The sequence below is a fragment of the Arthrobacter sp. D1-17 genome (assembly GCF_054130535.1).
The window spans coordinates 2,858,761-3,089,446 of the sequence record NZ_CP096382.1 but is presented as its reverse complement, the minus strand read 5'-3'; the positions used below and the strand labels follow the sequence as shown (position 1 = coordinate 3,089,446).

At 65.5% G+C, this 230,686-nt stretch carries 198 protein-coding genes, 2 tRNA genes, 1 pseudogene and 2 riboswitches (2 of these 203 running past the window's edge); of the genes and pseudogenes, 112 read left to right on the top strand and 89 right to left on the bottom strand.

The window, feature by feature from the left end; genetic code table 11:
* On the bottom strand, positions 1-783 hold the 5' portion of the coding sequence (locus tag M1E01_RS14335) for a glycosyltransferase family 4 protein (RefSeq protein ID WP_457972233.1). The gene continues 363 nt to the left of window position 1, outside the view; the window shows 783 of its 1,146 coding nt (coding positions 1-783); it begins with the start codon at positions 781-783; the stop codon falls past the left edge of the window.
* 126 nt (positions 784-909) lie between these two features.
* The gene (locus M1E01_RS14330) at positions 910-1,809 is read right to left on the bottom strand and encodes an HNH endonuclease (protein ID WP_457972232.1); all 900 of its coding nucleotides are present in this window, start codon (positions 1,807-1,809) and stop codon (positions 910-912) included.
* A 73-nt stretch (positions 1,810-1,882) separates the two neighbouring features.
* Here M1E01_RS14330 and M1E01_RS14325 point away from each other — a divergent pair, with 73 nt between their 5' ends.
* Positions 1,883-3,181, top strand: coding sequence for an NAD(P)/FAD-dependent oxidoreductase (locus M1E01_RS14325; protein WP_457972231.1), 1,299 nt, complete (start codon positions 1,883-1,885; stop codon positions 3,179-3,181).
* A 95-nt stretch (positions 3,182-3,276) separates the two neighbouring features.
* Here M1E01_RS14325 and M1E01_RS14320 read toward each other — a convergent pair whose 3' ends face one another.
* The 3 genes from M1E01_RS14320 to M1E01_RS14310 are packed head-to-tail and all read right to left on the bottom strand — an operon-like array spanning position 3,277 to position 5,342.
* Positions 3,277-3,966, bottom strand: a complete 690-nt coding sequence (locus tag M1E01_RS14320; RefSeq protein WP_457972230.1) for a DUF3618 domain-containing protein — start codon at positions 3,964-3,966, stop codon at positions 3,277-3,279.
* Positions 3,967-4,395: a phage holin family protein gene (locus M1E01_RS14315; protein ID WP_457972229.1), complete on the bottom strand. Its 429-nt coding sequence runs from the start codon at positions 4,393-4,395 to the stop codon at positions 3,967-3,969.
* Positions 4,392-5,342, bottom strand: coding sequence for a hypothetical protein (locus M1E01_RS14310; protein WP_457972228.1), 951 nt, complete (start codon positions 5,340-5,342; stop codon positions 4,392-4,394). Before M1E01_RS14310 ends, M1E01_RS14315 begins: the two co-directional genes overlap by 4 nt.
* A gap of 418 nt (positions 5,343-5,760) precedes the next feature.
* Here M1E01_RS14310 and M1E01_RS14305 point away from each other — a divergent pair, with 418 nt between their 5' ends.
* Positions 5,761-6,624, top strand: coding sequence for a DUF2382 domain-containing protein (locus M1E01_RS14305; protein WP_457972227.1), 864 nt, complete (start codon positions 5,761-5,763; stop codon positions 6,622-6,624).
* 103 nt (positions 6,625-6,727) lie between these two features.
* The gene (locus M1E01_RS14300) at positions 6,728-7,447 is read left to right on the top strand and encodes a MarR family winged helix-turn-helix transcriptional regulator (protein ID WP_457972226.1); all 720 of its coding nucleotides are present in this window, start codon (positions 6,728-6,730) and stop codon (positions 7,445-7,447) included.
* A 95-nt stretch (positions 7,448-7,542) separates the two neighbouring features.
* Here the strand turns inward: M1E01_RS14300 and M1E01_RS14295 are convergent, their stop codons facing one another.
* Both M1E01_RS14295 and M1E01_RS14290 read right to left on the bottom strand, forming a co-directional pair.
* The gene (locus M1E01_RS14295) at positions 7,543-7,713 is read right to left on the bottom strand and encodes a hypothetical protein (protein ID WP_457972225.1); all 171 of its coding nucleotides are present in this window, start codon (positions 7,711-7,713) and stop codon (positions 7,543-7,545) included.
* A 90-nt stretch (positions 7,714-7,803) separates the two neighbouring features.
* Positions 7,804-8,568, bottom strand: a complete 765-nt coding sequence (locus M1E01_RS14290) for a hypothetical protein (RefSeq protein ID WP_457972224.1) — start codon at positions 8,566-8,568, stop codon at positions 7,804-7,806.
* 403 nt (positions 8,569-8,971) lie between these two features.
* On the opposite strand from M1E01_RS14290, the gene M1E01_RS14285 reads away from it, so the two are divergent.
* Positions 8,972-9,151 carry a hypothetical protein gene (locus tag M1E01_RS14285; protein WP_457972223.1) on the top strand — a complete coding sequence of 60 codons (180 nt, stop codon included), beginning with the start codon at positions 8,972-8,974 and terminating at the stop codon, positions 9,149-9,151.
* A 137-nt stretch (positions 9,152-9,288) separates the two neighbouring features.
* Here M1E01_RS14285 and M1E01_RS14280 read toward each other — a convergent pair whose 3' ends face one another.
* Positions 9,289-9,750 (bottom strand): DUF4383 domain-containing protein, encoded by a 462-nt coding sequence (locus M1E01_RS14280; RefSeq protein WP_457972222.1) that lies wholly within the window; start codon positions 9,748-9,750, stop codon positions 9,289-9,291.
* Positions 9,751-9,926: 176 nt separating this feature from the next.
* On the opposite strand from M1E01_RS14280, the gene M1E01_RS14275 reads away from it, so the two are divergent.
* Positions 9,927-11,246, top strand: coding sequence for a cell division protein PerM (locus M1E01_RS14275; RefSeq protein ID WP_457972221.1), 1,320 nt, complete (start codon positions 9,927-9,929; stop codon positions 11,244-11,246).
* Positions 11,247-11,333: 87 nt separating this feature from the next.
* On the opposite strand, the gene M1E01_RS14270 is transcribed toward M1E01_RS14275, so the two are convergent.
* Positions 11,334-11,774, bottom strand: coding sequence for a hypothetical protein (locus M1E01_RS14270; protein WP_457972220.1), 441 nt, complete (start codon positions 11,772-11,774; stop codon positions 11,334-11,336).
* Positions 11,775-11,813: 39 nt separating this feature from the next.
* Between M1E01_RS14270 and purN the strand changes: the two genes are divergently transcribed.
* Positions 11,814-12,404: a phosphoribosylglycinamide formyltransferase gene (purN, locus tag M1E01_RS14265; RefSeq protein ID WP_457972219.1), complete on the top strand. Its 591-nt coding sequence runs from the start codon at positions 11,814-11,816 to the stop codon at positions 12,402-12,404.
* Positions 12,405-12,424: 20 nt separating this feature from the next.
* Here the strand turns inward: purN and M1E01_RS14260 are convergent, their stop codons facing one another.
* The gene (locus tag M1E01_RS14260; RefSeq protein WP_457972218.1) at positions 12,425-13,777 is read right to left on the bottom strand and encodes an MFS transporter; all 1,353 of its coding nucleotides are present in this window, start codon (positions 13,775-13,777) and stop codon (positions 12,425-12,427) included.
* Between the two features lie 154 nt (positions 13,778-13,931).
* Here M1E01_RS14260 and purH point away from each other — a divergent pair, with 154 nt between their 5' ends.
* The gene (purH, locus tag M1E01_RS14255; protein ID WP_457972217.1) at positions 13,932-15,614 is read left to right on the top strand and encodes a bifunctional phosphoribosylaminoimidazolecarboxamide formyltransferase/IMP cyclohydrolase; all 1,683 of its coding nucleotides are present in this window, start codon (positions 13,932-13,934) and stop codon (positions 15,612-15,614) included.
* 187 nt (positions 15,615-15,801) lie between these two features.
* Here the strand turns inward: purH and M1E01_RS14250 are convergent, their stop codons facing one another.
* Complete coding sequence (locus tag M1E01_RS14250) at positions 15,802-16,005, bottom strand: hypothetical protein (RefSeq protein WP_457972216.1); 204 nt, start codon at positions 16,003-16,005, stop codon at positions 15,802-15,804.
* Positions 15,983-16,984 carry a trypsin-like serine peptidase gene (locus M1E01_RS14245; protein ID WP_457972215.1) on the bottom strand — a complete coding sequence of 334 codons (1,002 nt, stop codon included), beginning with the start codon at positions 16,982-16,984 and terminating at the stop codon, positions 15,983-15,985. The genes M1E01_RS14250 and M1E01_RS14245 overlap by 23 nt, the downstream gene beginning before the upstream one ends.
* 370 nt (positions 16,985-17,354) lie before the next feature.
* Between M1E01_RS14245 and M1E01_RS14240 the strand changes: the two genes are divergently transcribed.
* On the top strand, positions 17,355-19,574 hold the full coding sequence (locus M1E01_RS14240) for an NADP-dependent isocitrate dehydrogenase (RefSeq protein WP_457972214.1): 2,220 nt from the start codon (positions 17,355-17,357) through the stop codon (positions 19,572-19,574).
* A 142-nt stretch (positions 19,575-19,716) separates the two neighbouring features.
* On the opposite strand, the gene M1E01_RS14235 is transcribed toward M1E01_RS14240, so the two are convergent.
* From M1E01_RS14235 to M1E01_RS14195, 9 genes are all read right to left on the bottom strand, one after another.
* On the bottom strand, positions 19,717-20,745 hold the full coding sequence (locus tag M1E01_RS14235; RefSeq protein WP_457972213.1) for an SRPBCC family protein: 1,029 nt from the start codon (positions 20,743-20,745) through the stop codon (positions 19,717-19,719).
* A gap of 155 nt (positions 20,746-20,900) precedes the next feature.
* The gene (locus tag M1E01_RS14230; protein WP_457972212.1) at positions 20,901-21,467 is read right to left on the bottom strand and encodes a mucin-associated surface protein; all 567 of its coding nucleotides are present in this window, start codon (positions 21,465-21,467) and stop codon (positions 20,901-20,903) included.
* Positions 21,464-22,684 (bottom strand): serine/threonine-protein kinase, encoded by a 1,221-nt coding sequence (locus M1E01_RS14225; RefSeq protein ID WP_457972211.1) that lies wholly within the window; start codon positions 22,682-22,684, stop codon positions 21,464-21,466. Before M1E01_RS14225 ends, M1E01_RS14230 begins: the two co-directional genes overlap by 4 nt.
* Before the next feature lie 217 nt (positions 22,685-22,901).
* A complete protein-coding gene (locus M1E01_RS14220) occupies positions 22,902-24,440 on the bottom strand; it encodes a hypothetical protein (protein ID WP_457972210.1) in 1,539 nt (512 codons plus the stop codon).
* Between the two features lie 1,267 nt (positions 24,441-25,707).
* Entirely contained in the window at positions 25,708-26,802 is a 1,095-nt protein-coding gene (locus tag M1E01_RS14215; protein ID WP_457972209.1) for a Gfo/Idh/MocA family protein, read from the bottom strand.
* A 235-nt stretch (positions 26,803-27,037) separates the two neighbouring features.
* Complete coding sequence (locus M1E01_RS14210) at positions 27,038-28,138, bottom strand: substrate-binding domain-containing protein (RefSeq protein WP_457972208.1); 1,101 nt, start codon at positions 28,136-28,138, stop codon at positions 27,038-27,040.
* A gap of 54 nt (positions 28,139-28,192) precedes the next feature.
* Positions 28,193-29,470 (bottom strand): multiple monosaccharide ABC transporter permease, encoded by a 1,278-nt coding sequence (mmsB, locus tag M1E01_RS14205; protein ID WP_457972207.1) that lies wholly within the window; start codon positions 29,468-29,470, stop codon positions 28,193-28,195.
* A gap of 44 nt (positions 29,471-29,514) precedes the next feature.
* On the bottom strand, positions 29,515-31,074 hold the full coding sequence (mmsA, locus tag M1E01_RS14200) for a multiple monosaccharide ABC transporter ATP-binding protein (RefSeq protein WP_457972206.1): 1,560 nt from the start codon (positions 31,072-31,074) through the stop codon (positions 29,515-29,517).
* Between the two features lie 130 nt (positions 31,075-31,204).
* Positions 31,205-32,395 carry an ROK family transcriptional regulator gene (locus tag M1E01_RS14195; protein WP_457972205.1) on the bottom strand — a complete coding sequence of 397 codons (1,191 nt, stop codon included), beginning with the start codon at positions 32,393-32,395 and terminating at the stop codon, positions 31,205-31,207.
* A gap of 211 nt (positions 32,396-32,606) precedes the next feature.
* Between M1E01_RS14195 and M1E01_RS14190 the strand changes: the two genes are divergently transcribed.
* The gene (locus tag M1E01_RS14190) at positions 32,607-33,446 is read left to right on the top strand and encodes a carbon-nitrogen hydrolase family protein (protein WP_457974981.1); all 840 of its coding nucleotides are present in this window, start codon (positions 32,607-32,609) and stop codon (positions 33,444-33,446) included.
* Between the two features lie 73 nt (positions 33,447-33,519).
* Here M1E01_RS14190 and M1E01_RS14185 read toward each other — a convergent pair whose 3' ends face one another.
* Complete coding sequence (locus M1E01_RS14185; protein ID WP_457974980.1) at positions 33,520-35,142, bottom strand: PucR family transcriptional regulator; 1,623 nt, start codon at positions 35,140-35,142, stop codon at positions 33,520-33,522.
* A 150-nt stretch (positions 35,143-35,292) separates the two neighbouring features.
* Between M1E01_RS14185 and M1E01_RS14180 the strand changes: the two genes are divergently transcribed.
* Positions 35,293-36,834: an amino acid permease gene (locus M1E01_RS14180; protein WP_457972204.1), complete on the top strand. Its 1,542-nt coding sequence runs from the start codon at positions 35,293-35,295 to the stop codon at positions 36,832-36,834.
* Complete coding sequence (locus M1E01_RS14175) at positions 36,831-38,606, top strand: FAD-dependent oxidoreductase (RefSeq protein WP_457972203.1); 1,776 nt, start codon at positions 36,831-36,833, stop codon at positions 38,604-38,606. The genes M1E01_RS14180 and M1E01_RS14175 overlap by 4 nt, the downstream gene beginning before the upstream one ends.
* Positions 38,607-38,613: 7 nt before the next feature.
* Here the strand turns inward: M1E01_RS14175 and M1E01_RS14170 are convergent, their stop codons facing one another.
* Both M1E01_RS14170 and M1E01_RS14165 read right to left on the bottom strand, forming a co-directional pair.
* Complete coding sequence (locus M1E01_RS14170; protein WP_457972202.1) at positions 38,614-39,135, bottom strand: gamma carbonic anhydrase family protein; 522 nt, start codon at positions 39,133-39,135, stop codon at positions 38,614-38,616.
* 64 nt (positions 39,136-39,199) lie between these two features.
* Positions 39,200-40,612, bottom strand: coding sequence for an aminotransferase-like domain-containing protein (locus M1E01_RS14165; protein WP_457972201.1), 1,413 nt, complete (start codon positions 40,610-40,612; stop codon positions 39,200-39,202).
* A gap of 52 nt (positions 40,613-40,664) precedes the next feature.
* Between M1E01_RS14165 and M1E01_RS14160 the strand changes: the two genes are divergently transcribed.
* Together M1E01_RS14160 and M1E01_RS14155 are read left to right on the top strand one after the other, a co-directional pair.
* Positions 40,665-41,627: a DMT family transporter gene (locus tag M1E01_RS14160; protein ID WP_457972200.1), complete on the top strand. Its 963-nt coding sequence runs from the start codon at positions 40,665-40,667 to the stop codon at positions 41,625-41,627.
* Positions 41,628-41,696: 69 nt separating this feature from the next.
* The gene (locus tag M1E01_RS14155; protein ID WP_457972199.1) at positions 41,697-42,329 is read left to right on the top strand and encodes an FMN-binding negative transcriptional regulator; all 633 of its coding nucleotides are present in this window, start codon (positions 41,697-41,699) and stop codon (positions 42,327-42,329) included.
* Between the two features lie 68 nt (positions 42,330-42,397).
* Here the strand turns inward: M1E01_RS14155 and M1E01_RS14150 are convergent, their stop codons facing one another.
* Together M1E01_RS14150 and purU are read right to left on the bottom strand one after the other, a co-directional pair.
* Positions 42,398-42,757, bottom strand: a complete 360-nt coding sequence (locus tag M1E01_RS14150; RefSeq protein ID WP_457972198.1) for a class I SAM-dependent methyltransferase — start codon at positions 42,755-42,757, stop codon at positions 42,398-42,400.
* 102 nt (positions 42,758-42,859) lie between these two features.
* Entirely contained in the window at positions 42,860-43,720 is an 861-nt protein-coding gene (gene purU, locus M1E01_RS14145) for a formyltetrahydrofolate deformylase (protein WP_457972197.1), read from the bottom strand.
* A 42-nt stretch (positions 43,721-43,762) separates the two neighbouring features.
* Positions 43,763-43,849, top strand: a riboswitch (ZMP/ZTP riboswitch).
* A 173-nt stretch (positions 43,850-44,022) separates the two neighbouring features.
* Here purU and glyA point away from each other — a divergent pair.
* The 10 genes from glyA (at position 44,023) to M1E01_RS14095 (ending at position 53,466) form a co-directional block, all read left to right on the top strand.
* Positions 44,023-45,330: a serine hydroxymethyltransferase gene (glyA, locus tag M1E01_RS14140; RefSeq protein ID WP_457972196.1), complete on the top strand. Its 1,308-nt coding sequence runs from the start codon at positions 44,023-44,025 to the stop codon at positions 45,328-45,330.
* Positions 45,331-45,333: 3 nt separating this feature from the next.
* The gene (locus M1E01_RS14135; protein ID WP_457972195.1) at positions 45,334-46,239 is read left to right on the top strand and encodes a bifunctional methylenetetrahydrofolate dehydrogenase/methenyltetrahydrofolate cyclohydrolase; all 906 of its coding nucleotides are present in this window, start codon (positions 45,334-45,336) and stop codon (positions 46,237-46,239) included.
* Positions 46,240-46,425: 186 nt separating this feature from the next.
* The gene (locus tag M1E01_RS14130; RefSeq protein ID WP_457974979.1) at positions 46,426-47,397 is read left to right on the top strand and encodes an ABC transporter ATP-binding protein; all 972 of its coding nucleotides are present in this window, start codon (positions 46,426-46,428) and stop codon (positions 47,395-47,397) included.
* Positions 47,390-48,295 carry an ABC transporter permease gene (locus M1E01_RS14125; protein WP_457972194.1) on the top strand — a complete coding sequence of 302 codons (906 nt, stop codon included), beginning with the start codon at positions 47,390-47,392 and terminating at the stop codon, positions 48,293-48,295. Before M1E01_RS14130 ends, M1E01_RS14125 begins: the two co-directional genes overlap by 8 nt.
* Positions 48,292-49,125 carry an ABC transporter permease gene (locus M1E01_RS14120; protein ID WP_457972193.1) on the top strand — a complete coding sequence of 278 codons (834 nt, stop codon included), beginning with the start codon at positions 48,292-48,294 and terminating at the stop codon, positions 49,123-49,125. Before M1E01_RS14125 ends, M1E01_RS14120 begins: the two co-directional genes overlap by 4 nt.
* Positions 49,126-49,233: 108 nt before the next feature.
* On the top strand, positions 49,234-49,797 hold the full coding sequence (locus M1E01_RS14115; RefSeq protein WP_457972192.1) for a hypothetical protein: 564 nt from the start codon (positions 49,234-49,236) through the stop codon (positions 49,795-49,797).
* A gap of 10 nt (positions 49,798-49,807) precedes the next feature.
* On the top strand, positions 49,808-50,641 hold the full coding sequence (locus M1E01_RS14110) for an exodeoxyribonuclease III (protein ID WP_457972191.1): 834 nt from the start codon (positions 49,808-49,810) through the stop codon (positions 50,639-50,641).
* Between the two features lie 135 nt (positions 50,642-50,776).
* A complete protein-coding gene (gene trpS / locus M1E01_RS14105) occupies positions 50,777-51,763 on the top strand; it encodes a tryptophan--tRNA ligase (protein WP_457974978.1) in 987 nt (328 codons plus the stop codon).
* A 4-nt stretch (positions 51,764-51,767) separates the two neighbouring features.
* Positions 51,768-52,364 carry a 2'-5' RNA ligase family protein gene (locus tag M1E01_RS14100; RefSeq protein WP_457972190.1) on the top strand — a complete coding sequence of 199 codons (597 nt, stop codon included), beginning with the start codon at positions 51,768-51,770 and terminating at the stop codon, positions 52,362-52,364.
* Between the two features lie 37 nt (positions 52,365-52,401).
* Positions 52,402-53,466 carry a YihY/virulence factor BrkB family protein gene (locus tag M1E01_RS14095; RefSeq protein WP_457974977.1) on the top strand — a complete coding sequence of 355 codons (1,065 nt, stop codon included), beginning with the start codon at positions 52,402-52,404 and terminating at the stop codon, positions 53,464-53,466.
* Here the strand turns inward: M1E01_RS14095 and M1E01_RS14090 are convergent.
* The 5 genes from M1E01_RS14090 to sdhC form a co-directional block, all read right to left on the bottom strand.
* Entirely contained in the window at positions 53,423-54,193 is a 771-nt protein-coding gene (locus tag M1E01_RS14090; RefSeq protein WP_457972189.1) for an alpha/beta hydrolase family protein, read from the bottom strand. The genes M1E01_RS14095 and M1E01_RS14090 overlap by 44 nt on opposite strands.
* Positions 54,194-54,326: 133 nt before the next feature.
* On the bottom strand, positions 54,327-55,109 hold the full coding sequence (locus M1E01_RS14085; protein WP_457972188.1) for a succinate dehydrogenase iron-sulfur subunit: 783 nt from the start codon (positions 55,107-55,109) through the stop codon (positions 54,327-54,329).
* Between the two features lie 2 nt (positions 55,110-55,111).
* Entirely contained in the window at positions 55,112-56,914 is a 1,803-nt protein-coding gene (gene sdhA / locus M1E01_RS14080; protein WP_457972187.1) for a succinate dehydrogenase flavoprotein subunit, read from the bottom strand.
* Positions 56,915-57,016: 102 nt separating this feature from the next.
* Positions 57,017-57,508, bottom strand: coding sequence for a succinate dehydrogenase hydrophobic membrane anchor subunit (locus M1E01_RS14075; protein WP_457972186.1), 492 nt, complete (start codon positions 57,506-57,508; stop codon positions 57,017-57,019).
* A gap of 3 nt (positions 57,509-57,511) precedes the next feature.
* The gene (sdhC, locus tag M1E01_RS14070; RefSeq protein WP_400479818.1) at positions 57,512-57,892 is read right to left on the bottom strand and encodes a succinate dehydrogenase, cytochrome b556 subunit; all 381 of its coding nucleotides are present in this window, start codon (positions 57,890-57,892) and stop codon (positions 57,512-57,514) included.
* A 258-nt stretch (positions 57,893-58,150) separates the two neighbouring features.
* Here sdhC and M1E01_RS14065 point away from each other — a divergent pair, with 258 nt between their 5' ends.
* The 17 genes from M1E01_RS14065 to M1E01_RS13985 all read left to right on the top strand — a co-directional run bounded on the left by M1E01_RS14065 (position 58,151) and on the right by M1E01_RS13985 (position 75,506).
* Positions 58,151-59,284 carry a mannose-1-phosphate guanylyltransferase gene (locus tag M1E01_RS14065; protein WP_457972185.1) on the top strand — a complete coding sequence of 378 codons (1,134 nt, stop codon included), beginning with the start codon at positions 58,151-58,153 and terminating at the stop codon, positions 59,282-59,284.
* Between the two features lie 60 nt (positions 59,285-59,344).
* Positions 59,345-60,544 carry an amidohydrolase gene (locus tag M1E01_RS14060; protein ID WP_457972184.1) on the top strand — a complete coding sequence of 400 codons (1,200 nt, stop codon included), beginning with the start codon at positions 59,345-59,347 and terminating at the stop codon, positions 60,542-60,544.
* Positions 60,545-60,658: 114 nt separating this feature from the next.
* Positions 60,659-61,096 (top strand): cytidine deaminase, encoded by a 438-nt coding sequence (locus tag M1E01_RS14055; RefSeq protein WP_457972183.1) that lies wholly within the window; start codon positions 60,659-60,661, stop codon positions 61,094-61,096.
* The gene (locus tag M1E01_RS14050) at positions 61,093-62,415 is read left to right on the top strand and encodes a thymidine phosphorylase (protein WP_457972182.1); all 1,323 of its coding nucleotides are present in this window, start codon (positions 61,093-61,095) and stop codon (positions 62,413-62,415) included. Before M1E01_RS14055 ends, M1E01_RS14050 begins: the two co-directional genes overlap by 4 nt.
* Positions 62,416-62,419: 4 nt before the next feature.
* Positions 62,420-63,037 carry a DedA family protein gene (locus M1E01_RS14045; protein ID WP_457974976.1) on the top strand — a complete coding sequence of 206 codons (618 nt, stop codon included), beginning with the start codon at positions 62,420-62,422 and terminating at the stop codon, positions 63,035-63,037.
* Between the two features lie 101 nt (positions 63,038-63,138).
* The gene (locus M1E01_RS14040) at positions 63,139-63,930 is read left to right on the top strand and encodes a DedA family protein (protein WP_457972181.1); all 792 of its coding nucleotides are present in this window, start codon (positions 63,139-63,141) and stop codon (positions 63,928-63,930) included.
* Positions 63,931-63,985: 55 nt separating this feature from the next.
* On the top strand, positions 63,986-65,137 hold the full coding sequence (locus tag M1E01_RS14035; protein ID WP_457972180.1) for an adenosine deaminase: 1,152 nt from the start codon (positions 63,986-63,988) through the stop codon (positions 65,135-65,137).
* A 97-nt stretch (positions 65,138-65,234) separates the two neighbouring features.
* Entirely contained in the window at positions 65,235-65,834 is a 600-nt protein-coding gene (locus M1E01_RS14030; protein WP_457974975.1) for a MazG nucleotide pyrophosphohydrolase domain-containing protein, read from the top strand.
* 120 nt (positions 65,835-65,954) lie between these two features.
* Positions 65,955-67,235: a phosphopyruvate hydratase gene (gene eno / locus M1E01_RS14025; RefSeq protein ID WP_457972179.1), complete on the top strand. Its 1,281-nt coding sequence runs from the start codon at positions 65,955-65,957 to the stop codon at positions 67,233-67,235.
* A 95-nt stretch (positions 67,236-67,330) separates the two neighbouring features.
* On the top strand, positions 67,331-68,119 hold the full coding sequence (locus M1E01_RS14020; RefSeq protein WP_457972178.1) for an FtsB family cell division protein: 789 nt from the start codon (positions 67,331-67,333) through the stop codon (positions 68,117-68,119).
* Positions 68,120-68,191: 72 nt separating this feature from the next.
* Positions 68,192-68,857 carry a DUF501 domain-containing protein gene (locus M1E01_RS14015; protein WP_457972177.1) on the top strand — a complete coding sequence of 222 codons (666 nt, stop codon included), beginning with the start codon at positions 68,192-68,194 and terminating at the stop codon, positions 68,855-68,857.
* On the top strand, positions 68,854-69,801 hold the full coding sequence (locus tag M1E01_RS14010; RefSeq protein WP_457972176.1) for a Ppx/GppA phosphatase family protein: 948 nt from the start codon (positions 68,854-68,856) through the stop codon (positions 69,799-69,801). The genes M1E01_RS14015 and M1E01_RS14010 overlap by 4 nt, the downstream gene beginning before the upstream one ends.
* A 46-nt stretch (positions 69,802-69,847) precedes the next feature.
* Positions 69,848-71,248 (top strand): S8 family peptidase, encoded by a 1,401-nt coding sequence (locus tag M1E01_RS14005; protein ID WP_457972175.1) that lies wholly within the window; start codon positions 69,848-69,850, stop codon positions 71,246-71,248.
* Between the two features lie 34 nt (positions 71,249-71,282).
* Positions 71,283-72,764, top strand: coding sequence for an NAD(P)/FAD-dependent oxidoreductase (locus M1E01_RS14000; protein ID WP_457972174.1), 1,482 nt, complete (start codon positions 71,283-71,285; stop codon positions 72,762-72,764).
* 131 nt (positions 72,765-72,895) lie between these two features.
* Positions 72,896-73,894: an N-acetyltransferase gene (locus M1E01_RS13995; protein WP_457972173.1), complete on the top strand. Its 999-nt coding sequence runs from the start codon at positions 72,896-72,898 to the stop codon at positions 73,892-73,894.
* A tRNA-Leu gene (locus M1E01_RS13990) sits at positions 73,885-73,958 on the top strand. The genes M1E01_RS13995 and M1E01_RS13990 overlap by 10 nt, the downstream gene beginning before the upstream one ends.
* Positions 73,959-74,153: 195 nt before the next feature.
* Positions 74,154-75,506, top strand: a complete 1,353-nt coding sequence (locus M1E01_RS13985; protein ID WP_457972172.1) for an ABC transporter substrate-binding protein — start codon at positions 74,154-74,156, stop codon at positions 75,504-75,506.
* A 192-nt stretch (positions 75,507-75,698) separates the two neighbouring features.
* Here M1E01_RS13985 and M1E01_RS13980 read toward each other — a convergent pair whose 3' ends face one another.
* The 4 genes from M1E01_RS13980 to M1E01_RS13965 are packed head-to-tail and all read right to left on the bottom strand — an operon-like array spanning position 75,699 to position 79,755.
* Positions 75,699-76,469 carry an ABC transporter ATP-binding protein gene (locus M1E01_RS13980; protein WP_457972171.1) on the bottom strand — a complete coding sequence of 257 codons (771 nt, stop codon included), beginning with the start codon at positions 76,467-76,469 and terminating at the stop codon, positions 75,699-75,701.
* On the bottom strand, positions 76,466-77,497 hold the full coding sequence (locus M1E01_RS13975) for an ABC transporter ATP-binding protein (RefSeq protein ID WP_457972170.1): 1,032 nt from the start codon (positions 77,495-77,497) through the stop codon (positions 76,466-76,468). The genes M1E01_RS13980 and M1E01_RS13975 overlap by 4 nt, the downstream gene beginning before the upstream one ends.
* Positions 77,494-78,462, bottom strand: coding sequence for a branched-chain amino acid ABC transporter permease (locus M1E01_RS13970; RefSeq protein ID WP_457972169.1), 969 nt, complete (start codon positions 78,460-78,462; stop codon positions 77,494-77,496). Before M1E01_RS13970 ends, M1E01_RS13975 begins: the two co-directional genes overlap by 4 nt.
* Before the next feature lie 9 nt (positions 78,463-78,471).
* The gene (locus M1E01_RS13965; RefSeq protein WP_457974974.1) at positions 78,472-79,755 is read right to left on the bottom strand and encodes a branched-chain amino acid ABC transporter permease; all 1,284 of its coding nucleotides are present in this window, start codon (positions 79,753-79,755) and stop codon (positions 78,472-78,474) included.
* Between the two features lie 475 nt (positions 79,756-80,230).
* Here M1E01_RS13965 and M1E01_RS13960 point away from each other — a divergent pair, with 475 nt between their 5' ends.
* Entirely contained in the window at positions 80,231-81,160 is a 930-nt protein-coding gene (locus M1E01_RS13960) for a Bax inhibitor-1/YccA family membrane protein (protein WP_457972168.1), read from the top strand.
* Between the two features lie 69 nt (positions 81,161-81,229).
* Here the strand turns inward: M1E01_RS13960 and M1E01_RS13955 are convergent, their stop codons facing one another.
* Genes M1E01_RS13955 through galT form a run of 3 tightly spaced genes read right to left on the bottom strand, consistent with a single transcriptional unit; the run spans position 81,230 to position 84,824 of the window.
* Complete coding sequence (locus M1E01_RS13955) at positions 81,230-82,468, bottom strand: acetyl-CoA C-acetyltransferase (RefSeq protein WP_457972167.1); 1,239 nt, start codon at positions 82,466-82,468, stop codon at positions 81,230-81,232.
* Positions 82,469-82,488: 20 nt separating this feature from the next.
* Positions 82,489-83,649 (bottom strand): galactokinase, encoded by a 1,161-nt coding sequence (gene galK, locus M1E01_RS13950; RefSeq protein WP_457972166.1) that lies wholly within the window; start codon positions 83,647-83,649, stop codon positions 82,489-82,491.
* Positions 83,646-84,824, bottom strand: coding sequence for a galactose-1-phosphate uridylyltransferase (gene galT / locus M1E01_RS13945; protein ID WP_457972165.1), 1,179 nt, complete (start codon positions 84,822-84,824; stop codon positions 83,646-83,648). The genes galK and galT overlap by 4 nt, the downstream gene beginning before the upstream one ends.
* A gap of 163 nt (positions 84,825-84,987) precedes the next feature.
* On the opposite strand from galT, the gene M1E01_RS13940 reads away from it, so the two are divergent.
* From M1E01_RS13940 to M1E01_RS13925, 4 genes are all read left to right on the top strand, one after another.
* Positions 84,988-85,950, top strand: coding sequence for an aldose 1-epimerase family protein (locus M1E01_RS13940; protein WP_457972164.1), 963 nt, complete (start codon positions 84,988-84,990; stop codon positions 85,948-85,950).
* 76 nt (positions 85,951-86,026) lie between these two features.
* Positions 86,027-87,343 (top strand): AI-2E family transporter, encoded by a 1,317-nt coding sequence (locus M1E01_RS13935; protein ID WP_457972163.1) that lies wholly within the window; start codon positions 86,027-86,029, stop codon positions 87,341-87,343.
* A gap of 4 nt (positions 87,344-87,347) precedes the next feature.
* On the top strand, positions 87,348-88,586 hold the full coding sequence (ilvA, locus tag M1E01_RS13930) for a threonine ammonia-lyase (RefSeq protein ID WP_457972162.1): 1,239 nt from the start codon (positions 87,348-87,350) through the stop codon (positions 88,584-88,586).
* Positions 88,587-88,628: 42 nt separating this feature from the next.
* A complete protein-coding gene (locus M1E01_RS13925) occupies positions 88,629-89,249 on the top strand; it encodes a rhomboid family intramembrane serine protease (protein WP_457972161.1) in 621 nt (206 codons plus the stop codon).
* 119 nt (positions 89,250-89,368) lie between these two features.
* Here M1E01_RS13925 and greA read toward each other — a convergent pair whose 3' ends face one another.
* Complete coding sequence (gene greA / locus M1E01_RS13920; protein WP_457972160.1) at positions 89,369-89,863, bottom strand: transcription elongation factor GreA; 495 nt, start codon at positions 89,861-89,863, stop codon at positions 89,369-89,371.
* A gap of 163 nt (positions 89,864-90,026) precedes the next feature.
* The gene (locus M1E01_RS13915) at positions 90,027-90,494 is read right to left on the bottom strand and encodes a DUF4307 domain-containing protein (protein ID WP_457972159.1); all 468 of its coding nucleotides are present in this window, start codon (positions 90,492-90,494) and stop codon (positions 90,027-90,029) included.
* 82 nt (positions 90,495-90,576) lie between these two features.
* On the opposite strand from M1E01_RS13915, the gene mca reads away from it, so the two are divergent.
* From mca to M1E01_RS13900, 3 genes are all read left to right on the top strand, one after another.
* On the top strand, positions 90,577-91,482 hold the full coding sequence (mca, locus tag M1E01_RS13910; protein ID WP_457972158.1) for a mycothiol conjugate amidase Mca: 906 nt from the start codon (positions 90,577-90,579) through the stop codon (positions 91,480-91,482).
* A 72-nt stretch (positions 91,483-91,554) separates the two neighbouring features.
* Positions 91,555-91,833, top strand: coding sequence for a hypothetical protein (locus M1E01_RS13905; protein WP_457972157.1), 279 nt, complete (start codon positions 91,555-91,557; stop codon positions 91,831-91,833).
* Entirely contained in the window at positions 91,811-93,994 is a 2,184-nt protein-coding gene (locus M1E01_RS13900; protein WP_457972156.1) for a thioredoxin domain-containing protein, read from the top strand. Before M1E01_RS13905 ends, M1E01_RS13900 begins: the two co-directional genes overlap by 23 nt.
* A gap of 13 nt (positions 93,995-94,007) precedes the next feature.
* Here the strand turns inward: M1E01_RS13900 and trhA are convergent, their stop codons facing one another.
* Complete coding sequence (gene trhA, locus M1E01_RS13895) at positions 94,008-94,658, bottom strand: PAQR family membrane homeostasis protein TrhA (protein WP_457974973.1); 651 nt, start codon at positions 94,656-94,658, stop codon at positions 94,008-94,010.
* 235 nt (positions 94,659-94,893) lie between these two features.
* Here trhA and M1E01_RS13890 point away from each other — a divergent pair, with 235 nt between their 5' ends.
* Together M1E01_RS13890 and M1E01_RS13885 are read left to right on the top strand one after the other, a co-directional pair.
* Positions 94,894-95,655, top strand: coding sequence for an isoprenyl transferase (locus tag M1E01_RS13890; RefSeq protein WP_457972155.1), 762 nt, complete (start codon positions 94,894-94,896; stop codon positions 95,653-95,655).
* A gap of 287 nt (positions 95,656-95,942) precedes the next feature.
* Positions 95,943-97,373, top strand: coding sequence for a PhoH family protein (locus M1E01_RS13885; RefSeq protein ID WP_457972154.1), 1,431 nt, complete (start codon positions 95,943-95,945; stop codon positions 97,371-97,373).
* A gap of 92 nt (positions 97,374-97,465) precedes the next feature.
* Here the strand turns inward: M1E01_RS13885 and M1E01_RS13880 are convergent, their stop codons facing one another.
* Positions 97,466-98,110, bottom strand: coding sequence for a GNAT family N-acetyltransferase (locus M1E01_RS13880; protein WP_457972153.1), 645 nt, complete (start codon positions 98,108-98,110; stop codon positions 97,466-97,468).
* Between the two features lie 28 nt (positions 98,111-98,138).
* Positions 98,139-98,921, bottom strand: coding sequence for a hypothetical protein (locus tag M1E01_RS13875; protein ID WP_457972152.1), 783 nt, complete (start codon positions 98,919-98,921; stop codon positions 98,139-98,141).
* Between the two features lie 58 nt (positions 98,922-98,979).
* Here M1E01_RS13875 and M1E01_RS13870 point away from each other — a divergent pair, with 58 nt between their 5' ends.
* Positions 98,980-99,534, top strand: a complete 555-nt coding sequence (locus tag M1E01_RS13870) for a prepilin peptidase (protein WP_457972151.1) — start codon at positions 98,980-98,982, stop codon at positions 99,532-99,534.
* 255 nt (positions 99,535-99,789) lie between these two features.
* Here the strand turns inward: M1E01_RS13870 and M1E01_RS13865 are convergent, their stop codons facing one another.
* The 3 genes from M1E01_RS13865 to M1E01_RS13855 all read right to left on the bottom strand — a co-directional run bounded on the left by M1E01_RS13865 (position 99,790) and on the right by M1E01_RS13855 (position 102,627).
* Complete coding sequence (locus M1E01_RS13865) at positions 99,790-101,211, bottom strand: class II fumarate hydratase (protein ID WP_457972150.1); 1,422 nt, start codon at positions 101,209-101,211, stop codon at positions 99,790-99,792.
* An 87-nt stretch (positions 101,212-101,298) separates the two neighbouring features.
* Positions 101,299-101,913, bottom strand: a complete 615-nt coding sequence (locus M1E01_RS13860; protein ID WP_457972149.1) for a carbonic anhydrase — start codon at positions 101,911-101,913, stop codon at positions 101,299-101,301.
* Positions 101,914-101,922: 9 nt separating this feature from the next.
* Positions 101,923-102,627 (bottom strand): DUF4245 domain-containing protein, encoded by a 705-nt coding sequence (locus M1E01_RS13855; RefSeq protein ID WP_457972148.1) that lies wholly within the window; start codon positions 102,625-102,627, stop codon positions 101,923-101,925.
* A gap of 184 nt (positions 102,628-102,811) precedes the next feature.
* Here M1E01_RS13855 and glpX point away from each other — a divergent pair, with 184 nt between their 5' ends.
* Positions 102,812-103,834 carry a class II fructose-bisphosphatase gene (glpX, locus tag M1E01_RS13850; RefSeq protein WP_457974972.1) on the top strand — a complete coding sequence of 341 codons (1,023 nt, stop codon included), beginning with the start codon at positions 102,812-102,814 and terminating at the stop codon, positions 103,832-103,834.
* Positions 103,835-103,992: 158 nt separating this feature from the next.
* Here the strand turns inward: glpX and M1E01_RS13845 are convergent, their stop codons facing one another.
* The 6 genes from M1E01_RS13845 to M1E01_RS13820 form a co-directional block, all read right to left on the bottom strand.
* Positions 103,993-104,934, bottom strand: a complete 942-nt coding sequence (locus M1E01_RS13845; protein ID WP_457972147.1) for an endonuclease domain-containing protein — start codon at positions 104,932-104,934, stop codon at positions 103,993-103,995.
* A 127-nt stretch (positions 104,935-105,061) separates the two neighbouring features.
* The gene (locus M1E01_RS13840) at positions 105,062-106,030 is read right to left on the bottom strand and encodes a lipid II:glycine glycyltransferase FemX (RefSeq protein WP_457972146.1); all 969 of its coding nucleotides are present in this window, start codon (positions 106,028-106,030) and stop codon (positions 105,062-105,064) included.
* Between the two features lie 5 nt (positions 106,031-106,035).
* A complete protein-coding gene (manA, locus tag M1E01_RS13835; protein ID WP_457972145.1) occupies positions 106,036-107,286 on the bottom strand; it encodes a mannose-6-phosphate isomerase, class I in 1,251 nt (416 codons plus the stop codon).
* Between the two features lie 35 nt (positions 107,287-107,321).
* On the bottom strand, positions 107,322-108,950 hold the full coding sequence (locus M1E01_RS13830) for an LCP family protein (protein WP_457972144.1): 1,629 nt from the start codon (positions 108,948-108,950) through the stop codon (positions 107,322-107,324).
* Between the two features lie 10 nt (positions 108,951-108,960).
* Positions 108,961-109,539: a 5-(carboxyamino)imidazole ribonucleotide mutase gene (purE, locus tag M1E01_RS13825; RefSeq protein ID WP_457972143.1), complete on the bottom strand. Its 579-nt coding sequence runs from the start codon at positions 109,537-109,539 to the stop codon at positions 108,961-108,963.
* On the bottom strand, positions 109,536-110,699 hold the full coding sequence (locus M1E01_RS13820) for a 5-(carboxyamino)imidazole ribonucleotide synthase (RefSeq protein ID WP_457974971.1): 1,164 nt from the start codon (positions 110,697-110,699) through the stop codon (positions 109,536-109,538). The genes purE and M1E01_RS13820 overlap by 4 nt, the downstream gene beginning before the upstream one ends.
* Positions 110,700-110,966: 267 nt before the next feature.
* Here M1E01_RS13820 and M1E01_RS13815 point away from each other — a divergent pair, with 267 nt between their 5' ends.
* Positions 110,967-111,596 carry a GtrA family protein gene (locus tag M1E01_RS13815; protein WP_457972142.1) on the top strand — a complete coding sequence of 210 codons (630 nt, stop codon included), beginning with the start codon at positions 110,967-110,969 and terminating at the stop codon, positions 111,594-111,596.
* A gap of 69 nt (positions 111,597-111,665) precedes the next feature.
* On the opposite strand, the gene M1E01_RS13810 is transcribed toward M1E01_RS13815, so the two are convergent.
* Positions 111,666-112,367, bottom strand: coding sequence for a TIGR03089 family protein (locus M1E01_RS13810; protein ID WP_457972141.1), 702 nt, complete (start codon positions 112,365-112,367; stop codon positions 111,666-111,668).
* Positions 112,368-112,788: 421 nt separating this feature from the next.
* On the opposite strand from M1E01_RS13810, the gene M1E01_RS13805 reads away from it, so the two are divergent.
* Genes M1E01_RS13805 through M1E01_RS13795 form a run of 3 tightly spaced genes read left to right on the top strand, consistent with a single transcriptional unit; the run spans position 112,789 to position 118,389 of the window.
* Positions 112,789-113,334, top strand: coding sequence for a WhiB family transcriptional regulator (locus tag M1E01_RS13805; protein ID WP_457972140.1), 546 nt, complete (start codon positions 112,789-112,791; stop codon positions 113,332-113,334).
* 29 nt (positions 113,335-113,363) lie between these two features.
* Positions 113,364-116,723 (top strand): glycosyltransferase, encoded by a 3,360-nt coding sequence (locus M1E01_RS13800; RefSeq protein WP_457972139.1) that lies wholly within the window; start codon positions 113,364-113,366, stop codon positions 116,721-116,723.
* On the top strand, positions 116,716-118,389 hold the full coding sequence (locus M1E01_RS13795; protein ID WP_457972138.1) for a DUF5719 family protein: 1,674 nt from the start codon (positions 116,716-116,718) through the stop codon (positions 118,387-118,389). The genes M1E01_RS13800 and M1E01_RS13795 overlap by 8 nt, the downstream gene beginning before the upstream one ends.
* A gap of 44 nt (positions 118,390-118,433) precedes the next feature.
* Here M1E01_RS13795 and M1E01_RS13790 read toward each other — a convergent pair whose 3' ends face one another.
* Positions 118,434-118,946 carry a metallopeptidase family protein gene (locus M1E01_RS13790; RefSeq protein ID WP_457972137.1) on the bottom strand — a complete coding sequence of 171 codons (513 nt, stop codon included), beginning with the start codon at positions 118,944-118,946 and terminating at the stop codon, positions 118,434-118,436.
* A 129-nt stretch (positions 118,947-119,075) separates the two neighbouring features.
* Here M1E01_RS13790 and M1E01_RS13785 point away from each other — a divergent pair, with 129 nt between their 5' ends.
* The 5 genes from M1E01_RS13785 to M1E01_RS13765 all read left to right on the top strand — a co-directional run bounded on the left by M1E01_RS13785 (position 119,076) and on the right by M1E01_RS13765 (position 124,108).
* Positions 119,076-119,465, top strand: coding sequence for a DUF3499 domain-containing protein (locus M1E01_RS13785; protein WP_457972136.1), 390 nt, complete (start codon positions 119,076-119,078; stop codon positions 119,463-119,465).
* A 77-nt stretch (positions 119,466-119,542) separates the two neighbouring features.
* Entirely contained in the window at positions 119,543-119,803 is a 261-nt protein-coding gene (locus tag M1E01_RS13780) for a Trm112 family protein (RefSeq protein ID WP_457972135.1), read from the top strand.
* A 53-nt stretch (positions 119,804-119,856) separates the two neighbouring features.
* Positions 119,857-121,344: an adenosylhomocysteinase gene (gene ahcY / locus M1E01_RS13775; RefSeq protein WP_457972134.1), complete on the top strand. Its 1,488-nt coding sequence runs from the start codon at positions 119,857-119,859 to the stop codon at positions 121,342-121,344.
* Positions 121,345-121,538: 194 nt separating this feature from the next.
* Entirely contained in the window at positions 121,539-122,771 is a 1,233-nt protein-coding gene (locus tag M1E01_RS13770; RefSeq protein WP_457972133.1) for an Ig-like domain-containing protein, read from the top strand.
* A 176-nt stretch (positions 122,772-122,947) separates the two neighbouring features.
* Entirely contained in the window at positions 122,948-124,108 is a 1,161-nt protein-coding gene (locus M1E01_RS13765) for a TIGR01906 family membrane protein (RefSeq protein ID WP_457972132.1), read from the top strand.
* 31 nt (positions 124,109-124,139) lie between these two features.
* Here M1E01_RS13765 and M1E01_RS13760 read toward each other — a convergent pair whose 3' ends face one another.
* Complete coding sequence (locus M1E01_RS13760) at positions 124,140-125,846, bottom strand: dolichyl-phosphate-mannose--protein mannosyltransferase (protein ID WP_457972131.1); 1,707 nt, start codon at positions 125,844-125,846, stop codon at positions 124,140-124,142.
* Between the two features lie 174 nt (positions 125,847-126,020).
* On the opposite strand from M1E01_RS13760, the gene rsmI reads away from it, so the two are divergent.
* Positions 126,021-126,923, top strand: a complete 903-nt coding sequence (gene rsmI / locus M1E01_RS13755; protein ID WP_457972130.1) for a 16S rRNA (cytidine(1402)-2'-O)-methyltransferase — start codon at positions 126,021-126,023, stop codon at positions 126,921-126,923.
* 252 nt (positions 126,924-127,175) lie between these two features.
* Positions 127,176-128,675: an NAD-dependent succinate-semialdehyde dehydrogenase gene (locus tag M1E01_RS13750; RefSeq protein ID WP_457972129.1), complete on the top strand. Its 1,500-nt coding sequence runs from the start codon at positions 127,176-127,178 to the stop codon at positions 128,673-128,675.
* Here M1E01_RS13750 and M1E01_RS13745 read toward each other — a convergent pair.
* The 3 genes from M1E01_RS13745 to M1E01_RS13735 are packed head-to-tail and all read right to left on the bottom strand — an operon-like array spanning position 128,672 to position 133,767.
* Positions 128,672-131,245 (bottom strand): transglutaminase family protein, encoded by a 2,574-nt coding sequence (locus M1E01_RS13745; RefSeq protein WP_457972128.1) that lies wholly within the window; start codon positions 131,243-131,245, stop codon positions 128,672-128,674. The two genes, M1E01_RS13750 and M1E01_RS13745, sit on opposite strands and share 4 nt — an antisense overlap.
* A complete protein-coding gene (locus M1E01_RS13740; RefSeq protein WP_457972127.1) occupies positions 131,242-132,663 on the bottom strand; it encodes a DUF58 domain-containing protein in 1,422 nt (473 codons plus the stop codon). Before M1E01_RS13740 ends, M1E01_RS13745 begins: the two co-directional genes overlap by 4 nt.
* Positions 132,664-132,675: 12 nt before the next feature.
* Entirely contained in the window at positions 132,676-133,767 is a 1,092-nt protein-coding gene (locus M1E01_RS13735) for an AAA family ATPase (protein ID WP_457972126.1), read from the bottom strand.
* 260 nt (positions 133,768-134,027) lie between these two features.
* On the opposite strand from M1E01_RS13735, the gene M1E01_RS13730 reads away from it, so the two are divergent.
* The 5 genes from M1E01_RS13730 (at position 134,028) to M1E01_RS13710 (ending at position 140,318) form a co-directional block, all read left to right on the top strand.
* Positions 134,028-134,915, top strand: coding sequence for a TatD family hydrolase (locus M1E01_RS13730; RefSeq protein WP_457972125.1), 888 nt, complete (start codon positions 134,028-134,030; stop codon positions 134,913-134,915).
* 265 nt (positions 134,916-135,180) lie between these two features.
* Positions 135,181-136,371: a transglycosylase family protein gene (locus tag M1E01_RS13725; protein ID WP_457972124.1), complete on the top strand. Its 1,191-nt coding sequence runs from the start codon at positions 135,181-135,183 to the stop codon at positions 136,369-136,371.
* 35 nt (positions 136,372-136,406) lie between these two features.
* Complete coding sequence (gene rsmA, locus M1E01_RS13720; RefSeq protein ID WP_457972123.1) at positions 136,407-137,294, top strand: 16S rRNA (adenine(1518)-N(6)/adenine(1519)-N(6))-dimethyltransferase RsmA; 888 nt, start codon at positions 136,407-136,409, stop codon at positions 137,292-137,294.
* Positions 137,295-137,449: 155 nt separating this feature from the next.
* Complete coding sequence (locus tag M1E01_RS13715; RefSeq protein ID WP_457972122.1) at positions 137,450-138,412, top strand: 4-(cytidine 5'-diphospho)-2-C-methyl-D-erythritol kinase; 963 nt, start codon at positions 137,450-137,452, stop codon at positions 138,410-138,412.
* An 82-nt stretch (positions 138,413-138,494) separates the two neighbouring features.
* Positions 138,495-140,318: an ABC-F family ATP-binding cassette domain-containing protein gene (locus M1E01_RS13710; RefSeq protein ID WP_457972121.1), complete on the top strand. Its 1,824-nt coding sequence runs from the start codon at positions 138,495-138,497 to the stop codon at positions 140,316-140,318.
* 325 nt (positions 140,319-140,643) lie between these two features.
* Here M1E01_RS13710 and M1E01_RS13705 read toward each other — a convergent pair.
* A pseudogene (locus tag M1E01_RS13705) lies at positions 140,644-140,754 on the bottom strand (TetR/AcrR family transcriptional regulator); the annotation flags it as partial.
* Positions 140,755-140,915: 161 nt separating this feature from the next.
* On the opposite strand from M1E01_RS13705, the gene M1E01_RS13700 reads away from it, so the two are divergent.
* From M1E01_RS13700 to sufU, 9 genes are all read left to right on the top strand, one after another.
* Positions 140,916-140,987 (top strand) — tRNA-Gln (locus tag M1E01_RS13700).
* A 108-nt stretch (positions 140,988-141,095) separates the two neighbouring features.
* Positions 141,096-142,589, top strand: a complete 1,494-nt coding sequence (gene glmU, locus M1E01_RS13695; protein ID WP_457972120.1) for a bifunctional UDP-N-acetylglucosamine diphosphorylase/glucosamine-1-phosphate N-acetyltransferase GlmU — start codon at positions 141,096-141,098, stop codon at positions 142,587-142,589.
* On the top strand, positions 142,586-143,566 hold the full coding sequence (locus M1E01_RS13690) for a ribose-phosphate diphosphokinase (protein ID WP_457972119.1): 981 nt from the start codon (positions 142,586-142,588) through the stop codon (positions 143,564-143,566). The genes glmU and M1E01_RS13690 overlap by 4 nt, the downstream gene beginning before the upstream one ends.
* Before the next feature lie 285 nt (positions 143,567-143,851).
* A complete protein-coding gene (locus tag M1E01_RS13685) occupies positions 143,852-144,460 on the top strand; it encodes a 50S ribosomal protein L25/general stress protein Ctc (RefSeq protein WP_457972118.1) in 609 nt (202 codons plus the stop codon).
* A 168-nt stretch (positions 144,461-144,628) separates the two neighbouring features.
* The gene (gene pth, locus M1E01_RS13680) at positions 144,629-145,213 is read left to right on the top strand and encodes an aminoacyl-tRNA hydrolase (protein WP_457972117.1); all 585 of its coding nucleotides are present in this window, start codon (positions 144,629-144,631) and stop codon (positions 145,211-145,213) included.
* A gap of 224 nt (positions 145,214-145,437) precedes the next feature.
* Positions 145,438-148,176 (top strand): helix-turn-helix transcriptional regulator, encoded by a 2,739-nt coding sequence (locus tag M1E01_RS13675; protein ID WP_457972116.1) that lies wholly within the window; start codon positions 145,438-145,440, stop codon positions 148,174-148,176.
* Positions 148,177-148,237: 61 nt separating this feature from the next.
* Positions 148,238-151,066, top strand: coding sequence for a LuxR C-terminal-related transcriptional regulator (locus tag M1E01_RS13670; RefSeq protein ID WP_457972115.1), 2,829 nt, complete (start codon positions 148,238-148,240; stop codon positions 151,064-151,066).
* 511 nt (positions 151,067-151,577) lie between these two features.
* Entirely contained in the window at positions 151,578-152,903 is a 1,326-nt protein-coding gene (locus M1E01_RS13665) for a cysteine desulfurase (protein WP_457972114.1), read from the top strand.
* 31 nt (positions 152,904-152,934) lie between these two features.
* Positions 152,935-153,384, top strand: coding sequence for a Fe-S cluster assembly sulfur transfer protein SufU (gene sufU, locus M1E01_RS13660; RefSeq protein ID WP_457972113.1), 450 nt, complete (start codon positions 152,935-152,937; stop codon positions 153,382-153,384).
* 57 nt (positions 153,385-153,441) lie between these two features.
* Here the strand turns inward: sufU and M1E01_RS13655 are convergent, their stop codons facing one another.
* From M1E01_RS13655 to M1E01_RS13645, 3 genes are read right to left on the bottom strand one after another with little or no spacing between them, the layout of a single operon-like run.
* Positions 153,442-153,663, bottom strand: a complete 222-nt coding sequence (locus M1E01_RS13655) for an SCO4848 family membrane protein (RefSeq protein WP_457972112.1) — start codon at positions 153,661-153,663, stop codon at positions 153,442-153,444.
* A gap of 2 nt (positions 153,664-153,665) precedes the next feature.
* Positions 153,666-154,163 (bottom strand): DUF2505 domain-containing protein, encoded by a 498-nt coding sequence (locus M1E01_RS13650; protein WP_457972111.1) that lies wholly within the window; start codon positions 154,161-154,163, stop codon positions 153,666-153,668.
* A gap of 47 nt (positions 154,164-154,210) precedes the next feature.
* On the bottom strand, positions 154,211-155,797 hold the full coding sequence (locus tag M1E01_RS13645) for an SDR family oxidoreductase (protein WP_457974970.1): 1,587 nt from the start codon (positions 155,795-155,797) through the stop codon (positions 154,211-154,213).
* Between the two features lie 286 nt (positions 155,798-156,083).
* Here M1E01_RS13645 and mfd point away from each other — a divergent pair, with 286 nt between their 5' ends.
* Together mfd and M1E01_RS13635 are read left to right on the top strand one after the other, a co-directional pair.
* Entirely contained in the window at positions 156,084-159,749 is a 3,666-nt protein-coding gene (mfd, locus tag M1E01_RS13640) for a transcription-repair coupling factor (protein ID WP_457972110.1), read from the top strand.
* Positions 159,750-159,756: 7 nt separating this feature from the next.
* Positions 159,757-160,578 carry a metal-dependent hydrolase gene (locus M1E01_RS13635; RefSeq protein ID WP_457974969.1) on the top strand — a complete coding sequence of 274 codons (822 nt, stop codon included), beginning with the start codon at positions 159,757-159,759 and terminating at the stop codon, positions 160,576-160,578.
* Between the two features lie 87 nt (positions 160,579-160,665).
* Here M1E01_RS13635 and M1E01_RS13630 read toward each other — a convergent pair whose 3' ends face one another.
* The 6 genes from M1E01_RS13630 to nirB all read right to left on the bottom strand — a co-directional run bounded on the left by M1E01_RS13630 (position 160,666) and on the right by nirB (position 167,770).
* Positions 160,666-160,899, bottom strand: coding sequence for a hypothetical protein (locus M1E01_RS13630; RefSeq protein ID WP_457972109.1), 234 nt, complete (start codon positions 160,897-160,899; stop codon positions 160,666-160,668).
* 50 nt (positions 160,900-160,949) lie between these two features.
* Positions 160,950-161,690 (bottom strand): deoxyribose-phosphate aldolase, encoded by a 741-nt coding sequence (gene deoC, locus M1E01_RS13625; protein ID WP_457972108.1) that lies wholly within the window; start codon positions 161,688-161,690, stop codon positions 160,950-160,952.
* A gap of 109 nt (positions 161,691-161,799) precedes the next feature.
* On the bottom strand, positions 161,800-162,702 hold the full coding sequence (locus M1E01_RS13620) for an FAD-dependent oxidoreductase (protein WP_457972107.1): 903 nt from the start codon (positions 162,700-162,702) through the stop codon (positions 161,800-161,802).
* A 202-nt stretch (positions 162,703-162,904) separates the two neighbouring features.
* Complete coding sequence (locus M1E01_RS13615; RefSeq protein ID WP_457972106.1) at positions 162,905-164,068, bottom strand: uroporphyrinogen-III synthase; 1,164 nt, start codon at positions 164,066-164,068, stop codon at positions 162,905-162,907.
* A 5-nt stretch (positions 164,069-164,073) separates the two neighbouring features.
* Positions 164,074-165,108, bottom strand: coding sequence for a uroporphyrinogen-III C-methyltransferase (gene cobA / locus M1E01_RS13610; RefSeq protein ID WP_457972105.1), 1,035 nt, complete (start codon positions 165,106-165,108; stop codon positions 164,074-164,076).
* 1 nt (position 165,109) lies between these two features.
* A complete protein-coding gene (nirB, locus tag M1E01_RS13605; protein WP_457972104.1) occupies positions 165,110-167,770 on the bottom strand; it encodes a nitrite reductase large subunit NirB in 2,661 nt (886 codons plus the stop codon).
* Positions 167,771-168,063: 293 nt separating this feature from the next.
* Between nirB and nirD the strand changes: the two genes are divergently transcribed.
* Positions 168,064-168,429 (top strand): nitrite reductase small subunit NirD, encoded by a 366-nt coding sequence (gene nirD / locus M1E01_RS13600; RefSeq protein WP_457972103.1) that lies wholly within the window; start codon positions 168,064-168,066, stop codon positions 168,427-168,429.
* 9 nt (positions 168,430-168,438) lie between these two features.
* On the opposite strand, the gene M1E01_RS13595 is transcribed toward nirD, so the two are convergent.
* Together M1E01_RS13595 and M1E01_RS13590 are read right to left on the bottom strand one after the other, a co-directional pair.
* A complete protein-coding gene (locus tag M1E01_RS13595) occupies positions 168,439-170,196 on the bottom strand; it encodes a phospho-sugar mutase (RefSeq protein WP_457972102.1) in 1,758 nt (585 codons plus the stop codon).
* 84 nt (positions 170,197-170,280) lie between these two features.
* Entirely contained in the window at positions 170,281-171,099 is an 819-nt protein-coding gene (locus M1E01_RS13590; protein WP_457972101.1) for a purine-nucleoside phosphorylase, read from the bottom strand.
* A 128-nt stretch (positions 171,100-171,227) separates the two neighbouring features.
* Between M1E01_RS13590 and M1E01_RS13585 the strand changes: the two genes are divergently transcribed.
* Complete coding sequence (locus M1E01_RS13585) at positions 171,228-172,643, top strand: NAD(P)H-quinone dehydrogenase (protein ID WP_457972100.1); 1,416 nt, start codon at positions 171,228-171,230, stop codon at positions 172,641-172,643.
* Positions 172,644-172,715: 72 nt separating this feature from the next.
* Here M1E01_RS13585 and M1E01_RS13580 read toward each other — a convergent pair whose 3' ends face one another.
* The 3 genes from M1E01_RS13580 to M1E01_RS13570 are packed head-to-tail and all read right to left on the bottom strand — an operon-like array spanning position 172,716 to position 177,992.
* Positions 172,716-174,272, bottom strand: coding sequence for an FAD-dependent oxidoreductase (locus tag M1E01_RS13580; protein ID WP_457972099.1), 1,557 nt, complete (start codon positions 174,270-174,272; stop codon positions 172,716-172,718).
* Positions 174,269-176,515 (bottom strand): molybdopterin oxidoreductase family protein, encoded by a 2,247-nt coding sequence (locus M1E01_RS13575; RefSeq protein ID WP_457972098.1) that lies wholly within the window; start codon positions 176,513-176,515, stop codon positions 174,269-174,271. Before M1E01_RS13575 ends, M1E01_RS13580 begins: the two co-directional genes overlap by 4 nt.
* A gap of 1 nt (position 176,516) precedes the next feature.
* A complete protein-coding gene (locus M1E01_RS13570) occupies positions 176,517-177,992 on the bottom strand; it encodes an MFS transporter (protein ID WP_457972097.1) in 1,476 nt (491 codons plus the stop codon).
* Between the two features lie 280 nt (positions 177,993-178,272).
* Between M1E01_RS13570 and M1E01_RS13565 the strand changes: the two genes are divergently transcribed.
* Positions 178,273-179,685, top strand: coding sequence for an MFS transporter (locus M1E01_RS13565; RefSeq protein WP_457972096.1), 1,413 nt, complete (start codon positions 178,273-178,275; stop codon positions 179,683-179,685).
* Positions 179,686-179,790: 105 nt separating this feature from the next.
* Here M1E01_RS13565 and M1E01_RS13560 read toward each other — a convergent pair whose 3' ends face one another.
* A complete protein-coding gene (locus tag M1E01_RS13560; RefSeq protein ID WP_457972095.1) occupies positions 179,791-181,605 on the bottom strand; it encodes an ATP-binding protein in 1,815 nt (604 codons plus the stop codon).
* A 124-nt stretch (positions 181,606-181,729) separates the two neighbouring features.
* Positions 181,730-182,404, bottom strand: coding sequence for a Maf family protein (locus M1E01_RS13555; RefSeq protein ID WP_457972094.1), 675 nt, complete (start codon positions 182,402-182,404; stop codon positions 181,730-181,732).
* Between the two features lie 359 nt (positions 182,405-182,763).
* Between M1E01_RS13555 and M1E01_RS13550 the strand changes: the two genes are divergently transcribed.
* Entirely contained in the window at positions 182,764-183,384 is a 621-nt protein-coding gene (locus M1E01_RS13550) for a hypothetical protein (protein WP_457972093.1), read from the top strand.
* Between the two features lie 6 nt (positions 183,385-183,390).
* On the opposite strand, the gene M1E01_RS13545 is transcribed toward M1E01_RS13550, so the two are convergent.
* The 5 genes from M1E01_RS13545 to M1E01_RS13525 form a co-directional block, all read right to left on the bottom strand.
* Positions 183,391-184,095 carry an alpha/beta fold hydrolase gene (locus tag M1E01_RS13545; protein ID WP_457972092.1) on the bottom strand — a complete coding sequence of 235 codons (705 nt, stop codon included), beginning with the start codon at positions 184,093-184,095 and terminating at the stop codon, positions 183,391-183,393.
* An 81-nt stretch (positions 184,096-184,176) separates the two neighbouring features.
* The gene (locus M1E01_RS13540; protein WP_457972091.1) at positions 184,177-185,601 is read right to left on the bottom strand and encodes a dicarboxylate/amino acid:cation symporter; all 1,425 of its coding nucleotides are present in this window, start codon (positions 185,599-185,601) and stop codon (positions 184,177-184,179) included.
* Positions 185,602-185,795: 194 nt separating this feature from the next.
* The gene (locus M1E01_RS13535; protein ID WP_457972090.1) at positions 185,796-187,481 is read right to left on the bottom strand and encodes a DUF885 domain-containing protein; all 1,686 of its coding nucleotides are present in this window, start codon (positions 187,479-187,481) and stop codon (positions 185,796-185,798) included.
* Between the two features lie 64 nt (positions 187,482-187,545).
* Entirely contained in the window at positions 187,546-187,752 is a 207-nt protein-coding gene (locus tag M1E01_RS13530) for an acyl-CoA carboxylase subunit epsilon (protein WP_457974968.1), read from the bottom strand.
* A gap of 89 nt (positions 187,753-187,841) precedes the next feature.
* Positions 187,842-189,425 (bottom strand): acyl-CoA carboxylase subunit beta, encoded by a 1,584-nt coding sequence (locus tag M1E01_RS13525; RefSeq protein ID WP_457972089.1) that lies wholly within the window; start codon positions 189,423-189,425, stop codon positions 187,842-187,844.
* Between the two features lie 248 nt (positions 189,426-189,673).
* On the opposite strand from M1E01_RS13525, the gene M1E01_RS13520 reads away from it, so the two are divergent.
* The 10 genes from M1E01_RS13520 to M1E01_RS13475 all read left to right on the top strand — a co-directional run bounded on the left by M1E01_RS13520 (position 189,674) and on the right by M1E01_RS13475 (position 199,555).
* Complete coding sequence (locus M1E01_RS13520; RefSeq protein ID WP_457972088.1) at positions 189,674-190,597, top strand: SDR family oxidoreductase; 924 nt, start codon at positions 189,674-189,676, stop codon at positions 190,595-190,597.
* Between the two features lie 68 nt (positions 190,598-190,665).
* Positions 190,666-191,664 carry a biotin--[acetyl-CoA-carboxylase] ligase gene (locus tag M1E01_RS13515; protein ID WP_457972087.1) on the top strand — a complete coding sequence of 333 codons (999 nt, stop codon included), beginning with the start codon at positions 190,666-190,668 and terminating at the stop codon, positions 191,662-191,664.
* Positions 191,657-192,256: a PH domain-containing protein gene (locus tag M1E01_RS13510; RefSeq protein WP_457972086.1), complete on the top strand. Its 600-nt coding sequence runs from the start codon at positions 191,657-191,659 to the stop codon at positions 192,254-192,256. The genes M1E01_RS13515 and M1E01_RS13510 overlap by 8 nt, the downstream gene beginning before the upstream one ends.
* The gene (locus M1E01_RS13505; RefSeq protein ID WP_457972085.1) at positions 192,246-193,376 is read left to right on the top strand and encodes an adenylate/guanylate cyclase domain-containing protein; all 1,131 of its coding nucleotides are present in this window, start codon (positions 192,246-192,248) and stop codon (positions 193,374-193,376) included. Before M1E01_RS13510 ends, M1E01_RS13505 begins: the two co-directional genes overlap by 11 nt.
* A gap of 204 nt (positions 193,377-193,580) precedes the next feature.
* Positions 193,581-194,441, top strand: a complete 861-nt coding sequence (locus tag M1E01_RS13500; RefSeq protein ID WP_457972084.1) for a PP2C family protein-serine/threonine phosphatase — start codon at positions 193,581-193,583, stop codon at positions 194,439-194,441.
* 185 nt (positions 194,442-194,626) lie between these two features.
* Complete coding sequence (locus tag M1E01_RS13495) at positions 194,627-195,295, top strand: hypothetical protein (protein WP_457972083.1); 669 nt, start codon at positions 194,627-194,629, stop codon at positions 195,293-195,295.
* Between the two features lie 132 nt (positions 195,296-195,427).
* Complete coding sequence (gene ligA, locus M1E01_RS13490; protein WP_457972082.1) at positions 195,428-197,668, top strand: NAD-dependent DNA ligase LigA; 2,241 nt, start codon at positions 195,428-195,430, stop codon at positions 197,666-197,668.
* Complete coding sequence (locus M1E01_RS13485) at positions 197,665-198,480, top strand: inositol monophosphatase family protein (protein WP_457972081.1); 816 nt, start codon at positions 197,665-197,667, stop codon at positions 198,478-198,480. The genes ligA and M1E01_RS13485 overlap by 4 nt, the downstream gene beginning before the upstream one ends.
* 80 nt (positions 198,481-198,560) lie before the next feature.
* Positions 198,561-199,064: a GNAT family N-acetyltransferase gene (locus M1E01_RS13480; protein ID WP_457972080.1), complete on the top strand. Its 504-nt coding sequence runs from the start codon at positions 198,561-198,563 to the stop codon at positions 199,062-199,064.
* A gap of 107 nt (positions 199,065-199,171) precedes the next feature.
* The gene (locus M1E01_RS13475) at positions 199,172-199,555 is read left to right on the top strand and encodes a RidA family protein (RefSeq protein WP_457972079.1); all 384 of its coding nucleotides are present in this window, start codon (positions 199,172-199,174) and stop codon (positions 199,553-199,555) included.
* Positions 199,556-199,666: 111 nt separating this feature from the next.
* Here the strand turns inward: M1E01_RS13475 and M1E01_RS13470 are convergent, their stop codons facing one another.
* A complete protein-coding gene (locus tag M1E01_RS13470) occupies positions 199,667-200,329 on the bottom strand; it encodes a response regulator (protein WP_457972078.1) in 663 nt (220 codons plus the stop codon).
* A gap of 25 nt (positions 200,330-200,354) precedes the next feature.
* A complete protein-coding gene (locus tag M1E01_RS13465; protein ID WP_457972077.1) occupies positions 200,355-202,067 on the bottom strand; it encodes an ATP-binding protein in 1,713 nt (570 codons plus the stop codon).
* 209 nt (positions 202,068-202,276) lie between these two features.
* Between M1E01_RS13465 and M1E01_RS13460 the strand changes: the two genes are divergently transcribed.
* From M1E01_RS13460 to gatB, 4 genes are all read left to right on the top strand, one after another.
* Positions 202,277-203,761 carry a CitMHS family transporter gene (locus M1E01_RS13460; RefSeq protein ID WP_457972076.1) on the top strand — a complete coding sequence of 495 codons (1,485 nt, stop codon included), beginning with the start codon at positions 202,277-202,279 and terminating at the stop codon, positions 203,759-203,761.
* Between the two features lie 133 nt (positions 203,762-203,894).
* The gene (gatC, locus tag M1E01_RS13455) at positions 203,895-204,191 is read left to right on the top strand and encodes an Asp-tRNA(Asn)/Glu-tRNA(Gln) amidotransferase subunit GatC (RefSeq protein WP_457972075.1); all 297 of its coding nucleotides are present in this window, start codon (positions 203,895-203,897) and stop codon (positions 204,189-204,191) included.
* Between the two features lie 5 nt (positions 204,192-204,196).
* Positions 204,197-205,786: an Asp-tRNA(Asn)/Glu-tRNA(Gln) amidotransferase subunit GatA gene (gatA, locus tag M1E01_RS13450; RefSeq protein ID WP_457972074.1), complete on the top strand. Its 1,590-nt coding sequence runs from the start codon at positions 204,197-204,199 to the stop codon at positions 205,784-205,786.
* Complete coding sequence (gene gatB / locus M1E01_RS13445) at positions 205,783-207,291, top strand: Asp-tRNA(Asn)/Glu-tRNA(Gln) amidotransferase subunit GatB (protein ID WP_457974967.1); 1,509 nt, start codon at positions 205,783-205,785, stop codon at positions 207,289-207,291. Before gatA ends, gatB begins: the two co-directional genes overlap by 4 nt.
* An 80-nt stretch (positions 207,292-207,371) precedes the next feature.
* Here gatB and M1E01_RS13440 read toward each other — a convergent pair whose 3' ends face one another.
* Complete coding sequence (locus tag M1E01_RS13440; protein ID WP_457972073.1) at positions 207,372-208,280, bottom strand: LysR family transcriptional regulator; 909 nt, start codon at positions 208,278-208,280, stop codon at positions 207,372-207,374.
* Positions 208,281-208,418: 138 nt separating this feature from the next.
* On the opposite strand from M1E01_RS13440, the gene tdh reads away from it, so the two are divergent.
* The 6 genes from tdh (at position 208,419) to M1E01_RS13410 (ending at position 214,887) form a co-directional block, all read left to right on the top strand.
* Positions 208,419-209,465 (top strand): L-threonine 3-dehydrogenase, encoded by a 1,047-nt coding sequence (gene tdh, locus M1E01_RS13435; RefSeq protein ID WP_457972072.1) that lies wholly within the window; start codon positions 208,419-208,421, stop codon positions 209,463-209,465.
* A gap of 59 nt (positions 209,466-209,524) precedes the next feature.
* On the top strand, positions 209,525-210,718 hold the full coding sequence (locus tag M1E01_RS13430) for a glycine C-acetyltransferase (RefSeq protein ID WP_457972071.1): 1,194 nt from the start codon (positions 209,525-209,527) through the stop codon (positions 210,716-210,718).
* A gap of 84 nt (positions 210,719-210,802) precedes the next feature.
* A complete protein-coding gene (locus M1E01_RS13425; protein ID WP_457972070.1) occupies positions 210,803-211,909 on the top strand; it encodes an NAD(P)/FAD-dependent oxidoreductase in 1,107 nt (368 codons plus the stop codon).
* Between the two features lie 11 nt (positions 211,910-211,920).
* Entirely contained in the window at positions 211,921-213,132 is a 1,212-nt protein-coding gene (locus M1E01_RS13420) for an amidohydrolase family protein (protein ID WP_457972069.1), read from the top strand.
* A gap of 92 nt (positions 213,133-213,224) precedes the next feature.
* Positions 213,225-214,034 carry a DeoR/GlpR family DNA-binding transcription regulator gene (locus tag M1E01_RS13415; protein ID WP_457972068.1) on the top strand — a complete coding sequence of 270 codons (810 nt, stop codon included), beginning with the start codon at positions 213,225-213,227 and terminating at the stop codon, positions 214,032-214,034.
* A gap of 70 nt (positions 214,035-214,104) precedes the next feature.
* Positions 214,105-214,887, top strand: a complete 783-nt coding sequence (locus M1E01_RS13410) for a CPBP family intramembrane glutamic endopeptidase (protein WP_457972067.1) — start codon at positions 214,105-214,107, stop codon at positions 214,885-214,887.
* Positions 214,888-215,003: 116 nt separating this feature from the next.
* Here the strand turns inward: M1E01_RS13410 and M1E01_RS13405 are convergent, their stop codons facing one another.
* Positions 215,004-215,642, bottom strand: coding sequence for a VOC family protein (locus tag M1E01_RS13405; RefSeq protein ID WP_400479692.1), 639 nt, complete (start codon positions 215,640-215,642; stop codon positions 215,004-215,006).
* Between the two features lie 188 nt (positions 215,643-215,830).
* Positions 215,831-215,945: riboswitch (SAM riboswitch) on the top strand.
* 12 nt (positions 215,946-215,957) lie between these two features.
* Between M1E01_RS13405 and metX the strand changes: the two genes are divergently transcribed.
* The 3 genes from metX to M1E01_RS13390 all read left to right on the top strand — a co-directional run bounded on the left by metX (position 215,958) and on the right by M1E01_RS13390 (position 219,977).
* Positions 215,958-217,103, top strand: coding sequence for a homoserine O-acetyltransferase MetX (gene metX, locus M1E01_RS13400; RefSeq protein ID WP_457972066.1), 1,146 nt, complete (start codon positions 215,958-215,960; stop codon positions 217,101-217,103).
* Between the two features lie 228 nt (positions 217,104-217,331).
* The gene (locus tag M1E01_RS13395) at positions 217,332-218,714 is read left to right on the top strand and encodes an MFS transporter (RefSeq protein ID WP_457972065.1); all 1,383 of its coding nucleotides are present in this window, start codon (positions 217,332-217,334) and stop codon (positions 218,712-218,714) included.
* Between the two features lie 144 nt (positions 218,715-218,858).
* Positions 218,859-219,977 (top strand): zinc-dependent alcohol dehydrogenase family protein, encoded by a 1,119-nt coding sequence (locus M1E01_RS13390; protein WP_457972064.1) that lies wholly within the window; start codon positions 218,859-218,861, stop codon positions 219,975-219,977.
* 11 nt (positions 219,978-219,988) lie between these two features.
* Here the strand turns inward: M1E01_RS13390 and M1E01_RS13385 are convergent, their stop codons facing one another.
* Positions 219,989-220,888 (bottom strand): LysR family transcriptional regulator, encoded by a 900-nt coding sequence (locus M1E01_RS13385; protein ID WP_457972063.1) that lies wholly within the window; start codon positions 220,886-220,888, stop codon positions 219,989-219,991.
* Between the two features lie 138 nt (positions 220,889-221,026).
* On the opposite strand from M1E01_RS13385, the gene mmsB (M1E01_RS13380) reads away from it, so the two are divergent.
* Together mmsB (M1E01_RS13380) and M1E01_RS13375 are read left to right on the top strand one after the other, a co-directional pair.
* Positions 221,027-221,929, top strand: coding sequence for a 3-hydroxyisobutyrate dehydrogenase (gene mmsB, locus M1E01_RS13380; protein WP_457972062.1), 903 nt, complete (start codon positions 221,027-221,029; stop codon positions 221,927-221,929).
* Between the two features lie 124 nt (positions 221,930-222,053).
* Positions 222,054-223,538 carry a CoA-acylating methylmalonate-semialdehyde dehydrogenase gene (locus M1E01_RS13375; protein WP_457972061.1) on the top strand — a complete coding sequence of 495 codons (1,485 nt, stop codon included), beginning with the start codon at positions 222,054-222,056 and terminating at the stop codon, positions 223,536-223,538.
* 263 nt (positions 223,539-223,801) lie between these two features.
* Here M1E01_RS13375 and M1E01_RS13370 read toward each other — a convergent pair whose 3' ends face one another.
* Positions 223,802-224,413 carry a hypothetical protein gene (locus tag M1E01_RS13370; RefSeq protein ID WP_457972060.1) on the bottom strand — a complete coding sequence of 204 codons (612 nt, stop codon included), beginning with the start codon at positions 224,411-224,413 and terminating at the stop codon, positions 223,802-223,804.
* 66 nt (positions 224,414-224,479) lie between these two features.
* Positions 224,480-225,640: a winged helix DNA-binding domain-containing protein gene (locus tag M1E01_RS13365; RefSeq protein WP_457972058.1), complete on the bottom strand. Its 1,161-nt coding sequence runs from the start codon at positions 225,638-225,640 to the stop codon at positions 224,480-224,482.
* Between the two features lie 88 nt (positions 225,641-225,728).
* Here M1E01_RS13365 and M1E01_RS13360 point away from each other — a divergent pair, with 88 nt between their 5' ends.
* Positions 225,729-226,379 carry an alpha/beta hydrolase gene (locus M1E01_RS13360; RefSeq protein ID WP_457972057.1) on the top strand — a complete coding sequence of 217 codons (651 nt, stop codon included), beginning with the start codon at positions 225,729-225,731 and terminating at the stop codon, positions 226,377-226,379.
* A 79-nt stretch (positions 226,380-226,458) separates the two neighbouring features.
* On the opposite strand, the gene M1E01_RS13355 is transcribed toward M1E01_RS13360, so the two are convergent.
* Positions 226,459-226,692, bottom strand: a complete 234-nt coding sequence (locus M1E01_RS13355; protein ID WP_457972056.1) for an RNA-binding S4 domain-containing protein — start codon at positions 226,690-226,692, stop codon at positions 226,459-226,461.
* Positions 226,693-226,723: 31 nt separating this feature from the next.
* On the opposite strand from M1E01_RS13355, the gene M1E01_RS13350 reads away from it, so the two are divergent.
* The 3 genes from M1E01_RS13350 to M1E01_RS13340 all read left to right on the top strand — a co-directional run bounded on the left by M1E01_RS13350 (position 226,724) and on the right by M1E01_RS13340 (position 230,245).
* Positions 226,724-227,731 (top strand): DMT family transporter, encoded by a 1,008-nt coding sequence (locus M1E01_RS13350; RefSeq protein ID WP_457972055.1) that lies wholly within the window; start codon positions 226,724-226,726, stop codon positions 227,729-227,731.
* Positions 227,732-227,864: 133 nt separating this feature from the next.
* Complete coding sequence (locus M1E01_RS13345) at positions 227,865-229,250, top strand: glycine--tRNA ligase (RefSeq protein ID WP_457972054.1); 1,386 nt, start codon at positions 227,865-227,867, stop codon at positions 229,248-229,250.
* 2 nt (positions 229,251-229,252) lie between these two features.
* Complete coding sequence (locus M1E01_RS13340) at positions 229,253-230,245, top strand: GNAT family N-acetyltransferase (protein ID WP_457972053.1); 993 nt, start codon at positions 229,253-229,255, stop codon at positions 230,243-230,245.
* Between the two features lie 16 nt (positions 230,246-230,261).
* Here the strand turns inward: M1E01_RS13340 and M1E01_RS13335 are convergent, their stop codons facing one another.
* A protein-coding gene (locus M1E01_RS13335) for an alpha/beta hydrolase (protein WP_457972052.1) crosses the window boundary here: on the bottom strand, positions 230,262-230,686 show its 3' portion. The gene runs 331 nt beyond the window's last position; only the last 425 of its 756 coding nucleotides appear in the window; its start codon lies beyond the right edge, outside the window; the stop codon is at positions 230,262-230,264.

Here is a 230,686-nt window from a genome sequence, read left to right as displayed (position 1 = left end):
CAGCTCTTCACCTCCGAGGAAGCCGGTGAAAACAGCACTTGGAATGGCTTCTTCGAGCGCGCCGCGCTGGGGCCCGTCGCCCACGATCACCAGCCGCGTGCCTGGCACGTCGGACAGCACGCCCAGGTCCTCCACCTGCTTCTCGACCGCGAGCCGCCCCACATAGCCGATGAGCCGCTCACCGCCGGGGGCCACGGAAGCCCGCCAGCCGCCGTCGCGCTTTTCCGGGCTGAAACGCGCGGTATCCACACCGCGCCGCCACATCTCCACCCTCGGAATCCCGCGGCCGCGCAACTGGTTCAGCGCGAAAGTGGACGGCGCCAGCGTCCGTCCGGCCAGAAGATGGATGTTCTCAACCCGGTTCCAGGCCCAATTCTCGAGGAACGGCACACCATAGCGCCCCGCGTAGCTCGGAACCTCGGTCTGGTAGACCGCCACGGTGGGGATGCCCAGCTGCGAGGCCGCCTGGGCAGCCCGCCAGCCAAGCACGAACGGCGACGCCAGGTGGACCACATCAGGGGCGTAATCGGCAAGGATTCTCTTGACCCGATACACACCGCCCAACGCGACCCGGACGTTCGCATACCCTGTCACCGGCACCGAAGGAAGCCGGTGCACAGCCGCGCCGTGAACGACATCGAGAACGCCGGTGTCCGTCGTCGACGGCGCGATCACCAGCACCTCGTCACCCCGCTCCTGCAAATGCTCCAGCACCCTCAGGACCGAGTGCGTAACCCCGTTCATCAACGGCAGGAATGATTCGGCGACTATTGCGATCCTCACCCCTCTACGGTGGCCCCAGAGTCTGACACGGCGGGGGAGCGGGCGTAGCCGGGAGGGAAAGGTTGGGTTAACGGGAGTGCGTTTCGGCGGACAACGCAGGCGGGCTCCGCCGGCCGGGATTTCCGCCTAGTGCTGCTCCAGGATGCGGCGGGCGTTCCGCTGGGCTTCGAGCTCCTCCGGGGTGACGGTCTGCCCGGCCAGGTAGCCGGCTCCGGTGATGAGCTGCCTGAGTTCAGCGACAGTTCGGGGCGTGGCAACGCCGAGGTGGGCCATCGCATGGCAGTTCGAACATAACGGCACCAGATCGGCCACCGGGTCGAGTTGGTAGTCACTGCCGAGGAGTTCCGGCGGAACGAGATGGTGGACTTCGATGAAGCCGGTGCCTGCCGGGCCGTAGGTGGCTTCGAAGGAGAGGCCGCAGGCGGCGCAGCTGGTGCCATGGTGTGCGATACACACCCGTTGCGCCTCGATGCTGCTTTCGAACCGGTTTACCTGCACCCGGCGGACTGCCTGCCCCGGGTAGCTGCCGGGGATGAGGTGGCCGGGGGCCGGTGGCTGGGACGGGCCGAATCCGCGCCACACGGCACGGATCTTCGCCTCGAGGAGCGGCTCCAGAACCGTCACCGGGCGCACCGGCGTAATCCATGGAATGTCCGGAACGATGTCCGCAAACAGCGACGGCGGCAACTCGTCGCCGGGCGGGATGAGGGCGTCATAAGCAACAGAGATGCGGGTGTGGCCGGGGTGGGGAGGGGGAGTGGCCCCGTGTGGGACAGGTTCCGGTTCTCCTGCAGATCCCGGCCCTTCACGCCGGGCGCCGGAGACAACGGTGCCATGGCCCAGCAGGCCGCAGCGCGTCCGGCCCTGCAGCCACAGCCACACCTCGGTGCCTGCGAGGATCCGATCGGGTCCCGTCATGGTCCAGTCCGCCAGAAACTGCCCGGTTTCGCTCACGCGTTCGACGGCGGCCGCATAGTTCCAGCCGTCCCTGCGGTCCGGGTTCCACATCAGGATGATTGCTGCCATACGCCTATTCTTACAGCGATCCCCGCGGGTGAACCTGCTGCCTTTAGTGGCGCTACCGGGTAGGGTCGAGGCCATGACAGCCCAATCCGGCCCGGCCCGGTCCAGCACTCCGCCCGTACCGCCGTCGTCCGTGCCCGGCGCCTCCACGAAGGGGACTCTGATCATCGCTGGACGCGGCAACAGGCATCACGAGGTGGTGGTGGTCGGCGGCGGCAACGCCGGGATCTCTCTGGCAGCGCGGCTCCGCCGTTACGGCATCCGGGATATTGCTGTCGTGGAACCCAGCGGCAGGCATCTCTTCCAGCCGCTCTTCTCTCATATTGGCGGCGGAACGGCCAAGGCTGCCGAAGCCGTCCGTGCCCAGGCGTCGGTAATGCCGGACGGTGCCACCTGGGTCCAGGACAGCGCCGTCGATATCAGGCCCGGGTCCAGCACAGTGGTGCTTGCCTCCGGTGGCGAGGTCACGTACGGGCACGTGGTGGTTTGCCCCGGCCTGCAGCTTGATTGGCACAAGGTGCCCGGTCTGGCCGAGGCCATTGATTCTCCATATGGGTCCTCCAACTACGTCTACGAGCTGGCCTCCAAGACATGGGGCTTGCTCAAAGAGCTGCGCAGCGGGACGGCCGTGTTCACCATGCCGTCCGGCCCGGTCAAGTGCGGCGGCGCCTCGCAGAAACCCATGTATCTGGCCTGTGACTACTGGAGACAGCAGGGTGTCCTGGACAAGCTCCGGGTAGTGCTGGTGGTCCCCACGCCCACAGTCTACGGAGTGCCCGGTGTGGATGAGGAGCTGAACCGGAAGATCGCCGAGTACGGCATCGAGCTGCGCTGCAACAGCGAGGTCGTCTCCGTGGATGCGGAGGGGCGGACGGTGCAGGTACACGATTCGCAGGCGGACCGGACGGAGGGCTTGGCCTACGACGTTCTGCACGCGGTGCCGCCGCAATCCGCTCCAGATTGGCTGAAGGCCACAAGCCTGCCGGCAGAGGGGGAGAGCGGCGGATTCGTGGAGGTTCATCCTGAGACGCTGCGGCATACCCGCTACCCGAACGTATGGTCCCTGGGCGATGCTGCGGGCACCAGGAATTCCAAGGCCGGCGCGGCCCTTCGAAAGCAGACCACCGTGCTGGCCAAGAACCTGAAGGCCGTCCTGAAGGGAGGCGAGCCCACGGCCAAGTACAACGGCTACTCGGCGTGCCCGTTCACGGTCTCCCGCTCAACCGTCGTGTTTGCCGAGTTCGACGATCAGTACAGGCCGATGCCCACTCTTCCGAAGGTCCATGTGGCCAAGGAACGGCGGTCGACTTGGATCCTCGAGCGTGATCTCTTCCCTGGTATTTACTGGAACCTCATCCTCAAGGGTCGTGCGTAGGAGCACGGGACCGGGTACTTACCTCCTGTAGAGCAGCATATAAAAACGGCCACCTCACCGGTGTGGTGAGGCGGCCGCTGTCGTGGTGTTTGGGTTCAGGTGTTTTGGCCTTGGTCCTTGACATGGGCTGCGGCGTCGGTGGCGCTGGTTTTGACGTCGCTGGCGGCGGTCTGGCCTTCGTCCTTGACGTTCTGGACGGCGTCGGTGGCGGTGGCCCTGACGTTTTCCATGGCTTCCTGGGCGGGTTCCTTCATGCCTTGGGCCATGTCCTTGGCCGCTTCGGTGAGCTGGCTGGTCATGGGCTCGGCGGCGCTCTTGAGGGCTTCGGCTGCTTCGCGTTCCTTCTGGCTTGGCGGGATCAGCGAGGAGACGAGCAGTCCGGCGCCGAAGGCGATCAGGCCCGCGGCCAGGGGGTTGCCCTGGGTCTTCACCGCGGCCTGGTGCGGCGCGTCGGCGACGGCGGAACCAGCGCTCTGGACGGCGGAGCCGACGGTGGAGCCGGCGTCCTGCAGGCTGGAGGTGACGTTGGTGCGGGCGTCGTGCAGGGCTGAGCCTGCGTTGCCGGTGGCGGAGTGCATGCCGCCGGAGGCGCTGTGGGTGGCGTGGTCGGCTGCTCCCATGACTTTCTCCTTCACTCCAAACACGGCGTTTTTCACCTTGTCCGTTTGGCGGTGGACGATGTTTGAGGGGGTGACTTTGTCCGCGACGGCGTCCACGTTGGTGCCCAGCCGGGCGCGGGTGGCTTCGATGTCGGCGCGGATGGCGTCCGGGTTCTCGCTGCTCATTTAGTGGCCTCCGTTGGGTTTGAGGGTGGGTGGGATTTCCTGGACGGTTTCGGCGGTCTGGGGCATGCCCTTGATCCGCTTGAATTCCTTGCGGCCGGTGGCGGCGAGAACCGCGGCGATGATGCCCCAGATCAGGGCGACGACGACGGCGGACCAGCCCAGGCCCATCAGCTCGCCCAGGGCGTACCAGAGGGCGAGGGAGAGGAACAGGAGCACGAAGTGCCCGGCCACGCCGGCGCCGGCGAACATGCCCGAGCCTTTGCCGGCGCGGGTGGCTGACTGCTTCGCTTCAACCTTGGCGAGCTCCAGTTCCTGGCGCATCAGGGTGGACAGGTCCCGGGTGACGTCGCTCAGGAGGTCACCCAGCGAGGTCGAGTCCGCTTTGGCGTGCGCGGCCGTCGGGGGAGTGTCGGGTATCTGGCTGCTCACAGGGGACGACCTCCACCCTCGGCATACGGGTCATCGACGTCGCCAAGCGGAGCTCCTGGAGTGGCACCTGCCGAGAAAGTGGGCGATGCCGTGCCGGCTGTACCCGGACGGGTGGGCTCACCCACGCCAGGCTCTCCGTATACCGGGGTGCCAGGCTGTCCGGCGGACGGTTCTTCGAAGCCCGGTTCTCCATAAGTCGGGGCGCCGTAGGCCGGTTGTCCGTAGGCAGGCTGGGCCGCTGTGGTCTCGTCGTAGAACGGCTCTCCGATGCCTGCAGTGACGGCGCTTTCTGTTGCCGGGGCCTGAACGGGCTGCGGAGGGATGGTGCTTCCTGCCGCCGTCGTAGTTTCCGGGGTTCCGGCTTGGAGGCTGCGGCCGAGGCGTCCGGCGAGCAGGCCTGCGCCGGCGGCCAGGAGCAGGAAGGTGCCGGGGCGCTGGCGGGCGAAGGACTTAACCTCGTTCAGCAGCGAGCCCGGATCCCGGTTTTCCAGCCAGGACGCGACGGATTCGGAACGCTCGGCGGCCTGGCGGATGAGGTCCGAGGCCACGCCCTGCTGCTCGGGGGCATCGGCCATGGAGCGCAGCTGCGAGGAGATGGTGCGGACACCCTCGGCGGCCTTCTGCTGCTGGGCCCCTGCCTGCTCGGTCAGCCCGGACCTGGCCTGGTTGAGCAGGTCCCTGGTGTTGGTCTTGACTTCGGCGGCGACATTCGCGGCCTCGGCCTTGGCGGTGCCCGCCACGTCCTGGGCTGCGCCCCTGGCCTGGCCGGCGACGTTCGAGGCTTCTTCCCTGGCGGCTTCCTTCTTGGAGGATGCCCCGCCCTGCTCGGCGAACGTCCCGGTTGTTCCTGTGGTGCCGGTTGTTCCTGTGGTGCCGGTTGTTCCAGATGTGCCATAGGGGTCTACGGGGTACGGGTCAGCGGCCTGCGGCCATTGGTTCTCTGTCATCTTCGCTCTCTCTTTCCGAAAGGGGCAGCTGCTGTTCAAGAACCAGCGTTGCTGGCATGCAATGGTAAGCATGTTTACTAATAAATGGTAAGCATCCTTTGCTTTTTTTCTTCAGCCCCTTCTGTAGTTCCGCCATCGGCTTGCCCTTCAGGACGCTTACGTCCCGGTGGGCAGAATGCAGCACCTCCGTCGCCCAGTCTGCCGAAAGAAAAAAAGCTAAGCAAGCTTGCCAACATGATAGTAAGCATGCTTAGGGTGTATGTGTGGGGTTGAGTCGCAGCGACCTCGCCGACAAAGCCCGGCGGCATGGCAGAGGTGTGGCAACAGGGGTGGCAACGGACATCCCGGGGACACCTTCACACCGCCGTTACGGTCCGATATAGCCAATGCACCAGTAGTCAAGATCCAAGGAGACAGGATGCTCACCAAGGAACACATCGACGACCTGCTTAAGAAGGACGGCAACATCCTCTCCGCTGACGGAGACAAGATCGGCTCAATCGGTCAGATCTATGCCGACGATGACAACGGCCAGCCCACTTGGGTAACGACGCCCACGGGTCTTTTTGGCACCTCCGAATCCTTCATTCCCCTTGAGGGCGCCCGCCTTGCAGGCAGCGACATCGTGGTCCCTTACACCAAGGATCAGGTAAAGGACGCACCCCGTGTGGATACCGACGGGCACCTGGAACCGTCAGAGGAGGACCGGCTCTACGAGCACTACCAGCTCAACGGCGCTGGAGCTTACGGTGACACCGCAACCGGCCGGAACGACGTCGAGCTCAACGGCCGTGATGCCAATACTGAGCGTGACGCCGCTTTCGCCGCCGGACGCAGCGGGACTTACGCCGCTGCCGGCGCTGCGGACACTGTAGGCCACGACACCTCTGGCCCTTCGACGGATGGCACCATGACGCGGTCCGAGGAGCGTTTGAGCGTCGGCGCCGAGAGGCAGGCAACCGGCAGGGCGCGGCTGCGCAAGTACGTGACGACAGAGAATGTCACGCAGACCGTACCCGTGCAGCATGAGGACGTTCGCTTGGAGCGGGAGCCTATTACGGACGAAAACATCAGCGCGGCTACGATCGGGCCGGACATTAGTGAAGCCGAGCACGAGGTGGTTCTCCACAAAGAGCGAGCCATCGTGGACAAGGAGACGGTTCCCGTGGAGCGCGTACGGCTGGACACGGAGACAGTGGCCGACGAGGTCACCGTCGACGAGCAGGTCCGCAAGGAGCGCATCGAGACGGACGGCGTCGACGACGCCCTCCACCGGCGCTGACGGGGACAACTCTGAGGGGCGGCACGTTGCCGGCGCTCAGGGGCAGTAACGCCGGAGCGCCGCTCCGGGCCGACTCACGTTCAAAAAGGGAGAGGCGGAACTGATGGTCCCGAATGCTGACGCGGAGCAATGGGGTCCTCACCAGTTGCTGTCAATGGCTGCCCGGCTCATCCAACGCCGGCAGGACCAGGCGTTGGCCGACCTTGGCCTGACCCATGCTGCCGTGATTGCCCTGCAGGGCCTCACGGCAGGTCCGCTGAACCAGGAGCAGCTCGCGGAAGAGATTCACGTCCGAAGCCAGTCCCTGGGCAGGGTGCTGGCGCGCCTTGAGGAGGCAGGCTTCGTGGCCCGGAAGTCCAGTTCCCTGGACCGGCGGAGCAACGATGTATCCATTACCGAGGCCGGGCTGCGTGCCTTGGCGGCTGCCCGGCAGGTGGAGAAGGAAACGCTGCCCCCCGATATAGTTGAGGGCACCGTCTTGAGCCGCGAGCTGGCGCGGGTGATCAGCTACTTTCCAGGTTCTCCCCGTCTTGGTTCGCGGCAGCGGAAGGGGCGGACCACACGCCCAGGCATCCACGGGGAGGGCACGAACGCTCAGGCTGCCGAGGCTTTGACGGGTTCCGATGCCCACCAGTTGGAGTCCACGGGGCCAGAATCTGGGGAACCTTCCGTTCCGGAAGCCGGAATACCCGAATCGGGGGAACCGGGCCTGCGGGAGGAATCCGGGCGTCCTGCGGAGCCGCCGTCAGGGCGGCCCGACGGCGATCCGGGGCAGAGCGCCGCAGAACAGGCAAGGCGCCTGAACGGCAACCGGGAACTCTGAATTTAAAGCTGAATTTAAACAGGTGACGTTGTTCCCGCACTGCCTCGTGGCCGTGCGGGAACAGCGTTGTTTTGTGTCTTTTCCAATATGAATCACTAATTTGAGGTGCAACTGCTCTTGGCGATGTGGTTTGGCCAGCTGCCGATGCGGGCACGCATTGGATCGGGCCAGTTGCCGATGGCACGACCCATGGGATCAAGCCCGTTGGCGATGCGGGAGCGGCGCGAGTGGGCTGAGGCAACGAAAAGCTGGGTGTGGTTGGACATGGCATGTCTCCTGACTGAACGTGGAATACCTCTGTCGCATGGGGCGCAGAGGTGGTCTTGTCTGCCCGAGAGAAGGCAGAGCTGACCTGTTCAGTCGGGGGAGGATCCCGGATCGACGGCGGGACCGGACGGCGGTGTCACGAATGCGCCGTCGGTGTGGGCGCTGGCGGCGGGGGACGCTACGTTCCAGGCTGCGGCGATGTCAGCCGTGTGTGAGCCGGAGCTGTCTGAGCCGGAGGAACCCGACTCGCCGTGTGTCGCGGCAAAGTTCCACCGCTCCGTGGCGGGTCGCTCGTCCCAGGGCCCACCGGGCGGCGCTTGGACGGCACCTGCCAGAGGGCGGGCGGAGGTTGTCATCCGCAGCTGTGCGAATGTCTTGACGGGCGAATCGATGTCTTGGATCGCAGCCGGGTTTGGTCCGGCAGGGCTTGATATGCCGGAAAGCGCCAAAGCCGGAGTATAGCTAGAGGCTTTTGTGGTCGGGGAACCAGCTGCAGCCCGGGACGGGTCAATCGCCACAGACGAGCGGCTGGCGAGTGGCCTTCGGATGTCGCTGGCCGGCGAGGGCGGCACCGCGGACTTCGCTGCCCGCAGCGGCTTGGGGACCGTGGCGACAGGAATACCCTGATGCAGCTGAGGCAGTTTGACCACCGGAAGCAGCCGCTTGGTCGCGGAAGCAACGCTCGAGACGACCGGCACAACGGTCTTGCTGACGGTGGCGATGGCGGGCGCGGCGGATGTGGTGGTCGTGGCGATGGCGGATGTGGTGGTTGTGGCGACGGCGGGTGCGGCGGGTGTGGTGATTGTGGCGATGGCGGGTGCGGCGGAATCAGCCGGAACCTGCCCGGCAGGCATGACCTGAACAGCCGGCAAGGAAGGGGCACTGGAAAGACTGACGTTCAGGACGCTTTCAGAGGTGGCGGTCCCGGAAGGCTCCGAGGATGCATGTGCGCTGCCCGCACCCCATATGAGCCACGCCAAGGCAAGCAGAACGGGGGCCAGAAGAGCGCGCCCGGAAACAGCGCAACAATAGTGAAGCAAGCTGCCCATTCAATTCACCCCCCGAGCAATGCGATTTCAGAATATGCCCGGGGAAGGAACCCGTCCAGAGGAAACTTTTCGCCTGCTTGGCGTCGACCAGCTTATGCGCGAAATTCCCGCCGCATTCTGCGGTTGGATTCTGCCGTTGCAGGGCCGCGGAGGCCAACCACTCCGTCAAACCCGAAACAGCTTAAAATGATTTGAGAGGTGTAGAGGCATGGCCGGGTCGATCGTCGTCGTCCTGATAATTCTGGCAATCATTGCTGCCGTGGCGATTATTGCAACGGTGAGAACGGTTCTGCGCGATGGACATGGCCGGGTTCCCGTGGAGCCTTCCCAGCAGCCTTGGAAAGCTGGCAACCTGCCCAGCCAGCCGTACTCCCTGATCCGTTTTTGAACCTGTTGGGGCCTGAACGAGCTGGTGCAGCTGCCAACGAACGTGCGTCGGACAACTGCACCAACCGGTAGTACGAATTTTCAGATTAGATATTTACTCATTCGCGGCTCCTATTTCCCGGCGTTCGCTTTCCGGGTTTATTTCCGTTCCTCGGCTGCATGCCGCGAGAGCAACCAGCCGACGGCAATCATGAGAACACCACCCACCATCATGGTCCAGTTATCCGTCATGTTCAGCGACAGGAAATTGGCCGCCGAATCCACTCCGACACTGAGCCCGTAGATGCTGAGGATGATGTACAGCGCACCGGCGCCCATGAGGAACCTGCGCGCACCCATTTCACTGCGGGACATTGCCCAGCCGGTTCCGCCAATAACCAGCTGCACAATGTTGAGCAGCATGGATACCTGGAACAGGCCAAACAGCATAGCGTGCGAATTAGGCCCAAGGAACATCAGTTCGCCATACCGTGCGGTGATGCCCGGGATGAATCCCAGAACACCGACTGCCAACGCGAGAATACCAACACCCATGCCGACGTTCTGGACGTCTGTACGGCCAAAGTGAACGCCATGTGCATGTGGGGATGCGGTAGTCATTTTCTGCCTCCAACCACTGATTGCGGACAACCTAATTTTACGTCGGAGCACCTTAAAAAGCGCTGCCACTTAGCCTGGCCAGGGACGCCCGGAGACTACCGCTTAGATTGTCTTCTCCGTGGATTGAGCCTGTCGTAAACAGGCAGCAGCGGCCTCACATGGCACGATGGGTCACGATGAAACTGCGCGCTGATCAGACCGGAGACCGTGGCCTTCCGATGCCCTTGTGGCTGCAGGGCGGGCTGGAGTCCGCTCAGGCAGCAATCATTTCGGCGCTGGTAGTGATTGCCCCCATCGCCGCAGTATGGGCCACCTCCGGTTTCCGCGAGACGCACGTCGACGTCCTGGCGCGTCTCGCCGGCCAGGCCTGGCTGGTGATCCACGGGGTGCCCCTGTACCTGACCACTGTCGCTGAAGGCCCTGCGGCGCGGCCTGAGATGGGCACGCTGTCGCTCGTTCCGCTTGGCCTGACACTCATTCCCTTCCTGCTGGCCTGGCGTGCCGGGCGCCGCCTCGCACGCGCCTCCTACACGGACCAGCTCTGGCAGGCATTGCTGGGCTCATGGCTTGTTTATGCCGCCTTCGGCATCACAACCGGCTTTGTCTGCCGGACCGATGACGTCGAAGTTTTTCTCTGGTGGGCTGCGCTGTTCCCGCTGTTACCCTTCGCACTTGGCATGGTGATCGGTGCGAGGCGCGAGGCAGGCTCATGGAGCCGGCTGATTGGCGTTGACGCAGTTGACTGGATTGCCCGGACAAGCCAGCATTCGCGGTGGGCCGGATCGTACCTTGCATCAGCAGCCAAAGCCGGTTTCGTGGCGCTCATGGCGGCACTGGCGCTCGCCTCCGGCCTGCTCGCGGTGGACCTTTTCATCCACTGGAACCTTGTGGTGGCCGTCTACGAAGGGCTCGACGCCGGGGCAGTAGGAGGCGCGGCGCTCACCATCGCGCAGCTCGGATTCCTTCCCAACCTTGCGGTCTTCTCGCTAGCGTGGGTTTCCGGCTCGGGCTTCGCCCTCGGTGCCGGCTCACACGTGGGACCGCTGGGAACCGCCGTCGGGCCGCTGCCCTCTATCCCCGTGCTTGCGGCGATCCCTGCCGGGCCGCTGGACTACGGCGTCGTGGCCCTCGTGGTGCCGGTGCTCGCCGGCGTGCTGGCAGGCTGGTGGTTCCTGCGCGAGGGCGAGAATCACTTCGATGAGTGGTTGTCTATCAAAGTCCCTGTCCGCTGGTTCACGGCTGCCGCCTCCACCCTTGTGCTGGGCATTATCACAGGGGCGGCGGCAGGCCTGCTGGCTGGCGCGCTGGCTTGCATCGCTCATGGCTCCGCCGGCATTGGGCGTCTGACGGACGTTGGACCCAACCCGCTGTGGACGGCCGTGTGGGTGGCAGCGGAAGCCTGTGTCGGCGTCGTTATTGGATACGCAGCAGGGCCGTGGCTGGAACGACGGCAGCAGCTGCGCGAAGCGGACCTGGGGACAGTGCCGAGCAAGTAAGGGCGGCGGCACATCAGGCCGCCGGCATAAGGCCAGCATCAAACGGCGGGACGACGGCGGTAGGTAGCCTCGAGTATGAGGCGGAGTTTACCGGCCGGGTTGGAACGGACCCGGGAGTGAATTTTCGAGCTGGACCCGGCAGTCGTTACTGGCCTGGCTCGTCAGGGCATGGCGCGCGCAGTCCTGGTAGTCGCGCACCTGATTGAAGAAAACAGCGGAAACGAGCACCAGCAGCACCATCACGCCGGAGACGGCCAAGCCGCAAATACTGCCGATCAACACCAGCTTGGACTCCTTGAGCCGGACGGCACGGACCAGCACTATGATCCCCAGAACGATGCCGGCCACGGTCAGGATGGCTGCCAGCCACAGATAGTCCAGGTCCAGCTGGAAAACGAAGAAAGCGCCCAGCACCGCCACGATGAACATGCGGAACAGGTTGTGCGTTGTCAGCAGCGAGGTCTTGGCGTCCTCGCTGAGCGGATGTCTGGTCCGCTGTGACCCGTCTGGGCCCGGAGTGGGGTTCATGTTTTCCAGCCTACGCGAGCAGCCACATAAGCTTGGCCAATGCGCATCGTTGTCCTCGTCTCCGGAACCGGCTCCAACCTCCAGGCTGTCATCGACGCCGTCCAGGCTGGGGAACTGGACGTTGAGATCGCAGCGGTGGGCGCCGACCGCCCGGGAACTTACGGCGTGGAGCGTTCGGCCGCCGCAGGAATCGATACCTTCGTGGTGGACTTCAAGGCCTACGCCGACCGGGCTGACTGGAATGCGGCGCTGACGGAGGCGGTCGCGGCCTATCAGCCGGATGTTGTGGTGTCTTCAGGGTTCATGCGGATTGTGAGCCCGGAGTTCATTGACGCTTTCGGCGGCAAGTACCTCAACACCCACCCGGCGCTGCTGCCGTCCTTCCCCGGCGCCCACGGAGTACGGGATGCCCTGGCCTATGGTGTGAAGGTCACGGGCTGCACCGTGCACTGGGCCGACGCCGGGGTGGACACCGGCCCCATCATCGCCCAGGAAGCCGTACCCATCGAGGACGGTGACACCGAAGAAACCCTCCACGAACGCATCAAAGTGGTAGAGCGCCGGCTTCTGGTCTCCACCCTCGCGGCCCTCGCTGCGGAGCAAGCCCAGCTGCAAGCCCCGCCCCGGTAGCACGCCCTCCCGGCAGGGTCCTACTGGAGGCGGCGCTGCCTGGTCTCGGGGGAGAAGAACATCATCCAGAGCACGGCGAGCAGGACCAGGCCGCCCGCGAGGGCGAAGGAGGTGGCCAGTCCCAGCTCGGGCCAGAAGTAGTTGGCGAAGATCAGCGGCCCGAAGCCGGCTCCCAGCCGCGAGAACGTAGACGCCCAGCCGAAGCCGCTTCCGCGCAGCTCCGTCGGGTACAGCTCGGACACGTAGGCGTAGAGGACCGGAATGGCCACCTGCACCACAAAGCCGAAAACCAGCAGCCAGAATACAGCCGCAGTGGGAATGTCCACCACGAACGCCACGATCACAAGCGTCAGGGCGGACAGCGGGCCCGTGACAGCCAGCAGCCACTTGCGGCCGATCCGCTCCACCAGCAATGCGGCCGCGACCACGCCAAGGAGTCCGACGGCGGCCATCCCCGCTGTGGTCAGGAACGCCTTGTACTCCGCGAACCCGGCGCCGATCAGGATCCGGGGCATCCAGGTCAGGGACAGGTAGTAGACAAGGAGGATGCTGAAGAACAGGCCCCAGGCGGCGGCAGTGATCTTCCAGTTGAACGCCCAGACGCCCCGCAGCTGCTGCCAGGCGCTGCCGGCGGAGAGCCGGGGGATGGACTGGGCATCGGGCAGGCTGTAGGCGCGGGGCTCGGCGCCGGTTGCCTGGACCAGGCTGTCGATCACCTTGGCCGCTTCCTCACGCCGGCCCTTGTGGATCAGGAACAGCGGCGACTCCGGCACGCTGCGCCGGACCCAGAACACCAGCAGGGCGGGCAGCACCATCACCATCATGGTCAGACGCCAGTCGGCAAACGCCGCCACCAGCCAAGCCGAGACGAAGCCGCACAGTGCAGCTCCCACAGGCCACCAGCCGTCCATGGCCGTGAGGACCCTGCCGCGTTGCTTGCGGGGGGTGAACTCACCCACCAGCGCATAATCCACAGGAATGCACCCGCCCAGGCCGAATCCGGCCATGAACCGGAAGATGCAGAACCAGACGAAGTCAGGGGAGAACGCGCCCAGAACAGTGAAGAGCGAAAAGATCAGCAGCGTCGCCGTGAAGGCCTTCTTGCGGCCGATCGTGTCCGCAATGGTGCCCCAGATGAACGCGCCGAGCGCCATGCCGATCAGGTTGGCCGTGCCGATCCATCCGGCCTCTCCGGGGGTCAGCTGCCAGTGTGAGGACAGCAACGGGATCAGGATGCCGTTCAGTGTCACATCCCAGGCATCGAACATGAAGCCGAGGCCGCCGATCAGGAAAATCCGGCCCTGCACTTTCCAACGCCACGGCAGTTCCTGGACCACCTGTTCGCCGCTTGGCACTGCGGTGTGAATGTTCATCTTGGCCTCCCTGTTTAAACCTTACGTTGCGGCCCGCAGGACCCACGTCGTCTTCACACTCGAGCCGTCAGGAAGTCCAGCTATCAGGACGCGATAAACTGGCGGTATCCCCACCAACCGCGGCGTGCTGCCGCGCGATACGACGGAGACTTTTGTGACGCTGACGCAGCTAGACCGTGTTCCCATCCGCCGGGCCCTGATCTCGGTTTACGACAAGACCGGTCTGGAGGAGCTCGCCAAAGGCCTGGACGCCGCAGGCGTCAGGATCGTTTCCACCGGCTCCACCGCCAAGAAGATCGCCGCGGCCGGCATCCCCGTCCAGGAGGTTGAAGAGGTCACCGGTTCACCCGAAATGCTGGATGGCCGCGTCAAGACCCTGCACCCCCGCGTGCACGGCGGAATCCTCGCCGACCGCCGCGTTCCAGCCCACATGGAAACCCTCACCACCATGGAAATCGAGGCGTTCGATCTCGTGGTGGTCAACCTTTACCCGTTCGTTGAGACTGTGAAGTCCGGAGCCTCCCAGGACGAGGTCGTGGAGCAGATCGATATCGGGGGACCCGCCATGGTGCGTTCCGCTGCGAAGAACCACGCCGCCGTCGCGATTGTGGTTGATCCCAAGTTCTACGGTCAGGTTGTCACCGCCGCCGCCGAGGGCGGCTTTGACCTAAAAACCCGCCGCCGGCTGGCCGCCAAGGCCTTCGCACACACCGCCACCTACGACAATGCCGTGGCAACCTGGACCGCCAGCCAGTTCCTCGACGAGGACGGCGACGGCGTCATCGACTGGCCCGCCTACGCCGGCCTGGCTTTGGAACGCTCCGAGGTCCTGCGCTACGGCGAAAACCCGCACCAGCAGGCTGCCCTTTACGTGGACAAGGCAGCGCCTGCCGGTATCGCCCAGGCCGACCAGCTGCACGGCAAGGCCATGAGCTACAACAACTTCGTGGACGCTGACGCCGCCCTGCGGGCTGCCTACGACTTCGCCGAGCCGGCCGTCGCCATCATCAAGCATGCCAACCCCTGCGGTGTGGCCGTGGGATCTGCCGGTGCCGCCGACCCGATTGCGGACGCTCATGCGAAGGCCCACGCCTGCGATCCTGTCTCTGCCTTTGGGGGCGTCATCGCGGCGAACCGCACGGTCACGGCCGGCATGGCGCGGACCGTCGCGGACATCTTCACCGAGGTTGTCATTGCCCCGGGCTTCGAACCGGAAGCCGTGGAGATCCTCGCCAAGAAGAAGAACATCCGCCTGCTCACCCTGCCGGAGGGATACGACCGCTACCCGACGGAGATCCGCCAGGTCTCCGGCGGCGTGCTGATTCAGGTCACGGACAAGGTGAACGCCGACGGCGACAACCCGGCCAACTGGACCCTCGTCGCCGGTGAAGCCGCCGATGACGCCACCCTCGCCGACCTCGCCTTCGCCTGGACCGCCTGCCGCGCCGCGAAGTCGAACGCGATCCTCCTCGCTGCCGACGGAGCGGCTGTTGGCATCGGGATGGGCCAGGTGAACCGCCTGGACTCTTGCAGGCTTGCCGTTGAACGGGCCAACACCCTCGGCGTCACCGTGGCATCGGACGGTGCTGTTGGGGGGGACGCCCCCGGCGGCGCTTCCAACACCAGCGCTGGTGCAGCCCCGGAGCGGGCCCGCGGCGCAGTGGCAGCCTCCGACGCCTTCTTCCCGTTCGCCGACGGCCTGCAGATCCTGATCGATGCCGGCGTCCGTGCTGTGGTCCAGCCCGGCGGTTCCGTCCGGGATGATGAAGTCATCGCCGCGGCCAACGCAGCCGGCATCACGATGTACTTCACAGGTGCGCGGCACTTCTTCCACTAGTCCCCGCCGCCTCCCTGACCTCGCTGCGCTCGGCCAAGGAACCCGGGCGGCGTGGGCCCACCGGCGACTCCGTGACCCCGCGGCGCGCACAGGAGAAGCAGCACTAGAGGTAAAGCCCGGCTAGAGAAGTAAAGCCCGACGGCGGTTGCCCCCTTACGGGAGCAGCCGCCGTCGCGCTTTTGCATCGTCAGTCTTTTTTAGATCCGCCGGCAGGTTCCTGGGCCGGATTCTCGTCAGGGCCCGGGATCCGGATCTCCCGCGGCTGCGCCCCTGCCATGCGCTCCGGTGTCCAGTAGGCGAGAATTTCCTCCGGGGTCTGCGCCGACTCGGCGTGGCTGACCGGGTCCTCAGAGGATGCCGGCCCGTCGTCAGGGCGCTGTTGTTGATGCACTTTGGTAGACCTGTTGGATGGTTGCGCCCCAGAAGGGGCCGTACATGGTGGTGGAGCGGCTGCCGTAGCCGTAGCTGTTGACCGAGTTCTGATATCCCACCTGGGCGGATGTGCCGTTCTGAAGCAGCCAGGGACCTCCCGACGATCCTCCGGTCATGTCGCAGGGGATGCCCTGTGTTTCAAACGTCGGGCTGATGGCATCATCGCCCGCCTTGCCATAGCAGCTGACCAGCCTTTGTCCGGTGAACGGGGTTGCAGCCGGGTAGCCAAACGCCTTGTACGTCAGTCCCCGCGGCTGGCTGAAGGCCACGCCAACCGCTCCTACGGCATTAGCAAGGCTCCTGCCACCGACGTGGGCGACCACAGCGAAGCCGGTGTCGTATTGCATGTTCCCGCTGGCGGTCCATTCCTGGGGCGCGAACAGTTTGGTGGCCGGCCATTTTCCGTAAGGGGCTGCTCCATCCTTATAGGCAGGAACAAAAATGAAATTGGTGGCGAAGGCGCCAGGACCTGCATTAAGGCAGTGGCCGGCGGTGGAAACTGTGCTCTTGTTAGCTGCAATGACCGAACTGCCGGAGCAGACGTAATTGGCGCCGTTCAGCGTGAAGAAAACCTTCCCAATGTGGCTGACCGGCTTTTCGTTCGTGTGAAGAGTGCTGGTTTTCGTCCTTCCGGACGTCCCGGCAATCTTCGTGCTTGAACCCCGGTCCGTGATCCCGTCGAGGCTCTTGCCCTTGTTGATCTGGCGGGCCGCCGCCTTCTCAGCGAGAACATCACCGGGGGTAGCGGAACGCATCCGTTCGGAGGTCCAGTAGCTTGCGGCTGTCAGGCTGGCGACTGTGGCGCTGACGATCCGGGGTCCGTCCGACTCCTGCAGTATCCGGGGCGATGCCGTTGCTCCGCCGGCTGCCGACAAAGTCAGCAGCAGTCCCGTTGAAAGGCTCAGGAGGCTGGCGGCCAGAGACTTCTTGCTCGTCATTGTGGTCCTACCTGTCGGGTCGGCGGACGGGACTGCCCGCTGGTGGAGGTTGAGCCTACCCGGAGATGACAAGCATCAGTAAAACCATGTCCCATCAACGCAGCCCAGGTAGGGGTAGTGCTGTTTTCTGCCCCTGCCGCAGGGGTTATCGGTTACGTTCAGCCGCCGGAGCGGTTATTCATATGAGCCAAAGATAGGGGCAAGTGCCGCCGGGGACAATGGATTCCCCTCCGTGATATCCGGTCAGCGAGGTCACGGAAGCCTGATCCCGGACCCGGTAGGGTTCCCCCGGCCGTCCTCGGGTAAGTTAAAGGTTGGTGAAATAGACCGGATTCCATATACAAGCCGACCTTCAGGGAGACGCCCGAGCATGGCCAAAATTATCTATACCCACACCGACGAAGCGCCGATGTTGGCTACATATTCGTTCCTGCCGATCGTTGAGGCCTTTGCTTCGACCGCAGGTGTGCAGGTGGAGACACGCGACATTTCGCTGGCCGGTCGGATCATCGCCGTCTTCGGCGACTACCTCACGGAAGAGCAGCAGATCGGCGACGCTCTGGCTGAACTCGGTGAACTGGCAAAGAAGCCGGAAGCCAACATCATCAAGCTTCCCAACATCAGCGCCTCCGTGCCGCAGCTGAAGGCGGCCATCGCCGAGCTCCAGTCCCAGGGTTACAACCTGCCGGACTATCCGGACAACCCCTCCTCGGACGAAGAGACGGCCATCCGCTCGCGCTACGACAAGATCAAGGGCTCCGCCGTGAACCCGGTCCTGCGTGAAGGCAACTCGGATCGCCGCGCCCCGCTCTCTGTGAAGAACTACGCCCGCCAGAACCCGCACTCCATGGGTCCTTGGACTCCCGAGTCCAAGACCAACGTTGCCCATATGGAAGCGGATGACTTCCGCTCCAATGAGAAGTCTGTGGTCATCCCGGCCGACGGCACGATCGAAATTCAGCAGGTCCGTGAAGACGGCACCGTCAAGGTCCTGAAGAAGGCATTCCCGGTCCTGGCCGGCGAAGTCATCGACGGCACTGTCATGCGCGCTGCTGCACTGGACGAATTCCTCGCGGCGCAGGTTGCCCGTGCCAAGGAAGAAGGGGTGCTCTTCTCGGCCCACCTGAAGGCCACCATGATGAAGGTTTCCGACCCCATCATCTTCGGCCACGTGGTCAAGGCCTACTTCTCAGAGTTGTTCGACACCTACGGCAAGCAGCTCGCAGCCGCCGGCATCAGCCCGAATAACGGTCTTGCCGCCATCCTCAACGGCCTCGAAGACCTTCCCGAGGACGTCCGCGAAGGCGTCCAGGCCGCCATCAAGAGGGGTCTGGAAGAGGGCCCCGCGCTGGCCATGGTTGACTCCGACAAGGGCATCACCAGCCTGCACGTCCCGAGCGACATCATCGTGGACGCCTCCATGCCGGCCATGATCCGCAGCTCCGGCCACATGTGGGGCCCCGACGGCAAGGAAGCGGACACGCTGGCTGTTCTGCCGGATAGCTCCTACGCCGGGATCTACCAGGTCGTCATCGACGATTGCCGGGCCAACGGTGCCTTCGACCCCACCACGATGGGTACGGTTCCGAACGTTGGCCTGATGGCCCAGGCAGCCGAGGAGTACGGCAGCCACGACAAGACCTTCGAGGTCCAGGCTCCGGGCAAGATCCAGGTGGTTGACGGCTCCGGTGCTGTGCTGATCGAGCACGAAGTTGGCCCAGGCGACATCTGGCGTGCCTGCCAGACCAAGGACCTGGCGATCCGTGACTGGGTCAAGCTGGCCGTGAACCGTGCCCGCGCTTCCCAGACCCCCGCAGTTTTCTGGCTCGACGAGACCCGTGCACACGACGCGAAGCTCATCGAGAAGGTCCGCGAGTACCTCAAGGAGCACGACACCGAGGGCCTCCAGATTGAAATCCTGTCCCCGGTCAAGGCCACCGCGTTCACTCTTGAGCGCATCCGCAAGGGCGAGGACACGATCTCCGTCACGGGCAACGTCCTCCGCGACTACCTGACCGACCTGTTCCCGATCCTGGAACTCGGCACCAGCGCTAAGATGCTGTCGATCGTTCCCCTGATCAACGGCGGCGGCCTCTTCGAGACCGGTGCCGGCGGCTCGGCCCCGAAGCACGTGCAGCAGCTCCTGAAGGAAAACCACCTGCGCTGGGACAGCCTGGGTGAATTCCTTGCGCTGGCCGTCAGCTTCGAGCACCTCGCTAACACCACGGACAACAAGCGGGCCCAGATCCTGGCCGACACCCTTGACCGCGCAACGGGCACGTTCCTGCTGGAGGACAAGTCCCCGAAGCGCAAGGTCGGCGAACTCGACAATCGCGGCAGCCATTACTACCTGGCGCTCTACTGGGCCCAGGAACTGACCAAGCAGAGCGACGACGCCGAACTGGCAGGCTCCTTCGCCTCGGTCGCCGAAGCCCTCGGCTCCAACGAGCAGGCCATTGTTTCCGAACTGCTGGAGGTTCAGGGGCACCCGGTCGACATCGGAGGCTACTACCGTCCCGACTCCGAGAAGGCTGCCGCCGTGATGCGTCCTTCGGCGACGCTGAACAAGGTTGTCGCCAGCCTCGGCTAGGACGAACTGCACCGGTTTGGACCGGATCCGGGTTAATACCTGAAAGCGCCCCGCTACTTTTCAGTGGCGGGGCGCCTTTTAGTGCAGTTCAATTTTTGCGGTGGCAGCTCGGGGGGAACGGCCGCGCGGGCCGCGGCAAGCGCTAGCGGTCCGGGGTGTCGTCCCGCCCTGTGTTGCCCAGCCGGGTGTCGTTGCGTGGCTCACCTGCTTCTGTGTCACTGTAGGGGGCGTCGACGGCCATATCCGGATCAGCCTCCACGGGCCGTTCGGTGGCTGCGGTGTCGTACGCGTCGCCTGACTCGTAGGTACGGCCGGGAGTGACATCTGATCCAGGTCCGGCAGCGTACCCTGTGGCGGTATCCGCGTTGCCGTACCCCTCGGCATTGCCGTATCCGTCAGCCGGGTCTGCACCTGCACCAGGCGTCGCGATTCCCTCTCCGACCCGGTTGCCCTCACCTGCTTGGGCGGTGCCTTCACCGGTTCCTCCGCCGGCCATTCCTCCGCCGGCCATTCCTCCGCCGGCCATTCCTCCGCCGGTCGTGCCGGCTGCGGCTGTTCCTCCGCTGGTCGTGCCTGTGTCAGTCATGCCTGTACCGGCCCCGCCAGCCCCACCTGGCGGGACAAGCCCGGCCGCGCCCGCACCGGCAGCACCCGCGGTACCCATGGCCGTGGTTCCGGCAGCACCCATGCCGGCAGTTCCGCCCTGGCCCGCGACCTCGCCGTCTCGGACGGTCTCACGCCAAGCGCCGGTCTCCGAGCCCTGGCTCTCAATGAACTCCTTGAACTTCTTCAGATCCGATGAAACCTGACGGGAATCCAGGCCAACGGCAGCCCCAATCTTCTCCATCGCAGAATCGGGTTCCCAGGTAAGTTCGACGTTGACTTTGGTCTGCTCCGGGCCAAGAGACTCGAACCAGACAGTTCCAGCGTTGCGGGGTTCGTTCAGGCTCTCCCAGGTGACGCGCTGGTCCGGCTCCTGGACAGTAATCTGGGCGTCATACTCTCGTTTGACGCCGCCAATGGTTGTTTCGAAATGGACCGTGGTGTCATCGAGCTGGCGCACCGAGTCAATGCCGCTCATGAAACGAGGGAAGTCCTCGAACTGGGTCCATTGGTTGTAGGCCTTGCTGACGGGGACATCGACTTCGATGGATTCCTGGACAGTAGCCATGCGTTGTTCACTCCTTCAGGCGGCGGACGGGTAGCCCGCGGTTCTGGTCTCTGAATGTTTGGTGGAACACCTCCAACGTAGTCCGAAGCCATGAGCAATTGAAGAGAACCGGGGAGTGCGTTGGGGCAGGAGTCAACGTCGGCGTGAGTGGTAGGCTAGTCCCTTTTGTCCCCGGAACCTTTGTCGTTGTCCTTGTCCTCGTCACCGTTGCTGTTGCCGTTGTCCGAGCCTCCCCCGCTCTTGTCGTCAGTCTTAGGAGCAGGGACCGGCGCAGGGGCAGGTGCAGGGGCCACAGCAACGGGTGTTGTGACCGGGGGAGGGGAGTGCTTGGCGGCTTCTGCTGCCGCCTTCGCGGCTGAAGCCTTGGCAGCTGCTGCTGCAGCGGATTTCTTGGCAGCCTGGGCGGCGGTGAGCCCCGTTTTGACCGAGTCGATCGCGGCAGTAATGCTTTGGTGGCGCTTAAAGGAAACCTGACCGGCCGCAGCCGCCGTATCCAGTTGGGACGACAACTGGTCCAGGGATTTCAGGGCCTTGGCTGGATCGTTTCCGGCCGCTGCCTCCGTAATGGCGAGTACGTGCTGCTGAAGCTGGCTGGCCGCACCGGTCTCCAATTCCGGCGCCGTACCTCCGCAGGCGACGAGGCCAAGCGAGAGCAATCCGACGGCGAGGGCCGCGGAAGCGCGCACGGGCAGGGCGGAACCCAACCTGGCGAACGGGTTCATGGTTCCACGCTCTTTTGCAGTTCCACGAGATGGTCGCCCAGGGTGCCGGTTACCGTGGGGTACGTGACGACGTCGGACGTTCCCGGTGTGGTGACAGCGAAGGTGACCGCCGTTGCTGCGGCGAGGAGGGCCGCCGCAGCGGCAGCTGACGCGAGCCATACGCGACGGCTGCGCCGACGAGGTCCCTCAGGCGCGCGGCTTTCCTCCGCGCCGACGACGGGTTCTGGGGCTGTGGTGTGTGCCGCAGCAGGCGGCACGACGCCGGGCTGCAGCGCCGCCGCGTTGTGAATGACGGTCGACGGCGGCCGCGACGGCAGGGCCGGGAGAATGCGTGTGTGCTCCTCAGCAACTTCGCCCGGAACGGAGTCCGGTGACACCAGCGCCCGCCGCAAGGCGACTTCGAGGTCGGCGGCACTGGGCCGTTCCAGTGGTTCGATGGCGGTCATGGAGGACAGGAGGTGCTGCCATTCCTCGGGAATGTCCTCGGGAATGACAGGTGCGCGGTGCAAGCGCGCGACTGCCGATTCGACGGCGCCGCCCGGATACTCCACGGTGCCCTTGATACATTCGAGCAGCACAAGTCCCAGCGAGTAGATGTCAGTGGCGGGCGAGAGCGGGGAGCCCATCGCCTGCTCCGGGCTGAGATACGCGGCCGTGCCCACCATTGTTCCTGTCGCAGTGAGCCGTGTGCCGCCAACGATCCTGGCAATTCCGAAGTCTGTCAGCTTGGGCCGCAGTGCCTCGCCCGGCCGGACCTGAACGAGAAGGATGTTCGCGGGCTTGATGTCCCGATGGATGACGCCCAGCCCATGCACGTAGGCCAGGGCGTCGGCAATGCCTGCACCAATCACCGCGAGTTCTTCCAGCGGCACCTGGCTGTGGCGGAGCCGGCTCCGGAGGTCCTGACCTTCCACGAGTTCCATGGTGAGGAATGGCCTCGGTTGGTCGGGCACGCGGGAGTCCACGCCGGCATCAAACAAAGTCACGAGGCTCGGGTGGTTGAGCGTCGCGAGGAGCTTGATCTCCGCTTCCTGCCGCTTGAGCTCATCGGCGTCGGCAGCCTGGGGAGCGAACAGTTTCAGCGCCACGTCCCTGCCGAGGTTTTCGTCGTGAGCAGTGTAGACCGAGGACATGCCTCCGCGGCCAATAACTTCTCCGAGCCTATAGCGCCCGTCCAGTACATCAGCCGTAACGCTGCCAGGAGAATCATTAAACACTTTGCCGTCCTTATCCGCATTCGGTCCCGTTAAGGGTAATACGCGGTTGGGGCGGCGGACGCCGCGGCAGTGCCTGGTGCCCAGGCACTGCCGCGGACACAGACCCATGCCGGCGGTCCGGTCCTGGTGAATCATGGAGACTCTCCAGGCGGGCCGCCGGCAGGGGATTCGCCTACTTAATCAGGCATATCGCCTTTCCGTGTGTCTGACAGTCCGTTTATGCCTTCTTCCGCCGGACGGCCGTCAGTCCGCCGACTGCCAGGAGTGCCAAGGCGAAGGGCAGGAGAGCCATGTCGGTTCCGGTGTTGGCGAGCTGCTTCGTGCCAGTCGCCGCCCTTCCGGCGGCCATCACGGTGGCCCCTGCATTCTGTGCAACGGTTGCCATGGCCACGTCCGCGGTCAGGGAACCTGCAGGGAGGACAGCGATTGCGGATCCGCCGCCAGCCGTGCCGGCAACAGCTCCACTGGCTCCGCCGGTGGTGCCTTCGTTGGTTCCAGTTCCGGCTCCGCCGGTGGTGCCTTCGTTGGTTCCAGTTCCGGCTCCGCCGGTGGTGCCTTCGTTGGTTCCAGTTCCGGCTCCGCCGGTGGTGCCTTCGTTGGTTCCGGTTCCGGCTCCGCCGGTGATGCTGTCGTTGGTTCCGGTTCCGGCTCCGCCGGTGGTGCTGTCGTTGGTTCCGGCTCCGCCGGTGGTGCTGTCGTTGTCGGAGCCGTTAGCCGGATCGGTCGAAGGTGGAGTCGTGTTAGCACCTGTGCTGAGTCCGATACTCAGATCTACAACCAACCCAAGAGTGGATCCGGTTCCGGAGCCTACACCGAGGTCGACTGCACCTTCAGCGGCTGCACCGCCATTACCGAGCAGGCCCACTCCGCCAAGGCTGGCGTCGACGAGGGCGCCGGCTGAGCTGCCGGTGCCTGTTGCGGTGGCCGGGGCGGTGCCGAGGTTGGCTGTCACGAGGGCGTCGGCGGTGCTGCCGGTGCCTGTTGCGGTGGCCGGGGCGGTGCCGAGGTTGGCTGTCACGAGGGCGTCGGCGGTGGTGCCGGTGCCTGTTGCGGTGGCCGGGGCGGTGCCGAGGTTGGCTGTCACGAGGGCGTCGGCGGTGGTGCCGGTGCCTGTTGCGGTGGCCGGGGCGGTGCCGAGGTTGGCCGTCACGAGGGCGTCGGCGGTGGTGCCGGTGCCTGTTGCGGTGGCCGGGGCGGTGCCGAGGTTGGCCGTCACGAGGGCGTCGGCGGTGGTGCCGGTGCCTGTTGCGGTGGCCGGGGCGGTGCCGAGGTTGGCCGTCACGAGGGCGTCGGCGGTGGTGCCGGTGCCTGTTGCGGTGGCCGGGGCGGTGCCGAGGTTGGCCGTCACGAGGGCGTCGGCGGTGGTGCCGGTGCCTGTTGCGGTGGCCGGGGCGGTGCCGAGGTTGGCCGTCACGAGGGCGTCGGCGGTGGTGCCGGTACCTGTTGCGGTGGCCGGGGCGGTGCCGAGGTTGGCCGTCACGAGGGCGTCGGCGGTGGTGCCGGTACCTGTTGCGGTGGCCGGGGCAGTGCCGAGCGTTGCTTCGGCAGCCGCCGCGACTTGGGAAGAACTCGACGCCGTTGGACCACCCAGCAGGCCCAACGACGTCGAGGCAGTGAGGTCCGCTGAAGCGGATTCGGACCCTACGGTAACCGTTTCGGTTGCGGTGGTGTCTGCGCTGGCTGCGGTGGCTCCCAGCGCGATCAGCCCGCCTGCAAAAAGGGTGCCTAGAAGGCCCCTGCGAAATTGCTCATGCATTTTGATGTCTCCTGAAGAGTTGTTTTCGGGCGCTCCAAGGCAGCCCGATACTGGCCGTTTTTCTGCACGAAAGGTGCAGCGGGCGGCCAACTAGTCAGGAGAAGAGCCGGGTTCCAAAGCAATCGGTGAGGGGACGTGCTGGAGAGGACCGCGGGCAGGGAGAAGGCCTGCTGCGGGAAAATGTTCGAACGGTCCCGTGAGCCAGGCGGCCGAAGCGAAGGGACCGCCCGAAGACTGTCCATTCCCGGAGCCGGATCGGGGGGGAGGCCCCGGAAGCATGGGGTCGAGCCGGTTATTGTCCCCGGGAGGCGTGCCTCCACTGCTGTGCAGAGCAAGGAAAGCTTGGGCAGTGCTGCCGGATCCGGATGCACCGAGCAGAACCGACGCTGCCGGGGAAAGCACGGCTCCAACGCCTGCACTTCCAAGGGACAGTGCCATATCCAACATGGATGTGACGGATTGGGTTGCACCTTCTGCCGGCATAGAGGAAGGGGACTGTGGAGCTGCCGGGAAGGCTTTTTCCCTGTCAGCTGGAGCCGCCGAATCAACGTCCTCCAGGACCTCCCAAATAGGCGCATCCGGTTCAACGGGCGCCGGCGCGTCCGAGACGGAATCGGAAATGGACTTTAGCGGCGGGGCCAAGACTGGCACTGTCTCAGCTACTGGTACCACCACCGTCTGTGCAACCGTCTCACCAACGCGGCTGATTGCCGTTTCCGCTAGAGACACCACAGGGGCGGCTATCTGTGCCGGCAGAGATTCCGACGATGTCAGAGCGTTGGCTGCTGCCGCCGCTGGGGCGACGATTTCATCTGCGAGGGATGACGCGTACTCCGGGACAGTCACAGGAGCACGCGGAGCGGTTGCGGGAAGCACTTTCAAGGGCGGTGCAAGGACCGGAATGTCAGGCAGCTTCGGTTGGGCTGCAGGGGCCACCGCGTCGATAGCTTTCAGGGCCTGTGTCGCCAAGCCGGGGCTGTCGGTTCCGCTGCTGCCGACGGAGGTAGCAGGTGCTGTGATTCCGCCGACCAGAGCATCCCCGGCAGGTTGGGCGCTTGCATCAGCAGCAGGAGCGGAAAAGGACAGCCAGGCAATGGCGGCGGCTCCTGCAATGAGAACCGGACGCGCAGAGCGGAGCAGAGACCAAGACGACACACTGCTGGCCATGCTCGACACCCCCCGGTACGCGAACAGTTCGATAATCGTCTACAGCCTAAGCCTCAAAGAAAGCGGGAGTCCAGAGCTGTAACAAAACTTGTCAAACGAATTACGGGAGGACGCCAGGCGCACGCTGAGTGTGTGCGTCGTTGGGGTAGCTGACGCCCAATTGCGCCCGGACGCCGTCGAAGAGGCGCATCGTCTTAAGAGAATCCTCTAAAGGCATGACAGGGCTTTCGGTCAGTCCCTGTTGGATGCAACGCATCACCTCACGAAGCTCGTAGGTATAGCCACGGCCGGCAACCTCGAAATGCTCGGTGCGCAATGGCCCGCGGCCGATTCCGACGACCAGCTGCTTAGGGTTGTTGATGGATCCGAGCGACTGCAGATAACCCAGGCTTCCGGCTACCGTTGCAGTTCTGGGTCCGTGGGCCAGCAATGAGGATGTCAGTTGGGCCTGTGCGCCGTGGTGGTATTCCAGCGTCAGCGCATTCTGAGCATCCACGCCGTCGTCGTTAAGTGTGCCCGTGGCACTTACTGCCTGCGGAAAACCCAGGGTGCCCAGCGCCCACAACAGGGGATAAACGGTCAGATCGAGGAGGGCGCCACCTCCGTCCTTGACGGCCCACAGCCTCGCTGTGGGGGAGTAAGGGGCAGGGAAGCCGAGATCCGCGGTGACCCACTGCAGGGTACCGAGTTCGCCTGACGCTGCAATGTCAAAGGCTCGTTGCATGCTGGGGAGAAAGCGGCTCCACATGGCTTCCATCAGAAAGAGCTTCTTTTCCTGGGCTAACGCTATCAGCTCGGCTGCCTCGCGGGCATTGATGGTGAAGGCCTTTTCGCAAAGAACATGTTTGCCCGCGTTGAGGGCAGCGAGCACCATCTGGTGGTGCTGCGCGTGCGGGGTTGCAACGTAGACCACGTCCACGGAGTCATCAGCAAGCAGACGCTCGTAGCCTTGTTCTCCGCCATCGTCACCGTAAGCGACAGAAAACCCCAATTCGGCCGCAAACGCATCAGCTGTTTCCTGCTTTCGGGAGCTGACGGCATACAGATTGGCATCATCGAGCAAGGCAAGATCCTGGGACACCAGCGAGGCAATTCGACCGGTCGCGATGATTCCCCACCGAAGGGGAACGCCCGTCGCGGCGAGGGGGTCCTGGTTCGACTGGCTGAAGAGCCATGGCTTTGCGATGGACGTCATCTCGCCATCCTCTCACCCGAATGCCGGACGGTTTAGGAATTACGTGCGAAAGGTGAGAGAGCGTCGGGTTGGGACGTGCGAAAGGTGAGAGAGCGTCGGGTTGGGACGTGCGAAAGGTGAGAGAGCGTCGGGTGGGGACAGAAGAGCCCCGGCCCTCCCATTGGGGGAACCGGGGCTCTTCAGCGGCCGCGTCCAGCGTTGGTGCCGCCTGCAGCGTTACTTGGAGATCATGGCGTTACTTGGTGATCGGTCCGAGTACCGGATCGTCCACGTAGGCCGTCTTGACGTTCTCCTTGGTCACGATGACCGGCTCCAGCAGGTAGGCCGGAACGGTCTTGACCTTGTTGTTGTAGGACTTGTCGTCGTTGATCTCAGGCGTCTTGCCGGCCTGGATGTCCTTGACCATCGTGACCGCATGCTCCACCAGCTTGCGGGTGTCCTTGTTGATGGTGGAGTACTGCTCGCCGGCCATGATGGACTTGACGGACTCAACCTCCGAGTCCTGGCCCGTGATGATGGGCAGCGGCTTGCCGGCACCCTTGACGGCGGTAAGGACCGCACGCGCCAAGGTGTCGTTCGGGGACAGGACGCCGTCCAGCGGGGCCGAGCCGTAGCTGCCGGTCAGCAGCGTGTCAGCACGGCGCTGGGCGTTTTCTGCCTTCCAGCCCTGGGTCACAGCCTGCTCGAAGGAGGTCTGGCCGGAGCGGACCTTGAGCGTGCCGTCGTCGATCTTCGGCTTCAGGACGCTCATGGCGCCGTCAAAGAAGACCTTCGCGTTGGCATCGTCCGGGGAGCCGGCGAAGAGCTCGATGTTGTAGGGCCCTTCGGGCTTCTTGGCCTTCATCCCGTCCAGCAGCGCCTGGCCTTGGAGTTCGCCGACCTTGAAGTTGTCGTAGGCGACGTAGTAGTCCACGTTTTCTGTGTTCAGCAGCAGTCGGTCGTACGCGATGATCGTTGCGCCGGCATCCTTGGCCTGCTTGAGCTGGGTACCCAGCTGCGCACCGTCAATGGCCCCGACGACAATGACCTTGGCGCCCTTGGTGACCATGGCGCTGATCTGGTTCTGCTGTTCGGAGACGCCGCCATTGGCGAACTGGACGTCCGGCTTGAAGCCGGCTTCCTTCAGGCCGTCGTTGAACAGCTTTTCTGCCAGTACCCAGTTCTCACTGGTCTTCTGGGGGAGTGCGACGCCGATCGAGGATTCCTTGGGGAACGCCTCGCCGCCGCCGGTGCCACCCCCCGTTGCGCCGGTCTCGGAGCGGCCGCAGGCTGTCAGCGCCAGTGCCGCAATAGCAGCAACTGCTGCCGCCTTTCCTGCTTTACCAATCATTCGCATGTGCTTGGTTCACTTTCTATAGGGGTGGGAAATGCGTCCTGGGAATGTCAGCGCTCAGGCTTCCCGGGCGATGGTTTCTTTGGTGGAAGTCACTTCATCCGGCTGGAGCGGTGTACCGCCGCTGGGACGGTTGAAGTTCTGGGTCAGCATGCCGATGATGGACCGCTTGCCCTGGCTCTTGTTGTAGACATCGAACGCCACGGCGATCAGCAGGACCAGGCCCTTGATGATCTGGGTGAGGTCGGCGCCGACGCCGAGGAGCTGCAGTCCGTTGTTCAGCACAGCCATCACCAGTCCTCCGACGATCGAGCCGATCACGGTTCCGACGCCGCCCGTCACCGCGGCGCCGCCGATGAAAACTGCCGCAATGGCGTCCAGTTCCCAGCCCACGCCGTCGAACGGGCCGGATGCCGTGGAGCGGCCGACGAAGATCATGCCGGCCAGGCCGGCCAGGATGGACATGTTCATCATGACCAGGAAGTTGACCTTCTTGGACTGGACGCCGGAGAGCTCAGCGGCATGGCGGTTGCCTCCCACGGCGTAGACGTGGCGGCCGATGACGGTCTTGGAGGAGATGAAGCCGTAGATCAGCACCAGGACGGCAAGGATGAGGCCGGGGATCGGGAAGGAGGTTCCCGGGCGGCCAGTGGCGAACAGGTAAGTCGCGTACAGGATGGCGCCGCAGATAAGGATCAGCTTCACGGCCACAACCCAGCCCTCGGGGACCTCTGCACCCAGCGCCTTAGCGGTGCGGCGGGCGCGGAGTTCGCCGACAACCACGAAGGCGACGGCGGCGAAGCCCAGCAGCAGGGTCAGGTTGTTGAACCCGGTGTTCGGCCCCACCTCCGGCAGGTATCCGGAGCCGATGTATTGGAAGTCCGAGGGGACGGGGATGGTGTTGGACTTGCCGACGAACTGGTTGAAGCCGCGGAACAAGAGCATGCCGGCCAGTGTGACAATGAACGCGGGTATGCCTACGTAGGCGGTCCAGAACCCTTGCCAGGCGCCGATCAGGGCTCCCAGCGCCAGGCCGAGCAGGATGCCCGCGTACCAGGGCAGGCCCCAGTCCCGGATGGCCAGGGCCACGGTGACCCCGACGAAGGCAGCCACAGATCCCACGGACAGGTCAATGTGCCCGGCGATGATGACCAGCACCATGCCGATGGCCAGGATGAGGATGTAGGAGTTGCCGTTGAAGAGGTTGATGACGTTGCCCGGAGTGAGCGTGCGGCCGTCCGTGGCGATTTGGAAGAAGATGATCAGTGCAACCAGGGCGAAGATCATGCCGAATTGGCGGGTGTTGCCGCCAAAGAGCTTCTTGAGCGCGTTCATTGTGTCAGTCCTTGTTCTGGAAGGTTCTGGAGGATTCCAGAGGGTCAGGCGGCGGCTTTGCGGGCGGAGGTCATCAGCTTCATCAGGCTTTCCTGACTGGCCTCGTCTTTATTAAGGACACCGGTGATGGCGCCTTCGAAGATGGTGTAGATGCGGTCCGAGAGGCCCAGCAGCTCAGGCAGTTCGGAGGAGATGACGATGACCCCCTTGCCCTGGTTGGCCAGTTGCTGAATGATGCCGTAGATCTCGTACTTGGCACCGACATCGATGCCGCGGGTGGGTTCGTCCAGGATCAACAGGTCCGGGTCGGTGAACATCCACTTGGCCAGGACCACCTTCTGCTGGTTGCCGCCGGACAGCTTGGCCACGCCTTCCTCCACAGACGGCGTCTTGGTGCGCAGCGATTTGCGGTACTGCTCTGCCACGGTGAATTCCTTGTTGGCATCCACCACCATGTGTTTGGAAATCTTCTGCAGCGCCGCCGAGACCGTGGTGGTCTTGATGTCATCCAGGAGGTTCAGGCCCAGGGACTTGCGGTCCTCCGTCACGTAGCCGAGGCCGGCGTCGATGGCCTGCCTGACGTTCTTGAGCTGGATCTCCTTGCCGTCCTTGTAGATGCTGCCGGTGATGTAGCGGCCGTAGGACCGGCCAAAGACAGACCGTGCCAGTTCTGTTCGGCCGGCACCCATGAGCCCGGCGAAACCCACGATTTCACCGCGGCGGACGAAGAAGTTTGAGCCTTTGCAGACCAGGCGGTCCTGGATCTGCGGGTGCCCGACGGTCCAGTTCTTCACCTCAAAAAAGACCTCGCCGATCTTGGGCTCGTGGGGCGGAAAGCGGGACTCCAGAGTGCGGCCCACCATGCCCTTGATGATGCGGTCCTCATCCACGCCGTCCGCCTTCACATCGAGCGTTTCGATGGATTTGCCGTCGCGGATGATGGTGATGGAGTCCGCGATCTGCTCGATCTCGTTCAGCTTGTGGGAAATGATGATGGACGTGATGCCGCGGCCCTTCAGGCCCAGCATCAGGTCCAGCAGGTGCTGCGAATCCGATTCGTTCAGCGCCGCGGTCGGCTCGTCCAGGATGAGGAGTTTCACGGACTTGCTCAGCGCCTTGGCGATCTCCACGAGCTGCTGCTTGCCGACGCCGATTTCCTTGATCGGAGTGTCCGGGTCTTCCCGGAGTCCTACGCGGGCCAGCAGCTCACGGGTCCGGGTGCGGGCTTCTGCCCAGTCGATCACGCCGCGCTTGACCGGTTCGTTGCCGAGGAAGATGTTCTCCGTGATGGACAGTTCCGGGATGAGTGCCAGTTCCTGGTGGATGATCACGATGCCGCCGTGCTCGCTGGCCCGGATGTCCCTGAACTGCTGGACTTCGTTCTGATAGACAATGTCGCCGGTGTAGCTGCCGTAGGGGTACACCCCGGAAAGGACCTTCATCAGGGTTGACTTGCCGGCGCCGTTCTCACCGCAGATCGCGTGGATCTCGCCGGCCTTCACCCGAAGGTTCACATCGGACAAGGCTTTAACGCCCGGGAATTCCTTGGTGATGTTGCGCATCTCGAGGAGGATCGGATCTTCGTGCGTGGTCTCGGACGTCATCTGCCCTTACGCCTCCAATTAAAGACTTCGTTGTCTGCCCTGCAAGCCGCAGGGCCGTCTGATGAAAAAGTAAACTGGATCACGGCCGTTGTCGTCAAGTCTTTAACGCAACGGCCCGATAACGAAAGAGCTAAGAACGCCGGATTCCGGAATGCTGGAACACGAGCGCCGCAGCCCCCAGCGCCTCGGCACGGTCCCCCAGGGAGGACATGGTCAGGGTGGTGGTCTCTCCGATGACGGGAACCGCATGGCGGATCAGGCCCCTCCGTATGGGGTCCAGCAGGAGATGGCCGAGTTCTGCCAGAGGTCCGCCGACCACGATCACCTCGGGATTGATCAGATTGGCCACGTTGCCCAGCGCCCGGCCTACGGCGAGCCCCGCGTCGTCCACAACCCTGAGGGTCGCACTGTCCCGCGCCAGTGCCTTGCGGACGATGTCCTCGGGCGTCATCGGCGTTTTTTCGCCGCGGCTGAGCAGTTCAATCATGGTGGTGGTGGAGGCGATGGTTTCCAGGCAGCCCCTGTTGCCGCAGCGGCAGATCAGGCCGTGTTCATGGATGGTGGCATGGCCAATTTCGCCGGTGATGCCGACGCTGCCGTAGTACGGGGCGCCGTTGAGGATAAGGCCGGCGCCGATGCCCGAGCCGATCTTCATGAACATCAGATTGCTGATACCGCTGTGCGGTCCCCAGGTGACCTCCGACAGTGCGCCCAGATTGGCATCATTGTCAATGAAGACGGGGAACTGCAGGGTGTTTTCGAGGTGCTCGAGAATATTGATGCCCACCCACTCCGGGAGGATGGCGCCCTGCGCCACAGTGCCCGTCCGGCGGTCGATGGGGCCGGGAATTCCGACGCCGGCTCCTACTATGGCGCTCCGCTCCACACCGCTGTTGTCAAGCAGCCGGGCCAGCAGCGCGACGGCGGCCTCGATGCCCTCGGCGGCATGGTGGCCCAGGGGGAGGAGGACGGAGTCCTCGGCGATGATCTCGTAACTCAGGGACGCCAGCACCACGCGCAGATGGCGCCGGCCGAAGTCGATGCCAACCGCCACGGCGCCGTTGCTGTTGAGCCGCACATTGAGTGCCCGCCGGCCCGAGCTGGTGGTGGGTTCGGTTGATGCCAGTCCGGAATCCTGCATGATCTTGACGATGTTGGAGACGGTGGCAGTCGAGAGTCCCGTTTGGCGGGCAAGTTCCGCCTGCGTTGCAGGGCCGCTCAGCAGGCATTCGATAATCCGCTGCTGGTTCAAATGCCGCAGGGCGGATTGCGACCCCGGGTTACTGGTTCGGCTCCTCGTTGAGCTCGATGTTGAGGGCATGCTTGAAAGCCTGCACCATGCGTGCTTTGTAGTCAAGAAGTTAACGCAAGGATTCGGTTGTTCCGTCGGGTGGAACGGCGGACAATACATCCCGCCGACCTTCGAGCGGGGTGCAAATGGCCCGGCGGAGGCGGCGCGGTGCGGGGCTACGCTGAGGAGAACCGGGTCCGTCGATGGTCGGACCTTCACGAGGACTCTTGAGGTGATTACGGTGTTGCTGGCGCTGATGCAGGAAAACTCCGCAGTTCTGGACGTCGCGAAAAACTGCAGCGTAGTTGATGAGGCAGCCCGCAAGGCCGCCGCGGCCGGCGCCGGTGTTCTGCTGACGCCCGAGCTGTTCCCGGTGGGCTACGCGCCGCTGCCGGTCCGCACTGAACTGGACCCCGAGATCCTTCCCGGCATCCGGGAACGTCTTGCCGGCATCGCCCGTCGCCACAGCATTGCGCTTGTGTACAGCCTCCCTGTCGTGACCGCCGGGCAGTGGCATATCTCCGCCACCCTGGTCGGCAGCCGGGGGGAGGAGCTGCTTAGCTATTCCAAGGTCCATCTATTCGGCCCGGAGGAGCGCAAGGCGTTCAGCCCCGCCGAAGAAGCCCCCGCCGTCGTGCTCCTGGACGGCATCAGGACGTCGCTCGCCATCTGCTACGACGTGGAGTTCCCCGAGACGGTTCGGGCCGCTGCCGCCCGGGGCGCTGAACTGCTCCTTGTTCCCACGGCGCTGGGGCACGAATTTGAGAACGTGCCCCAGATTCTGCTGCGCGCGAGGGCCCTGGAAAGCCAGTTAACTGTGGCCTATGCCAACCACTGTGGAGAGGAGGACGGGTGCGAGTTCCTTGGGGGAAGCGTGATTGCCGCCCCCGACGGGGCACTGCTGGCGGCCGCGGGGACCGGGCCGGAACTGCTGTTTGCGGAAGTGAGCGCCGCGGCGGCCGGGCGCGCCCGGAACGCGGTGCCTTACCTTGCTGAGCGCCGGCCACCTATCTATCGGGCGTGGGAAGAAGCGCTTGCACAGGAGCATGAACAGGAGCAGGCGCAGGAACAAGGCCCGTAGCCAGGACGAGGCATTCGGGCAGGAAGCGGGCCGGGAAATCCGGCCGGGGGCACCGGGAAAACAGCCGGAAGTTCTAGGAGTCAGCCTGTGCGGCAGGAGCCGGGCCGGCCGGAAGCAGCCCGTCCACGTACTGCAGGGCAATCCACAGCTCTGCCCGCACCTGCGCCTGGTTGAGGTCGGTATCCAGCAGTTCTGCCACGGCATGGATCTGCCGCCTCACGCTGTTGCGGTGAAGACCCAGGACTTTCGCTGTGGCGTCCCAGCTTCCGTTCTCGCCCAGCCACGAGCGCAGCACCGCCAACTGCGCGTCCCGGCGCTCGGGCTCCTGTGCAAGCAAAGGCTCCAGGATCCGGCCGGCCAGCATGGTGCCGGCTTCCCTGCCCAAAAGTCCGGCCACTGTCCAGGACACTTCATCCACGCGCACACTTACGCCGGTATTCACTACACGTGGGCGCAGGGAAGCCGCGCGCTGGTACGCCGCGGCCAGGCCCGCCAGTTCTGTGGCAGCACCGATGACGAGGCGCCAGCCGAGCTTCTCCACCTCACCGAGCAGGACGTCGTCAACCTTCAGCCTGGTAACCGCGGCGAAGCCGTAGTCAGTGATTTCCACGAGCTTGGTGTCGAAGAGCCGGCGCCACTGAAGCAGCTCACGGACGGGGCTTTCGCCAGCGGGGCGCCTGGCCGGCTCAGCCGTGATTCCCTGCACGACGCGCAGCGGTGCGGAGCGCGTCGAGGACGTGCTTTGGGCCAGCAGGTCCCGCAGCTGGTTGACGTGCCGCGCTCCGCCGGTGGCCAGGCTGTCCGGGTGCAGCAGCAGGGCGGTGGCCAGCTGGCTCGGTGCCAGCGACCCGCTGGTCCGCTGCCGGACCAGCAGTTCCAGCAGCCCGACGGCGGATGAGACCACGCTGTTCTGCGATGGGGTCAGCGGCTGGTCCGTTCCCAGAATCAGGGCGCCGAGGTTGGCGTCCCGGGTGCTGCGCAGCGGGTGCCCAAACACCAGGGCAGAGCCGGGAACGTCGAAGGAATCCATTTCCACGCGGGGGCCGCTGCCGCCGAGCAGCCGCTCGAGGATCTGCTGCAGGGCGGAAAGCTCGACGCCGGTGCCCGCCCGGGCGCGGACCCTGCCGTCTGCGCCGACCAGCACTGCCCACACCGGGACACGCTGGACCAGAGCGGCCAGAAGCTCATGTTCCGGGCGCGCGGAAAGGACCGCCCGCATCAGCTGCCGGTTGGTGTCTGCCAGCTGCCGGAAGACTTTGGCGTTGTCCGATTCGAGCAACTGCGAAAACTCCAGCCCGATGGCAGCGAACGGCACAGTGCCTGGCACTTCTACAAGCGTCAGGTTATGCCGGACGCAGGCCCTGACCAGTGCTTCCGGCACCGCATCGAAGTAGGGTTCCAGCCCGAAGCCCAGGGCTCCCACACCGGCTCCCACCAGGCGCCGCACATAGGCGTCGACCTGGGCCTCATTGCCCGCCTCACCCACGAACGGGAGCCCGGCCGTGAGGAGGAACTCGCCGTCGAGCAGGTACGGAGTGGGGTCCTCCAGCTCGCTGGGCTCAACCCAGCGCAGCAGTCCGGAACCGCTGCCGCCGTCGTGAAGGATTTTCAGCTCGGGAGGCAGTTTCTGCAGGAGCTGATCCAGTGTGACGACGCTGAGCGGCTCCCCGGCTCCGGAATCCGGCTGGCCGGCCATGGCATCCGCCAGAAAACCCCCGCCGGCCTTTTGTGCATAACGTCTCATGCGCAGCAACTATAGGTCATTTTGCACAACCTTGAGAGGTGGCTCACACGCCTAGTCTTGGGCAAGGGGAAAACGACAACTACTCACGAACGGACGTCAACGATGACTGTGCCCACTTACACAGAGCAGCGGCCGGCCGCGCCGGATCGCCGACCGGGCCTGGGTGCCCAGCTGCTGCGCCGCAAGCCGATCGGACAAATGGTCAACGAGGCCGATACAGGTCACGGCGGCACCCGCCTGGTCCGCAGCTTTGGCGTGCTGCAGCTGACCATGATCAGCGTTGGGGCAACCCTGGGCACGGGAATCCTGGTGATCCTGGGCGAATCCGTGCCGCTGGCAGGTCCGGCCATCTGGGTTTCCTTCGCCATCGCCGGACTCGCGGCCTTGCTGTCCGCAGTCTCGTACGCCGAGATGGCGGGCCTCGTGCCGGTGGCCGGTTCCAGCTATTCCTACAGCTATGCCACCCTGGGAGAGGGCATGGCCTGGATCTGCGGATGGTGCCTGGTGCTCGAGTATGCCGTCTCGGTGGCCGCGGTGGCTGTGGGTGCAGGCCAATACGTGAACGAAGCCCTGGCCATCTTCGGCCAGGTCCTGCCGGATGCCGTCACGCAGCCGCCGGGCGACGGCGGTGTCATGAACATCCCCGCCATGGTCATCGTCCTCCTGGCGATGGTCCTGCTGGTCCGTGGCGCCAAGGAAAGCGCATGGGTCAATACGGCAATCGTGGTGATCAAGGTGGCAATCCTGATCTTCTTCTGCGCAGTGGCCTTCACCGCGTTCAACGCAGGCAACTTCGCACCGCTGCTGCCGATGGGTGCAGCCGGAGTCTCCGCTGCCGCCTCCACCGTCTTCTTTTCCTACATCGGCTTTGACGCGGCGTCCACGGCCGGTGAGGAAGCCCGCAACCCGAAGCGTGATCTGCCCCGGGCCATCATGCTCTCCATGCTGATTGTCACCACCATCTACGTTCTAGTGGCTGTTGCAGCAATCGGAGCCCGTCCGTGGGGTTGGTTCGACGGGACGGAAGCCGCCCTGGTCAAGATCCTTGAAGAGATCACCGGACAGCCTTGGATGGCACTCGTCTTTGCCGTCGGAGCCGTCTTCGCCATCGCCAGCATCGTCCTGACGGTCCTCTACGGACAGACCCGCATCCTTCTCTCCATGGCCCGCGACGGGCTGGTGCCGCGCATCTTCGGTCGCGTCTCGCAGCGGACCGGCACTCCGGTTGCGGGCACGCTCATTGTCGGCATTCTGGTCGCGCTGACAGCGGGCATGGTTCCGCTGGGGGCGCTCGCGGACGCCACGAGCATCGGCACCCTCTTTGCCTTCGCCCTGGTAAACGTCGCCGTCATCTACCTGCGCCGCACCCGGCCGGAACTCAGGCGGACGTTCCGCGTGCCGCTGTTTCCCCTCACCCCCATCCTCGGCGCCCTCATGTGCGGGTACCTGATGGCCAACCTCGGCGCCGACACCTGGGTGACCTTCGGCATCTGGATGCTGGTGGGCCTCGCTGCCTACTTCGGCTACGGACGGCGCCATTCCAGGGTGGCTTCCCTCAGCGAGCGTGAATACCGTGAGCTGTCCAGCCGCGAACTTTCGAACACACCGTCAAATCCTGAGACCATGAAGGCAGAGCTTCCATGACCACCGCTACCGAACTGCCGGCGTCCGATCCCTCAAGCACGTCAACCCTGGCCCCGACAACACTGGCCCCGACAACCCTCGCCCCGTCGGCCGGCGCCGAGACGGCCGTTGCCGACAGGCCGGACCTGGCGCCCGTGACCATGCTTAACCCGGATTTCCCGTTCAGCTACGACCATTACCTTGCCCACCCTGACGGGCTGGGTTTTGTGCCGGTCCAACTGCACGGCACGGAAGTGGCTGTGATAGGCGCCGGGCTGTCCGGGCTTGTGACGGCCTACGAACTAATGAAGCTCGGGCTGCGGCCGGTGGTCTATGAAGCGGACCGCATCGGCGGGCGCCTGCGCACTGCGGCTTTCCCGTCAGCCCCGGGGGTGGTGGCAGACTTGGGCGGCATGCGCTTCCCCGTGTCCGGCAAGGCGTTCTACCACTATGTGAACCTGCTCGGGCTGGAGACGCAGGACTTCCCCAACCCGCTGGCACCGGTAACCTCCAGCACTGTGATCGAACTGGCCGGGAAGAAGCACTATGCAAGCACCCCGGCGGACCTGCCGCCGTTTTTCCGCGAGGTGGCCGAGGCCTGGAAGGCGGCCGTGAACGACGGGGCCCGGTTCAGCGAGATGCAGGACGCCATCCGGGCCCGGGACACAGCCCGGATCAAGAAACTCTGGAACGAGCTGCTGCCGCTGCTGGACGAGCAGACGTTCTACGGCTTCATCGCGGCCAGCGAATCGTTCAGGCAGGCCGGTTTCGCCCATCGTGAGGCCTTCGGTCAGGTCGGGTTCGGCACGGGCGGCTGGGACACCGACTTCCCCAACTCGATCCTGGAAATCCTGCGGGTCGTCTACACCGACGCCGACGACCAGCACCGGCTCATCAAAGGGGGAGCGCAAAGGCTCCCCGAGGCACTGTGGCACCACGCGCCGTCGGGCATGGCCCACTGGCCGGAGGGAACGTCGCTGGCGTCCCTGCACTCAGGTTCGCCGCGCGGCGCCGTGGAGCGGATCGGCCGGGACGCCAACGGGGACCTGCGAATCCGTGAGCGGTGGGGCCGTGAGTCCGCCTATCCGGCTGTCGTGACCACGTGCCAGTCGTGGCTGCTGTCTACGCGGATCCACACGCAAGAAGCGCTGTTCCCCGCCGAGTTGTGGACAGCGATCGAGCGCTCGCACTACATGCAGTCCTCGAAGACCTTCGTGATGGTGGACCGGCCGTTCTGGAAGGACATTGATCCCGCCACCGGCCAAGAGGCCATGTCCATGACACTGACGGACCGGCTCAACCGGGCCACCTACCTGCTGGACAACGGTCCGGACAAGCCGGCAGTGATCCTGCTGTCCTACACCTGGAACGACGACGCCCTGAAGTGGCTCGCGCTCGACGCCGACCAGCGCGTTGAGCTGATGCTGCACTCGCTTGAACAGATCTACCCGACGGTGGATATCGCCAGCCACATCGTGGGCCAGCCCATCACGGTCTCCTGGGAATCGGACCCGAACTTCATGGGAGCTTTCAAGGCCAATCTGCCAGGACACTACCGGTACCAGCAGCGCCTCTTCACCCACTTTAAGCAGGACAAACTCCCCGGGGCACAGCGTGGGATCTTCCTTGCCGGCGACGACATCTCCTTCACCGCGGGGTGGGCCGAGGGCGCCATCACCACCGGCCTGAACGCCGTGTGGGGTGTTGTGAACCACCTCGGCGGGTCCTCCGCCGCAGCCAACCCCGGCCCCGGCGACCTGCTTGACGAGCTGGGCCCGATCAGCCTGGACTGATGGGCTGTCAGCCTGTGTGCATCTCGCGGTGCGCCTTCGCCAGGTCGCGGTAGTGCGCTGCGTTGCGCTTCACGCCGTCGAACTCCTCATCGGTGAGTTCACGGCGTACCTTGGCCGGGACCCCGGCCACGAGGGAGCGCGGAGGGACCACGGTTCCTTCCAGCACGACGGCGCCGGCGGCCACAAGCGAGCCGGTGCCGATCACTGCGCCGTTCAGGATGGTGGCACTCATGCCGATAAGGCAGTCGTCCTCGACGGTGCAGCCGTGCACCACCGCGCTGTGTCCGACGCTGACCCGGGCCCCGACGCTGCAGGGAAAGCCGGGGTCAGCGTGCAGCACAACATTGTCCTGCAGATTGCTGCCTGCACCGACCGTGATGGCGGCAGTATCAGCCCGCACGGAAACACCGTAGAACGCGCTGGCGTCCTCGGCGAGGGTGGCTTGGCCGATGACGGACGCCGTCGGGGCAACGAAAACCGAGGGGTGGATGTCCGGCGCGTCACCGGCGAAAGGGTAGATGGGAGCCATGCCACCCAGCCTAAAGCACGCTGCACGCACCGAAAGAGCCCCACCCGTGCTCTATGCGGCGGGATTAGCCAATGGTGCGGGAGAGTGCCTCGCCCAGGATACGGGCGCCTTCCGGAAAAGCACCTGGGTTTGGGCCCGCATAATTGAGCCGGATAAATGGTCCGGCCGGTTCGGCAGGAAACCATTCCGTTCCGGCGGCGATGATCACGCCTTCGCTTTCGCATACACGGACGAGCTGTTCGACGTCGGTCCCGTCCGGCAAGCGGGCCCAAAGGTTGAGCCCGCCCTTCGGCACATGCTCGATGTGAGCCTGCGGCGCGCGCTGCAGCAGGCTCGTCAGCAGAAGGTCGCGGCGGGCCCGGAGCTGGTGCCGGAGGCTGCGCAGGTGTGTTTGCCAGCCCGGCTGCGTGACAACGTCAAGCGCGGCGGCCTGGAGAAGGCCGCTGACATACATCGACTCGGCTCCCCGGTCGGCGAGTATTCGCTCACGGGCAGGTCCGCGGGCGATGACGGCGGCAACCCGGATGGCAGGGGAGACGCTCTTAGTCAACGACCGGAGGTATACAACGTGACCCGAATCGTCATGCGCGGCCAGAGGCTGCGGGGTGGTGTCGACGCCGAAATCATGCGCCCAGTCGTCCTCCAGCAGGAACGCGCCGTTCTCCCGCACCACGTTCAGAACCTGTTCCCCGCACCGGGGGTGCCACTGCGCGCCGGTGGGGTTCGCATAGCTTGGCTGGGCATAAAACATCCGTGCCCCCGTCTCCCTGAAGGCCCGGGCCAACTCGTCCGGGTCCGGGCCCTCGGGGCCGCTGGGCACAGGGATCACGCGGACCCCCGCCTGTGCAGCGGCCAGGATGGCTCCCCAGTACGTTGGGGATTCCACGAGCAGCGGCTGTCCGTAGCCGACCAGTGCCTTGAAGATGGAGCTGAGGCCGCTTTGGCTTCCCGGGAGTACAACGGCATCGCTGGCCGTTGGCGGCGTGATGCCTGCCGGAGTAAAGGCGCCGAGTTCGTGGGCGAACCAGGACTGAAGCTCGGGAAGCCCGGCAGCCGGAGGGCGGGACAGTGCCGCCTCGCTCCGGACTGCCCGCGTGAGCGCTGCACGCACCAGCCGCTCCGGGAGGAGCTCGCGGTCCGGATAGCCCGAGTGGAACGCGATGACATCGTTCGGGGTGCTTCGCATTGCCGTGGAGGCGGGTCGAAGGGGCGCCTGCGGAGACCGCAGCGCAGCTGTTTGCCAGCCGTAGTCCGAGGGCCGCGCCGTCCGGACGGCACGCACGAACGTCCCCACGCCAGGCCGGCTCTCGATGACACCCTCCCTGTTCAGGAGGTGCAGTGCCTTCTGAACTGTTACAGGGCTGACCTGGTAATCGGCAACGAGTGAGCGGGTTGACGGCAGCCTCGAGCCCGGCGCGGCTCCGGCGATCCATTCCCTTAGCCGCAAGGCAATCAGCGAGGTGCTATCGTTGTTCATGAGAGACAATAGTAGCGCTATCGTATCTGTCCGGCCAGTGATATCGGATGGTATGTGCATCGGACCCGCAGTCACCGGGCCTGAAGTCGCCGGACCAGCAGCCACCGGGCATGCACGCGTCGGGTTGGGGTGGGGCCTGCTTGGTGTCACCGCCTTCTCGCTGACTGTTCCGCTCACGCGCCTGGCGGTGGAGGGATTGCCGCCCATGTTCATCGGTTCAGGGCGGGCAGTGGTGGCGGCCGTCCTGGCCGCAGCGGCGCTCCTTCTGACGCGGCAAAGCTTTCCCCGCGGCGGCCAGTGGATGCGGCTGGCCGTGGTCGGCGGAGGGATTGTAATCGGTTTCCCGCTGCTGACTTCCTTTGCGCTCACGGCCGCCCCCGCCAGCCACGCAGCAGTTGTGATCGCCCTGCTGCCCGCCGCGACTGCCACGATGGCGGCTCTCCGAGGCCGGGAGCGTCCGCAATGGCTCTTCTGGGCTGCGACAGCCGCAGGGGCCCTGGCTGCCATCGTTTTCGCCTTCCTGCAGTCCGGCGGCCCCGGCCGGGTGCACTGGACGGACCTGCTGTTGTTCGGTGCCGTGCTGGCTGCAGCCGTGGGCTACGCCGAAGGGGGACTGCTGGCCCGCGAGCTCGGCGCCTGGCAGACCATATCCTGGGCCCTGGTTCTCGCTTCGCCCCTGATGCTTGTTCTCATGGCCTTCGCCGTGTCCCAGCAGCAGCCGGGCACGTCCGTGCAGTCGGCGACGCCGGTGCAGTGGGCCGCCTTTGCCTACCTTGGTGTCGTCAGCATGTTCCTGGGCTTTTTCGCCTGGTACCACGGACTTGCGATTGGGCCCATGGCTCAGGTCAGCCAGGTCCAACTAGCCCAGCCGGTGATGAGCATCTGCTGGGCGGCGCTCCTGCTCGGCGAACACCTGACCTGGGTCACCATCCTTGGCGGGCTGGCAGTCATCGCCTGCGCCGGCATTGCCGTCCTTGTCCGGCTCCACCGGCCACCTGCCAACTGGCGCACCTGAATCAGCAGCCGAACAGCCGGCCGCAGGAACCCGCAAATCCCAGCCCAAGCCCCTAGACGAAAGAGCCTCATGTACACCCCAGCACATTTCGCAGCCAGCCCCGACGCAATCAACGGCCTCCTCGCAAGGCCCGCTGCCGCCAACTTGATCACCGCCACGGCGCAGGGCATCCTCGCCACTATGCTGCCCCTCATCTACGAACCGTCCATCGGCGACCACGGGGCGCTGCACGGGCACCTCGCACGAAACAACCCGCAGTGGTCCGCACCTGCACTCGGTGAGTCGATGGCGATTCTGCAGGGCGCCGACGCCTATATCTCACCGTCGTGGTACGCCTCGAAGTCAGAGCATGGACGGGTGGTGCCCACCTGGAATTACTCCACGGCCCATGTGTACGGGAACCTCGTTATCCACGACGACGCGGCCTGGCTCAGCAACCACGTCAGGCGGCTGACCGACCTCCACGAGGCCGGCACCGATCGTCCATGGTCAGTGGACGATGCCCCGGAGCGGTTCATTTCGGGGCAGCTGCGCGCCATCGTCGGTGTCGAACTGATCATCAGCAGGATCGAGGGAAAGACAAAGCTCAGCCAAAACCGGCCAGACGCGGACGTCAGCGGTGTCGTTGCCGGGCTGCAGTCGGTTGGGCAATCGGAGATCGCGGAGGAGGTGGAGCGGGCACGGCGGGAGCGGCGCGTTTAACGGGCTTCGCGCGCAGCCCGGCCGCATGTGCCGGAACAGCCGCGCAGAATTGCGCGGCTGTTCGGCAGCTAGGGAAGGACGACGGCGATCGGCGCGCCAGGTTCGGCCACGCGCTCAAGCTCCCGGACGACGTCATCCGCCTGGTCCGCAGTGAGGCCCGTCAGGGACTCCACCGCCCAAACAGCGGGGAAGGTGTTGTCCGCGAAGGGCAGGCGGTCCGGTTGCGCAACCGATACGCTCAGCCGGCGGGCGACTGCGTAGCGGACGTTCCCGTCGAAGGGGTCCACGCCGGTGTAGTGGATCCCGGCCTGAACAAACCGGATGCCGTCATCCCCCGGGCCGCAGCACACGTTCAGGACTGAGTGCCGTCTCTGGGTTTTGAGCAGGGCGATGAAAGGTTCCAGTGCGGTGTCTGTCAGCAGAGCCATCGTATTAACCAGTCTCAGTTAAAACACCCGCCGCTGGGAACCTCAAGCCGGAGGCCTCTTGATCGGACACCACTCGTCAAGCGCTGGCGGCAGTCGAAAACGTCAGTTGAAGACAACCGTCCGGTTGCCGTCCAGAAGTACCCGGTGCTCGGCATGCCACTGCACGGCCTGGGCCAGCGTGCGTGCCTCCACGTCCCGACCCATCTGCACGAACTGCTCGGGGGTGCGGGCATGGTCCACGCGGATCACTTCCTGTTCGATGATGGGACCTTCGTCCAGTGCAGCAGTGACGTAGTGCGCCGTGGCACCGATCAGTTTCACGCCGCGGGCATGTGCCTGGTGGTAGGGTTTGGCGCCCTTGAAGGACGGCAGGAAGGAGTGGTGGATGTTAATGGCCTTGCCGGTCAGTTCCTCGCACAGCTCATCCGAGATGATCTGCATGTAGCGGGCCAGGACCGTCAGCTCAATGCGTTCCTCGGCGATGATCTGCCGCAGCTTGTCCTCGGCCTCCGCTTTCGTCTCAGGAGTCACCGGGATGTAGTGGAACGGGATGCCGTAAAACCCTGCGAGCCCGGCCAGGTCGTTGTGGTTTGACACAATTGCCGGAATCTCGATCGGCAGCGTGCCCGAGCGCTGCAGGAACAGCAGGTCGTTGAGGCAGTGCGCGGACTTGCTCGCCATGAGCAGTGTCCGGACCTTCTGGCCCGCCGGGTTGAGGCTCCACTGCATGCCGAAGGCCTCCGCCACGGGTTCCAAGGCGGCGTGGACTTCATTGCGCGGTGCGGCGGTCGTGGCCTCGACCCGCATGAAAAAAGTTCCCGTGGCCTCGCTGCCGTACTGCTGGGAGTCAGTAATATTGCAGCCCGCCACGAGCAGGGCGCCGGCCACGGCGTGGACGATCCCCGGGCGGTCCGGGCAAGACAGAGTTACTACGTATGCTTTGGCGGGGTGGTCTTCAATCACGAAGAACAGCCTACCCGCGCGGCGGCGCCGCTTTTGATAATGTGGTGGCGTCGCAACTGGCGTTTGGGTGGCTAACCACCAGGGAGCGGCATTCACGAAGACCACGGATCGTACGCCTGGGCCGAGGGTCATGTTGTGCCGGTAGTGCTGCGCTTTCCCGAAGAGCAGCCGCCTTGTGCGTTGCGGCGCCCTGAATAGATCTGCGGCCCGGAGTCTTCCGGATCGTGGTCATCAAGGGGCGGAGCCGCGCCCATGCCGGTAGCCTGACCTTAGCAGTGCCCATCCCTAGCCAGGAGATCCTCGTGACTACTTCACCGACTTCCCTCAGCACTTCATCCGACGTCAGCAACCAGCCGCTTGCCGAACTCGACCCCGAGATCGCTGCGGTACTGGACCAGGAGCTCGGCCGCCAGCGCGGCACCCTGGAGATGATCGCTTCGGAAAACTTCGCACCGCGTGCAGTAATGGAAGCCCAAGGCTCCGTCCTGACCAACAAGTACGCCGAGGGCTACCCGGGCCGCCGTTACTACGGTGGCTGCGAATACGTTGACGTCGCAGAGCAACTGGCCATCGACCGGGTGAAGGACCTGTTCGGCGCCGAATACGCCAACGTCCAGCCGCACTCCGGCGCGCAGGCCAACGCCGCAGCCCTCTCGGCCATGATCACCCCCGGCGACAAGATCCTGGGCCTTTCCCTGGCACACGGCGGACACCTGACCCACGGCATGAAGCTGAACTTCTCCGGCAAGCTCTACAAAGTGGCCGCCTACCAGGTTGAGCAGGACACCTTCCGGGTGGACATGGACAAGCTGCGCGAGCAGGCCATCGCCGAGAAGCCGCAGGTCATCATCGCCGGCTGGTCCGCCTACCCCCGCCACCTCGACTTTGCGGCATTCCGCTCCATCGCCGATGAAGTCGGCGCGCTGCTCTGGACCGACATGGCCCACTTCGCAGGCCTCGTGGCTGCAGGACTGCACCCGAGTCCCGTGCCGCACTCCGACGTCGTCACCTCCACCGTGCACAAGACCCTCGCCGGTCCCCGCTCCGGTGTGATCCTGGCCAAGCAGGAGTGGGCCAAGAAGCTCAACTCCAACGTCTTCCCGGGCCAGCAGGGCGGGCCGCTGATGCACGTCATCGCCGCCAAGGCCGTGGCCTTCAAAATCGCCGGCACCGCCGAGTTCAAGGAGCGCCAGGAGCGCGTCCTGGAGGGCGCGAAGATTATCGCCGACCGCCTGAACCAGGCCGACGTCGCCGAGGCCGGCGTCTCGGTCCTGACCGGCGGCACCGATGTGCACCTGGTCCTGGTTGATCTTCGCAACTCGCAGCTGGACGGCCAGCAGGCCGAGGACCTCCTGCACTCGGTGGGCATCACCGTCAACCGCAACGCTGTGCCGTTCGACCCCCGCCCGCCGATGGTCACCTCCGGCCTGCGCATCGGCACCCCTGCGCTGGCCACCCGTGGCTTCGGCGCCAAGGAATTCACCGAGGTTGCAGACATCATCGCCACCGCGCTTAAGGCCGGCTCGGCCACCGACGTGGAGGCCCTGCAGGCCCGCGTGGACAAGCTTGCCGCCGACTTCCCGCTGTACCCCCAGCACGAGCAGTGGTAATCCATGGCATCTGCTGAAACGGCTAAAACCGCACAAGTCCTTGACGGCAAGGCGGCAGCCGCCGCCATCAAGGCCGAACTGACCGAACGCGTGGCCGCGCTCAAGGCCAAAGGCGTCACACCGGGACTGGGCACCATCCTCGTCGGTTCCGACCCTGGCAGCACATGGTACGTGGGCGGCAAGCACAAGGACTGCGCGGAGGTGGGCATCACGTCCATCCGCCGCGACCTGCCCGAGGACATCAGCCAGGATGACCTTCTGGACGTGGTCCGCGAGCTGAACGAGAACCCGGATTGCACCGGCTACATTGTCCAGCTGCCACTGCCCAAGCACATCGACCAGGACACCATCCTGGAGGCGATGGATCCGGACAAGGACGCCGACGGCCTGCACCCGATGAACCTGGGCCGGCTCGTTGCCAACATCAGCGGACCCATGAAGTCCCCGCTGCCATGCACGCCTAAGGGGTGCGTGGAACTGCTTGCCCGCCACGGCATCGACCTCAAGGGCAAGCGCGTCCTCGTGGTGGGTCGGGGCGTCACCATCGGCCGTCCGGTGGGGCTGCTGCTCACCCGCAAGGACGTCAACGCCACCGTGGTCCTGGCCCACACCGGCACCGTTGACCTGCCCGCCGAACTCCGGCAGGCCGACGTCGTCATTGCTGCGGCCGGTGTGCCGCACCTGGTAAAGGCGGAGGACCTGAAGCCGGGCGCAATAGTGCTCGACGTCGGTGTGTCCCGCGTGGACGACGGCTCCGGCAAGTCGGTGATTACCGGAGACGTGCACCCCGACGTCTCCGACGTCGCGGCCTGGCTGTCCCCGAATCCGGGCGGCGTGGGTCCGATGACCCGTGCCATGCTGCTGTCCAACGTGGTGGAGAGCGCCGAGCGCCAGGCCGGCATCAGCTGACCGCTGCTTGAACTGAACCGCTGCCCGAACTGGCGGGCAGCAACGCGGGGCCACTCATAGTGGCCCCGCGTTGCTGCGTTTTTGAGACGCTGGTTTTGAGATGTGGCTATTCCTTTGCTCCGCGGTGAGGGCTAGCGTGATGGGGTGCCCGAACTCCACTCTTCCGAAGAAACGTCCCGAAAGCCCGTGTCCGGGGAAGAAGCCGGCTTCGCGGAAGATCACGCGCCAGCCCCGGCCCAGTACGTGATCGCAGCGGAGAACCTAACCAAGACCTATGGCGACGTCACCGCCGTCGACGGCATTTCCTTCAGAGTTCCCGCGGGGGAGGCGTTCGGGCTGCTGGGGCCCAACGGCGCCGGCAAGTCCACCACGATGAAAATGATCGGCGGCGTGTCCCAGCGCACCTCGGGCAGCCTGACCATCATGGGCCTGGACCCGGAGCAGCACGGGCCGGAGGTCCGGGCGCACCTTGGCGTGGTGCCGCAGCAGGACAACCTGGACGAGGAGCTCAAGGTCCGGGACAACCTGCTGGTGTACGGGCGCTACTTCGGCCTGCCAATGAGCTATCTCCGGCCCAAGGCTGACGAGCTGCTCGAGTTTGCACAGCTGACGGACAAGGCCAAGTCGAAGGTGGATGCCCTGTCCGGCGGCATGAAGCGCCGCCTTACCATCGCGCGCTCGCTCATCAACGAGCCCCGCATCCTCCTGCTGGACGAACCCACCACAGGCCTTGACCCGCAGGCGCGGCACATCCTGTGGGACCGGCTGTTCCGGCTCAAGGAACAGGGCGTCACGCTGATCCTGACCACCCACTACATGGACGAGGCAGAGCAGCTGTGTGACCGGCTCATTGTGGTGGACAAGGGGCGGATCATGGCGGAAGGGTCGCCCGCCAGCCTGATCAGGAACTACTGCACAAGGGAAGTCCTCGAACTGCGCTTCGGGTCGGAACGGAACGCCAGCGTCGGCGCGGAACTGGAAGGCATCGGCGAAAGGCTGGAGACGCTGCCGGACCGCGTGTTGATCTACACGCAGGACGGCGAGGCGGCCCTTGAGGAAGTCTCCGCCCGCGGCCTGCGCCCGCTCACGTCGCTGGTGCGCCGGTCCTCGCTGGAGGACGTCTTCCTCCGGCTAACGGGCAGGAGCCTCGTTGACTGAGCCGCTGCCCGCGAAGGGCACCCTTTCACCTGACGTTCCAGAACGGCCGACGGCGCGGCCTCCTTTGCGTGCCCATTCGCCGGAGGTTTCTGCCGCGAGGGCGCGGCGGTGGGGCGCCTTCTATTTCGCCGAGCATGTCCTGCGTGTGATGAAGGGTTATGGCTGGTCGATTTTCCTCTACAGCGTGGGGCAGCCCGCGGCCTACCTGTTTGCCATGGGCATCGGTCTGGCCACGCTTGTGGAGGGGAACGCTGCGGACGCCAACGGTGCGACAGTGTTCGGCGGGGTCAGCTACCTGGCCTTCATTGCGCCTGCCCTGCTGATTTCCGCCGCCGTCATGACAGCGGCCAACGAATTTACGTACCCGGTGATGGACGGCTTCAAGTGGCGGCGGGTCTACTACGGGCCGCATGCCTCACCGCTGACCCCGGAACAAATCGCGGCGGGCCAGATCATCGCCGTAACGGTGCGCTTCTTCCTGCAGTCCGCGATCTATTTCGCCATCGTCACGCTGTTCGGCGCTTCGCCCAGCGGCTGGGGCTGGGTCTCCATCCTCGTGGCCACGCTGGCAGGTCTGTCCTTCGGGCTGCCACTGATGGCCTATGCAGCGACCATCAAGGATGACAAAGGGCAGTTCGCCATGGTGATGCGCTTTATTGTGATGCCGCTCTTTCTGTTTTCCGGCACCTTCTTTCCGCTGGACACACTGCCGCTGCTGGTCCGGTGGGTCGGCTGGATATCGCCCATCTGGCATGGCACGGAACTCGGCCGGGTCCTCAGCTACGGCCATGAGGAACCGCCCGTCCTGACCATCATTCACATCGTCTTCCTGGCGGGCCTGGCGTGGTTTGGCTGGGCGGTCACGAAGCGGCAATTCGCCCGGAGGCTGGGGCAATGAGCGTCCTGACGCAGGGCCACAGCGTGACGGAGGAGGCCCGGAACCGGCGCTTTGGCCCCCTGTACTCCCGCAACGCGAGGGCTGTCATTGGGCGGGGCCTGATGGCCACGAAGAGCAGCAACTGGCTGGTCATGCTGTCCGGGTTCTTCGAGCCGGTGCTGTTCCTGCTGTCGATGGGCATCGGCATGGGGGCCGTGGTGGGTTCCGTCACAGGGCCAGGCGGGCAGGAAATCAGCTATGCCGCTTACATTGCGCCTGCCCTCCTTGCTGTCTCGGCCATGAACGGTGCTGTCTACGACTCCACCTGGAACGTCTTCTTCAAGATGAACTTCGCCAAGTTGTACCAGGGCATGCTCTGCACTTCCCTGGGTCCGCTCGACGTGGCGATGGGGGAGATCTTCCTGGCCCTCCTGCGCGGCCTTTTGTACGCCACGGGCTTCACCGCCGTGATGGGCCTGATGGGTCTCATCACCACGCCCTGGGCGCTGCTGATGATCCCTGCGTCGGTACTGATCGCCTTCGGCTTCGCCAGCTTCGGCATGGGCCTGACGAGCTTCATGAAGACCTTCCAGCAGATGGACTGGATCAACTTCATCATGCTGCCGATGTTCCTGTTCAGCGCCACGTTCTACCCCCTCAGCGTCTACCCGCAGATGATCCAGTGGCTCATCCAGGCCATGCCGCTGTGGCACGGCGTGGAGTTGCTGCGCCAGATCAGCGCCGGGACGTTCACCCCGGCCGCGGCCATCCACGTCGGCTACTACCTGGTGATGATCGTGCTCGGACTAATGCTGACCACCAGCAGGCTCCGGAGCCTGTTCCTGAAGTAGCTGCACTGCTGTGGACGGGCATACCTGGGGCTGGCCGGAGTGTGCCCGGGGCGTTCGCCGCCGGTGGAAGCGTTCAGGGGCACCCGTTGGATTTGAGACAATAGCTGCATGCAATCTCTGGGCAGCCCAAAATTTTCCTCCAACCCGGCTCGGGGCGGATTCTCCATGTTCCGCATCAGCGGACCGGGGTTTCTGGTCCTGATTACCGCCTTCCTGGTCGCCGTCATCTTCGCGGCCAACCAGAACGACGTGGTCGGCTGGGTGGTCGCTGTCATCGCACTCTTCTGGCTCCTGCTGGCATCGTTCGTGGTCTTCAGCATCCAGAAGGCGGCCAAGAAGGCAGGAGCGAAGCTGAACGAAGCGCAGAACGCCTTCAACGCCGCAGCCGGCCGTGCACCGGGGCGCGGCTCAGCGGACCACGGCGGAACACGGCTGGTGCGCGAACGCGGTGAAGCCGAGGAAATCCGCGACATGAAGCTGGACCACTCCTTCAAGATCGTCCAGGTGCAGGTCCGTGTGGTGGAGCAGGAACGGGCCAAGGGAGCCGCCGCGGACCAGGACACGATCCGCCGTGCCCTCGAAACCATCGAAATAACCGCCACCAACGCCAGGGACATGATTAAGTCCTCGGGCGGTCCCGGTGAACCCGTAACCGGAACCATCATCGACTAGAGTGGAGCGGGTGAGCTCGGCATTGAAGAAGGACCACCTTCGCATCGCAACAGTCAACGTCAACGGCCTTCGGGCTGCCTACAAAAAGGGCATGGCTGAGTGGCTGGCGGACCGCGAAGTGGACATTCTCACCCTGCAGGAAGTCCGCGCCCCCGACGCCATTGTCCGCAAACTTCTGGGCGATGGCTGGCATATCCTGCACGCAGAGGCGGAAGCCAAGGGCCGCGCCGGCGTCGCCATCGCCTCCCGGGAGGAGCCGCTGGTAACCCGCGGGCACATCGGAGACGACTACTTCGCCACAGCCGGCCGCTGGGTGGAGGCGGACTTCCGGATCCGCGACGCCGAGGGCAATGCCTCCCAGCTGACAGTTGTAAGCGCCTATGTCCACTCAGGGGACGTCGGGACTCCCAAGCAGGTGGACAAGTACCGCTTCTTGGACCTCATGACCGCGCGGCTCCCAGAGCTGGCAAAGCACAGTGACCACGCCCTGGTCACCGGCGATCTGAACGTGGGCCACACCGAGCTGGACATTAAGAACTGGAAAGGCAACGTCAAGCGTGCCGGCTTCCTGCCCGAGGAGCGAGCGTACTTCGACCGCTTCTTCGGCGAGGACATCGGCTGGAAGGATGTTCACAGGAGCCTGGCGGGTAACGTCAACGGCCCCTACACCTGGTGGTCCCAGCGTGGCCAGGCCTTTGACAATGACTCTGGCTGGCGCATCGATTACCACATGGCCACCCCCGGACTCGCCGCAGCTGCCGTTTCGGCAGTCGTGGACCGGGCGCCCTCGTGGGACACACGTTTCTCTGACCATGCACCGCTGGTAGTGGACTACCGGCTCTAGTCTTAAGGCCTCCGACGAATGACCTCCACCCCCATCGTGACCGACGGCTCTGCTGCCGGACAGCCCGCCGCCACCCTCCAGCCGGACGGCAAGAGCGGTCAGGACGCCGGGATCCGCCACCGCATCCTGTCGGGCATGCAGCCCTCCGCCGACTCCCTGCACCTGGGGAACTACCTCGGCGCCCTCGTGAACTGGGTCCGCATGCAGGACGAATACGATGCCGTGTTCTTCATCCCCGATCTGCACGCCATTACGGTTCCGCAGGATCCCGCCGAACTGGCCCACCGCACCCGCGTCACAGCCGCTCAGTACATTGCCGGCGGAGTGGACGTGGACAAGTGCACTCTGTTCGTCCAGTCCCAGGTCCCCGAACACGCGCAACTGGCCTGGGTCCTGAACTGCATTACGGGGTTCGGCGAAGCCTCCCGCATGACGCAGTTCAAGGACAAGGCGCTAAGGCAAGGCTCGGACCAGGCCAGCGTCGGCCTGTTCACCTACCCCATCCTGCAGGCCGCGGATATCCTGCTGTACCAGCCGCACGGCGTGCCCGTGGGTGAGGACCAGCGCCAGCACGTGGAACTCAGCCGCGACCTCGCCACCCGGTTCAACACCCGCTTCGGCCAGACGTTCACAGTACCCAAGCCCTTCATTCAGAAGGAATCGGCGAAGATCTACGATCTGCAGCAGCCCACGGTCAAGATGTCCAAGTCCGCCGAATCGCCTGCCGGCCTGATTAACCTGCTCGACGAGCCCAAGATTATCGCCAAGCGGATCAAGTCCGCGGTGACCGACGCCGAGACCGAGATCCGCTTCGACCGCGATACGAAGCCGGGCGTTTCCAACCTGCTGACCATCTACTCCGTCATCACCGGCCAGACGGTGGAGCAGCTTGTCGCAGCCTACGAAGGAAAGATGTACGGCCACCTCAAAGTGGACTTGGCTGACGTGGTGACAGAGCGCCTGACGCCGATCCGCAACCGCGCCAACGAGCTGCTCGGCGACCCGGCGGAGCTTGACCGGCTGCTGGCCCACGGCGCCGACAAGGCACGTGAGATCGCCTCGGCCACTCTCGCCGACGTTTACGCCAAGGTCGGCTTCCTGCCATACGCGGGAGCCCGCTAAGACGATGCCCGTCAAAAGGAGAGACGGCGAAGGAATGAGCCTCGGGGTAATCCTGGGCTTCCCGCCCGGCATCGCCGAGGAACTGCAACGCTGGCGTGCCTCTTTCGGGGATCCCATGGCCACGGTCATTCCGGCGCACATCACGCTCGTCACCACCACTCCCACGAACGACTGGGAGGCCGCACGGGACCACGTCCGTGAAGTGGCGCGCACCCAGGCGCCCTTCATGGTGACCATTGCCGGCACCGGTTCCTTCCGGCCCGTATCCCCGGTGGTCTTCATCAACGTGGAGGACGGGTTCGAGGAGTGCGTGGAACTGCATGAGAAACTGCAGACCGGACCGTTGGCCCGTGAGCTCCCTTTTGCCTACCACCCCCACGTGACGATCGCCCACGACGTCGCCCCGGAAAGCCTCGATGAGGCCGAAATGGTCCTGAAAGACTACAGAGCAACTTTCCCCGTGGTTAGCATGGGACTTTACGAGCACGATGCTGACGGCATTTGGCAGCTACGGGAAGAGCTTGACTTTGGTACCGAACCTGACAACGAGCGGGAGCAGCTCCGAGCAGCCGAAGCTGGCGGGGCAGCCACTTCCCACTGAACGTGCCCGCCTGAAGCTGGAGGTCATCCGCAAGAAAGTGGAGTGGGGCAAGGCCCGCAGATCCGGCAAGGGCACGGTGCCCCAGCTCGTGGCCATGTTTCAGTGGCTGCTCGCGCGGCTGAACGCCTTCCGGCCCGTGCGCGCCTTTCAGTACTACAACCTTCAGCGCGGACCGTTGCTTGGCGCCGGTATCGGCTTCAACATGTTCTTTTCCATCACGGGCCTGCTTACTACCGGTTTCTCCGTTGCCGGGCTGCTGCTTCGCGGCCAACCAGCGCTCCTGGACAGAATCGTCAGCAGTGTGTCGGCGGCGGCCCCGGGACTGTTGAAAACCGGGGGCCGGGAAGGACTGGTGGCCCCCGAGGAGCTGCTGAACCCGGACGGGCTCGGCTGGACGGCAGTTATCGCCGCCGCAGTGACTGTCGTGACGTCTCTCCGCTGGATAGGCGGGATGCGCGGTGGTCTTCGCATAGTGCATCGATTGCCTCCAGTGAAGCTGAACCCCGTCGTCCTCAAGCTCAAGGACACGGGAGTCCTCCTGCTGCTTGGCGTAGCGCTTGTGCTGAGCGCAGGGGCGTCGCTGGTTTTCGGGACGGCAGCAGGCTGGGTGACCGTACAACTCCGGCTCGATCCGCTGCTCTCGTGGCCCTTGACCACGTCCATCAAAATCGGTGTGCCGCTGGTGCTGGGCTGGGTTACTGCCCTCATAATGTTTCGGTTCGCAGGGGGACTCAAACTGTCCCGCCGGGCGCTGCTGGAGGGGACCATCCTCGCGGCACTGGGGACAACGGTCCTCCAGATCTTCAGCACGGAATTGCTGGCAAGCGCCGGACGCAATCCCATCCTGGCCCCGTTCGCCATCATCATAGGGCTGCTCATCTGGTTCAACCTGGTCAGCCAGGTCTACCTCGTGGCCGCCGCTTGGTCGGCGATCCGCGAGGAGGACCTTAAGGCTGCTCCGGCAGCGAAGACAACCGGCTGGGGACCACGCCAGGTGCAGCCCGGCAAGACCCCCGTGGAACGGAACCACGTCGCCGATCATCCGCGGCCGGTGGGTGTCACTGCCCGGCGTCGAGGTACTGATCGGCCCACGCCGCGATAATCTTTGCCGCTCGCGCTGCCTGGCCCTTTCCGGTCAGCAGGTGGTCGCTGCCCTCGAGCGAAACGAAGCTGCGCGGATGACGCGCGGTCTGGAAAATGGTGCTGGCGTTCTCGATGCCCACTGTGTTGTCTGTGGGGGAGTGCAGCACCAGCAGGGGCCTGTGCAGCCGCTTGATGCAGTCGGTGAGGTCGGCGTTCTCCAGGTCTTCGACAAAGTGCCGCCGGATCTCCACGCGCTTGCCGCCGAGGTCGACCTCCGCGCTGCCCTCGCTCAGGATTTTGTCCAGGGCGGCGTCAAAGACATGCGCCACATGCTTCGGTGAGAAGGGGGCTGCCACGGTGGCCACGGCGTCGAGCTCGGGAATCTCGGACGCTGCAGCAAGCACGGCGGCGCCGCCGAAGGAATGTCCCACCAGCAGGGAGACGGCCCGGCCCTCCGCACGCATGTACTCGGCGGCGCGAACGGTGTCCGCCACCTTGTGGCTGAAGGACCCTTCCGACCACTCACCTGCCGAGCCGCCAAGGCCCACGTTGTCGAACCGGAGCATGCCGATGCCGTGGTCCGCCAGGGCCTTGCACATGCGGGATGCGGCAGGACTGTCCTTGCCCAGCGTGAACCCGTGGGAGAAGACGCCCCAGCCCTTCACCGTCCCTTCCGGCGTGTCGAGGATGCCGGAGAGCAGCTCACCGGTGGAACCTTTGAAGGTGACCTTTTCGGAGCGGGACACGGCGTTGCCTTTCCTCTGGGACGGTTTGCTGGACATACGACGACGGCGCCGCTCACCGTACATTCCCGTACGTGGTGAGTGACGCCGTCGGCCGTTACATCTGTTGCCTGTTACGTCCGCTGCTAAGCGGGCGTTAGATCTTGCGGGACAGGATGGCCTGCTTGACTTCAGCAATGGCCTGGGTGACCTGGATGCCGCGGGGGCAGGCTTCCGAGCAGTTGAAGGTGGTGCGGCAGCGCCACACACCTTCCTTGTCGTTCAGAATCTCCAGGCGCATGTCGCCGGCATCATCGCGGGAGTCGAAGATGAAACGGTGCGCATTAACGATCGCTGCCGGGCCGAAGTACTGGCCGTCGGTCCAGAACACGGGGCAGGACGAGGTGCACGCCGCGCACAGGATGCACTTGGTGGTGTCGTCGAAGCGCTCCCGGTCCTCGGCGGACTGCAGGCGTTCCTTGGTGGGCTCGTGGCCCTTGTTGATCAGGAAGGGCATGACTTCGCGGAACGACTGGAAGAAAGGTTCCATGTCCACGATCAGGTCCTTCTCCACCGGCAGGCCCTTGATGGGTTCAACCGTGATGGGCTTGGACGTGTCCAGGTCCTTCAGCAGCGTCTTGCAGGCAAGGCGGTTGCGGCCGTTGATGCGCATCGCATCGGAGCCGCAGACGCCGTGGGCGCAGGACCGGCGGAAGGAGACGCTGCCGTCCACTTCCCACTTGATCTTGTGCAGGGCGTCCAGCACGCGGTCCGTGCCGTACATGGTCAGCTTGAAGTCGTCCCAGCGGGCGTCCTCGGAAACCTCAGGGTTGTAGCGGCGGACGCGCAGGGTGATGTCGAAGGTGGGGATTTCCCCGCCGCCGCCGACACCTGCGGGCAGTTCGATCTTGGAGGCTGGCTCAGCAAGTTCAGCGGACATTTTTAGTACTTCCTCACCATCGGCTCGTAGCGCGTAAACACGACCGGCTTTGTACCAAGCCGAATCCCGGCAATTGCCTCCTCCACGGAACCGTCAGCCGGTGCGTGGTCTTCTTTGTACGCCATGGAGTGCTTCATGAATTTTTCGTCGTCCCGTTCCGGGAAGTCCTCGCGGAAGTGCCCGCCGCGGGACTCCTCGCGGTGCAGGGCGGCCACGGTCATGACCTTCGCGAGTTCCAGCAGGAAGCCGAGTTCCACGGCCTCCAGCAGGTCAAGGTTGAAGCGCTTGCCCTTGTCCTGCACGCTGATGTTCCGGTAGCGCTCCTCAAAGGAAGCAATGTCCGTCAGCACCTGGTTGAGCGTGTCGGCCGTCCGGAACACCTGCATGTTGGCATCCATGGTGTCCTGGAGTTCCTTGCGGATCACGGACACCTTCTCGGTGCCGGTGCCGTTGCGGGCAATGTCCAGCAGCTCAACCGTGTAGGCTTCCGGGTTCTCCGGGAGTTCCACGTAGTTTGCCGTCCTGGCATACTCGGCCGCGGCGATGCCGGCGCGCTTACCGAAGACGTTGATGTCCAGCAGGGAGTTGGTGCCCAGGCGGTTGGAGCCGTGGACCGAGACGCAAGCCACTTCACCGGCGGCGTACAGGCCCGGCACCACGGTGTCGTTGTCCTGCAGGACCTCAGTGTTGATGTTCGTGGGAATGCCGCCCATGGCGTAGTGCGCCGTCGGGAACACCGGAACGGGCTCCGTGTAGGGCTCCACGCCGAGGTAGGTGCGTGCGAACTCGGTGATGTCCGGCAGCTTGGCGTCGATGTGGGCCGGCTCAAGGTGCGTCAGGTCAAGGAGCACGTAGTCCTTGTTCGGGCCGCAGCCGCGGCCTTCCCGTACTTCGTTGGCCATGGAGCGGGCCACGATGTCACGGGGAGCGAGGTCCTTGATGGTCGGGGCGTAGCGCTCCATGAAGCGCTCACCCTCGGAGTTACGCAGGATGGCGCCCTCACCGCGGGCGGCTTCGGACAGCAGAATGCCCAGGCCGGCAAGGCCGGTCGGGTGGAACTGGAAGAACTCCATGTCCTCCAGCGGAATGCCACGGCGGAAGGCGATGCCCATGCCGTCACCCGTGAGGGTGTGGGCGTTGGACGTGGTCTTGAAGACCTTGCCGGCGCCGCCGGAGGCGAACACCACGGACTTTGCCTGGAAAACGTGCAGCTCGCCGGACGCGAGGTCGTAGGAGACGACGCCTGCGACGCGCTTCTGCTTGTACGGGGTGCCGTCCTCGCGCACTGCGTCTTCTTCAACTGTGAGCAGATCCAGGACGTAGTACTCGTTGTAGAACTCAACGTTGTGCTTGACGCAGTTTTGGTACAGCGTCTGCAGGATCATGTGGCCCGTGCGGTCGGCGGCGTAGCACGCCCGGCGGACGGGAGCCTTGCCGTGGTCGCGGGTGTGGCCACCGAAGCGGCGCTGGTCAATCCTGCCCTCGGGGGTGCGGTTGAACGGCAGACCCATCTTCTCAAGGTCCAGCACGGCGTCAATGGCCTCCTTGGCCATGACTTCCGCGGCATCCTGGTCAACCAGGTAGTCGCCGCCCTTGATGGTGTCGAAGGTGTGCCATTCCCAGTTGTCTTCTTCGACATTGGCCAGGGCTGCACACATGCCGCCCTGGGCTGCACCCGTGTGGGAGCGGGTGGGGTAGAGCTTGGTCAGTACTGCTGTTCGCGCACGCTGACCGGATTCGATCGCGGCGCGCATCCCGGCGCCACCGGCACCGACGATGACGACGTCGTACTTATGGACCTGCATACCAGACGCTCTTTCTCTCAAAATTCGCAATAAAACAACGGGCGGGCTGAGGCCTGCTCCGCAAACAGAAGACCGCCGGACGGGGCGGGCAGCCGCTGTACGCTACGCGGGGCAGAAGCCGCCGGGGAGCTGGACGCCGTCGACGACGGGGCACGGGTTGAAGGTGAAGATCACCAAGGTGCCAAGGATGATGATGACGGCGGTGGCGGCGTAGAGGACCATCTTGAGCCAAAAGCGGGTGGAGTCCTTCTCGGCGTAGTCGTTGATGATGGTGCGGACACCGTTCGTGCCGTGCAGCATGGCCAGCCACAGCATGGCGAGGTCCCAGAACTGCCAGAACGGGTCGGCCCACTTGCCGGCAACGAAACCGAAGTCGATGGCGTGGATGCCCTCGCCCACCAGCAGGTTGACGAAGAGGTGGCCGAAGATCAGGACTACCAGCACCACGCCGGAGAGACGCATGAACAGCCATGCGGCCATTTCGAAGTTTCCGCGGGAGCTGCCTCCGCGGCGGTACTTCGGAGCGATGAGGCCGGCTTGCGGCTTGCCGCTGATCTGGCCACTGCGCGGGGGCTGGATCTCAGTTGCAGACATGGCTTAGTGACCTCCGAGTGCAAGGGAAAGGTGGCGGATGGAGAAGGCCACCATGGTGACGATCCAGAGACCGAGCACGACCCAGAGCATCTGGCGCTGGTACTTGGCACCCTTCTTCCAGAAGTCGACGGCGATGATCCGCAGGCCGTTGAAGGCGTGGAAGACGATCGCCGCGACCAGGCCCGTTTCACCCAGGGCCATCAGCGGGTTCTTGTAGGCACCGATCACCGCGGTGTAGGCCTCCGGCGACACTCTCACAAGGGAGGTGTCCAGCACGTGGACCAACAAGAAGAAAAAGATCACAACACCGGTAATGCGGTGTCCAACCCAGGACCACATGCCTTCACGGCCGCGGTACAAGGTGCCAGCTGGTTTCGTCGGCACTGAATAAACCTCCCTGCAACACAGCGGCGCTGGCACGGGATCCATGCGGGGGGAACGCCTGCTGTGAGAGCACTCGTAGCTCAGGCCTAAATCTAGGCTTCGCTCACAGCTTATTCAATTCAGGCCTTCCTTAGCGGCCGCAGTACTGTACGGTTTTGCGCCTTTTTTGAGACAAACGCCACATTTTGGTTGCCGATGAGTCGGGTCCCCTTCCGCTTCAGCAGGGCCCTTGAGGCTTGTCAGCTAAAGTAGGCCGTGATGAGTAAAGACAAAGTGACAAGCCAGGATTCACCTCTCAGCCGTTTTATTGCTGTGATTCCTGCGGGCGGCGTGGGGACCCGCCTCTGGCCTCTGTCACGCGCAGCAGCTCCCAAGTTCCTTCACGACCTCACGGGTTCGGGAAGCACGCTTCTGCGTGCAACCTATGACCGGCTGGAGCCCCTCGCGGGCAACCGGGTCCTCGTTGTCACCGGAAACGCACACCGCGAGGCCGTGTGCCGCCAGCTGCCGGAGGTCCAGGACGGCGACCTCGTGCTGGAAAGCGAGCCGAAGGACTCAGGCGCTGCCATCGGCCTCGCCGCCGCTATCCTGCACCAGCGGGATCCTGACACCATCATGGGCTCGTTCGCGGCAGACCACGTGATCAGCCCCGATGACCTTTTCCAGCAGACGGTGCGGGAAGCCATCTACACCGCGGCCGCCGGCAAGATCGTCACCATCGGCATCAAGCCGACGCACCCGTCCACCGGGTTCGGCTACATCCGCTCCGGCGCCTCCCTGCACATTCCGGGCGCGCCCAACTCCCAGGCCGTCGTCGAGTTCGTGGAGAAGCCGGACGAGGACGTTGCGCAGCAGTACGTGGACAGCGGCGATTACGTCTGGAACGCCGGCATGTTCGTGGCGCCGGTGTCCCTGATGCTCAAGCACCTGGAAGCGAACCAGCCGGAGCTGTTCACCGGCCTGCAGGAAATCGCCGAAGCCTGGGACACTCCGCGCCGTGATGAAGTCACCGCCCGTATCTGGCCCACCCTGCCCAAGATCGCCATCGACTATGCGGTGGCAGAGCCCGCAGCGGCAGCCGGGGACGTCGCCGTCGTGCCTGGTTCCTTCCGGTGGGACGACGTCGGGGACTTTGCCTCCGTGGGACGCCTCAACAGTGCCAAGGAAGTGGACGAGGTTACTGTCCTTGGCGAGGGCGCGCGCGTCTTTACCGAAAAAGCCAGCGGCGTGGTGGTTTCGGATACCAAGCGCGTTATTGCGCTGATCGGGATTAAGGACGTGGTGATCGTGGATACGCCCGATGCGCTGCTCGTCACCACCAAGCAGCATTCGCAGCGGGTGAAGCAGGCCGTGGACGCCCTGAAGGCCAGCGGTGACACCGACGTCCTCTAGGAAACCGTAATGCGGCGACTGCGATGCCATGATTCATCGGCGGCTCGCTAGAGTTGTGATGTGCGCAATTACACTACTGAAGCCGAGCCGACCGTGGCGGTAGGGCCGTGGCTCGAACCGCTGCTGCCGGAACTGATCGAATTCCGCAGGGACCTCCATGCGCACCCTGAACTGTCCTTCAAGGAATTCCGCACCACGGACAAGCTCGTGGAGCGACTGGAAGAGGCGGGGCTGGAGCCGCGCCGGCTTGAAGGCACAGGCCTTACCGTGGACATCGGCGAAGGCCCCATTGCCACCGCTCTGCGCGGTGATATCGACGCCCTGCCGATCATCGAGGAAACCGGCCTGCCGTTCGCTTCGAAGAACCACGGCGTGACCCACGCCTGCGGCCACGACATCCATACCACTACCATGCTGGGGATCGCGCTGGTCCTGCACCGCATGCATCTGGAAACACCCTTGGGCGGGAGCGTCCGCATAATTTTCCAGCCTGCAGAGGAGACCATGCCAGGCGGTGCCCACGCGTGCATCGAGCAGGGGGTCCTCGAAGGTGTGCCGCGCATCCTGGCGCTGCACTGCGATCCGCGCATCAACGTCGGCAAGATCGGTACGCGCATCGGGGCCATCACCTCAGCCTCGGACACCATCAAGATCGAATTGAGCGGCCGCGGCGGCCACACCTCCCGCCCGCATCTCACTGAGGACCTGGTATTCGCCCTCGCCCAGATCGCGGTGAACGTTCCGGCCGTGCTGTCCCGCCGGGTGGACGTCCGCAGCGGCGTCTCCGTGGTGTGGGGCCACATCAACGCCGGGTCGGCGCCGAACGCGATCCCGGGTACGGGCTACATGGCCGGCACCATGCGCTGCCTGGACCGCGACGCCTGGCACAGCGCCGGTGAACTGCTCGACGAAGTGGTGCAGCAGGTGGCCGCGCCCTACGGCGTGGACGTGCACCTGGAGCACACCCGCGGTGTGCCGCCTGTGGTCAACTCGGAGCACGAGACGGCCCTGATCGAGGCTGCGGCCCGCGCCGAGATCGGCGAAGGCGCCGTGGTGCTGACCCCGCAGTCCATGGGCGGGGAAGACTTCGCCTGGTTCCTCGCGGAGCTGCCGGGCGCCATGATGCGCCTCGGGACCCGGACCCCCGGTGGAGAAGACTACGACCTGCACCGCGGCGACTACATTGTTGACGAGCGCGCCCTGGGCTACGGCATCCAGGTTCTCACTGCCGCAGCCTTGCGAACCATTCGCGACCTCTAACTCCTTTTGCCCCATGCTGCCCTATCTCGTGACCGTCCTCGCAGTGGCCGGGCTCGTCGGCAGGTCGCGCCCGCCGGCCGCCAGCGGCATCCGATACGTTAAGGGCTGACGGGTATGAACGACGCTTCGCCGCGCCCGCCCGCCGAAGCCGGCCAGTCCGACGTCGACTGGCCGGCCCTGCAGGCCGCCGCCGTCGACGCCATGCAGAAGGCGTATGTGCGCTATTCAAAGTTCCCGGTCGGTGCAGCTGCCCTCACCTCGGACGGACGGATTGTCAGCGGCTGCAACGTCGAAAACGCCAGTTACGGGCTCACGCTGTGTGCTGAATGCACGCTCGTGGGCAACCTCCATATGACCGGCGGCGGTCTCCTGCGCGCCTTTTATTGCGTCGACGGCGGAGGGAACGTCCTGATGCCCTGCGGGCGCTGCCGCCAGTTACTGTATGAATTCCGGGCTCCAGGGATGGAGCTCATGACCACACAGGGAATCATGACCATGGACCAGGTGCTCCCTGATGCATTTGGCCCCGAACACCTGAAGGAAGCCCCGTGAAACTCGTTTCAACTGAAACGGAAGCGTTCGACGCCGTCGACATCATCCGCATCAAGCGTGACAGGGGTGTCCTGAGCCCCGAACAGATCGACTGGACCATCGATGCCTACACGCGCGGAGTGATCGCGGATGAGCAGATGGCCGCCCTGAACATGGCCATCCTGCTCAACGGCATGGACCGGGCAGAAATCTCACGCTGGACGGCTGCGATGATCGCCTCGGGGGAACGGATGGACTTCTCCAGCCTCAAGCGTCCCGACGGTGGAGTGAAGGCGACGAGCGACAAGCACTCCACCGGGGGTGTCGGGGATAAGGTCACCCTCCCGCTGGCGCCGCTGGTGGCCGTGTTCGGGGTGGCCGTGCCGCAGCTTTCCGGCCGAGGCCTCGGGCACACGGGCGGCACGCTGGACAAGCTGGAATCCATTCCGGGCTGGCGTGCCGTCTTAAGCAACGAGGAAATCCTCGCGCAGCTCCAGGACGTCGGTGCCGTGATCTGCGCCGCCGGTGCCGGCCTGGCCCCTGCGGACAAGAAGCTCTACGCGCTCCGGGACGTCACAGGCACCGTGGAGGCCATTCCACTGATCGCCTCCTCGATCATGAGCAAGAAGATCGCGGAAGGCACCGGCTCGCTCGTGCTGGACGTCAAGGTGGGCAGCGGGGCCTTCATGAAGGATGAGGCCCGCGCACGGGAACTCGCCGAGACAATGGTGGCCTTGGGGAAGGACGCGGGAGTGAACACCGTGGCCCTGCTCAGCAACATGGACACGCCCTTGGGGCTGACCGCGGGAAACGCCATCGAGGTGGAGGAGTCCGTCGAGGTGCTCGCGGGCGGCGGCCCGGAAGACGTCGTCGAACTGACTGTCAGGCTGGCGGAGGAGATGCTCGCCTGTGCAGGGGTTGAGGACGCCGACCCGCGGGCGGCGCTCAAGGACGGCCGCGCTATGGACGTCTGGAACGGGATGATTGCGGCGCAGGGCGGTGATCCGCGGGCAAAGCTGCCGGTGGCGAAGGAATCCGAAACCATCTATGCCCCGGCAGACGGCGTCCTCGTGGAACTGGATGCCCTCGCCGTCGGGGTGGCTGCCTGGCGGCTGGGAGCGGGCCGGGCCCGCAAAGAGGATCCGGTCCAGGCAGGGGCGGGCGTCCGCCTGCACGCCAAGCCCGGCGCCACCGTGCGCGCAGGGGAGCCGCTGATGACCCTGCTTACCGACACTCCCGAGAAGTTCGCCCGCGCCAAAGAGGCGCTCGAAAACGCTGTTACCGTTGCTCCGGATGGATCGCGGCCTGCGCAGCAGCTCATCATTGACCGCATTGCCTGACGCCGTGCAGGCCATCAACGACTTTATTCTTGCAGCGGCCGGCCAACCGTGGGTCCTGTTCATCGTCTTGGCCTGCTGTTTCATTGACGGTTTCTTTCCGCCGATTCCCAGTGAATCGGTGGTGGTGGGACTGGCAGCCGTCGCGGCGACTGCGGATGTCCCCAACCCGTGGCTTCTTGCCGCCATCGCGGCGCTCGGCGCCTTCACGGGAGACAACACCGCCTATCTCATTGGCCGGGGCGTGGGAACGCAACGTTGGCGATGGATGCGGGGGCCGCGGATGCAGCGCGCATTCCGCTGGGCCGGGCGTGAGCTTCGAAAGCGCCCGGCGTCCCTGATCCTTGTGGCGCGGTTCGTTCCGATCGGCAGGGTGGCCGTCAACCTCACAGCGGGAGCCACGCACTTTCCCCACACCCGCTTCGTGGCGCTGACCGTGCTGTCAGCAACGCTCTGGGCTGGCTACTCGGTGGCCATCGGGCTGTTTTTTGGCCAGTGGTTCGAAGAGAACCACCTGCTGGGAGCCGCCGTCGCCATCGTCTGCGCGATCACGCTGGGCATCATCGTGGACCTCGTCATCAGCAAGCTGCGTGGCGGGTTCCCCGGGCCCCTGGTGGACGACTGATTTTTGCCGGACAGGCGTAGCGGACTGTGCTCCGCGCATGGGACACTGAAAAGCGTTTAGCGTCATCGACTTTTTTCTCATTGCCGAGGAGCAACACCCGCGTGGAGTTTATTAATGAGGCCGTGCTCCATGCAGCGGGTCAGTGGTGGATTTATCCGATTTTGCTTTTGTTCTTCTTCGTGGACGGCTTTGCAATGGTCGTGCCCAGCGAGACGCTCATCGTCGCCCTGGCCGCCTTCTCCCGGCACAGCGGCGAGCCCAATCTCTGGATCCTGGGACTGACCGCACTTACGGGTGCGATTGCCGGCGACAACATGGCGTACCTCCTGGGCCGGAAGATCGGCCTTGAGCGCTGGAAGTGGATGCGGCGGCCGAAGGTCCAGAAGGCTTTTGGCTGGGCCCGCTACGAGCTGGAGAAGCGCGGCGCCGTGCTCATTTTCACGGCGCGATACATTCCCTGGGGCCGTGTGGCCGTGAACTATGTGGCTGGAACCACGGGCTTTCCGCACCGCCGGTTTTTCCTGTTGGATGCCTTCGCCTGCATCACGTGGGTGGGGTATTCCGTGGGTATTGGAATCCTGGCGAGCTCCTTCCCCTGGCTGCACCACAACCCGCTGCTCGGGGCGGGCATTGCCGTGGTCTTTGCCATCATCCTGGGAATCTTCATTGACCACGTGTTGCGGTGGTGGCATAAGCGGCTCGGGCGCAATGACGTACTCAATGACGTACTCCCGGGTCCCGGACCGGCGCCGGAGGAGGCGGGCCTTGCGGAGCCGGAACCGGACGGGACTCCGGCAGCAAGGCCGGACCGCAAAGCTGAAGGGCACGACGGCGGGCGGCTGGGCCGTTCGCTGCCGCTTTCGGTGACTGCCGACGCCGAGCCGGGGCGCTGAAACCCACGGCGGCGGGCCGTTGGCGTTGCACGCGGTCCAACCCTAGAGTTGGTACGTGACTGAGCCCATCGTTGACGCCGCCCCTGCCCTTGACTTCGATCTGAAGAGCCTGCCCAAGGTATCCCTTCATGATCACCTGGACGGGGGTCTCCGCCCCGCAACCATCATCGAACTGGCGGCGGCCGTTGGCCATACCCTGCCATCCACCGACCCTGCCGCCCTCGGTGAATGGTTCCGCGAGTCCGCCGACTCCGGCTCGCTGGTCCGCTACCTCGAAACGTTCGACCACACCGTCGCCGTCATGCAGACCACGGAAGGCCTGTCCCGGGTGGCGCGGGAATTTGTGGAGGATCTCGCGGATGACGGCGTGGTCTACGGGGAGGTCCGCTGGGCGCCGGAGCAGCACCTCCAAAAGGGCCTCACGCTCGATGAGGTAGTCGAGGCCGTCCAGGAAGGCCTTGAAGCAGGCGTTGCGGCCGTGGCCGAAACCGGCCGCGAAATCCGGGTGGGCCAGCTGATCACCGCGATGCGCCACGCCGAGCGCGGCCAGGAGATCGCCGAGCTCGCCGTCCGCCACCGGGACCGCGGCGCGGTAGGCTTTGACATCGCCGGCGCCGAGGACGGCTTTTTGCCGTCGCGCTTCAAGGATGCCTTCACCTACCTGGCTGAAAACAACTTCCCGGCCACCGTGCATGCAGGCGAGGCTGCAGGACTCGAAAGCATCCAGTCCGCCCTCGTCGACGGACGCGCCCTGCGGCTGGGTCATGGCGTCCGGATCGCTGAGGACATCATGGTGGAATTCGAGGACAGCGATGACGCCGCTGATGACAGTGACGATGACAACATTGGCCTGGTGACGCTCGGAAACCTTGCGAGCTGGGTCCGTGACCGCGGCATTCCATTGGAGATCTGCCCGTCGTCGAACCTGCAGACCGGAGCGATCGCCGGCTTCGGCGAAGGCATCGACAGCCACCCGTTGGACATGCTCTACCAGCTGGGCTTCAACGTCACCATCAACACGGACAACCGGCTCATGAGCGGCGTGACCCTCACGGACGAATTCGAGTTGCTGGTGGAGACGTTCGACTATGACCTCGATGACCTGCTGGAACTCACACTCAACGCGGCCGAGGCCTCCTTCCTGCCGCTCGAGGAAAGGGAAGCCCTGGTGGAGTACATCAACGACGCCTACGCGAACCTTGGCTGACAAAACCGCTGAGGGGGTGCCCGCTGGCGGGGTGCCCGCTGACGGGGTGGGGGAGTTGTTGGGGGTGATCGCCGCGCTGCGCGAGCATTGTCCCTGGATGGGCGCACTTACCCATGAATCCCTCGTTGAGTACCTCCTTGAGGAAGCCTATGAAGTGGCTGAGACCATCGAAACCGGCCGGGATGAAACAGAACTGAAGGGCGAGCTGGGCGACGTGCTGCTCCAGGTGGTGCTGCACGCCCGGCTCGCGGAAGAGCGCGGCACTTTCGCCTTTTCCGACGTCGCCCGGGGCATCGCCGAGAAGATGATCCGCCGCAACCCCCACGTGTTCCGGCCGGACGGTTCCCTGCAGGAAACCTTCCCCGCCACGGTGGAGGAAATCGTGCTCACATGGGACGCCGTCAAGAAGGCGGAAAAGCCGGAACGGACCAGCCACTTTGAGGGCATCCCCGCCGCGTTGCCTGCCTTGGCCCGGGCTCACAAGATCCTGGATCGGGCGGAGCGCGCAGGGTTGTCCACGCTGCCTGAACGCGCAACCCCGCTGGTTGAGACGCTCGAAACAATAGAAACCGAAGCCGAGCTTGGCGAGTTGTTACTCGCCGTTGTCGGCGCTGCGCGCAGCAAGGGGTTCGACGCCGAAAGGGCCCTCCGGGGCGCCGTCCGGCGCCGCCAAAATCAGGTCGCGCCCGGATCATGACGTCCGTGTTCTGGATAGGTTTCCGTAACGTTCACCACTCTCGACTAGGCTAGTCCCTGACGAGGACGTCGAGATTTTTTTGCCAGTACCCCCGTAATATCGCCCATAAGGAGCATATTCATGGCGCTTATTGATGCCATCCACGCCCGCGAGATCCTCGATTCCCGTGGCAACCCCACCGTAGAGGTCGAAGTTCTGCTCTCCGATGGCCAGATCGGCCGCGCAGCAGTTCCCTCCGGCGCATCCACCGGCGAGCACGAGGCTGTTGAGCTGCGTGACGGCGACAAGGGCCGTTACCTCGGCAAGGGCGTCCAGAAGGCCGTGGATGCGGTCATCGACCAGATCGCACCAGCCCTGACCGGCTTCGACGCCACGGACCAGCGCAGCATCGACCAGGCCATGATCGACCTGGACGGCACGGCCAACAAGGGCAAGCTGGGCGCAAACGCCATCCTCGGCGTTTCACTGGCAGTCGCCAACGCCGCCGCAGCCTCCGCCGACCTGCCGCTGTACAAGTACCTGGGCGGCCCGAACGCCCACGTCCTGCCGGTTCCGCTGATGAACATCCTCAACGGCGGTTCCCACGCTGACTCGGATGTCGACATCCAGGAATTCATGATCGCCCCGATCGGCGCCGAGACCTTTTCCGAGGGCCTGCGCTGGGGCGTTGAGGTTTACCACAACCTCAAGGCCGTGCTGCAGCAGAAGGGCCTCTCCACCGGCCTGGGCGACGAGGGCGGCTTCGCCCCGAACCTGCCGTCCAACCGCGCCGCCCTGGACCTGATCCAGGAAGCCATCCAGAACGCCGGCTACACCCCGGGCACCGACATCGCCCTGGCCCTGGACGTCGCCTCCTCCGAGTTCTTTAAGGACGGCGCCTACCAGTTCGAAGGCAAGGCCCTGAGCTCCGCCGAGATGAGCTCCTACTACGCCGAGCTGGTTGCCGACTACCCGCTGGTGTCCATCGAGGACCCGCTGGACGAGAACGACTGGGAGGGCTGGAAGATCCTCACCGACACCATCGGTGACAAGGTCCAGCTTGTGGGCGACGACCTGTTCGTCACCAACCCTGAGCGTCTGCAGCAGGGCATCGATGCGGCTACCGCCAACTCCCTGCTGGTCAAGGTCAACCAGATCGGTTCGCTGACCGAAACCCTGGACGCGGTGTCCCTGGCACAGCGCTCCGGCTACACCACCATCACCTCGCACCGCTCCGGCGAAACCGAGGACACCACCATCGCTGACATCTCCGTCGCCACCAACGCCGGCCAGATCAAGACCGGCGCTCCGGCCCGTTCCGAGCGTGTTGCCAAGTACAACCAGCTGCTGCGCATCGAAGAGGAACTCGACGACGCCGCACGGTACGCCGGACGCAGCGCCTTCCCGCGTTTCAAGGCTTAATAGCCGGATAAACGAATGACCGGTGGCTATGGTGGAAAGACCATAGCCACCGGCTTCGTTTAAGGCCGGCTAGTCCCGCGTTTTACAGGAGTGTCATGGCTACCCGCCGTCCCAAAGTTCCCCGGGTGACAGCAGCGACCCGGAACCCCGGCACTGGCTCCGGCGGGGGAGACGTCATCTTGGCAGACTTCGGCGGTCGCGCGCACGGCGAAACGGGAAGGGAAACCGCCCCGGCGGCCGGCGCCCCCCAGGCCAGCGGAACAAGCCCAGCCGGGACCACAGCCAAGGGCGCAGCAGCAGGCGAGTCGCCGGCAGGCAAAACGCCGTCAGGTAAAACGCCGGCAGGCAAAACGCCGCCAGGTAAAACGCCGTCAGGCAAAACGCCGTCGGGCGGTACTGTGCCCGGAACAGCCGGGAGGTCCGGCGCCGCGGCCGCCGGGAAGAAGGGGTCCGGGTCGTCCCCCGTAATAGGCGAGGACGAAAGCGTCGACCCGGTCCCCGCCAAGGCCTTCTCGGGGCGCATGCTGGCGCTGGCCGTCGTCATGATTGCCATCACCACCATGCTGGCGCCTACGGTGAAGATCTTCATCGACAAGCGGGCCGAAATTGCCGCGCTGGAAGCGGATATAGCGGCCAGACAATCCGCCCAGGATGACCTGAAGCGACAGGTTTCGCGCTGGCAGGATCCCAACTACGTCAAGCAGCAGGCCCGGGACCGCATTAACATGGTTATGCCGGGCGAGACCGGCTACTGGGTGTTTGGCAGCGACATGCCGGCAGGTGCAGCAGCCAGCGGGCCCGGTGCAGCAGCAGTACAAGACCCCGCCAACGTGCCGTGGGTGGACTCCCTGTGGGAATCCATTCGGCGTTCGGCAACAGACTAAGCGGCGCCCGCCGCAGGACTGCCCCAGGCATCGCTGGGCAGCCGGATCCGGGCAGGAAGGACGGCCGCGCCAGTGGCAGACAACACGGCATCGGCGCCGGAGGAAACCCGGCAGCCATCGGCACACGATCTCGAGGTGCTGAGCCGCCAGCTGGGCCGGCCTGTCCGTGACGTCGTGGAGATCCCCGCGAGGTGTGTCTGTGGCAATCCCCTCGTGGCCGCCACAGCCCCGCGGCTCAGCAACGGCACACCGTTCCCGACGACGTTCTACCTGACCCACCCGGTGATCACGTCCGCTGTATCGCGGCTGGAAGCGGCCGGGCTCATGAATGAGATGAACCAGCGACTCACCGCGGACGAGCCGCTGGCCGCCGCGTATCGGGCAGCCCATGAGGCGTATCTGCAGTCGCGTGCGGAAATCGGAGCGCGTTGCGGCATCGGGGAGGTCCCCGAGATCGACGGCGTCTCGGCCGGCGGAATGCCTACACGGGTGAAATGCCTCCATGTGCTGGTGGGCCACTCCCTGGCGGCCGGCCCCGGTGTCAATCCACTCGGTGACGAAGCCATCGCCGCCATTGGTGAATGGTGGAGCGTTGACCGGTGTTACTGCGAAGGCGCCTGGGACACCGCAGGCGAAGCGCCGTCTCAGGACCTCAGCAGGCACGGGCCGCAGGGACTGCCTGCCATCGTGGGGCGGCCCGCCCCGGTGCGGAAGACGAAGCAGGAGGCAGGCGAATGACCAGGGTTGCAGCCATTGACTGCGGTACCAATTCCATCCGCCTGCTGATCGCGGACGTTGACCGCGGAAACGGCCCGACGAAGCTCACGGACATTGTCCGCGAGATGAGGGTGGTGCGGCTGGGCCAAGGCGTGGACGCAACGGGGGAGCTCGCGCCGGAGGCACTGGAGCGCACTTTTGCTGCCGCTGCTGACTATGCCGAGCTGATCCGCGAGTACCGCGCCGAGAAAGTGCGCTTCGTGGCCACCTCCGCAACGCGCGATGCCCGCAACCGCCAGGTCTTTGTGAACGGCATCCGGGGGCTCCTCGGCGTCGAGCCCGAGGTCATTTCCGGCGACGAGGAAGCGGCTCTCTCCTTCGCCGGAGCAAGCAGCGTGCTGCCCATGGCCGACGGGGCCAGGGTCTTGGTTGTGGACCTCGGCGGCGGGAGTACCGAATTCGTGCTGGGGGACGCAAACGGAGTCATCGCGGCCAAGTCTGTGGATATCGGTTGTGTCCGGCTGACCGAACGCCATCTCAAAAGTGATCCACCCACCGCTGCGGAGATCGCCGCGGCGGAGGCTGACGTCGACGCCGCCATCGCGCAAGCGGCACTGGACGTTCCGCTGGAAAGCGGCACCGCCGTCGTCGGGGTTGCCGGGTCCGTAACCACGATTACGGCCCATGCGCTCAAGCTGCCGGAATACCTGCCCGCCGCCATCCACGGCGCCGAACTGTCCATCCGGGCCGTTGCTGAGGCAGCCGGTGACTTGCTCGGCATGACCCGCGCGCAGCGGGCCCGGCTGCCCTACATGCACCCCGGCCGGGTGGATGTCATCGGTGCCGGCGCCCTCGTCTGGCGACGCATCCTCATGAGGATGGGCGAACTCACCGGAGGAGAGATCATTACGGCCACAGCCAGCGAGCACGATATTCTTGACGGAATTGCCCTGAGCGTCCACTGACCCACGGAGCTGGCAAGGCACCGCCCCACCGAGTATTGGATCTTGAATGACCAGAGCAACAGCCCGGTTCCGCCGGACCGTCTCGGCTCTGCTGTCGGCGGTGCTGGCCGGCAGCATCGCTGCGGCAACCATAGCTACGGCCCCGGCAGCACAGGCCGACACTTGGCGGGACAAGCAGTACTGGCTCAAGGAAGCCGGCATCACGAAGGCCTGGGAGGTCTCCAAGGGCGCCAACGTGAAAGTGGCTGTGATCGACAGCGGCGTGGACGGCGACCACCCCGACCTGAAGGGCGCCATCGCCGGAGGGCATGATGTCTCGGGGGCGGGTACGCCGGACGGACAGAAGGGCATCGGGGCCAAGCCGGAGCACGGAACGCTGGTGGCCACCATGCTCGCGGGCCGCGGACACCAGCCGCCGCCCCCCAAGAAGTCCAAGGCCAGCGCCAAGCCCTCGCCTACCTCTTCGCCATCGAAGACCAATCCCGACGGCATCATGGGCGTCGCACCGGAAGCCCAGATTCTCGCTGTGTCCACCTGGCTCGGGTCGGAGAACCCCGGCGGCAAGAGTGACCAGGACCAGATTCCCGAGGCTGTCCGCTGGGCAGTGGACAACGGGGCCAAGGTCATCAACATCTCACTGGGCAGCACCTCGCCCGAGTGGCCGCAAAGCTGGGACGCCGCCTTCCTCTACGCAGAGCAGAAGGACGTCGTCATCGTGGCTGCTGCCGGCAACCGGGTAGGCGGCAACATCCAAGTAGGCGCGCCGGCAACCATTCCGGGCGTGCTTACCGTGGCCGGACTGGACCGCGGCGGCAGGGCCAGCGTCGACTCCTCATCGCAGGGCATCAGCATCGGTGTGGCAGCCCCGGCAGAAAAGCTTGCCGGCGGACTTCCCGGCGGAAGCTATGCGGAATGGGCAGGTACCTCGGGAGCTACGCCTATCGTTTCCGGTGTAGCCGCGCTGATCCGTTCCAAATGGCCCGAGATGAGCGCCGAGCAGGTCATCAACAGGATCGTGTCCACAGCCACGGACGAGGGCGCCCCGGGGAAGGACCCGCTCTATGGATTCGGCATGCTCAATGCCGAAGCCGCACTGAAAGTTGATGTCGCGGAAACCCAGGTGAATCCCCTGGGATCCATCTCCGACTGGATCCGCGTGCACCGCCGCGGCAATGCGGCGACGCCGGCGCCTGTGGCGCCTCCTGAGACCGAGGCGGTCGCGCAGCCCACGCTGCCAAAGGCCACGGTGCCGGCCGCCCAGGCCCCGTCACAGCTGGACAGCGCCCTTCCGGCCGTCGTCGTGATCGGTTTCGGATCCCTTTTCGTCATCATCATCGTTGCCGGCGCGGTGCAGCTGCGCCGTGCTTACAGGGCCTCCGGGGGCAGCGCCGAAGACGCCGAAACAGGGACCTTGAGCAGAGTGGACCCTGGCGGCACCCCAAGTTAGTGAAGATTTTCACAAACTGTTGTACTCTGGATGCATGGCAACCACCCCTCAGCTCCAGGACCGTCCCAGGGTGCTCGTCGTCGGCGGCGGGTACGTCGGCCTGTACGTAGCACTCAAACTGCAGAAGAAGATCGCGAATGCCGGTGGCATCGTCACCCTCGTGGATCCACTGCCCTACATGACTTACCAGCCCTTCCTGCCCGAAGTTGCCGGCGGCAACATCGAGGCGCGCCACGCGGTGGTCTCGCACCGCCGGCACCTCAAGCAGACCGAGCTCATCCAGGGCCGCGTCACGTCGATCGACCACGCCAACCGCACCGCCGTGGTTGCGCCCTCTGACGGCGGCGACCCCTTCGAGGTTCCCTACTTCGACGTCGTCCTGGCCGCAGGGGCCATTACCCGCACGTTCCCCATCAAGGGCCTTGCGGACAAGGGCATCGGCCTGAAGACCATTGAGGAGGCCGTTGCGCTCCGCAACAAGGTCCTCGACCGGATCGAGGTCGGCTCCACGATCACGGATCCGGCTGAGCGTGCCCGCGCGCTGACCTTTGTGGTTGTGGGTGGCGGTTTCGCCGGCATCGAGTGCATCACCGAGATGGAAGACCTCGCCCGCGCGGCCGTTAAGAACAACCCGCGCGTCAAGCAGGAGGAAGTCCGCTTCGTGCTCGTTGAGGCCATGGGCCGCATCATGCCCGAGGTCACCGAGAAGCAGGCCGAATGGGTTGTTGAGCACCTCCGCAGCCGCGGCATCGAGGTCCTGCTGAACACATCCCTGGACAACGCTGAGGGCTCCCTGAAGCTGATCAACCTGCCGGACAAGACCCTGGCCCAGGAATTTGAGTCCGATACCCTCGTGTGGACAGCCGGTGTCCAGGCCAACCCGATGGTCCGCTCCACCGACTTCCCACTGGAGCCCCGCGGACGCGTCCGTGTCCTGCCGGACCTGCGCATCGCCGGCGATGAAGGCATCATCGAGAACGCCTGGGCGGCAGGTGACATCGCCGCGGTTCCCGACCTTACAGGTGCTGGCCTGCCTGACGGGACCTGTGTCCCCAATGCCCAGCACGCGTTGCGCCAGGCCAAGCGCCTCGCCAAGAACCTGTGGGCTTCCCGCTGGGACAAGCCGCTCGCGGACTACAAGCACAAGAACCTCGGTGCTGTGGCCGGCTTCGGCCAGTGGAAGGGCGTCGCCAACATCAACCTCCTCGGCCGCATCGGGCTCAAGGGCCCCCTCGCGTGGCTGGCCCACCGCGGCTACCACGGGATGGCCATGCCCACTGTGGAGCGCAAGGTCCGCGTGATCTTCGGCTGGATCCTGGCCTTCTTCCTGGGCCGCGACACCACGCAGCTGCTGGACCTGGACAACCCGCGCGGTGCCTTCGTGGCCGCTGCCACACCGGCTCCCAAGCCCGCAGCTGCCGAGGCGAAGCCTGCCGACGCCAAGCCTGTCGAGGGAACGCCGGCAGACGCCCAGAAGAATGATTCGAAGGACCCTGTTGCGGTGAAGTCCAAGTAGGCAGCAGTAGTCCACGACGGCGGCCGTTCCCCTTGGGGAGCGGCCGCTTCGTCGTTTGGGCTGCTTTTTCGTCCAGGTGACGCCGCTTTACCTCCGCCGCTGCGGCTGCCGCGGATGTCTAGACTGGCTGCATGACGGGCGAAAAGAATATCCAGACCCTGCTGGCCACCATGCACCCCGTGCTCCGCGGCGGCGAGTACGTGTACGTGCTCTGGCCGCATGGAAAGCCGCTCTTGCCCGGCATTGAAGCCGCAGTCCGGGAGGCCGAAGGGCTCACCGTGGTGCTGCCCCGGGCTGAGGCCGATGCCCACGGTCTGAAGTACGACTTCGTGGCCGCCTGGATCACCCTGGAGATCCACTCGGAGCTCGAAGCCGTGGGCCTGACCGCCGCAGTGAGCCGGGCGCTGACGGACGCCAGGATCAGCTGCAATGTCCTGGCCGGTTTCCACCATGACCATCTGCTTGTGCCCGTGGCTGAGACTGCCCGCGCCCTGGAGGTGCTGCGGGAACTCTCGACTGCCCCCGCGGCTGAACCCGAGCCGGTCCGTGAGCTGGCGCTGCGCAGCGAGACACCCGAAGACCGGGAGGCCGTCATCGCGCTGACGGCCGAGGCCTTTTCCATATCGCCGCTGACGGGACTGCCGGTGGAGGGCGAGCCTGTGGAAGTGGAACTGCTCCGCCAGCTTTTCGAGTGCGACGCCTATCTGCCGGAGCTCAGCATTGTCGCAGAGCTGAACGGCGAAATCGTCGGCCATGTCATCAGCACCCGCGCCCGCGCTGACGGCACCGAGCTGCTGGGGCTGGGGCCGATCAGCGTGGCTCCGCGGCTGCAGCGCCGCGGCATCGGCTCAGCCCTCATGCACGAAACCGTCGTCCGGGCTAACGCCGCGGGGGAAAAGGGCATCGCCCTGCTTGGCAGCACGGACTACTACCCGCGCTTTGGCTTTGTTTCGGCCTCATCCATGGGGATAGCGGCACCCGACAAGGACTGGGGTGACTACTTCCAGTTCCTCCCGCTCGCGCTGTGGCCCGGCGGTGTGCATGGAACCTTCCAGTACGCCGAGCCCTTCGCCGCAATCGCAGCAACTCCGGCAGCGGAAAGCGGTAGCATTGACCGGGCGCCCCAGTAGCCCAATTGGCAGAGGCAGCGGACTTAAAATCCGCGTGTTGTGGGTTCGAGTCCCACCTGGGGTACACATTTCGGGGCCTTCTGCGCCCTTTTTCCGGGAGCCCTCTACGAGGTGTCCCATATGCAACGAGTGTTATAAGGATGTGACCTTACTCACTTATGTTCGGCTGTGATTTGCACTAGCTTGAACTTATCTCAGGAACACGCCTGACCAATCGCATCAAAGGCCGTTCGCACCTTTCGATCGAGGAGACTCACACATGATTTCACTCCCCCAAGGCGCGCCCCGAGCAGCTAAGCTAACAGCGCTTAGCATCGGCGTCGCCCTGCTGGCTACGGCTTGTGGTGGCAGCCCCACCCCAGGCTCGACCACAACCGCAGCCGGTGCGGGTGCAGGCATCGCCTGCCCTGCTCCCAGTGCCACCGGAACCGCCACCTCCCAGGCTACTGCAGATGCCGGTTCTGTTCCGGCCGCAACAACCACCACTCCCACTCCGCTGAAGATTGGATCGCTGCTGCCGACGACGGGGTCGCTGGCGTTCCTGGGCCCACCCGAGATCGCAGGCGTTAACCTTGGCATCAAGGAAGTCAATGCCGCGGGCGGCGTCCTGGGCAAGCCGGTCCAGGTTGTTCACCGGGACTCCGGTGACACGAAGACCGACATTGCAACGCAGTCCACCACCGCCTTGCTTGGCCAAGGCGTCAGTGCCATCATTGGTGCGGCTTCCTCCGGTGTGTCCAAGACCGTGATCAACCAGATCACCGGTGCCGGCGTGGTCCAGTTCTCCCCGGCCAACACCTCGCCCGACTTCACCGCATGGGAGGACAAGAACCTCTACTGGCGCACGGCTCCCTCCGACGTGCTGCAGGGCAAGGTGCTTGGCAACTACATGGCAACCTGTGGAGCCCAGACTCTGGGCATGATTGTCCTTAACGACGCCTACGGCACGGGCCTGCAGAAGAACATCAAGGAAGCCTTCGAAGCAGCCGGCGGCCAGATTGTGGCCGAGGAGCTCTTCAACGAAGGTGACTCGCAGTTCAGCAGCCAGGTGGACAAGGTTATTGCCGCCAAGCCCGATGCGATCGCCCTGATCACCTTTGACCAGGCAAAGAGCATTGTGCCGCTGATGACAGGCAAGGGCATCAAGCCCACGCAGCTGTTCATGGTGGACGGCAACACCTCCGATTACAGCAAGGACTTCAAAGCCGGAACGCTCAAGGGCGCCCAGGGCACCATCCCCGGTACGTTCGCGAAGGAAGACTTCAAGAAGAAGCTCCTCGCCATCGACCCGGCACTGAAGGACTACAGCTACGCCGGCGAGTCCTATGACGCGGTCAACCTGATCGCGCTCGCCGCAGAGGCCGCCAAGAGCACCAAGGGCACCGAGATCGCCAAGCAGCTCAAGGCAGTTTCGGAGGGTGGGGACAAGTGCAACAACTTCGCGTCCTGCGTCACGCTCCTCCGCAACGGCAAGGACATCGACTACGATGGCCAGTCCGGTCCGGTGACCTTCTCCGAGCAGGGCGACCCCACGGAGGCATTCATCGGTATCTACGAGTACCAGGATGACAACACGTACAAGCCGGTCAGGGAAGAATTCGGCCAGCTGTAAAGCCCCGAACCAGCCAGACCGCAGGAAGCCCCCGTCCTCAGTGAACCTGACGGGGGCTTTCTGCTGTCCATGGGCTGTCAGCGGCCGCGCCGAGGGTCTCGTCACCGCGGTGCACGGCCGGTGGGAGAAAGGTACAGGGGAGGGCCGCCACCAGAACCGGGTGACGGCCCTCGAAAGGTGTGGGACGCGCGCCTAGACTTCGTCCGCCAGCGTTCCCAGATACAGCTGGATGACCTTTGGATCCTTCATCAGTTCCCGGCCTGTCCCGGTGTACGCGTCCTTGCCCTGGTCCAGGACGTAGCCGCGGTCGCAGATCTGCAGGCAGCGGCGGGCGTTCTGCTCCACCATGATCACGGACACTCCTGCCCGGTTGATCTCATGCACGCGCAGGAAGGTCTCATCCTGTTTCACGGGGGAGAGGCCGGCCGAGGGCTCATCCAGCAGCAGCACGGCGGGTTCCATCATCAGGGCCCGGCCCATCGCGACCATCTGGCGCTCGCCGCCGGACAGTGACCCCGCACGCTGGGCGCGGCGTTTCCCGAGCTCGGGAAACAGGCTGGTGACGAACTCGAACCGCCTGGCGAAGTCCTTGGGCCGCTGGAACATGCCCATCTGCATGTTTTCCTCGATGGTGAGGGTCGCGAAGACATTGTTGTTCTGGGGCACGAACCCCACGCCCTGCGTGACCAACTTGTTTGCCTTGAGCCCGGTGAGATCCTGGCCCCGCACGACGACGGAGCCTGAGTGGACCTTGACGAGGCCGAACATGGCCTTGAGGAGTGTGGACTTTCCGGCCCCGTTGGGACCGATGATTCCGATCAATTCACCTTTGCGGGCCTCGATGCTGCAGCCATTGAGGATGTTGACGCCGGGCAGGTACCCGGCCACCAGGTCAGTGACCTTAACAACGGTGCCGTCTGCTGCTGCGCTGCTTGCGGCCGGGGCCGCGCTGGTGGCACTCATGCTTTGTCCTTGTCTGTGTGGATTGGCGACGAACCGCCGGCCTTGAGGTCGGGCACCACCGAGTCGACGGCGATGATGCCGGCATCTTCGGTGCCGACAACCGACTCTTCATCCGCCTGGAGTTCCTGTTCCAGCGCCTTGATGCCTTCCGTGTCGCCCAGATCCACATCGTGGTGGGCGCCGAGGTAGGCGTCGATCACGGCGGGATTCTTCATGACTTCACCGGGCGGTCCCTCGGCCACGATCTTTCCTTCGGCCATCACCACGACCCAGTCGGCGATGTGGCGAACCATGTTCATGTCGTGTTCGACGAAGAGCACGGTCATGCCCTCCGCCTTGAGGTTCTTGATGTGATCCAACAGGGATTGGGTCAGTGCGGGATTGACGCCTGCCATGGGCTCGTCCAGCATCACCAGTTTGGGGCGGACCATGAGGGAACGCGCCATTTCGAGCAGCTTGCGCTGGCCTCCGGACAGGGAAGCCGCGTAGTCGTCCTTCTTTGCGTCCAGCTTGAACTTCTCCAGCAGCCTGTCCGCCTGCTCGGTGAGTTCCTTCTCCCGGCCGCCCCAGATGCCCTTGAAGAGTGCCTTGGACAGCCTTTCGCCCGGTTGGTTGGCACCGCCGAGGCGCATGTTTTCCATCACGGTCAGCTTGCCCATGACCTTGGTGAGCTGGAAGGTTCGGACCATTCCCATGCGTGCCACCTTGTAGGAGGAGACGCCGGCGATGTTTTGCCCCTCGAACTGCCACTTGCCTGAGTTCGGGGTGTCGAATCCGGTCAGCAGGTTGAAGAGGGTGGTCTTTCCGGCCCCGTTGGGACCGATCAGGGCAGTGATCTTGTGCCGCGGGATCTCGAGGTAATCAACGTCGACGGCGTTGATGCCGCCGAAGCTACGCGTCACGTTTTCGGCGACGACGATCGGGTCCCGCTTCTTGCAGCCGGGCATGTTCTCCCCGACGGCGATGGGGCGGGTGTCCGTCATGTAGTCGACGCCGCCCTCCGCTGAATTTTCGCTGTGCTTGCTCATGCGAACGCCAGCTCCTTCTTATTGCCAAAGACACCCTGCGGCCTGAAGATCATCAGCAGCATCAGGGCGATGCCCACGAGGATGTAGCGCAGCTGACCGGCCTGGACTGTGGTCAGCCAGGTCACTGCACCCGATTCGATGAGGCCGTACAGGATGCCCTGCGTCAGGGACAGCACGACCCAGAAGATCATGGCGCCTGCCACCGGCCCCAGAACCGTGGCCATGCCGCCCAGCAGCAGGCAGGTCCACAGGAAGAACGTCAGCTCGGTTCCGTAGTTGGCGGGCTGGACTGCCCCTCGCGGAAGGGTGAACACCATCCCGGCCAGTGCACCCAGGACGCCGCCGATGACCAGTGCCTGCATCTTGTAGGCGTACACGTTCTTGCCGAGGGAGCGCACCGCGTTCTCGTCCTCACGGATGCCCTTCAAAACGCGGCCCCACGGGCTGCGCATGAGGAGCCAGATGATGACGCAGCAGAGGGTCACCAGGCCCCAGCCGATGACTCTGATAAAGAAGTCGCGGTTGTTCATGCCAAAGTACGAGCCTTCGGGGAAGGGGTTCATGGCGTAGAAGCCGCCCTCGAAGGCGGCCAGTCCATTCGCGGAGCCGGTGATCGAGGTGAGCTGGTTCGTCGTGACCACGTACCGGACGATTTCCGCAGCGGCGATGGTAACGATGGCCAGGTAGTCGGCACGCAGCCGGAGCGTGGGGATGCCCAGGACCAGTGCAAAGAGCACGGAGCAGGCCACGGCGATCAGCAGGCCCACGAAGAAGGGAACGCCGAAGCTCAGGGTGGAGATCGCGAAGCCGTATGCACCCACTGCCATGAAGCCGGCCTGCCCGAAGTTCAGCAGGCCCGAGTAGCCGAAGTGGACGGCAAGTCCGAGCGCGGCAAGCGCGTACGCTGCCGTCGTCGGGCTGAATAGTTCACCCAGCGCGCTGGAGAATATGAAACCGAAATCCATGGCTGTCTCCTAACCCACGCGCTCGCGACGGCCCAGGATGCCCTGGGGACGGAACAAGAGGACAACGATCATGATGAACAGTGCTCCCACATACTTAAGGTCGGCGGCGAGGCCGAAGACGGTGGTCAGTTCAACGAAGATGCCAACGATGACTGATCCGATCAGGGCGCCGAAGACGGTGCCGAGCCCGCCGAGCGTCACCCCGGCAAAGATCAGCAGCAGGATCTGGGAGCCCATGTCGAAGGTGACGCCGGGACGGTAGTAGGCCCACAGGATGCCGCCCAGGGAAGCGAGCACACCGCCGACGATCCAGACAAGGCGGATGACGCCGTCGACGTCGATCCCCGATGCTGCGGCCAGCGCCGGGTTGTCCGCCACGGCACGGGTGGCCTTGCCCAGCCGCGTCTTCAGGAGCACGATGCCGATCAGGGCGATGACGATGGCGCTGATCACCAGCGACCACAGATTGTTGGGGGAGATCGACACCGGGCCGATCTGGATCTCCGCACTTTGGGCAAAGGGGAGTTGCTGGGTGGCACCGCCGAAGTTGAACTGGATGATGTAGCGGACCGCCAGGGCGAGGCCGATACTGACGATCATCATGGGTACCAGGCCAGTTCCCCGGCGGCGCAGGGGTCGCCACAGTCCGGCGTCCTGTGCATACCCCCATAGCCCGCCGCACAGGAGGGAGAGGATAATGGCGAGCCAGAACGGCAGGTTCATTGCGCTGAAGGCAAAGACGAGGACTGCGCCGAGGGTGACCATTTCCCCGTGTGCGAAGTTGGTGAGGCCTGTGGTTCCGAAGATGAGGGAGAGCCCGACAGAAGCCAGGGCGAGCAGGAGGCCGAAGCTCAGCCCGGCTACGAGCCGGTTGAGCAGGTTTTGGCCGAAGTCCTGCTGCTGCACGACGATGCCCTCTCCGAAGGCAAAGATCACGGACAGGTTCGACGTTTGGCTGAACGTGACTGTACGCGGATTGGCCTGCCCCTCGGCGAGTTTGATGCCCTCCGGCAGCGTGGACTCGTCCAGTTCAACTTCATAACTGCCCTGTGTAGGTACGGCTATGCGCCAGGACCCGTTGGCACCCGAAGTGGCGGTTCCGGTGAATTCAGCGTTCTTGGCGGTGATCTTCACACCCTCGAGAGGGTTGCGTGCATCGTCACGGAGGAAGCCGCTGATGCTGTTCCGGAACTGCTGGTCCGACGGGGGTGGTGTCGGAGAGGGGGTGGCGGCCTGGGATGCCGGCGCGGCTGCCAGCAGGAGCGCCAGGACAAGCGAGGCGACAGCCCCCATCGCCTTCAGCAGTCCGGCTGGCCGCTTGCGCAGCAGGCCTTTGGGTGTGCGTCTCAAATTGAAAACCTCCACAGGGGGTGGTGCGGCGTGCGTCATTGCAACCGCTGCGAACGGTGAAGATGACACGCGGGCAAACAGGTTGCTTGTGATGTGTGTCACCCTGCACCGCTCATGTTACCGCGCGGTCAGTACAAACTTTGGCCCTCGGAGCCCGCCTCTGCATAGCGATCAGATAACAACTCAAAGGCGGGAGCTACCGACCATCAAGTAGCACCTGCAAAAACTTTTGTTGTCGCTGAGTATTCCCAAAGTATGGCTGTGCTGGACCGTCCGTGCGCGAGGAGAGTGGTGCTTGAGGTTACGATTGCGTGTCGAGGCAAGAGTTCATGGAACTTTGCCTGCCACTGGTGCGTGGAAATTGATAGTTTGAATTTAAGAAAAGATCCACCAACCCCTTATATGGAGGACACCCGCAATGGCACTTGGCGGAAACCCGATCTTCAACGGAAAGAACTTCCGTGAAGCCACCCAGGCACCGCCTGTTCCGCAGGCGTACGGGCAGAACCCGTATGGCCAGTACGGCCAGAGCCCTTACGGTCAGGGCGGCTATGGCCAGACGCCCGTCATGAACGCACCCGGAGGCTGGCCGCAGCAGCCGAACATGACGGACGACCAGCTGCAGCAGATGTACAACCGGCCGGCGGCAGGACCCGCTGAGACCGGCCGGATGACCTACGACGACGTCATCGTCAAGACCGCGGTCTGCCTTGCTGCGGTGATGGCCGGCGCCGCAGTCACACTGTTCGTCAGCCTGCCGCTGGCAACCATGCTGATGATTGTCGGCGCGCTGGGCGGGTTCGTGCTGGCGCTTGTCAATACATTCAAGAAGCAGCCGTCACCGGCACTCATCCTGGCCTATGCCGGGCTTGAGGGCCTGTTCCTCGGCGGACTCACGCGCATCCTGGACGGCATGTTTCCCGGCGTCGGATTGCAGGCTGTGATCGGCACGCTCTCCGTCTTTGCGGTGACGCTCGTGCTCTTCAAGAGCGGCAAGGTGCGTGCCACTCCCAAGGTGATGCGCTTCTTCATGATCGCCATGATCGGCTACCTCGTCTTTGCCCTGGTCAACGTTGTCATGATGATGACTGGTGCCGTGCAGGAGCCGTTCGGCCTGCGCACCAGCATAGAGATCTTCGGTATCCCGCTGGGCGTCTTCATCGGCATCCTCGCCATCGGCCTGGCAGCCTTCGCGCTGATCATGGACTTCACCAGCATCGAGGCAGGCGTCCGCAGCGGCGCCCCAGAGCGCTTTTCCTGGACCGCGGCGTTCGGCCTCACCGTCACGCTGGTCTGGCTGTACGTGGAGATCATCCGCCTGCTGGCCATCCTCCGGGGCGAAGAGTAACGCCGTTCCGATTCAACTAATCACAAGTGGGTCCCGCCGGCGGCGGGGCCCACTTTTGCGTTCGGTGGCCTAACTAAGGCGTTCGATAACCACGGCCATGCCCTGTCCGCCGCCGACGCAGAGCGTGGCCAGGCCCATCGTTCCGTCCGTCTCGCGGAGCCCATTGATCAGCGTGGTGGTGAGGCGGGCGCCGGTCATGCCGAACGGATGGCCCAGGGCAATGGCGCCGCCGTGCACGTTGAGCTTCGCAGGGTCGATGCCAAGCTCCCGCGCGCTGGCCAGCACCTGGACGGCGAAGGCCTCATTCAGTTCCACGAGGTCGATGTCGCCGATCCCTAGCCCGGCTGTGGCCAGCGCCCTTCGGGTGGACTCAACCGGCCCCAGGCCCATCAGTTCCGGCGACAGTGCGCTGGCCCCCGTGGAGACGATCCTCGCCAGAGGTTCCAGGCCCAACTCACGCGCCCGGGAATCGCTCATAATGACCGTGGCCGCGGCGCCGTCGTTGAGGGGGCAGGCGTTCCCGGCCGTGACGGTTCCTTCCCTGCGGAAGACTGGCTGCAGTGCGCTGACCGCTTCGAGGGTGACGCCTGGGCGCGGCGAGTCATCCCGGTCCACGACGGTCCCGTCACGGCGTTGGTACGGCGTGATCTCCCGGGCATAGAACCCGGAAGCGATAGCGGCCTCGGCCCGGTTCTGGCTGAGCACGGCCCATTCATCCTGATCGGAGCGGCTGATGCCGTAGGACGTGGCGACGTTCTCCGCCGTCTGGCCCATGGCGATATAGATGTCCGGCATCCTGCCGCCCAACCGAGGGTCCGTCCAGGGCGTGTTTGACTCCGCCCGCGCCGCAGTGCGCTGGCCCGCCGATTCGAACACCGGGTTGTGGTTGCCGGAATCCGTTTCTCCGGCCCCGGCCCAGTTCTGATAGCGCGAGACCGCCTCGACTCCGCCGGCAACGAACGCGTGCCCCTCGCCTGCCTTGATCGCGTGATAGGCCATCCGGATGGTCTGCAGGCTTGAGGCGCAAAACCGGTTAATCGTGGCAGCGGGCACATTGTCCAGACCGGTCAGGATGGTGACCACGCGCGCCATGTTCGAGCCGGCTTCTCCGCTGGGTTCGGCGCAGCCGAGATAGACGTCATCCAGGCCGGGTCCGCCTTGGCCGGAGGGGTCGAAGGACGGCAGTTTGGCGAGGGCGGCACTGACCATGGCGGCGGCCAGGTCATCAGGGCGTTCGTCTTTCAACGAACCCTTGAAAGCTCGGCCGATCGGGCTTCTGGCGGTTGAAACGATGACTGCTTCCGGCATGCGCCAAGCCTACGCCCGCGCTACGCCACCCGCATCGCCCCGGCCGAGGGCGTGACGGTGAAGATGTCCGGGGCGGTGTAGCCCGCCTGGGCAAAGGCCTGTACGACGGCGCTGCGCACCCGCTGCTCTTCAGTCACCGGTGTCAGCGCGATCGCCGCGCCGCCAAACCCGCCGCCGGTCATTCTGGCGCCTATGGCGCCGTTCGTCCGGGCCGTCCCGACTGCGAGGTCCAGTTCCGGGCAGGAGATTTCGAAGTCGTCACGCATGGAAACGTGACTCGCGTCCAGTAGCGCTCCGATCGAGGAAGGACCCTGCTCCTCCAGCAGTTCGACAGTCTGCAGCACCCGGTCGTTTTCCGTGACCACGTGGCGGATCCGGCGGAACGTGACGTCGTCCAAGAGCCCGCTTGCCTCGTCAAGATCCTCGAATGCAACATCCCGCAGCGCCTTGACGCCCAGCACCTCAGCGCCAAGTTCGCAGGCCTCGCGGCGGGAGGCGTAGCCACCGTCGGCATGTGAGTGGGCGACCTTGGTGTCGATCACGAGCATGGCCAGGCCTGCTTGCGCGGCGGCAAACGGCACCAACCGGACCCCCTGGTCGCGGCAGTCCAGGAACACGGCGTGCCCGGCCGCGCCGCGCAGGGACGCGGACTGGTCCATAATCCCCGTGGGCGCACCGACGAAGTCGTTCTCGGCGCGCTGCGTGGCAAGCACCATGTCTTCGGGGCTGAGCCCGGCACCCGTGATCTCGTTCAGGGCCGTAATCACCGCGCATTCGATGGCATGGGAGGAGGAGAGCCCGGCCCCGAGGGGGACGTCTGAGTCCAGCAGGAGATCGAGGCCGGGGATGCCGATTCCGCGGTGCTGCAGTGACCACACGACGCCAAGGGGGTACTTCGTCCAGCCCTTGGCGGACTGCGGCTCCAGCATCTCCGTGTGCGCCGTGGTCATGCCCTGGTCGCCATAGGTGGACAGCAGGCGGACCTTGCCGTCGGACCGGACCCTGACGGCCACACGCGCCGTCCTGTCGATGGCGAACGGCAGTACGAAGCCTTCGTTGTAGTCGGTATGTTCCCCGATCAGGTTGACCCGTCCCGGAGCCTGCCAGATACCGTCGGGGTCCTGGCCGAAGGCGCTGCTGAATTGTCCGGCGAGATTCAGGGGGCTGCTGGCAGCCGTCATGCGGAGGCTCCTTCGGTCAGCCCTGATGGAGATGGGGTGAGGGCAGATGGGGCGGGGGCGGGGACGGGGGTGTCCGCGGCTGCGACGGCGCGGAGCCGCTCCGCCACAAGCTCCGGAGTCGTGTCGTTAATGAAGGCTCCCATGGCTGCCTCCGATCCTGCCAGGAATTTCAGCTTGTCCGCAGCGCGGCGCGGTGATGTCAGCTGCAGGTGCAGGTAACCGGCCGGGCGCAGCAGCTGGTCAACGGGGGCCTGGTGCCATGCCGAGATGTAGGGGGTCGGCGTGGGATAGAGGGCGTCAAGGCGCTTGAGCAAGTTCAGGTAGACGTAGGCCAGTTCGTCCTTCTCGGTGCCGGTAAGGGCCGCGAGGTCGGGAACCTGACGGTGTGGCACGAGGTGGATCTCGAGGGGCCACCGAGCGGCGAACGGAACGTAGGCGCTGAAGCTGTCGCTTTCGAGCACCATCCTGCTGCCATCCTCCCGTTCGGCCTTCAGCAGCGAACCGGTCAGCGTCTGCCGGCCGTCGGCGTCGTCATAGAACTTTCGCGCCGCGGCGCCCATCACGGCAGCCCGGGGCGTGACATACGGATAGGCGTAGATCTGTCCGTGGGGGTGGTGCAGTGTGACGCCGATATCGGCGCCCCTGTTCTCGAAGGGGAAAACCTGCTTGATGCCCGGAAGCGCGCTCAAGGCCGCCGTGCGGTGCGCCCAGGCCTCCACCACTGTCCTGGCCCGCGTTTCGGTCAATCCGCTGAATGATCCGGTGTGCTCGGGCGTAAACGTCACCACCTCGCACCTGCCGAAGGCGGGCCCCACGGTTCCCCAGCCCACGTTGTCCGGAACCGGGCCCACCGCCGGGCCGAGGGAGGGAAAACGGTTCTCGAACACCACAACGTCGTAGTCCGGGGCGGGGATTTCGGAGGGGTTAAGGGCGGTCGTGGGACAGATGGGGCACTGGTCGGCCGGGGGCAGGTGCGTCCGGGTCTGGCGGTGTGCGGCGACCGCCACCCATTCTCCCGTCAGCGCGTCAAACCGTACCTCGCCGGGTTCGCCCCGAACCGGTAGATCGCGGAGATCCGGGGCTTCTTCCACGGAGCGCTCCCGGCGCGACCCGGCGTCGTCGAAATACAGCAGTTCCCGGCCGTCGGCGAGGCAGGTGCTGGTGATGGAGGTCATGCGTTGTGTCCTTTGAGCGCGGTAGGCCGGCGGTCCGGCGGGGCACATCACCAGTGTGGCATAAATCGCCCAAAAGCAAATACTTTCGAACAAAAAGTGACAAATTGGCACTCTGGCCCAAGGTTCCTCCGCGGCTTCGGCCAGCGGTTGTACCGTAAGTCCCATGACTTCCGGCGCCGAAACAGAATCCAGCGATGACCAGCCCGAGCGCAGGCGCTATGCCTCCGGCCGGCAGTACGAACTCAGGCGGGGCGGTGCGCTCGCCGTCGTTACCGAACTCGCTGCGGGGCTGCGGTGGTACAGCCGCGCAGGTGTCCAGCTGACGGAGACCTATGCGGACGCGGAAATCCCTCCTGGCGGAGCCGGCATCACCCTGGCGCCCTGGGCGAACCGGGTGGAGGACGGCGCCTGGCAGCTCCATGGCAAAAAGCAGCAGCTGGACATCACAGAGGTGCCCAAGAACAACGCAAGCCACGGCCTCCTGCGCAACAGCTCCTACGCGCTCGTGGCGGAGTCGGAGTTTTCCGTGACCCTGGAGGCCCCCGTATTCCCCCAGCACGGCTACCCGTTCCTCGTGCGGCACCGCGTGGAGTACTCCCTTGCCGAGGACCTGGGGCTGGTGGTGCGCCAGACGCTGATCAACGACTCCCAGGCCGACGCGCCTTTCGTGCTCGGCGCGCACCCGTACCTGCGGCTCGGTGACGTTCCCAGCGAGGAGCTCACCCTCACCGTCAGGGCGGCAACACGCCTGGTGGCGGATGAACGGCTAATCCCGCGGAGCTCCGAACCGGTCAGCGGCGATACTGACCTGCGCCAGGGCAGGAAGGTGGAGGACCTGGACATCGACGTCTCCATGACGGACCTGGAGTTCGACGGCGGCATCGCCCGCCATACGCTGGCTGCCGCCGACGGCCGGAGCGTCAGCCTCTGGCAGGATGCGGGCTGCGCCTTCGCCCACGTCTTTGTCTCCACCAAGTACCCCCGCCGGACTAAGGCCGTGGCCATTGAACCCATGACCGGCCCGGCCAACGCCTTCAACTCCGGCCATGGCCTGCGCTGGCTTGCGCCGAATGACGCTTTCACCATGACGTGGGGGATCAGCGCGTCCCTGGACAGCGGCTCCTGACAGCAGTCCTTGAGCTCCTGGCAAGGCAAGGACTGCTCCGTTTCCCATAGCCGCGCAGCTAGGGAATTATGGGGCTATGACGCCAGCTAAGGACCCCTTGCCGGACGAGCCGGCCAGGCCAGCCATCCTTCCCCCTTCACGGCCCAGGACCGAGCGGGACATTGAGCAGGACATTCCCTACGGAGTGCGCATCGCTGCGGCCTGGGCGTGGCGGGTGGGGCTGATCCTGCTGATCATGGGCGTGTTGGTCTGGCTGCTCGGCAGGATCAGCTTCCTCATCATTCCGGTCATGGTGGCGGCGCTGCTGGCCGGCCTGCTCAGCCCGGTGGTCGGCTGGCTGCGCTCGCAGCGTCTGCCCAACGGGCTGGCCGTCGCCGTGACCGTGCTGGCATTCATCGGGGTCATAGCCGGAGCCCTGGCTCTGGTAGGGCGCCAACTGGCGCTGGGCTTCCGGGAGCTGTGGAATGAGGCCCTGGCGGGAATCCAGCAGATCCAGGACTGGCTGGCCGAGGGGCCGCTGCACCTGACGACGGCGCAGATCGACCAGTACATCCAGGAGGCCACAGCGGCGCTGCAAGACAACAGCCGCAGCATCCTCAGCGGAGCGCTTTCCTTCGGCAGCACCGCAGGCCACTTTGCTGCAGGCATGATCCTTGCCCTGTTCATCCTGATCTTCTTCCTCCTGGAAGGCGGACGGATCTGGGCCTTCCTGGTCCGGCTGCTGCCGCGGCGGGCCCGCATCCCCGCCGACGGAGCAGGGCGGCGCGGATGGGCTTCCATGGTCAGCTATGCACGGATCCAGATGTTCGTGGCCTTCGTTGACGCAGTGGGCATCGGAGTGGGTGCGGCCATCATTGGAGTTCCGCTGGCGCTGCCGCTCAGCGTGCTGGTTTTCATCGGATCCTTCATTCCCATCGTGGGTGCCCTGGTGACGGGAGCCATCGCCGTGCTGCTCGCACTCGTCGCCAACGGTCCGGTCAACGCGCTGGTGATGCTGGGCATCGTGCTCCTGGTACAGCAGCTGGAAAGCCACATCCTGCAGCCGCTCGTCATGGGCAAGGCCGTGGCGCTGCACCCTGTGGCTGTGATCCTCGCCGTCGCGGCCGGCTCCTACCTCGCCGGCATCCCCGGAGCCCTCTTCTCAGTCCCCATCCTGGCCGTAGCAAATTCGGCGATTCGGTATATTGCCGGCAGAACGTGGGAACATGATCAGGTACTGGCTGCCGCACGCGGTGCGTTTGCGGCGGCCCCGGCCGGCAGCGGCCAGGACAACACCATCAAGGAAGCCCGTCTGCCGGGCACCGGCCACGGCAAGGACGCCGGTCATGGAACGGGGGCTCCGGGCGGCAAGGCCGCCCCCGGCCCCGAAGCTGAATTTCCCAAAGGAGAATAAGTTCGTGAATACCCCTGAAAGCCTTCCCGTCACGCTGGACGATGTCCTTGAGGCGCAGAAGCTGCTTGACGGGATTATTACCCGCACACCCGTGGAATCCTCCCGCGCCCTCGGCAGCATGGTCGGCGGCCAGGTCTTCTTCAAGTGCGAGAACCTCCAGCGCGCCGGCTCCTTCAAGGTGCGCGGCGCCTACGTCAGGATGGCCCGGCTGTCCGACGCGGACAAGAAGCGCGGCGTTGTTGCCGCTTCCGCAGGAAACCACGCCCAAGGCGTGGCCGTTGCCGCCAAGAGCCTCGGCATCAAGGCGAGGATCTACATGCCGCTAGGCGTGGCGCTGCCCAAGCTCGCTGCGACCCGCAGCCACGGCGCCGAGGTCATCCTGCACGGCCACAACGTGGACGAGGCCCTCGCCGAGGCGCAGCGCTACGCCGACGACACCGGGGCCGTGTTCGTCCACCCCTTTGACAACGTGGACGTCGTGGCTGGCCAAGGCACCCTCGGGCTGGAAATCCTCGAACAGGTGCCCGACGTCGACACCATTCTCATGGGCGTCGGCGGCGGCGGACTTCTGGCCGGTGTTGCGGTCGCCGTGAAGGCGCGGGCCAAAGAGCTTGGCCGGGACATCCGCATCATCGGCGTCCAGGCCGAGAACGCCGCCGCTTATCCGCCGTCGCTGGCGGCAGACGCCCTGGTGCCGCTCAAGAAGGTGTCCACCATGGCCGACGGCATCGCCGTCGGCCGGCCGGGCCAGCTTCCGTTCAGCATCATCCGGGAACTGGTGGATGACGTGGTCACTGTCAGCGAGGACTCCCTGGCGCGCGCCCTGATCTTCCTGCTGGAACGCGCCAAAATGGTGGTGGAGCCCGCTGGTGCCGTTGGTGTGGCAGCTCTCATGGATGGCACGATCGAGAACCCGGGCACCACCGCCGTGGTGCTCTCCGGCGGGAACATCGACCCGATGCTGATGCTCAAGGTGATCCAGCGCGGCCTCTCAGCGGCGGGCCGTTACATGACCGTGCGGATGATGCTCGATGACCGGCCCGGTTCACTCGCCACCATTGCGCGGATCATTGCGGAGAACGACGCCAACGTGACCGGCCTGGACCATACGCGGGTAGGAGGCTCCATCAGCATGGGAGACGTTTCCATCACGGTGAACCTCGAAACCAAGGGCCACGAGCACGGAGAACAAGTGCTGGCAGCCTTGCGGGCCGAGGGCTTTCAACCGATCGTGGTGCATTAGAAAACTGATGCATTAGAGACTGGTGCATGAGGAGGTCATAAGATGCTGGAGCCACCACGGGACCCTTTCGCCGGGGACACGCCGGCGGCAAGGGACACCCCTGCTGCACGGGCCAAGGGCGGACTGCTGGTGGTCGGTTCCTTCGTGCTGCTGCTCTTCGCCATCGAGCTTCTCAACACCGCGTTGCTGCACGGGCTGAACCGGGTCTTCGGCCTTAGGCCCCGCAGCCCGGACGGGCTGCTCGACATTTTCACCTTTCCGCTGCTGCACTCCAACCTCAACCACGTCCTGTCCAATGCGCTGCCCCTGATTATTTTCGGCTTCCTGGTCTTCATGTCCGGGCTGCGGGTCTTCCTCACGGCTATTGTCTGCAGCTGGCTCGGCTCCGGCCTGGCGGTATGGCTGATCGGGGGCCGCGGCGTCACGGTGGGATCATCCGGGCTGGTTTTCGGGCTGTTTGCCTTCCTGCTGGTGAGGGGTTTCTTCAACCGCAGCTGGTGGCAGATTCTGCTCTCGCTCGTGCTGTTCACGGCGTACGGCAGCATCCTGTTCGGGTTGATTCCCAGCGTGGCGGGCTTCGTTTCCTGGCAGGCACATCTTGGCGGAGCGGTGGGCGGCGTCTTCGCCGCGGTACTGCTGCGGGCCCGCAGCAGCGCGACTTAAAGCGCGACGCCGGCCCTCCCGCAGCAGGAGGGCCGGCGTCGCGCGTTGCCGCAAGAGCTTTGGAACAACAGCCGCAATATCAGGCGGCAGGGCCGTATCAGGCGGCAGGGCCGTGGAGGCTAGCCCACGTACGGCTTGGCGGAAATGATCTCCACCGTGATCGCCTTGCCGTTGGGAGCGGTGTAGCTCAGGGTGTCGCCTTCTTTGTGGCCCATGATGGCCGCGCCGAGCGGTGACTTTTCGCTGAACACGTCGATGTCGGAATCTCCGGCGATCTCGCGCGAGCCGAGCAGGAAGGTCTCTTCGTCTCCGGCGATCCGGGCCACGACGATCATGCCGGGCTCGACGATTCCGTCGTCTGCCGGGGCCTCGCCAACGTGGGCGTCGCGAAGGAGCTGGGTGAGCTGACGGATGCGGGCCTCGATCTTGCCCTGCTCTTCTTTCGCCGCGTGGTAGCCGCCGTTTTCCTTGAGGTCACCTTCTTGGCGCGCGGCTTCGATCTTCTGGACGATCTCGGACCGGCCGGCGCTGGAAAGGTGGTCCAGCTCTGCCTTCAGGCGGTCAAAAGCTTCCTGGGTAAGCCAAGCTGCAGGCGCGCTGTTGGTGGTAGACACGGACATCTCCTCTAGTGGTTAGCAAGCAGGTCATACAAGCAAAGACCCCGCCACGGTGGCCACTTGTGGAACTCAGTAACCAACTCAGCGGGGTAAAGGTATTGGTTCATTGTAGTCAATCCTGTGGATAAAACCCAACGGCCGAGGGGTGTGGGTCACATACCTACTTGGCGTTCTCGGGGATCCAGCAGCTGTCCACGACGGCCGAGACGGACTGCGATTCGGTGCGCAGCACTTCACGCAGGGCCACCGTGCGGCCCCCGTCGGTGACCGATGCTTCTCCGGAATCGGGGGCAGCCGGGATGTCCACGACCTTCCACCCCACGATCGCGAACTTCGAATCGAGTGCCTTCACGGCGCACTGCACCTCGGTTCCGGGTTCACGCGTGACCTGGAAATCGATAGCGGCTTGGGTGGCATCCACCGTGATGTACCCGACGTCCTTAAATGTGACTGAAGACATGGCATTGGACGTGGAAACCCACGCCAGGAAACCCATCCCGACAGCCAGGGCCGCGATGGCTGCGTTCCGTTTGGCTTTACGGGACACCTGGCGCTTTGGACCGCCATAGCGATTGGCTAGGCTAATGTCTGCAGGCCGGGGAGTGCCCGACGTGTCCTCGGTAGTCACCCATCCAGTTTAGTGGGGATTCTACGGGGAAATATCCGGTAGTCCCCCCGGAAAGCAACAGCAGAAAGAGGAACAGTCCCAGATGGCAGCGTCCACGAGCCCGTCACCTTCGCTCCGCCTTATGGCAGTGCACGCCCACCCGGATGACGAGTCAAGCAAGGGCGCGGCAACGATGGCGATGTACGCGGCGTCCGGAGTGGACGTCATGGTGGCCACCTGCACGGACGGTTCCCGCGGGGACATCCAGAACCCCGCGATGTTGGGCGAGCCGCACCCGAAAAGGGATATGGCCGGCGCCCGGCGGCTCGAAATGCATGCGGCTGCACGCATCCTGGGAGTGAAACAGCGCTGGCTGGGGTTCGTGGACTCCGGATTGCCGGAAGGGGATCCGCTCCCGCCGCTGCCGCCGGGTTCGTTCGCGCTGCAGCCGCTGCACCGCGCCGCGGCGCCGCTGGTCCGCCTTGTCCGGGATTTTAAGCCGCACGTGATGATCAGCTACGACGAAAAGGGCGGCTACCCGCACCCCGACCACATCATGGCGCACCGCGTTGCCGTGGAGGCCTTCGAGGCAGCGGGAGACCCCGAGAAATACCTGGGCACCGGTGCAGCCTGGGCTCCGAGCAAGCTCTACTACGACCGCGCCTTCAGCCCTGAGCGCTTCCGCGCCCTGCACTTCGCGCTCGAGGAGGCCGGGCTCCAGTCGCCTTACGCCGAACGCCTGGCGGCATGGTTGGAAGCCGACGCCGAGGGACATACCGCGCCGCCGTCCACGCACCAGACCACTACCCAGGTGGACTGCGGGGACTACTTCGAGACCCGGGACGATGCCCTCCGGGCTCACCGCACCCAGGTCGACCCGCTGGGCTTCTTCTTCGCGGTGTCTCCCGACATGCAGCGCAGGGCGTGGCCCTGGGAGGACTACACCCTCATCCATTCGCGGGTAGCCACCGATCTCCCTGAGAAAGACCTGTTCGCGGGACTAAGATAGAGTCAAGACACGATTTCTATTTCATGTAGAAACAGCTAGTTCCAGAAACAGCGGTCCGAGAAAGTTCCAACAGTGCACTACATGCTCATCACCCTGGCGTCCTCGCCCGCGCCCTCGCCTTCCTTGCGGCCGGGCCTTTCGGAGGACCAGGTGACCCCCGGCCTGCTCGGCTTCCTGCTGACGGCCTTCATCGTGGTGCTGACGGCGCTGCTGATTGTAGACATGGTGCGCAGGATCCGGCGCGTGCGCTACCGCGCCCAGGTGGAAGAGGAACGCATGGCCGCTGCCGAGGCCGCGGACATCGCGCGCGACGAAGCCGCTGACGGCAATGCAGGACGCACAGACACCTGAGTCAGGTGCGCGAAACGCACTGGGCGATGAACCGTCTGCCTATCTGAGGCAGCACGCGGACAACCCGGTGCACTGGCAGCCCTTCGGAGACCAGGCCTTTGCCGACGCGGCCGCCCGGGACGTTCCCGTTTTCTTGTCGATCGGTTACGCGGCGTGCCACTGGTGCCACGTTATGGCCCACGAGTCCTTCGAAGACCAGGCCGTGGCCGACTACCTCAATCAGCACTTTGTCGCCGTCAAGGTGGACCGGGAAGAGCGGCCGGACGTCGACTCCGTCTATATGGCCGCGACGCAGGCGATCAGCGGTGAGGGCGGTTGGCCCATGTCGGTTTTCCTGACGCCGGAGGGACTCGCCTTTTACGCCGGCACGTATTACCCGCCGCGGCCCCTGCCCGGCAGACCCTCATTCTTGCAGGTGCTGGAGGCGGTGCACGACGCCTGGACCGAGCGCAGGGACGGCGTGGAGCAGAACGCCCGGGCGCTCGCGCAGAACATGGGCCAGGCCCAGCTTTCCGCCGCCGTGCGCCTTGATGGGCCTCCCGGACTGCTCGACCCGGATCTGTTGCCGGCTGCCGTCCGTTCGCTTGCCCTCTCGGAAGACCCCGACGCCGGTGGCTTCGGCGCCGCCCCGAAGTTTCCGCCGTCGGCGGTCCTGGAGTTTTTGGTTCGGCATGCGGCAGTGCCCTCGAAGACGGCAGGGGAGGCCCGCGCCATGGCCGGGCGGGCCCTGGCAGGAATGGCGCGTTCGGCCTTGTTCGACCAGCTCGACGGCGGGTTCGCCCGGTACTCGGTGACCCGGGACTGGTCCGTGCCGCACTTTGAAAAGATGCTGTACGACAACGCCCAGCTGCTGCGGGTCTATGTCCACTGGGTGCGTCTGGGCGGCACCGAAGGATTTCCGGCCGGGGAAGCTGCGGATGTTGCGGGGCGCACAGCCCGGTGGATGCTGGCAGCCCTCGGACTCGGAAGCAATGACCAGGCGCTGGCGTCCTCGCTGGATGCTGATTTCGTCATCAACGGGGTCCATCACGAAGGAGGTACCTATCTCTGGACTGTGGCCGGGCTTGAGGACGTGCTGGGCAGTGATGACGCGGCCGCCGTTGCGCGCATCATGAACGTCGGGGAGGAAGGCACCGTCTCGGAGCTCGGATCGCCCCTGCATCCGGCGCGGGCTCTTGGCGCGGACGAGGCCGCACTCTGGTCCCGGATCCGGCCCATCCTGCTCGCTGCCCGAAACGCCCGGCCGCAACCTGCCCGGGACGACAAAGTGGTGGCTGGCTGGAACGGCCTTGCCGTGGCCGCCCTCGCGGAGGCAGGGGCCGTGCTGGACGAGCCGGGACTGGTGGATTCAGCGGTGCGTATCGGCGGGTACCTGGAGCAGGTCCACTGGAAGCCAGATGAGGCCCGGCTGGTGCGTGTTTCCCATGATGGATTGGCACGTGGAATTGGTGGGCTGCTGGAGGACTACGCGTTTTGCGCCGAAGGCTTCCTGGCCCTGTTTTCCGTCACCGGCAACGCCCGCTGGTACCGGCTGGCAGAATCGCTGATCGCGGCAGCCCGCTCGCGGTTCATTGTCGACGGCAGCCTGGCAGATAGTGCGGGGGAATCCCGGCCCGTCACCAACGCCCAGGGCGGCAGGCCCGGTCTGGAACCCTTCGACGGTGCTGCGCCCAGCGGCGCGGCAGCGTTCGCCGGGGTCCTGCTGAGCTACGCCGCCCTGTCCGGCTCAGCCACTCACCGGGCGCTGGCCGGCAATATCCTGTCGCTGCTGCCCCCGCTTGCAACGCGGGCTCCCCGCGCCGTCGGCTGGCTGCTCGCCACCGCGCAGGCCGGTGCCGCCGGGCCGGTGGAGGCAGCCGTCGTCGGGGCAGCCGGACCTGCGAGGGAGGGGATGCACCGGGCCCTCGTGCGCTCTCCCAGCCCCGGCATGGTGATTGCCGTGGGAGAGCCGGTCGCCGGCGATCGAGGCGGGGACGCTGGAACCGGCGATGCTGCCGGCTCAGACGCCGGGACGGTGCCATTGCTGCGCGGCCGCGCGGCCGGGGCCGGTGGCAGTCCGCTGGTTTACCTTTGCCGCAATATGGCGTGCGATCGGCCGGTGGGGTCCGTACCCGAGGTGCTGGAAAGGCTCAATGCAGGTCCTGTCCCATCCCAGGGGTAGGACCTGCCCCATCCTAGGGGGCGGGGCTGAGGACAGCGATGACAATCGCCGCGAAGTGCGCGGCGAAGGCAAACACGGTAAACGCATGGAACAGTTCGTGGAAGCCAAAGTGCCTGTAGCTGATGTTCGGTTTCTTCAGCGCATAAAACACGGCCCCCGCAATGTACAGCCCACCGCCACTGCAGATCAGCAGTGCTGCGGGAACGCTCGCGGCGAAGAAGTCCGGAAGGTAGAACAATGCCCCGCATCCCAGGGCTATGTAGACCGGAACGTACAGCCAGCGCGGTGCATTGGTCCACAAGAGCCGGAACAGCACGCCAAGGATGGCGCCGGACCAGATCAGCCACAGCAGGAGCACCGCCGTCGGCCGTTCAAGAAGGCTCCATGCCAGCGGAGTGTAGCTCCCGGCGATGACCAGCATGATGTTCGTGTGGTCGAGGCGCTTCAAGACCGCTTTGACGCCCGGCGACCAGTTCCCGCGGTGGTAAAGGGCGCTGATGCCGAACAGCAGCACGCCGGTCAGGGCGTAGACGGCGGAGGCAATTTTTCGGTCCGGGGTGGGCGCAAGTATCAGCAGCACGATCCCGGAGGCCAGGGCCAGCGGAGCGGCTGCCGTGTGGATCCAGCCACGCCACTTCGGCTTGATCATCAGCAGTTCGGCAATGCGGACGGCCGCACCATCCACAGCTGCATTCACCGAGTTCGGCCGATGCTCCGGATTCCCCGGGCTGCCTGCCGGGCTAGTGTTCGCCATATCCTCAGGATAACCTGCCGGGCTGGTAGGTTACCCGTCAGTAACAGGGTGGGCCGGGAGGCCCGTCGCACACCCGACCCCTCCGGACGGTAGCCTAGGATTTGCACAGCAGTCAGTCAGCGCAGGAAGTCAGGTGAAGCCCCGGATGGAATTGCCCGGATTCCTCTATGGCTTCTACGAGCGCCGGCTCCTCCGGGCGATGGAGCCTGAGCGCATACCCAAGCACATCGGCGTTATGGTGGACGGCAACCGGCGCTGGGCGCGCCAGTTCAATGCCCCTACCAGCCAGGGCCACCAGGCCGGCGCGGACAAGATCCACGAGTTCCTTGGCTGGTGCCAGGAACTGGGAATCAGGGTGGTGACGCTCTACATGCTCTCCACCGACAACATGAGCCGGTCGGGCGAGGAACTGGACCTGCTCATGGGCATCATCGCCAACACGCTGGACCGCCTTGACGAAGACGCAGACATTTCGGTTCACGCCATGGGTGCCCCCGAGCTCCTCCCTGACTACCTGGCCGAGCGGCTCACCAAGCTGACCGCACGTACGCCTGTACGTGAAAAGCTGCACGTCAATGTGGCAGTGGGTTACGGCGGCCGCCGGGAGATTGTGGACGCCGTCCGTGAACTGCTGCATGACGCAGTGGCGCGCAATGCCGATATCAGCGAACTGGCGGACACTCTCTCCGTTGATGACATCTCCCGATTCCTCTACACCAGGGGCCAGCCCGACCCGGACCTGGTCATCCGGACGTCGGGAGAGCAACGTCTGTCGGGCTTTCTGATGTGGCAGAGCGCCTACAGCGAGTTCTACTTCTGCGAAGCGCTCTGGCCTGCGTTCCGAAAGGTCGATTTCCTGCGTGCCCTCAGGGACTACGCCGGGCGGCAGCGCCGCTTCGGCTCCTGACTGTGCCGCTGACTGATGCGGCTGCGGTTGCCAGCAGGCTTGCCGGCCGCCCGGTTCACCTCGAATTCACACTCCGGCAACAGGAATCGCCGCTGCAGGACGTTGGAAATTTGTTGGGGGAGATTTACGTTAGACCCATCAGCAGGCAAACCGCCGGCTGATCGGGGAGGCCAGTACATGGAGCGGACAATCGCACCGGATGTATGGGAGGAGGCCGAGCCCGGCCTCCGGGCCGAGCCGCCTCACCACTAACAATTCCGGGCATGTGCCCCGGGGCTGGAGTCGATGTGGCTAATTCTGAACAACTGCCCGCAGTCATCACGGACCAGGGTGAGGAGGCTACTTCTCGCACGAAGCGAGAGAATTCACAGACCGGCGCGGCCACGGAAGATGTCGCAGCCGGTCTTGCTGTTTCCGGCCCAGAAGCCCAGCCAGCTGTCTCGACGTTCGTTATTGACACGTCTGTGTTGCTATCCGATCCCCGCGCGCTGCTGCGCTTCGCGGAGCATGAAGTGGTCTTGCCCATCGTGGTGATCACCGAGCTCGAGGGCAAGCGGCATGACCCCGAACTGGGCTACTTCGCAAGGGCCGCGCTCCGGCTCCTCGACGACCTCAGGGTCCAGCACGGCGGCCTCAACCGACCCATCCCGCTGGGCGAGGCCGGCGGAACACTCATGGTGGAGCTGAACCACATCTCCTCTGAAGTGCTTCCGGCAGGCTTCCGCGGCGGCGACAATGACAGCCGCATCCTCGCCGTCGCAATGAATCTTGCCAACGAGGGCAGGAATGTGACGGTCGTTTCCAAGGACCTCCCCATGCGGGTCAAGGCCTCCGCGATGGGGCTGCTGGCTGACGAATACAGGAACGAGCTGGTCAAGGACTCAGGGTGGACCGGCGTCGCGGAAGTTGACGCCAGCGAGGCGGAGATCTCCACCCTCTATGGCCACGAACCGGTCTTCATTCCCGCCGCGGCAGAGCTGCCCGTCAACACCGGCCTGGTCCTGCTGTCCAACAGGGGATCAGCCCTCGGCCGGGTCGGCCCGGACAAGCAGGTCCGCCTCGTGAAGGGGGACCGCGATGTCTTTGGCCTCCACGGGCGTTCGGCCGAACAGCGGCTGGCCATCGACATGCTGATGGATCCGGCGGTGGGCATCGTCTCCATCGGCGGGCGGGCAGGCACCGGCAAATCTGCGCTCGCCCTGTGTGCCGGGCTGGAGGCCGTGCTGGAGCGCAGAGAACACCGCAAGGTGGTCGTCTTCCGTCCCCTTTACGCCGTGGGCGGCCAGGAGCTTGGCTACTTGCCCGGTTCAGAGGCCGAGAAGATGAACCCGTGGGCGCAAGCTGTCTTTGACACGCTCGGAGCACTCGTCAGCCAGGAAGTGGTGGAGGAGGTGATGGACCGCGGGATGCTGGAGGTCATGCCGCTGACCCATATCCGCGGCCGCTCGCTGCACGATGCCTTCGTGATTGTGGACGAGGCACAGTCCCTCGAGAAGAACGTGCTGCTGACCGTCATGAGCCGCATCGGGCAGAACTCGAAGATTGTCCTCACCCACGACGTTGCCCAGCGGGACAACCTTCGGGTTGGCCGCCACGACGGCGTTGCAGCGGTAGTTGAGACGCTCAAGGGACACCCGCTCTTCGGGCACATCACGCTCACCCGTTCGGAGCGCTCGCCCATCGCGGCCCTTGTCACCGAGCTTCTGGAAGGGGCCTGAGACTTAGGAAACGCGACGAGCCGTGGCCCTGTTTACCGGGCCGCGGTTCTTCGCTGACTGAGCCTGCGACGCCAAGCGGATCGTGGACGCTGCTAGATCCCGAGGAACTGTGCGGTTGACCCGTGGCCCTCTACCGATAGCTGCCAGTCGGGACGTTTCAGGGTTTCCGGCGTGAGGCGTACCCGCTGGACGGTTTCGGCCTTCCCGCCCCATGACATGCGTGTCACTCCATTCAGCTCGTATCCGAGGGACCGTGATACTCCGAGGGAGGCGGCGTTCCAGTCCGCAGCTTCGGACTCCGCGACGTCGGCCTTGATCCAGTCAAAGGCATACAGTGCGACGGCGGCGCGCATCTCCTTGCCGAAGCCGCGGCCGTGCGCATCCCTCCTCAGCCAGGAACCGGTGGTCACGGTCCTGAGGACGGCGAAATCCTTGGCCTCGATGTCCTGGCAGCCTAGAAAGGTATCGCCGTGCCAGATGCCAAGGATGAGGGACCAGGACTCCGGCGTGCTATTGGCCCGGCACTGCCAGTACCAGCGCGCCATGCCGGGACCCAGCCGGTCGGGCGGTGATTCGGCCCATGGTGTGCTGAAAGGGTTCCGGCCCCGCTCATGAATGCCGCTGGCTGCCGCCTCCACCGCGGCGGGAATGTCGTCGTCCCGAAGCGGGCGCAACACGAGCCGGGGAGTTGCCAGCCTCAGGGCGAACGGCGGAAAAACAGACGTCAGCTGGGTCATGAGGGAAGCCTAGCCCACGCCTGCCAGCTCAGGCGGGGTCGGGATGCAGCGGCCACTGGATGTGCTCCCGAACGTCCGTCAGGTTCACCGGTTCAGCGACGAAGAGGTCATCAAGCATGTATTCGTCGACGGCGAGGATGCGGATGGCATGTCCGGGAGCATCCGGTCCTTTATCCAGGGCTTCGCAGGACACACAGACACCGGTTCCGATATCGATTCGGATGCGTGTCCGCCCCGGTCCGCATAGGGGGTACTCCGGATCCAGCGGACGGTAGCCTGGATTCGGAGTCACCACCGCCTCCCAAGCGGGGCGCCCTTCGTGCTCGACCTCCCCCACCGGTTCGAGCAGCTCCACAGCGTTGGCATGGGGGAACTCCATCGGAACGGGAGCGTTGCCGGCGAGCTCCACAGGATCAAGGGCTGCGGCAAGGCGGCTGTTTCCGAACGACGGTTCACCGTACGCCGCCTCCGGGCGGCGCCTGACCAGCCCTGCGCCGTCGTAAACGGGCGTGACCAGATGCGCCGGCAGGAGCCACGACCGCCGGGTGGCGCTGATATACAGGCCGTCCCGGGAATCGTTGATTCCGGTGGTGCTGTGCAGCAGCGTGCCGTCCATAGCTTCAAGACGGAGTGCACCAGGGCGGCGCAGCCAGGCACGCACCGGGCCTGCGCCGGAGGTCTCGCGGTATTCGAACCGGAGGGATTGCCATTTCCAAGGGGACGATCGGCAGAGGTTCCGAAAGGTTCCGGGGTCCAGTGACATCGCGGATCCGCCGTGCTCCTGCCGGTGTTTGGCATCCCAGGTCCCCATATCCACAGTTTACGCGGGGGGCGCGCGGCGGACGGACCGGATCCAGTAGCATCCGAGAGTGATCCAACGACTGGACGGACTCTGGCAGGCGGCCCCTCCCGCCTTTTGGCTGGTCCTCGCTGCCTGCGCCTACTTCGCCGTAATGGCCGTGCGGCTGACGGTGATCGACATCCGCCACCACCTGCTGCCGAACAGGATCGTTTTCCCGTCCTATGCCGTTGCGGGAGGCTTATTGCTTGGGGCCGTAGCCAGCCTGGTGATCACGGCGCCCGGAAGCGGCGTGCCGGATGCCGCGGCCCAGTTGTTCGGGGTGCCCGCACTCCGGATCCTGGCGGGGGGAGCGGTCCTCTGGCTGTTCTACTTCGTCCTGCGGCTGGTGTATCCGCCCGGGATGGGCTTCGGCGACGTGAAGTTAGCTGGCGTGCTGGGAATGTACCTGGGGTATCTGGGCTGGACGCACGTCTTTGCGGGCACGTTCGCCGCGTTCCTGCTGGGCGGCTTGTGGAGCATCGCCCTGCTGGTGTCGCGGCGCGGCACGCTCAAATCCGCGATTCCCTTCGGCCCCTTCATGCTGGCCGGCGCCGCCGCCGCCATGGCCGTGCTCCCCGCCTAGGGAGAATCACTGCGCGAACGGACACTTGGTGCCCTCGCCTGGCAAGAGTCGCGGCGCGAGCGGACACTTCGGGCCCAAGCCCAGCAAGAATCGCTGCGCGAACGGACACTTGTGGCCCAGGAGGCGCAAGATCCCATGCGGTGCAAAAGCTGCCTCAACCACGGCGGCCGCCCGCCTTCGCAGGGAAGGTGGGCGGCCGCCGTCGTACGTCAGATCTGTTGTACGTCAGTTCTGGGAAGTCCAGACCTCAGAAAGTCATGCCTTGTGCGGCGGGCGCGTCATCGACATGACGTCCAGGGCGGTGTCCAGTTGCTCCTCGGTCAGTTCGCCGCGTTCCAGGAAGCCCATGGCGACCACGGCCTCGCGGATCGTGAGGCCTTCAGCGACGGCCTTCTTGGCGATCTTGGCGGCGTTCTCGTACCCGATGTACTTGTTCAGCGGGGTGACAATGGACGGCGAGGCCTCGGCCAGGAAGCGGGCGCGCTCGGTGTTGGCGGTGATGCCGTCGATCATCTTGTCCGCCATGACGCGGCTGGTGTTGGCCAGCAGGCGGACGGATTCGAGCAGGTTCGCCGCCATCACCGGGATGCCGACGTTCAGTTCAAAGGCGCCGTTCGTGCCGGACCAGGCGATGGCGGTGTCGTTGCCGATGACCTGGGCGCACACCATGATGGAGGCCTCGCAGATGACAGGGTTGACCTTGCCCGGCATGATGGATGAGCCCGGCTGCAGGTCGGGGATCGCAATTTCGCCGAGGCCGGTGTTGGGGCCGGAGCCCATCCAGCGCAGGTCATTGTTGATCTTCATGAAGGAGATGGCAATGTTGCGCAGCTGGCTTGAAGCTTCGATGAGCCCGTCGCGGTTGGCCTGGGCTTCGAAGTGGTCGCGGGCTTCGGTCAGGGGCAGCCCGGTGTCGGTGGCGAGCAGTTCGATGACGCGCTCGGGGAAGCCCGCCGGGGTGTTGATGCCGGTGCCTACGGCGGTGCCGCCGAGGGGAACCTCCGCTACGCGGGGAAGCGCAGCGTTGATGCGCTCGATGCCGTAGCGGACCTGCGCCGCGTAGCCGCCGAACTCCTGGCCAAGGGTCACGGGGGTGGCGTCCATGAGGTGGGTGCGGCCGGACTTGACGACGTCCTTGAACTCAACGGCCTTCCGCTCAAGGGACTCGGCGAGGTAGCCGAGCGCCGGGATGAGGTCGTTGAGCAGGGCCGAGGTGGCGGCCACGTGGACCGAGGTGGGAAACACGTCGTTGGAGGACTGCGAGGCGTTGACGTGGTCGTTGGGGTGGACCACCTTGTCGCTGCCGGCGGCCTTGAGGGCGCGGGTAGCCAGCTCGGCAAGGACCTCGTTGGTGTTCATGTTCGAGGACGTGCCGGAGCCGGTCTGGAAAACGTCGATGGGGAAGTCGCCGTCGTACTTGCCCGTGGCCACCTCATCGGCAGCTTCCGCGATCGCCTTGGCCAGCTCGCCGTCGAGCACGCCCAGTTCTGCGTTGGCCTGGGCAGCGGCCTTCTTGACCCGGGCCAGCGCCTCAATGTGCGCGCGTTCCAGGGTCTTTCCGGAGATCGGGAAGTTCTCGACTGCACGTTGCGTCTGCGCGCGGTACAGGGCGTTCACGGGGACGCGGACTTCGCCCATCGTGTCATATTCAATACGGAACTCTTCAGTGGAAGTCATGGGGCTAGCTTAGGGTGATCTTCCGCCGCATCGAAAACCGTGAACTGCTTGCTACGGCGGTCCCGAAAGGGCCCGCCGTTGGCAGCCCTAAAGCTCGCCGATTCCGGAAACAAGCTCCGCGTGGCCCTCTGCAAGGCTGTAAGAAAGCCCGATGACCGCTGCCTGGCCTTTTTCGATTGCGTCCGAAATCACACGCGAGCTGTCGACGAGCCGCTGTGAGGTCTGCTTGACGTGCTCTACCACCATGTCGTTGACCTCGGTCTGGTCATTGCGGAGGGATGTCAGCACTGACGGCGTGATGCGCTCCACGAGGTCCCGAATGAAGCCCGTGGGCATCTGCCCGGTTTCCACCGCGGACTTGGTGGCGCTTACCGCGCCGCAGCTATCGTGGCCGAGCACGACGATCAGCGGCACCCCCAGCACGCCGATGCTGTACTCGAGCGAGCCCAGGACGGCGTCATCGATGACCTGTCCCGCGGTCCGCACCACGAAAACGTCACCAAGGCCGACGTCGAAAATGATTTCTGCGGCGAGCCGTGAGTCCGAGCAGCCGAAAATCACAGCGAAGGGGTGCTGGTTTTCCACCAGGGACGACCGCCGTGAGGCGTCTTGGTTAGGGTGAGAGGTATCACCGCTGACGAAGCGTTCGTTTCCTTCGCGCAGGCGGCGCCAGGCCAGAGCAGGGGTCAAATAAGTTGCCACGGCCCTACCTTACGGGCTGGGGGTCACCGAAGGGGAAACCGTTACTGCCGGGTTACTGTCCATGGACTTTACGACGGCGGCAGCCAGTGCCGCGAATTCGTCCAATTGGGCGTCACCGCGCAGGATAACGGTGGTTCCGCGGTGGTTCAGCACCATGTTTTTCTCACCCTTGCCGGTGTCCCGGAGCTCCCAGTCGCGGCCCCCGGCCTCCCGGGTGCCGGTCACCGGCGCATTCTTTGTTTCCTGCAGTAGCCAGGTGGGATTTGCCCGACGGGTCTGGACCAGGCCGATGAAAGCTTCCTTGGCGGTGACATATCCGACCTCCCACGTGGGCACCCCCGATGCTGTCCCGGCCTCCCAACGGGCGTAATTGGGTCTGAATGTGTCGCCAGGTTCCGGCGCGACCGGTGTGAATCCCGCCACACCTGCCGCGTTGCCGGCCACCGCGCTGACGTTGATATCCGGACGGAAACCTTCCGTCTTCGGCGCCGGATTCATCAGGACGATCGGCAGGAAGGCGGCGATGCTGACCACCAGCGCGATGATCATTCCTATGACGGAAGCATTGGCACGCTTGGCCGCAGCGGCGGGGATCACCGGCTTGACCGGCTGGGCGGCCGGATCGGGGGAGGCCGCAGAGGAGCCGTGCCCGGCTGCGCGGTTATCGGGGGCGGACCTGTCCTGCGTTTCACTCACCCTTCTATAGTCGCCCATGCACGCTCTGATCTCACATTCCGGGCAGTGGGCGGTGAGGAGCTTCACACGTTGGTCATGCCACCACCTCTGCTGCCTGCCGCGACTATGATCAGTAACAGAGGAATCACCGCGCGTGCCTGCCATGGCACAGCGGGTTCAATGATCGCCACTCGAAGAAGAGGTTCACGTGTCACCAGCGTCCATGACCCAGAAGTATTCAACGCTTTCCCCCTCGCTCGCCGTCGGAACCGACGAGCCGGACCGCAACCTCGCACTTGAGCTTGTCCGCGTCACGGAAGCCGCGGCAATCGCCGGCGGCCACTGGGTCGGATTCGGCGACAAGAACAAGGCAGACGGCGCCGCCGTCGATGCAATGCGCTCCTTCCTTCACACCGTCCACTTCAACGGCGTAGTGGTCATCGGTGAAGGTGAAAAAGACGAAGCCCCGATGCTGTTCAACGGCGAACAGGTAGGTGACGGCACCGGTCCCGAGTGCGATGTCGCCGTCGATCCCATCGACGGAACCCGCCTGACCGCGCTGGGCATCAACAACGCCCTCGCCGTCCTGGCCGTGGCAGAACGCGGCTCCATGTTCGACCCGTCGGCAGTGTTCTACATGGAGAAGCTCGTCACGGGCCCCGAAGCTGCGGACATGGTGGACCTGCGCCTGCCCGTCAAGCAGAACCTGCACCTGATCGCCAAGGCCAAGGGCGTCAAGGTCAACCAGCTCAACGTCATGATCCTCGACCGTGACCGCCACCGCCCGCTGGTGGAGGAAATCCGCGAGGCCGGCGCCCGCACCAAGTTCATCATGGACGGTGACGTTGCCGGCGCCATCGCCGCTGCCCGCTCCGGCACCGGCGTGGACGCGCTGATGGGTATCGGCGGAACGCCTGAAGGCATCGTCGCCGCCTGCGCCATCAAGTCACTCGGCGGCGTCATCCAGGGCCGGCTCTGGCCTACCAGTGATGACGAAAAGCAAAAGGCTATCGACGCCGGCCACGACCTTGAGCGCGTCCTCTCCACGAACGACCTCGTCAAGAGCGACAACTGCTACTTCGCCGCCACCGGCATCACTGACGGCGACCTGCTCAAGGGTGTGCGGTACGACAAGGACAAGGTGCTGACGCAGTCGATCGTGATGCGCTCCAAGTCCGGCACGATCCGTTTCGTTGACGGCGAGCACCAGGCCAGCAAGTGGGAAGGCTACGCCCGCAGGAGCTAGTCGCAACCCGGCGCAAATAGAGCGCCTCTCTGCGCGATCAGCGCCCCGCTGCGCGGACGGTGCGCGTGTCCCTGCGCGAACGTACACCTGTGGCCCCAATTCCGAACCGGTTTGGGGCCACAAGTGTACGTTCGTGCTGCCCCGGGGTGGAGGGCGTCCTAGGCGCCCGACGCCCCGCGCCGCAGCCGTCGGTCCAGCGCAGCCCGAACCTTCTCAAGGACGAATGGCCTGTCGCCGTCGAGATCGTCTTTGTATATTCTGAGTTCCGTCCAGCCGAGGCGCTCGGTGAGCTCCTTGCGCTTCCTGTCGCGCGCGGCCTGCTCCGGATCCGAATGATGTGAGCCGTCGTATTGCAGCGCAAGGCGGTGTTCCGGATATGCACCGTCCGGCCACACGGCCGGCTGGCCCCAGCTGCTGTGAATCACGTGATTCAGAATGGGTTCGCCTAGCTTCGTCCTGGCCAGAACCAGCCGCATTCTTGTTTCCTGCGGCGAGTCTGCCCCTACACGGATCTCGGGGAGGGCCAGCCGCGCTGTTTTCATGCCCCGCATGCCCGGGTGCGCGGCAATGATTCGCCGCAGATCGTCAATAGTCGCCAGGGGCGATCTCGGCTTCGGAAAGTCCGGGCCGTGGGAAACCACCACGCAGTCTCCCGCGGCGATCAAGTCGTCGACGCTAAGCAGGTTGGCGAGATCGAGCCAAGTACGTGCCGGCGAGGTGACCCGGACGCCGTCGTGGACCACCACTTCGCCTGGTCCAAGAGTAAGGCGATGGCCGACGACGTTTCGCCGACGTGGTTTGCTGTCGTCCCGGCCGCGTGCCACATGGATTTTCCAGTCCTCTTCCATCCAGCCGGGAAGGCTAAAGCCCCATATCCTGGCCCCGGAATGATGTGTCAAGGTGGACCGTGCCGCCACCGCGGCGTACGCCCGCAGATGTGCGCCCGTGGTTGGCTCGCCCTCAAGAGGAACGCGGATACCGCGGGAAGGGATGACGACGTCGGGCTGCCGCTGGCGTTTCCGGGACACGCCCTGGGCCACAGCCTGTACTGAGGTGAATGATCCCGCCAGCAGATGCTGGGGTAGTGGTGAGAGGCCCATGCTCCAGTGTGTGGCGGTCAAGGGCCCGCCGAAGCGTTATCCACAGGCAAAAGCTGGGTATGCGGCGCGAACGGACACTTGTGGCCCCGAAGCATCCCGGCGACGGGGCCGCAAGTGTCCGTTCGCGCTAAGAGGTGGGGCGTTTGATGCGCTTGAGGGCGGTGCGGAGCGCCTCGCGGAGCTTGCGGGCTACCTGGTAGGCAGCGTAGCGGGGCTTGTTCACGGGCAGGTCCCAGGTTCCCGGATAGGCAATTTCTCGCCCCCCGAAGGATTTCTTGAAGGCGCTGAACCCGGCCCACTTATGGTCAGGCTCATCGGCAGGCGCCACGCCCCAGAGGTCCACGTGCTTCAGGCCCTTTTCCTTGGCGTCGGCCATCAGGGTGACCAACAGCGGAATGCCTGCGCTGAGCTTCCGGTGGGTGTCGTCCATGGCAGCGTGGGCATACGTCCGGGTATCCGCGGAATCGTAGGCAAGGGCCGCTGCGATGGGTCCCCCGTGGAGTTCGGCCACGAACAGGGTTGCCGCTTTAGCAGGCATCATGGACTCGGCCACCTGAGTCAGGTACTCGTCGCTTTGCGGCTTGAAGCCGTTGCGCCGAGCTGTCAGGTGCAGGAAGTTCAGCAGGATCCTGATGTCCTCCGGATCCTGGGTGGAACGGAACGTGACACCCTTTTTGTGGATGTTCCGGTAGAGGTTCCGGTTGACCGGCTTCATGTCGGCCAGGACGTCCTTGAAGTCCCGGTCGAGGTCCACGATCCAGCTGAGCTCTGGCTGCTGGCTGACGGGGGCAGGCTGGAGCCCCCGGCTCTTCAGCTCGCCGGCTGCCGTTGCCGGGTCCAGCCCGGCCGTCACGGGTTCGATTCTGACGAAGACCGCGTGGCACGATTTTGCGAGCTCCACCAGGGCTGCCAGCGCGTCGTCAAATGCAGCGGCGGACCGGGCCACCGGCCCGTAGGGCGCGTACAGCACCTTGCCGGCGGGGTTCTTTTCCTCGATGGCCAGGAAGCTCCAGCCCTCGCCGGACCGCTGGTGGACGCGGCGTCCGAGGGACCGCTGGAAGTCGGCCCACGCCTCGGTCTGCAGAAAGTATTCCACAGCGATCAGGCCTTCAGCGCGGTGGTTACGGCGAAGGCCACAGCAGCGTCAGTGGATCCGGAAACCGGGTGGACGTTCACTGGCGCGTCGGCCGCCGGGAGGAACGCGCTTCGGCCGTGGTCCAGCCGCAGGTCGCCCTTGGGGGAATCCAGGTAGACGGACCCCGAGGTGACAATGACCACCGCCGGCCCTGACTGCGCCAGCGGCACAGGGGGGCCGCCGGGAACCGTTTCGATCCGCTGGAGCTGGAATTCGCGGAACGGCGGCCGGTAGAGCTCCTGCCCGAGTTCGGACGTCTCGGCGCGAAGCATGGGTATCCCAACGGACTCGAAGGCGACAGTCTTCAGCAGCTCCGGCACGTCAACAAATTTCGGCGTGAGGCCGCCGCGCAGCACGTTGTCTGAGGACGCCATGACCTCAACGCCCAGGCCGCGGAGGTACGCATGGACGTTGCCGGCGGGCAGGTAGACGGCCTCGCCCGGTTCCAGCGAGAAGCGGTTGAGCAGCAGGGAAATCAGCACGCCAGGATCGCCGGGGTACTCGCTGTTCAGGCTCAGCACGGTGGACAACTCCGGCTGGTAGGGCGCCATGGGGGCGCCGGCTGCCAGCGCGTCGACAACACGCTTCGTTGCCTCGGTGACGCCGTCGCCGCCGGCGATCAGCCGCTCAAACGCGGACCGCAGGGCGTCCCGTTCCTCGGACTGGGAGAGGTCGTCGATGACCTCGGAAAGCACCGCGGGTACGCCGGATCCCGAGAGCTCGAGGCACCCGGCCAGGTGCAGGAAAACATCACGGGACGTCTCCGGCTTCCGGAACCCACACAGCGCCTCAAAGGGTGTCAGCGCGTAAATCATTTCCGGCTTGTGGTTGTCATCCCGGTAGTTGCGGTTGGCGGCATCGACTGCAATGCCCTCAGCGTTCTCGCGGGCGAAGCCGGCCCTGGCCTGGTCAAGGCTGGGGTGCACCTGCAGTGACAGCGGCTTGGCGGCCGCGAGAACCTTGGTGAGGAAGGGCAATCGGGGTCCGAAGGCGGCCACCGAGGCTTCCCCCAGGTAATGGTCGGGGTCCTCGGAAATCAATTCATCAAGGGGGACCGCCGTGCCGTCGGGGCGCGTTGCGACAGAAGGTGAGTCGGGGTGTGCACCGACCCACAACTCCGCCTCGGGACCGCCCGACTCCGGCCTGCCGAGGAGCCCGGCGATCGCCGTCGTCGAGCCCCAGGCGTACGGCCGGAGGACGTTATCGATTTCGTACACAGCCGGGTGTCCTTCTTTCTAAAAGCACGTGGTGGTCAGAGGGGGGCGCATTGGCCGTTGGTGGCCACGAGTTCGCGGATGGCCTGCTCGTTCCCCTCGCGCTTGAGCTGGTTCAGCATCTCTTCGGTGATTGGCTCACCGGCGGGCGTTGTGGTCACCGGGGTGAAATCCGACGGCGGGGGCGTGGGCACCTGTACGGTCACCGGGGCAGCGGGGCCGGCTGCCGTCAGGCCAGTGGCGACGCCGGCATGCTGCGGCTGCAGCGCGTCGTCAGGTGCCGCAGCCGGTGAAGGACCGGAGCCGGTGCCGCTCAGCAGCTTCCTGACGCGGTCATGGATGACCTCGAAGTCTGGCGAAGTGGAGAAGGACGCGTCAAAGTCCGGCGGGCCGATGGTGAGGCGGCTGATTTCCTGGCCCTTGGCCTTCATGGCGAGGTCCACGAAGCTGCCGAGCTGGCTGGAGGATATGTTGGAGTCCACCACCTTGGTGCCGGCGTTGGCGATGTCCTCGAATTTGGCAAGGAGCGTGGCCGGGTCCAGCTGTTTAAGCATCGCCTGCTGGACGCACTGCTGCCGCTGGATTCGTGCGTAATCGTCCACGAACTCCCGGGACCGGCCGTACCAGAGGGCCTGGAAGCCATTGAGCTTCTGGTCGCCGGCCGGAATCCAGCCATCCGGCATGCCGTGGATGCCGTTGGCTTCATCCACCATCGGTCCGCTGATGGGTACCCAGCCCCCGGCCTTGATGCGGATGCCCCCCATCGCGTCAATGAGCTTGGCGAAGCCGTCCATGTCCACGAGCACGTACGCCTGGACCGTGATGCCGAGCGTTCCCGAGACGGCCTCGAGGGTGGCCTGGGCTCCAGGATCGGCAGCGTCGGGGTACAGGTCCTTGTACTTGTTGGTGACCTCAGTGTTGATCGCGTTGATGAGGCAGTCGTTTCCGCAGTTGTAGCCGTCGGGGTAGATCTGCAGCATCGGCGAGCCCTCGCTGAAGCGGGCGTTCTGCAGGTTGCGGGGGACGGAAATAATCGCGGTCTTGCCGGTCTCGGCGTCTACGCTGAGGACGGACAGGCTGTCCGGGCGCCGGCCCGTGCGGTCGGCGCCGGCATCGCCGCCCATCATGAGGAAGTTGTAGCGGCCGTCAACGGGTTCAATAGCGGGGCCGCCGGCGAAAATGCTGCCAATGGCGTTGCGGCTGATGTTGAGCAGGTAAGCCGCGTAGCCGAGGGAGCCGCTGCTGAGCACCATGGCAAGGACAAGGGCGGTGACGACCACCGGGCGCATGCGCTTTGCCAACAGCACGGGCCGGATCAGCCGCAGCGTGTTGATGAACAACACCGCCCACCCGACCGCCAGGGCGGCCAGGACCAGCACGATAAGCAGGGAGGCGACCGGGTTGGCGACAATGTTGATGAGCAGCGTCCGGGCGGTGAACAGCAGCACCAGGGCCAGGATGACGAGGGCCCATACGGTCAGCGTCACGCGCAGGGCAATGCGCCCCAGCTTCCGGTCGCCGGCGGCGATCTGGGCGCTCCCCGGCACGAACAGCGTGAGGAGGATCAGCAGGAAGGCGCGTTTAGTCCGGGCTGATTCGCTTGCGCTCGCCGGATACCGGACGGGGTCCGTCAGCAGTCCGTCTGCTGGCAGTTTGGTGTTGGACATGGGCCCTTCCCTAGCGGCTGCCCCGCGGAACAACGTTTCCTTCGGCGAAGACTTCGTTGACCTTCTGCCGGAGGTTGGCGCCCTTCCGGCTGGCGACGTCGTTGAGCTCCTGCGCGAAATCCAGAAGATCATTGCGGAGGCTCGCAGCGAGGTCGTCGGTGCCGGCGGCAAGCATCCGTACTGCAAGCAGGCCTGCATTCCGGGCACCGGCGATCGAGACCGTGGCGACCGGGACGCCGGCGGGCATCTGCACGATGGACAGCAATGAATCCATGCCGTCCAGGGTTTTGAGGGGGACGGGCACCCCGATGACGGGAAGGGGAGTGACTGAGGCCAGCATGCCAGGAAGGTGGGCCGCTCCGCCGGCCCCGGCGATGATGACGCGGAGGCCGCGTTCGTGCGCCGTTTGGCCGTAGCGGATCATTTCTGTGGGCATCCGGTGGGCCGAGACGACGTCGGCCTCGAAGGGGATGCCGAACTCGGCCAGCGCGTCAGCGGCCGCCTCCATGACAGGCCAGTCAGAGTCCGAGCCCATGACGAGGCCTACCAGCGCATCCGTTTCCTGGCTGACGGGGGATTCGGGGTTCATAAGTTCTCCTCGGTTACGCCGGATGCCATGGGTGAGCCTGTTGCCGTCCCGGACGGCCTGCCGTTCCGGATAATCTCTGCCACGGTGGTGGCCCGCTCACGCAGTGTGGCAACGTCCGCGACGCTCGCGCCCACGAGGTTGACGTGGCCGATTTTCCTGCCGGGGCGGACGGATTTTCCGTAGCAGTGGACCTTCGCGGCAGGCTCCGCGGCGAGTGCTGCCGGGTACGCGGAAAACAGGTCCTGGTTGTCGCCGCCCAGGAAGTTCTTCATCACAACAACGCTGCCGAGCACGTCAGTTGCGCCCAGCGGCAGGTTCAGCACAGCACGCAGGTGCTGTTCAAACTGGCTCGTCACGGAACCGTCCTGCGTCCAGTGGCCGGTGTTGTGGGGACGCATGGCGAGTTCGTTGATGAGGAAGCCTGCGCCCGAACCCGGCGTTTCGAACAGCTCCACGGCCATGACCCCGGTGACGCCCAGTTCGTTGGCGATCCGCAGGGCGGCATCCTCGGCCGCGGCGGCAACCTCCAGCGGAATGTCCTGTGCCGGGGCGATCACTTCGTCGCAGACGCCGTCAACCTGGATGGTGTGGACCACGGGCCAGGCGCGCGAAGCGCCGTCGGGCGTGCGGGCCACCAGGGCGGAGAGTTCGCGGCTGAATTCCACCTTGGCTTCTGCCAGAAGGGGGCTCATGGCCTCAAACCAGTCGGCCGTCTCGGCGGCCTCGCCAGCAGATCCGACGATCCGGACACCCTTGCCGTCGTAGCCGCCCCGCGGAGTTTTGAGTACTACCGGCCAGCCGATCTTGTCGCCGAAGGCGATGAGGGCCTGAACGTCGTCCACGGACGCCCAATCCGGGTTCGGCAGCTCAAGGCGGTCGATAGCCGCGCGCATCACGAGTTTGTCCTGCGCATTGATGAGGGCGTCGGGCCCGGGCTGGACGTTAACTCCTGCCGCGATCAGTTCGTGCAGATGTTCTGCCGGAACGTGCTCGTGGTCGAAGGTCATCACGTCCAGGCCCTGCGAGAACTCCAGGAGGGCAGCCAGGTCCTTGTAGTCGCCGACGGGGGCGTTCGGAACGGCCGAGGCCGCCGAAACGTCTTCACCTTCAACCAGGATGCGGAGCTCGAAGCCTAGGGCTGTAGCGGCAGGGGCCATCATGCGCGCTAGCTGGCCGCCGCCAACTACGCCGATTACTGGAAAAGTCACATCTTCCAGACTACAGAAAAGGAGCGCCGTTACCGGCTTCGGGGGCACGGGAGCCTGCGATTGCCGTGAATTTCGACGGCGGAGCGTGGCTCAGCTGCCTCACTTCGCCGCCCGCTCGTGGGAGCTGCTGCCACCTGCCGGTTGGAGCCGCGCGGGTCAATTCGGGCTAAAATGGGACCTTGGCCCATTGGCCCAACAACCAGACGGCCATGGAGGGTCATGATTAACACGCTTTCAGATCGCATCCGGGGGCTCGCCTCGCTTTTCTGGCGCGAGGTGGCAAAGTTCGGTGCCGTTGGCGGTGTGGCGTTCGTCATTGACTCGGCAGTTTTTATCTGGCTCTTTACCGGGCCTATGCACGGCAGCGAGGTGTGGGCGAAGGCTATCGCCACTGTGGTGGCGAGCATTTTCTCGTGGATCGCCAACAGGTTCTGGACCTTCCGCCACCGCAAGCAGGCCAACGTCCTCCGCGAGGCGCTGCTGTTTGCTGTGATGAATTTTGTGGGCCTGCTGATCGCCTCGGGCTGCGTCTGGGTTGCCAAGTACATCCTGGGCCTCACCGACAAGCCATCCCTCTTCATCGCCGGCAGCGTGGTGGGTCTGGTGCTGGGAACCATCTTCCGCTTTTTCGCCTACCGCTTCTGGGTATTCAATGAGGAATTGGACCAGGAGCCCGAGTTCTCCCACGACCACGAGCTCATCGAGGGCCACCACCACCGGACCACCGTCCCGGTAGGAAGCGATTCCGCAGTCAACGATTCCGCAGTCAACGATCCCGCGGTACCGGGGAAGCCCGGGGCGCGGGGCTCCGGCGCTGCCGGGAGCCATCTGCCGGTCAGGCCTGAGTAGCACTGGCTTAGCGAAACGTTGGTCTGGCGGAATGCTGGCTTGGCAGGATCTTGATGGAGCAGGGCCAACTCAGTCGCCGTGCACCCGCTCCGCTGCGAGCAGGTTATCCGTCAGCTCCACATCCCCGTGCACCAGCACCACCGAGCCGTCGTTCTTCCAGGCTCCCAGCGCGTTAGCGAGGGCAGACTCCAGCCCCTCATCAGCGCGGACCACCAGCCTGGCCCCGGGCTCATGCCGGGCCGCAAAAGTCTCCAGCAGGTCCGCGTGGCGGAGAGGATCACCGTCTGTGGTGTGCAGCGCCGGGTGCTGCGGGTCGGGATCCTCATGGGCCATGAAAACGTCACCGTGTGAGCGGACTTCGGCCGCGTAGTCGATTACTCCCGCCGGCAGTCCGCCGGGCCACTTCATGGCAAGGGCGGGGAGCGGTACTGCTACGACGGCGTCGAACCCCGGCGTGGCATCCTCCGGTGCAGCCGTCGCGAGAAAGTCCGCGCCGCCGCTGCCGTCCAGGACAACCTCCATCCCGAGCTGCCACGCGGCCAGTGCCCAGATGATGGATTTCCAGTGCGCCGGAAGGTCGAGTCGGAGCCGCCTTCCGGGCGTTGCATCGAGTTCGTCCTGCAGCAGGTTGCTCGTCTTGGCCACCCAGTTATCCAGTACCCGACCGGAGAGCTCAACGCGTTCGGCGTCCGGGCCGTACCAGGTCAGGCGGGGGGAGGTGGAGTGGCCCGAGCGCAGGGCCGTCATCAGGTCAGTGGCCGGGATGTTCATGGCTACATCTTGCCATGCAGGAATCCAGTGTCTACTGGAAGAAGAAGACGTTTGTGGAGAAGAGGGTGTGCACCGGAACGTGCAGGCTGCCGGCCGGCGGGCCGCCCAGCTATGACATCTGCCACACCCTCTCATGAGGTCCTTGGAGTTAATGCGGCGTTTTTCACAGGATTGCGCCGCGCAGAGGCTAAACCATAAGCTTGCTGTCAGATTGTGCGTACCTTCCGGCTGCCTCCCAAACACATTCCCGGGCGTGGCGTGACGCCTGAATCACCAATGAGTTGTCTATTATCCTCCGTAGCTTGACTCCCCCTAGTTACACGCGTGTAATTAGCTATTGAAAAGCCGCCGCGAAACGTTGGACACACAAACCTAGTGTCCTGACTGTCCGGGCAGGGCTGACCAATTCAGGAGGGACGCCATGGGGCAAGCTGAGCGTATCCATGAAGAAGCCGTTGTAGCCGGCCAGGCCACGGCGAAGTACCGATCTCGCGGAGTGCCGAGTGACTGGTACGTCGATCCGGCCGACCCGGATGCCGCCGAGCGGTACAACCTGGACAGCACTGCGTCCCTGCAGGATCAGGCCACTGCCTTCCTTGCACAGCATGAGGCGCTGCTTGACGGCGGGCCGGACCCTGACGAGGACCCGGACGATCCCCCGATGGAGCTCTTGGCTCCGGGTGCCGAAACCCTGACGCAGCCTGTGTGGATCGGTCTTCCCCGCAGCGAGGACTTTGCCGACGAAGGCGAACTCGGCTGGCAGACAGATGCGCTGTGCGCCCAAACCGATCCGGAAGCGTTTTTTCCCGAGAAGGGCGGATCCACGCGGGACGCCAAGAAAGTTTGCGGAGCCTGCAACGTCCGGTCGCAGTGCCTTGAGTACGCTCTGGCAAACGACGAGCGGTTCGGCATTTGGGGAGGCCTCTCCGAGCGTGAGCGCCGTCGGCTGAGGAAGCGGGCAGTCTAATTCTTCAGGAAGTACACGTCACTGCTGTGGTGGTAGCCCACAACGGCAGTGATTATCTACCCAGGACCCTGGCAGCGCTGGCGGACCAGACCCGGCCGGCTGACCTTGCCATCGGGGTCGACGCCGGTTCGCATGACACCTCTGCTGCCCTACTCGAACGTGGGCTCGGGCGTGGCAATGTTACACGCGCCGCTTCCGGCAGGGCGGGCATGGGGGCGGCCGTCAGTGCTGCCCTCGCCGCGTTGGCGCCGCGGGAGCCGGAATCCAGGGGCGCGGAGTCTCCGCGCACGGCCTCAGAGTGGATTTGGCTCATACACGACGATGCTGCCCCCGCACCTGAAGCTCTCGCTGAACTGCTGCACGCCGTTGAACGGGCCCCTTCCGTCACGGTGGCCGGCTGCAAACAGCTGGACTGGGACGCGCCGCGCAGACTCATCGACGTCGGCCTTTCCACTAGCCGCTGGGCCGAACGCCTCACCCTGATCGAGGCAGATGAGCTTGACCAGGGCCAATACGACGGGCGCTCCGACACTTTTGCCGTCAACTCGGCCGGCATGCTGGTCAGGCGTGATGTGTGGGAGCAGCTGGACGGGTTCGACCCGGCGCTTCCCGGAACCGGCGACGACGTCGACTTCTGCTGGCGAAACCGCCTCGCGGGGAACCGTGTGGTGGTGGTGCCCAGCGCCAGGATGTTCCACGTAGCCCGCCGTCCGCATGCCCTGGGCAACGCTGCAGCGGCACGCCGGGCGCAGGTCCACCTTCGGCTAAAGCACGCACCCCTGTGGCTGGTCCCCGTGCATGCAGTGGCGGCCTTCCTGGGCAGCATCTTCAAACTCGTGTTCAGCATCGCCGTGAAGGACCCCGGCCACGGATTCTCGCAGCTTCTGGCAACTGTCGCGGCCCTGGGCCGTCCGGCATCCATTTTCCGCGGCCGCCGCAACGCAGCCCGCACGCGCCGCGTCCGGCGTTCGGTGGTTAATGCGCTGCAGACTGAACGTCGCGAGGTGTGGAGCCACCGCCGGTCACTCATGGAATCCCTGGGCGCCGACGACAGCCAGGCAGAAGGCGAGGGACGTGGTTCCCTCGCGGAGCAGCCGAGCGGTGACTCTACTGACGACTTCGCCGCGCTGGCCACCAGTGAGCGCGGCTGGGTGGGCAACGGAGCCCTCGCCGCGGTCATCCTCGCCTGCGTCGCATCCTTTGCCGGCCTCGCCGGTCTCTTCCGCGCCGACGCGGTCTCCGGCGGCGCCCTGCTGCCCGTCTCCGCCAGCCTGGAGGAGGTCTGGCACCGCGCCTCAAGTTGGTGGATCGGGCTGGGTGCAGGGCTTCCCGGGCACGGGGACCCGTTTGGCTACGTCTTATGGATTCTGGGCGTTCTCGGCGGCGGCAATGCCAACGGAGCTGTCGTGTGGTTGCTCCTGCTGGCCATGCCGCTGTCCGGCCTCACGGCCTGGTTTGCTTCCGGTGCGCTTACCTCACGCCGCCGGCTGCGGCTGGCGGCCGCCCTGGTGTGGGCAGGTGCGCCGGCCCTGCAGGTCGCGCTGAACCAAGGACGGATCGGAGCATTGCTTGCCCACGTCCTGATGCCGTTGCTGGTCCTCGCCCTGCTGCGTGCCACAGGCACGGCCATCGGGCGAGGCCGATACGCTGCACAGGGACAGCCGCGTGGGCGCTTCGAAGAAAAACCTCCAGTGAAGCCGGGCGTGAACGGAACGCCTTCCTGGACGGCGGCAGCCGCTGCGGGACTGGCGCTGGCCGTGATCACAGCCAGCGCACCATCGCTGCTGGTGCCGGCCGCCGTCGTGATTGTCGTCGCGGCAATCCTGCTGCGGAGGAGGGGCCGCACCCTGTGGTGGGCCCTCCTGCCCACCGCCGCGCTTTTCATTCCTTTTGCTCTGTCCACGCTGGACCATCCCCGTGCGCTCCTGGCGGATCCGGGAATGCCACTGGGCTTTGACGTGGCCCCTCTCTGGCAACAGGTGCTTGGGCAGCCGCTGAGCTTTGATGCTGCGCACGGGTTGTCCGGCCTGGCACCGTTCGGAGGAGGAGCCGTGCCGTGGGCGCTGCTGCTGGGCCTCCTCATCGGGGCACCGGTGCTGGTGTTGGCCCTGAGCGCGCTGTTTCTGCCCTCCCCGCGGGTCCGTGTGGCCCGCGCCCTGTGGGCAGCAGCGCTGATCGTGCTGGCAGGCAGTTGGCTTGCCTCGCATGTCGCCACCGGCGCCGGAGCCGGGTTCCTTGTTCCGCCGTTCCCCGGCGCTGCCGTCTCAGCGGCGGTCTTCACTTTCCTGGGTGCTGCCCTGATCGGCGGGGAAAGCCTGCTGGCCCTCGCAGGCACGAAGGGTTCCGGAGCCGCTTCGCCCGTCCGTGGCCATCCCGGGCGGGGCGCCGCCGTTGCGCGTGCAGCGTCCGCCGTTACCATCACTCTCCTGCTGGCGGGGCCGGTGGCCGGGCTCACGGCCTGGACAGCCCAGAACGTCGCACAGCCGTCTACTGCAATTCCGGTGGAGACACCGGCGCTCGGTACGCCCCGGATGGTGGCTGGCACTGATCCGCGGACGCTGCCGGCCACCGCGATAGACCGGGGCGAAGGACCGGAGCAGACCCGTACCTTGCTGATCCACATAGGTGAGAACGGGACCTATGGCGCGTCGCTGATGCGGGGCGGGGGTACTACCCTGGATGCGCTTTCCGCCATTGCCTCTGCCCGCGACATCCGCGGACTGCCGGGCCAGGAAACCATCCGCGACGACGATGAAGTCACCGCTGCCTTGCGCACCACTGTCGCTACCGTGGTCGCAGGTCATGGCGTAGATCCGCGGCCTGAACTCGAGCGGCTGGGCGTGGGCTTCGTCGTACTTCGCTCCAACGACACCGCGGCCCAGTTGACCGCGAGCCGCATGGACGCAGTTCCCGGCCTTGTGGCTGTCGGTCCCACCGATGCAGGCTGGCTTTGGCGCGTCAGCCCCCTCAACCACCGCGTTATGAAGCCTGCCGACGTCGCCCACCGGGCCCGGATCGTTGACGGCAAGGGCGCCACCATAAATCTTCTGCCCTCGGAACTCACCCGCGTGGATACAGCTGTGCCTAAGGGGCCCGAAGGCCGGCTCCTGGTCCTTGCCGAACGTGCGGACCCCGGATGGACGGCGTGGCTAAATGGCCGGAAGCTGACATCTACCACGTCGGGTTGGTCCCAGGCTTTCACTCTGCCTCCGCACGCCGGGCAGGTGACGGTCCGCTATGAGAACCCGTGGGCGCTGTGGACGGGGATTGTCCAGGCAGCAGTCATCGGACTGACCATCCTGCTGGCACTGCCCATGCCTGCCCGGCGCCCCAATTCCGGCCTGTCCAGGGACGAAGGCTCGTTGCGTAAGGACTACCAAAATGCATAAGGACGAGAACCCCCCAGCCGCCGCTCCTAAAAAAATCGGGCCTTCGGCAGAAGGGGGCTCTGCAAACGGTGCAACAGCCATCAGACGGGACGGCCGTCCCAACCGCCGGGCAGCAGCCGTCAGCCTGCTTTCGGCAGTGGCACTCGTTGCCGCCGGGGGAGGCATGGTGGCGGCAGCCTCGTTCGCACCGGAGCCATCCGGCGGACAGCAGCTCGAGGTGCCTTTGGCCTCGGTCCCGGCGGGAGCGAGCCGGGGCGTCTGCCCTGGCCCTGCCAAGCTGCTCGAAGGCACACCGGTAGGAACGGATCCCCAGTTCAGTCCGGAATCAGCCACGGCCCGGAGCACGGTCTCGGCGGCGGTGATCGGCGCGGCCGGGGCACTGCTCCCGGGCAGCAGGCTCTCGCGGCTCGACGGCTCGGAACTGCAACTGATCGCCAAGGACCCTGGCTCCGCGAAACCTCCTGCAGGCGCTTCGGCGCAGCTGGCTGGAGTCATCGCCGAAACCCCCGTGAAAGGTGTCACTGTCCTCGGCGCCGACCCGCTCGGCAACCGGCAGCCTGCCGCGGCCGGCGTCATGGAGTACACCGCAACGGACGGCGACCTGCAGGGGTCCGCGGCTGCCGCCTGCCAGGAACCGCTTAACGATCTGTGGTTGACAGGGGCGAACACGGCGGTCGGGCGCAGCAGCGTACTGCATCTGACCAACGCGTCAACGACGCCGGCCACAGTGAATCTTGAACTGTTTGGCAAGGACGGCCGGCTCAAGGCGCCCGGCAGCCGCGGGCTCCTGGTGGCGCCAGGATCCACGCGTTCCATCGTGCTCGCAGGTCTGGCCCCGGGCCAGGAGCGGCTGACGGTCCACGCCCGCAGCACCGGCGGCCCGGTGAGCGCTTTCATCCAGCAAAGCGTCCTTCGCGGCCTCACCCCTGGCGGAGTTGACTACATCGTCCCGGGAACGGCGCCTTCGGCGCTCCAGGTCATGACCGGACTGGACATCCAGGACCCCGCCGGCATCGCGGACCTTTCGAAGGAAAGCGGCTTCAGCGATGCGGCTCCGGCGCTGCACATCACCGTCCCGGGCCCAGTCGACGCAGTGGTTGAAGTCAGCGTCTTCGGCCGAGGCGGGCAGAAAGCCCTGCCAGCGGGCGGAGTTGTCACGGCCAAGGCGGGAACGGTGACGGAAGTACCGCTGACCGGACTGCCCGCAGGGCAGTACACCGTCTCCGCAAGCTCGGACGTGACGATCGTTGCGGCAGCGCGCGTAACCCGTGGCCTGCAGGCCGCGCAAGCCACTGACTTCGCTTGGACCCCGTCGTCTGGCAGGCTCGGCAGCCAGCACGTCGTGCCGGTTCCGCACGGCGGCGAGCGGTTCCTCGTCATCGGTGCGCTGGGGGAGCGCGCCGCCATCTCGTACACACCTGTGACGGCTGACGGCAAGGTGCGCACGGCGGCCACCGCGGATATCGCCGGCGGCACCACCTCTTCGCTTCAGGTGCCTGACCAGATCGACAAGTCCCCGGTGGTCGCTTACCTGGTTTCCGCCGCCGGCGACGCAGCCTACGGCGCGGTGCTCCTGGCAAAGAATGCCAGGAACGACGTCGCGACGGTCGCCATCACGCCGGGCGCGGAAGGACAGGAGAAAGTTCCCGTAACGCTGGGCTACTAGGGGGCGGGCGATGGCAGCCCGGCCGACGGTGCCCGGGCTGCAGGTCAGTAGCGCCGGCGATACACCGGATCCAGCGTTTCCGGGGCGACGCCGAGCATCTCCGCGGTGTGCTCCACCACCACGTCATGCACCAGGTCCTGAAGTTCCTCCTTGACAGGGCAGCCCTGCTCCACAACCCGGCGGTACAGCGTGATGATCGGCCCCTCGTCCTCGGTGGCGGGCGTATAGGAGCCCATGGGCGCCGGAGAATTATCCGCGGCGAGCTGCTCAAGGTTCGGCGGAATCTCCTCCACTGCGAACCGTACGCCGTCGAGCAGCTTGCCCCAGATGTCGTGGAGCCGCTGGGCAGAATCCATGACCAGTTCGTCAAACCGGTCCGAGCGGGACCTGCAGGCGGGCAGCGTAGGCAACATGAGTTCCCCGCGAAGGCCGCGTCCGTGGCGGTTGCGCCGCCGCTGTGCAAAGCTCCGCCCGGCGGCCGAACCGGCGCCGTGCTGGGGAGCCTCAGTCTCAGCCAACCGGACCGTAAAACCCGAAGTATGGTGCGATGACTGCATATACAGACTCTAAACCCGGCGGATGATTTGTGCGACATAATCACCACATGCAACGGCTCCGGGTCAGCACCACTTTGCCCGGTGCGCCGATGCCCGGATCACTGGGCGGTCAGAGTATTCTGTGATGTTGTGGGTGCTATCCGTCAATGTTCCAGGTCAGCCTGCCGCCAGTCCGCGGTGGCAACTTTGACGTACGTCTATGCGGACTCAACAGCAGTCCTGGGACCGCTCGCCACGTACGCCGAACCGCACTGCTACGACCTCTGCGGGCAGCACGCTGACTCGCTCACCGTTCCCCGCGGTTGGGAAGTCCTGCGGCTCGCCATGCCGTCCCAGCCGCCGCAGCCCGGCCCTGATGATCTTCTGGCCTTGGCAGATGCTGTCCGGGAGGCGGCGGCGAGGCCCGCAGCCGCCGGACAGCAGCAGGGCCAGCGCAGCGCCCACTCCGCGCTCGAAGCACCCGCGGGCTCCGAAGGAACCCGGCGCGGCCACCTCCGCATCCTTCGCGAGCCGTCCTGATCCCATCTGGCGGTAGGCTGGGAGCTGCAAATCCGTCAGCCACGGCGCGCCTTTTCGCCCACCAGGGAGCATCCATCATGCCAAAGATCAGTCCTGACCTGATGTCCGTCCTGCGGTGCCCTGTCACCGGCTCGGCCCTGACCCAGGAAGGCGAAGAACTGGTTTCCACAGCCACGGACGAAAACGGCCAAAACCTGCGCTACGCGATCGAGGACGGCATTCCTCTGCTCCTTCCCCCGGAGCTGCTGGCCGCGGCGAATGCCGCCCGTTCCGGCCAGCATGACGGACCCGGCCAGGACCCGGCAGCGCCAGCAGCGCCGGAAACGCCCACAGCCTAAATCTCCAGCCAGCACCGCAGAAGGCACGACGCCGGATACAGCAAAGGACCCCCATGACTCTCGAATACAAGGTCGCCGATATTTCCCTCGCGGAGGCCGGGCGCCACCAGATTCGCCTGGCCGAGCACGAGATGCCTGGCCTGATGTCGCTCCGCAAGGAATTCGGCCCGAGCCAGCCGTTGAAGGGCGCGCGTATCGCCGGCTCCCTGCATATGACTGTGCAGACGGCCGTCCTCATTGAAACCCTCACCGCCCTCGGCGCGGACGTCCGCTGGGCATCCTGCAACATCTTCTCCACCCAGGATGAGGCGGCAGCCGCCGTTGTGGTCGGCGCCGGCACCGTCGAGGATCCCCAGGGCGTTCCCGTCTTTGCATGGAAAGGCGAAACGCTGGAGGAATACTGGTGGACGGCCGAACAGATCCTCACCTGGCAGGGTGCCGACACAAACCCGGAGCTCGGGCCGAACATGATTCTCGACGACGGCGGTGACGCCACCCTCCTCGTGCACCGCGGTGTCGAGTTCGAGGCAGCCGGCGCTGTTCCGGCGGCCGCCGAGAATGACCCCGAGGAATACGGCATTGTGCTGGACCTCCTGCGCCGGACCCTCGCCGAGGACCCGAAGAAGTGGACGCGGCTCGCCGCCGGGATCCACGGCGTCAGCGAAGAGACCACCACCGGCGTGCACCGCCTCTATCAGCTCGCGGAACAGGGCAAGCTGCTGTTCCCGGCCATCAACGTCAATGACTCCGTGACAAAGAGTAAGTTCGACAACAAATACGGCATCCGCCATTCGTTGCCCGACGGCCTGAACCGGGCTACCGACGTCCTCATCGGCGGCAAGGTCGCCGTCGTCTGCGGCTATGGAGACGTCGGAAAGGGCGCCGCCGAGGCCCTGCGGGGACAGGGGGCCCGCGTCATTGTCACCGAGATCGATCCCATCTGCGCGCTGCAGGCAGCGATGGACGGCTACCAGGTGGCAAAGCTCGAGTCCGTACTGGCTCAGGGCGACATCTTCATTACCACCACGGGCAACAAAGACGTGATCATGGCCGAGCACATGGCGGGCATGAAGAACAAGGCGATCGTGGGCAACATCGGCCACTTCGACAACGAGATCGACATGGCCGGCCTTGCACGCATCCCGGGCATCCGCAAGATCGAAATCAAGCCCCAAGTGCACGAGTGGGTCTTCGAGGAAGACGCCGCGGACGGTTCCGGGCCGCGGTCAATCATCGTGCTTTCCGAGGGCCGCCTGCTGAACCTTGGGAACGCTACAGGCCACCCGTCGTTTGTCATGAGCAACTCATTTGCCAACCAGACGATTGCCCAGATCGAGCTGTTCACCAAGAAGGACCAGCCGGAAGGCGAACGGGAGTACGACAACAAGGTCTACGTCCTGCCCAAGATTCTGGATGAGAAGGTAGCGCGGCTGCACCTGGACGCCTTGGGCGTGGAACTGACGGAGCTGTCCAAGGACCAGGCCGACTACCTGGACGTTGACGCAGCAGGTCCGTATAAGCCTGAGCACTACCGGTACTAACAGGGACTGCGCGTCGTTTTTCACCGGCAGCCGCCACACGCCGGGCGCCCGTTTCGGGACCGGTTCGTGGCGGCTCCGGCCCGCCTCCGGACAGACTGGTCCCGCCCTTGCGATAAAATTGAGTGGACAGCGTTTCTGCTGGGCACAAGGACGGACGTGGGCGGACGGCCCTGCGGGGACAGAGAGAACCAATCTTGACCAACAAGGACAACCGGAAGATCGGCAAGATTTTGGCAGTGGCAGCGCTCTGCGCGGCCGTCGCTGCCGGTGGAATTGGCGTTGCCACTGCGCCGGGCTGGGCCAAGCCGGCACCGGAGTCGGAAGCCTCCACCCCTGTCCGCAATGAGCCCGGCCTGGCTGCCCCGGTGGTCAAAATGGTGGAGCTGGGCGTCACGCCCACTGACGGTGCAAAGGCCGTCAACCCTGCCGTAGCGCCCTCGGTGAAGGCCGTGAACGGCAAGCTCAAAGACGTTCTCCTGATACCGGCGGCAGGAGGCGAACCGGTCAAGGGCAGCATGAGCGCCGACGGCAGCACCTGGACCGCGCTGGACCCGCTCCAGTTCAACTCCGCCTACACCTACTCCTTCACGATTGTTGATGCGGCTGGCCGCGAGACCAAGAAGACACAGACGTTCACCACGGTCGAAACCGCCAATGAAGCTGACGCCGCGGTGTACCCGGAGAACGGCTCCACGGTCGGTGCAGGGCAGCCCATTGAAATCGTTTTTAGCGAGCCCGTTGTGAACAAGGCGGCGGTGGAGAAAGCCGTGAAGATCATTGCGTCCTCCAAGCAGCCCGTCGCCTGGCACTGGTATTCGGACCAGCGTGTACGCATTCGCCCCGAAAAGTTCTGGGCCTCCAACAGTCAAGTCACCGTTGACATGAAGCTGTTCGGTGTCGATTTCGGCAACGGCATGATCGGAAACTTCGACGCCAAGGTGCAGTTCAAGGTCGGCACCCAGCGCCTCGCGGTCGTGGACGACAACACGAAGACCATGAAGGTCTACTTTGACGGGAAGCTCGTCAAGACCGCCCCGGTGACCCTCGGCGATCCCGACTGGCTCTCACCCACAGGCTACGCAGTCATCATGGAGCAGGAACGCCGCTCCAAGTTCAATGCCGGAAGCATCGGCCTTAAGCCCGGCGACAAGGGCTACTACCCTCCGCTCACTGTCGAGTACGCCAACAGGCTCACCTCCTCCGGCGTCTACGTACACCAGGCACTGGAGTCCGCATGGGGCGCTGTCGGCAAGTACAACGTGTCGCACGGTTGTGTGGGCCTGCTTCCCGCCGACGCCGCCTGGTTCTTCAGCAACATGAAAACCGGGGACGTCGTCCAGACTCTCAACACCGGTGCGCCCGCCGTCGAGCCGCTGGAAGGCTACGGAGACTGGAACATCCCCTGGGCGCAGTACGCCAAGCGCTAGCCGTTGGTTCAGCGCTTACCGTTGGTTCAGCGGGTTATAACGAAATAGCGGCATGATTCCGACAGCCGGGGTTTCATCTCGCCGTGCCGGATAAGCGGACGGTAGGCTCTTCAGGAGATACACAGCGTTGCCCGGTCAAGACCTGGAGCGCGGACGCCTACGGAAGTGAAGCTGCAGTGACCGACAATACTTCGATCCCGTCCAGACGGCTCGATCCGCAGCCGGAATCTGAAGGTCCGGCGTTCGAGGACGCCCATGATTCGGACGAGCCTGCCTTCGAATGGATGGAGGCAGCGCCCCCGGGCACGGGCTCGACGGCGGCGGATCCGGCGGGTCCTGCTCAGCCCGGCAGCAGGGCGGACCGAAAAGCGGCAGAGGCTGCCGAGGCAGCGGAGACGGCCGGCAAGAACGTGCCCGACACGAATACGTCCACCACTCCGACGCCGGACAGCACAACACCCCCCTCCGATGAGACCTCGGGCGGCCACTTCAGCGAACCGCTGCCGACCTCTGCGCTCCATATCCGCCCTCCGCAGGAAGATGTCGAACGCCGCAACGCCGAACGCGAGCAGGCGGCAAAGGCAAAGCCCATGCTGCCCCGCGTCATGCAGGTCCTGCTGGCGGTCTTCTTCCCCGTGGTGCTCCTGGTGCTGGCCGTTCGCGCCGTCACCAGTCCGCTCTTTCTCTGGGTTGAGTATCACCGTCCGGGCTTCCCGGGCGACGGCTACGGGTTCAACGCGGATGACCGCATGACGTATGGCTCCTACGCTGTGGACTACCTCAGCAACTGGTCGGGTCCGCGCTACCTGGGGGAACTGGTGAACCGCAGCGGAGAGAAGCTCTTTCAGGACGGCGAAGTCAGCCATATGGCGGACGTGAAGCTCGTGATCCTCTCGGCGTTCGGTGCCGGAGCGCTTCTGGCGATGATCTGCCTCGGAGCCATCATCTACCTGCGCCGCCGCAGCAACGGCGGGGTGCGGCGCGGGCTGTTTGCCGGTTCCATCATCACGCTCGTGCTGATCACCGGCCTTGGCGTGTTGGCCTTCCTCGGTTGGGAACAATTCTTCACCGAGTTCCACCGGATCTTCTTCGCCAGCGGCACATGGACTTTTGCGTTGCAGGACACGCTGATCCGGCTGTTCCCAGGCCAATTCTGGATTGATGCGGGTATTGTCATCGCCGCGATGGTGCTGCTGACCGCCGTCGTCACCCTGATCCTGACCTGGCCTACACGTCGCCGGCGGGGCCTGCCGAAGACTGTGAAGAAGGGGCGGAAGGACCGCCAGGAGGACGGCGGGTCGGGCGCCGCAGCTGAGGACCGGCCCGTCTCTCTTTAGCCCCGTCGCGCTGTAATGCGCAGGTTTACCCTCAGATCCAAGAGGGCATCCACATCCTGACCCGCCAGTCCTGGTAGGGGATGACCTCGGCGGTCCAGACGGGGTAGAAGAACGCCGACAGCAGAATCGCCCCCACCAGGAAGAGCACCACGCCGTACAGTCCGGACCGCCTGCGCCACAGGGGGTCCGTGCTGCGCCCCAGGACCAGGCCCAGGCAATAGACCAGCGCCAGGATAAGGAAGGGCTCGAAGGACACGGCGTAGAAGAAGAACATCGTCCGTTCCGGGTACAGGAACCACGGAAGGTAGCCCGAACTCACCGCCGCCAGCACTGCGCCCGCCCGCCAGTCACGGCGTCCTGCCCACCAGAACAGCAGCACGACGAGCGAAATCACAGCGGCCCACCAGATCAGGGGATTACCCACGGACAGGATCGCCGACGTGCAGTTGGACACGTCGCAGCCCGCAGTGCCCTTCGGCGGGGACTCGTAGTAGAAGGACGTGGGCCTGCCCATCACCAGCCAGCTCCAGGCGCTGGCTTCGTACGGGTGCTCGGAACTGAGGCCCTGATGGAACTTGTACGCCTCAAGGTGGTAGTGCGCCAGGGAACGCACAGTATCCGGGAGCCAACCCCATTCCGCACTGGGGTTGGTCGTTGCCCACTGCCGGTAGTAGGCATCCGCCGACCGGAACCATCCCGTCCAGGTGGCAACATACGTCACGGCCGCCACCGGGACGATGCTCGCAAACGCGAGGAGGCCGTCCTTGATGACGCCGGCGCTGATCCACCCCCTGACTCCTGCGGCGCGGCGCGCGCTGAGGTCCCAGAAGACGGTCAGCAGCCCGAAACCGGCCACAAAAAAGAGGGCCGACCACTTGGTGCCGCACGCCAGGCCCAGGCAGACGCCCGCGAGGATCCGCCACCAGCGGATTCCAAGCCAGGGGCCGGACAGCAGCTGAAGCTGGGACGGCAGGCCCGTGGGGGACCCGGCTGCCTGGCTGGCGAGGCGGACCGCCAACCGGCGCCGGCCGTCGTCGCGGTCCAACAACAGCGCACCAAACGCCGCCAGCACCCAAAACATGAGGAAAATGTCCAGCAGCGACGTCCGCGACATGACCAGATGGTGGCCGTCGATGGCGAGGAGCAGTCCTGCTGAAGCTCCCAGGACAAGGGAGCGAAAGAGTTTCTGGGCGATGAGGGCCACCAGGGCTATGGACAGCGCGCCGGTAAGCGCCGCCGAAAAGCGCCACCCCAACGGGTTGTCCGGACCGAAAAGCCACATGCCCGCCGCGATCATCCACTTGCCCACAGGCGGGTGCACCACATATTCGGGCGCGTCCAAAAGCACGTTCGGATTGCCGGCATTGAACGAGTCGTTCGCCTTCTCCGGCCAGCTCCGCTCGTAGCCGCTGATGAGGTACGAGTAGGCGTCCTTGACGTAATACGTCTCGTCAAAGACAAGGGTGCCCGGAACCTCCAGGCGGACGAACCTCAGGACCCCGCCCACCGCGGCGGTCAGCGCCGGTACCAGCCAGAACCAAAGCCTGAGCGACGGCGGATAGTCCCGCCAACTGCGGATGCTCCCGCTGAGGCGGCTGTTCAGAGCCTCGGCGGTGAACGCTTCGCGGGGGCGGGCAACCCAGCCGTGCCTCCGGCCGGGGCTGGCCCCGGATTCGGCAGCCGAAGCCGGTGTACGGGCGGAACCGGCCGCGTCAGGCCGCACGGAGGTCTGCGTCACGTGCCCATGCTACCGTTTGCCATCGATTGTTCCCGCGGGCGCGCGTGCCACCGGGCCCGCTCCAGTGGCCCGTCCCGTTACCTGTCCCGTTACCTGTCCTGTTGGCCGGCCCGTTGGCCTGCCTCTTTGGCCGGCGGGTCTGCGGCAAACCGCGGCCGGCAGTAGGCTGGGTGGGTGGATCAAGAACCCAGCAGCGCGCAGACCGGCACCGACGAACAGGGTGCTGGCCGCGGCCTTCCCGGAAGCCCAGGCCGGATCGTGCTGGCCGCCACACCCATCGGCAATGTCGGTGACGCTTCGTCGCGGCTGATTGAGCTGCTGGGCTCCGCCGATATCGTGGCAGCGGAGGACACACGGCGGCTGCACCGTCTCGTGCAGAGCCTGGAAGTCACCGTGGCGGGCAGGATCATCAGCTATCACGAGCACAACGAGGCCACCAAGACAGCCGAGCTGCTGGACCAGGTCCGTGCAGGCAAGACCCTTGTGATGGTAACCGATGCGGGCATGCCGGCGGTTTCTGATCCGGGTTTCAGGCTCGTTGAGGGAGCCGTTGCCGCGGGACTGACGGTGACCGCCGTTCCGGGCCCCTCCGCCGTCCTCACTGCCCTGGCTCTCTCCGGGCTCCCCACCGACCGCTTCTGTTTCGAGGGATTCCTGCCGCGGAAAGCCGGCGAACGTGCCTCCCGTCTGGCGGATCTCGACGCCGAGCGGCGCACCATGGTCTTCTTCGAGGCGCCGCACCGCCTGGAGGCCATGCTCCGTGCCCTGCATGAGCGGTTCGGTCCCGATCGCAGGGTGGCTGTTTGCCGCGAACTGACCAAGACCTACGAAGAAGTCCTCCGCGGAACACTCCTCGAACTGCTGCAGTGGGCCGAGTCGAATGAGATCCGCGGGGAAATTGCGGTGGTGGTGGGCGGCGCGCCGGAGCGGCCGCCCGGAGCTCCGGAGGACAACGTGGCCGCGGTCAATGCGCTGGTCTCGGAAGGGCTCCGCCTCAAGGACGCCGTTGCCGCCGTTGCAGAAGAGGCCCGGGTCAGCAAGCGTGAACTGTATGCTGCTGTGCTGGCTGCCCGCTGACCAGTGCCCAGGCTGAGGGTAAACCAGGTCCGCAAGAGGTGCCGCTGTCAAAGCGGCAAATCCCGGTCAAGGCAGCGTTCCTTCCTGTGCAGCTGCACAGCAGCTTGGGGAATGCGTAGTGCGCAAATGCGTAGACAGTGATTGGAACCGGGCAGTAGCGTGGCCTTAAACCAGCCGCGTAAGCAGCAGCCCCAGGGCCCCGCTGCGGTGGCTGCACCAATCCGCAATCCGATTGCCGACGAGGGAGTCACCGTGTCTGTCACCATACAATCCACTGTTACCGCAGAGCGCGAAAGCCAACTGCTTGCTGCTGTTCCCGCTGGCCTGCTGATCAACGGTGAGTGGCGTCCGGCCTCGTCCGGCAAGACATTCGACGTTGAGGACCCTTCCACCGGCAAAGTGCTGTTGAGCATCGCCGACGCCGGGGCAGAGGACGGCAAGGCTGCCCTGGATGCGGCGGCCGCTGCGCAGGAGTCCTGGGCCAAGGTTCCTGCCCGGGAACGTGGCGAAATCCTGCGCCGGGCCTTTGAACTGGTTACCGAGCGGGCCGAGGATTTCGCGCTGCTGATGACCCTGGAGATGGGCAAGCCTCTCGCGGAGGCGCGAGGTGAGGTCACCTACGGTGCGGAGTTCCTGCGCTGGTTCTCGGAGGAAGCCGTCCGTGCATTCGGCCGTTACTCCGTCTCCCCGGACGGTAAGTCCCGCCTGCTCGTCACGAAGAAGCCGGTGGGCCCGTGCCTGCTCATCACGCCGTGGAACTTTCCGCTGGCGATGGCCACCCGCAAAGTTGCCCCCGCGGTTGCTGCCGGCTGCACCATGGTCCTCAAGTCCGCTAACCTGACGCCCCTGACCTCCCAGCTGTTTGCTGCGGTCATGCAGGAAGCCGGCCTGCCCGCCGGAGTCCTGAACGTCATTCCCACCTCCACGGCCGGTGCCACCACGGGGCCGCTGATCAAGGATTCCCGGCTGCGCAAGCTCTCGTTCACCGGCTCCACCGAGGTGGGCCGCCGCCTGCTCGCGGATGCCTCCGAGACCGTGCTGCGCACATCCATGGAACTGGGCGGGAACGCCCCGTTCCTGGTGTTCGAGGACGCAGACGTCGACGCCGCCGTCGCCGGTGCCATGCTGGCGAAACTGCGGAACATGGGCGAGGCCTGCACCGCGGCGAACCGGTTCATCGTGCACGAGTCCGTCGCCGATGAATTCGCCGAGAAGTTCGCCGCCAAGATGAGCGGGATGACCACAGCCCGCGGCACCGACCCTGAATCGAAGGTTGGACCCCTCATCGATGCCAAGAGCCGCGACAAGGTCCACGAACTCGTCAGCGACGCCGTTTCCTCCGGCGCCAGTGCCGTGCTGGGCGGGGCACCGGTGGACGGGCCGGGCTACTTCTACCAGCCCACCATCCTCAAGGGCGTCACCGAGGGCACCCGGATCCTGTCCGAGGAAATCTTCGGCCCGGTCGCGCCGATCATCACCTTCAGCAGCGAGGACGAGGCTGTCCGTCTGGCCAACAACACCGAGTACGGGCTGGTGGCCTATGTCTTCACGAAGGACCTGAACCGCGGCATCCGCATGGGCGAGCGGCTTGAAACCGGCATGCTGGGCCTGAACGCCGGTGTCATCTCCAACGCCGCCGCGCCCTTCGGTGGTGTGAAGCAGTCGGGCCTGGGCCGCGAGGGCGGCCTTGAGGGCATCGAGGAATACCTTTACACCCAGTACATCGGCATCGCCGACCCCTACGCCGGCTAGCCGTCCCGCAGCCGCCTCAGGCCGTCGCGGGCACCCGTCCAGGAGCCCGCGGCGGCCCGTCCGGCCCGCGCAGCGGCACGGGCGGCGGCGTGGAAGGGCCCTCCGGCGGTGTCACCCCAACGGGCCATGACCGACGGCGGCAGCCACTCTGCGCGCAGCCGTCCCAACGCTCCGGCATTGCGGCGCAGCACCTTCCGCACTGCCGCGATGTTCTCGGCACCGGCACCGGCACCGGCTCCGGCTCCGGCACCGGCTCCGGCTCCGGCACCGGCACCGGCGCCCGGGCCGCCAGAGGCGGCTGCAGGAGCGGCACCCGGCCGCCCATACTCGTGGCGCTCATAGGCTGCCGTCAAATCTTGCACCGCCGCATCAGCCAGCTGCACATCCTGAGTTGCCCGGGCAGGGGCCTCCTGAGCGCGCTTTTTTCCGGTCCGCGGGAGCGCGAGGAAGCTCCGGATCCGGGCAGAAAACGTACGGGGTGTCTCGCTGGAAAGCGGGGGCAAACCGTAATCCGTTGCAAGGTCACGCAACTCCGACCAGGCGAGAGGCGCCGCGCCAGGTTGTCCCGCGTCGCGAGCCCGGAGGCGGCGGGACCGTACGCTGGCGCGCGTTAGCCGGGGAGAAGCGGCAATCAGGAGCAGCATGAGCACACCTGCGGCGGCGTAGAACGGCATCAGTGCATGGCTTCCGGTCGTGGCCCCGCTGTCCCCGGGAAGGGGAAGGGGCGCCGGCGGCGTCACGGGCGGCGGAACCGGTCCGCTCGTGGGCAGCAGCCCGTCGCTATTCCCTTCATTGGTGCTGACGCCGCCCGAAGCGGGATCCTGGGCGTAGGCCGGCACGACGCCGCGCGAAGGGGTGGGCTCGAAAGGCACCCATCCGAGGCCCTGGAAATACAGTTCGGGCCAGGCATGGGCGTCCCGGGCGTCCACCTCGAACTCCGAAAGCGCTCCCTGGCCGGGCACGAACACGGTGTCACCTGTCAGCCGGCCCGGCGCATAGCCCACGGCGATCCTGCTCGGGATTCCTTCCACCCTGGCCATGACGGCCATGGCGGACGCAAAGTGAATGCAGTATCCGCTCTTCTGGGTAAGGAAGTCCGCCAACACGGACAGGCCGTTGCCGTCATATCCGCCCTGGATCGGCGATTCGAGGGAGTAGGTAAAATCCGCGGAGCGCAGGAACCGCTGGAGTGCCATCGCCTTCTCAAAGGCGGTCCTGCTGTTCGAGGTCACGGAGTCGGCGGTGGTCCGAACGATTTCGGGAACGTTGGCGGGCGGGCGAATGAACTCCTCGGATATCCCGCTTACCGCCTCAGATGACTGGTCCAGCAGCTCTGTGGTAAGTCTCGGAGCCGTGGACCGGACCAGATACTGCTGGTTACGGGAGTTGGTGTCGGTGCCCTTGATGCTCAGGGTCGCCGGATCCCAGCTCCACCGGCCCGTCAGGCCGTTGACCGTTTCGGGCGCATAAGGCACCGGGAGGTACGGGCTGGTGAAATCGCCCGTGTTGACAGCGGTGACCGTGCGGACCTGTTCCGGGGCAAGGATCTCGTGGCCCGTCTCCATCCGGCCGGGGCCGGCCCTGCGGGCGGCATCGCGGTCATCGGGCGACCAGGCCTCTCCGTCGAACCGGTCCACCGTCACGGAGCGCAAGTACAGAGGGGTGGCGGCGTTTGTGGCATAAGTAATGCGGCCGTCGCCTGTGGGGCGGCGAAGGCTGTTGCCCAGGCTGATCATCGGATTCAGGCCGCTCGAGGACGCCCACGGATTCAGCCGTGAACCCTGCGGGAATGTGCCTTGGTCAAAGCCCGGGATCACGAGCTGCAGCACCAGCGTAGTCACCAAGGCTACTCCGCCGGTCAGGGCCGCCCGTTTGGCCTGCCCGGGGTTCCGTGAGGTGTCCGCCTGGATCCGGGCATCGGGTGAGAACCATTGGCTGCACGCGAGAATGAGCAGGAATCCGATGGCCGTGCCGAGGAATCCGACCACGCCGATGCTTTGCGGCTTGATCATGGCCGGCACCACGAGCACTGCCAGCAGGCCCAGGCCGCTGGTCGCGGGCATGCCCAAGGGAAGGGCAAGCGCGTCCACCAGGATCACGACCAGTCCCAGGGCAGCGCACGTCACCAGCACGATGCCGGCGTTCGGGGCCACCGGCGAGCTTTCCGAGAGCACGGTCTCGCTGGCCCGCCGCAGGTGCGTGCCCAGGGCGGCCATCGTCGCGTCCGTGGGAATGAAGCCGGCGAAACTGTCGCGGCGGAAAAAAGTGAACATCAGGATGAACGAGAGTGACACGAAGCCGCCCGCTGGCACCAGTAACGGCCGGACGCGCAGGGCACGCAGTCCGGCCATCGCCAGGGACACCACCAGAATGGTAGTGAGCACCGGCAGGTACCAGGCCCAGCCCCTCAGCACTCCGTTGAGGGAGAGCGCGGCGCCGGCCACCCCGACGGCCACAGCTCCTGACATCGCCCATGGATATGCGCCCGGGCTTGGACGCCGGGTACGGGGGGGCGGCGCCGGGGGCAGCTGTTCAATAGGGCCGTGCTGGCGTTGGGGAGTCAGTGTCACCGTGCCACCTCCGCACCGCGTCGCACATCGGCAGCCGCAGCCGCCACAGTCGCGTCGCCCTCATCAAAATATGTCCACGCTGCCGGCAGGGAGGTGGCCGCATCCACGGCCACAGCGCGCCACCCGCCTTGGCGCAGGGTGTCCAGGACTTCAGCCGACTCGGATGTCCTGTCGGTCACGACGATGGCAAAGGCATTTGCCGCGTAGGCTGATGCCGGCGCCAGCGCGTGTGCCTCCGCCAGGGACATTCTGCCGAGGAGTGCCAGGACCGGACCGCGCATCCGGTGTGCCGCGAGCTTGTCCATGAGCAGGTCGTCGAACACTGCCTGCCCCGACTCACCGCCCGCCGGATGCTCCCGGCGGACCGGATCATGCTCGCGCCGGAGGTGGTGCTGCCCCGTCAGCTGGATGGCGGCGAGGCTCTCCGCAATGGATTGCAGTCCGGCCGCGCCTCTATATTCCTCACTGTCAGGTTCCGGTGCCGAGGGGGAGCGGCGGAACCCGGGCTCACCCGCGGCGTCCAGAAACCGGAGTGCATAGTTCCGTTCTGAAAGGTGGGCGCTGACGGACATGGCGGCCGTGACGGCCCACTCGAACGTGTCGCTGGTGATGAGGTGGCCATCGTCCCCCGCGCCGGTGAAAACCGGACCGAAACCGGAGGAGTGGGCAGCGAACCGCTGATCGAGAATAATGGTCGCCTCGGGAGTAGTCACAGACTCCTCCTGCCGCACCATGAGGGCGCCGTGACGTGCAGTCGCAGGCCAGTGCACGCGGCGCATCGGATCGCCGTGGCGGTATTCCCTGGTCATGACGTCATCGTCGCTGGGGTTGGCCCGGATCCGCGTCGCCGTGATCCCGTCATTGCCCCTCGCCCCCGCGAGCCCTGTGGGAGGGAGTTCGACGGCTGCCGGCGTCACGGTGAGCGTGTCGCCGTCGTCAATTGTGTGCCTGTGCAGCGACAGCCCGAATGGATCCGTGAACTCGGCCGTTACCGGTCCGATGGTGAACTGTCCGCGCCGGCCGGAACGCAGACGGTACTCATAGCGGCTGGTTCCGCCGCTGGAGGACCTGGCGGGAAAATGGAATGCCGGGGATTCTCCGAACCTGGGTGGCAGCCGTTCCTCCATGACCACCCTTCCGGTGCCGGGTCCAGTCCGGGCGACGGCCAGCCGTACGGTGGTGACGGAATCGGTCTCCACCGTGGAGGGGCTGAACTCCCGGTAGACGCGGAACCTCGGCTTCACCAGCCGGATCCCGGCGAGCGAAATCAGCGGCAGCACAACCAGGAAGACGCCCAGCGCAAGCAGGTCCCGGCGGCCCATCATCTGTGCGCAGAGCAGGCACAGGATACCTGCCGCCATCAGTCCCCAGCCGCGTGTGGTGAAGAGGTGTCGGGGGAGGCGGTCACGCAGTGCCACGGCGTTGTCCTGCTAGCGGCTTGGACGGAGTTCGGCGGCCTCAGCGCGCCGGGGCGCCCGGGCCGAGTCAGTCATTTCCTGACTGACGGGAAGCCTGGCGAGGACGCTGCGGATCACGCTCTGCGGGGTCTCGCCCGTGCCGGCGGCTTTCCTGTCCAGGATGATCCGATGCGCCAGTACCGACTCTGCGACGGCAACGACATCATCCGGGAGCACGAAATCCCGTCCGTCCAAAGCCGCCGTTGCTTTGGCCGCCCGAAGCAGCTGGAGCATGGACCGCGGGCTGGCGCCCAGGCGCAGCATCGCACTGTCGCGGGTGGCACGTCCCACCGCGACCGTATACTCCTTCACCGATTGGGACACGTAGACCTGCTGGACCGTGGCGATCATCGCTGCGACGTCCGCAGACGTCACCACGGATGTCACGTGCGCCAGCGGTGACGTTGCCTGGTGGGTTTCCAGCATCTCAATCTCGGAGTCCTTGTCTGGGTAACCCATGGAAATGCGGGCCATGAAGCGGTCCCGCTGGGCCTCAGGCAGCGGATATGTCCCTTCCATCTCAATCGGGTTCTGGGTGGCCACCACCATGAACGGTTCGGTAAGCCTGTAGGAGTGGCCGTCAACCGTGACCTGATGCTCCTCCATGCATTCAAGGAGGGCGGACTGTGTCTTCGCCGAGGCGCGGTTGATTTCATCCCCGATAACGATGTTTGCGAAGACGGCGCCGGGACGGAATTCGAACTGGCGAGACGACTGGTTGTAGATGGACACGCCGGTCACGTCGGACGGCAGCAGGTCCGGGGTGAACTGGATCCGGCTGACGGAACAGTCGATGGTGCGCGCCAAAGTCTTGGCGAGGAGGGTCTTGCCTACCCCGGGAACGTCCTCAACAAGCAAGTGGCCCTGGGCAAGCAGGACTGTCAGCGCCAGCTTCGCCGCCTCGGCCTTGCCGTCGATGACCGTGTTGATGGCGGTGAGGATGCGCTCGCTGGCGTCGCGGAAGGCCTGCTGGCCCATGGCTGCGGGTTTGTGGCCGTTGAGCTGCGTGCCGGCGAGCCCACCGCTTCCACCAAAACCGTGACCGCCCGGAAGAATATCATCCATGCTTGTACGTCGGTGCGGTTCCATCGGCAGCCTTTCAAGCCTGAGTGTCACGCGAAACGGCATGGCAGGCGCATTGCCGCTGCCCGTCGGTGCGGACACATCTCTCCATACCAGCGTACTAACACAACTGCTATGCCTGACAGAGAGTTCCAGGTAATTCTGGCCTGCATCCGAGCCCCGCAGTCCGGTGCTGCACATTCCTCAAGTCAGGAGCCGCACATTCCTCCGGCGGAGTCCCTTCCCGCCGCTAGGCTGGAGGAATGTGCAACTCCCTGACACCCCAGCCTTACCGTGCGCCCGGAGCCGACGGATCCGGCAAGCAGGGCTATCCGCCCGCTCCGGAGCCGCTACCGGTGCCCGTCATGGATAACCACACGCACCTTGATTACCCGTTCACGGACATCCAGGTTGAAATCAGCGCCGCCCTGGATGCCGCCGAGGCGGTGGGAGTCAGCGGGGCAGTGCAGGTCGGCACCGACCTGGCATCATCGCGGTTCACGGTGGACGCGGTTGACGCGGACCGCAGGCTGCTGGGTGCGGTGGCGATCCACCCGAACGATGCCCCCGACTATGCAAGCCGGGGGGAACTTGAGGATGCCCTGCGTGAAATTGAAGAGCTCGCGGCGCACCCCCGGATCCGCGCCGTCGGAGAAACCGGCTTGGATTTCTTCCGCACCAAGGGGGAGGGGCTGGCCCACCAGCGTTACTCGTTCCGCCGGCACATAGACATCGCCAAGCGGCTGGATCTGACACTGCAGATCCATGACAGGGACGCCCACGATGACGTGGTGCAGGTCCTGCGGGAGGAAGGTACCCCTGAGCGCGTGGTCTTTCACTGCTACTCCGGCGACGAGGACCTGGCCACAATATGCAACCGCGAAGGGTGGTTCATGTCGTTCGCCGGCACGCTCACCTTCAAAAACGCGGACAACCTGCGGGCATCGCTGGCAGTGGCGGACCCGGAACTCATCCTCGTGGAAACCGATTCGCCCTTTCTAACGCCGCATCCCCACCGGGGCAGGCCCAATGCCAGCTACATGGTGCCTTACACGGTCCGGGCCATGGCGGAACTGACGGGTTCGGATCTGGGGCAACTCTGCAGCCAGATCACCGAAAACACGCTCCGCGCCTACGGTTCTTGGGAGTAGCGCCTCCCCGCCGGGCAAACGGCGTGCATACCGCGTATGTAACGTTTTTTGGCCGGTTTATAACGGATCGGTTACAGTGAACAACTATTAGCCGGGGTCGGGGAAGGCCTCCGGATGATGTCACTCATTTTTAGACAGGGCGCCTGGCGGCGCCCTGCCTTGCGAGTGTGGCGGCGCACAAGCCTGCTGCAGAGCTCCGGTGTGCCCGGAGTCACCCCTGGGTGTCCTGCTGTGGCTGTCTCTGTGCGTTTTTCCCCGTGCCCGGATGGCTCAAAAGATGTGGGCAATCGTGGACAAGTTCTTTACGTCGGACGGCAAATTCAGCGTCGTTAAGGTAGTCGCCCAGTTGGTGGTGCTCTCGGCTCTCGTGTTCGGGCTGGTTGCCTTTGTGGGCAACAACAAGACCGTCACCCTGAATGTTGACGGCAAGGTGAGCTCCGTCCAGACCTTCGGCGGCACCGTCGAACAGGTCGTCAAGGCTGCCAAGGTGGACTTGAAGGCCTCCGACCGGGTGTCCCCGTCGCTGGATGCCACAGTCAAGAACGGCTCGGTGATCAACGTCAACCTCGCCAAGGCCGTCAAAGTGAATCTGGACGGTGCTGAAAAGACCGTCAGCACCACGGCCCGGGACGTGGCTGGCCTCGTCACCCAGCTCGGTGTCGCCAGCTCCTCCGAACTTTCGGTCCCCAAGACCGCCCAGCTGTCCGTCGACGGCTCCTTCGTTGCCATCTCGACGCCGAAGACCGTCACCATCCTCGCCGACGGAAAAGCCGCCAAGACCACCACCACCGCCGCGACCGTTGGCGAGGTGCTCAAGGACGCCCGCGTGAAGCTGGCCTCCGCCGACCGCACCTCGCAGCCGGCCAACGCGAAGGTCGTCAGCAATATGGTGATCAAGGTTTCCCGCGTTGATACCAGCAAGACTGCCATCGTCTCTGAAGAGATTCCCTTTGAAACGCTGTCCACCGACAGCGCCGACGTACTGAAGGGTGAGGAAGAGGTTACCCAGGCCGGCGTCCCCGGAGTCGTCACCCACAAGTACAAGCTCGTCCTGGTGGACGGCCGCGAAGCGTCCCGCACCCTCGTCTCCCGGACCGTGACCCGTGAGCCGGTTACCGAGAAGGTCAGTGTGGGCACCAAGGAAAAGCCCGAGCCGGCGCCTGCTGCCGCGGCTGAAGACGGAAACACGGGAGCCGCTGCTCCGGCCATGATGAACGAGGCCATGTGGGACAAGATCGCCCAGTGCGAATCGGGCGGTAACTGGTCCATCAACAGCGGCAACGGGTACTACGGCGGCCTGCAGTTCGATATCCAGACCTGGATCGGCGCGGGCGGCGGCCAGTATGCACCGAACGCCAGCCAGGCCTCGAAGGCGCAGCAGATCGACATCGCCAACCGTGTGTACGCCGAGCGCGGGCTGCAGCCGTGGGGCTGCGGCTGGGCTGCGGGCAGCTAACAGATCCTGCCCCGCCTGCGGGATAGGATACCTAGGTGACTGACCCGACTCCTTCCGCCTCCGGTACCGCCCCTGCTCCTCTGCTGGGCGCTTCCGATATCCGCAGGCTGGCAGAGGATCTCGGTGTCCGGCCCACCAAGATGCTGGGCCAGAACTTCGTGATCGACGGCAACACCATCCGCAGGATTGTCGCCGCTGCCGGCGTCGGTCCGGAGGAAACCGTCCTTGAAGTGGGGCCGGGGCTTGGTTCCCTGACGCTGGGGCTACTGGACGCGGCGAAAGCTGTGGTCGCCGTTGAAATCGATCCCGTGCTCGCCGCCAGGCTGCCGCAGACTGTGGGGGAGTGGCGGCCGGCTGCCGCCGGCGCCTTCCACCTGGTGCTGGCAGACGCCATGAAGGTCACTGAGCTTCCGGTGCAGCCGACGGCCCTTGTCGCGAACCTGCCGTACAACGTGGCTGTCCCGGTGGTACTTCACCTCCTGCAGCATTTTCCATCGATTCAACACGGCCTGGTGATGGTTCAGGACGAGGTCGCAGACCGGCTGGCGGCCGCTCCGGGGTCAAAGATTTACGGAGTGCCCTCCGTCAAGGCCGCGTGGTACAGCCAGATGCGCAAGGCCGGCGTTATCGGCATGAACGTCTTCTGGCCCGCTCCTAAGATCCACTCAGGCCTTGTGGCCTTTACGCGCCGGGAGCCGCCCGCCACCACTGCCAGCAGGGAGCAGGTTTTCGCCGTCATTGACGCCGCTTTCGCCCAGCGCCGGAAAACTCTGCGCGCTGCCCTCGCCGGCTGGGCCGGCGGTGCGGCGGAGGCTGAACGCTGCCTGCTGGCGGCCGGGGTGGAGCCCACGGCGCGCGGCGAGGTGATCGATATCGCGGCTTTCGCCCGGATCGCCGAAGCCCGCCAAGTTTCAGGCGGTTGACTTTCAGGCGGTGATCATCAGCCGCGTGAGCGGCCTGGGCCCGGCAGCGGAAACGGCCCCCCCGAGCGGGGCGGCGCGCCCTTACTGGAGCCCTTCGTTGATGGACTGCCTTTGCTTTCTTTGAGTGCAGCACCGCGATGCCATAGCTTGGACTCATGAACGCAGTGAGAGGGCGCTTTGCGGCGAGGACCGTCCGGGTCAAGGCTCCGGGCAAAGTGAACGTCTCCCTGGATGTGGGCCCTTTGCGCCCCGACGGCTACCATTCGGTGGCCAGCGTGTACCTGGCCGTCTCACTGTATGAGGAAGTCGCCGCCACGAGCACTCCCGGGGACGGCATCACCGTCAGCGTCAGTCCCGACAGCATTCTGGACCTTGACCGGGTCGATATTCCGCTCGATGAGCGCAACCTTGCCTACAAGGCCGCAGCCATCATGGCCGACGTCTCCGAGCATTCCACCGGCGTGCACCTGGAGATCACCAAGCGGGTCCCGGTGGCCGGGGGCATGGGCGGTGGTTCCGCCGACGCGGCGGCCACACTTTTGGCCTGTGACGCGCTGTGGAACAGCGGGCTGTCCCGGGACGAACTCGCCCAGCTTGCCGCGGAGCTGGGGGCCGATGTGCCCTTCGCGCTGCTCGGCGGCACAGCGGTGGGGCTCGGCGTCGGGGATGATCTCTCGCCGGCCCTCGCCAAAGCCCAAATGGACTGGGTCCTGGTTACCGCCGACTTCGGCCTTGCGACTCCGGACGTCTTCAAGACACTTGACCGGCTGCGTGAAGCGGAAGGGCTCGACGTGGAGGAACCCACCGCGGTGGACCCCAAAATCCTGCAGGCCCTGCGCAGCGGCGACGCCGACGCGCTGAGCCGGCTGCTCGTCAACGACCTGCAGCGCGCGTCCATCGAACTGGCGCCCACGCTCCGGGACACGTTGGGGCTCGGCGAATCGAGCGGCGCCATCGCCGGGATTGTCTCGGGCTCAGGACCCACCATTGCGCTGCTGACGCATAATCCCGAAGCTGCCGAAGGGCTTGCCGAGGAACTGCAGCACAAGGGGCTCACGGCGTTCGCCGTCCACGGTCCGGTTCCCGGCGCCCGCATTATCTCCGATACTCTCCTTTAATACCCTTTCCGTTTTTCGGAGCATTGGTACCCAAGCCGCAGATAATGTGCGGACGTAAATTTGCAGAAGAAAGCAGTTCCCATTGGCACACCTGCTCGGCGGTGAGAACCTCACGGTCTCGTACGCGACCCGCACCGTTCTTGACGGCGTTACGCTCGGACTTGAGGAAGGCGACCGCATCGGTATGGTGGGCCGCAACGGCGACGGAAAATCCACGCTGATGCGCCTGCTTGCCCTGCGCTCCACCCCGGACTCCGGCCGGGTCACCAAGCGTGGCGACGTCAACGTCGGATACCTGGACCAGAGTGACGTCCTCGACGGCGACCTCACGGTTGGTGCCGCCATCGTTGGTGACCAGGCCGACTATGAATGGGCGCGCAATCCGCAGATCCGTGAGGTCATGGGCGGGCTGGTATCCGACGTTGACTGGCATGCCAACGTGCACGCCCTGTCCGGCGGCCAGAAACGCCGCGTTGCGCTGGCCAAGCTCCTCATCGAGGACCACGACGTCATCATGCTCGACGAACCCACCAACCACCTCGACGTCGAAGGTGTGGCCTGGCTGTCCCGGCACCTGAAGACCCGATGGCGTGCGAACCAGGGCGCGTTCCTTGTGGTCACCCACGACCGCTGGTTCCTGGACGAAGTGTGCACCAAGACGTGGGAGGTCCATGACGGGATCGTTGACCCGTTCGACGGCGGTTATGCCGCCTATGTGCTGGCCCGCGCCGAGCGGGACCGCGCGGCGTCCGTCGTCGAAGGCAAGCGCCAGCAGCTCGTGAAGAAGGAACTCGCCTGGCTTCGCCGCGGCGCTCCCGCCCGCACGGCCAAACCCAAATTCCGGATCGAAGCGGCAAACGCCCTGATTGCGGACGTCCCCGAACCCCGGGACTCCATGGCGCTGAGCAAGATGGCCACGGCGAGGCTGGGCAAGGACGTGCTGGACCTGGAACACGTGTCGCTGGACCTCCTGGGCGGTGACGGGCAGAAACTGTTCGACAACATCACCCTCCGCCTGGCACCGGGTGAACGCCTCGGACTCGTCGGGGTCAACGGTGCCGGCAAGACGACGCTGCTGAAGCTCCTCAACGGCGAGATCCAGCCGACCTCGGGCAAGGTCAAGCGGGGCAAAACCGTGGTCACCGCCGTTCTTACGCAGGAAGTGAAGGAACTTGATGACGTCGCCGACCTCCGCGTCATAGAGGTTATCGAGCGCGAAAAACGATCCTTCAATGTTGGCGGCAAGGAATTCACGGCCGGCCAGCTCGTGGAGCAGCTGGGCTTCACGAACCAGAAGCAGTGGACGCCGGTCCGCGACCTGTCCGGCGGGGAACGCCGCCGGCTGCAGCTCCTGCGCCTGCTCGTGGGAGAGCCCAACGTGCTGATGCTGGATGAGCCCACCAACGACCTCGACACCGACACGCTTTCCGCCGTCGAAGATGTCCTGGACGGCTGGCCCGGCACCCTCGTGGTGGTCAGCCACGACCGCTACCTTCTGGAACGCGTCACCGACCACCAGATGGCACTGCTCGGCGACGGCAAAATCCGCGGCCTGCCCGGGGGCGTGGACCAGTACCTCGAGCTGCGCGAGTCCGCCCTCGCCGGATCCACGGTTGCCGGGGGCGGCAACCCTGTGACCGCCGCCAGCGGCAGTTCCGCCCCGGCCGCTGCAGGTCCTTCCGAATCGGAGAAGCGGGACGCCCGCAAGGCCAAGAACCGCATCGAGCGCCAGCTGGGCAAGCTTGAGCAGCAGGAGAAGAAGCTGCACGACCAGATGGTGAAAAGCACTACGGATGCAGACTTCGACGCCCTCGCTGAGCAGAACAAGAGGCTCAAGGACCTCGCAGGGGAACGCGAAGCCCTCGAACTCGAATGGCTCGAAGCCTCCGAAGTCCTCGGCGAATAACCTCCGAATCCTTTCGTAGTACTCGCCCAGGTGCATGCGGTATGGCCCACCGGCTATCTGCACGCTCGCTCACATCTGGCGCGTTTTTTTACGACCCTCTTTCAGGTCTTGCCGGTTTTTCCCGCATCCTCCTGCAGGTCCTGCTATCGCGATCAGAGTTGGCGGTTGGAGATGAGAGAGCGTTGGGCGTGAACTTGCAGAAGGTGAGAGAGCGCTGGGGGAAAACTTGCAAAATGTGAGAGAGCGTTCGTAAGCGACGACGGGGGACCGCTTATCCCGCAGGAGGATGCGGAACCCGTCGGTGCGGTCCTCGACGTAGTTAAGGAGAAGCAGCGATCTCCTCGTTGGCGGTGCCGTCCAGGCCGCGCATGGCGAACAGGCCGACGCCAGCCAGCTGGGACCGCCGCTGGCGTCCGGTCGTCCGCGACCGGGGAATACGTACGGCATCCGCTTCCGCCTTAACCGTCAGCTTCCCTTCCCTTCGGTGTCACTGTGCTGTTGCTCACCGTCCAGTCATGCCTCAGCCTACGAGGTCGCATGAGCCGTGCCGTTCGTGGCAGAATTGGTCTTCGTGCCCGGGCTTGGCTCGTGGCACGGTCCGCTCTGGTGTAATGGCAGCACCCCGGCCTTTGGAGCCGTGGAGTATAGGTTCGAATCCTATGGGCGGAACTGCTGCATCAGCGGTGTCCAGTAGGATGGAGCCTGTTGCCGGCTCCGGGCGCGCTCGGGCGGCGGCGCGCATGCAGTACCGCGCAACCGAACAAGGAGAGCCCGTACGTGAGCCCCGAGAAGTCCGGCCCAGCCGCCGTCATCGTCCTAGCTGCAGGTGCCGGTACCCGGATGAAGTCTCGTACGCCCAAGATTCTTCACGAAATCGGCGGCCGCTCTATGGTGGGGCACGCCCTGATTGCGGCGCGCAGCATCAATCCCCGGCGCGTCGCCGTCGTCGTCCGCCATGAGCGTGACCGCGTGGCCAGCCACCTCAAGGAGCTCGACGCCGATGCCCTGATCGTGGATCAGGATGAGATTCCGGGCACCGGCCGCGCTGTCGAGGTTGCCCTGGAAGCTCTGGATTCGGACGCCCGCCTCGAGGGAACGGTGGTGGTGACCTACGGCGACGTGCCGCTGCTGACAGGTGAGCTGCTGTCCGAACTGGTGGCCAGGCACGAGTCCGAAGGCAACGCAGTCACGGTCCTGACCGCGTTGCTCGAGGACGCCACCGGCTACGGCCGGATCCTCCGCGGCACCGACGGGACAGTCACCGGCATCCGGGAGCACAAGGATGCCACGGACACCGAGCGCGGGATCCGCGAAGTCAATTCCGGCATTTATGCCTTCGACGCCGCCGTGCTGCGCGATGCCCTCCGGCACGTCACCACCGACAACTCACAGGGCGAGAAGTACCTGACGGACGTCCTGGCTTTGGCGCGGGAGGCAGGCGGCCGCGTGGCCGCCGTCGTCACGGCCGACCACTGGCAGGTCGAAGGCGCCAACGACCGGGTTCAGCTCGCTGCCTTGGGCGCCGAGCATAACCGCCGCATCGTGGAAGCGTGGATGCGTGCCGGAGTCACTGTCGTCGATCCGGCCACCACGTGGATCGACTCCACTGTCACCCTGGACGAGGACGTTCGGATCCTGCCCAACACCCAGCTGCACGGCAGCACGGCGGTGGCGCGTGACGCCGTCGTCGGCCCCGACTCCACCCTGACGGATGTGCGGATCGGCGAAGGCGCGAAGGTAATCCGCACGCACGGAACGGGAGCGGACATCGGCGCCGGCGCCAGCGTGGGACCGTTCACGTACCTGCGGCCCGGGACAGTCCTTGGCGAAACGGGCAAGATCGGCGCCTTCTACGAAACCAAGAACGTGACCATCGGCCGCGGCTCCAAGCTGTCCCACCTTGGCTACGCGGGAGACGCAGAGATCGGTGAGGACACGAACATCGGCTGCGGCAACATCACCGCCAATTATGACGGCGAGAAGAAGCACCGCACGGTGATTGGCTCAGGTGTCCGCACCGGCTCCAACACAGTATTCGTTGCTCCTGTCACGGTGGGGGACGGTGCCTACAGCGGCGCCGGAGCCGTGATCCGCAAGGACGTTCCCGCAGGAGCCCTGGCGCTGTCCATGGCCGCGCAGCGCAACGCGGAGGGTTGGGTCATCGCCAACCGTCCGGGTTCGGTGTCGGCAGCACGGGCGGCGGCCGCGGGCGCAACTACTCCTGACACCTCACATTCCCCGGCATCTACAGAAGAGGGCACCCAACCATGACCGACATTACGGCTCGCGGCGAAAAAAGGCTGGTGCTGGCCGCAGGGCGCGCTCACCCGGAGCTGGCACGCGAAATTGCCAAGGAGCTGGGCACCGAGCTGCTGCCCGTCGACGCCTACGACTTCGCCAACGGTGAGATCTACGTCCGCGCCGGCGAAAGCGTGCGCGGAACCGATGCCTTCGTCATTCAGGCCCACCCGGCACCGCTGAATAACCATCTCATGGAACAGCTGATCATGATCGATTCGCTGAAGCGGGCTTCTGCCAAGCGGATCACCGTGGTGTCGCCGTTCTACCCGTACTCCCGACAGGACAAGAAGGGCCGCGGCCGTGAGCCCATCTCGGCACGGCTGGTGGCGGACCTCTACCGGACCGCCGGCGCTGACCGCATCATGAGCGTTGACCTGCACACCTCGCAGATCCAGGGCTTCTTCGACGGCCCGGTGGACCACCTCATGGCCATTCCGCTGCTTGCTGACTACATCCGCACCCGGGTTGCGGCCGACAACATCACCGTGGTGTCCCCAGACACCGGCCGTGTCCGCGTGGCCGAGCAGTGGGCCGAACGCCTTGGCGGCGCGCCGCTGGCCTTCGTCCACAAGAGCCGCGACCTCACTGTTCCCAACCAGGCTGTCTCCAAGACAGTCGTGGGCCAGATCGAGGGCCGCACCTGCGTCCTCATCGACGACATGATTGACACCGGCGGGACCATTTCCGGTGCCGTCCAGGTGCTCAAGAACGCAGGGGCCAAGGACGTCATCATCGCCGCGACGCACGCCATTTTCTCCGACCCGGCGGCCCGCCGTCTGTCCGAGTCCGGCGCCCGCGAAGTTGTAGTCACCGATACGCTGCCCCTGCCGGCCGCGAAGCGCTTCCCGGAACTGACGGTGCTCTCCATCGCACCGCTGATTGCCCGTGCCATCCGCGAAGTGTTCGACGACGGCTCGGTCACCAGCCTCTTCGACGGCAACGCCTAACAGCGTTGCTGGGCCCATGCCAGCAAGGGCTCCCTGCGCGAGCTTGCGGGTTAGGGGGCTGGCGGGGACCGTTTCAGTAAACGGCCCCGGCGCTGGTAGGATCTATCCCGATACCTTGGCGAGGGAGAGCACCGGAAAACCGTAGACACGGCCAACCGGTTTGCTGGTCTCCGTTATCGACTGGGTCTGAACTTTCCTTCTGGTAGGGCCGCCCGCGGCCCGGCGTTGAAGGTCGCTCCAGACCTCCGCCCTTGCTGTACAACACCAAAGCACCAGGAGATATCCATGTCTGAGCAGAAGCTCGCAGCAGAAGTACGCACCGAATTCGGCAAGGGCTTCGCCCGCCGCGCCCGCATGGCCGGCCAGATCCCCGCCGTCATCTACGGCCACGGCGCGGAGCCCATCCACATCACGCTCCCGGCAAAGGCAACCACGCTGGCCGTGCGCACCGCCAACGCCCTGCTGGCCCTCGACGTCAACGGTGAAGGCCACCTCGCCCTCGTGAAGGACATCCAGCGCGACCCGATCAAGCAGATCATCGAGCACATCGACCTCCTGACCGTCCGCCAGGGCGAGAAGGTCACCGTGGACGTTCCCGTCCACGTCACCGGTGAAACCGCTCCCGGCACCGTTCACAACCTCGAGCTCACCGTTGTTTCCCTTGAGGCAGAGGCCACCCACCTGCCCACCGCCGTCGAGGTTGACATTGAAGGCCGCCGCGCCGGCGAGCACATCCACGCCTCCGACCTGGTTCTGCCGAAGGGCTCTGTTCTCCTGGCCGACGCTGAGGCACTCGTCGTCAACATCTCCGAGGCTGCTGCCACAGCTGCGGAGGAAGGCGAAGAGGGAGCCGCAGCTGCGGAAGCCCCGGCCGGTGGAGCTGCAGCCGAGTAGCAGGCACTTCTTTCCTCGTCCGGTGGCCGGGTCCTTTGGGCCCGGCCACCGGCGTACCCGGATTCTTCAAGCCTGGCTGCTGCATCCGGGCGAGGCTTCAGCGCGAACGGGCACTTGAGGCCCCGCCGCAACGACTGCCGGCGCCGCAACAACTTTTAGGATTGATCCATGACTGACACCTGGCTGATCGTAGGCCTTGGAAACCCTGGCGCCGAGTACAGCCGCAACCGGCATAACGTGGGCCAGATGGTTCTTGACGAGCTCGCTGACCGCGTGGGGGGAACCTTCAAGATTCACAAGGCCCGCTCGCAGGTCCTTGAGGGCCGGCTGGGTATCGGGGGCCCGCGCGTGGTCCTGGCAAAGCCCGTGACGTACATGAATGTTTCCGGCGGTCCCGTTTCCGGCCTGGCCAGGTTTTATGACATCGATCCCTCCCGGGTGGTGGCAGTCCACGACGAAATCGACATTCCCTTTAATACGGTGAAGCTTAAACTCGGGGGCGGGGAAGGCGGCCACAACGGGTTGCGGGATATCTCCAAGGCCCTCGCCACGAAGGACTACCTGCGTGTCCGGGTTGGAGTCGGCAGGCCCCCGGGGCGCATGGATACCGCGGACTTTGTGCTGCGCGACTTCGCGCCGGCGGAAAAGAAAGAGCTGCCTTTCCTGCTCGACGAGGCCGCAGACGCCGTCGAACTGCTGATCCGGGACGGCCTGACAGCGGCGCAGCAGCGGTTCCATCCGGCGAAGGTCTGACGGCACCGGCGGGATGCAGGCCTCATACCGCCGGAAACCGCCATTTTCTCCCGCCTTCCCTGCATTTGCAATTTCGGTAATGCTATTTCTGCCGCATTAGCATGACAGGGCGAAATGTAAATCGTTTGCCCTGTTTCATGGCCGGGGTAAGGGAGTACTCTGTCTCCTAAGCGGGGGAGGCGATGGGGCCTTTATCCCGCAACGCGGGATGTAAGGAAAAGTTCATGTCTAGTGAACCACTGAGCTGGGGTCGTGGGTCCACGGCAGGAGTGCTGGCTGGTCCTGCGGCTTCGGGGGGCGGAACGGACCTGCAACGATGGTCGGTGCCGGCGCGCAGCGCGGACCTGGAGGCCATCCGCAATGCCCTGACCGATCCTGATTCCCTTGGTGTCGTTATTACCGGTGCCCGCGGCGTCGGCAAGTCATCCCTGGCGCGGACCGCAGTGGCTGAACTGGGCAAGGATGTCTGGGCGCTGCAGCTGCGCAGCCCGCTCACCGGCTCGCAGACCTCCTACGGCTGCCTTGCCTTCCTCTTGGCCCGGCTGCCGCAGTCGGCCATGGGATCACCCACAGCCGTCCTGCAAGGAATCACGTCCCTCATCAGGAGTGATGCGGCCGGCAGGGAATGCATCATCACCCTGGACACCACGGGCATGATCGATGACATGAGCGCCGGCGTCCTCCTGAACATCATGCTGACGCGCACGGCGCGGATTATTGCCATTGCGCCCGGCACAAGCGATCTTCCCGCGGATTTCCACTGGCTGCTGACAGACCGCCGCCTCACGGAAGTGCGGCTGGAGAACCTCAACGAGCTGCAGACCCGGCAGGTCCTGCTGACTCTGCTGGGGCACCGAGTGTCCGCGTCCCTTGTGAGCACTTATCACGCCATCGTCGGCGGCAACCCGCTGCTGCTCAAGGCACTTGTCACGGAGCAGCAGCAGTCAGGCAACCTGGTTCTTTCCGACTCGGTCTGGACGCTGCGGGACAAAGTGGTACTGGACGGCGCCACCGGCCTGGACGACATTGTCCGGTCCCGCTGGTCCCGCGAGTCTCCGGAAAGCCGCGAAGTCATGGAAATGCTCTCCTGCGCACGCAGGGTGCCCTTGTCACGGCTCACCGAGCTGTACGGCACGGACATCGTGGCGGACATGGAGGATGGCGGGCTTCTCAAAGTGGGAGACACCGATGCCCGCTGGGTGTCGCTGCGGGAGCAGTACCTGGGCGACGTCGTCCGGTCCTGGCTGAGCCTCTCACGGCGCCGGGAGCTGAGGAGCCAGCTGCTGGGCGACACGGAACCCGAACTCGCCCACCTGAGCCTGGAAGAGCGGATCGAGTTCGCCGCATGGACCCGGGAATGCCAGGCCGAGCTCAGCCCTGCCATGGCTGTCGCAGCTGCCGAAGCAGCCGTACAGATGTTTGACCCCCGATTTGCCTTGAACTGCCTCGAGGGAATCAAGAGAACCGACCCCGAGTGGGTGGCCGGGCAACACCATAAGGCCACTGCCTACCTGCTGCTGGATCTGCCCCTTCAGGCCATGGACGCCCTTGACAGCATTTCCCAGGCGCAGCTGGATCAGCTCGGCGTGGAGGAATTCGCCAGCGTTATCGCCGCGAAGTGCCGGGTCATGATGTGGCTCCCCGAGGTCTGCGGCAAAGTTCCGGAGGAAATTGACGCCGCCCGCCGGCGCCTGGGTGTGGGGCCAGGCATCGCCACCAGCTGGCCCGACTCCCTGGGTGCAGCCGCGAACGCCATAAGCCTTGCCGAATTTGAGTACCGCTCCTTTATCGGCGACTATGCGCCCATGATCGATGCCCTTGAAGAAGCATCAGATCCGGCCATCAACAAGGACCCCGCATTCCGCATCCAGTCTGCCTTGATCCTCATGCACGCGCTGTCGGCCTGCGGCAGGGAAATGGACGCGCTGCAGCTCACACGAAGGGTGGGCGGCCAGCTCTCCGATGCAGGTCCCCTGACAGGCCTCCGCGAAATGTTCTCCATGACGGCCTTCTCGGTGCTGCTCCAGGCCGGACAATGGCGGCGGTGCCTTGATCTTGTCGGTCCGCCCAAGGGCCACGAGGAGCGCAGGCTGGCACACCGCACCTCCGCCATGGAGCTGGCCACTGGAATCGCCTACGTGTACTCCGGCCGCGGCGCAGTTGCGCTGGACTCGCTCCTGTCTGCAGTGGCCCAGCTTGAACTCCGGCCGGTGGTCAACATGCTGCAGGCCGCCTATGCCGCCACAGCCTTTGCTTATGCACAGATCGGCAACGCCGGCCAGGCCCACAAGTACCTCGACAAGCTGCGGGGGGCACGCAGCCATTGCAACTTCCGCACCCGGACCGTCACGGATTTCTGTGCGGACATGGCCGGACGCTGGCTGGGGGACCCCGACGCCGTCAAGCGGCTGCGGGAGTCCGCCCGCCGCGATATCGCCGCGGGCCGCTACACTCTCGCCGGAATCAGCCTGCTGGGTGCCACAGTCAACGGAACAGATGAAGATTTCCGCCTTATGGAGGAAGTCGCCGGCCACCGGCAGGGCAAGCTTGCAGAGATTTCGCGCCTGGTGGCCGTGGGCAGCCGCACGAAGGACGCGAAGGTCCTGCTGGAAGGCGGGCACATCGCCGCCGAGCTCGAACTGGATGCGGTGGAGGCCCGCTGCATGGCCCTGGCCGTGGACTTTGCGCGGCACTCAGGCGATTCCGCATCAGCACGCGTGGCCCAGGCCCGGCTGGATGCCCTTACTGCAACCGTCCCAAGCCTGCCGATCGTACCGAGCAGCGGCAGCCCGCTTCTGACCGCGAGGGAGCGCCAGATCTCGCGCCTGGCCGGCCGTGGTGTGTCCAACCGCGACATCGCACTGGAGATGGGTGTCTCCGTCCGGACAGTGGAAGGGCACCTGTACCAGGTCTTCACCAAACTCGGTGTGACTTCCAGGGGTGATCTGCCTGGACTCGTCTAAGGGCCGCCCGCTAAAGCCGGAACCCCCTGCAGACCACCGGCAGCTCACCGGGCGGAATGAGGTGATTGAACACGTCTGCGCCACCATCCGCAGCCGGGCAAGCCAGGCTGTGTTCCTCATGGCGGGACCGGGGCTTGGGAAGTCGTCCCTGACTGATGCCGTCAGCGGGAAGCTGGCGGCCGAAATGACCATCCTCCGGATCCACGGCAGCTCGTCGCTCTCGAAGGTCCCTTACGGCGTGCTCGCTCCCTACACAGCCGATCTTCCGCCCGAGGAGTCTGACTCGCCGGTGGCGGTGCTGCGGTCGGTGTGGGCGTACTTCCAGGAGATCAAAGGCGGCAAGGACGTCCCGCTGCTCCTGGTTGTCGACGATGCCCACCACCTGGACGAAGCGACGGCAACCATGGTGGTGGACATGATGTCGGCAGGGTGGGTCAGCGTGCTGGCCTCCGGACGACCGCGGCCCGGCCTGCCCCAGGCATTGAACCAGCTGTGGTACGACGGCCAGGCCGAACGGATAGACCTCCGGCCGCTCAACGGCGAGCAAGTCACGGAGGTGGTAGAGCACACGCTGCAGGGAACAGTCCCGGCCAATACCGTGCAGTCCTTGTGGTCTGCTTCAGGCGGCAACCCCCTGCTCCTGAACTGCATACTGGGTGATGCGGTCGAAGCGGGCATTCTCGCCAAACGCAACGGGATTTGGCTGCTGCTGGGTCCGCTGCCGGCGGACGGACCCCGGCTGTCCGACGTCGTCGTCAAAGATCTCCTGCGCAGAACCCGCGAGGAGCAGGAAGCCCTCAGGCTCATTGCCCTGGCTGAGCCTATTGACCGCAGCGTCATCGAGGACCTGTGCGGAGGAACGGTGGTCCGTTCCCTGCTGGACCACCAGCTGGTCAGTGAATCCAGCGGGCAGCCCACCCAGCTGCGTATCTGGCACCCGATTCTGGGCGAATCGATGCGGCATCAGGTCTCAGTGTCACGCAGCCTCCAGTTGCGTCAAAAGATGACTCAGTACCACGATCCAAAGACATCGGGCCCAGAGGGCAGGCTGCGGATGGTGGAGTGGTCGCTCGAGTGCGGCCTGGAAGTCGCCGATGCTGACCTGCTGGATGCCGCCCTGCTGGCAGTCACGAGCTTCAACAATGAAGGTGCCCGGCTCATGGCCGGACACGTCCGCGCGCCGGAGCTGCAGGCCCACGCCCAGTCGATTTCCGCGAGAGCTCTCTTCAATGAGGGCAAGTACCGGGAGGCCGCGGCACTCCTTGACACATGCTGGCTGGAACTGGCCACCCACCCGGAAGCCCCTCACGTGCTCATGCTCAGGGCGTCGGCGCACCTGGCACTCGGAAAATCAGCGGAACAGCTTCGGTCCGAGTCACGCAGTCAGCTCTCGGACGCCGGGCATGACGTCCGGTCCGCCTGGCAGGACACCATCCACAACCTGCTGGAGTTGGCCGAGGCCGCCGACCACGAGGGCATAAGGGATCTGATTGCCGCCGGAATGCCCGACGGCGGCACCTGGGCCGGAACCGATGTGTCCGGACCCGCCAAACCGGTCATGGCTGCAGCCGGTGCATCTAACGGACATTCGGAAGCCGGACGTGGGGAGTCGCGCGGCCAAGAATTTGCACGTGCAGATCCAGGCAGCACGCAATCCGCCCGCGCAGACTTAGGCAGCACGGAATCCGCGCGCGCAGAATCCTTCGCTTCAGGCACGGAAGAGAATCCGGCAGTCCGCCCGCCTGCCACAGTGGCCTCGGCCATTCAGTCCCTCTCCCGCGCTCTCCTTGCCCAGGCCCTCGTATCGGCAGGACTGGCACACCAGGCACATGCGGCCGCCCTTGCTGCGGCGCCCGCGCCTGCGCTGCAGGCCGGCCTGTACTTTTTCAACGAGTTCGTCCTGACCCGGCTCGTCGCAGCGTCCCTCGCTGCCGGCAATTGGGAATCGGCGGAGCATGAGCTCGCGAGCTCCTCGGTGGAGGAGAACGAGGGAGCCGCCACGTTCGGCGGAGGAATCCAAGTGCTCCGCGGGTTGGGCTTCCTGCGGCAGGGCCAGCTGGAGCGTGCCTACCACGAGCTGCTTCCGGCCGTCGAAGCGCTTCGCATCAACGACCCGCTTCAGCAGTTCCGGTTCGGCGCGGCCCTCGCCTTTTACGCCGCCGCGCGGCTGGGTGACGGGGCGCAGGCCCAGCGACTCGAGCAGGATTTGATTGCCGCCCGGCATGCGACAGGGCCGGGCGGAGAGTTGCTTGCTGAAGGCTATGCTGCCGCCGCCGCAGAATATCTTGACCGCAAGGGCAGCGGACTGGCCAGGCTTCGTGAACTCGCGGCATCACCCGCCGTCATGGCCCAGCCCGGAATCAGGATGGAATGCCTGATCCTGTGTTCGGATCTCGGTGACCGCACGGTGGCCGATGACATCGCGTCCTTGTCCGACACCGTCGAGGGACGTTGGGCTGCAGGGTGGCACCAGCTCGCGGAAGCCTGGGTCAGCGGTGACGCAGACAACCTCATGGAGACTGCAGCCGCCCTGGAAGAAGCAGGGCTGGTCAACCTGGCCAGAGAGGCGTATGCCCGGGCCGGTGCGGTCCTGGACGCGGCGGGGGAACGGCGCCGCGCACGGCAGGCGGTGGCGCACCGCGAAAAATGCGACCAGGAACTCGGGGAACGGTTCCGCGAAAGTCCGTTCGTGGCGTCGGTCCCGAGCGTCCACCTCACACGCCGCGAGCGTGACATTGTGGAGCTGGCGGTCCAGGGACTCTCCGACCGCGAGATTGCCCAGCAGCTCATGGTCTCGGTGCGGACCGTCGAGGGGCACCTGTACCGGAGCTACGTCAAGCTCGGCGTACGCCGGCGGGATGAACTCGCGCTGGCTCTTCCCAAGAAATAGCGCCTGCGGGAGAGGGTTCTTCCTGCCCGGATGCAGGCCTGCCCGCGGCGATCAGTGTGTCCAAAAACCTGGCGTCGGCGCCGCCACTGCCACCTGCGGAAACCAGTAGTCCATTACCTGAAAAAACGAGTACTTACTACTCGTGCTGCCGGTCACGGTACGCGATTAACTGTTACTGGCAGCAGAACCCGATGGAGCACTTCATCTGCAGAAGCTGCCACCAGACTTTACAGGTCTCGCGTGCTGCACTCACATATGTTGCAACAGTTTCCGGTCCTCGCGGGACCGGTTCAAGCGGGGCCGGCGACGTCAGAGCCTTCTGAGACCGAGGCTCTCCCCCCAGCCGTCGCCGGCCCTTATACGTGCGCTCCTGCTGTTCAGCCCGGAGGAGCACCGTCCGCTCCGGGGTAGTCCACCCCGGCGCAGTCCAACCCAGCACAGCCTAAGCCATGGCCAATACTGCCCTGTGGGACAATTGAGGGGTACCTTAAGGCATCCCCAAGGAGTCCCATTGGCCGTAGTAGCAACGCCAACCACGCTGGAACGTGCCCTTCCTGCGATGGACAACTCGGAGGTCCTCAGGATCCGGAACGACTTTCCCATCCTGGACCAGCTCGTCAACGGCCGTCCGCTGGTCTATCTGGACTCCGGCGCCACCTCACAGAATCCCGTGAGCGTGATTGAGGCCGAACAGGAATTCTACGAGCAGCGGAATGCCGCCGTGCACCGCGGGGCCCACCACCTCGCCGTGGAAGCTACGGAGGTGTTCGAGGACGCCCGGCAGACGGTCGCTGATTTCGTAGGAGCGCAGTACGAGGAAATCGTCTGGACCTCCAACGCGACGGAAGGCTTGAACCTCATCAGCTATGCGTTGTCCAACGCCACTCTCTGGGCTGCGCAGAACCGCGGCGATGCGCGGCTGCGGGAGCTGGCTCTCGGTCCGGGAGACGAGATCGTGGTCACCGAAATGGAGCACCACGCGAACCTCATTCCCTGGCAGGAGCTTGCCTTCCGGACCGGCGCCACCCTGCGCTACATTCCCATTGACGACGCCGGAAGACTGCAGCTGGACCAGGCCTCGGACATCGTGGGGGAGCGAACCAGGCTTCTCGCCTTCACTCACGCCTCCAATGTGCTTGGAACCATCAACCCGGTCCGGGACCTTGTGGCTCTGGCCCGGCGTGCCGGTGCCCTGGTGGTGCTTGATGCGTGCCAGTCCGCGCCGCACCTGCCCCTCAAAGTCACGGAGCTGGACGTCGACTTCGCCGTCTTCTCAAGCCACAAGATGCTGGGCCCCACCGGCATCGGCGTGTTGTATGGCAAGCAGGACCTCCTGGACGTGCTGCCCCCGTTCCTGACTGGCGGGTCGATGATCACCACCGTGAGCATGGAACGGGCCGACTATCTGCCGGCGCCACAGAGGTTCGAGGCCGGAACGCAGAAAATTTCGCAGGCCGTAGCCCTCGCCGCCGCCGTCAATTACCTCACCGAGACCGGCCTGGACCGGGTGCACCGCTGGGAGTCCGAACTCGGCCAGCGCATGGTGGCCGGGCTTGAAGCCATCGACGGCATCCGTGTTCTCGGCCCGGCTGCCGGCCAGGACCGGATTGGCCTTGCGGCGTTCGACGTCGCCGGTGTTCACGCGCACGACGTCGGACAGTTCCTGGATGCGCGCGGCATCGCCGTTCGCGTCGGTCACCACTGCGCCCAGCCGCTGCACCGCCGCCTGGGCCTCACGGCCACCACGCGGGCCAGCGCCTATCTGTATAACACCACCGACGACGTGGACGAGTTCCTGGACGCTGTGTCCGGAGTCCGCGCCTACTTCCGCGCCTAGTGCCGGCACCCCTGAAGGCAGGTAACGCAGCATGAGCCTTGACCAGCTTTACCAGCAAATCATTCTGGACCACTCCAAAGCGCGGCATGGCAGCGGTCTGTCCGAAAGGGCTGCCCCCGACGGCGCCTCCACCGGGCAGTCGCATCAGCTGAACCCGGTCTGCGGTGATGAGGTGACCGTGCGGGTTGCGGTGGACCACGGGACCGTTTCCCAGGTGGCATGGGACGGGGCCGGCTGCTCCATCTCCATGGCATCTGCCTCCGTCCTCAGTGAGATGGCGGAAGGCATGTCCGTGGACGAACTGCGCGAGGTGATCGGCAGCTTCCGGAACGTCCTCCGCTCGCGCGGCAAGGTCCAGGCGGACCCCGAGGTGCTGGGCGACGCCGCCGCATTCGAAGGTGTGTCCCGCTACGCCGCGCGGGTGAAGTGCGCGATGATCTCCTGGGTCGCCGCAGAGGACGCCCTCAACCAGGCAGCCTAGCCGTTACACAGGGACCGGCTGTGCAGTCAAGGGTTAGCTGCACAGCCGGACAGCCCGCTAGCCGAACAGGCCTGCGATACCGATGCCGGCCGTGGCCGCGCCCAGAACCATGGACACTGCCACCAGCACAACGTGGACGGTGAGGAATTTCGTCGCCTTGCCTTCAGCGTCCCGCCCCCTCGGATCCTTCATCACGCGGCGCAGGAACTGCGGCCAGACCACGAGCGACCAGACACCCGCAATGATCAGGACCCAGGCCAGAAGAGCGGGGATTTCCATCCCTAATGGCTTTCGAGCCAGGCCTGGGCCTGCTGGGACTGGATGTTCAGCGCCTTGCCCACCATCGGTTCGGCGGCTTCGGCGATCTTCCCGCCCAGGAACGGCACGGAGGACGTGACGTTGCCCTCAAGCTCAACGCGCGTGCTGCCGCCGTCTGCAACGAGCCGCTGGACAGCAGAGACATCGATCGGAGCGCCGGCAATCTTGAGGGAGATGTTGCTCTGCCGTGAGCCGTCAGCGCCCGGGGCGTCCCAGTTCTCCACCTGGGTTACCTTCAGGGTGTCGCCAACGAACTTGCGGGCGATTTCCGGGAGCCGGGTGGTGGGGAGGGTGCGCACGGACGTGGTGCTGAAGGCTCCAGCAACGTCACCGTCCACCGTGAAGGAATCGAGGCTGCCTCCCACGTATTCGCTGGTGTGCCGCTGGAACTCCTCGTTGGTGAAAACTGCGGTGACGCTGTCGACGCCGTGGGGAAGGGTAGTGGATGCACTCAGTGCCATGGATCCTCCATTGGGGTGGGGTCAGAACGCTTTTTGCTCCACACATCCTACGGGGTTGCCTGCGTCTCCTTGGAATCGGGCTCATCTGCGGCCGGCGCAGTGCCTGACTCTCCGCCTGGCCCCCGGCGGGCGGCTTCCGTGGCGGCGATCTTCCTGGCGGCCGCTGTGATGTTGCGTGCCATGGCCGGAAATATGAGGCTGTGGAATGGCAGCACCGCCAGCCAGTAGAGCCGCCCGCTCAGGCCCTTGGGGAAGAAGATGGCCCGCTGGCGGTAGCGGCTCCCGCTCCCGCCGGACTCTACTGAGAGCTCCAGCCAGGCGCGTCCGGGAGCCCGCATCTCGGCCCGAAGCCGGAGCAGCCGGCCCCGGTCGATCCGTTCCACCCGCCACCAGTCCACCACTTCCCCCGCGACGAGGCGGTGGGGATGCCGGCGCCCGCGGAGCAGGCCCGCTCCGCCGGAGAGCTTGTCCAGCCAGCCCCGCACGCTCCAGGCCAACGGCAGTGAGTACCAGCCGTTGCGCCCCCCAATGCCCTCGATGACGGTCCAGACATGGCCGGGGCCCACGTCGCCGTGGAAAGTACGCTCATCCACATACACCTTGTGCCCGGCCCACTCCGGGTCGCTGGGCAGCGGATCGGCGTCCGCTCCCGCATTGGCCCACGTCGTCTCCACCTGCCCATCGCGTTCCTTGCCCAGCGCAAGCGCCACGGCCTTGCGGTAGCCGGTCAGACCGCCGTCGGGCATTTTGATGTAGTTGTCGATGTCGTGTTCGGACGAGACGGCGTCGTGCTGCAGCGACTGCACCAGGGGCACGGACATGGACAGCGGTATAGGGGTCACGAGTGCCACCCAGAGGCCGGCCAGCCTGGGGGCGGGGATGGGGAGCGCCAGGACTAGGCGCAGCGGCAGCCCCGCCTCGGCTGCGTACTCCTTCATCATTCCGGCATAGCTCAGGACGTCCCGGGAACCGACGTCAAAGGTCCGGTTGAGGGGTTCCGTCAGGGAGGCAGCCGCCACCAGGTAGTGCAGCACGTCCCGCACGGCGATCGCCTCGATCCGGTTCCGCACCCAGCTGGGGGCCGGCATGACCGGGAGCGTTTCCGCGAGGTGCCGGATCATTTCGAAGGATGCGGAGCCGGATCCAATAACCACGCCGGCCTGGAACACGATGGCGTCCACCGGGCCGGACAGGAAGACTTCGCCCACGGCCTCGCGTGAGCGCATGTGCGTGGACAGGCCGGTGTTGCGGGGGTGCAGGCCGCCCAGGTACACGATCCGCTGCACGCCGGCGGCAGCAGCGGAATCGGCCACGAGTTCCGCCATGGACTTTTCCTTGGCTTCGAAGCCGGACCCCGCCGCCATCGAATGCACGAGGTAGTAGAGGACCTCCACGCCCTTCATGGCCTCGGTGAGTGCGGGCGCGTCGTCGAGGCTGGAACGCACCACTTCCACATCGTGAAACCAGGGTATGCCGGCGATCTTCTCGGCAGAGCGCACCAGCACCTTGACCCGGTGCCCTGCATCGAGCAGGCGCGGGACCAGCCGGCCGCCGATGTAGCCGGTGGCGCCGGTGACCAGCACCGTCCGGCCGTTGCTGCCCGGCGGGCGGTGGCCCGGCTCGCTGTTTTTCACCCTGCTCTCTGCCCGGCGGGCATTGGCGCTGCTGTTTCCGGTCTGGTCGCTGGTCTGCTCGCTCACGCGGGTCTCCTAGGGTGGCGGCTTTGCCAGGCTCAACATCACCTGGCAAGCAAGCCTAGCAACGGTGGAATGCAGTGTGGGGCAGAGGCGTGCAGCCCCGGTAGAGGTTCGGAATGCAGCCGGGCCCCGGCAGGGGTAGGCTGGGATGACCCGGCATTCTCGCGAATTCCGGGTTTTCGTGTTGCCTGTGCTCGACGTGAATACTCCAGGAGATCCATCCATGAGCCCCACCGGCCAGCCAAGCAAAGGCCCGTCCCTGAGCGGCCTGCGACGCGCCCTTGCCGCAGACAAGACTTTTGCCCGCGTACAGGCGGAGGCGTCCCGGAGCTTCGGCATCCGCAGCGAGGACTACCAGATCAGCGCCCCCGCCGGCTTGCGCGCGGTGCTGCTGGCGGAGATGGCGGAAGGGCTGGAGAATGCCGACGGCGGGCCCGGCATCGTGCTCGCCGTGACCGCCACCGGCCGCGAGGCCGAGGATCTCGCCGCCGCGCTGCGCGCCTACCTTCCCGCCGACGCCGTGGCGGAGTTCCCCAGCTGGGAGACCCTGCCGCACGAGCGGCTGTCGCCGCGTTCGGACACGGTGGGGCGGCGGCTTTCGGTGCTGCGCCGGCTTGCGCATCCGGAGACTGCGACGGCGGGACCCCTCCGGGTTGTGGTCGCTCCGGTCCGCGCCGTGGTCCAGCCGATTGTCGCGGGGCTGGGTGAGCTTGTACCGGTCACCCTGAAGGTGGGCCAGGAAGTGCCCTTCAACGACGTGATTCGCAGCCTCGCTGACGCCGCTTACGCCCGGGTGGACATGGTGACGCACCGCGGTGAGTTTGCCGTTCGCGGCGGCATCCTGGATGTCTTCCCGCCCACCGAAGACCACCCCATCCGTGTGGAGTTCTTCGGCGACGAGGTGGACCAGATGCGCTGGTTCGCCGTCGCGGACCAGCGCTCGCTGTCCTCACCCGGGCTCCACCACCCCACGGAGCTTCATGCGCCGCCGTGCCGTGAAGTCCTCATTACACCGTCGGTGATGTCCCGGGCGGCGACGCTCAAATCCCAGCTCCCAGCGGCAGCGGACATGCTGGAGAAAATCGCCGGCGGCATCGCTGTGGAGGGCATGGAGTCCCTCGCACCGGTGCTCGTCGATGCCATGGTGCCCTTCATGGAACAGTTGCCCGCCGGGTCCATTTCCGTAATGATCGAACCGGAGAAGGTCCGCACCCGCGCCCACGACCTCGCAGCCACCAACGAGGAGTTCCTTGAAGCGGCCTGGTCCACGGCATCGGAGGGCGGAACTGCGCCTTTGGCGCTGGACACTGTTCTGGGCTCCCGAGCCTCCGAAGCCCTGCACTCGGCCAGCTTCCGCTCACTGACCCAAACCCGTTCCGCTGCCCTCGAACATCACGTCTCCTGGTGGTCCATCACGTCACTGGCCACCGACGAAGAACTGACGGACATCAACGTGCTTAACCTGCACGCCCGTGAACCCCGCGGTTATCAGGGCGACGTCGCGGAGATGATGGACTTCATCGGCTCCCATGTGCGGGACCAGTGGCGGATCGTCGTGGCCACGGAAGGACCGGGTCCGGCCCAGCGCCTTGCCGAGCTGTTCCACGACGCCAACATCCCCTGCACGCGGGTGGAGTCCTTGGACCACGAGCCCCAGGCGGGCATCATCGAGGTGACCACTGCCGCCGTCGGACGCGGTTTTGTCCTGGACGGACTGAAACTGGGACTCCTCACGGAAGCGGACCTGCTCGGACGGACGTCCGCAGCCTCCACGAAGGACATGCGCCGCATGCCGTCCAAGCGGCGGAACGCGGTGGACCCGCTGCAACTGCTGGCCGGGGACCACGTGGTACACGAACAGCACGGCATCGGCAGGTTCGTGGAGCTCATCCAACGCAAGGTGGCTGGCGGGGGCGACGGCGTGCGCGAGTACCTCGTGCTGGAGTACGCCCCGTCCAAGCGCGGTGCCCCCGGTGACAGGCTGTTCGTTCCCACCGACCAGCTGGACCAGGTGACGCGCTACGTGGGCGGCGACGCGCCGGTGCTCAGCAAGATGGGCGGGGCCGACTGGGCCAGCACCAAATCCAAGGCCCGCAAGGCCGTCAAGGAAATCGCCGGCGAACTCATCCGGCTGTACTCGGCGCGGATGGCGTCCCGCGGGCACGCCTTCGCCCCAGACACCCCGTGGCAGCGCGAACTGGAAGAAGCCTTCCCGTACGTGGAGACCCCGGACCAGCTGACCACCATCAACGAGGTCAAGGCGGACATGGAGCGGGAAATTCCCATGGACCGGCTGGTCTCCGGCGACGTGGGCTACGGCAAGACAGAAATTGCCGTCCGCGCCGCGTTCAAAGCCGTGCAGGACGGCAAGCAGGTGGCCGTCCTCGTCCCCACCACGCTGCTCGCGCAGCAGCATTACGAGACATTCACAGAGCGCTTCTCCGGCTTCCCGCTCAGCGTGAAGCCCCTGTCCCGCTTCCAGAGCTCGAAGGAGGCCAAGGAAACAGCGGAAGGCGTCAAGAACGGAACCGTGGACGTTGTCATCGGCACCCACCGGCTCCTCTCCAAGGACTTTGGCTTCAAGGACCTGGGACTCGTGATTGTGGATGAGGAGCAGCGCTTCGGCGTGGAACACAAGGAAGCGCTCAAAAAGATGCGCACCAATGTGGACGTCCTCGCGATGAGTGCCACCCCCATTCCGCGTACGCTGGAAATGTCGCTGACCGGCATCCGCGAAACCTCCACTCTGGCCACGCCCCCGGAGGAACGGCACCCGGTGCTGACATACGTGGGGCCATACACCGACAAGCAGACCTCAGCCGCGATCCGGCGTGAACTGATGCGCGAAGGCCAGGTGTTCCTGGTCCACAACCGCGTGTCCACCATCGAGCGGACGGCCGCCAAGATCCGCGAACTGGTCCCGGAGGCGCGGGTGGAGGTGGCGCACGGTCAGATGTCGGAGAGCCGCCTGGAGCAGATCATCGTGGACTTCTGGGAGAAGCGCTTCGACGTCCTGGTCTGCACCACCATCATCGAAACCGGCCTGGACATCTCCAACGCCAACACCCTGATCGTGGACGGCGCAGACAAGTACGGCCTGTCGCAGCTGCACCAGCTGCGCGGCCGTGTGGGGCGCGGACGTGAGCGGGCGTATGCCTACTTCCTCTATCCCTCCGAGAAGCCGCTGGGAGAAGTGGCCCTGGAGCGGCTCAAGGCGGTGGCCAGCCACAACGAACTCGGCGCGGGCATGCAGCTGGCCATGAAGGACCTGGAAATCCGCGGCGCGGGCAACCTGCTCGGCGGTGAACAGTCCGGCCACATCCAGGGCGTCGGCTTCGACCTCTACATCCGGCTGGTAGGCGAAGCTGTGGCGGACTACCGCGGCGAGACCGAGGAAAAGGCCGCCGAGATGAAGATCGAGCTGCCGGTCAACGCCCACCTGCCGCACGACTACGTTCCAGGTGAACGGCTCCGGCTGGAGGCCTACCGGAAGCTGGCTGCCGCGCTCACCAACGAGGCGATTGACGAGGTCCTGGCCGAACTCGTGGACCGCTACGGCGAGCCGCCGCTGCCGGCGCAGAACCTCGTGGCGGTGGCACGCTTCCGGGTCGGCGCGCGCGAAGCCGGCCTGACCGACATCGCCCTGCAGGGGAACTTCATCAGGTTCTCACCCGCCCAGCTCCCGGAGTCCAAGACCATGCGGCTGAACCGCATGTATCCGGGCGCCCAGACCAAACCTGCACTGGACGCCGTTCTGATTCCGAAGCCGAAGACAGCCAGGATCGGCGGCCGGGATCTCCAGGACGCCGAGATCCTGGACTGGGCCAACGGAGTGATCCGCAACATCTTCTCCGACGCTCCGCTCGCCGCGCCGGCCCTGGGCGGCTGAGCCTGTGATGGGAGGACACCACGCCGCGTCAGGTGCCGCGGCGTGGGTGGCTGTTGCCTCAACGGGGCACTACGCATTCGGCTGGTATCCGCTGGATGCCACCGGAGTGCTGATCGGCGGCATGGCGACGGCGGGAACCGCATTGGTCTGCGACTGGGACCACCGTTCCAGCACCATCGCGCACTCTCTGCCGCCCCTGTCCAATGCCATTGCCCGAGGCATCGAAAACGCCAGCGGAGGGCACCGCCAGGGAACGCATTCCGTCCTGGGCGCGGCGTTCTTCGTCGTGCTCGCCGCGATGGCCGGCCAGATCCAGCTGCAGACGGACTGGGGCCTGCTTTCCGTGGGCGCCGGACTGGTGTGCATGTTCATGATCAACATCGCGGCCAAGGCGCTCAAGCTGTTTCCCAAGTCAGGCTTCATCAGCAACTGGGTCTTCGCCCTGGTCATGGCAGGCCTCGTGACCTGGTTTGCCCCGGACCAGTGGACCTGGCTTCCGGTGTCCATGTTGATCGGCGTCGTGGTTCACATTGTCGGGGACCTCGTCACCACGGGCGGCGTGCCGCTGCTGTGGCCGCTGGTCATCAAACCGCCGCGAGTCCTGCGGCGGCTGCCACTGCTGAAGAACATCTGGCGCCCGAACGGAGCCCTGTCCATTCCCATCCTTGGACGCGCCGGGTCGCGGCGGGAGTGGCTGGTGCTCATCCCGGTGAGCGCGTACGCGATGGTGGGCATGAGCCTCGCGGCATGGTCGCTGGCGGGCGCCTACTATCCGACCGCCCTCGCGCTGCTCGGCCCCCTAGTAGGCGCACTGCCGGGCATGCCCTGAGGCGAGACACTCGGGGGCGGCTTTAAAGGCTGCAGCCCCCGGAACGTTCCGGGGGCTGCATCCTTTAAGCGGTCTCGGCAGGCAGGCTCAGTGCTCCCCGGCGGAGTCCGAGCGGCCCGTGATGGTCTGCGGGATCCAGAAGGCGAGGGCGAACAGGCCAAGGCACACGGCCATCGGCCAGGGGTTGTCCAGCGACAGGAAAGTCAGCGAGTAGATGGCTCCCAGGAACAGGGCCATCATCACTACGAACAGGAAAACGCTGGTGACCAGGCTGTTCTCGTTCTGGGGTGTCTGAACCTGCGCATCGATCTTGCTGGACATTCATTCCTCCTCGGCCCCGGGGGGCTCAAACTGTGGATGCCGCCGGGGGATCAGTAGGCGGACGAACCCTGTTCGCCCTTGATGATCGCAATTCCGGAGCTGGCACCAATACGTGTTGCACCTGCAGCAATCATAGCCTGAGCGTCAGCCAGGGAACGCACTCCGCCGGAGGCCTTCACACCTACTGCCGGGCCCACGGTGCGACGCATCAGGACAATGTCTTCAACGGTTGCGCCTCCGCCATTGAAGCCGGTGGACGTCTTGACGAAGTCCGCTCCAGCCTCCACGGCCGCCTCGCAGGCCAGGATCTTCTGGTCATCGCTGAGCAGGGCAGTCTCGATGATGACCTTCAGGATCGCTTCGCCGCCATGGACAGCCTCGGCTACGGCCTTGATATCGTCCACCAGGGCGCCCTTGTCCGAGGAGCGCGCATCAGCGATATTGATGACCATGTCCACCTCATCCGCCCCGTCGAGCACCGCGCCGCGCGCCTCGAACGCCTTGACGTCGCTGGGAGTGGCTCCCAGCGGGAACCCGACCACGGAGCATGTCAGCACACCGCTGCCCTTGAGCGCCTTCTTGACAGTCTTCACCCAGACAGGGTTGACGCAGACCGACTTGAACCTGTACTCGGCGGCCTCGGCGCAGACCTTGAGGATCTCGGCCGCGCTGGCTTCAGGCTTCAGCAGCGTGTGGTCGATGTAGGACGCGATGGTGGACGGTGCAGCGCCGGCAGGGGTTCCTGCGGGGCTGGTTGCGGTGCCCGCTCCCGGGCTGGCTTCATTGCTCATGCTGGTCCTTTCCAAAGGCCTTGGAGGCCACAGGTGCCGCGGGTGTCGCTGCTCCCTGCGTGACCATCTTGCCATAGCCCGGGGCGCTTGCCCTGGCTGCCACCATCGGCTAAGCGGCGGCACCCAGCCGGTGCTCCGGGACGGTTGCCGTCAGCGCGGCAGCGCAGGCCCGGGCGGCTGCTTCGGAAGCCACGAGCAGTCCGAGCCTCACCCCGTCAAGGGATGCAGCATCTCCGATTGCCCAGATGCCCGGGATGGAGGACCGGTAGTCCGGGCCGACCACAATTCCGCCGCCCGGGGCCGTTTTCACGCCGGCACCGGCGGCGAGGCTGTCGCGGGCAATCCGGTCCTCGGCGAGCACCACGAGGTCACCATTCATGCGGCTGCCGTCATCGAAAACGATTCCGGCGGCGGGCAGCACGGAACCGGCCAGGGTGGGAACGACGGCGGCCGGCCGGGCGGTGGTGCGGACCGGCCGGACGCCGCGGGCGCGGAGCACGGCCTCGGCCTGACCGGCTGCGGCGCCCGTGCCGACCAGAATTCCCAGCGGACGCCGGCCCAGGACCCGGGTGACCTCTTTTACGGCATCGCCAATCCGGGCGGCATCCTCGATGGTGGAGTAGCTGAGGCAGCGGCTGGCTCCCTCGATAGGGGAGTGCGCGGGCGCCGATCCGGTGGCTATGACCAGCTGGTCGTAGCTGAACTCCAAGCCGTCCGCAGTGGTGACAACCCGTGCGGTGGCGTCGATGTGGCTTGCAGGCTGGCCGAAGCGGAGGGAGACAAACGGCAAGGCAGCGAGGTCCAGCAGTTCATGCGGTGCGTCATCCCGGGCGCTGAGCACCGTGACGGAACCCGGGAAGCGGGACGCGGCGAGCTGGCTGATCAGGTTGCACGCGGCGGGGCCTGCGCCGGCGATGATGATTCTGGGTGCAGAGGCGCCTGCCGGGGTGGCTTCAGGACCAGGGCCGGATACTGGAGTGGCGGTGAGCGGAAAATGTGCCGGAACAGACATGTGCGGGCCCTTTCAGATGCTGCAGTAGGGCCGGATGTGTGGCCCTGGTGTGCTGATGGGACCCAGCATAGATGGTGCGTTTTTCGCTCTTGTTTCCCGGCTGTTGCCGTTTTGTCCCCGCCTGTTCCCTGCTTTTTACCGCCCGGCAACAGAAGCCACCCGGCGCCCGGCTACAGCTCAGGCACTTCCGCCGCCTCGTGGGTTAGACGCGGATGCGGTAACCGCGCTTAACCACCGTTTCCACGAGACGCCCGTCCGGAAGCGAGGACCGCAGGCGGCTTACCGTCATGTCAAGGGCATGAACGGATCCGCGCAGCTCGAGCAGCTCGGACAGAGACTCGCGCGACAGCACGGCTCCGCCGGCGCCGAGGAGGGCACGCAGGAGCAGCAGCGGAGCCGGCGCCACCTCCACCGGCTCGCCGTCGATCCGCAGTGAGCGGCCGCGCAGTTCCACGGTGCCAGAGCGTGTCTCGAGGCGGCGCACGTGGTTCAGCGCAAGGTGTTCGCACACCAGCCGGATCAGCGCGCCCATCCGGAACCGCTCCGGAACCAGGGGGGTGATCCCGGCGTCCAGCAGCGGCTGGGCGGTCACGGGACCCACGACGGCTGTGGTGACCGTGGTCTTCAGGCTCTCCACGAGCTGCTGGTACAGGCCCATTTCGTGCGCAGTGCTCCACATGGCGTCCACCGCCGGGGCGCTCGTGAAGGTCAGGACGTCGAGGTTGCCGCTGCAGACAGCCTCGATCAGGCGGGGGAGGCGGTCCGCGCCGTCGGGCTTCACCCAGCGGTAGGGGGTGACTGTCAGGACGGTGGCGCCGGACATCCGGAGACGCTCCAGTTGGCGGACGTCGGTGTAGCCGTGCAGCTGCACGGCCACGGTCTTGCCGCGCACGCCTTCCTGGAGCAGCATGTCCACGAGCGTGGCGGTGGTCTCATCGCTGCTGATTCCGACGTCGGCAAGGCCGGCCGCGCGCACGGCGCCGCGGGCTTTGGGTCCGCGGACGAACATCCTGCAGGAGGCCAGGGTGTCGAGCAGTTCCTCCCCGATCCCGGAAGCATCTGCCGCTTCGCACCAGCGGCGCATGCCGTAGGCGGTGGTGGCGATGCAGAGGTCCGGCTTGGCGGCGATGATCGCCTTGGTGTCCTCGATGAGGCTGATGTCCTCATTGACCGGGGCGATCTTGAGCGCAGGGGCGTGCAGCACCTCGGCGCCGCGGCGTTCCAGGGCCTCGATCAGGTCCCGGGAGCGGCGGTGCGAGGTGACGCCGATCCGGAAACCTTCGAGCGGAGCTTCAGTGGCCTCGGGGGCAGTGGCCTCCTGGGATTCAGTTCCTGGGGCGGGGGCGATGGCGTTCAGTGCACTCATAACCTTCACGATTCCAGCAGGGAGGCCGCCAGGCGGTCAAGATCGGCGGCGGCCTGGGCATGCCCGCGGTTGGCCTCAGCCACCCGCACCACCTCACCGATCACCAGGACGGCGGGATTGCTGCAGCCTGCAGCGGCAGAGGCGATGGTGCCAAGTTCCGCGATGGTGGTGCGCTGGCCCGGACGGTATCCGCGCTCCACCACGGCCATGGGCATGTCGGCGCGCATGCCGGCGCGGCGGAGGCCGGCGGCGAGGTGGTGCAGCGTCCCGATTCCCATAAGGACCACGATAGTGCCACCCAGCCCGGCCAGGTGCGTGAGTTCCTGCTCAGTCAGCGGCGCGTGGCCGGAGACCACGGTGAACATGTGGCTGACCTCGCGGTGCGTCACCGGGATCCCGGCAGCCGCCGGCACGGAGATGGCGCTGGTGACTCCGGAGATCACGCGGACGGGAACGCCGGCTGCCACGCAGGAGGCGACTTCCTCGCCGCCGCGGCCAAAGACGTAGGGGTCCCCGCCCTTAAGGCGGACCACGTTGTTGCCGGCGAGGGCGCTTTCCACCATGAGCTTTTCGATGTCGCCCTGGCTGACCTTGTGGTGGCCGGGTTTTTTGCCTACATCCACCAGTTCGGCCGAGGTCAGGGAGGCGAGCTCCTGATAGGGGGCTAGCCGGTCGTAGAGCACGACGTCGGCGTCGCGCAAGGCGTTGACGGCCGCCACGGTCAGCAGTTCGGTGGTGCCCGGGCCGCCGCCGACCAGCGTCACCTGCCCGGCTGTGCCGGCGGCCGGTTCCGCGGAGACGGGGATGCCGGTAATGCGGCACCGCTCGAGCAGGGGTTCCCAGCCGGGCTGGCCGTCGTTGACGGCGGCGACGAGGAACGGACGCTCAGGCAGGGCACCGTCGCCTGCTGCACCCTGCGGGGTGCTCAGGCGGTAGACGACCGCGCCGGCCGCCTCGTAGCGGCGGACCGCCTGGCGGGCGGCATGGTCTGAACCTGTGACCAGAACGTCACGGCCGGTGAGATCAATGTTGAGCTGCATGCTATACCTCGTTCTCATCCAGCAGTTCGGGAGTGGAGGGCCTCATGGGGATGGAGGCCCCGATCAGGACTGGTTGCTGGGCGGCCAGGGCCTTTTCTTCTGCCGTGGCCGGGCGCATCTGGCCACGTTCGTCGGGGACGAACGTGATGGAGTCGTCCTTCTGGTCCGGAGCGTTGACGAAGGAGCGGAACCGGCGCAGGCGCTCGGGGTCCTTCAGGGTGTCTGCCCACTCGTCAACGTAGGTGTCCACGTGCTTGGCCATGGCCGCCTCGAGCTCTTCGGCGATGCCCAGGGTGTCGTTCACCACGACGTCCTCGACGTGCTTGATGCCGCCGTCGAGCTCCTCCTGCCAGCGTGCGGTGCGCTGCAGGCGGTCGGCAGTGCGGATGTAATACATGAAGTAGCGGTCGATGTACTTGATCAGCGTCGCGTCGTCCAGGTCCTTCGCGAGCAGCTGGGCGTGGGCCGGGGTGGCACCACCGTTGCCGCCGACGTACAGGTTCCAGCCGTCTGCGGTGGCGATCACGCCGACGTCCTTGCCGCGGGCCTCGGCGCATTCCCGGGCGCAGCCGGAGACACCCATCTTGAGCTTGTGCGGGCTGCGCAGGCCGCGGTAACGGAGTTCGAGCTGGATGGCCATGGCCACGGAGTCCTGGACACCGAAGCGGCACCAGGTGGAACCCACGCAGGATTTCACGGTACGAAGGCTCTTGCCGTAGGCCTGGCCGGATTCGAAGCCGGCGTCCACCAGTTCCTTCCAGATTTCCGGAAGCTGCTCCAGCCGGGCGCCGAACATGTCGATGCGCTGGCCGCCGGTGATCTTGGTGTAAAGGCCGTACTTCTCGGCCACGGCAGCGATGACGCCGAGCTTCTTGGGGGTGATCTCGCCGCCGGCAATGCGGGGGACCACCGAGTAGGTGCCGTCCTTCTGCATGTTGGCCAGGGCGCGGTCGTTGGTGTCCTGCAGGGTGCCGCGGCCGGCATCCAGGACGTAGGCGCTGTTCTGGCTGGCCAGGATGTTGGCGATGGTCGGCTTGCAGATGTCGCAGCCGGCGCCGGTGCCGTACTTGGCCATGATTTCTTCGAACGAGGTCAGTTCCAGGACACGGATGGCGTCGAACAGCTCCTGGCGGGACAGCTCGATGTGCTCGCAGAGTGCCTTTGAGACCTCGACGCCGGACTTGGTGAGTTCAGTTTCCAGCAGCTTCTTGAGCATCGGCACGCAGGAACCGCACTGGGTTCCGGCACGGGTGCAGCCCTTCAGCTCGCCCAGTTCCTGAACGGGCGCGTTGCCTTCACAGGCGCCGCAGCCGCTGATGGCGTCACGGATGCTTCCTGCCGTTACGTTGTTGCAGGAGCACAGGGTGGCGTCGTCCGGCAGTTCGGTCTCGGGGGCGTCTCCGCCCCCGGCTGCCGTCAGGTAGGCGCCCGGCTCGGCCGGAAGCTCGCGGCCCAGGAGAGGACGGAGGCTGGTGTACGGGGCGGCGTCGCCGACGAAGATGCCGCCGAGCAGGGTCTTGGCGTCGTCCGTGGTGACGATCTTCTGGTACACGCCGCGGGCGGGGTCCGCGTAGACGATCTCGAGCGCGTGCTCCGTCTTGGCAAAGGCGTCACCGAAGCTGGCGACGTCCACGCCCGACAGCTTCAGCTTGGTGGCGGTATCGAAGCCGGGGAACGTTGCCTCGCCGCCGTGCAGGCGGTCCGCCACGATTTCAGCCATGGTGTTGGCCGGGGCCACGAGGCCAAGGCACATGCCGTCGAAGTTGGCCACTTCACCGATGGCCCAGATGCCGGGTACCTGGGTAGAGCAGTCATCGTTGATGACCACACCGCCGCGGGGGCCAAGGTCGAACAGCGGTTCCTCACCCTCGGCTGCACGGAAGAGCTCATCGCGGGGCTTGACGCCGATGGCGACGATCACGATGTCTGCGGGGATGGTGCGGCCGTCGGCCATCAGCACGCCGGTGACCTGGCCGTCGTCGTCCGCGAGGATCTCCGACGGGAACACGCCGCCGTGGACCTGGAAGCCCTTGGCTTCGATCAGGCGGCCCAGCGCCTGGCCGGCGCCCTCGTCGAGCTGGGTGTTCATGAGCCACGGTGCGCCATTGATGACCACCGGGGTGGCTCCAAGCTGCTCGGTGCCCGCTGCTGATTCCAGGCCCAGCAGGCCGCCGCCGATGGTGACGGCATTGATCTTGCGGCCGAGCTTCGCGGTGAGCTCGGCGATGGACTTGTTGATGGCCCAGACGTCTTCGAGCGTGCGGTAGACGTGCACGTGCTCGGCGCCGGGGATGGGGAGCCTGGCTGCGTCGGAGCCGGTGGCCACAACGAGTTCGTCGTATTCAAAGCGGTGGCCGGCGGCGGTTTCAACGGCCTTGGCGGCGGTGTCGATCTTCACCACGCGCTCGCCGGTCTTCAGTGCGATGGCTTCGTGGTCCCACATTGACGCGGCGCCGAGCGTGAGGTCAACGGTGCTGTCCGTGAGGGCCTTGCTCAGTGCGACCCGGTCGTAGGGCAGGTGCGCTTCTTCCGTAAGTACGGTTACTTGCCAGCCTTCGAGGCCACGGGCATGCATGGCGTCTGCAAAACGGTGGGCAGCCGGGCCGCCGCCGGCGACGACGATGCGGCGCGGTGTCTCTGTGCTTGAAGTCTGTCCGGTCACTTAGGGGCCTTTCGCATGGGCCGCAGACGGTGCTCTGCAGCTTGTCCATCCAGACTAGGCGGGGGCAGTTTCGCTTCAGTTTCCCTTTTGTTTCGCGAACTTAACTTCTGCATCACGAACACGTTTCCGGCCAGGTGAGGTCTCTTTTACGTTCCGGACACAATGACTGCACCACTTTGAAACACCCGGGACCTAAGTTGAATACACCGCCGCACTGGCGGCTGAAGCGGGCGAAAGACGCCTCGCGGAAACCGGCCTTTAGCCGGACAGCAGGCACAGGGAGAGGAGCCGACATGACGGCAACACTGGAACTTGAGGATCTGACCGCCGGGTACGCCACCGGCTGGCACCGGGTCTGCTCCGTAAGCGAACTCGAACCCGCCTGGGGCGAAGCTGCACTCGTCGCCGGCCGCCAGGTGGCACTGTTCCGCACCGCAGCCGGTGAGGTTTTCGCTGTCGCCCAGGAAGACCCCGCTACCGGCGCCATGGTGATGGCACGGGGCATCCTCGGATCCCGCGGCTCCCGCCCCACCATCGCGTCGCCCCTCCACAAGGAGGTTTACGACCTTGAGACGGGTGAGTGCTTTGGGAACCCCGGGCTGCGACTTCCGACCTTCACCGCCCGCATCGACGACGGCTACATCGAGATCGCGCTTTAGGGCCCGGCTTTAAAGCCCCAGCGCCTCACGGACGTCACTAAGGACCTGGTCCAGGGCGGCCCGTGCGGCTGCCCGTGCGTCCGGCAGTTCCGCCGCCGAACCGACGCTGCGGATGACCTCGAGGTAACACTTGAGTTTGGGCTCCGTGCCGCTCGGGCGGATGATCACGCGGGTCAGGTCGCGGGTGAGGTAGAGGAGCCCCTCCGTCGGAGGCAGGTTATCGCTGCCTTCGGCGAGGTCGAGGAATGACTCCACAGCTGAACCCGCGAAGGATTCCGGCGGGCTGACCCGGAGCCGGTTCATCATGGCGTCCAGCAGCCCAAGGTCAGCCACCCGGATGCTCAGCTGGTCGCTCGCGTGCAGCCCGTGGACCAGGTACAGCTCATCCAGGGTGTCAAAGATCGTCTTGCCGTCCGCCTTTGCTGCCGCGGCAAGTTCGGCGACCAGGACGGCAGCCGATATGCCATCCTTGTCCCGGACCAGCTCCGGGGCCACGCAGTAGCCAAGCGCCTCCTCGTACCCGTACAGGAGGCCCGGCACGCGGGAGATCCACTTGAACCCCGTGAGGGTTTCCTCGTGCACATATCCGGCAGCGGCCGCGATGCGGGACAGCAGGCGTGAGGAAACGATCGAATTGGCGAACACGCCGTCGTGCGTTTCCCCAGTGGCAGCGGTGAGCCGGGCAACCACGTGCGCGCCCAGCAGCGCGCCCACTTCATCGCCCCGCAACATCCGCCACGCGCCCGTGTCCGGATCCTTGGCGGCGACTGCGGCGCGGTCGGCGTCGGGATCATTAGCCAGGACAATGTCCGCGCCGGCGTCAGCGGCTGCCGCCAGGGCGAGATCGAGGGCACCCGGTTCCTCCGGGTTGGGAAAGCTGACGGTGGGGAAAGCGGGGTCCGGCACTGCCTGCTCCCTCACCAGCGTGACGTCGGTGAAGCCGGCCGAATTCAGCACGGCCACGGCCGTGTTACCGCCCACCCCGTGCATCGGGGTGAGGACAATCTTGAGGTTTCGGGCCGGGAAAAGGTCCTTTTGTGCGAGTGCCGCGATGGCGGCCTGGTACTTGGCGATGATGTCCGGGCCCAGCACTGTCCAGCCGTCCTCAGCCAATGGGATGGTATCCAGGGAGCCCACCTTGTCGATCTCGGCAGCAATCAGGGCATCGTAGGGCGTTACGATCTGGGCGCCGCGGCCGCTTTCATTCACCGCGTGGCGGCCAAGATAGACCTTGTAGCCGTTGTCCTGCGGCGGGTTGTGGCTTGCTGTGACCATGACTCCGCCGTCACACTCGAGCGCCCGCACGGCATACGCCAGCAGGGGAGTGGGCAGTGCCGCAGGCATCAGGAACGTCTCGAAGCCCGCCGCGGTGAAGATAGCTGCGGACTCGCGGGCGAAGATGTCGGAGTTGTAGCGGGCGTCGAAACCGACGACGGCGCGCGGCCGGGTTCCCGGTGAAGTCTTCTCCACCGCTTCGGCCACGAACCGCGCGAAGCCAGCTGCTGCCCGGCGGACAACGACGCGGTTCATCCGGTTGGGTCCCGGGCCGAGGGCTGCACGGAGCCCCGCGGTGCCGAACTGAAGCGGCCCGCTGAAGCTGTCCTGCAGCTGCTGGCGGGCTGCCGGCGTGCCGGCCTCCGCGAGCGCAATAAGTTCGTTCAGGGCCGAGGACGTGGCGGGATCAGGGTCCGCGGCAGCCCAGGAGCGGGCCGCACTCAGCAGCTGGGAGTCGGCATGCAGCTGGAAGTCGGCATCGGAAGACGTCATGGGTACAAACTATCGTCTAAGCCGCCCTTGGGCGGACGAGCCACAGCCGCGGAGGAGCCAAGGTCCGGTCACGTGCCGGCAGGATCAGAGCCGGGCGATGATTTCCGCCAGCAGCTTGGAGATGCGCGGCGCGGCGGCATGCCCGGCCTCCAGCACTTCCTCATGACTGAGCGGAACGGGGCTGATGCCTGCCGCGAGGTTGGTCACGAGCGAGATCCCGAAGACCTCCATCCCGGCATGTCGCGCAGCAATGGCCTCCAGGGCGGTGGACATGCCGACAAGGTCGGCGCCAATGCGCTTGGCGTACTGCACCTCAGCCGGGGTCTCGTAGTGCGGCCCGGTGAACTGCGCGTAAACGCCTTCGTCGAGCGAGGCATCGACCTCGCGGGCCAGGCCGCGGATGCGCGCCGAGTACAGGTCGGTGAGGTCCACGAACGTGGCGCCTTCCAGCGGCGAAGTGGCGGTGAGATTGATGTGGTCCCTGATCAGGACCGGTGTCCCCGGCGCCCAGTTTTCGTTCAATCCGCCGCAGCCGTTCGTGACCACGAGCGTAGTGCAGCCGGCCGCGGCCGCCGTGCGCACGCCGTGCACCACAGCGCGGACCCCTTTGCCCTCGTAGTAGTGCGTGCGGGCGCCAAGGACCAGCGCCCGTTTTCCTTCCCTGGTCAGCACCGAACGGATGGTGCCCACGTGGCCCTCCACGGCCGGAGGAGAGAAGCCCGGTACTTCACAGGCGGTCAACGTGGCTGTCGTCTCGCCGATCAGGTTGGCGGCCTCTCCCCAGCCGGAGCCGAGCACCAGGGCGATGTCGTGCGATTCGACACCGGTTTCCGCTGCTATGTAGTCGGCGGCGGTGCGGGCTGCCTCGAAGGGATCGATGGTCAGGAATTCCGTATCACTCACTGGTACAAGCTATCGCGCGGCGGCGCGGCTGCGCAGCAGTGCAGCGCCAGAAAGGCAGCTGTCCTGTTCGGGTGGGGCAACCGGAGGTGGTTGGTGGTGCGGCTGGCTTTGCGGGAGAATGGTTGATTGTGACTATGCATCCTGATTTCAGCGCACCCCGAATCGCAATTCTCGGCGGAGGCCCGGGCGGATACGAAGCCGCCATGGTTGCCGCCTCTCTGGGGGCCAAGGTCACGATCATTGAGCGCGCCGGACTCGGCGGCTCCGCCGTGCTGACCGACGTCGTGCCGTCCAAGACATTGATCGCGACGTCGGACCTGATGACCCGCGTCGGAGAGGCGGGAGATCTGGGCGTGAAGTTCGACGTCGACGGCGGCGACTTCGTGCCAGTGATGCGCGCGGATCTGAAGCACATCAATGACCGCCTGCTGGGCCTCGCACGGCAGCAGTCCCGCGACATTCAGGCCGGCTTGGAGCACCAGAACGTCCGCATCCTGGCAGGCTCGGGCAAGCTGCTGGACGGCCGCACCATCGAGGTCCTGACGGCCGAGGGCACGGAAACGGTCGAAGCGGATGCGATCCTGCTGACAGTCGGTGCGCACCCGCGTGAGCTGCCCACCGCCCGGCCGGACGGCGAACGGATCCTCAACTGGGCGCAGATCTACAACCTGGACGAGCTGCCGGAAGAGCTCATCGTGGTGGGCTCCGGTGTCACAGGCGCCGAATTCGCTTCCGCCTACAACGGCCTTGGCTCCAAGGTCACCCTGATCTCAAGCCGCGACCGGGTGCTTCCCGGCTCCGACACTGATGCCGCGGAGGTGCTGGAGGAGGTCTTCGAACGCCGCGGCGTGACCGTCCTGTCCCGGTCCCGTGCCGAGACGGTTGAGCGCACCGGCGACGGCGTCGTAGTCACCCTCGGAGACGGTTCCAAGGTCACCGGCAGCCACTGCCTGGTCTGCGTCGGGTCCATCCCCAACACCGCCGGCATTGGCCTGGAAGAGGCCGGCGTTGCGCTCACCGAGAGCGGACACATCAAGGTCGACGGCGTATCGCGCACCACCGCCCCGAACATCTACGCGGCCGGCGACTGCACCGGCGTCCTTGCGCTGGCCTCTGTTGCCGCCATGCAGGGCCGCATCGCCATTGCCCACATCATCGGCGACAGCGTCACCCCCATCAAGCTTCATCAGGTGGCCTCCAACATCTTCACCTCGCCCGAGATTGCATCAGTGGGCGTTTCGGAAGCCGAGATTGAGTCGGGCAAATACCAGGGCGACATCATCAAGCTCTCCCTGAAGAGCAATGCCCGCGCCAAGATGCGCAACGTCAAGGACGGCTTCGTCAAGATCTTTGCCCGCAAGGGATCGGGCACCGTGATCGGCGGCGTCGTGGTGGGGCCGAATGCCTCCGAGCTGATCTTCGCCATTTCCATTGCGGTGAAGCAGAAGCTGCACGTCGACGACGTGGCCAGCACCTTCACGGTCTACCCGTCCCTCAGCGGCTCGATCTCCGAAGCAGCGCGCCGCCTTCACGTGCATATATAGCACACGGGCCGCATGAAGCATACGGCCCGACCGGCGGAAATTGCGCTCGGGCCGAACGACCACGGTCAGCTTTCAGGCGGCTGCCGCCTGAAAGTGTTTTTCGATGAGCACCTTGATGTCCTCGTGGCAGCCACCGCATCCGGTGCCCGCGCGAGTTGCAGAGGAGACCTCCGCCACGGTGGAGCAGCCTTCCGTCACGGCGTCGGCGATCCTGCCGCCGCTGACCCCGGCACAGCGGCAGACGGTGCTTTCCGGGTCGCTGGCTGCTGCAGAGGTGGCCAGCTGGTCAGGCCCGTCAAGGCGCAGCAGCAGGGACCTGTCCGCGGGCAGTTCGGCGCCGCGTTCGAAGAGCTGCACCAGCTCTCCGGCTGTGCGGGGCATGCCGACGCTGACCAGGCCTTCCAGCACGCCGCCGCGGGTGGTCATCTTCACGTAACGTCCGTGCTCAGGGTCGGCCCACTGGGCGATCTGCAGCCGCGGCCGCCCGCTCACTGCCCCGGCCGTCAGGACTTCCTCGTCCCATGGCTCAGCGGAATTGTCCCCGGCCACGGCCATGTTCATGCCACGGGCCTTCAGCACGATTACGCCCGGCTTCTCCTGGGGAAGTACCGGCAGCGCATCTGCGTCCCCTTCGCCAGCCAGCAGCAGCAGGTATTCAGCGAGCCATTCGGCCTGCCGCCAGCCAGGACCCACCAGGCCGGACGGGCCGCGCGCAGTGCGGCACTCGACGCAGTCCGGTTCCGGGCAGCGGACCTCGGCGCAGTCGCCGATGGCGAAGATGTGCGGCTCATGGTGGGCACGGAGCCGGTGGTCGACGAGGATTCCAGTGCCTGTCGAAAGGCCGCAGCCCTCGGCCAGCTCGGTCCGCGGCCGTACGCCGCAGGAGAGGACCAGCAGGTCACCGTCAATCGCGGAACCGTCCTCGAGCAGCAAAGCCGAGAACCCGCCGTCGGGAGCGCTGTGCTCGACGCCGGTGGAGCGGGCGTTGCCGGCCACGCGGACGCCGCAGCTGCGCAGGCTGGCAGCGAGCACTGCTCCGCCGCCCCGGTCGATGGTCCGCCCCAGCGGGTGGGGCCCGTTGTGCACCACGGTGACGGTGGCGCCTTCTTCGGCCGCTGCAAGGGCGGTCTCGAGGCCCAGCACACCGCCGCCGAGCACCACCACGCGCTTGCCGCCTGAGACTGCCTGGCGCAGCACCTCGGCGTCGCGGAGGTCGCGGAGTGCGGTGACGCCCGGTGGGAGGACCGGAGCGGCGGGGTCCGGATTCAGTCCGATGAGGTTGGGAATGACGGGCCGCGAACCTGTCGCGAAGACCAGCCGGTCGTAGTGCGCGGAGGTCCCATCGGAGAGCAGGACGTTCTGCCGCGCCCGGTCAACGCGCTTGACCTTAACGCCCAGCCGGACGTCGACGCCGTCCGCCACCAAGGCAGCAGCATCGGCGAGGGCCAGGGCCTCGGGTGTGGTGCGGCCCACGCCGAGATCAGCAACCAGCACGCGGTTGTAGGCGGCCTCGGCCTCCTGGCCGATAACCGTGAGCCCCACCTGCCCGGCGCGCAGTGCCGGCAGCAGTTCGTCTACCAGCCGGGCCGCCACCGGACCGAATCCCACTATGACAACCTGCTCGCTCATGAGGCCTCCGATGCTTGAAGAACACGCGTGTCTTGTACGTTCACAGCCAGCCGGACCCACACTTTGTTGAACTTGAATTCCGGCATCCCCGAGATGGGATCCGTGGCCGCTTCCGTGAGCCGGTTGGCGCTTTCCAGTTCGGGGAAGTGGAAGGGCAGGAACACGGTTTCAGGACGGATGGCCGTGCTGAGCTGCGCCCGGCAGAGCACTTCACCGAGTTCATTCGCGAGGGAGACCTGTGCCCCGTCGGTGATGCCCATGGCCGCGGCTGCGCCCGGGTGGATCTGCATCCTGGCCTCAGGCTGGGAGGCGAGGAGCTCGGACACGCGGCGCGTCTGGGACCCTGACTGGTAGTGCTCCAGCAGCCGGCCGGTGATGAGGGTCATCGGCCTGGCGGCGGGATCTGCAACGTCCCTCCCGGGCTTTGCGGCCGGAGCACGACGGCGGCGCGGCGCCACCGGGGTGAGCACTGCCTTGCCGTCCGGATGGGCAAAGGCGTCCAGGAAGAGGCGCGGTGTCCCCGTGCTGCCCGCGGGGTACGGCCAGTACGCGGCCTCGCCGCTGTCCAGCAGGGCGTAATCGATGCCCGAGTAGTCGGCCGCACCGCCGGCGGACGCGAGGCGGAGTTCCTCGAAGACCGTCTCTGGATCGTCGCTGTAGGTGGAGGGGGCGTCCAGGGCCTCGGCGAGCCGGGCCATGATCCACAGTTCGCTGCGGGCGCCGGCTGGCGGACTGATTGCCTTGCGGCGGCGGAGGACGCGGCCTTCGAGGTTGGTCAGCGTGCCTTCTTCCTCGGCCCACTGGAGAACCGGCAGGACGAGGTTTGCCTCGGCCGCGGTCTCGGACATGAAGAAGTCGCAGACCACCAGGAAGTCCAGGCTGCGGAGCCCCCGGATGACGGCGTTGGCGTCCGGCGAGGCGACCACGATGTTGGAGGCGTGCACGAAAAGGCAGCGGACGCCGTCGGGCTGTCCCAGTGACTTGAGCAGCTGCACGGCCGGCAGGCCGGGACCGGGGATGAGCGACTCGGGCACGTTCCAGACCTTAGCCATGTGTGCGCGTGCGGCCGGATCGGTGATCTTGCGGTAGCCCGGGAGCTGGTCGGCCTTCTGGCCGTGTTCCCGGCCTCCCTGGCCGTTGCCTTGGCCGGTGAGGGTGCCGTAGCCGCTGCGGGCAGTACCCGGCAGCCCCAGCAGCAGGCTGAGGTTGATGGCTGCGGTGGCCGTGTCTGTGCCGTCCACGTGCTGTTCCACGCCGCGGCCGGTGAGGATGTAGCTGCCGCCGCGGCGGGCTCCGCTGGCGAGCCGGCGGGCCGTTTCGCGGATGAGGTCGGCGGGAACGCCGGTGAGGGATTGGACCCGCTCAGGCCAGAAGGCGTTGACGCTGCGGGCGACGGCGTCGTAGCCCGTGGTGCGCGCCGCAACGTAGCCGGCATCCACCAGGCCTTCATGAATAACCACGTGGGACAGGCCGAGCAGGAGGGTGAGGTCTGTGCCGGGCAGGGGCTGGAGGTGGAGCCCGCCGCCATCGGAGGTGAAGGCCGCCGTGGCGGAACGCCGCGGGTCCACCACGATGAGGCCGCCGGCGTCGCGGACTCCCTGCAGGTGCTGGACGAACGGCGGCATGGTCTCGGCGACGTTGGAGCCGAGCATCAGGATGGTGCTGGCGGTGTCCAAGGCTTCGAGCGGGAACGGCAGCCCGCGGTCAAGGCCGAAGGCGCGCATGCCGGCGGCAGCCGCCGAGGACATGCAGAACCGGCCGTTGTAGTCGATCCGGGAGGTGCCCAGGGCGAGGCGCGCGAACTTTCCCAGTTGGTAGGCCTTTTCGTTGGTGAGCCCGCCGCCTCCGAACACGCCGACAGCGTCAGCGCCGTACTTTGCGCGCGTGTCTTTGACGGCTGCGGTGACGTGCGCCAGGGCATCGTCCCAGGAGATGGGGCGGAAGACGCCGTCGGGCCCTTTGAGCATGGGTTCGGTGACACGGCCGGGGTGCTGCAGCAGCGACGCCGAAGTCCAGCCCTTGCGGCACAGCCCGCCGCGGTTAGTGGGGAAGTCGCGGCCGCTCACTTCGAGGGCCAGCCCTTCCACTCGAGGAGCCGCGAGCGGGGGCGCAGCAGGCACAGGGTCTGACCCCGGCCGGACAGCCGGGGCCAGACCTGTCGCGGCCGGGGCCGCGGGGGACTTCAGCGTCATGGCGCACTGCAGGGCGCAGTAAGGGCAGTGCGTTTCGGCGCTCGTGGTCATGTTAGACGTGTCCCATCGCGTTTCGGTTGGCGTTGCGGATGTAGCAGAACCAGCAGACGGACAGCATCAGGACGTAGGCTCCGACGAAGCCGTAGAACGCTGAGGTGTAGGAGCCGCTGGCTGTGTTGGAGGCGTTCAGAACCTGCGGGATGACGAACCCGCCGTAGGCGCCGATGGCCGAGATGAGTCCCAGGGCCGCGGATGCCAGCCGCTGGGTGTGCACTGAGCTGGCGCCCGCGCGCGCTGCCCGGCTGGAGGTGGCGAAGATGACCGGGATCATCCGGTAGGTGGCGCCGTTTCCGAAGCCGCTTGCGGTGAACAGCATCAGGAACAGGACCAGGAAGAGCCAGAAGCTCTTCAACGGCAGCGTCCAGATCATGGTCAGCGTGATGACGGCCATGGAAGCGAACGCGGCAACGGTCATCCGTGCCCCGCCCATCCGGTCCGCCATGCGGCCGCCGTAAGGGCGGGCCAGGGACCCGACGAGGGGGCCGAGGAAGGCCAGTGAGAGGGCCACCGTGCCAACACCGATGGAGGAGAAGGCGGGGAAGTAGTCCTTGATGAGCTTGGGGAAGACGCCGGCGAAGCCGATGAATGACCCGAAAGTGCCGATGTACAGCAGAGCCATGATCCACAGGTGCGGTTCCTTCAGGGCGGCCACGGAGCCCGCCACGTCACCTTTGGCGCTCGTCAGGTTGTCCATGTACTTGAAGGCGCCGAACGCCGCGATCAGGATGAACGGGACCCACATCCAGCCCGCCATCGGCAGGTTGACGGTGCCGGCGGCCAGGAGCGTGATGACGATAGGGACAGCCAGCTGGGCTACGGCCGCACCGAGGTTTCCGCCCGCCGCGTTCAGGCCAAGCGCCCAGCCTTTTTCACGGGCAGGGTAGAAGAACGTGATGTTGGCCATCGAGCTGGCGAAGTTGCCGCCGCCGAAGCCGGCAAGGGCGGCGACCAGGAGCATGACACCGAAGGGAGTCTCCGGATTGGAGACACACAGCGCCAGGCCGACGGAGGGGATGAGCAGCAGCAGGGCCGAAACGATGGTCCAGTTGCGGCCGCCGAACCTCGGGACCATGAAGGTGTAGGGGATGCGGAGGGTTGCGCCCACAAGGCTGGGCATGGAGATCAGCCAGAAGATTTCGGAGGTGCTGAAGGTAAAGCCTGCTGCCGGGAGCTGGACCACGACGATCGACCACAGCTGCCAGACAACGAAGCCCAGGAATTCGGCGAAGATGGACCAGTTGAGGTTCCTGCGCGCAATGGAACGGCCCTGCGTTTCCCACTGGTGCTTGTTCTCTGCATCCCAGTTAGCGATCCAGCGGCCGGGGCGGAGCTCAAGGGCGGGAGCGTCGGTGGTAGTGGCCGAGGCGGTGTTCGCATTGAGGGGAGCGGAGCCGCTCCCGGGCTTCGGCTCTGCGGCAAGGTCGAGGGAATTGCCGGTGCCGGATTCTGCGGTGCTGTCAGCAGTCACGGTGTACCTCCTTGGGAATGTGGTGTCCTTCCAAGGTATGGAAGCCGCGTTTCGAGGACAGTCGCCCTGTGTTAACGGGCTGTGACATTTGCCTATCAGTGACCCGGAGGGGGAGTTAGGCATTGGCAGGAGACCTCATCGTGAGACGATGCGGATTGTCCGGATAATGGACAAAATGCCCGGTTGCCGGACTGCGGGAACTAATATTGAACTCTGTTTTTGTCCTTAAGTCGGGCGGGGTCGGCAGCGAATTCCGTCCAGTCCCAGAAAGCGACACTTCATGTCATCCCCTGCAACGTCAACGGAACGTGGCACTCCCAAGCCGGTGAACTCCAAAGGCAAAGTAATCTTTGCCAGCCTCATCGGAACGACGATCGAGTTCTACGACTTCTACATCTATGCGACTGCATCGGTGCTCGTCTTTCCGCGGCTCTTCTTCCCCGAAGCCACGGAAATCAACGCACTGCTGAGCTCCTTTGCAATTTTCGGCGTAGCCTTCATCGCCCGCCCCATCGGCTCCGTCCTCTTCGGACACTTCGGCGATAAGTTTGGCCGCAAGGGCACGCTGGTCGCCTCCCTCCTCACCATGGGCGTCGCCACGTTCCTCATTGGCCTGCTGCCCACTGCTTCAGTCCCTGGCTGGGCTATCTTCGCGCCGCTGCTGCTCGTCCTGCTGCGCTTTGCACAGGGTCTTGCCCTGGGCGGTGAGTGGTCCGGCGCTGCACTGCTGGCCACCGAGAACGCCCCCGAGGGCAAGCGCGCCATCTACGGAACGTTCCCGCAGCTCGGCGCCCCTATCGGCTTCATCCTGGCCAACCTGCTCTTCATCTGGTTCAACGCCACCCTCAGCCCCGCAGACTTCCTCGCCTGGGGCTGGCGGGTTCCGTTCCTGCTCAGCGCCGTGCTGGTGATCGTTGGCCTCTACGTCCGGCTCAAGCTTGTGGAGAGCCTGTCGTTCCAGAAGGTCCTGAAGGAAGAGAAGGTTGCGAAGGTTCCGTTCACGGCAACGTTCAAGAGCCACTGGCGCCCGGTGCTGGCCGGAACGTTCATCATGTTCGCCACCTACGTGCTGTTCTACATCATGACGTCCTTCACCCTGACCTACGGCACCAAACCCGCCTCCGTCGAGGCTGCCCAGGCAGCTGCCGAGAAGGCAGGCAGGCCGATGTCAGCCGCTGAAATCGCCAACTTTGTTCCCGGCCTGGGCGTTCCCCGCGGTGATTTCCTCTGGATGCTGATTCTCGGCGTCGTATTCTTCGGCATCTTCACGCTGGTGTCCGGCCCGCTGGCCGAGAAGTGGGGCCGCCGCAAGTTCCTCCTGGGTGTCACCGCAGGCATCTTCGTCTTCGGCATGCTGTGGTTCACCATGTTCGGCCCCGGCCCGGGTGCCGCCATTGTCGGCCTGATCGTCGGCTTCACGCTGATGGGCCTCACGTTCGGGCCGATGGCCGCGATCCTGCCGGAGCTTTTCCCCGCGAATGTGCGGTACACCGGTTCCGCTGTGGCCTACAACCTCTCCAGCGTGATCGGTGCAGCTCCGGCGTCTTTCGTCGCGATTGCCCTCTGGCAGGCCGCCGGCGGAAGCACCTGGCTGGTGGGTGTTTACATGGCTGCCGCTGCGGTGCTCACCTTCATTGCCCTGTGGCTCACCCGGGAAACCAAGGACACGGACTACGAAAACAACGTGGCCTAAGTCCTGATTGCTGGCCGGTCCCCGCTGCCGGGGCCGGCCACACTATTACCCCGGATATGGAAATGCCCGGTGTGACATTCACACCGGGCATTTTCATGAGCTCATTCAGTCCTCGATGGTGGCAATCACAGCGCCGGCGGCCACTGTCTGGCCGGCGGCCGCGGCCAGTCCCGTGACGGTGCCGGAACGGTGGGCGGTCAGTGGCTGCTCCATCTTCATGGCTTCCAGCACGACGACGAGATCCCCCTCGGCGACGACGTCACCCTCGGCGACGGCCACCTTAACGATGGTGCCCTGCATGGGGGAGGTCAGGGCATTGCCGCCTGCCGCTACAGCCGTACCGCCGGACCGGCTCCGCTTCTTGGACTTGGCCGGCTTTCCGCCGCCGGAGGCAGCGCCGCTGAAGCTTAGTGAGGCGGGGAGGGCAACTTCCAGCCGCTTGCCGCCGACCTCCACCACGAAGGTCCGGCGGTCGCCCGGTTCCTCTGCGGCTTCACTTCCGGCACCGCCGGGCGTCCAGGCAGGCAGCTCGTTGGCGAATTCGGTCTCAATCCAGCGCGTGTGGACGCTGAACGGCCCCTCCTCGGGGGCGAAGTCCGGGTGGCTGACCACGGCAAGGTCAAACGGGATGACGGTGGGAATGCCTTCCACCACCATTTCCTCAAGCGCCCGGCGGGAGCGCTGCAGCGCCTGGGTACGCGTGGCTCCGGTGACGATCAGCTTGGACAGCATCGAGTCGAAGTTGCCGCTGATGACGTCACCCTGCTCCACGCCGGAGTCGATCCTGACGCCGGGACCGGTGGGGTTCTTCAGCATGGTGATGGTGCCCGGGGCGGGCATGAAGTTCCGGCCGGGGTCTTCGCCGGTGATGCGGAATTCGATGGAGTGACCGCGGACCTCCGGGTCGTCATAGCCCAGCTTCTCGCCACGGGCCAGGCGGAACTGCTCGCGGACCAGGTCGATTCCCGTGACCTCTTCGGACACGCAGTGCTCCACCTGGAGGCGGGTGTTGACCTCGAGGAAGGAGATGGTGCCGTCCTGCCCCACGAGGAATTCACAGGTTCCGGCGCCGAGGTAGCGGGCCTCTTTGAGGATCGCCTTGGAGGACTCGTAGAGGCGCCTGTTCTGCTCTTCGGTGAGGAACGGTGCCGGAGCCTCTTCGACGAGCTTCTGGTTGCGGCGCTGCAGGGAGCAGTCGCGGGTCGAAACCACAACGACGTTGCCGTAGGCGTCGGCCAGGCATTGCGTCTCCACATGGCGGGGGGCGTCCAAAAACCGCTCGATGAAGCATTCACCGCGGCCGAATGCCGCAGTCGCCTCCCGGACAGCCGACTCGTAGAGTTCCGGGATTTCCTCGCGGGTACGCGCAACCTTGATGCCGCGGCCGCCGCCGCCAAAGGCGGCCTTGATGGCGACGGGGAGGCCGTACTTGTCAACGAACTCCAGAATTTCCTCGGCGGATGCGACGGGGTCGGCCGTGCCGGGCACCTGCGGCGCCCCGACCTTTTCGGCGATGTGGCGGGCCTGGACCTTGTCACCCAGCGCAGAAATCGCTTCCGGTGACGGGCCGATCCACGTGATGCCGGCGTCGATGACCTTCGCGGCGAACTGGGCGTTTTCCGCCAGGAAGCCGTAACCGGGGTGGATTGCATCAGCGCCGGACTGGCGGGCTGCCTCAATCAGCTTGTCCATGACCAGGTACGACTCGGCAGCGGTGTTGCCGCCCAAAGCGTAGGCCTCGTCCGCGAGGCGGACGTGCAGGGCATCCCGGTCGGGCTCGGCGTACACGGCGACGGAGGCGATGCCTTCGTCCCGGGCTGCCCGGATGATGCGTACGGCGATCTCACCGCGGTTCGCGATCAGGACCTTTGTGAGGTTTGCGTGCACTGGGCCTGCGGACTGCTCCGGCTTAACTGACAAGGCGTCTCCTTCTTTCCTTCAGGGAGCCTAGCCTGATTTTGAGGATTCCGCCGATATTACTGGCGGAATCCGCGTGTAGGCGGCCTTTGCTTTGTAGGGTTGCTACAAGGAGCCGCGAATCGGTCTACTCGGCACGCACCTCTGCCGGATCAGCGGCGCCGCCGGTCCACAGTTCCGTGACGTTCACTTTTGCCTGGCCGAGCAGGCCGCGCAGGGTGGAGATGGAGAGCCCGACGACGGCGTGGGGGTCGCCGTCGACCTTGCGGATGAAGGCGCCGCCGTAGCCGTCGATTGTGAAGGATCCCGCGCACTGAAGGGGCTCGCCCGTGGCGATGTAAGTATCGATCTCGTCCTCGCTCATGTCCATGAAATGGACTTCGGCCGAAGATACCGAGCCGACAGTCGCGCCTGAGCCGGGGTCGCCGTCGTCGGACCCACCGGTGTCCCGGCAATCCACCAGCCAGTGGCCGGTGTGCAGCACGCCCATGCTGCCGCTCATCCGAAGCATCCGTTCCTTCGCTACCTCGGCTGTGTAGGGCTTGCCATGGGCTTCGCCGTCGAATTCGAAGACGGAATCGCAGCCGATCACCAGGGCGCCGTCAGCTTCGGGCAGGGAGGCCACGGCTTCGGCTTTGGCGCGTGCCAGGAGCAGGGCGGTGTCGTGCGGATCCGTCACGCCGTAGCGCGCCTGGACGGCGTCCTCGTCCACATCGGAGACGAGGATGTCATGGGCGATGCCCGCGTTGCTGAGCAGTTTGGTGCGGGCGGGGGACTGGGAAGCAAGAATGAGGCGGGTCACTGCACCAGCCTAGTTGCTTGGCCTGAACCTCCGGCCCCCTGCAAGCGGCCGGGCCAATAATGTCGTGGGTCACGGCACAGTCGTAGGTCACGGACAGTTGAACCATAGATGGCAGGCAGGTACCGGAAGGGATTCCCGGAGCAACGGCATGCGGAGTGAGCATGCCGCCCCGGTCCTGGGCAGCGCCCAGGGCGCCGCGGTCCGCGGCGGAGGCATCGTCGCGGCTTCTGGCCCAGATTCACACCGACTTCACAGCTGTGGCCTAGGAAAAGCGCAACTTCGGAGGCGCATCCTGTTCCCATGGCCGTAACGGCCGGCGGCGACGGGGCTGCCAGCGTCGGCTGATCGAGGAGAAGATCATGAACCGTAGCAAGAAGGTTGCACTCAGCCTCGGTGCTGCAGCGGTTGCGCTCGGCGCCGGTTTGAGCGCGACAGGAATAGCCTCAGCGACGACTGCCCCACCGACCCCCAACTCCGGCAGTTCCTCGGCGAACGCGGCGCCCGAGGGTCAGGCGCCAGGCAATGGGCAAGACAAAGGGCAAGGCCCTGGCCGGAGCGTAGGCAAAGGTCAAACCCACGGCCATGCCTTAGGTCACGGCCGGGCTCACGGGCAGGGGCTGCGCGGAGCGCAGGCTTCAGCGCTGGCGGCCAAGCTGGGAGTGGACGGAGCCAAGGTGGCAGACGCTCTCCGGAAATTCAGGCAAGAAACCCGGCCGTCCGGTCCCGGGGCTGGTGGTCAGAAGCCGGACCGCGCGGCGAGGGACGCAGCGCTGGCCGCATCCTTGGCAAAATCACTGGGGATCGATGAGGCCAAGGTGAAGGCCGCGCTGGAGGAACTTCGCGCTGAGGCCGGTAAGAACCGGGCTGCAGACCTGAAGCCGCGGCTGGACCAGGCTGTTAGGGACGGCACGCTTACCCAGGCGGAGGCGGATGCCGTGATGAAGGCAGTGGAGCAGGGCGTGATCGGTGGACGCCACTGAAGTTCCCTAAGCGGACTTGTCCACCGCTGCCAGGATTGCCTGTCCCAGTTCGGCAGGCCTGGTGAACTGCGGCCAGTGCCCCGTCGGCAGGTCCACCAGCTCGACGTCACGGATGCGGGACAGTTCTTCAACGTACGGGTGGCCCGCATCCATCCAGTCGTTGAGCAGGCTGCTGGGAAACTCGCAGGCGATGACTGTGGCGGGCACATCATAGCGGCGCGGGTCATAAAGGTGCTGCCGGCCGTAGGCCACGCCCTTGGGCTGGGGAATGGCACGCGCACGGAACATGGCCCGAAGGTCGTCATTCATGTCCACCAGGTCCTCCTCCTCGAAGCCTTCCCACGGCGGCAGCGGTATCTCATCACCCTGCGCCGGCAGTTCATCATTGATGACGCCGCCCTCACCGAGAGGCCCGCTGTCCACATAGATGGCACGTGCGACGCGGTCCGGCCGGGCGTCGACTGCACCGTGGATGATGGCACCGCCGCCCGAGTGGCCCACGAGGACCACCTGGCCGCCAATGCCGTCGACTGTTTCCACGACAGCGTTGATGTGGTCGCGCAGCCCGATGCTGCCCCGCTCTGCATCAGGAGCCTCCAGCCCGGGCAACGTCAGCGGATGGACTTTGTGCCCGGCGGCGGTGAGCGGGGGAGTGACCCCGGACCACGAGGATGCATCGAGCCAGAACCCGGGAACCAGAATGATGTCCATGCGGGTACCCTACCGCGGACCATGCCGCCGTGGAGCGGAAAAAACGCCTGTGCCCCGGGACTTCCGGGGCACAGGCGTTTATCAGCGCTTCGCGCCCGCCAGTTGGGGCGTTTCGTGTGAGGCCGGCATAGCGAATGCAGGTGCGTCGTCTGTGAAGGGGTCTCCGGTCCGGTGGGCGTTGTACAGCCCCTCGTCCAGGATGCCCTGACGCTTGGCCACCAGTGTTGGGACAAGGGCCTGGCCGGCAACGTTAACCGCGGTGCGGCCCATGTCCAGGATGGGGTCGACAGCGAGCAGGAGGCCGACGCCGGCCAGCGGCAGTCCCAGCGTGGAGAGGGTCAGCGTGAGCATGACCACGGCGCCAGTGGTGCCGGCAGTAGCAGCCGAGCCGAGCACGGATACCAGCGCGATCAGCAGGTACTGGCTGAAGCCCAGCTCGATGCCGAAGAACTGCGCGACGAAAATGGCCGCAATTGCGGGGTAGATGGCTGCGCAGCCGTCCATCTTGGTAGTCGCGCCCAGGGGAACGGCGAACGAGGCATAACCGCGGGGGACGCCGAGATTCCGCTCGGTCACCCGCTGTGTCAGCGGAAGGGTGCCGATGGATGACCGCGAGACGAATGCCATCTGCACGGCCGGCCAGACGCCGGAGAAGTACTGCTTGACGGACAGCTCGTGGGACCGGACCAGCACGGGGTACACGCCGAAGATGACGAGTGCGAGGCCGATGTAGATGGCAGCCGTGAACTTGCCCAGTGCACCGATGGTGTCCCAGCCGTAGACGGCGACGGCGTTGCCGATCAGACCGACAGTGCCCAGCGGCGCAATCCGGATGATCCACCACAGGACCTTCTGGATCACTGCCAGCGCTGAGGCATTGAGCGTCAGGAAAGGTTCGGCCTGCTTGCCGACCTTGAGGGCGGCGATGCCGACGGCGATTGCGATGACCAGGATCTGCAGCACGTTGAAGCTGACGGCTGTGGTCACAGCGCCGGATTCGGCCACGGTGGAGCTCGCACCAAGGCCGAGGAAATTCTTGGGGAAGAGGCCTGTCAGGAACGCCCACCAGTCACCCGACTTGCCGGAGTACTCCCCGCGCTCACCGGAAATACCGGTATTGGTGCCGGGCTGCAGCACCACGCCGAGGCCGATGCCGATCAGGACGGCGATCAGGGACGTAATGGCAAACCACAGCAGGGTGTTCCAGGCCAGCCGCGCCGCGTTGGAGACCTCGCGGAGGTTGGAAATGGAGCTCACTACCGCGGTGAAGATCAGGGGAACGACGGCGGTCTGCAGCAACGAGACATAACTCGACCCTATGGTCTGCAGCGTCGCGCCAAGGGCGTTGGGGCTGGCTTTCGTGCTGCCGGTGTACTTGGCCAGCAGGCCAAGGCCGAGTCCCACGATCAGGGCAGCGATGATCTGGAAGGCGAAGGAGCCTGCCCATCTGGGCAGCTGGAATCCGGATGATCCGGACGAAGGAGGGGTGCTGGTTTGAGTGCTCACTCCATCAAGCTAGGACGCGCAAAATACAGCTTCCACTCCTCATTGAGAAATATTACGTTGTCCCTGCTCCCTCTGACAGTTGAAATGCCCGGAAATCCGGCACGAAATCAATGTTTTATGAAGTTATTCCTGGAACGGCTGTGGGGAAGATCTCCCATGGCCGCCCGATTTTTGGCGGTCTCAATCAGCGGCGGCTAGCCGAGCATGGCGCGCTTGAGGGTGTCCAGTCCTACGGAGCCGATGTTCAGTGCCTTCGTGTGGAACGCCTTGAGATCGAAGCCGGGGCGGGCTTCAAGTTCGGTTCGGATCTGTTCCCACAGCCGCTGGCCCACCTTGTAGGAGGGTGCCTGCCCCGGCCACCCGAGGTAGCGCGCAAATTCGAACTGCAGGTTGCCTTCGCTGATGTCAAGGTTCGCCTTCAGGAACTCGAAGCCCTTCTCCGGCGTCCACGGTCCAGAGCCCCACTGCCCGGGTATGTCGAGCTCAAGGTGGACCCCGATGTCGAAGACCACCCGCGCGGCCCGCATCCGCTGCATGTCCAGCATGCCCATGTGATCGCCCGGATCCTTGAGGTAGCCAAGCTCCTCCATCAGCTTTTCGGCGTACAGCGCCCATCCCTCGCCGTGCCCTGAAGTCCAGCAGACGTTACGGCGCCAGCTGTTGAGGAGTTCGCGCCGGTACACGGCAGTGGCCACCTGCAGGTGGTGTCCCGGAACGCCTTCGTGGAACACAGTGGTGGTTTCAGCCCACGTGGTGAACGTGTCCTCGCCGGCAGGCACGGACCACCACATGCGCCCGGGGCGGCTGAAGTCGTCGGTCGGGCCGGTGTAGTAGATGCCCCCCTCATCGGTCGGAGCGATGAGGCATTCGAGCGTCTTCATGACGTCGGGGATGTCAAAATGGACACCGGAAAGCTCGGTGATCGCCCGGTCTGAGAGCTCCTGCATCCATGCCTTCAAGGCATCCTTACCCTTGAGCTGGCGCGCCGGATCGTTGTTAAGGATCTGCTTGGCCTCGGCAACCGAGGCGCCCGGCCGGATTTCATTGGCTACGGCCTCCTGGGCGGCGATGATCCGCTCGAGTTCCCCGATGCCCCACGCGTACGTTTCTTCGAGGTCCACAGCGGCCCCGAGGAAGCCGCGGGACGCGAGTGCGTACCGTTCCCGTCCCACCGCATCCTTTGCTGGCGCAGCCGGCAGCAGTTCATCCCTGAGGAACGCAGCAAGCTCTGCGTACGCGCCCCGGGCAGCGGCAGCACCGGCGTCGAGCTTCTCCTGAAGCGCGGCAGGCAGCGGCCCGTCACCTGCCGTCGCGCCGGCGGCAAGGTTTGCGAAGAAGCCGTCTTCTGCGGCGTACTTACTGGCCTGCTCCATGACGATGGCGACTTGGCGGGCAGCGGAAACACGCCCTGCATCCTTGGCTGCGCGCAACGATTCGACGTAGCCCCGGATTGCACCGGGAACATTGGCGGCGCGGCCGGCGATGTTCTCCCAGTGCTCCTCCGTGTCCGAGGGCATGAGGTCGAAGATGGACCTGATGTTCTGGGCGGGAGATTCTATATTGTTGAGCTCGGCCTCGTCCCAGCCCGATGCGTGAAACTCCAACTGCAGGCCAAGGCGCTCACGCATCGCGTCAAGGGTGACGGCGTCAACGTCGTCCACCGGGTCCAGTCCGTCGAGGGCAGCCAGGGTTTCCCGTGCGGCGGCCGCAAACTCCTCGACGCCGGCCGGTGAGAAGTCCTGGAGCTCCGTGTCGTGTCCGGGCACGCCCAGGATGGTGGCAAAGCTCGGGTTGAGCCGGACCAAGGTGTCCGTGTAGGCCTCGGCGACGGTATCAATGGCAGTCCGGGGGCGCCCTGGCGCTGTGGTTTCACTAGTCACTCCACGAGACTAACGGCGCAAATCCAGTTACGAAAGACTTACTGAATTTTTGGCGGCGGCTTCGTCAGCCGCGGCTCCGCTTCCATGCGCCAGGGCCGGGCGTGGGGGCCAGCCGCAGCTGCTGCCGCCGCACCCAGTGGCGCACGCTGGGCTTGCCGGCCTCAACAGTCTCGCCCGGTCCAAGGGAAAGCACGACGGCGGTCAGCGCCGCCAGCTCTTCCGGCGTGGGATTCCCTTTGACGACGGAGAACAGCGGCGCTTCCGCCGGCACAAGGGTTGCGGCCGGCTCAGCTTCTGCCGGCTCAGCGGTCCCGGCGGGCTCACGGGTTTCAGCGCGCCGAACCAATGGCTTTTTCGCGTTCACAGCGGGATGTTCCCGTGCTTCTTGGTCGGAAGGCTGGCGCGCTTGTCGCGGAGCGCGCGAAGCCCCTTGATGATTTGGACCCGTGTCTCCGAGGGTGCGATGACTACGTCAACATAGCCCAGTTCAGCAGCCTGGTAAGGGTTGAGCAGTTCTTCCTCATACTGGCGGATGACCTCGGCGCGCTTGGCTTCGACGTCACCGCCTGCTTCGGCAACGGCAGCGAGATCACGGCGGTAGAGGATGTTGACGGCGCCCTGCGCGCCCATGACGCCGATCTGAGCGGTGGGCCAGGCCAGGTTGAGGTCCGCCCCGAGCTTCTTGGAGCCCATGACGATGTAAGCCCCGCCGTACGCCTTCCGCGTGATGACCGTCAGCTTCGGCACCGTAGCCTCGGCGTACGCGTACAGGAGTTTGGCGCCGCGTCGGATGATGCCCTGGAACTCCTGGTCCTTCCCGGGGAGGAAGCCGGGAACGTCCACCAGGGTGATGATGGGAATGTTGAAGGCATCGCAGTGCCGCACGAAGCGTGCCGCTTTCTCGGACGCCGAGATGTCCAGGGTGCCCGCGAACTGCATGGGCTGGTTGGCCACGATGCCCACGGTGTGGCCCTCAACGCGGCCGTATCCGATGATCACGTTGGGTGCGTACAGGGACTGCATCTCAAGGAAGTGTGCGTCGTCGACGACCTGTTCGATGACCTTGCGCATGTCGTACGGCTGGTTGGCGGAGTCCGGGATCAGCACGTCCAGGGCGAGGTCGTCGTCGTCGAGCTCCAGCTCCTGCAGGTGCTCCAGGACGGGTGCTTCCGACAGGTTGTTGGAGGGAAGGAAGTCCAGCAGTTCCCGGACGAACTCGATCGCGTCGGCTTCATCCGAGGCCAAATAAGTGGATGTGCCGGTGGTGGCGTTGTGCTGCCGGGCGCCGCCGAGAGTCTCCATGTCCACGTCTTCACCGGTGACGGTCTTGATGACGTCTGGCCCGGTAATGAACATGTGGGAGGTCTTATCCACCATCACCACGTAGTCGGTGAGGGCGGGGGAGTAGGCGGCGCCGCCGGCGCAGGGGCCCATGATCAGGGAGATCTGTGGGACGACGCCCGAAGCGTGGACGTTGTTCCGAAAGATGTCGGCGAACATGGCCAGGGACGCCACGCCTTCCTGGATGCGGGCGCCGCCGCCGTCGTTGATGCCCACCACCGGGCATCCGTTGCGCAGTGCGAACTCCTGGACCTTGACGATTTTTTCGCCGTTGACCTGGCTGAGCGACCCACCGTAAACGCTGAAGTCCTGGCTGTAGAGCGCCACCAGGCGCCCGTCGACGGTGCCGTAGCCGGACACCACACCGTCGCCGAGCGGCTTCTTCTTCTCCATCCCGAAGGCCGTGGACCGGTGCACGGCCAATGCATCGAACTCCACGAAAGAGCCGGCGTCCACCAGGAGGTCGATGCGTTCGCGGGCAGTGTTTTTTCCGCGGGCATGCTGTTTTTCAATGGCTTCAGGACCTGAGGGCTGCTCTGCGCTGGCCTGGCGGTCGCGGAAATCGGCAATCTTTCCCGCCGTCGTGGTCAGATCGTGGCTCATGAAGTGTCTCTCCGGCTCTGTAGCTGTTGTGCTGTAGCTGTTGCTTGCTGCAGCAGCATGACGCGGGGCTCCTCAAGCGGTGGTCGATGGCTGCATTAAGTAGCTTCCGCACAAATCAAAGGCCCTGATGGCTAGTCTAGTGACGCATTTTCCGGGCGCTGCTGTAGGGATCCTACAATTTTCGACGGCAGCGTCGGCAGTGGCAGCTAAGTTACCCGTTGGTAACGTAGGCGGGCTAGAGTGTCCGTATGACCTCGAGCAATGACGCTTCGCTGCCCACCGCCGCGCCGTACCAGGCCACCGGTTCACTGCGGGGCCGGACGATCCTGATGTCCGGCGGCAGCCGCGGCATCGGTCTTGCCATCGCACTGCGGGCAGCCGGCGACGGAGCGAATATCGTCCTGCTGGCTAAGACCGGCCAGCCCCATCCAAAGCTTCCGGGAACAGTGTTTTCCGCCGCCGAGGAGCTGGACGCTGCCGGCGGGCACTCGCTTCCTCTCGTGGGTGATGTCCGCAAGGACGACGACGTGGCGCGCGCGGTGGGTGCCGCCGTCGAACGTTTTGGCGGGATTGACATCGTCATCAACAACGCCTCGGCCATCGACCTTTCCCGCACCGACGACGTCGACATGAAGCGCTACGACCTCATGCAGGACATCAACGTCCGGGGCACCTTCCTGCTGTCCAAGCTGGCGCTGCCCGCACTCCGCACGTCGTCCGGAGGCCAGATCCTTACCCTGTCACCGCCGCTGAACCTGGATCCGAAGTGGGCCGGCAGGCACCTGGCCTACACCATGGCCAAGTACGGGATGAGCCTGACCACTCTGGGCCTGGCGGAGGAGCTCAGGACCGACGGCATTAGCGTCAACTCCCTGTGGCCGTGCACCCTGATTGACACCGCGGCCATCCGCAACTTGCCCGGGGGCACGCCGAAGGTCCAGGCGGCCCGAAGCCCGAGGATCATGGCCGACGCAGCCCATGCCGTGCTCACGGGAGCCAATCTGAGCAATGACACTAAACCCGGCAATGGCACTGATCCCAGCAATCGCATTGAAAGGTCCGGAAACTTCTACACGGATGAAGAAGTGCTGGCGGCGGCGGGTGTGGCCGATTTTAGGCCCTACAGCCTCGGCGCCGCCGAGGACGAACTGGAACCTGACATCTTCCTCTGATTCCTTTAGGTCAACCCGCTATCGACGGAATCCGCCGGACAGGTGCGGCAACTGGATAGGATTCAGATATGGATGCCGCACGCCCTGACGAAAGCCCGGAAGTACGCCCGAACGGATTGAACGGACGCCCGGAGCACCCTCGCAATAACGGCGAAGAACTGCACCGGGAAGAACTGCACCGACAGACGCTGGACCGTGAGGCGCTGTCCGGCGCCGAGTTCCTGTCCGCCTACGGCATCCCACAGCTAACCGTAGTAGACGTCACCGGCTCCACCAATGCAGACCTCCTGCGTGCCGTCACCACCGAGCCGAAGGCGTGGCCGGACCTCTCGGTCCTGGCAGCCGAGCACCAGACGGCCGCCCGTGGCAGGCTGGACCGTGTCTGGGAGGCGCCGGAGCGCAGCTCTGTCCTGGTGTCGATCGTCCTGCGCCCGGTCAACGCGGACGGCAGGCCGTTGCCGACCCAGACCTACTCCTGGCTCTCGCTCCTGGCCGCCCTCGCGCTCCGTGAAGCCCTGCTGGAGACAGCCGGGCTGCCGGCCGAGCTCAAGTGGCCGAACGATGTCCTGGTGCGCGGCCGGAAAATCGCCGGCATCCTGGCCCAGCTTGGACCAATGGGAGACGGAACCGTCCCGCCGGTCATCCTCGGTACCGGACTGAACGTGACGCTGACCGAGTCTGAACTGCCCGTTCCCACCGCCACCTCGGTGTTGCTGGAGGGAGCCCGGACGGTGGACCGCACGGCACTGCTAAAGAGTTATCTGTCGAAGTTCTGCACGCTGTACCGCAGCTTCTGCAATGCAGACGGCGACCCGACGGCGGGGCTCGCCGGCGGCCCTTCACTGCACAAGCGTGTGGAGGCGGCCATGGTGACCCTGGGGCAGCAGGTCCGCGCCCATCTGCCCGGCGACCATGAAATCACCGGGCACGCCACCCGGCTGGATGACTCCGGCTCCCTGCTGGTCGTGGACGCCTCGGCCCACGAGCACGCCGTGACGGCGGGGGACGTAATCCACCTGCGTCCCTGGTCTGCGCCGGAGGAGCGTGCGGAAAGCGGTAATGCGTAAAGACCTCTTGCCCGGGGAGCAGGTCATCGTCATGACCCGCCCGCAGCCCAGGGCGCTGGTTCTGCCGGCCGTGGTGTTTGTCCTGGCACCTGCCCTGGCCGCATTCGCCAGTGCCTGGATCATCCGCGGCGGCGTGCGGAGCGTGTATCCGGACATTCCGGCCGGCTGGACCAACTGGCTTGTGGCGGGCTGCGTGCTGGCCGCTCTCTGGGTGCTCCTCAGTTACTGTCTGCCGCGGTTGCTGCGGTGGCAGTCCACACGGTACTTCCTCACCAACTGCAGAATCCTGGCCCGTTACGGCACGATGCGCCGGCGTGACCGGCAGGTGTTCCTGGCCTCCGTGCGTAATGTCACTGTCACCCAGACGATGCTCCAGCGGATGTTGCGTTCCGGGACTATATCCTTGGATGCCGGGCACCAGTTCAGCACCGTGTTGCGGGACGTGCCCGAAGTCGCCACTTTCCACAGGTTTGTGCTGGACGCTCTCAGTGAGCTTCCAAGGGATGAGTTTTATGAGCGGGGCCAGGCGCCGGACGGCCCGGACGCGGGGTTCTGGCGGGATGTGAGAGAAGGTGGGAGAGATGAACGATGAGGATCAGCGCATGAGCCAGGAGTCGGGTGCCGCTGAGGCGGAGGGTCCCGTCGTCAGTGCTCCTTCCACCGGCACCCTGTCTGCCGACCGGATCGCCATCAAAGCCCTTGAAACCAGGCTGCTCGGCGGTGAGCGCAAGCTGCGCCGCCGTGAGGTGGCTGCAGGAGCCGGCTTGTCGCTGCTGTCGGCACGGAAGCTGTGGCGCGCCTTGGGTTTCCCCAACCTCGGTGACGAGGAAGTCGCCTTTACCGAGCGGGACCAGGCGGCGCTGAACACCGCCGTCGACCTCGTCCGCACCGGGAAACTTACTGAAGAGGCCGCAATATCGGTGACCCGGGCCATCGGCCAGATGACGGACCGCATGGTGGTCTGGCAGATCGAGGCGCTCGTGGAGGACATGGTCCACGAGCAGGGTGTCACCGACGCCATGGCCCGGAAGCGCCTCGTGAACGAACTTCCCGCTCTGGTGGATCCGCTTGAAGAGATGCTCGTGTACTCGTGGCGGCGGCAGCTGAACGCGGCCGTGCACCGGCTTGCCGTCCGTGCCGAAGCCGGGTTGCAGGCCAGCGAAGAAGGCCGGGAAGGGGACGAGGACGACGCTCCGCTTCCCCTGGCCCGTGCCGTCGGCTTCGCCGACCTGGTCTCCTACACGAGCCTTTCCCGCCGAATGAATGAAAAGACCCTCGCCAAGCTGGTGCAGCGGTTTGAAAACAAATGCGCCGAAATCATCTCCGTCGGTGGTGGGCGGCTGGTGAAGACCGTTGGCGACGAAGTGCTCTACATCGCTGAAACCCCGGCCGCGGGCGCCGAAATTTCGCTGGCTTTGGCCGAGGCATTCACACAGGATGAAATTCTCCCGGAAGCGCGCGTGGCTATGGTGTGGGGACGGATCCTGTCAAGGCTGGGTGACATTTACGGACCCACCGTCAACCTCGCCGCGCGCCTGACCACGCTCGCGGACCCCGGAACGGTGCTGATCGATTCCATGACCGCCGCAGCCCTGGACCAGGACGAGCGCTTTGTGCTGATTCCCCAGGAAGCGGAGAATGTCCGTGGCTTCGGTGAGATCCAGCCGGTCATTCTCGCCCGCGGCCAGGGCAAGGGGCTCGTGCTGGACTAGTGGCGGACGCCCTGCGCGTCGCGGCAAGTTACCGCAACTCTGGCGGGGCGGCGGCGAACCCGCAGGGTTTCGCGGTAGCATCCCGGTAGGCGGGGGCCGGGGGGAAAGGAACCGCGATGGGAGCCAGCTGCACGGTGTTCCCACATGTGTCACCCCCGGAACCGCCGTTCATTGTAAGCACCGGACCTTCGATGTAGGACAGGCATGGACTCACAGCAGGCGGCCAGCACTGAAAGGGCCGGGAGCACGTCGGGCCTCACACTTAGCTGGGGTTACGGAACGGACCGCGGTCTGCGCCGCGAGCTCAACGAGGACTCCTTCATCGCCACTGAGCCCGTGTTTGCGGTGGCCGACGGGATGGGAGGTCATGAAGCCGGGGAAGTGGCAAGCGGCATGTGCGTGCGTGCCCTGGCGCAGCTGCCCCAGCTCGCCACCCGGGAGCGCACGGCCACGGCTTCGCAGATTCAGCATTATCTCGACGTCGCCGACGAGTCGATTCGTACCGCCACCGACTCGCGGGCAGGCACCACGCTTACCGGCGTCGTCGTGGTGGAACAGATGGGCATTGACTACTGGCTGGTGCTGAACATCGGGGATTCGCGGACCTACCGGGTGAACCAAGGCCGGCTGACGCAGGTCAGTGTGGACCATTCCGAAGTGCAGGAACTGGTGGACACCGGGGAGATCACCGCTGAGCAGGCCAGCGTGCACCCCCGGCGTCATGTGGTGACGCGTGCGCTGGGCGCGGGCGATGAGACGGAAGCAGATTACTGGCTGCTTCCAATCGAAGAGGGCGACCGGATGATGGTGTGCTCGGACGGTCTCAACGGTGAAGTAAGTGACGAGCAGATCCTCGATATCCTCAGCACCGTCGCCGACCCGCAGGAAGCCGTGGACGAGCTGATCCAGGCCGCGCTGCGAGGCGGCGGGCGGGACAACATCACAGTGATCGTCGTTGACGCGCGGAACGTCGTCAACGGGGATGCCCAGTCCACCACGGCGGAAAAGGCGCTTGCCGCGCCTGAGGATGAGGACACCCTCCCGCTTCCGCAGCAGCCCAAGTAGCCGGGGCAGCGAGGACAGCTCCGGCGGCCCTGGGCAGTTGCCTCCGGAGACGACAAATTCCTGCGCAACGCGCTGCCGCCGGAAAACCGGCAAGGAGGGATTTGGTGATTGGGGGGAGCGTATAGGAAGATGCCCGGGATAAACCCACTGCGGGAGAGCCCTGCGCGCCCAGCAAAGGTAACGACATGATCCGACCGACCCGCCTGCGGACCCTTGTGCTGCCAGGACTGGCAGCCTCCGTGCTGGCACTCACCGCCTCCGTTGCGTCCGGCAGCGTGCTGCATGCCACCGAATGCCTGCCGGAACAGTGCCCCACCACGCCACCAGCCACTGCGGCACCCGCTCCGAGCACACCCGCGCCCGCACGTACAACGTCGCCGGCCGCACCGGCTCCAGCCCCTGCACCGGCCTCTGCGCCAGCGCCTGCTCCACCGCAAGCTCCGGCGCCTGCACCCGCGCCCGCCCCTGCTCCTGCCAAACCCAAGCCAGCGCCGCCGGCGCCCGTGCCCGCCCGGGGACCGGTGGCCACCGCAGCGGTTCCACCCCGGGCAGCGCCAGCTGCCGGCGGTCCTGCAGCGCCTGTGGCTCCTGCCGTCGCCGTGCCCGTCGCCACCCCTTCAAGCTCACCGAGCACCGGCGCGGCCACGTTCAGCGCGCCGGCCGACTCCAGCTGGACCACACCTATCGAAGCTAGTGCCGAAGCGACGCAGGCGGCGGTCGTCAGCGCAGAGGACAATGGGCCGGGTATGGGGATTTTCGGCCTCTTCGCCCTTATGGGAGGAGTTCTGCTGGTGGGCCTTGGCGGACTCGCTTTCGCATTCTGGAGCCGGAACCGCCTCGCCTCGCACTGGTAACGGCATCTGACCACGATGTTCCCGGGCAACACGGGGCATCGGCAAAATGTCGTGGCGGTAGGGCAAGATAGGTCTGTGAGCACAGCATCAGGTTCCACAGCATCAGGTTCCACGGCAACCGGTTCCGGAGACATGGCATTATCCGGAACCGACCAGCTCGAGCCGGAAGCGATTCCGTCCGAGTCAGTTCGGGACGAGTACCAGAACCTGGTGGACCTTGTCAGGAAGTACCGGTTCGCCTACTACCAGGAAGACCAGCCGCTCGTCTCCGATGCCGAGTTCGATACCCTGTTCCGCAGGCTTGAGGAGCTTGAAGCCCTCCACCCCGAGCTCGTGTCCAACGACTCACCCACCCAGGAGGTGGGTGGGGAAGTGTCGGCGGCCTTTGCCGCCGTCGAGCATCTGCAGCGGATGTACAGCCTCGAGGACGTATTTTCCCTGGAGGAGCTGGCAGCCTGGATTGCCAAGGCAGAGGCGTCAATCGCAAAAATCGGAAACCCGCAGGCGGCGTGGCTTACCGAGCTGAAGATCGACGGACTGGCCGTCAATTTGCTCTATCGGGACGGCAAGCTGGTCCGGGCTGCCACCCGTGGGGACGGCACCACCGGTGAGGACATCACGCACAACGTGCTCACCATCAAGGAAATCCCGCAGCAGCTCACCGGAACCGGATTCCCGGCCGAGATGGAGGTCCGCGGCGAGGTTTTCATTCCCTCCAAGGCCTTTGCTGAGTTCAACGAGGCCCTGACTGAGGCAGGCAAGGCGCCGCTCGCCAACCCCCGGAACGCCGCCGCGGGTTCCATCCGGCAGAAGGATCCGGCTGAGACGGCAAAGCGCCCGCTGAAAATGTTCGTCCACGGCATCGGTGCCCGCGACGGGCTTCCGAGTGCAAGCCAGTCCGAAACGTACAAGAAGCTGGCGGAGTGGGGGCTGCCGGTCAGCCCGTACGTCGAAGTCCTGGGCAGCCTGTCCGAGATCCTGGAATTCATCGCCAAGTACGGGGACAAGCGCCACAGCCTGCTTCACGAAATTGACGGCATCGTGGTGAAGGTGGACGACTTCGCCACCCAGCGCGCACTGGGCTTCACCACCCGTGTTCCCCGCTGGGCGGTGGCCTACAAGTATCCGCCCGAAGAAGTGCACACCAAGCTGAGGGATATTGCGGTCAATGTCGGGCGGACCGGACGCGTCACACCGTTTGGCATCATGGAGCCGGTTAAGGTCGCAGGCTCCACCGTGGAAATGGCCACCCTGCACAACCAGGAGGTGGTCAAGGCCAAGGGCGTGAAGATCGGCGACATCGTGATCCTGCGCAAGGCCGGGGACGTGATCCCCGAAATCGTGGGGCCGGTGCTGGCGCTGCGGGACCAACAGGATCCGCCGGTCCGTGACTTCGTCATGCCCACCGAGTGCCCTTCCTGCGGGACACCGCTCGCCCCGGCCAAGGAGGGCGACGTCGATATCCGCTGCCCCAACGCCCGTTCCTGTCCGTCACAGCTTCGTGAACGGGTCTTCCACCTCGCCGGCCGCGGCGCCTTCGATATTGAAGCACTCGGCTGGGAAGCGGCCATCGCCCTCACCCAGCCCGCGGAGCCTGAGGTTCCTCCGCTCACCACCGAAGCCGCCCTTTTTGACCTGACGCCCGAGGATCTCGCCCCGGTGAAGATGCGGCGCGAGAAGCGGGCCAAGGGCGTTGGCACGGGGGAGTACGAGCTGGTGCCGTATTTCTACAGCAAAGGCACTGCGAAGACGCCGTCCAAGCCCACGGCAACTACGGAGAAGCTCTTCAGGGAACTGGAGAAGGCCAAGACCCAGCCTCTGTGGCGCGTCCTGGTGGCGCTATCGATCCGGCACGTCGGACCCCGGGCGTCGCGCGCCCTCGCCAACCACTTCGGCACTATGGACGCCATCCGGCAGGCGTCGGAGGAAGAGCTCGCGGGAGTTGACGGCGTCGGTCCCACGATCGCTGCCGCGCTCAAGGAATGGTTTGCCGAAGACTGGCATGTTGAGATCATCGACCGCTGGGCTGCTGCCGGAGTGCGCATGGAGGATGAACGGGACGAATCCACGCCGCGCACCCTCGAGGGCCTGAGCGTCGTTGTCACGGGGACGCTGGAGGGCTTCAGCCGTGATGAAGCCAAGGAAGCTATCCTCATCCGTGGGGGTAAGGCGGCCGGATCAGTATCCAAGAAAACCAGCTACCTGGTGGCCGGTGAGAACGCGGGCACCAAGCTGGACAAGGCAGAACAACTGGGGGTTTCTGTCCTCGATGAGGACGGGTTCCGGGAGTTGCTGGCCAAAGGACCGGCTGCATTTGAGGGCGACGGCCTGGGCCATGGCGAGGCGAACGGCGACAGGGACGGCGTCGAATGAGCCAGGACGTGAACGAGCTGCTTCAGGTGGCGAAGGCGGCGGCTGCCGCCGGCGCTGCTGTCCTCTCCACACGCGAGGACTCAGACCTGGCCGACGTCAGCAACAAGAGCGCCGCAGGCGACTGGGTCACTGCCTTCGACGTGGCCGCCGAGAACGCCGTCCGGAACTGCATCCTCGCCGCCCGTCCGCAGGACACCATCACCGGCGAGGAACACGGAACCACCCGTGCCGAAGTTCCCAGCGGGCTGCGCTGGTCCATTGATCCGCTGGACGGCACCACCAACTTCATCCGCAATATCGTCTACTACGCGACCTCCGTAGCCGTTGCCGATTCCGGCGGTGTCTGGCTGGCCGGCGTCGTCAGCGCTCCGGCATTGGGGCGGGTGTATTACGCCGCACGGGGCCAGGGCGCCTGGCTGGAACAGAACGGAAAGCTGGTCCAGCTCACCGGCCCGGTCTCCGGACGCACGGGTCAGATCCTTGCCACGGGGTTCAGCTACGACCCCGAGGTGCGGGCGGAGCAAGCAGCGGCGCTGGGCGGCTTCATGGACGGTTTCGCGGATATGCGCCGCCTCGGTTCCGCGGCCCTGGACCTCTGCCTGGTCGCTGACGGCACCCACGATGCCTTCGGCGAGCGGGGCCTGAACGAGCACGATTTTTCTGCCGGGGCCTTGATCGCCGAGGAGGCGGGCTGCTGGGTCCGCCGGCCCCGGCTGACCAGTCCGCTCGACGGCGGTCCGTCCGACGAGGAGCGCCTCGCCGCCTGGACCTGCGCCGGCACACTCGAGATGTCCGGAAAATTCCCGCTCTAGCACTGCGGCGGCCTGATAGATCAATCACGGAAACCCCTGTTTCGCAAGGAGCACGGGAGCACGGGCCCTACCATTGACAGGTGCAGCCGCAGATTACCGTCCGTCCCGCCGTCCCCGCTGATTTTGAGGAGATAGCCCGGATCACCCGTGATTCCTATCTGGCGGCGGGGTACTTCGACAGCGCAGACCACCCCTACATGCAGCAGATTCAGGACGTGGCCAAACGGGCGGCGCAGGCAACCGTCTGGGTGGCCGAGCGCGGGGGACGGACCGTCGGCTCGGTGACGCTGGCAGTCGCCGGCGAGCCGTATGCCGACATTGCCCTTGAGGACGAGCTGGAATTTCGGATGCTGGTGGTGGACCCGGCAGTCCAGCGCAGCGGCGCGGGCCGGGCGATGGTCGAGGCGATCATCGATCACGCCAAATCGCTGCACGGCATCCAGGGCGTCGCGCTGACCACCGGAACGACGTGGGAAAGCGCCCGTGGTCTGTACCGGACGACAGGTTTCCGGCGGGCACCCCAGCGTGACTGGTTCGTGCCCGGCACCGACATAAAGCTGCTGGTTTTCCGTCTCGACGTGTAGCTGCCGGCAGCCGGAATGAGCGGATAGAGTGGTGCCGACTCATTTCCCCGGCCCCGCTTCCACCTGCGTATATGCATCGTGCCGCGCGGCCCCAGTGAAAGGCGCCCATGCGCAAGACTTTCGGCACCGGTTCCGTCTGGGAACAGACCCTCGGGTACTCCCGCGCGGTGCAGGTGGATAACACGCTGTACATCTCTGCCACGTCCTCCAGCGGCGAGAACGGTATTGTCGGCAGCGACTTCTATGAGCAGACCAAGTACATCCTGCAGAAGCTGGAAAAGGTTCTCGCCGACGCGGGGTTCAGCCTCGACGACGTTGTGCAGTCCAAGCTGTACCTGACGGACATCAGCAAGTGGGAGGACGCCGGACGCGCCCATGGCGAGGTCTTCGGCGAGATCCGTCCCACCTTGTCTTTGGTGCACGTGCTCCCGTTCCTGGACCCGGACATGCTCGTGGAAATCGAGCTAGTTGCCCAAAAGAGCGCCGGCTAGCGGAGCCGAAGCCCGCCCAGCAGAGCGCGAACGGACACTTGAGGCCCTCGGAGTGAGGGCCTGAAGTGTCCGTTCGCGCTGGAAGGGCGGGGCTCAAGTGTCCGTTCGCGCTTAGGCGGGGGGGAGGCCGTAGCGGTGTTCCGGGCGGCCCGTGGTGCCGTAGCGGAGCTGGATCTCGACGGCGCCGTCGTCCGCCAGCGACGAAAGGTACCGCTGGGCTGTGGCCCGGGAGACACCCACACGCCCTGCGACGTCGGCAGCGGAATACTGCTCGCCCGGCTCCAGTGACTCCAGCACTGCCGCTTCAGTGGCCGAGCGCGGCCGGGACGACGGCGCGACGTCGCCCGGTATCAGTGCCCGCTTGGCCCGTTCCACGGTGTCCTGGTCCAGGGCGCCCGGCTGGGACAGGATCCGCCGGTACCGGGCATAGGACCGAAGCTGCTGGGAAAGGGATTCGGACGTGAACGGCTTCAGCAGGTAGCCAAGGGCCCCGCGGCGGAAGGCCGTCCGCAACGAGGCGGCGTCGGATGCCGCACTCAGGATCATGGTGTCAACGTCCAGCTGGTGCAGGAGATCCAGGCCGGAGGCGTCCGGCAGATACACGTCCAGCAGCACGAGGTCGGGGCGCAGGCTGTGGATGGACTGCAGCGCCAGTGACGCTGAACCGGCCGGAGGCAACGCGAGAAACCCTGCCACCGAGTCAACGTACGCCGCGTGGAGTTTGGCGACGTGGAAATCGTCATCCACAATCAGAACCCGGTAATCCTCAGGCATCCTCATCCTTCCGTCCGATTTTCACTCAGTCTTTGCGCGTGTTCGTGGTGCCAGGCAGCGTCGCCATGAACACCGCCCCGGGCCCGCCCCTGGTTCCCGGATCCAGCACCCTGACGTCTCCGCCGCGGCGGCGCGCCAGCTGTCGTGCGAGAGCCAGGCCCAGGCCCTGCCCGCCGCCGGCACGCACCGGGGCTGCCGCCGTCGTAAATCCCTCCGCGAACACGGCTTCCGGATCAGCGCCCGCCGGCAGCCCGTCGCCGGAATCACCCACCACGATATGCAGCGTGCCACCGCTGGCGGCCGGCTCGTCCAGCAGTTCAACCTCCACCCACCGCTCGACAGCGGAGCCTGACACTGCGGCGTTGACCGCGTTGTCGATCAGGTTGCCCAGCACCGTGGTGACGTCCTGCGGCTCGGTCACCTGGCCCCGGACCAGGGTTTCCGGGCCGATCCGGAGCGCCACGCCGCGTTCATCAGCCTCCACGCCCTTAGCCCCGACGAACGCCTGCAGGTAGGGATCCTGGAGGAGCTCGGCCTGCTCCACGGGGAATTTCAGCGGACCGGTGGCCGCCAGCCGTTCGAGGTATTCGCGGGCCTGCTGGTGCTGGTCGATGCTCATGAAGCCGGCGATCGTGTGCAGCTGGTTGGCAAACTCGTGCCGCTGCGCCCGGAGCGCCGTGGACATCGTACCCACCGCATCGAGCTGGCGGGTGAGCTGCTGCAGTTCAGTACGGTCCCGCAGCATGACCACCCAGCCAAGGTCTTCCTGGCCATGCAGTGCCTTGCGGGCGCTCGCCACCAGGACGCGGCTGCCGGCGATGAGCTCCACCGCTTCGCCTTCCCGGGCAGCGGGGTGGGTGAGGGTTTTGAGCTGCGCCGGCACCGGGGCGGCGGACCACAGCGAACCGGTCAGGTCGGACTGGCCGAGAAGCCGCTGGGCGGCGGCATTAAACACGCTGACACGGCCGTCGGCCGAGACGCCGATGACGCCTTCGTCCACGCCTTCCAGCACCGCCACCTGGTCGTGGACCAGGGAGCTGATTTCCTCGGGCTCCAAGCCCAAGGTGAGGCGCTGCAGCCGGCGCCGGAGCAGAAACGACGCCATGACGCCGGCAACCAACGATCCAGCTGCGGTCATCGCGATCGGCACGATGTCGCGGGACAGGCTCTGCCCGATCGTTTCAGTGGAATAGCCCACGCTGACTTCGCCAACTACGGGACGGGCGCGGGAACCGGAAGCGGAACCTGCGGCGGTATCCGGAGCAAACACCGGAACCTTGGCACCGGCCGACGGTCCGAGCGTCCCAGTATTCCGGGTGGTCACCTCCCGCCCGGCCAGCGCCTCGGAGGGATCGGTGCTCACCCGTTCTCCGAGCCGGTCCGCCTCGGGGTGGGCCAGCCGAAGTCCTTTTTCATCCGTGATCACCACGAACAGGGCCCCGGTGCGTGCCCGCGCACCTTCCGCCGCCGCCATCAGCGGACCGTTGAGCAGCACCTCGCGCGGGGGAGTGCCTTCCTGCCGGCTGATCCCGGCGACGTCGGCGCGTACGGAGGGATCGGAGGCTACCGTCCGGGCTAGCGTCAGCGCCTGGTTCTCGGCTTCGCGGCCCAGCCGTTCAAAGGTCAACCACGCATGCACCGCTGCGCTGAGAAGCACGACCAGGAGCACCACTCCCAGCTGCAGCAGCAGCGTCTGCGTGGAGAACCTCAGCGGCAGGCGCCGGGATGCCGCGGTCATGGCGCTCCTCCTCGAGTGGCTGGGGTGGTGAACAGCTGATGAACGGCTGGGGCGGGGCACAAACCGGCTGTGAGCAGAATGCGCAAAATGCTCCCAATAAGCAGTATGCCAATCAATTGAGCCAAAGGCACTGCCGTGACCCGGGCCACTCTAACGTCTGTAGTACGCATCACACCGGGGTGGTGCCGTTCATCACGAAGGAGCCGGCTGTGCTGGTATTACTTGGATTCGCCATGATCGCGGTTTTCATGGTGCTGATCATGACGAAAAAGTTGACGCCAGTGCTGGCGCTAATCATCGTCCCCACCGTTTTCGGGCTTTTCGCGGGCGCCGGTCTCGGCATCGGGGACATGGTCATGGACTCAATGAAGTCCATGACGTCCACCGCCGCCCTGCTGATGTTCGCCATCATCTACTTCGGCCTGATGATCGACGTCGGGCTGTTCGACCCGCTGGTCCGGTTCATCCTGCGCAAGCTGGGCAATGACCCCGCCAAAGTTGTCCTGGGCACCGCGCTCCTTGCTGCGGCCGTGTCCCTCGACGGCGACGGCTCCACCACCTTCATCCTCACCACCGCGGCGATGCTGCCGATCTACCTGCGCCTGAAGATGAGCCCCGTGGTCCTCACCTGCGTGGCCGGCCTGGCTAACGGCACCATGAACATCGTGCCGTGGGGCGGCCCCACCGCCCGCGCCGCCACCGCCCTGAAAATCGATGTCAACGACGTCTTCGTCCCCATGCTCCCGTCGCTGCTCGCCGGCATCGCCGTCGTCCTGGCCTTCGCGTGGCTGCTTGGCATCCAGGAGCGCAACCGCCTCCGTGCTACCCAGCCTGAAATCTGGGGAACGCCGTCTACGGCAGAACCCTTCACGCCTGAAGCGTTCGACGGCGGAACCTCCGGCGGCGGTTCGGGAACCGGCCGCGGACGCAGGGGGAACAACCCCGGCGGAGCCGCCCCCGCCGTCGGCGGTACAGCCGGCTCCGGCGTGGCCGTGCTGGAGCGCACGGAAACCCTCGTTGATGACAGCGACACTGCCATGGCGGACACTGCACTGGACCCCAACCGCAAGACCCTCCGCCCGAAACTGCAGTGGTTCAACCTGGGCCTCACAGTTGCCGTCATGGGCATGCTCATCGCCGACCTCGTGCCCCTGCCGTACGTCTTCATGGTGGGCTCGGCCATCGCCCTGCTGGTGAACTTTCCCCACGTCAAGGACCAGGGCGCGCAGCTTGTGGCACACGCACCGTCGATCGTCGCCGTGGTGAGCATGGTCATGGCCGCCGCAGTTCTCACCGGAGTCCTGACCGGCACCGGCATGGTCGAGGCCATGTCCGCCTGGCTGGTCCAGATCATTCCCTCGGACATGGGCCCGCTCATGGCGGTCATCACCGGCGTCCTCAGCATCCCCATGACGTTCTTCATGAGCAACGATGCCTTCTACTTCGGCGTGCTGCCCGTCCTCAGCGAGACCGCCGCGCACTACGGCATCAGCGCCGCCGAGATGGCCCGTGCCTCCATCACCGGACAGCCCTTCCACATGCAGAGCCCGCTGGTTCCCGCCATCCTGCTGCTGGTTTCCCTGGCCAAGGTGGACCTGGGTGACCACCACAAGAAGGTGCTGTGGCGCAGCGCCGTTGTCTCCCTTGTCATGCTGGCTGTCGGCATGCTGACCGGTGCCATCGGAGTCGGCTAGCCTGTTCTTGCCCGCGGCTCGCCGCGTGGCCTGATGTGCCCGCCTGGGGCCCGCTTGGGGTCTTCAGGCGGGCACTGACGTTTCCCGACTAGACTGGGTTCGGAAAACAATTCGAACTTTGCAGGGGAGATCCATGGCTGCGATCAACCGTGACGACGTCGCGCATCTCGCGCGGCTCGCACACATCGAGATGGGCGCTGACGAGCTGGACAGGATGGCCGGCGAGCTGGCCGTCATCGTAGACGCGGTGAAGTCCGTCAGCGAAGCCGCCGGGGACGACGTACCGGCGACCTCGCACCCGATCCCGTTGAACAACGTGTTCCGTGAAGACATGGTGGGTCACACGTTTACCGCCGAGCAGGCACTCTCCGGAGCTCCGGATGCCGACGAGAACCGTTTCAAGGTCCCGGCAATCCTGGATGAGGCATAGCACAGATGACTGAAAACAACAGCAACGAGCTAATCCGGCTTTCTGCAGACCGGCTGGCCCAGAAGCTCGCCGCCCGTGAGGTAACCGCCGTTGAGGTCGTCCAGGCACACCTGGACCGCATCGCGGCGGTCGACGGCGGTGACCGCGGCGTCAACGCCTTCCTGCACGTCAACGCCGAAGAAGCGCTGGCCGTGGCCGCCGAGGTGGACGCCATCCGCGCCGCCGGAGGGCAGGCTGCCCAGGAGCTGCACGAACTCGCCGGCGTCCCCATCGCCGTCAAGGACCTCATCGTGACCATCGGCCAGCCCACCACGGCCGGTTCCAGGATCCTTGAGGGCTGGTACAGCCCGTATGACGCCACTGTCGTGCAGAAGCTGCGCGCCGCCAAAATGCCGATTCTGGGTAAGACGAACCTGGACGAATTCGCCATGGGTTCCTCCACGGAGCACTCCGCTTACGGCCCCACGCGCAACCCGTGGGACCTGGACCGCATCCCGGGCGGGTCCGGCGGCGGGTCGGCAGCCGCCGTCGCCGCATTCGAAGCGCCGCTCGCGCTGGGCACGGACACCGGCGGATCCATCCGCCAGCCGGGGGCTGTCACCGGTACCGTTGGCGTGAAGCCCACCTATGGCGGCGTGTCCCGTTACGGCGCCATCGCCATGGCCTCCTCCCTGGACCAGATCGGACCCGTGTCGCGGACCGTCCTGGACTCCGCGCTGCTGCATCAGGTCATCGGCGGGCACGACCCGCGGGATTCCACCTCCCTGCCCGACCCGCTGGAGGACCTCGTCGCGGCCGCCCGCACGGGCAACGTTGAGGGCATGAAGATCGGCATCATTAAGGAACTCCACGGCGAGGGCTACCAGGCCGGCGTCGAAAAGCGGTTCAACGAGTCCCTCGAGCTGCTCAAAGAGGCAGGCGCGGAAATCGTCGAGGTTTCCTGCCCCAACTTCAAGTACGCCCTCGGTGCGTACTACCTCATCATGCCGTCCGAGGCGTCCTCCAACCTTGCGAAGTTCGACGGCGTCCGGTACGGCCTGCGCGTGCTTCCGCAGGACCCGCCCATGACCATCGAGCGTGTCATGGGGGCGACCCGCGCTGCCGGCTTCGGCGACGAAGTCAAGCGCCGCATCATCCTGGGCACCTACGCCCTGTCGGCCGGCTACTACGACGCCTACTACGGCTCCGCCCAGAAGGTCCGCACGCTCATCCAGCGTGATTTCGACGCCGCGTTCGCCCAGGCGGACGTCCTGATTTCCCCGACGGCCCCCACCACGGCCTTCAAGCTGGGGGAGAAGCTGGACGATCCCCTGGCCATGTACTTGAACGACGTTGCCACCATCCCCGCCAACATGGCCGGTGTCCCCGGCCTGTCGCTGCCCGGCGGCCTGGCTGACGAGGACGGGCTGCCGGTCGGCATCCAGCTGCTGGCTCCTGCCCGCGAGGACGCCCGCCTGTACCGCGTGGGCGCCGTGCTGGAGTCACTTCTTGAGGAGAAATGGGGCGGCCCGCTCCTGGACAAGGCTCCCGAACTCGCTGTTTCCACGGCTGTTTCCACGGCTGGCGCCCCCTCGAGCCACGGAGGTTCACACTGATGTCCGATGCAATCCTGAGCTTCGAAGAGGCCATGGAGAAGTACGATCCTGTCCTGGGCTTCGAGGTCCACGTGGAGCTGAATACCAAGACCAAGATGTTCTCTTCCGCGCCGAACGTGTTTGGCGATGAGCCCAATACGAACGTTAACGAGGTGGACCTGGGAATGCCCGGCGTTCTCCCTGTCCTGAACAAGACCGCGGTGGAGTCCTCCATCAAGATCGGCCTGGCGCTGAACTGCAAGATCGCGGAATCCTGCCGCTTCGCCCGGAAGAACTACTTCTACCCGGACACCCCCAAGAACTTCCAGACGTCCCAGTACGACGAGCCGATTGCCTACGACGGCTACCTCGACATTGAGCTCTCGGACGGAGAGATGTTCCGCGTCGAAATTGAGCGCGCGCACATGGAGGAGGACGCCGGCAAGCTCACCCACCTCGGCGGCTCGGCCGGGCGTATCCAGGGCGCAGACTACTCCCTCGTGGACTACAACCGCGCCGGCGTGCCGCTGGTGGAGATTGTGACCAAGCCCATCCAGGGTGCCGGGTCCCGGGCTCCGGAACTCGCCAAGGCCTACGTGGCCGCCGTGCGCGAGATCGTCAAGAACCTGGGAGTCTCCGACGCCCGGATGGAGCGCGGCAACGTCCGCTGCGACGCCAACGTTTCGCTGCGCCCGCACGGCCGTGAGCGCTTCGGCATCCGCTCTGAGACGAAGAACGTGAACTCGCTGCGCGCCGTCGAACATGCCGTCCGCTACGAGATCCAGCGCCACGCGGCGGTTCTGGAGTCCGGCGAGCCTGTGGTGCAGGAAACCCGCCACTGGCACGAGGACACCCGCACCACCACCTCCGGCCGCGCCAAGTCCGACGCCGACGACTACCGCTACTTCCCGGAACCGGACCTGGTGCCGGTGGTGGCCTCGCGTGAATGGGTCGAAGAGCTGCGCGCCATGCTGCCTGAACCGCCCGCGGACCGCCGCAAGCGGCTCCAGGCGGACTGGGGCTACTCCGACCTGGAGTTCCGCGACGTCGTCAACGCCGGCGTGATGGACGAAATCGAGGAAACCATCGCCGCAGGCGCCACGGCCTCCGTTGCCCGCAAATGGTGGATGGGCGAGATCGTCGGCCGCGCCAAGAACGCCGACGTCGACCCCGGCCAGCTGGGCATCGAGCCGGCCACCATCGTTGAACTGAGCAAGATGGTGGAAGCGGGCAAGATCAACAACAAGATGGCCACCGAGGTGCTCGACGGCGTGCTCGCCGGCGAAGGCACCCCGGCCGAGATCGTGGAGAAGCGAGGCCTTGCCGTAGTGTCCGACGACGGCCCGCTCCTGGAAGCCATCGATGCGGCGCTCGAGGCGCAGCCGGACGTCGCGGACAAGATTCGCGGCGGCAAGGTGCAGGCCATCGGAGCGATCGTGGGCGGCGTCATGAAGGCCACCCGCGGCCAGGCCGACGCTGGCCGCGTCCGCGAACTCATCCTGGAAAAGCTGGGCGTCAACGCCTGACGCTTTTGCCCCGCCCAACCGGGTCGCAGTAGTGGTCGTTTGAGCCCTTCACAACAACCACTACTGCGACCCAGTTGGGGTTAGGTGTGGACGAGGCTGGCCATGATGTCCTGCAGCGCCTCGCACACCACTGTCACCGAGGCACGCTTCAGGTTCTCCGGGCGGGCCAGGATGTCGATCCTGCGGCGGGTGCTGATCCCCCGCAGCGGACGCAGCACGATGTCCTCGCTCAGCACCGGCCTCGCGGTGTGCCGGGGCAGCAGCCCGATCACGCCGCCGGCTGCCACCAGCGCTGCCACGGTGGAGTAGTCGTTGATGCGGTGCACGATGTTCAGCTCCCTGCTGGAGACGGCGGCGACGGCGGACAGCACGTCCGCGGGGGAGTATCCGGTGCGGCTGGTCACCCACGGTTCGCCCACGACGTCGTCCGGCTCCAAGGATGCCTGCCCCGCCAGACGGTGGCCGGCTGGCAGGGCGACATCCAGCGGCTCGTGCGCGAGGGGTATCACGGCCACCCGTTCCTCAGGCCACCGCGGGCTGTGGTCCATGCGGTGTGCCAGCACCAGGTCGTAGCGCGCCGTCAGGCCGGGGAAGTCGTGCTGCGCCACGTCCTCGTCAAACAGCCGCACACTGGGTTTGTCCGGCCCGTCCAAAAGCCGTGCAAGCGGCGCGAACAGCGCCTGCCCGGCGCTGTGGAAGCCACTGACCGTCACCGGCGCCAGCATGGAGCCGTGGTAGGCACCGATCGCCATGCGGGCGTCGGCCATGGCACTGACCACGGCGGCCCCCGCGTCCGCGAGCACCTGCCCGGCCTCCGTGAGGACGAGGTTCCGGCCCTCTTTGCGGGTCAGCGGCACGTCGACGCTTTTTTGCAGCTGTGCCAGCTGCTGGGAGACCGCGGACGGCGTGACCAGCAGCGTGTCAGCTACTGCCTTGACGCTTCCCAAAGCCCCGAGCTCACGTAACATCTCCAACTGATGGATCTCCATACGCCCATCGTAAGCGTTAGGAAATCCTAAATCGTCGATTGAGAAGAATCGCCTTGTGCTAACGCTTTCCGCGTGGCTCTAATGAAGGGAGATTTCCCCGCATGGCGCTTCCGCGCATGCCAGACCTTAAGGACGCCAATGAAGGCCCTGTACAAAGCCCGCGCCGCTGCCGGATTTGAACTCGTTGACCGCCCGGAGCCCGCGGCCGGCCCCCACGACGTTAAGATCCGCGTCCTGACCACGGGCATCTGCGGCACGGATCTGCACATCCAGTCCTGGGACGCCTGGGCTCAGGGCATCATCCAGACACCCCTTATCGCAGGCCACGAGTTCTATGGCGAGGTCGTGGAGATCGGCGACGACGTCCGGGACGTAAAGGTGGGGGACCGGGTGTCCGGTGAGGGACACATTGTGTGCGGCATCTGCAGGAACTGCCGCGCAGGCCGCCGGCAGATGTGCATCCACACTGTAAGCGTGGGGGTCCAGCGGGACGGGGCCTTCGCGGAATACGTTGTCATCCCCGAGACCAACGTCTGGGTGCACCAGGATCCCTCCGTGACGCCGGAGCTCGGCGCGATCTTCGATCCCTTCGGAAACGCGGTGCACACGGCACTGAGCTTTCCCCTTGTCGGCGAGGACGTCCTCATCACCGGTGCGGGACCCATCGGCCTCATGGCCATCGCAGTGGTCCGCCACGCGGGAGCACGCAAGATCGCCATCACCGACGTGTCCGCCCCCCGGCTGGAACTCGCCCGGCAGCTCGGCGTCGATTTGGCCATCGACGTTTCCAAGACACGCGTCCGGGAGGCGCAGCGGGAGCTCGGCATGCGTGAAGGCTTCGACGTCGGGCTTGAAATGTCGGGCCACCCCTCAGCCCTGCCGGAAATGATCGATAACATGAACCACGGCGGCCGGATCGCCATGCTGGGCCTGCCCAGCCAGTCGATCGAGATCGACTGGGGCAAAGTGGTCACCCACATGCTGACGCTGAAGGGAATCTACGGCCGCGAGATGTTCGAGACCTGGTACGCCATGAGCGCCATGCTGTCCTCGAATCCAGCGCTGCACGCCAACATCTCAGCCGTCGTCACGGATGTGCTGCCGGCGACACAGTGGGAGAAGGGCTTCAACATTGCCCGTTCCGGTGTCGGCGGCAAGGTTGTGCTGGACTGGTCGGAATTCTAAGAAACCCAGCAACAACGAAACAACCAAAAACGAAACTCCCAAGAGTCGAGGAACCACGCATGTACTCAGCAATCAAAGACCAGCTGCGCAGCGAACTGGACGACATCCGGGCTGCCGGCCTCTACAAGACCGAGCGGCACATCGATTCCCCGCAGGCCAACCGGATCTCGGCGGGCCAGATCGGGCAGGAAGCCGCGCCTGTACTGAACTTCTGCGCCAACAACTACCTCGGTCTCGCGGACCACCCGGACATCATCGCCGCAGCCAAGACCGCCATGGATGAACGCGGCTTCGGCATGGCCAGCGTGCGGTTTATCTGCGGCACCCAGGACCTCCACCTGCAGCTGGAATCCAGGGTTTCGAAGTTCCTCGGCACCGAGGACACCATCCTGTTCTCCAGCTGCTTCGACGCCAACGGCGGCGTCTTTGAATCGCTCTTTGGGCCCGAGGACGCGGTGATCTCGGATGCGCTGAACCACGCGTCGATCATCGACGGAATCCGTCTGTGCAAGGCGCAGCGCTACCGCTATGCCAACCAGGACATGGCCGACCTCGAAGCGAAGCTCCTCGAGGCCAAGGACGCCCGGCGCAAGGTCATCGTCACGGACGGCGTGTTCTCCATGGACGGCTACCTCGCGCCCCTGGAAGCCATCTGCGACCTCGCCGAAAAATACGACGCACTGGTCATGGTGGACGACTCCCACGCCGTGGGTTTCATGGGCGACACAGGGGCGGGAACTCCGGAACACGCCGGCGTGTCCCACCGCGTGGACATTTTCACCGGCACCTTTGGCAAGGCCCTCGGTGGGGCCTCCGGCGGCTATGTTTCCGGACGCGGTGAGATAGTGGCGATGCTGCGGCAGAAGGCCCGGCCCTACCTGTTTTCCAACTCGCTGGCCCCCGCCATCGTGGCCGCCACCATCAAGGCCCTGGATCTCGTGGAGACGTCCGCCGAGCTGCGCGCCCGGCTCTTCGAGAACGCCGGGCTGTTCCGGCGCCGGATGACGGAGGAGGGCTTTGAACTGCTCGACGGCGAGCACGCGATCGTTCCGGTGATGTTCGGCGATGCCGTCCTGGCTGCGAAAATCGCGGACCAGATGCTCCAGCACGGCGTCTTCGTGACCGCTTTCAGCTTCCCCGTCGTGCCACGGGGCGCCGCCCGCATCCGCGTGCAGCTGTCGGCTGCGCACAGCACCGACGACGTCGAAACCTGCGTCCAGGCATTCGTGAAGAGCCGCAACGCCGTCGGATAGGTCTTGCAGTGGCGAATAGCTCCTGCACAGGTGAATAGCTTCTGCACTGGCGAATAGCTCCTGCCCATCTGTAAGGATGGAGCCATGGCAGCAACCTATGACGTGGTAATTGTTGGCGGCGGGATCGCCGGTTTGTCCCTGGCGTCGGCCCTCGACGGGCGGTGCAGGGTGGCGCTGGTCGAAGCCGAGCACCAGCTGGCGTATCACACGTCCTCCCGCTCGGCACGGCAGCTGATCCCCAGCTACGGCCCGCCCGTCGTCCAGGAGCTCACCATCCGCACACTGGAGCTCATCGCAGAGCGGGACGCCGGCCTTCCCGAGCCGGTCCTCGCGCCGCGGAGCTTCATGCTCATCGGTGATGAGGAAACTGTTCGGGCTGAAGCGAGCGGACAGATGCGCATGATCAGCCACACTGAAGCCCTCGGGCTGTGTCCGGTCCTGGCGCCGGATGCCTTCTCCGCGGCCGGCCTGGACACCGGTTCCTTCGCCTGCAACGCACCGCTCCTGTTGGAGGAACACCGAGCGCGTGCCGAGGCCGGAGGGGTGGACATCTTTACCGGGGCCGGGCTGCATTCGGCCCAGCGCCTCGGCAGCGGCTGGGAGATTGGCGCCGGTCAGGAAGCCTTCCAAGCCGGTGTCCTCGTCAACGCAGCTGGGGCCTGGGCAGACGATGTAGCAGTTGTATGTGGCGTGGAGAAGCTCGGACTCCAGCCCTACCGCCGCACTGCGGCGATTGTCGCCGTCGAGCGTTCCCTGCCTGAGGGCGCCCCGATGGTGGCGGCGGCGGACCACTCCTTCTACTTCCGCCGGGAGGGTGCGGACGTGCTGATCTCACCGTCCGAGCATGTCGCCAGCGCAGCAGAGGACGCACGGCCCTTCCCGGGCGACGTGGAGCGGCTCATTGCCCGCCTCAACACCCTGACCACGGTGGGGATCAACGCTGTCCGGACAGCTTGGACGGGGCTGCGCACTGAGGCGGCGGACGGCATCCCGGTGGCAGGATTCGACGCCGAAGCTCCCGGTTTTTACTGGCTCGCCGGCCAGGGCGGGTACGGATTCCAGACCTCCGCTGCGATGGCCGAACTCGCTGCTGCCCAAATCCTTGCTGGCTTGGGATCTGATCCGGGAAGCAGTCCGGAATCCCGGACGGCAGACGCTCTGGCTGCGACGCGCTGGTCCATCCGGCGCTGAAGAATGGAGCCATGAGCATCCTTCTTACCAACGTCGGCGAATTGATGACCCAGGACCGGGAGCAGCGAATTCTTCGGAACGCCGCCCTCGTGATCGAGGGGGAACGGATCGCGTGGCTGGGACCCGTTGAGGAGGCTCCGGCAGCAGACGAGGTTTTCGACGCCGGCGGCCGGGCGCTCCTGCCAGGCTGGGTGGATTCCCACACCCACCTGATCTTCGCGGGCGACCGCACCGCCGAGTTTGAGGCCCGGATGGCGGGGGAGGAGTACAGTGCGGGCGGCATCGCCGTCACCACGAAGGCAACGCGCAGCACGGGGGACTATGACCTGACGCGGCTTGCGCTGGGCCGGGTGGCGGAGGCGGTGTCGCAGGGCACCACCTACCTGGAAACCAAGACCGGGTACGGCTTGGACGTGGAGCAGGAAGCTCGGAGTGCACGGATCGCGGCCACGGTGGCAGACGAAGTCACCTACCTCGGCGCACACCTGGTGCCCGCCGGCGTGGACGCTGACGTTTACACAGATCTCGTCTGCGGCCCGATGCTGGATGCCGTCCGCCCCTATGCCTCGTGGGCTGACGTGTTCTGCGAGCGGGGAGCCTTTACCGAAGCACAGTCGCGGCGGGTTCTGCAGGCGTGCCGCGACGCTGGCCTCGGGCTGCGCGTCCACGGCAACCAGCTGGGCCCCGGGCCGGGAGTCCGCCTCGCTGCAGAGTTCGGTGCCGCCAGCGTGGACCATGTGAACTACCTGTCCGGCGAGGATGTCGATGCCCTGTCGGCCAGCTGGTCCGGCTGGGACGCGGCGGCGGGTTCCGGTGTACGCGGCACCGTGGCGACCTGCCTGCCGGCCTGCGATCTGTCCACCCGCCAGCCCCTCGCACCGGCGCGGCGCCTTTTGGATGCCGGCGTCCCGGTTGCGCTCGCCTCTAACTGCAACCCCGGAACGTCCTACACGAGTTCCATGGCATACTGTGTGACCACCGCTGTGCTGCAGATGGGACTCAGCGTCCACGAAGCCGTCCGCGCGGCGACGTACGGGGGCGCCCTCGCCCTGGGGCGCGAGGCCGGGAACGACGTCGACGGCGAGCGGGCGGTAGGGTCGGTCGCCGTCGGGCACCGGGCTGACCTGCATCTGCTCAATGCCCCGTCAGCCACGCACCTTGCCTACCGGCCCGGAATGCCGCTCACGCACGCCGTGTGGCGGGCGGGAGTCCGCGCCCGCTAGCCGATAGAACTGGCGCTATGTGATTTTTTAGGGTCTGTTAGAATCAGAAAACGTCATTTTGTTGACGTTCGGATCCTCGAAAGGCCCATGCATTGACCCGCACCGACCGTCTGACGGCAATACTGGACCTCCTTGCCGAAACGGGGCAGGTTGAGGTGGAGGAAATCGTCACACGGCTAGGGGTTTCGCCCGCCACCGCCCGGCGCGACCTGGACAGCCTGGCCAAGCGGCGGCTGCTAACCCGCACCCGGGGAGGGGCCACCACCGGAGCACTGGCCTACGACCTTCCTGGGCGGTACAACCGGGACGACCACGCGGCTGCCAAACAGCAGATTGCACTGGCGGCGTCGGCACTGATCTCCCCGGGCATGGTTATCGGACTCTGCGGCGGCACCACCAGCACGGCCCTCGCCCAGATCCTGGCGACGCGTGAGGACATCAATGCGCCCTCCAACCAGCCCACGCTCACGGTGGTCACCAATGCCATCAACATTGCCGGCCAACTGGCGGTGCGGCCGAACATCAAGGTCATGGTGACGGGCGGCGTCCTGAACCCGCGCTCCTATGAGCTGGTGGGGCCCTACACGGACATCATCATGCAGCGGGTAGTGCTGGATATCGCCTTCATCGGTGTGAACGGCATCGATCCGGTGGTGGGGCCCACCAACACTGGGGAGGGCGAAGCCTCGGTCAACGCACTGCTCGCCAGCCGCGCCAGCATGTCCTACGTCCTAGCCGACTCCTCCAAAGTGGGACGCCGCGCCTTCGCCACGATGGACGGCTATGAATTCACCCGGCTGATCACCGATTCCGGTATCTCGCCTGAGGACAAGGCCGCCTTCGAAGCAATCGGCACGGAAGTTATCGTAGCGCCGGAAACGCCACGGACCCGGCTGGCTTAATTCGGCCGGCGGACGCAGGCGGAGCGTGCTTCAACAGGAAAGTACGAGCAACTGAAGGCAAGATAGGAACATGCTGGTTCCCTCCCGCCGTCGTCTGCGGATCGAAGTCTGGATCGTCCTGGGGCTGTCACTGGGGCAGTCAGCGGTGTACTCAGTAGTGCAGCTGCTGGACAAGATGACCCGGGCACCCCTGGCCGAGGGCACCTCCACGCTGAACCGTTCCCAAAGCACCCGCGAGTATTTCGACCTGACGTACCAGCTCCTGGACATCATCTTCGCGCTGGTGCCGGTCCTGCTTGTCATCTACTTCATGACCGAGCAGAGGCAAACGAAAACCGGAACGGGCTATGAGAGCGGCTCGGCATTCCACAGGCTGGGTTTCGATCTTGCCCGCCCCGGACGGGATCTGCTGCAAGGGCTGGGCCTGGCGGCCCTGATTGGCATTCCTTCCCTGGGCCTGTATGCGGCAGGGCGCGCGCTGGGCATCACCACAGCCATTATCCCCAGCGCCCTGGACGCCTACTGGTGGACCATCCCGGTCCTGATCCTTTCGGCCATGCGGCATGCCATCGTGGAGGAAGTCATTGTGGTGGGCTATCTGCTGGACCGCTTCGGAAAGTTCGGCTGGTCCCTTCCGTTGGCCATCTTCGCCAGTTCCATGCTCCGCGGCAGCTACCACTTGTATCAGGGCTTCGGGCCGTTCATCGGCAACGCGGTCATGGGCGTGCTCTTCGCCTGGATCTACACCAGGACGCGCAGGGTGATGCCGCTCGTTGTGGCGCACGCCCTGCTGGACATCGTGGCCTTTGTTGGCTTCAGCCTGTTTGGAAAAGCCGTCGGACTGGGCCAGTAAATGATTCGGCCGCCATCGGCGGGTGGCGACGTTGGCACCCGCTGATGGCGGCCGAAGTGTGGTGGCAGCAAGCTGCCAGGCTTCCGGGATGGTTACTGCATCAGACAGTTACTGCATCAGATAGTCACAGCGCCGGCGGCGGTTTCGAACGTGACCGACAGGATGCCAGGGGTTCCGTGCGGAGCCACCCAGTTCACCGCCACGTCCTCGAGGGGCCTTTCCACGGGCTCGCCGAGCCATTCCGTGACACGTTCGGCCGAGCCGGCGATGGTAAGGCTGGACATCTTGACGTTGCTGTCATAGGCGTTGGACGGGTGCAGCGAGGGGTCGCCTTCCCACTTCAGCATGTACGGGACCTGCGGGTCCGCAATGAGCCCCAAAATCCCGATTTGCTTCCAGATGAGTTCGCGGCCGTCGGGGAACTTGCGGTTGCCATTGACGGCGGCGCGTCCGAGACGCTCCTCAAATGGGGCAAGGTCGTCCACTTCGACGCACCAGCCCATCCAGCCGCCGCCGGCGGCCGAGCGGGCCCGCACAGCCTGACCGAAAGGCGCCTTGTCCGACGCCGGGTGGTCCAGGACCTCCACGACCTCAAGGTATTTGTGCCCGGCGAGCGGGATAATCATGTTTCGGGTCCCGAAACGGGGGTGTACTCCACCCTTTACGGCTTCAACGCCGAGGGCGGACGCGATACGTTCAGTGGTGGCAGCCAGGCCATCGTGTTCACAGGCGTAAGAGACGTGATCCATGCGCATGCCCTCATCTTGGCATCTTGTGACGCGGCTCTCAGCTAAGGGTTGCCTAACACCCGTTGAAGCCCTTACGAAGCGTGGATTCCAGTGGTCCTTCCGTGCCGCACCTACCCCTGGAGCTTCGGTTCAGGGAGTCACATAGGCGTCATAATCTTCGCGAAGGCGGCCGCCCGTTTCGTAAGCTGGTTCAAGGTCATGAGTGCCAGCAACAGCCCCGGCTTGCTGGCCGGCAACCCTCCTTCCGCGGCGGGGTGCCCCGGGTGAAGACCTGGCCCGCGGTCAACTGGCGGCAGGCAAGCGCGTAGAAGAGGTATCCCAATGACGATCTCGGCAACCCGTACCGACGCGTCTGGCAGCACTATTTCGGAGGGGTCTGCACTCGACGGCACGCTCCGGTACGCAAACATCGGCAGCCTCAAGCTGGAGGCCGGCGGCTTTCTCCCGGAGGTCACCCTTGCCTACGAAACCTGGGGGACACTTAACGCAGACGGCTCCAACGCCATCCTGGTGGAGCATGCCCTCACCGGGGACACCCATGTGACTCGCGGCCAGGCAGGTGCTGAAGAAGGCTGGTGGGAGCAGCTGGCGGGCCCGGGCGCACCGGCGGACACCAACAAATTTTTCGTGGTCTCCATTAACATCTTGGGCGGCTGCTACGGATCCACCGGGCCGTCGTCGGAAGCTCCAGACGGCAAGCCGTGGGGATCCCGGTTCCCCCTGGTGACCCTCCGCGATTCCACAGCTGCCGAAGCGCGCCTGGCAGACCAGCTGGGCATCAGCAGCTGGTTCGCGGTCCTGGGTGGTTCCATGGGCGGCGCCCGGGCGCTGGAGTGGGCGGTCAGCTACCCGGACCGGGTTCGGCGTTGCGGCGTAATTTCCGTGGGTGCGAGCAGCACGGCCGAACAGATTGCCTTTGCGCAGGCCCAGACCCTCGCCATCCGCCAGGATCCCAACTTCAACGGCGGCGACTATTACGGGGGGCCGCTGCCTGAGGCCGGCCTGGCGCTCGCCCGCCGGATCGCCCACATTACGTACCGTTCGGCGCACGAGCTGGACTTCCGCTTTGGCCGGAACGCCCAGGGCAACGAATCCCCGCTTCAGGCTGATGCCCTCGGAGCCCGGGGCCGGTACCAGGTGGAAAGCTACCTGGACCACCAGGGGCACAAGCTGGTCCGCCGCTTCGATGCCAACAGCTACATTGCCCTGACCGAAGCTCTCATGAGCCATGACATCTGCCGCGGACGGGGGACGCTGAAGGAAGCGTTGGCCCGCACGACCGCCGATTTTTTTGTCGCCGCCGTCGATTCCGACCGGCTCTACTTCCCGTCGCAGTCCTGTGCGCTCGCCGAGGCCCTGCCCGGGGATGTGGACGTGCACGTCATTGAAGCCCCCATCGGCCATGACGGCTTCCTGACGGAGATCGGGCAGCTCAATGAGCAGCTGCGCGCACACCTGTTGGACTGACCACCGGCCGTGCGCTTTTGAACGGGGCCTAACACGCCCCTACTGGCGGGTAGGGGAACGCGCTGGTGTGCATTTTTGCAGATGCGTTCTGCACTAATTGTCGTTGAGCCTGCCGGCAATTGCAGACCATACTCATGTGAATCGGTGTTTCGTGGTGTACCTCACACGCGTTCGCCAAAGACTGGTCCCAGTGGTGTCGCGTCGACGAAGACGCCTAAGGAGTGATACATGAGTACGGAAAACTCCGCCGCAAGGCGCGTAGAGGAAACCGATATTAAGGCCTCGGGCCTGAGGAAAGTCGTCACGGCCTCCATGGCCGGCACGGTGGTTGAGTGGTATGAGTTCTTCCTCTATGCCTCTGCAGCAACCCTGGTGTTCGGCAAGATGTTCTTCCCCAATTCGGGCACGGAACTGGACGGCATCATCGCCGCATTCGTGACCTACGCGGTGGGGTTCGTGGCCCGTCCCATCGGCGGCATCGTCTTCGGCCACTTCGGGGACAAGTTCGGCCGCAAGCAGCTGCTGCAGCTGAGCATCATCCTGGTGGGCGTCGCCACCTTCCTCATGGGCTGCCTGCCCACGTTTGCGCAAATCGGCTACTGGGCTCCGGCGCTGCTGGTCTTCCTGCGCTTCGTTCAGGGCTTCGCCGTCGGCGGGGAATGGGGCGGCGCCGTGCTGCTCGTTGCCGAGCACAGCCCCAACAAGTCCCGCGGTTTCTGGTCCAGCTGGCCGCAGTCCGCCGTTCCCATGGGTAACCTCCTGGCGACCGGCGTGCTGTTCACCCTGTCGTCCACGCTGTCCCAGGAAGCTTTCCTCGGCTGGGGCTGGCGTATCGCCTTCTGGCTGTCCGCAGTGATCGTGATCGTCGGTTACTACATCCGCACCAAGGTCCAGGACGCCCCGATCTTCATCGAGGCCCGCAAGGAAGTCACAGTCGAGAAGAAGGGCTACGGCGTGGCGGAAGTCTTCCGCCGCTACCCGCGCGGTGTCTTCACTGCCATGGGCCTGCGCTTTGCCGAGAACATCCTGTACTACCTCGTCGTGACATTCTCCATCACCTACCTGAAGGTCGTCGTCCAGACGGACACGTCCCGGATCCTCCTGCTGCTCCTGGTGGCGCACTTCATCCACTTCTGCGCCGTCCCGCTCGTCGGCAAGATGTCCGACGCCTTCGGCCGCCGACCCGTCTACATGGCAGGCGCCGTCCTCGGCGGGACCTGGGGCTTCTTCGCCTTCCCCATGATGGACACCGGAAACGACATCGTCATCCTGGCCGCTATCACAATTGGCCTGCTGTTCCACGCGCTTATGTATGCAGGGCAGCCCTCCATCATGGCCGAGATGTTCCCGACCCGGATGCGCTACTCGGGAGTTTCCCTGGGCTACCAGGTGACCTCGATCGTCGCCGGTTCGCTGGCACCGATCATCGCCACCGCACTGCTTAGCAACTTCAAGTCCTCCACTCCGGTGGCGCTGTACCTGCTCGGAGCCTGCATCGTGACCGCTGTCTCGGTATTCTTCCTCAAGGAAACCCGCGGCATCTCGCTCCACGACGTGGATGCCGCAGACGCCAAGGGCACCGCGGACCTTCTGGCGGCCGCCAAGAAATAGCGGCCAGGAGCCGGCATCACAGAAGTGGCGCAACGACCCAAGCGCCAGCACCTTATGCGACAAAACCGCAGACCAGCTGCCCGGACCCGCGACCACGCGGCCCGGGCAGTTGGCGTCGCACCTCAGGCGAAGTCAGGAATTGCAATGAAAGCAGCTGTCCTTTATTCCACCGTCGGCTCCGGAACCAGCTATGCGGAAGCACATCCGCTCCGTGTTGAGGAGCTGGACCGGCCGCAACCGCGTGCCGGGGAGCTCGGCATCGCCATCTCCTACTCAAGCCTGTGCCACTCGGACCTTTCTGTGGTGGACGGTTCCCGCGTCAGGCCGCTTCCCATGGCACTGGGACACGAGGCCGTCGGGCGCGTAGAAGCAGTCGGGGAGGGGGTCGAGGATGTCTCGGTGGGCGACCACGTTGTCCTGGTGTTCGTTCCGAGCTGCGGCGCGTGCCGTGCCTGCAAGGCCGGGCGGCCGGCGCTGTGCCACCGGGCGGCGGAAGTCAACGGCTCGGGTGACCTCCTGCACGGGGAGGCGCTGCTGCGCACGCCAACGGGGGAGCGGATCAACCACCACCTGGGGGTCTCTGCCTTCGCAGACTACGCCGTGGTTGCCCGCGAATCGGCAGTGGTCATTGACGACGACGTCCCCGACACGGTTGCGGCCATGTTCGGTTGCGCTGTACTCACCGGAATGGGTGCCGTCATGAACACCGCCGCGGTCCAGGCAGGGCAGTCTGTGGCCGTTTTCGGGTTGGGCGCCGTTGGCCTTTCCGCTGTCATGGCGGCCGCGCTTGCCGATGCATCCGCCGTGATCGCCATTGACCCGAACACGAGCAAGCATGAGCTCGCCCTGAAATGCGGGGCGACCGCCGTCGGCACGCCTGAGGACGCGGCCCGGCTGATTGCGGATGCCACCGGCGACGGTGTGGACACAGCCATCGAGGCAGTGGGATCCGCCCGGGTGATCGCGTCCTGCCTCGAGCACGTGACGCGTGGTGGGGCGGTGGTCTCGGTCGGCCTGCCGCATCCCTCCGCAGAGCTCACGGTGCCCGCCCTGCAGTTCGCCGGGGCCGGCAAGCGCCTGCTCGGCTCGTACATGGGCGATGCCGTGCCGGACCGGGACATCCCGCTGTACCTGAAGTATTGGCGGGAGGGCCGGCTGCCCGTTGGGCTGCTGCACACCGATACGCGGCCGCTGGCCGAGATCAACGAGGGCCTCGACGCGCTGGCCGCCGGTTACGTGGTGCGGCGGCTCTTCCGGGCCTGAGGTCCTTGGGCTCAGGCAGCCAGGAGACTCTGACGCCCGTCCGCCTCTTCCTTCAGCGCTGCGATCACGGCCTGCACCCGGGCGGAGCGCAGCGCCTCGGGCCGGGCCACCGCCCAAATCGGCACCTGGCGCTGGAAGTCGTCCGGGAGCACCGGAACGAACTCCGGATTTCCTGCCACCATGAAATTCGGGAGCAGCCCGATGCCCGCGCCTTGGCGCACTGCCTCGATCTGGGCAAAGACACTCGTGGCCTGAAAGCTGGACTTCGGCATCGGCAGCTGGGAAGAGCGGTGGCCAAGCTCCGCCACCTGAAGCGCCGATTCGACGTAAGAGACGAAGCCGTGCTGCCCCAGGCCGTCGAGCGTTTCCGGAAGCCCCCGCTCCGCGGCGTAGCCGGTGCTCGCGTAGAGCCTGAGGAAGTAGTTCGTCAGGAAGATCGGCTGCGCGTTGCTGACCTCGTTCCGGCCCACCACCACTTCAAGGTCCACCCCGGACCTGTTCTGGCTGACCTTGCGGGTGGCGCTGAGCATCTCCACATTCAGCAGCGGGTGCCGCTGCTGAATGTGGACCAACGCGGGCGTCACAAACTCGGCGCCGAAGCCGTCCGACGTGCTGATACGCACCAGTCCGGACAGGGCATCACATTCCTGGCCGATGGCGCCAGCCAGTGACCCCAGCGTTTCCTCAATCGCTTCAGCTGCGGCAACAGCTGACGTCCCCAACTCGGTGAGCTCCCACCCGTGGGGGCTGCGCTCCAGCGTGCGTCCGCCCAGCTGCTTGTCGAGGGCAAGGATCCGGCGCGAAATCGTGGTGTGCGTCGTGCCCAGCGTTTCGGCGACGGCGTTGAAGCGCCCCAGCCGGGCCACGGTCAGCAAAATTAGCAGGTCGTCCGGGCTGGGAAGCCGCTGCATGCGGTGCCTTTCTCTCATGTGCATTGGTGCACATACCGTCTGTGATTTTTTCCCTTGATTGCACTGTAGCAGGGTGTGATGGTGGACACAGACCTTCCGGCCGCCCTCGGCCGGATACACAGCAAAGGAGCTAACGCCATGGCAGTAGTCGGTTGGATCGGTTTGGGGAACATGGGCGGCTCCATGTCAGCGAACCTTGCAAAGGCCGGGCATGACGTACGGGGATTCGACCTCAATCCCGCCGCCGTCGCTGCGGCAGAGGCCGGCGGGGTAAAGCCCGTGCAGAGCATCGCGGAAGCGGTGGACGGTGCAGAGGTCGTGTTCACGATGCTTCCCAAGGGCGAGCACGCCAAGGCCGTTTACCTGGGTGAGGACGGACTGCTCGCGCACGCTGACACCTCGACCCTCCTCGTTGATTCCTCCACCATCGACATCGCCGCCGCCCGGGAACTGCACGACGCCGCTGCAGCAGCCGGCTTCCGCTTTGTCGACGCTCCAGTCTCAGGCGGCATGAGCGGTGCCAAGGCCGGAACCCTCACCTTCATGGTCGGCGGGGAAGCGGGTGCCGTGGCTGACGCCAGCCGCTACATCGAGCCGATGGCCTCCAATGTCATTCCCACCGGCGGCGCCACGACGGGCCAGGCAGCAAAGATCTGCAACAACCTGATGCTCCTGATCAACCTGGCCTCCACGGCCGAAGGTGCAGTCCTCGCGGACCGGCTCGGCCTCGACAAGAAGGTGTTCTGGGACATCGCCTCGGTCTCCTCCGGTGACAGCTGGGCCCTGCGAACCTGGTACCCCGTTCCGGGCGTGGTGCCCACCGCAGCCTCCAACAATGACTTTGCGCCCACATTCACCACTGAACTGGCGAACAAGGATATTGGGCTGGCCATCAGCGCTGCGGAGGACACCGGCACGCCCCTTGAGATCGGCAAGCATGTGCAGCAGCTGTACCAGCGGCTCATCGATGCCGGGGAAGCCGGCAAGGACTGCTCGATGATTATCAAACTCGTTGACGGTTCGCTCGATTCAGGGAGATAGCCAGCCGTCTCTGGTCCTGCCTGAGCAGCGCTCCAGTAGCCCCTACCAGCCCTGGCCGCCCGCCTCCCCGGCATGACGCCGTCGTTCATGCCCCAAATCTGTCTGCCCCACGAAAGGGACATCCATGGAAACCATTCCCCATTTCATCAACGGCAACCGCGTCAGCGACGCCGAACGGTTCGGCCCCGTCTTCAACCCCGCCACCGGAGAGCAGGAGAAGCAGGTGGTGCTCGCTTCGGGCGCCAGGGTCGACGAAGCGATCGCGGCAGCGAAGGCGGCGCTGCCCGCATGGCGGGCCACGAGTCTTGCCAAGCGCACAAATGTTTTCTTCCGCGTCCGCGAAATCCTGACTCAGCGCAAGAGCGAACTTGCAGCGATCCTCACGAGCGAGCACGGCAAGGTGCTCTCTGACGCCGAAGGGGAAATCTCCCGCGGCCTGGAGAACATCGAGTTCGCAACGGGGCTTTCCCACATGCTCAAGGGTGAGCATTCAGAGCAGGTCTCAAGCGGCATCGATGTTCACTCAGTGCGTCAGCCGGTCGGGGTGGTCGCCTGCATCACACCCTTCAACTTCCCCGCAATGGTGCCGTTGTGGATGATCGGCAGCGCACTGGCGTGCGGCAATACCGTGCTGCTGAAGCCGAGCGAAAAGGACCCGTCGTCGGCAGTTTTCATCGCAGAGGTCTTTGCTGAGGCCGGACTGCCGCCGGGCGTGCTCAACGTCGTGCAGGGCGACAAGGAGGCCGTGGATGTGCTGCTTGAACATTCTGACGTGAAGGCCGTCAGCTTCGTCGGTTCAACCCCCATCGCCCAGTCGATCTACAAGCGTGCCGCCGATCATGGCAAGCGAGTCCAGGCCCTCGGCGGAGCAAAGAACCACATGGTGGTCCTGCCCGACGCCGACCTGGACATGGCCGCTGACGCCGCCGTCTCCGCAGCATACGGTTCCGCGGGCGAACGCTGCATGGCGATCAGCGTGCTGGTTGCCGTCGGTAACATCGCGGACGATCTGGTGAAGGCGATTTCCACCCGCATGGTGGACCTGAAGATCGGTCCGGGGACTGACCCCTCTTCGCAGATGGGACCGCTGATTACTGCCGAGCACCGCGACAAGGTCGCTTCCTATGTGGCCGGCGCGGAAAACGAAGGTGCAACCGTGGTTGTCGATGGCCGCCGGCATCAGTTCGATTCGAACGGCTTCTTCATCGGTGTCAGCCTGGTGGACCACGTCAAGCCCGGTATGAAGGTGTACGACGACGAGATCTTCGGCCCGGTTCTTTCGGTAGTTCGCGTGGACACCTACAGCGACGCTGTCCGCCTCGTCAACGAGAACGAGTTCGGCAACGGGATGGCCATCTTCACCCGCGACGGCGGTGCTGCCCGGCAGTTCGAATTCGACGTCGAGGCGGGCATGGTGGGCGTCAACGTGCCGATCCCGGTGCCGGTGGGGACCTTCTCGTTCGGAGGCTGGAAGAGCTCCCTCTTTGGAGACACCCACATGTATGGTCCGGACAGCATCCGCTTCTATACGCGGGGCAAGGTGGTCACCACTCGCTGGCCGGATCCGTCGACGTCGGTCATCGACCTAGGGTTCCCGCAGGTCGACTAGTCCTCGCGCTCCCCGGTTTCCAGGCGCCGGCTTTAGCGCCAGGCTTGTCCGGCAGCACTCCGGCCCGTGTCCCGCCACAAGCGGCGGGACACGGGTTTTGTGCGCCGAAGCAACTAAGCTCCTGGTGACCGACGAGGGGCGATGACAGGTACGCCGTCGGCCGCCGTCATGAAATGTCAGCCTCCGCTGGAACACTTTGCTTATTGCAGGCAATCGGGAGCGTAGCGGCTCCTGTTCCGGCGGGCTAGCTACCGGAGCTGCACCTAGCCGTTCATGATGTCGTTGCGCCGGTTCATGTACTCCTCCATGGAGATTTCCCCGTTGCTGTATTGCTGGTCGAGTTCAGCCAGTTTGCGCGCGCGGTATCCCTGGGGAGCTGATGGCGGCGGGGGAGTGACCGGGCCGGTATCGTGCTGCGTCGGGTGGGCCTGCGGCTGCGGAGGGTTGGCACGGTACTCGGGGCTGTCCTCATAGGGGAGGTTGGCGGGCTGCCCGTACTGTGCGCCGCCTGGTTGAGGGTACTGGCCTGGTTGAGGGTACTGGCCTGGTTGAGGGTACTGGCCGGGCTGAGGCTGCTGGCCCGCCTGGGGGAACTGCTGATAGGGCGGGTTGGGGTAGGGCTGGTCCAGCGGCGCAAGCTCGTCCCGGCCGCGGTTCCCGGGCAGGCCGAAGCCTCCGCTCATGTAATCCTGCTGGGTGTAGCCGTCCGAAGGCTGGTTCTTTGGGCGCCCGGAGAATGAACCGGGAAACCCGCCCGGGTACTGTCCGGGAAAGTTCTGGCTCTGGTCCCGCCTCTGGACAGACCTCCGGTACATGCGCATCGCCACGGGAATCAGGAGCGACAGGATGATGATCCAGAAAAACAGGTTATTCATTGCTGGTGGGCCTCTCATGAGTGTCAATCCAGCTTAGTCCCCGAAGCTGAGGAGGTGCTGGGCGCTTCAGTCAACATATGACGCCGGCATCCCAAGGAAGGCCTCATACCTAGTGGCGGCCTGCTCCAGGGCACCGGTTGATATTTTGTCCTGCCGCATCCGGATGTCCAGTTCGCACCGCTGGCCGGGGGAGCCGGGCCGGATCAACCGATGCCGCCAAGTACCCGCCATACGGCCGTCCAGCAGGACCACATGCTGAGGATCACCATGTCTCGGGAAAATTGGTGCCTTACCGCCCAGGTAGCCGCGTGAGGCGGAATACCCCATGATGTACTCGTCATAGCACTGGATGAGATCAATGCAGCCAGCTGAACCTGCGCCCCCGCTGGTGGAGGAGTACGGACGGGTGGAGGGGCCCGGGCTGAAGGGGCGGGAGGACTCCGGATCAAAATAGAACGGGATGCCCTCAATCTCCTCACGCCCCAGGGCTGCCGGGTCGTCCTCGAGGGCCAGCGCGAGTCCGAGGCGGACGTCGGTGATGGTCATTCCGGACCAGTCGGCGCAGTCCCAGACTGTGGCCGGACCGCGGCTTCGGAAGTACCGCCGGACCAAGGCGGCAAGCGACTCCTCCCTGGAGAGCGGATGGATGCCGGACGCGCCTACCCGCTCGCTGAAGAGCGCGTACGTCTGCCGGAGAGCCCCGGACGCACTGCGCACCGGTGCACCGCTGGTGATCACGCCGTTGATCTCCGCGTGCATGATCACGTACGCCAGGGCCAGACCTGTGAGGGCGAATCCCGCGCGCTCCAACTCGGCCGCGAGCTGCTCACGTGTCAGCTGCCGCCCGCCGGCCAGTGCGGCGGCGAGGATGTCAGCACTCCGTGCTGCTGCCGCTGCATCAATCCCCGTCCGACGGTACGTGGGCGCATTGGTCTGATGCAGGCGCGGCGCCGATAGCGCCCTGAGCCAGGGAAGATCAGTACGATGCACGAAGTGCCAGGTGGGCCGCAATATGTGCGTTCGAAGGATGTGGCCCTCGGCGACTGCCTGCGCCACGTCATTCGCCGTGGCGTCAGCGGTACGCTGCGCCAGAGACCAGCGCGCGTACGGATACTCCTGCGCCTGCACCGCCAGCAGGTTTTTCAGCGCGGCTTCCACCGAGGCTGCCACGGGTGAGCGCAGCTGTTGGCTTGCCAGCCGCGTTCTGACCACCACCTCCGGCTCCATGCACACATCCTTCCTGTCCCGGCCGCACCCCGCCACCAGGCGCGGCTACCGAGGACAGCCGCCCTCCGGGAACTGTAAGAATGGACCCATGACTTTAGCCGACGCTTTTCCTGCCCCCGTTGTTCTGTGGTCCAAACCGGAGGAGGCCCGGGCCGGTAAGCCCCTGCTGGTCCTCCTGCATGGCTACGGCGCAAACGAGCAGGATCTCCTCAGCCTGGCTGACATGCTCCCCGATGAGTTCGCGGTCGCCTCTGTCCGCGCGCCGATCGCCATGGGCCCCGGTTTTGCGTGGTTCCCGCTGACCGGCAGCGTTGAATACTCAGTTGATGCTGTCAAAGCTGCGGCGGCCTACGTCCAGGACTGGATTGACACCGTCAAGGACAACCATCCATCCGTCACTCTCCTCGGGTTTTCCATGGGCATGGCCATGGCCACGACGCTGCTGAGGCAGCGCCCCGCCGACTATGCCGCCGTCGTCGGGCTTTCAGGATTTGTTGTCGACGCCGGAGCTGACGGCGAATTCCGCGACGCGGACCTTGACGGTACGGTGCCGTTCTTCTGGGGCCGCGACCAGCAGGATCCGGTCATCACCCAAGACAAGATTGAATACACGATGGGCTGGGTCCGCAAGCACGTGAAGCTGACCAAAGTCCTGTACACGGGAATGTGGCACGGGATCAACGCCCAGGAAATCGGGCACGTCTCGGAATTCCTCACCCACGAGGTGCTGAACAAGTAGCCGCCGGCGCCGCCTGATCCGGACAGCGCCAGCTTGTTCCGGACGGCCCAGAAGCGCTCCCAGGCTGCAATCCGGGCCATCAGCTGCCGGCGGCGGTGATCCGGACGGTGCGGTTGTTGAGCGTGACCGTGTCGCCGAGGTGGAGCTGCCGGCCGCGGCGGTCATCGATTTCGCCGTTGACCTTGACCAGCCCGTTCTTGATCAGTTCGGTGGCCTCGACGCCGTCCTCCACCAGGTTCGCGAGTTTCAGGAGTTGGCCGAGGCGGATCATCTCGTCGCGGATGGGGATGTCTTCGATTTCCGGTCTGCTCATACAAGCAATTCTGCCTGACGTTAGGTAACCAATGACCCACGCACAGCGGCTGCCCCTTGCCGCAGGCCTTTCGATGGCCGTGGCCGCCGGACTTGCCATTCCCCTCCAGGGGAGAATCAACGGCGCCCTCGGTGCCAGGCTCGGGGATGGCATCGCCGCAGCTGTTGTCAGCTTCAGTACAGGCCTGGTGCTGATGATCCTCGTTTCCTTGGTCCTGCCTCGCGGCCGGGCCGGCCTGGTCAGCATTATGCCTGCCGTTCGGGAGCGGAAGTTTCCGCCGTATTACCTCCTGGCAGGCGGGATCGGGGCCCTCTTTGTCTTCGCGCAATCCTTTACTGTCGGGCTGCTGGGCGTCGCGCTCTTTACGGTGTCCACGGTCACCGGCCAGACCGTCAGCGGCCTGCTGGTGGACAGGCTCGGCCTTGGGCCCGGCGGCAAGAAGGCCGTGACAGGTATCCGCATCATGGGTTGTGTCCTCACTATTGCCGCCGTCGCCTGGGCCGTCTCGCCGCGTTTCGGCGGTGCTTCGGGAGGCGGTGCTCCGGGAGCCGGCGCACCCGGGGCAGGAGGCGACCCGGCCCAGCTCATCCTGCCGCTGCTGCTTCCCGTCCTGGCCGGCTTCCTCATGAGTTTCCAGCAGGCCATGAACGGAACGGCCACGATGCATTACGGCACGCCGATCGCGGCGACTCTGGTGAATTTCGTGGCGGGTACGTGCGTGCTGTGGGTGGCATGGTTTATCAAGGTGGCCATTGCCGGCACAGGAAACCCGCTTCCCGGGGAATGGTGGTACTACCTTGGCGGGCCCATGGGGTGTGTCTTCATCGGACTTGGAGCCCTGCTGGTCCGCAGCCTCGGCGTGCTGGTGACCGGCCTTGGCATGATTGCCGGCCAGCTCCTCGGCTCGCTCGGCCTTGACCTGCTGGTTCCCGCCCCCGGCTCCATTGTTGCTGTTCCCACGGTGCTCGGCACGCTGCTGACCCTTGTGGCCATCGTCATCGCGACGCTTCCCTGGCCGCGGGGAGCATTACGCAGGTAGCGCCCGGTAGTCTAAGACACGCAGCTTTCCTGCACGTTTTCCCTTCGCATTTCCCCGCCCGGCAACCAGCCGGGGTTACCGGGCCACAAACCCGCGGACCGCACCCAGCGGCCCTGTAGAAATTGGAGTTCCCATGGCAGCTAAATCCGTCCTCGACCAGGTCATTTCCCTTTCCAAGCGGAGGGGTTTCGTTTTTCAGGCCGGCGAGATCTACGGAGGCTCCCGTTCCGCCTGGGACTACGGGCCGCTCGGTGCCGAGCTGAAGGAGAACATCAAACGTCAGTGGTGGCAGTCCGTCGTGCGCGGACGTGAAGACGTTGTGGGCCTGGACTCCTCGGTGATCCTGCCCCGCCAGGTGTGGGAAGCGTCCGGGCACGTCGAGGTGTTCTCCGACCCGCTGGTCGAATGCCTCTCCTGCCACAAGCGCTACCGCGCGGACCACCTCGAAGAGGAATACGAGGAAAAGAAGGGCCGTCCCGCCGAGAACGGCCTGAAAGACATCGCCTGCGCCAACTGCGGCACCCGGGGTGAGTGGACGGAGCCACAGGAGTTCTCCGGACTCCTGAAGACCTTCCTTGGGCCTGTCGCCAGCGATGAGGGCCTCCATTACCTGCGCCCCGAAACCGCCCAGGGCATCTTCGTGAACTTCAACAACGTGCTCACCACGTCCCGAAAGAAGCCTCCGTTCGGCATCGGCCAGATCGGCAAGTCCTTCCGCAACGAGATCACGCCGGGCAACTTCATCTTCCGCACCCGCGAGTTCGAGCAGATGGAAATGGAATTTTTCGTCGAGCCGGGCACGGACGAGGAATGGCACCAGTACTGGATGAAGGAACGCATGTCCTGGTACACGGACCTGGGTATCCGTGAAGAGAACCTGCGCTTTTTCGAGCACCCGCTGGACAAGCTCAGCCACTACTCCAAGGGCACCACGGACATCGAATACCGCTTCGGCTTCCAAGGCTCTGAATGGGGCGAGCTCGAAGGCATCGCCAACCGCACAGACTTCGACCTCTCCACCCATGCCAAGGCCTCCGGCACCGACCTGAGCTATTTCAACCAGGCCACCAATGAGCGCTACACGCCGTACGTGATCGAACCCGCCGCGGGCCTCACCCGCTCGTTCATGGCTTTCCTCATCGACGCCTACACCGAGGACGAGGCCCCCAACGCCAAGGGCGGCGTGGATGTCCGCACCGTGCTCAAGCTTGATCCGCGCCTCGCTCCGGTCAAGGCGGCCGTGCTTCCGCTAAGCCGCAACGAGGACCTCTCGCCGAAGGCGAAGGACCTCGGCGCCCAGCTCCGCAAGAACTGGAACATCGACTTCGACGACGCGGGCGCCATCGGCCGCCGTTACCGCCGCCAGGACGAGATCGGCACCCCGTTCTGCATCACTGTGGACTTCGACACCCTCGAGGACCAGGCCGTCACCATCCGTGAACGCGACACCATGAGCCAGGAACGGGTCTCCCTGGACAAGGTGGAGGGCTACCTCGCCGCGCGGCTGATCGGCGCCTGACCGTGGCGATTGAATACCGCGAATGGCGCGAGGGTGATGACCTCACACTCCTCCAGATCTGGGGCGACCCGGAAACTGTTCAAGCCGGACAGTTCCGGGGCACGCTCGCGCCGTCCAGCAACGCGCCATGGCGGCGCTGCATCGTGGCAGAGGACGTCATTGACGGCGTCGGAATCCCCGTGGCAGCAGGTGTGGTCCACGAGGCGGCGCTGCACCCTGAACGGCTGTGGGTGTATGTGGAGGTGGCCCGGGACCACCGGCGTTCCGGCATCGGTTCCACCCTGCTCATGATGCTGCGCCGCGAGGCCGAGGGGTCGCCGTCGGGCGTTACCCGGCTGCGCTGCAAAGTTGAGCCGGGCACCTCCGGCGCCGGGTTCGCCAAGGCCGCGGGCCTCACTCCAATCCAGCGCTCGCAGCTGGTGGTGGTGGAACCCGGCGCCCTGAAGCTTCCGGTGTTTGGCGACGGTTCCGAGGAGGCGGCCTCGGAACGCATCCAGGACCTGGCTACCGGCTCCGTGGAGCTGTCCGACGTGGTGGGACGGTATTACACGTCGGTCCATACCTGGGACAGCCCAGGGAACCTGAGCATTCCCACGGTGCAGCGCCTGTTCCTGGACGACCTCAGCGGCGCCCACGGCGCCATCGTGCTGCGCGCTCCCAAGGCAAGCGCCTTCGGAGCGGGTGTGCCGGCGTCGAAGAAGGGCAAGATCCAGGCGTTCGCCATCAGCTACGCGCAGCCGGAGATGGGGCAGGGCGGAGGGGATCAGGGGCAGTCCGGCCAGCCGTCGGATGTGTTCCTCGGCCACGATCCGGAGCTCGACGGCGACCAGGCCCGCGCCGCGGTGCGTGACCTCCTGGCGCTGATCGCCTACCAGCACCCGGTCCTTATGGAAATAGACGATTCCATGACGGCGCTGCGTGCCGTCGTCGAACCCCTCCTGGAGAGCGGCAAAGCCCGCCGGCAGGGTGCCGAGACGTTCGTCGTTTCGGACTGACCCCGGGCCCCTCAGCTCACAGCACGGCGGGAACAGCGCGGCCGGCTGCCGGGACCAGACGGTCAAAGGCGGCAGCCGGCCGTAAGCCGGGGTTCCAGGCAACGCCTGTGTCTTCGCTGAAGGCCTTCAGCAGGAAGCCCGTGGCCAGGGTGTGCCACAGATGGACGCGGCGGAACATGAAGTGGCCGGCGCCCCGGAGTGCAACGTACTGCAGCGCCCCGGCATACGTTGCCGCCCGGCCGGCAAACCGCAGCGACGCCGCCGGGCTCGTCCAGGTGTCCTCGTCGCCGTGCACAATCAGGACCTTCCGCCCGGCGAGAGGGTCGGCGGGGGTTGTGTCGTCCAGCCACGGAGCGAGCGCCACCACCGCGCGGACCTGAGGGTCGCCTGCTGCACAGACGGCCGTCAGCCCGCCCATGGAGTGACCCAGCAGGTACACGG

What these genes read in the sequence shown, in the direction of transcription:
- M1E01_RS13615 (WP_457972106.1), bottom strand. Translation starts at nt 164,068, where the DNA reads ATGAGTGCACTGAACGCCATCGCCCCCGCCCCAGGAACTGAATCCCAG.
- M1E01_RS13815 (WP_457972142.1), top strand. Translation starts at nt 110,967, where the DNA reads ATGATTAACACGCTTTCAGATCGCATCCGGGGGCTCGCCTCGCTTTTC.
- M1E01_RS13430 (WP_457972071.1), top strand. Translation starts at nt 209,525, where the DNA reads ATGTACTCAGCAATCAAAGACCAGCTGCGCAGCGAACTGGACGACATC.
- M1E01_RS14230 (WP_457972212.1), bottom strand. Translation starts at nt 21,467, where the DNA reads ATGAACCCGTTCGCCAGGTTGGGTTCCGCCCTGCCCGTGCGCGCTTCC.
- M1E01_RS13595 (WP_457972102.1), bottom strand. Translation starts at nt 170,196, where the DNA reads ATGACGTCTTCCGATGCCGACTTCCAGCTGCATGCCGACTCCCAGCTG.
- M1E01_RS14245 (WP_457972215.1), bottom strand. Translation starts at nt 16,984, where the DNA reads ATGACGAGCAAGAAGTCTCTGGCCGCCAGCCTCCTGAGCCTTTCAACG.
- M1E01_RS14285 (WP_457972223.1), top strand. Translation starts at nt 8,972, where the DNA reads ATGGCCGGGTCGATCGTCGTCGTCCTGATAATTCTGGCAATCATTGCT.
- mca (WP_457972158.1), top strand. Translation starts at nt 90,577, where the DNA reads ATGGCAGCGTCCACGAGCCCGTCACCTTCGCTCCGCCTTATGGCAGTG.
- M1E01_RS13575 (WP_457972098.1), bottom strand. Translation starts at nt 176,515, where the DNA reads ATGACCACGAGCGCCGAAACGCACTGCCCTTACTGCGCCCTGCAGTGC.
- M1E01_RS13940 (WP_457972164.1), top strand. Translation starts at nt 84,988, where the DNA reads ATGACTTCCGGCGCCGAAACAGAATCCAGCGATGACCAGCCCGAGCGC.
- M1E01_RS13890 (WP_457972155.1), top strand. Translation starts at nt 94,894, where the DNA reads ATGGAATTGCCCGGATTCCTCTATGGCTTCTACGAGCGCCGGCTCCTC.
- M1E01_RS13965 (WP_457974974.1), bottom strand. Translation starts at nt 79,755, where the DNA reads ATGGGGGCTGTCGCCTCGCTTGTCCTGGCGCTCCTGCTGGCAGCCGCG.
- deoC (WP_457972108.1), bottom strand. Translation starts at nt 161,690, where the DNA reads ATGAGCAATGAAGCCAGCCCGGGAGCGGGCACCGCAACCAGCCCCGCA.
- M1E01_RS14150 (WP_457972198.1), bottom strand. Translation starts at nt 42,757, where the DNA reads ATGGCTCTGCTGACAGACACCGCACTGGAACCTTTCATCGCCCTGCTC.
- M1E01_RS13900 (WP_457972156.1), top strand. Translation starts at nt 91,811, where the DNA reads ATGCAGGACGCACAGACACCTGAGTCAGGTGCGCGAAACGCACTGGGC.
- M1E01_RS13855 (WP_457972148.1), bottom strand. Translation starts at nt 102,627, where the DNA reads ATGGGCGACTATAGAAGGGTGAGTGAAACGCAGGACAGGTCCGCCCCC.
- M1E01_RS13370 (WP_457972060.1), bottom strand. Translation starts at nt 224,413, where the DNA reads ATGAATAACCTGTTTTTCTGGATCATCATCCTGTCGCTCCTGATTCCC.
- M1E01_RS14170 (WP_457972202.1), bottom strand. Translation starts at nt 39,135, where the DNA reads ATGGCTCCCATCTACCCTTTCGCCGGTGACGCGCCGGACATCCACCCC.
- purE (WP_457972143.1), bottom strand. Translation starts at nt 109,539, where the DNA reads ATGAACCCCGAATCCCCCGTCAGCCAGGAAACGGATGCGCTGGTAGGC.
- M1E01_RS13925 (WP_457972161.1), top strand. Translation starts at nt 88,629, where the DNA reads ATGCTGGAGCCACCACGGGACCCTTTCGCCGGGGACACGCCGGCGGCA.
- M1E01_RS14260 (WP_457972218.1), bottom strand. Translation starts at nt 13,777, where the DNA reads ATGAACATTCACACCGCAGTGCCAAGCGGCGAACAGGTGGTCCAGGAA.
- M1E01_RS14030 (WP_457974975.1), top strand. Translation starts at nt 65,235, where the DNA reads ATGGGCGCACTTACCCATGAATCCCTCGTTGAGTACCTCCTTGAGGAA.
- M1E01_RS13620 (WP_457972107.1), bottom strand. Translation starts at nt 162,702, where the DNA reads ATGTCTGTTCCGGCACATTTTCCGCTCACCGCCACTCCAGTATCCGGC.
- M1E01_RS13470 (WP_457972078.1), bottom strand. Translation starts at nt 200,329, where the DNA reads ATGCCTGAGGATTACCGGGTTCTGATTGTGGATGACGATTTCCACGTC.
- M1E01_RS13425 (WP_457972070.1), top strand. Translation starts at nt 210,803, where the DNA reads ATGGCAGCAACCTATGACGTGGTAATTGTTGGCGGCGGGATCGCCGGT.
- M1E01_RS13780 (WP_457972135.1), top strand. Translation starts at nt 119,543, where the DNA reads ATGCCAAAGATCAGTCCTGACCTGATGTCCGTCCTGCGGTGCCCTGTC.
- M1E01_RS13795 (WP_457972138.1), top strand. Translation starts at nt 116,716, where the DNA reads ATGCATAAGGACGAGAACCCCCCAGCCGCCGCTCCTAAAAAAATCGGG.
- gatC (WP_457972075.1), top strand. Translation starts at nt 203,895, where the DNA reads ATGGCTGCGATCAACCGTGACGACGTCGCGCATCTCGCGCGGCTCGCA.
- M1E01_RS13675 (WP_457972116.1), top strand. Translation starts at nt 145,438, where the DNA reads ATGTCTAGTGAACCACTGAGCTGGGGTCGTGGGTCCACGGCAGGAGTG.
- M1E01_RS14165 (WP_457972201.1), bottom strand. Translation starts at nt 40,612, where the DNA reads ATGAACAACGATAGCACCTCGCTGATTGCCTTGCGGCTAAGGGAATGG.
- mmsB (WP_457972207.1), bottom strand. Translation starts at nt 29,470, where the DNA reads ATGAACGCGCTCAAGAAGCTCTTTGGCGGCAACACCCGCCAATTCGGC.
- M1E01_RS13510 (WP_457972086.1), top strand. Translation starts at nt 191,657, where the DNA reads ATGCGTAAAGACCTCTTGCCCGGGGAGCAGGTCATCGTCATGACCCGC.
- galK (WP_457972166.1), bottom strand. Translation starts at nt 83,649, where the DNA reads ATGACGGCTGCCAGCAGCCCCCTGAATCTCGCCGGACAATTCAGCAGC.
- M1E01_RS13545 (WP_457972092.1), bottom strand. Translation starts at nt 184,095, where the DNA reads ATGGACATCATTCTGGTTCCCGGGTTCTGGCTCGATGCATCCTCGTGG.
- M1E01_RS14100 (WP_457972190.1), top strand. Translation starts at nt 51,768, where the DNA reads ATGCCCGTCAAAAGGAGAGACGGCGAAGGAATGAGCCTCGGGGTAATC.
- M1E01_RS13550 (WP_457972093.1), top strand. Translation starts at nt 182,764, where the DNA reads ATGAACCGTAGCAAGAAGGTTGCACTCAGCCTCGGTGCTGCAGCGGTT.
- trpS (WP_457974978.1), top strand. Translation starts at nt 50,777, where the DNA reads ATGCAGCCCTCCGCCGACTCCCTGCACCTGGGGAACTACCTCGGCGCC.
- M1E01_RS14300 (WP_457972226.1), top strand. Translation starts at nt 6,728, where the DNA reads ATGGTCCCGAATGCTGACGCGGAGCAATGGGGTCCTCACCAGTTGCTG.
- M1E01_RS13975 (WP_457972170.1), bottom strand. Translation starts at nt 77,497, where the DNA reads ATGAGCAAGCACAGCGAAAATTCAGCGGAGGGCGGCGTCGACTACATG.
- M1E01_RS13865 (WP_457972150.1), bottom strand. Translation starts at nt 101,211, where the DNA reads ATGACTTCCACTGAAGAGTTCCGTATTGAATATGACACGATGGGCGAA.
- M1E01_RS13810 (WP_457972141.1), bottom strand. Translation starts at nt 112,367, where the DNA reads ATGAACATCCCGGCCACTGACCTGATGACGGCCCTGCGCTCGGGCCAC.
- M1E01_RS14330 (WP_457972232.1), bottom strand. Translation starts at nt 1,809, where the DNA reads ATGGCAGCAATCATCCTGATGTGGAACCCGGACCGCAGGGACGGCTGG.
- M1E01_RS13630 (WP_457972109.1), bottom strand. Translation starts at nt 160,899, where the DNA reads ATGTCCAGCAAGATCGATGCGCAGGTTCAGACACCCCAGAACGAGAAC.
- purN (WP_457972219.1), top strand. Translation starts at nt 11,814, where the DNA reads ATGCGCATCGTTGTCCTCGTCTCCGGAACCGGCTCCAACCTCCAGGCT.
- M1E01_RS14240 (WP_457972214.1), top strand. Translation starts at nt 17,355, where the DNA reads ATGGCCAAAATTATCTATACCCACACCGACGAAGCGCCGATGTTGGCT.
- M1E01_RS14175 (WP_457972203.1), top strand. Translation starts at nt 36,831, where the DNA reads ATGACCACCGCTACCGAACTGCCGGCGTCCGATCCCTCAAGCACGTCA.
- M1E01_RS14270 (WP_457972220.1), bottom strand. Translation starts at nt 11,774, where the DNA reads ATGAACCCCACTCCGGGCCCAGACGGGTCACAGCGGACCAGACATCCG.
- M1E01_RS13845 (WP_457972147.1), bottom strand. Translation starts at nt 104,934, where the DNA reads ATGGGCCTCTCACCACTACCCCAGCATCTGCTGGCGGGATCATTCACC.
- M1E01_RS13820 (WP_457974971.1), bottom strand. Translation starts at nt 110,699, where the DNA reads ATGATGGCCCCTGCCGCTACAGCCCTAGGCTTCGAGCTCCGCATCCTG.
- ligA (WP_457972082.1), top strand. Translation starts at nt 195,428, where the DNA reads ATGGCATTATCCGGAACCGACCAGCTCGAGCCGGAAGCGATTCCGTCC.
- M1E01_RS13390 (WP_457972064.1), top strand. Translation starts at nt 218,859, where the DNA reads ATGAAAGCAGCTGTCCTTTATTCCACCGTCGGCTCCGGAACCAGCTAT.
- M1E01_RS13385 (WP_457972063.1), bottom strand. Translation starts at nt 220,888, where the DNA reads ATGCAGCGGCTTCCCAGCCCGGACGACCTGCTAATTTTGCTGACCGTG.
- M1E01_RS14180 (WP_457972204.1), top strand. Translation starts at nt 35,293, where the DNA reads ATGACTGTGCCCACTTACACAGAGCAGCGGCCGGCCGCGCCGGATCGC.
- M1E01_RS14005 (WP_457972175.1), top strand. Translation starts at nt 69,848, where the DNA reads ATGACCAGAGCAACAGCCCGGTTCCGCCGGACCGTCTCGGCTCTGCTG.
- M1E01_RS13565 (WP_457972096.1), top strand. Translation starts at nt 178,273, where the DNA reads ATGTCATCCCCTGCAACGTCAACGGAACGTGGCACTCCCAAGCCGGTG.
- M1E01_RS13790 (WP_457972137.1), bottom strand. Translation starts at nt 118,946, where the DNA reads ATGCAGTCATCGCACCATACTTCGGGTTTTACGGTCCGGTTGGCTGAG.
- M1E01_RS14055 (WP_457972183.1), top strand. Translation starts at nt 60,659, where the DNA reads ATGAACGACGCTTCGCCGCGCCCGCCCGCCGAAGCCGGCCAGTCCGAC.
- M1E01_RS13970 (WP_457972169.1), bottom strand. Translation starts at nt 78,462, where the DNA reads ATGGATTTCGGTTTCATATTCTCCAGCGCGCTGGGTGAACTATTCAGC.
- M1E01_RS13525 (WP_457972089.1), bottom strand. Translation starts at nt 189,425, where the DNA reads ATGAGCCACGATCTGACCACGACGGCGGGAAAGATTGCCGATTTCCGC.
- M1E01_RS13405 (WP_400479692.1), bottom strand. Translation starts at nt 215,642, where the DNA reads ATGCGCATGGATCACGTCTCTTACGCCTGTGAACACGATGGCCTGGCT.
- M1E01_RS14215 (WP_457972209.1), bottom strand. Translation starts at nt 26,802, where the DNA reads ATGACGTCCATCGCAAAGCCATGGCTCTTCAGCCAGTCGAACCAGGAC.
- M1E01_RS13875 (WP_457972152.1), bottom strand. Translation starts at nt 98,921, where the DNA reads ATGGGGACCTGGGATGCCAAACACCGGCAGGAGCACGGCGGATCCGCG.
- M1E01_RS13485 (WP_457972081.1), top strand. Translation starts at nt 197,665, where the DNA reads ATGAGCCAGGACGTGAACGAGCTGCTTCAGGTGGCGAAGGCGGCGGCT.
- M1E01_RS14295 (WP_457972225.1), bottom strand. Translation starts at nt 7,713, where the DNA reads ATGTCCAACCACACCCAGCTTTTCGTTGCCTCAGCCCACTCGCGCCGC.
- sdhA (WP_457972187.1), bottom strand. Translation starts at nt 56,914, where the DNA reads ATGCAGGTCCATAAGTACGACGTCGTCATCGTCGGTGCCGGTGGCGCC.
- M1E01_RS13690 (WP_457972119.1), top strand. Translation starts at nt 142,586, where the DNA reads ATGACCGACATTACGGCTCGCGGCGAAAAAAGGCTGGTGCTGGCCGCA.
- M1E01_RS14010 (WP_457972176.1), top strand. Translation starts at nt 68,854, where the DNA reads ATGACCAGGGTTGCAGCCATTGACTGCGGTACCAATTCCATCCGCCTG.
- mfd (WP_457972110.1), top strand. Translation starts at nt 156,084, where the DNA reads ATGAGCCCCACCGGCCAGCCAAGCAAAGGCCCGTCCCTGAGCGGCCTG.
- M1E01_RS13420 (WP_457972069.1), top strand. Translation starts at nt 211,921, where the DNA reads ATGAGCATCCTTCTTACCAACGTCGGCGAATTGATGACCCAGGACCGG.
- M1E01_RS13635 (WP_457974969.1), top strand. Translation starts at nt 159,757, where the DNA reads ATGGGAGGACACCACGCCGCGTCAGGTGCCGCGGCGTGGGTGGCTGTT.
- M1E01_RS13505 (WP_457972085.1), top strand. Translation starts at nt 192,246, where the DNA reads ATGAACGATGAGGATCAGCGCATGAGCCAGGAGTCGGGTGCCGCTGAG.
- M1E01_RS13985 (WP_457972172.1), top strand. Translation starts at nt 74,154, where the DNA reads ATGATTTCACTCCCCCAAGGCGCGCCCCGAGCAGCTAAGCTAACAGCG.
- nirD (WP_457972103.1), top strand. Translation starts at nt 168,064, where the DNA reads ATGACGGCAACACTGGAACTTGAGGATCTGACCGCCGGGTACGCCACC.
- M1E01_RS13500 (WP_457972084.1), top strand. Translation starts at nt 193,581, where the DNA reads ATGGACTCACAGCAGGCGGCCAGCACTGAAAGGGCCGGGAGCACGTCG.
- M1E01_RS14155 (WP_457972199.1), top strand. Translation starts at nt 41,697, where the DNA reads ATGTACACCCCAGCACATTTCGCAGCCAGCCCCGACGCAATCAACGGC.
- M1E01_RS14135 (WP_457972195.1), top strand. Translation starts at nt 45,334, where the DNA reads ATGGCATCTGCTGAAACGGCTAAAACCGCACAAGTCCTTGACGGCAAG.
- M1E01_RS13475 (WP_457972079.1), top strand. Translation starts at nt 199,172, where the DNA reads ATGCGCAAGACTTTCGGCACCGGTTCCGTCTGGGAACAGACCCTCGGG.
- cobA (WP_457972105.1), bottom strand. Translation starts at nt 165,108, where the DNA reads ATGCAGCTCAACATTGATCTCACCGGCCGTGACGTTCTGGTCACAGGT.
- M1E01_RS13685 (WP_457972118.1), top strand. Translation starts at nt 143,852, where the DNA reads ATGTCTGAGCAGAAGCTCGCAGCAGAAGTACGCACCGAATTCGGCAAG.
- M1E01_RS13960 (WP_457972168.1), top strand. Translation starts at nt 80,231, where the DNA reads ATGGCACTTGGCGGAAACCCGATCTTCAACGGAAAGAACTTCCGTGAA.
- M1E01_RS14305 (WP_457972227.1), top strand. Translation starts at nt 5,761, where the DNA reads ATGCTCACCAAGGAACACATCGACGACCTGCTTAAGAAGGACGGCAAC.
- M1E01_RS14065 (WP_457972185.1), top strand. Translation starts at nt 58,151, where the DNA reads ATGAGTAAAGACAAAGTGACAAGCCAGGATTCACCTCTCAGCCGTTTT.
- M1E01_RS13345 (WP_457972054.1), top strand. Translation starts at nt 227,865, where the DNA reads ATGGCAGCTAAATCCGTCCTCGACCAGGTCATTTCCCTTTCCAAGCGG.
- M1E01_RS13735 (WP_457972126.1), bottom strand. Translation starts at nt 133,767, where the DNA reads ATGGATGATATTCTTCCGGGCGGTCACGGTTTTGGTGGAAGCGGTGGG.
- M1E01_RS14320 (WP_457972230.1), bottom strand. Translation starts at nt 3,966, where the DNA reads ATGAGCAGCGAGAACCCGGACGCCATCCGCGCCGACATCGAAGCCACC.
- M1E01_RS13360 (WP_457972057.1), top strand. Translation starts at nt 225,729, where the DNA reads ATGACTTTAGCCGACGCTTTTCCTGCCCCCGTTGTTCTGTGGTCCAAA.
- M1E01_RS13395 (WP_457972065.1), top strand. Translation starts at nt 217,332, where the DNA reads ATGAGTACGGAAAACTCCGCCGCAAGGCGCGTAGAGGAAACCGATATT.
- M1E01_RS14310 (WP_457972228.1), bottom strand. Translation starts at nt 5,342, where the DNA reads ATGACAGAGAACCAATGGCCGCAGGCCGCTGACCCGTACCCCGTAGAC.
- M1E01_RS13995 (WP_457972173.1), top strand. Translation starts at nt 72,896, where the DNA reads ATGACGGGCGAAAAGAATATCCAGACCCTGCTGGCCACCATGCACCCC.
- tdh (WP_457972072.1), top strand. Translation starts at nt 208,419, where the DNA reads ATGAAGGCCCTGTACAAAGCCCGCGCCGCTGCCGGATTTGAACTCGTT.
- M1E01_RS13880 (WP_457972153.1), bottom strand. Translation starts at nt 98,110, where the DNA reads ATGACCCAGCTGACGTCTGTTTTTCCGCCGTTCGCCCTGAGGCTGGCA.
- M1E01_RS14210 (WP_457972208.1), bottom strand. Translation starts at nt 28,138, where the DNA reads ATGCGAATGATTGGTAAAGCAGGAAAGGCGGCAGCAGTTGCTGCTATT.
- sufU (WP_457972113.1), top strand. Translation starts at nt 152,935, where the DNA reads ATGAGCCTTGACCAGCTTTACCAGCAAATCATTCTGGACCACTCCAAA.
- galT (WP_457972165.1), bottom strand. Translation starts at nt 84,824, where the DNA reads ATGACCTCCATCACCAGCACCTGCCTCGCCGACGGCCGGGAACTGCTG.
- M1E01_RS14000 (WP_457972174.1), top strand. Translation starts at nt 71,283, where the DNA reads ATGGCAACCACCCCTCAGCTCCAGGACCGTCCCAGGGTGCTCGTCGTC.
- M1E01_RS13715 (WP_457972122.1), top strand. Translation starts at nt 137,450, where the DNA reads ATGAACGCAGTGAGAGGGCGCTTTGCGGCGAGGACCGTCCGGGTCAAG.
- M1E01_RS14195 (WP_457972205.1), bottom strand. Translation starts at nt 32,395, where the DNA reads ATGCCCTCAACATCGAGCTCAACGAGGAGCCGAACCAGTAACCCGGGG.
- M1E01_RS13520 (WP_457972088.1), top strand. Translation starts at nt 189,674, where the DNA reads ATGACCTCGAGCAATGACGCTTCGCTGCCCACCGCCGCGCCGTACCAG.
- M1E01_RS14115 (WP_457972192.1), top strand. Translation starts at nt 49,234, where the DNA reads ATGCAATCTCTGGGCAGCCCAAAATTTTCCTCCAACCCGGCTCGGGGC.
- eno (WP_457972179.1), top strand. Translation starts at nt 65,955, where the DNA reads ATGGCGCTTATTGATGCCATCCACGCCCGCGAGATCCTCGATTCCCGT.
- M1E01_RS13410 (WP_457972067.1), top strand. Translation starts at nt 214,105, where the DNA reads ATGCTGGTTCCCTCCCGCCGTCGTCTGCGGATCGAAGTCTGGATCGTC.
- M1E01_RS14020 (WP_457972178.1), top strand. Translation starts at nt 67,331, where the DNA reads ATGGCTACCCGCCGTCCCAAAGTTCCCCGGGTGACAGCAGCGACCCGG.
- M1E01_RS14275 (WP_457972221.1), top strand. Translation starts at nt 9,927, where the DNA reads ATGAAACTGCGCGCTGATCAGACCGGAGACCGTGGCCTTCCGATGCCC.
- M1E01_RS13830 (WP_457972144.1), bottom strand. Translation starts at nt 108,950, where the DNA reads ATGTCCAACACCAAACTGCCAGCAGACGGACTGCTGACGGACCCCGTC.
- M1E01_RS13375 (WP_457972061.1), top strand. Translation starts at nt 222,054, where the DNA reads ATGGAAACCATTCCCCATTTCATCAACGGCAACCGCGTCAGCGACGCC.
- glpX (WP_457974972.1), top strand. Translation starts at nt 102,812, where the DNA reads ATGACCCAGAAGTATTCAACGCTTTCCCCCTCGCTCGCCGTCGGAACC.
- pth (WP_457972117.1), top strand. Translation starts at nt 144,629, where the DNA reads ATGACTGACACCTGGCTGATCGTAGGCCTTGGAAACCCTGGCGCCGAG.
- M1E01_RS14120 (WP_457972193.1), top strand. Translation starts at nt 48,292, where the DNA reads ATGAGCGTCCTGACGCAGGGCCACAGCGTGACGGAGGAGGCCCGGAAC.
- M1E01_RS14325 (WP_457972231.1), top strand. Translation starts at nt 1,883, where the DNA reads ATGACAGCCCAATCCGGCCCGGCCCGGTCCAGCACTCCGCCCGTACCG.
- M1E01_RS13980 (WP_457972171.1), bottom strand. Translation starts at nt 76,469, where the DNA reads ATGAGTGCCACCAGCGCGGCCCCGGCCGCAAGCAGCGCAGCAGCAGAC.
- M1E01_RS13580 (WP_457972099.1), bottom strand. Translation starts at nt 174,272, where the DNA reads ATGAGCGAGCAGGTTGTCATAGTGGGATTCGGTCCGGTGGCGGCCCGG.
- mmsA (WP_457972206.1), bottom strand. Translation starts at nt 31,074, where the DNA reads ATGACGTCCGAGACCACGCACGAAGATCCGATCCTCCTCGAGATGCGC.
- M1E01_RS14075 (WP_457972186.1), bottom strand. Translation starts at nt 57,508, where the DNA reads ATGTCTGCAACTGAGATCCAGCCCCCGCGCAGTGGCCAGATCAGCGGC.
- M1E01_RS13935 (WP_457972163.1), top strand. Translation starts at nt 86,027, where the DNA reads ATGACGCCAGCTAAGGACCCCTTGCCGGACGAGCCGGCCAGGCCAGCC.
- M1E01_RS13440 (WP_457972073.1), bottom strand. Translation starts at nt 208,280, where the DNA reads ATGGAGATCCATCAGTTGGAGATGTTACGTGAGCTCGGGGCTTTGGGA.
- M1E01_RS14290 (WP_457972224.1), bottom strand. Translation starts at nt 8,568, where the DNA reads ATGCCTGCCGGGCAGGTTCCGGCTGATTCCGCCGCACCCGCCATCGCC.
- M1E01_RS14235 (WP_457972213.1), bottom strand. Translation starts at nt 20,745, where the DNA reads ATGGCTACTGTCCAGGAATCCATCGAAGTCGATGTCCCCGTCAGCAAG.
- M1E01_RS14085 (WP_457972188.1), bottom strand. Translation starts at nt 55,109, where the DNA reads ATGTCCGCTGAACTTGCTGAGCCAGCCTCCAAGATCGAACTGCCCGCA.
- M1E01_RS13350 (WP_457972055.1), top strand. Translation starts at nt 226,724, where the DNA reads ATGACCCACGCACAGCGGCTGCCCCTTGCCGCAGGCCTTTCGATGGCC.
- M1E01_RS14160 (WP_457972200.1), top strand. Translation starts at nt 40,665, where the DNA reads ATGTGCATCGGACCCGCAGTCACCGGGCCTGAAGTCGCCGGACCAGCA.
- ahcY (WP_457972134.1), top strand. Translation starts at nt 119,857, where the DNA reads ATGACTCTCGAATACAAGGTCGCCGATATTTCCCTCGCGGAGGCCGGG.
- gatA (WP_457972074.1), top strand. Translation starts at nt 204,197, where the DNA reads ATGACTGAAAACAACAGCAACGAGCTAATCCGGCTTTCTGCAGACCGG.
- M1E01_RS14185 (WP_457974980.1), bottom strand. Translation starts at nt 35,142, where the DNA reads ATGGCCGGCCAGCCGGATTCCGGAGCCGGGGAGCCGCTCAGCGTCGTC.
- M1E01_RS13655 (WP_457972112.1), bottom strand. Translation starts at nt 153,663, where the DNA reads ATGGAAATCCCCGCTCTTCTGGCCTGGGTCCTGATCATTGCGGGTGTC.
- M1E01_RS13805 (WP_457972140.1), top strand. Translation starts at nt 112,789, where the DNA reads ATGGGGCAAGCTGAGCGTATCCATGAAGAAGCCGTTGTAGCCGGCCAG.
- M1E01_RS14280 (WP_457972222.1), bottom strand. Translation starts at nt 9,750, where the DNA reads ATGACTACCGCATCCCCACATGCACATGGCGTTCACTTTGGCCGTACA.
- metX (WP_457972066.1), top strand. Translation starts at nt 215,958, where the DNA reads ATGACGATCTCGGCAACCCGTACCGACGCGTCTGGCAGCACTATTTCG.
- M1E01_RS13365 (WP_457972058.1), bottom strand. Translation starts at nt 225,640, where the DNA reads ATGGAGCCGGAGGTGGTGGTCAGAACGCGGCTGGCAAGCCAACAGCTG.
- M1E01_RS13465 (WP_457972077.1), bottom strand. Translation starts at nt 202,067, where the DNA reads ATGACCGCGGCATCCCGGCGCCTGCCGCTGAGGTTCTCCACGCAGACG.
- M1E01_RS13730 (WP_457972125.1), top strand. Translation starts at nt 134,028, where the DNA reads ATGTGCAACTCCCTGACACCCCAGCCTTACCGTGCGCCCGGAGCCGAC.
- M1E01_RS13650 (WP_457972111.1), bottom strand. Translation starts at nt 154,163, where the DNA reads ATGGCACTGAGTGCATCCACTACCCTTCCCCACGGCGTCGACAGCGTC.
- M1E01_RS13725 (WP_457972124.1), top strand. Translation starts at nt 135,181, where the DNA reads ATGGCTCAAAAGATGTGGGCAATCGTGGACAAGTTCTTTACGTCGGAC.
- M1E01_RS14220 (WP_457972210.1), bottom strand. Translation starts at nt 24,440, where the DNA reads ATGCATGAGCAATTTCGCAGGGGCCTTCTAGGCACCCTTTTTGCAGGC.
- M1E01_RS13955 (WP_457972167.1), bottom strand. Translation starts at nt 82,468, where the DNA reads ATGCCGGAAGCAGTCATCGTTTCAACCGCCAGAAGCCCGATCGGCCGA.
- M1E01_RS13355 (WP_457972056.1), bottom strand. Translation starts at nt 226,692, where the DNA reads ATGAGCAGACCGGAAATCGAAGACATCCCCATCCGCGACGAGATGATC.
- M1E01_RS13515 (WP_457972087.1), top strand. Translation starts at nt 190,666, where the DNA reads ATGGATGCCGCACGCCCTGACGAAAGCCCGGAAGTACGCCCGAACGGA.
- mmsB (WP_457972062.1), top strand. Translation starts at nt 221,027, where the DNA reads ATGGCAGTAGTCGGTTGGATCGGTTTGGGGAACATGGGCGGCTCCATG.
- M1E01_RS13495 (WP_457972083.1), top strand. Translation starts at nt 194,627, where the DNA reads ATGATCCGACCGACCCGCCTGCGGACCCTTGTGCTGCCAGGACTGGCA.